At 71.3% G+C, this 228,142-nt stretch carries 197 protein-coding genes, 10 tRNA genes, 1 pseudogene and 1 riboswitch (2 of these 209 running past the window's edge); of the genes and pseudogenes, 100 read left to right on the top strand and 108 right to left on the bottom strand.

Going from position 1 to position 228,142, the window contains the following annotated elements; genetic code table 11:
- The 11 genes from mpaP to OEIGOIKO_RS22140 form a co-directional block, all read right to left on the bottom strand.
- Positions 1-1,492, bottom strand: partial view of a daptide biosynthesis intramembrane metalloprotease gene (gene mpaP, locus OEIGOIKO_RS22180; protein WP_125055503.1) — the 5' portion only. It extends 149 nt beyond the left edge of the window; 1,492 of the gene's 1,641 nt are visible here — the first part of the coding sequence; it begins with the start codon at positions 1,490-1,492; its stop codon lies beyond the left edge, outside the window.
- A 13-nt stretch (positions 1,493-1,505) separates the two neighbouring features.
- Positions 1,506-2,249 (bottom strand): ABC transporter permease, encoded by a 744-nt coding sequence (locus OEIGOIKO_RS22175; RefSeq protein ID WP_125055502.1) that lies wholly within the window; start codon positions 2,247-2,249, stop codon positions 1,506-1,508.
- Positions 2,242-2,976, bottom strand: a complete 735-nt coding sequence (locus OEIGOIKO_RS22170; protein ID WP_125055501.1) for an ABC transporter ATP-binding protein — start codon at positions 2,974-2,976, stop codon at positions 2,242-2,244. Before OEIGOIKO_RS22170 ends, OEIGOIKO_RS22175 begins: the two co-directional genes overlap by 8 nt.
- Positions 2,969-3,235, bottom strand: coding sequence for a hypothetical protein (locus OEIGOIKO_RS22165; RefSeq protein ID WP_125055500.1), 267 nt, complete (start codon positions 3,233-3,235; stop codon positions 2,969-2,971). Before OEIGOIKO_RS22165 ends, OEIGOIKO_RS22170 begins: the two co-directional genes overlap by 8 nt.
- Positions 3,236-3,309: 74 nt before the next feature.
- Positions 3,310-3,486: a daptide-type RiPP gene (locus tag OEIGOIKO_RS41725; RefSeq protein WP_170251811.1), complete on the bottom strand. Its 177-nt coding sequence runs from the start codon at positions 3,484-3,486 to the stop codon at positions 3,310-3,312.
- Between the two features lie 102 nt (positions 3,487-3,588).
- Positions 3,589-3,756, bottom strand: a complete 168-nt coding sequence (locus tag OEIGOIKO_RS41720) for a daptide-type RiPP (RefSeq protein ID WP_170251809.1) — start codon at positions 3,754-3,756, stop codon at positions 3,589-3,591.
- 78 nt (positions 3,757-3,834) lie between these two features.
- A complete protein-coding gene (mpaC, locus tag OEIGOIKO_RS22160; protein ID WP_125055499.1) occupies positions 3,835-5,043 on the bottom strand; it encodes a daptide-type RiPP biosynthesis dehydogenase in 1,209 nt (402 codons plus the stop codon).
- Positions 5,040-6,341, bottom strand: a complete 1,302-nt coding sequence (mpaD, locus tag OEIGOIKO_RS22155; RefSeq protein WP_125055498.1) for a daptide-type RiPP biosynthesis aminotransferase — start codon at positions 6,339-6,341, stop codon at positions 5,040-5,042. The genes mpaC and mpaD overlap by 4 nt, the downstream gene beginning before the upstream one ends.
- A complete protein-coding gene (gene mpaM, locus OEIGOIKO_RS22150) occupies positions 6,338-7,147 on the bottom strand; it encodes a daptide-type RiPP biosynthesis methyltransferase (RefSeq protein WP_125055497.1) in 810 nt (269 codons plus the stop codon). Before mpaM ends, mpaD begins: the two co-directional genes overlap by 4 nt.
- Positions 7,144-8,244 carry a daptide biosynthesis RiPP recognition protein gene (gene mpaB, locus OEIGOIKO_RS22145; protein ID WP_174857202.1) on the bottom strand — a complete coding sequence of 367 codons (1,101 nt, stop codon included), beginning with the start codon at positions 8,242-8,244 and terminating at the stop codon, positions 7,144-7,146. The genes mpaM and mpaB overlap by 4 nt, the downstream gene beginning before the upstream one ends.
- An 88-nt stretch (positions 8,245-8,332) precedes the next feature.
- Positions 8,333-9,322, bottom strand: coding sequence for an LLM class flavin-dependent oxidoreductase (locus OEIGOIKO_RS22140; RefSeq protein WP_218040005.1), 990 nt, complete (start codon positions 9,320-9,322; stop codon positions 8,333-8,335).
- A 228-nt stretch (positions 9,323-9,550) separates the two neighbouring features.
- Between OEIGOIKO_RS22140 and OEIGOIKO_RS22135 the strand changes: the two genes are divergently transcribed.
- Together OEIGOIKO_RS22135 and OEIGOIKO_RS22125 are read left to right on the top strand one after the other, a co-directional pair.
- Entirely contained in the window at positions 9,551-10,234 is a 684-nt protein-coding gene (locus tag OEIGOIKO_RS22135) for a LuxR C-terminal-related transcriptional regulator (protein WP_170251805.1), read from the top strand.
- Positions 10,235-10,867: 633 nt separating this feature from the next.
- On the top strand, positions 10,868-12,013 hold the full coding sequence (locus OEIGOIKO_RS22125; RefSeq protein ID WP_170251803.1) for a hypothetical protein: 1,146 nt from the start codon (positions 10,868-10,870) through the stop codon (positions 12,011-12,013).
- Positions 12,014-12,068: 55 nt separating this feature from the next.
- Here OEIGOIKO_RS22125 and OEIGOIKO_RS22120 read toward each other — a convergent pair whose 3' ends face one another.
- The 3 genes from OEIGOIKO_RS22120 to OEIGOIKO_RS22110 are packed head-to-tail and all read right to left on the bottom strand — an operon-like array spanning position 12,069 to position 13,362.
- Positions 12,069-12,554 (bottom strand): hypothetical protein, encoded by a 486-nt coding sequence (locus tag OEIGOIKO_RS22120; RefSeq protein WP_125055495.1) that lies wholly within the window; start codon positions 12,552-12,554, stop codon positions 12,069-12,071.
- Positions 12,548-12,958, bottom strand: a complete 411-nt coding sequence (locus tag OEIGOIKO_RS22115; RefSeq protein WP_125055494.1) for an ATP-binding protein — start codon at positions 12,956-12,958, stop codon at positions 12,548-12,550. Before OEIGOIKO_RS22115 ends, OEIGOIKO_RS22120 begins: the two co-directional genes overlap by 7 nt.
- 8 nt (positions 12,959-12,966) lie before the next feature.
- Positions 12,967-13,362: a hypothetical protein gene (locus OEIGOIKO_RS22110; protein ID WP_246177484.1), complete on the bottom strand. Its 396-nt coding sequence runs from the start codon at positions 13,360-13,362 to the stop codon at positions 12,967-12,969.
- A gap of 213 nt (positions 13,363-13,575) precedes the next feature.
- On the opposite strand from OEIGOIKO_RS22110, the gene OEIGOIKO_RS22105 reads away from it, so the two are divergent.
- From OEIGOIKO_RS22105 to OEIGOIKO_RS22095, 3 genes are read left to right on the top strand one after another with little or no spacing between them, the layout of a single operon-like run.
- Positions 13,576-14,676 carry a helix-turn-helix domain-containing protein gene (locus tag OEIGOIKO_RS22105; protein WP_125055492.1) on the top strand — a complete coding sequence of 367 codons (1,101 nt, stop codon included), beginning with the start codon at positions 13,576-13,578 and terminating at the stop codon, positions 14,674-14,676.
- A gap of 15 nt (positions 14,677-14,691) precedes the next feature.
- Positions 14,692-15,360: a YdcF family protein gene (locus OEIGOIKO_RS22100; RefSeq protein WP_125055491.1), complete on the top strand. Its 669-nt coding sequence runs from the start codon at positions 14,692-14,694 to the stop codon at positions 15,358-15,360.
- Positions 15,302-16,111, top strand: coding sequence for a WbqC family protein (locus tag OEIGOIKO_RS22095; protein WP_125055490.1), 810 nt, complete (start codon positions 15,302-15,304; stop codon positions 16,109-16,111). Before OEIGOIKO_RS22100 ends, OEIGOIKO_RS22095 begins: the two co-directional genes overlap by 59 nt.
- Before the next feature lie 3 nt (positions 16,112-16,114).
- Here the strand turns inward: OEIGOIKO_RS22095 and OEIGOIKO_RS22090 are convergent, their stop codons facing one another.
- The 5 genes from OEIGOIKO_RS22090 to OEIGOIKO_RS22070 all read right to left on the bottom strand — a co-directional run bounded on the left by OEIGOIKO_RS22090 (position 16,115) and on the right by OEIGOIKO_RS22070 (position 21,495).
- Positions 16,115-17,812 (bottom strand): relaxase/mobilization nuclease domain-containing protein, encoded by a 1,698-nt coding sequence (locus OEIGOIKO_RS22090; RefSeq protein WP_246177483.1) that lies wholly within the window; start codon positions 17,810-17,812, stop codon positions 16,115-16,117.
- The gene (locus tag OEIGOIKO_RS22085; RefSeq protein ID WP_170251801.1) at positions 17,812-18,453 is read right to left on the bottom strand and encodes a MobC domain-containing protein; all 642 of its coding nucleotides are present in this window, start codon (positions 18,451-18,453) and stop codon (positions 17,812-17,814) included. Before OEIGOIKO_RS22085 ends, OEIGOIKO_RS22090 begins: the two co-directional genes overlap by 1 nt.
- A gap of 196 nt (positions 18,454-18,649) precedes the next feature.
- Positions 18,650-19,498 (bottom strand): DUF2637 domain-containing protein, encoded by an 849-nt coding sequence (locus tag OEIGOIKO_RS22080; protein WP_246177482.1) that lies wholly within the window; start codon positions 19,496-19,498, stop codon positions 18,650-18,652.
- Between the two features lie 198 nt (positions 19,499-19,696).
- Positions 19,697-21,043: a DUF3631 domain-containing protein gene (locus OEIGOIKO_RS22075; RefSeq protein ID WP_371858953.1), complete on the bottom strand. Its 1,347-nt coding sequence runs from the start codon at positions 21,041-21,043 to the stop codon at positions 19,697-19,699.
- 221 nt (positions 21,044-21,264) lie between these two features.
- Entirely contained in the window at positions 21,265-21,495 is a 231-nt protein-coding gene (locus tag OEIGOIKO_RS22070; RefSeq protein ID WP_125055488.1) for a hypothetical protein, read from the bottom strand.
- 97 nt (positions 21,496-21,592) lie between these two features.
- Here OEIGOIKO_RS22070 and OEIGOIKO_RS22065 point away from each other — a divergent pair, with 97 nt between their 5' ends.
- Complete coding sequence (locus tag OEIGOIKO_RS22065) at positions 21,593-22,273, top strand: helix-turn-helix domain-containing protein (RefSeq protein WP_125055487.1); 681 nt, start codon at positions 21,593-21,595, stop codon at positions 22,271-22,273.
- Complete coding sequence (locus OEIGOIKO_RS22060) at positions 22,270-23,880, top strand: site-specific integrase (RefSeq protein WP_125055486.1); 1,611 nt, start codon at positions 22,270-22,272, stop codon at positions 23,878-23,880. The genes OEIGOIKO_RS22065 and OEIGOIKO_RS22060 overlap by 4 nt, the downstream gene beginning before the upstream one ends.
- 31 nt (positions 23,881-23,911) lie before the next feature.
- On the opposite strand, the gene OEIGOIKO_RS22055 is transcribed toward OEIGOIKO_RS22060, so the two are convergent.
- Positions 23,912-23,987: transfer RNA gene (locus OEIGOIKO_RS22055), tRNA-Lys, on the bottom strand.
- Between the two features lie 270 nt (positions 23,988-24,257).
- Entirely contained in the window at positions 24,258-26,465 is a 2,208-nt protein-coding gene (locus OEIGOIKO_RS22050) for a DEAD/DEAH box helicase (protein ID WP_125055485.1), read from the bottom strand.
- A 254-nt stretch (positions 26,466-26,719) separates the two neighbouring features.
- Here OEIGOIKO_RS22050 and OEIGOIKO_RS22045 point away from each other — a divergent pair, with 254 nt between their 5' ends.
- Positions 26,720-27,094 (top strand): hypothetical protein, encoded by a 375-nt coding sequence (locus OEIGOIKO_RS22045; RefSeq protein ID WP_125055484.1) that lies wholly within the window; start codon positions 26,720-26,722, stop codon positions 27,092-27,094.
- A gap of 504 nt (positions 27,095-27,598) precedes the next feature.
- Here the strand turns inward: OEIGOIKO_RS22045 and OEIGOIKO_RS22040 are convergent.
- A complete protein-coding gene (locus OEIGOIKO_RS22040) occupies positions 27,599-27,949 on the bottom strand; it encodes a metallopeptidase family protein (protein WP_031012311.1) in 351 nt (116 codons plus the stop codon).
- A gap of 120 nt (positions 27,950-28,069) precedes the next feature.
- Between OEIGOIKO_RS22040 and OEIGOIKO_RS22035 the strand changes: the two genes are divergently transcribed.
- The 4 genes from OEIGOIKO_RS22035 to OEIGOIKO_RS22020 all read left to right on the top strand — a co-directional run bounded on the left by OEIGOIKO_RS22035 (position 28,070) and on the right by OEIGOIKO_RS22020 (position 30,179).
- Positions 28,070-29,728 carry a metallophosphoesterase family protein gene (locus OEIGOIKO_RS22035; RefSeq protein ID WP_125055483.1) on the top strand — a complete coding sequence of 553 codons (1,659 nt, stop codon included), beginning with the start codon at positions 28,070-28,072 and terminating at the stop codon, positions 29,726-29,728.
- Positions 29,729-29,902: 174 nt separating this feature from the next.
- A tRNA-Glu gene (locus OEIGOIKO_RS22030) sits at positions 29,903-29,975 on the top strand.
- A 48-nt stretch (positions 29,976-30,023) separates the two neighbouring features.
- Positions 30,024-30,098: transfer RNA gene (locus OEIGOIKO_RS22025), tRNA-Asp, on the top strand.
- A 4-nt stretch (positions 30,099-30,102) separates the two neighbouring features.
- Positions 30,103-30,179 (top strand) — tRNA-Phe (locus OEIGOIKO_RS22020).
- Between the two features lie 134 nt (positions 30,180-30,313).
- Here OEIGOIKO_RS22020 and OEIGOIKO_RS22015 read toward each other — a convergent pair.
- Entirely contained in the window at positions 30,314-31,420 is a 1,107-nt protein-coding gene (locus OEIGOIKO_RS22015; RefSeq protein ID WP_125055482.1) for an ABC-2 transporter permease, read from the bottom strand.
- A gap of 223 nt (positions 31,421-31,643) precedes the next feature.
- Here OEIGOIKO_RS22015 and hrpA point away from each other — a divergent pair, with 223 nt between their 5' ends.
- The 3 genes from hrpA to OEIGOIKO_RS22000 all read left to right on the top strand — a co-directional run bounded on the left by hrpA (position 31,644) and on the right by OEIGOIKO_RS22000 (position 36,479).
- Positions 31,644-35,696, top strand: a complete 4,053-nt coding sequence (hrpA, locus tag OEIGOIKO_RS22010) for an ATP-dependent RNA helicase HrpA (protein WP_125055481.1) — start codon at positions 31,644-31,646, stop codon at positions 35,694-35,696.
- A 109-nt stretch (positions 35,697-35,805) separates the two neighbouring features.
- Positions 35,806-35,880: transfer RNA gene (locus OEIGOIKO_RS22005), tRNA-Asp, on the top strand.
- Between the two features lie 284 nt (positions 35,881-36,164).
- Positions 36,165-36,479 (top strand): DUF6274 family protein, encoded by a 315-nt coding sequence (locus tag OEIGOIKO_RS22000; protein WP_125055480.1) that lies wholly within the window; start codon positions 36,165-36,167, stop codon positions 36,477-36,479.
- 513 nt (positions 36,480-36,992) lie between these two features.
- Here the strand turns inward: OEIGOIKO_RS22000 and bldC are convergent.
- Together bldC and OEIGOIKO_RS21990 are read right to left on the bottom strand one after the other, a co-directional pair.
- On the bottom strand, positions 36,993-37,199 hold the full coding sequence (gene bldC, locus OEIGOIKO_RS21995) for a developmental transcriptional regulator BldC (protein ID WP_003980577.1): 207 nt from the start codon (positions 37,197-37,199) through the stop codon (positions 36,993-36,995).
- 549 nt (positions 37,200-37,748) lie between these two features.
- Positions 37,749-38,585: a hypothetical protein gene (locus OEIGOIKO_RS21990; RefSeq protein WP_125046185.1), complete on the bottom strand. Its 837-nt coding sequence runs from the start codon at positions 38,583-38,585 to the stop codon at positions 37,749-37,751.
- 263 nt (positions 38,586-38,848) lie between these two features.
- Here OEIGOIKO_RS21990 and OEIGOIKO_RS21985 point away from each other — a divergent pair, with 263 nt between their 5' ends.
- Both OEIGOIKO_RS21985 and OEIGOIKO_RS21980 read left to right on the top strand, forming a co-directional pair.
- Entirely contained in the window at positions 38,849-39,967 is a 1,119-nt protein-coding gene (locus OEIGOIKO_RS21985; protein WP_125055479.1) for a Leu/Phe/Val dehydrogenase, read from the top strand.
- A gap of 563 nt (positions 39,968-40,530) precedes the next feature.
- On the top strand, positions 40,531-40,791 hold the full coding sequence (locus OEIGOIKO_RS21980; RefSeq protein ID WP_125055478.1) for a DUF3073 domain-containing protein: 261 nt from the start codon (positions 40,531-40,533) through the stop codon (positions 40,789-40,791).
- A gap of 110 nt (positions 40,792-40,901) precedes the next feature.
- On the opposite strand, the gene purM is transcribed toward OEIGOIKO_RS21980, so the two are convergent.
- Together purM and purF are read right to left on the bottom strand one after the other, a co-directional pair.
- Positions 40,902-41,996, bottom strand: a complete 1,095-nt coding sequence (purM, locus tag OEIGOIKO_RS21975) for a phosphoribosylformylglycinamidine cyclo-ligase (RefSeq protein ID WP_125055477.1) — start codon at positions 41,994-41,996, stop codon at positions 40,902-40,904.
- Positions 41,997-42,028: 32 nt separating this feature from the next.
- Entirely contained in the window at positions 42,029-43,588 is a 1,560-nt protein-coding gene (gene purF, locus OEIGOIKO_RS21970) for an amidophosphoribosyltransferase (protein WP_125055476.1), read from the bottom strand.
- A gap of 129 nt (positions 43,589-43,717) precedes the next feature.
- On the opposite strand from purF, the gene OEIGOIKO_RS43965 reads away from it, so the two are divergent.
- Positions 43,718-43,807 carry a putative leader peptide gene (locus tag OEIGOIKO_RS43965; protein ID WP_358973297.1) on the top strand — a complete coding sequence of 30 codons (90 nt, stop codon included), beginning with the start codon at positions 43,718-43,720 and terminating at the stop codon, positions 43,805-43,807.
- Between the two features lie 416 nt (positions 43,808-44,223).
- Positions 44,224-45,579: a sulfatase family protein gene (locus tag OEIGOIKO_RS21965; protein WP_125058858.1), complete on the top strand. Its 1,356-nt coding sequence runs from the start codon at positions 44,224-44,226 to the stop codon at positions 45,577-45,579.
- 33 nt (positions 45,580-45,612) lie between these two features.
- Here OEIGOIKO_RS21965 and OEIGOIKO_RS21960 read toward each other — a convergent pair whose 3' ends face one another.
- The 4 genes from OEIGOIKO_RS21960 to purS form a co-directional block, all read right to left on the bottom strand.
- Complete coding sequence (locus OEIGOIKO_RS21960) at positions 45,613-46,419, bottom strand: maleylpyruvate isomerase family mycothiol-dependent enzyme (protein ID WP_125055475.1); 807 nt, start codon at positions 46,417-46,419, stop codon at positions 45,613-45,615.
- Between the two features lie 476 nt (positions 46,420-46,895).
- Complete coding sequence (gene purL, locus OEIGOIKO_RS21955; RefSeq protein WP_125055474.1) at positions 46,896-49,145, bottom strand: phosphoribosylformylglycinamidine synthase subunit PurL; 2,250 nt, start codon at positions 49,143-49,145, stop codon at positions 46,896-46,898.
- Positions 49,142-49,846: a phosphoribosylformylglycinamidine synthase subunit PurQ gene (gene purQ, locus OEIGOIKO_RS21950; RefSeq protein ID WP_125055473.1), complete on the bottom strand. Its 705-nt coding sequence runs from the start codon at positions 49,844-49,846 to the stop codon at positions 49,142-49,144. The genes purL and purQ overlap by 4 nt, the downstream gene beginning before the upstream one ends.
- Positions 49,843-50,100, bottom strand: coding sequence for a phosphoribosylformylglycinamidine synthase subunit PurS (purS, locus tag OEIGOIKO_RS21945; RefSeq protein WP_030679308.1), 258 nt, complete (start codon positions 50,098-50,100; stop codon positions 49,843-49,845). The genes purQ and purS overlap by 4 nt, the downstream gene beginning before the upstream one ends.
- A gap of 300 nt (positions 50,101-50,400) precedes the next feature.
- Between purS and OEIGOIKO_RS21940 the strand changes: the two genes are divergently transcribed.
- The 9 genes from OEIGOIKO_RS21940 (at position 50,401) to OEIGOIKO_RS21900 (ending at position 55,613) form a co-directional block, all read left to right on the top strand.
- Positions 50,401-50,721, top strand: coding sequence for a histone-like nucleoid-structuring protein Lsr2 (locus tag OEIGOIKO_RS21940; protein WP_125055472.1), 321 nt, complete (start codon positions 50,401-50,403; stop codon positions 50,719-50,721).
- A 263-nt stretch (positions 50,722-50,984) separates the two neighbouring features.
- A tRNA-Gly gene (locus OEIGOIKO_RS21935) sits at positions 50,985-51,056 on the top strand.
- 45 nt (positions 51,057-51,101) lie between these two features.
- Positions 51,102-51,173: transfer RNA gene (locus OEIGOIKO_RS21930), tRNA-Gly, on the top strand.
- Positions 51,174-51,248: 75 nt separating this feature from the next.
- Positions 51,249-51,321: transfer RNA gene (locus OEIGOIKO_RS21925), tRNA-Gly, on the top strand.
- A gap of 204 nt (positions 51,322-51,525) precedes the next feature.
- On the top strand, positions 51,526-52,500 hold the full coding sequence (locus OEIGOIKO_RS21920; RefSeq protein WP_125055471.1) for an ABC transporter ATP-binding protein: 975 nt from the start codon (positions 51,526-51,528) through the stop codon (positions 52,498-52,500).
- A complete protein-coding gene (locus OEIGOIKO_RS21915) occupies positions 52,497-53,324 on the top strand; it encodes an ABC transporter permease (RefSeq protein WP_125055470.1) in 828 nt (275 codons plus the stop codon). The genes OEIGOIKO_RS21920 and OEIGOIKO_RS21915 overlap by 4 nt, the downstream gene beginning before the upstream one ends.
- Positions 53,325-53,362: 38 nt before the next feature.
- Complete coding sequence (locus OEIGOIKO_RS21910; protein WP_246177480.1) at positions 53,363-54,697, top strand: sensor histidine kinase; 1,335 nt, start codon at positions 53,363-53,365, stop codon at positions 54,695-54,697.
- Positions 54,698-54,753: 56 nt separating this feature from the next.
- On the top strand, positions 54,754-55,506 hold the full coding sequence (locus OEIGOIKO_RS21905; RefSeq protein WP_246177479.1) for a response regulator transcription factor: 753 nt from the start codon (positions 54,754-54,756) through the stop codon (positions 55,504-55,506).
- A 34-nt stretch (positions 55,507-55,540) separates the two neighbouring features.
- Positions 55,541-55,613: transfer RNA gene (locus OEIGOIKO_RS21900), tRNA-Gly, on the top strand.
- A gap of 126 nt (positions 55,614-55,739) precedes the next feature.
- On the opposite strand, the gene OEIGOIKO_RS21895 is transcribed toward OEIGOIKO_RS21900, so the two are convergent.
- On the bottom strand, positions 55,740-56,642 hold the full coding sequence (locus tag OEIGOIKO_RS21895; RefSeq protein WP_125055469.1) for a phosphoribosylaminoimidazolesuccinocarboxamide synthase: 903 nt from the start codon (positions 56,640-56,642) through the stop codon (positions 55,740-55,742).
- A gap of 167 nt (positions 56,643-56,809) precedes the next feature.
- Positions 56,810-58,162: an MFS transporter gene (locus OEIGOIKO_RS21890; RefSeq protein WP_246177478.1), complete on the bottom strand. Its 1,353-nt coding sequence runs from the start codon at positions 58,160-58,162 to the stop codon at positions 56,810-56,812.
- Between the two features lie 101 nt (positions 58,163-58,263).
- On the opposite strand from OEIGOIKO_RS21890, the gene OEIGOIKO_RS21885 reads away from it, so the two are divergent.
- A complete protein-coding gene (locus OEIGOIKO_RS21885; RefSeq protein ID WP_125055468.1) occupies positions 58,264-59,184 on the top strand; it encodes a LysR family transcriptional regulator in 921 nt (306 codons plus the stop codon).
- A 41-nt stretch (positions 59,185-59,225) separates the two neighbouring features.
- On the opposite strand, the gene OEIGOIKO_RS21880 is transcribed toward OEIGOIKO_RS21885, so the two are convergent.
- The 3 genes and pseudogenes from OEIGOIKO_RS21880 to purD all read right to left on the bottom strand — a co-directional run bounded on the left by OEIGOIKO_RS21880 (position 59,226) and on the right by purD (position 64,714).
- Positions 59,226-60,704, bottom strand: a complete 1,479-nt coding sequence (locus OEIGOIKO_RS21880; RefSeq protein WP_125055467.1) for a N,N-dimethylformamidase beta subunit family domain-containing protein — start codon at positions 60,702-60,704, stop codon at positions 59,226-59,228.
- Between the two features lie 289 nt (positions 60,705-60,993).
- Positions 60,994-62,957: pseudogene (locus OEIGOIKO_RS21875) on the bottom strand (hypothetical protein).
- A gap of 497 nt (positions 62,958-63,454) precedes the next feature.
- Positions 63,455-64,714 carry a phosphoribosylamine--glycine ligase gene (purD, locus tag OEIGOIKO_RS21870; protein WP_125055466.1) on the bottom strand — a complete coding sequence of 420 codons (1,260 nt, stop codon included), beginning with the start codon at positions 64,712-64,714 and terminating at the stop codon, positions 63,455-63,457.
- Between the two features lie 312 nt (positions 64,715-65,026).
- On the opposite strand from purD, the gene OEIGOIKO_RS21865 reads away from it, so the two are divergent.
- Complete coding sequence (locus OEIGOIKO_RS21865) at positions 65,027-65,767, top strand: SLATT domain-containing protein (RefSeq protein WP_125055465.1); 741 nt, start codon at positions 65,027-65,029, stop codon at positions 65,765-65,767.
- 61 nt (positions 65,768-65,828) lie between these two features.
- On the opposite strand, the gene OEIGOIKO_RS21860 is transcribed toward OEIGOIKO_RS21865, so the two are convergent.
- The 5 genes from OEIGOIKO_RS21860 to OEIGOIKO_RS21840 form a co-directional block, all read right to left on the bottom strand.
- Positions 65,829-66,479 carry a hypothetical protein gene (locus OEIGOIKO_RS21860; RefSeq protein ID WP_030023236.1) on the bottom strand — a complete coding sequence of 217 codons (651 nt, stop codon included), beginning with the start codon at positions 66,477-66,479 and terminating at the stop codon, positions 65,829-65,831.
- Positions 66,480-66,530: 51 nt separating this feature from the next.
- Positions 66,531-67,208: a GntR family transcriptional regulator gene (locus tag OEIGOIKO_RS21855; RefSeq protein ID WP_125055464.1), complete on the bottom strand. Its 678-nt coding sequence runs from the start codon at positions 67,206-67,208 to the stop codon at positions 66,531-66,533.
- 180 nt (positions 67,209-67,388) lie between these two features.
- Complete coding sequence (locus OEIGOIKO_RS21850; RefSeq protein WP_125055463.1) at positions 67,389-68,753, bottom strand: aspartate aminotransferase family protein; 1,365 nt, start codon at positions 68,751-68,753, stop codon at positions 67,389-67,391.
- Between the two features lie 402 nt (positions 68,754-69,155).
- The gene (locus OEIGOIKO_RS21845; RefSeq protein ID WP_125055462.1) at positions 69,156-69,959 is read right to left on the bottom strand and encodes a polyphosphate polymerase domain-containing protein; all 804 of its coding nucleotides are present in this window, start codon (positions 69,957-69,959) and stop codon (positions 69,156-69,158) included.
- Entirely contained in the window at positions 69,956-70,630 is a 675-nt protein-coding gene (locus OEIGOIKO_RS21840) for a DUF4956 domain-containing protein (RefSeq protein ID WP_125055461.1), read from the bottom strand. Before OEIGOIKO_RS21840 ends, OEIGOIKO_RS21845 begins: the two co-directional genes overlap by 4 nt.
- A gap of 201 nt (positions 70,631-70,831) precedes the next feature.
- Between OEIGOIKO_RS21840 and OEIGOIKO_RS41715 the strand changes: the two genes are divergently transcribed.
- The 3 genes from OEIGOIKO_RS41715 to OEIGOIKO_RS41710 all read left to right on the top strand — a co-directional run bounded on the left by OEIGOIKO_RS41715 (position 70,832) and on the right by OEIGOIKO_RS41710 (position 73,448).
- A complete protein-coding gene (locus OEIGOIKO_RS41715; protein ID WP_170251799.1) occupies positions 70,832-71,002 on the top strand; it encodes a hypothetical protein in 171 nt (56 codons plus the stop codon).
- Between the two features lie 260 nt (positions 71,003-71,262).
- Entirely contained in the window at positions 71,263-73,215 is a 1,953-nt protein-coding gene (locus OEIGOIKO_RS21835) for a serine/threonine-protein kinase (protein WP_246177475.1), read from the top strand.
- A gap of 56 nt (positions 73,216-73,271) precedes the next feature.
- Positions 73,272-73,448 (top strand): hypothetical protein, encoded by a 177-nt coding sequence (locus tag OEIGOIKO_RS41710; protein ID WP_218040004.1) that lies wholly within the window; start codon positions 73,272-73,274, stop codon positions 73,446-73,448.
- A gap of 278 nt (positions 73,449-73,726) precedes the next feature.
- Here OEIGOIKO_RS41710 and OEIGOIKO_RS21830 read toward each other — a convergent pair whose 3' ends face one another.
- The 10 genes from OEIGOIKO_RS21830 to OEIGOIKO_RS21785 all read right to left on the bottom strand — a co-directional run bounded on the left by OEIGOIKO_RS21830 (position 73,727) and on the right by OEIGOIKO_RS21785 (position 87,665).
- On the bottom strand, positions 73,727-74,500 hold the full coding sequence (locus OEIGOIKO_RS21830) for a M48 family metallopeptidase (RefSeq protein WP_246177474.1): 774 nt from the start codon (positions 74,498-74,500) through the stop codon (positions 73,727-73,729).
- A gap of 49 nt (positions 74,501-74,549) precedes the next feature.
- Positions 74,550-78,269, bottom strand: a complete 3,720-nt coding sequence (locus OEIGOIKO_RS21825; RefSeq protein ID WP_170251795.1) for a type I restriction endonuclease subunit R — start codon at positions 78,267-78,269, stop codon at positions 74,550-74,552.
- A 137-nt stretch (positions 78,270-78,406) separates the two neighbouring features.
- The gene (locus tag OEIGOIKO_RS21820) at positions 78,407-78,688 is read right to left on the bottom strand and encodes a hypothetical protein (protein ID WP_125055459.1); all 282 of its coding nucleotides are present in this window, start codon (positions 78,686-78,688) and stop codon (positions 78,407-78,409) included.
- A gap of 572 nt (positions 78,689-79,260) precedes the next feature.
- On the bottom strand, positions 79,261-79,371 hold the full coding sequence (locus OEIGOIKO_RS42960) for a DUF397 domain-containing protein (protein ID WP_246177473.1): 111 nt from the start codon (positions 79,369-79,371) through the stop codon (positions 79,261-79,263).
- Between the two features lie 12 nt (positions 79,372-79,383).
- Positions 79,384-80,235, bottom strand: a complete 852-nt coding sequence (locus tag OEIGOIKO_RS21810) for a DUF5753 domain-containing protein (RefSeq protein ID WP_170251794.1) — start codon at positions 80,233-80,235, stop codon at positions 79,384-79,386.
- A gap of 54 nt (positions 80,236-80,289) precedes the next feature.
- Entirely contained in the window at positions 80,290-81,513 is a 1,224-nt protein-coding gene (locus OEIGOIKO_RS21805) for a restriction endonuclease subunit S (RefSeq protein WP_125055458.1), read from the bottom strand.
- On the bottom strand, positions 81,503-84,190 hold the full coding sequence (locus OEIGOIKO_RS43560) for a type I restriction-modification system subunit M (RefSeq protein WP_125055457.1): 2,688 nt from the start codon (positions 84,188-84,190) through the stop codon (positions 81,503-81,505). The genes OEIGOIKO_RS21805 and OEIGOIKO_RS43560 overlap by 11 nt, the downstream gene beginning before the upstream one ends.
- 77 nt (positions 84,191-84,267) lie before the next feature.
- Complete coding sequence (locus OEIGOIKO_RS21795; protein WP_170251793.1) at positions 84,268-84,927, bottom strand: RloB family protein; 660 nt, start codon at positions 84,925-84,927, stop codon at positions 84,268-84,270.
- Between the two features lie 74 nt (positions 84,928-85,001).
- Positions 85,002-86,270: an AAA family ATPase gene (locus OEIGOIKO_RS21790; RefSeq protein WP_125055455.1), complete on the bottom strand. Its 1,269-nt coding sequence runs from the start codon at positions 86,268-86,270 to the stop codon at positions 85,002-85,004.
- Positions 86,271-86,378: 108 nt separating this feature from the next.
- Entirely contained in the window at positions 86,379-87,665 is a 1,287-nt protein-coding gene (locus tag OEIGOIKO_RS21785) for an adenylosuccinate synthase (protein WP_125055454.1), read from the bottom strand.
- Positions 87,666-87,894: 229 nt separating this feature from the next.
- Between OEIGOIKO_RS21785 and OEIGOIKO_RS21780 the strand changes: the two genes are divergently transcribed.
- A complete protein-coding gene (locus OEIGOIKO_RS21780; RefSeq protein ID WP_125058851.1) occupies positions 87,895-88,899 on the top strand; it encodes a diacylglycerol kinase family protein in 1,005 nt (334 codons plus the stop codon).
- A gap of 71 nt (positions 88,900-88,970) precedes the next feature.
- Here OEIGOIKO_RS21780 and OEIGOIKO_RS21775 read toward each other — a convergent pair whose 3' ends face one another.
- Positions 88,971-89,495, bottom strand: coding sequence for a GbsR/MarR family transcriptional regulator (locus OEIGOIKO_RS21775; protein ID WP_125055453.1), 525 nt, complete (start codon positions 89,493-89,495; stop codon positions 88,971-88,973).
- Positions 89,496-89,600: 105 nt separating this feature from the next.
- Between OEIGOIKO_RS21775 and OEIGOIKO_RS21770 the strand changes: the two genes are divergently transcribed.
- The 4 genes from OEIGOIKO_RS21770 (at position 89,601) to OEIGOIKO_RS21755 (ending at position 93,652) form a co-directional block, all read left to right on the top strand.
- Complete coding sequence (locus OEIGOIKO_RS21770) at positions 89,601-90,557, top strand: ABC transporter ATP-binding protein (RefSeq protein WP_125055452.1); 957 nt, start codon at positions 89,601-89,603, stop codon at positions 90,555-90,557.
- Positions 90,554-92,194: an ABC transporter permease gene (locus tag OEIGOIKO_RS21765; protein WP_125055451.1), complete on the top strand. Its 1,641-nt coding sequence runs from the start codon at positions 90,554-90,556 to the stop codon at positions 92,192-92,194. The genes OEIGOIKO_RS21770 and OEIGOIKO_RS21765 overlap by 4 nt, the downstream gene beginning before the upstream one ends.
- Positions 92,195-92,648: 454 nt before the next feature.
- Positions 92,649-93,314 (top strand): DUF6082 family protein, encoded by a 666-nt coding sequence (locus OEIGOIKO_RS21760; RefSeq protein WP_125055450.1) that lies wholly within the window; start codon positions 92,649-92,651, stop codon positions 93,312-93,314.
- A 92-nt stretch (positions 93,315-93,406) separates the two neighbouring features.
- Complete coding sequence (locus tag OEIGOIKO_RS21755; RefSeq protein ID WP_125055449.1) at positions 93,407-93,652, top strand: hypothetical protein; 246 nt, start codon at positions 93,407-93,409, stop codon at positions 93,650-93,652.
- A 24-nt stretch (positions 93,653-93,676) separates the two neighbouring features.
- On the opposite strand, the gene OEIGOIKO_RS21750 is transcribed toward OEIGOIKO_RS21755, so the two are convergent.
- The 13 genes from OEIGOIKO_RS21750 to OEIGOIKO_RS21690 all read right to left on the bottom strand — a co-directional run bounded on the left by OEIGOIKO_RS21750 (position 93,677) and on the right by OEIGOIKO_RS21690 (position 107,116).
- Positions 93,677-94,321, bottom strand: coding sequence for a response regulator (locus OEIGOIKO_RS21750; RefSeq protein ID WP_030023214.1), 645 nt, complete (start codon positions 94,319-94,321; stop codon positions 93,677-93,679).
- Between the two features lie 8 nt (positions 94,322-94,329).
- The gene (locus tag OEIGOIKO_RS21745; RefSeq protein WP_125055448.1) at positions 94,330-95,688 is read right to left on the bottom strand and encodes a sensor histidine kinase; all 1,359 of its coding nucleotides are present in this window, start codon (positions 95,686-95,688) and stop codon (positions 94,330-94,332) included.
- A 67-nt stretch (positions 95,689-95,755) separates the two neighbouring features.
- Entirely contained in the window at positions 95,756-96,556 is an 801-nt protein-coding gene (locus OEIGOIKO_RS21740; protein WP_125055447.1) for an alpha/beta hydrolase family protein, read from the bottom strand.
- Positions 96,553-97,737: a kynureninase gene (gene kynU / locus OEIGOIKO_RS21735; RefSeq protein WP_125055446.1), complete on the bottom strand. Its 1,185-nt coding sequence runs from the start codon at positions 97,735-97,737 to the stop codon at positions 96,553-96,555. The genes OEIGOIKO_RS21740 and kynU overlap by 4 nt, the downstream gene beginning before the upstream one ends.
- Entirely contained in the window at positions 97,730-98,590 is an 861-nt protein-coding gene (locus tag OEIGOIKO_RS21730) for a tryptophan 2,3-dioxygenase family protein (RefSeq protein WP_125055445.1), read from the bottom strand. The genes kynU and OEIGOIKO_RS21730 overlap by 8 nt, the downstream gene beginning before the upstream one ends.
- Positions 98,591-98,815: 225 nt before the next feature.
- Positions 98,816-99,229, bottom strand: a complete 414-nt coding sequence (locus OEIGOIKO_RS21725) for a DUF3151 domain-containing protein (protein WP_030023205.1) — start codon at positions 99,227-99,229, stop codon at positions 98,816-98,818.
- 1,092 nt (positions 99,230-100,321) lie between these two features.
- The gene (gene fbaA, locus OEIGOIKO_RS21720; RefSeq protein WP_030025011.1) at positions 100,322-101,344 is read right to left on the bottom strand and encodes a class II fructose-bisphosphate aldolase; all 1,023 of its coding nucleotides are present in this window, start codon (positions 101,342-101,344) and stop codon (positions 100,322-100,324) included.
- Positions 101,345-101,548: 204 nt separating this feature from the next.
- A complete protein-coding gene (gene pyrE / locus OEIGOIKO_RS21715) occupies positions 101,549-102,091 on the bottom strand; it encodes an orotate phosphoribosyltransferase (protein ID WP_125055444.1) in 543 nt (180 codons plus the stop codon).
- 56 nt (positions 102,092-102,147) lie between these two features.
- Positions 102,148-102,987, bottom strand: coding sequence for an aldose epimerase family protein (locus OEIGOIKO_RS21710; protein WP_125055443.1), 840 nt, complete (start codon positions 102,985-102,987; stop codon positions 102,148-102,150).
- Positions 102,988-103,046: 59 nt separating this feature from the next.
- Positions 103,047-103,811 carry an SRPBCC domain-containing protein gene (locus OEIGOIKO_RS21705; RefSeq protein ID WP_125055442.1) on the bottom strand — a complete coding sequence of 255 codons (765 nt, stop codon included), beginning with the start codon at positions 103,809-103,811 and terminating at the stop codon, positions 103,047-103,049.
- 174 nt (positions 103,812-103,985) lie between these two features.
- Positions 103,986-105,761: a spermidine synthase gene (locus OEIGOIKO_RS21700; RefSeq protein WP_125055441.1), complete on the bottom strand. Its 1,776-nt coding sequence runs from the start codon at positions 105,759-105,761 to the stop codon at positions 103,986-103,988.
- A gap of 140 nt (positions 105,762-105,901) precedes the next feature.
- Positions 105,902-106,420, bottom strand: coding sequence for a DUF2617 family protein (locus OEIGOIKO_RS21695; RefSeq protein WP_125055440.1), 519 nt, complete (start codon positions 106,418-106,420; stop codon positions 105,902-105,904).
- A gap of 423 nt (positions 106,421-106,843) precedes the next feature.
- Positions 106,844-107,116, bottom strand: a complete 273-nt coding sequence (locus OEIGOIKO_RS21690) for a hypothetical protein (RefSeq protein WP_125055439.1) — start codon at positions 107,114-107,116, stop codon at positions 106,844-106,846.
- A gap of 272 nt (positions 107,117-107,388) precedes the next feature.
- On the opposite strand from OEIGOIKO_RS21690, the gene OEIGOIKO_RS21685 reads away from it, so the two are divergent.
- Positions 107,389-108,567 carry a pyridoxal phosphate-dependent aminotransferase gene (locus OEIGOIKO_RS21685; protein WP_125055438.1) on the top strand — a complete coding sequence of 393 codons (1,179 nt, stop codon included), beginning with the start codon at positions 107,389-107,391 and terminating at the stop codon, positions 108,565-108,567.
- 178 nt (positions 108,568-108,745) lie between these two features.
- Positions 108,746-109,981, top strand: coding sequence for a hypothetical protein (locus tag OEIGOIKO_RS21680; RefSeq protein WP_174857200.1), 1,236 nt, complete (start codon positions 108,746-108,748; stop codon positions 109,979-109,981).
- 78 nt (positions 109,982-110,059) lie between these two features.
- On the opposite strand, the gene OEIGOIKO_RS21675 is transcribed toward OEIGOIKO_RS21680, so the two are convergent.
- Positions 110,060-110,596, bottom strand: a complete 537-nt coding sequence (locus OEIGOIKO_RS21675; protein ID WP_125055437.1) for a YbjN domain-containing protein — start codon at positions 110,594-110,596, stop codon at positions 110,060-110,062.
- A gap of 169 nt (positions 110,597-110,765) precedes the next feature.
- Complete coding sequence (gene clpB, locus OEIGOIKO_RS21670) at positions 110,766-113,405, bottom strand: ATP-dependent chaperone ClpB (RefSeq protein ID WP_125055436.1); 2,640 nt, start codon at positions 113,403-113,405, stop codon at positions 110,766-110,768.
- Positions 113,406-113,759: 354 nt separating this feature from the next.
- On the opposite strand from clpB, the gene OEIGOIKO_RS21665 reads away from it, so the two are divergent.
- Entirely contained in the window at positions 113,760-114,164 is a 405-nt protein-coding gene (locus OEIGOIKO_RS21665) for a TIGR03618 family F420-dependent PPOX class oxidoreductase (RefSeq protein ID WP_125046158.1), read from the top strand.
- A 179-nt stretch (positions 114,165-114,343) separates the two neighbouring features.
- Positions 114,344-114,748 carry a hypothetical protein gene (locus tag OEIGOIKO_RS21660; RefSeq protein ID WP_125055435.1) on the top strand — a complete coding sequence of 135 codons (405 nt, stop codon included), beginning with the start codon at positions 114,344-114,346 and terminating at the stop codon, positions 114,746-114,748.
- 79 nt (positions 114,749-114,827) lie between these two features.
- Here the strand turns inward: OEIGOIKO_RS21660 and OEIGOIKO_RS21655 are convergent, their stop codons facing one another.
- The 4 genes from OEIGOIKO_RS21655 to dnaK are packed head-to-tail and all read right to left on the bottom strand — an operon-like array spanning position 114,828 to position 119,034.
- A complete protein-coding gene (locus OEIGOIKO_RS21655; RefSeq protein WP_030025034.1) occupies positions 114,828-115,280 on the bottom strand; it encodes a heat shock protein transcriptional repressor HspR in 453 nt (150 codons plus the stop codon).
- A gap of 5 nt (positions 115,281-115,285) precedes the next feature.
- Positions 115,286-116,467, bottom strand: coding sequence for a molecular chaperone DnaJ (gene dnaJ, locus OEIGOIKO_RS21650; RefSeq protein WP_125055434.1), 1,182 nt, complete (start codon positions 116,465-116,467; stop codon positions 115,286-115,288).
- A gap of 42 nt (positions 116,468-116,509) precedes the next feature.
- Positions 116,510-117,172, bottom strand: a complete 663-nt coding sequence (grpE, locus tag OEIGOIKO_RS21645) for a nucleotide exchange factor GrpE (RefSeq protein WP_125055433.1) — start codon at positions 117,170-117,172, stop codon at positions 116,510-116,512.
- The gene (gene dnaK, locus OEIGOIKO_RS21640; RefSeq protein ID WP_125055432.1) at positions 117,169-119,034 is read right to left on the bottom strand and encodes a molecular chaperone DnaK; all 1,866 of its coding nucleotides are present in this window, start codon (positions 119,032-119,034) and stop codon (positions 117,169-117,171) included. The genes grpE and dnaK overlap by 4 nt, the downstream gene beginning before the upstream one ends.
- 349 nt (positions 119,035-119,383) lie before the next feature.
- On the opposite strand from dnaK, the gene OEIGOIKO_RS21635 reads away from it, so the two are divergent.
- From OEIGOIKO_RS21635 to OEIGOIKO_RS21605, 6 genes are all read left to right on the top strand, one after another.
- Complete coding sequence (locus OEIGOIKO_RS21635; protein ID WP_125055431.1) at positions 119,384-121,639, top strand: (Fe-S)-binding protein; 2,256 nt, start codon at positions 119,384-119,386, stop codon at positions 121,637-121,639.
- A 1,179-nt stretch (positions 121,640-122,818) separates the two neighbouring features.
- Positions 122,819-123,628, top strand: a complete 810-nt coding sequence (locus OEIGOIKO_RS21630; RefSeq protein WP_125055430.1) for a trypsin-like serine peptidase — start codon at positions 122,819-122,821, stop codon at positions 123,626-123,628.
- A gap of 125 nt (positions 123,629-123,753) precedes the next feature.
- On the top strand, positions 123,754-125,316 hold the full coding sequence (locus tag OEIGOIKO_RS21620) for a VCBS repeat-containing protein (RefSeq protein ID WP_246177472.1): 1,563 nt from the start codon (positions 123,754-123,756) through the stop codon (positions 125,314-125,316).
- Positions 125,317-125,478: 162 nt separating this feature from the next.
- Positions 125,479-126,489 carry an AraC family transcriptional regulator gene (locus tag OEIGOIKO_RS21615; RefSeq protein WP_246177471.1) on the top strand — a complete coding sequence of 337 codons (1,011 nt, stop codon included), beginning with the start codon at positions 125,479-125,481 and terminating at the stop codon, positions 126,487-126,489.
- Between the two features lie 605 nt (positions 126,490-127,094).
- Positions 127,095-128,138 carry a Yip1 family protein gene (locus OEIGOIKO_RS21610; protein WP_125058847.1) on the top strand — a complete coding sequence of 348 codons (1,044 nt, stop codon included), beginning with the start codon at positions 127,095-127,097 and terminating at the stop codon, positions 128,136-128,138.
- Positions 128,139-128,388: 250 nt separating this feature from the next.
- Positions 128,389-129,624, top strand: coding sequence for an IS30 family transposase (locus OEIGOIKO_RS21605; RefSeq protein ID WP_435851933.1), 1,236 nt, complete (start codon positions 128,389-128,391; stop codon positions 129,622-129,624).
- A 77-nt stretch (positions 129,625-129,701) separates the two neighbouring features.
- On the opposite strand, the gene OEIGOIKO_RS21600 is transcribed toward OEIGOIKO_RS21605, so the two are convergent.
- From OEIGOIKO_RS21600 to dcd, 3 genes are all read right to left on the bottom strand, one after another.
- Positions 129,702-131,234, bottom strand: coding sequence for a ricin-type beta-trefoil lectin domain protein (locus OEIGOIKO_RS21600; protein ID WP_371858950.1), 1,533 nt, complete (start codon positions 131,232-131,234; stop codon positions 129,702-129,704).
- Between the two features lie 218 nt (positions 131,235-131,452).
- Positions 131,453-131,950: a phosphoribosyltransferase gene (locus tag OEIGOIKO_RS21595; protein ID WP_030017816.1), complete on the bottom strand. Its 498-nt coding sequence runs from the start codon at positions 131,948-131,950 to the stop codon at positions 131,453-131,455.
- Between the two features lie 16 nt (positions 131,951-131,966).
- Positions 131,967-132,542 carry a dCTP deaminase gene (gene dcd / locus OEIGOIKO_RS21590; RefSeq protein ID WP_030017817.1) on the bottom strand — a complete coding sequence of 192 codons (576 nt, stop codon included), beginning with the start codon at positions 132,540-132,542 and terminating at the stop codon, positions 131,967-131,969.
- A 605-nt stretch (positions 132,543-133,147) separates the two neighbouring features.
- Between dcd and OEIGOIKO_RS21585 the strand changes: the two genes are divergently transcribed.
- Positions 133,148-133,221, top strand: a tRNA-Gly gene (locus OEIGOIKO_RS21585).
- 209 nt (positions 133,222-133,430) lie between these two features.
- On the opposite strand, the gene OEIGOIKO_RS21580 is transcribed toward OEIGOIKO_RS21585, so the two are convergent.
- On the bottom strand, positions 133,431-134,414 hold the full coding sequence (locus OEIGOIKO_RS21580; protein ID WP_125055428.1) for a D-alanyl-D-alanine carboxypeptidase family protein: 984 nt from the start codon (positions 134,412-134,414) through the stop codon (positions 133,431-133,433).
- A gap of 265 nt (positions 134,415-134,679) precedes the next feature.
- On the opposite strand from OEIGOIKO_RS21580, the gene OEIGOIKO_RS21575 reads away from it, so the two are divergent.
- The 4 genes from OEIGOIKO_RS21575 (at position 134,680) to OEIGOIKO_RS21560 (ending at position 139,889) form a co-directional block, all read left to right on the top strand.
- On the top strand, positions 134,680-135,399 hold the full coding sequence (locus tag OEIGOIKO_RS21575; protein WP_125055427.1) for a response regulator transcription factor: 720 nt from the start codon (positions 134,680-134,682) through the stop codon (positions 135,397-135,399).
- 150 nt (positions 135,400-135,549) lie between these two features.
- A complete protein-coding gene (locus tag OEIGOIKO_RS21570; RefSeq protein ID WP_246177470.1) occupies positions 135,550-136,827 on the top strand; it encodes a sensor histidine kinase in 1,278 nt (425 codons plus the stop codon).
- 48 nt (positions 136,828-136,875) lie between these two features.
- Complete coding sequence (locus OEIGOIKO_RS21565) at positions 136,876-137,448, top strand: GNAT family N-acetyltransferase (protein WP_125055425.1); 573 nt, start codon at positions 136,876-136,878, stop codon at positions 137,446-137,448.
- A 116-nt stretch (positions 137,449-137,564) separates the two neighbouring features.
- Positions 137,565-139,889 (top strand): MFS transporter, encoded by a 2,325-nt coding sequence (locus tag OEIGOIKO_RS21560; RefSeq protein ID WP_125055424.1) that lies wholly within the window; start codon positions 137,565-137,567, stop codon positions 139,887-139,889.
- 247 nt (positions 139,890-140,136) lie between these two features.
- Here OEIGOIKO_RS21560 and OEIGOIKO_RS21555 read toward each other — a convergent pair whose 3' ends face one another.
- Positions 140,137-140,697, bottom strand: a complete 561-nt coding sequence (locus OEIGOIKO_RS21555) for a DUF6344 domain-containing protein (protein WP_125055423.1) — start codon at positions 140,695-140,697, stop codon at positions 140,137-140,139.
- Positions 140,698-141,089: 392 nt separating this feature from the next.
- Between OEIGOIKO_RS21555 and OEIGOIKO_RS21550 the strand changes: the two genes are divergently transcribed.
- Together OEIGOIKO_RS21550 and OEIGOIKO_RS21545 are read left to right on the top strand one after the other, a co-directional pair.
- The gene (locus OEIGOIKO_RS21550; RefSeq protein ID WP_125055422.1) at positions 141,090-142,472 is read left to right on the top strand and encodes an alkaline phosphatase; all 1,383 of its coding nucleotides are present in this window, start codon (positions 141,090-141,092) and stop codon (positions 142,470-142,472) included.
- Between the two features lie 398 nt (positions 142,473-142,870).
- Positions 142,871-143,326 (top strand): tellurite resistance TerB family protein, encoded by a 456-nt coding sequence (locus OEIGOIKO_RS21545; RefSeq protein WP_125055421.1) that lies wholly within the window; start codon positions 142,871-142,873, stop codon positions 143,324-143,326.
- 82 nt (positions 143,327-143,408) lie between these two features.
- Here OEIGOIKO_RS21545 and OEIGOIKO_RS21540 read toward each other — a convergent pair whose 3' ends face one another.
- The gene (locus OEIGOIKO_RS21540) at positions 143,409-143,984 is read right to left on the bottom strand and encodes a TerD family protein (protein ID WP_125055420.1); all 576 of its coding nucleotides are present in this window, start codon (positions 143,982-143,984) and stop codon (positions 143,409-143,411) included.
- A gap of 386 nt (positions 143,985-144,370) precedes the next feature.
- Between OEIGOIKO_RS21540 and OEIGOIKO_RS21535 the strand changes: the two genes are divergently transcribed.
- The 5 genes from OEIGOIKO_RS21535 to OEIGOIKO_RS21510 all read left to right on the top strand — a co-directional run bounded on the left by OEIGOIKO_RS21535 (position 144,371) and on the right by OEIGOIKO_RS21510 (position 148,536).
- Positions 144,371-144,760 carry a BlaI/MecI/CopY family transcriptional regulator gene (locus tag OEIGOIKO_RS21535; protein ID WP_125058845.1) on the top strand — a complete coding sequence of 130 codons (390 nt, stop codon included), beginning with the start codon at positions 144,371-144,373 and terminating at the stop codon, positions 144,758-144,760.
- An 8-nt stretch (positions 144,761-144,768) separates the two neighbouring features.
- Positions 144,769-145,734, top strand: a complete 966-nt coding sequence (locus OEIGOIKO_RS21530) for a M56 family metallopeptidase (protein ID WP_125055419.1) — start codon at positions 144,769-144,771, stop codon at positions 145,732-145,734.
- Between the two features lie 69 nt (positions 145,735-145,803).
- Complete coding sequence (locus OEIGOIKO_RS21525) at positions 145,804-146,538, top strand: hypothetical protein (protein ID WP_125055418.1); 735 nt, start codon at positions 145,804-145,806, stop codon at positions 146,536-146,538.
- 113 nt (positions 146,539-146,651) lie between these two features.
- Entirely contained in the window at positions 146,652-146,906 is a 255-nt protein-coding gene (locus tag OEIGOIKO_RS21520) for a hypothetical protein (RefSeq protein ID WP_246177469.1), read from the top strand.
- A gap of 295 nt (positions 146,907-147,201) precedes the next feature.
- A complete protein-coding gene (locus tag OEIGOIKO_RS21510) occupies positions 147,202-148,536 on the top strand; it encodes an LCP family protein (protein WP_125055416.1) in 1,335 nt (444 codons plus the stop codon).
- A 105-nt stretch (positions 148,537-148,641) separates the two neighbouring features.
- Here OEIGOIKO_RS21510 and cobN read toward each other — a convergent pair whose 3' ends face one another.
- The gene (gene cobN, locus OEIGOIKO_RS21505) at positions 148,642-152,313 is read right to left on the bottom strand and encodes a cobaltochelatase subunit CobN (protein ID WP_125055415.1); all 3,672 of its coding nucleotides are present in this window, start codon (positions 152,311-152,313) and stop codon (positions 148,642-148,644) included.
- Positions 152,314-152,367: 54 nt separating this feature from the next.
- Positions 152,368-152,440, bottom strand: a riboswitch (cobalamin riboswitch).
- 117 nt (positions 152,441-152,557) lie between these two features.
- On the opposite strand from cobN, the gene cobG reads away from it, so the two are divergent.
- The 4 genes from cobG (at position 152,558) to OEIGOIKO_RS21485 (ending at position 157,044) form a co-directional block, all read left to right on the top strand.
- Entirely contained in the window at positions 152,558-154,102 is a 1,545-nt protein-coding gene (cobG, locus tag OEIGOIKO_RS21500) for a precorrin-3B synthase (protein ID WP_246177468.1), read from the top strand.
- A gap of 55 nt (positions 154,103-154,157) precedes the next feature.
- The gene (locus tag OEIGOIKO_RS21495; protein ID WP_125055413.1) at positions 154,158-154,790 is read left to right on the top strand and encodes a precorrin-8X methylmutase; all 633 of its coding nucleotides are present in this window, start codon (positions 154,158-154,160) and stop codon (positions 154,788-154,790) included.
- Complete coding sequence (locus tag OEIGOIKO_RS21490; protein ID WP_125055412.1) at positions 154,787-156,328, top strand: precorrin-2 C(20)-methyltransferase; 1,542 nt, start codon at positions 154,787-154,789, stop codon at positions 156,326-156,328. The genes OEIGOIKO_RS21495 and OEIGOIKO_RS21490 overlap by 4 nt, the downstream gene beginning before the upstream one ends.
- Positions 156,329-156,549: 221 nt before the next feature.
- Positions 156,550-157,044, top strand: a complete 495-nt coding sequence (locus tag OEIGOIKO_RS21485; RefSeq protein ID WP_125055411.1) for a hypothetical protein — start codon at positions 156,550-156,552, stop codon at positions 157,042-157,044.
- A gap of 62 nt (positions 157,045-157,106) precedes the next feature.
- On the opposite strand, the gene OEIGOIKO_RS41700 is transcribed toward OEIGOIKO_RS21485, so the two are convergent.
- Genes OEIGOIKO_RS41700 through OEIGOIKO_RS21475 form a run of 3 tightly spaced genes read right to left on the bottom strand, consistent with a single transcriptional unit; the run spans position 157,107 to position 158,244 of the window.
- Complete coding sequence (locus OEIGOIKO_RS41700) at positions 157,107-157,247, bottom strand: hypothetical protein (protein ID WP_170251792.1); 141 nt, start codon at positions 157,245-157,247, stop codon at positions 157,107-157,109.
- A complete protein-coding gene (locus tag OEIGOIKO_RS21480; protein ID WP_174857199.1) occupies positions 157,222-157,767 on the bottom strand; it encodes a glycine-rich domain-containing protein in 546 nt (181 codons plus the stop codon). Before OEIGOIKO_RS21480 ends, OEIGOIKO_RS41700 begins: the two co-directional genes overlap by 26 nt.
- 27 nt (positions 157,768-157,794) lie before the next feature.
- The gene (locus OEIGOIKO_RS21475) at positions 157,795-158,244 is read right to left on the bottom strand and encodes a hypothetical protein (protein ID WP_246177467.1); all 450 of its coding nucleotides are present in this window, start codon (positions 158,242-158,244) and stop codon (positions 157,795-157,797) included.
- A 63-nt stretch (positions 158,245-158,307) separates the two neighbouring features.
- On the opposite strand from OEIGOIKO_RS21475, the gene OEIGOIKO_RS21470 reads away from it, so the two are divergent.
- From OEIGOIKO_RS21470 to OEIGOIKO_RS21455, 4 genes are all read left to right on the top strand, one after another.
- Complete coding sequence (locus OEIGOIKO_RS21470; protein WP_125055410.1) at positions 158,308-158,775, top strand: hypothetical protein; 468 nt, start codon at positions 158,308-158,310, stop codon at positions 158,773-158,775.
- A 25-nt stretch (positions 158,776-158,800) separates the two neighbouring features.
- Positions 158,801-160,132 (top strand): hypothetical protein, encoded by a 1,332-nt coding sequence (locus OEIGOIKO_RS21465; protein WP_174857198.1) that lies wholly within the window; start codon positions 158,801-158,803, stop codon positions 160,130-160,132.
- Positions 160,133-160,262: 130 nt separating this feature from the next.
- Positions 160,263-160,898, top strand: a complete 636-nt coding sequence (locus OEIGOIKO_RS21460) for a dTMP kinase (protein ID WP_125055409.1) — start codon at positions 160,263-160,265, stop codon at positions 160,896-160,898.
- A complete protein-coding gene (locus tag OEIGOIKO_RS21455) occupies positions 160,862-161,329 on the top strand; it encodes an NUDIX hydrolase (protein WP_125055408.1) in 468 nt (155 codons plus the stop codon). The genes OEIGOIKO_RS21460 and OEIGOIKO_RS21455 overlap by 37 nt, the downstream gene beginning before the upstream one ends.
- A gap of 31 nt (positions 161,330-161,360) precedes the next feature.
- On the opposite strand, the gene OEIGOIKO_RS21450 is transcribed toward OEIGOIKO_RS21455, so the two are convergent.
- Positions 161,361-161,576 carry a hypothetical protein gene (locus OEIGOIKO_RS21450; RefSeq protein WP_125055407.1) on the bottom strand — a complete coding sequence of 72 codons (216 nt, stop codon included), beginning with the start codon at positions 161,574-161,576 and terminating at the stop codon, positions 161,361-161,363.
- A 175-nt stretch (positions 161,577-161,751) separates the two neighbouring features.
- Here OEIGOIKO_RS21450 and OEIGOIKO_RS21445 point away from each other — a divergent pair, with 175 nt between their 5' ends.
- Both OEIGOIKO_RS21445 and OEIGOIKO_RS21440 read left to right on the top strand, forming a co-directional pair.
- Positions 161,752-162,693, top strand: a complete 942-nt coding sequence (locus OEIGOIKO_RS21445; RefSeq protein ID WP_170251791.1) for a quinone oxidoreductase family protein — start codon at positions 161,752-161,754, stop codon at positions 162,691-162,693.
- A 63-nt stretch (positions 162,694-162,756) separates the two neighbouring features.
- On the top strand, positions 162,757-163,395 hold the full coding sequence (locus tag OEIGOIKO_RS21440) for a TetR/AcrR family transcriptional regulator (RefSeq protein WP_125055405.1): 639 nt from the start codon (positions 162,757-162,759) through the stop codon (positions 163,393-163,395).
- Here the strand turns inward: OEIGOIKO_RS21440 and OEIGOIKO_RS21435 are convergent.
- The gene (locus OEIGOIKO_RS21435) at positions 163,365-164,132 is read right to left on the bottom strand and encodes a cobalt-precorrin-6A reductase (RefSeq protein ID WP_125055404.1); all 768 of its coding nucleotides are present in this window, start codon (positions 164,130-164,132) and stop codon (positions 163,365-163,367) included. The two genes, OEIGOIKO_RS21440 and OEIGOIKO_RS21435, sit on opposite strands and share 31 nt — an antisense overlap.
- A gap of 17 nt (positions 164,133-164,149) precedes the next feature.
- On the opposite strand from OEIGOIKO_RS21435, the gene OEIGOIKO_RS21430 reads away from it, so the two are divergent.
- Entirely contained in the window at positions 164,150-165,376 is a 1,227-nt protein-coding gene (locus OEIGOIKO_RS21430) for a cobalt-precorrin-5B (C(1))-methyltransferase (protein ID WP_246177466.1), read from the top strand.
- 36 nt (positions 165,377-165,412) lie between these two features.
- Here the strand turns inward: OEIGOIKO_RS21430 and OEIGOIKO_RS21425 are convergent, their stop codons facing one another.
- Genes OEIGOIKO_RS21425 through cbiE form a run of 3 tightly spaced genes read right to left on the bottom strand, consistent with a single transcriptional unit; the run spans position 165,413 to position 168,287 of the window.
- The gene (locus OEIGOIKO_RS21425) at positions 165,413-166,069 is read right to left on the bottom strand and encodes a cysteine hydrolase family protein (protein ID WP_307721239.1); all 657 of its coding nucleotides are present in this window, start codon (positions 166,067-166,069) and stop codon (positions 165,413-165,415) included.
- Between the two features lie 47 nt (positions 166,070-166,116).
- On the bottom strand, positions 166,117-166,902 hold the full coding sequence (cobM, locus tag OEIGOIKO_RS21420) for a precorrin-4 C(11)-methyltransferase (protein WP_125055403.1): 786 nt from the start codon (positions 166,900-166,902) through the stop codon (positions 166,117-166,119).
- Positions 166,899-168,287, bottom strand: coding sequence for a precorrin-6y C5,15-methyltransferase (decarboxylating) subunit CbiE (gene cbiE, locus OEIGOIKO_RS21415; RefSeq protein ID WP_125055402.1), 1,389 nt, complete (start codon positions 168,285-168,287; stop codon positions 166,899-166,901). The genes cobM and cbiE overlap by 4 nt, the downstream gene beginning before the upstream one ends.
- A gap of 294 nt (positions 168,288-168,581) precedes the next feature.
- On the opposite strand from cbiE, the gene OEIGOIKO_RS21410 reads away from it, so the two are divergent.
- The 3 genes from OEIGOIKO_RS21410 (at position 168,582) to OEIGOIKO_RS42150 (ending at position 171,344) form a co-directional block, all read left to right on the top strand.
- Positions 168,582-168,815 carry a hypothetical protein gene (locus OEIGOIKO_RS21410; RefSeq protein WP_125055401.1) on the top strand — a complete coding sequence of 78 codons (234 nt, stop codon included), beginning with the start codon at positions 168,582-168,584 and terminating at the stop codon, positions 168,813-168,815.
- Positions 168,816-169,341: 526 nt separating this feature from the next.
- Entirely contained in the window at positions 169,342-170,610 is a 1,269-nt protein-coding gene (locus OEIGOIKO_RS21405; RefSeq protein ID WP_246177465.1) for a hypothetical protein, read from the top strand.
- Entirely contained in the window at positions 170,607-171,344 is a 738-nt protein-coding gene (locus OEIGOIKO_RS42150; protein ID WP_174857197.1) for a hypothetical protein, read from the top strand. The genes OEIGOIKO_RS21405 and OEIGOIKO_RS42150 overlap by 4 nt, the downstream gene beginning before the upstream one ends.
- Here the strand turns inward: OEIGOIKO_RS42150 and OEIGOIKO_RS21395 are convergent.
- Positions 171,322-173,421: a tetratricopeptide repeat protein gene (locus OEIGOIKO_RS21395; protein ID WP_125055400.1), complete on the bottom strand. Its 2,100-nt coding sequence runs from the start codon at positions 173,419-173,421 to the stop codon at positions 171,322-171,324. The two genes, OEIGOIKO_RS42150 and OEIGOIKO_RS21395, sit on opposite strands and share 23 nt — an antisense overlap.
- A 382-nt stretch (positions 173,422-173,803) precedes the next feature.
- Between OEIGOIKO_RS21395 and OEIGOIKO_RS21390 the strand changes: the two genes are divergently transcribed.
- Together OEIGOIKO_RS21390 and OEIGOIKO_RS21385 are read left to right on the top strand one after the other, a co-directional pair.
- The gene (locus OEIGOIKO_RS21390; RefSeq protein ID WP_174857196.1) at positions 173,804-177,013 is read left to right on the top strand and encodes an AfsR/SARP family transcriptional regulator; all 3,210 of its coding nucleotides are present in this window, start codon (positions 173,804-173,806) and stop codon (positions 177,011-177,013) included.
- 520 nt (positions 177,014-177,533) lie between these two features.
- Positions 177,534-178,580: a cation diffusion facilitator family transporter gene (locus OEIGOIKO_RS21385; protein WP_125055399.1), complete on the top strand. Its 1,047-nt coding sequence runs from the start codon at positions 177,534-177,536 to the stop codon at positions 178,578-178,580.
- A gap of 45 nt (positions 178,581-178,625) precedes the next feature.
- On the opposite strand, the gene OEIGOIKO_RS21380 is transcribed toward OEIGOIKO_RS21385, so the two are convergent.
- Positions 178,626-179,567 (bottom strand): NADP-dependent oxidoreductase, encoded by a 942-nt coding sequence (locus OEIGOIKO_RS21380; RefSeq protein WP_246177464.1) that lies wholly within the window; start codon positions 179,565-179,567, stop codon positions 178,626-178,628.
- A gap of 282 nt (positions 179,568-179,849) precedes the next feature.
- On the opposite strand from OEIGOIKO_RS21380, the gene ligD reads away from it, so the two are divergent.
- Positions 179,850-180,794 carry a non-homologous end-joining DNA ligase gene (ligD, locus tag OEIGOIKO_RS21375; protein WP_125055398.1) on the top strand — a complete coding sequence of 315 codons (945 nt, stop codon included), beginning with the start codon at positions 179,850-179,852 and terminating at the stop codon, positions 180,792-180,794.
- A 107-nt stretch (positions 180,795-180,901) separates the two neighbouring features.
- The gene (locus OEIGOIKO_RS21370; RefSeq protein ID WP_125055397.1) at positions 180,902-182,059 is read left to right on the top strand and encodes an ABC transporter ATP-binding protein; all 1,158 of its coding nucleotides are present in this window, start codon (positions 180,902-180,904) and stop codon (positions 182,057-182,059) included.
- A gap of 34 nt (positions 182,060-182,093) precedes the next feature.
- On the opposite strand, the gene OEIGOIKO_RS21365 is transcribed toward OEIGOIKO_RS21370, so the two are convergent.
- The 4 genes from OEIGOIKO_RS21365 to OEIGOIKO_RS21350 all read right to left on the bottom strand — a co-directional run bounded on the left by OEIGOIKO_RS21365 (position 182,094) and on the right by OEIGOIKO_RS21350 (position 185,911).
- Positions 182,094-183,089 (bottom strand): ABC transporter substrate-binding protein, encoded by a 996-nt coding sequence (locus OEIGOIKO_RS21365; RefSeq protein ID WP_371858949.1) that lies wholly within the window; start codon positions 183,087-183,089, stop codon positions 182,094-182,096.
- The gene (locus tag OEIGOIKO_RS21360) at positions 183,086-183,760 is read right to left on the bottom strand and encodes an ABC transporter permease (protein WP_125055396.1); all 675 of its coding nucleotides are present in this window, start codon (positions 183,758-183,760) and stop codon (positions 183,086-183,088) included. The genes OEIGOIKO_RS21365 and OEIGOIKO_RS21360 overlap by 4 nt, the downstream gene beginning before the upstream one ends.
- Before the next feature lie 40 nt (positions 183,761-183,800).
- Positions 183,801-184,472 (bottom strand): ABC transporter permease, encoded by a 672-nt coding sequence (locus OEIGOIKO_RS21355; protein WP_125055395.1) that lies wholly within the window; start codon positions 184,470-184,472, stop codon positions 183,801-183,803.
- 161 nt (positions 184,473-184,633) lie between these two features.
- Entirely contained in the window at positions 184,634-185,911 is a 1,278-nt protein-coding gene (locus OEIGOIKO_RS21350; protein WP_125055394.1) for an alpha/beta hydrolase, read from the bottom strand.
- 621 nt (positions 185,912-186,532) lie between these two features.
- Between OEIGOIKO_RS21350 and OEIGOIKO_RS21345 the strand changes: the two genes are divergently transcribed.
- The 7 genes from OEIGOIKO_RS21345 to metG all read left to right on the top strand — a co-directional run bounded on the left by OEIGOIKO_RS21345 (position 186,533) and on the right by metG (position 194,638).
- Entirely contained in the window at positions 186,533-187,993 is a 1,461-nt protein-coding gene (locus tag OEIGOIKO_RS21345; protein ID WP_125055393.1) for a vWA domain-containing protein, read from the top strand.
- Between the two features lie 154 nt (positions 187,994-188,147).
- The gene (locus OEIGOIKO_RS41695) at positions 188,148-188,324 is read left to right on the top strand and encodes a hypothetical protein (RefSeq protein WP_170251789.1); all 177 of its coding nucleotides are present in this window, start codon (positions 188,148-188,150) and stop codon (positions 188,322-188,324) included.
- A 309-nt stretch (positions 188,325-188,633) separates the two neighbouring features.
- A complete protein-coding gene (locus tag OEIGOIKO_RS21335) occupies positions 188,634-190,073 on the top strand; it encodes an MFS transporter (RefSeq protein WP_307721265.1) in 1,440 nt (479 codons plus the stop codon).
- A gap of 169 nt (positions 190,074-190,242) precedes the next feature.
- The gene (locus tag OEIGOIKO_RS21330) at positions 190,243-190,650 is read left to right on the top strand and encodes a YciI family protein (protein ID WP_125055391.1); all 408 of its coding nucleotides are present in this window, start codon (positions 190,243-190,245) and stop codon (positions 190,648-190,650) included.
- 17 nt (positions 190,651-190,667) lie between these two features.
- Positions 190,668-191,813, top strand: a complete 1,146-nt coding sequence (locus OEIGOIKO_RS21325) for an RNA polymerase sigma factor (protein WP_125058836.1) — start codon at positions 190,668-190,670, stop codon at positions 191,811-191,813.
- A gap of 53 nt (positions 191,814-191,866) precedes the next feature.
- A complete protein-coding gene (locus OEIGOIKO_RS21320; protein WP_125055390.1) occupies positions 191,867-192,655 on the top strand; it encodes a class I SAM-dependent methyltransferase in 789 nt (262 codons plus the stop codon).
- Positions 192,656-192,928: 273 nt separating this feature from the next.
- A complete protein-coding gene (metG, locus tag OEIGOIKO_RS21315) occupies positions 192,929-194,638 on the top strand; it encodes a methionine--tRNA ligase (RefSeq protein WP_125055389.1) in 1,710 nt (569 codons plus the stop codon).
- Between the two features lie 75 nt (positions 194,639-194,713).
- Here metG and OEIGOIKO_RS21310 read toward each other — a convergent pair whose 3' ends face one another.
- From OEIGOIKO_RS21310 to aspS, 3 genes are all read right to left on the bottom strand, one after another.
- Complete coding sequence (locus tag OEIGOIKO_RS21310; RefSeq protein WP_125055388.1) at positions 194,714-195,268, bottom strand: Uma2 family endonuclease; 555 nt, start codon at positions 195,266-195,268, stop codon at positions 194,714-194,716.
- Between the two features lie 26 nt (positions 195,269-195,294).
- Positions 195,295-195,912, bottom strand: coding sequence for a Uma2 family endonuclease (locus OEIGOIKO_RS21305; RefSeq protein ID WP_125055387.1), 618 nt, complete (start codon positions 195,910-195,912; stop codon positions 195,295-195,297).
- A 68-nt stretch (positions 195,913-195,980) separates the two neighbouring features.
- Positions 195,981-197,744: an aspartate--tRNA ligase gene (gene aspS / locus OEIGOIKO_RS21300; protein WP_125055386.1), complete on the bottom strand. Its 1,764-nt coding sequence runs from the start codon at positions 197,742-197,744 to the stop codon at positions 195,981-195,983.
- 174 nt (positions 197,745-197,918) lie between these two features.
- On the opposite strand from aspS, the gene OEIGOIKO_RS21295 reads away from it, so the two are divergent.
- On the top strand, positions 197,919-200,171 hold the full coding sequence (locus tag OEIGOIKO_RS21295) for an ATP-binding SpoIIE family protein phosphatase (RefSeq protein ID WP_246177463.1): 2,253 nt from the start codon (positions 197,919-197,921) through the stop codon (positions 200,169-200,171).
- Here the strand turns inward: OEIGOIKO_RS21295 and OEIGOIKO_RS21290 are convergent.
- Together OEIGOIKO_RS21290 and OEIGOIKO_RS21285 are read right to left on the bottom strand one after the other, a co-directional pair.
- Positions 200,060-201,220 carry an AI-2E family transporter gene (locus OEIGOIKO_RS21290; RefSeq protein ID WP_246177462.1) on the bottom strand — a complete coding sequence of 387 codons (1,161 nt, stop codon included), beginning with the start codon at positions 201,218-201,220 and terminating at the stop codon, positions 200,060-200,062. The two genes, OEIGOIKO_RS21295 and OEIGOIKO_RS21290, sit on opposite strands and share 112 nt — an antisense overlap.
- Positions 201,221-201,358: 138 nt before the next feature.
- Positions 201,359-202,315, bottom strand: coding sequence for a pirin family protein (locus tag OEIGOIKO_RS21285; protein WP_125055385.1), 957 nt, complete (start codon positions 202,313-202,315; stop codon positions 201,359-201,361).
- Between the two features lie 329 nt (positions 202,316-202,644).
- Between OEIGOIKO_RS21285 and OEIGOIKO_RS21280 the strand changes: the two genes are divergently transcribed.
- On the top strand, positions 202,645-203,055 hold the full coding sequence (locus OEIGOIKO_RS21280; RefSeq protein ID WP_125055384.1) for a hypothetical protein: 411 nt from the start codon (positions 202,645-202,647) through the stop codon (positions 203,053-203,055).
- A gap of 84 nt (positions 203,056-203,139) precedes the next feature.
- On the opposite strand, the gene OEIGOIKO_RS21275 is transcribed toward OEIGOIKO_RS21280, so the two are convergent.
- On the bottom strand, positions 203,140-203,610 hold the full coding sequence (locus tag OEIGOIKO_RS21275; protein WP_003980379.1) for an SseB family protein: 471 nt from the start codon (positions 203,608-203,610) through the stop codon (positions 203,140-203,142).
- Positions 203,611-203,697: 87 nt separating this feature from the next.
- On the opposite strand from OEIGOIKO_RS21275, the gene OEIGOIKO_RS21270 reads away from it, so the two are divergent.
- The 8 genes from OEIGOIKO_RS21270 (at position 203,698) to OEIGOIKO_RS21235 (ending at position 213,267) form a co-directional block, all read left to right on the top strand.
- Positions 203,698-204,135 (top strand): hypothetical protein, encoded by a 438-nt coding sequence (locus OEIGOIKO_RS21270; protein WP_125055383.1) that lies wholly within the window; start codon positions 203,698-203,700, stop codon positions 204,133-204,135.
- Between the two features lie 256 nt (positions 204,136-204,391).
- Positions 204,392-206,218, top strand: a complete 1,827-nt coding sequence (locus tag OEIGOIKO_RS21265) for an acyl-CoA dehydrogenase (protein ID WP_125055382.1) — start codon at positions 204,392-204,394, stop codon at positions 206,216-206,218.
- A 439-nt stretch (positions 206,219-206,657) separates the two neighbouring features.
- Positions 206,658-207,953 carry a M18 family aminopeptidase gene (locus OEIGOIKO_RS21260; protein WP_031012416.1) on the top strand — a complete coding sequence of 432 codons (1,296 nt, stop codon included), beginning with the start codon at positions 206,658-206,660 and terminating at the stop codon, positions 207,951-207,953.
- A 1-nt stretch (position 207,954) separates the two neighbouring features.
- Positions 207,955-209,949: an AfsR/SARP family transcriptional regulator gene (locus OEIGOIKO_RS21255; RefSeq protein ID WP_125055381.1), complete on the top strand. Its 1,995-nt coding sequence runs from the start codon at positions 207,955-207,957 to the stop codon at positions 209,947-209,949.
- Positions 209,950-210,259: 310 nt separating this feature from the next.
- The gene (locus OEIGOIKO_RS21250; RefSeq protein WP_246177461.1) at positions 210,260-211,216 is read left to right on the top strand and encodes a hypothetical protein; all 957 of its coding nucleotides are present in this window, start codon (positions 210,260-210,262) and stop codon (positions 211,214-211,216) included.
- A gap of 134 nt (positions 211,217-211,350) precedes the next feature.
- Positions 211,351-212,043, top strand: a complete 693-nt coding sequence (locus tag OEIGOIKO_RS21245) for a DUF4232 domain-containing protein (RefSeq protein ID WP_125055380.1) — start codon at positions 211,351-211,353, stop codon at positions 212,041-212,043.
- A 132-nt stretch (positions 212,044-212,175) separates the two neighbouring features.
- Positions 212,176-212,406 carry a DUF6458 family protein gene (locus OEIGOIKO_RS21240; RefSeq protein ID WP_030021168.1) on the top strand — a complete coding sequence of 77 codons (231 nt, stop codon included), beginning with the start codon at positions 212,176-212,178 and terminating at the stop codon, positions 212,404-212,406.
- Between the two features lie 84 nt (positions 212,407-212,490).
- The gene (locus OEIGOIKO_RS21235) at positions 212,491-213,267 is read left to right on the top strand and encodes a class I SAM-dependent methyltransferase (protein WP_125055379.1); all 777 of its coding nucleotides are present in this window, start codon (positions 212,491-212,493) and stop codon (positions 213,265-213,267) included.
- Positions 213,268-213,346: 79 nt separating this feature from the next.
- Here OEIGOIKO_RS21235 and OEIGOIKO_RS21230 read toward each other — a convergent pair whose 3' ends face one another.
- Positions 213,347-213,847: an RICIN domain-containing protein gene (locus OEIGOIKO_RS21230; RefSeq protein WP_125055378.1), complete on the bottom strand. Its 501-nt coding sequence runs from the start codon at positions 213,845-213,847 to the stop codon at positions 213,347-213,349.
- A gap of 134 nt (positions 213,848-213,981) precedes the next feature.
- Positions 213,982-214,950 (bottom strand): ribosome-inactivating family protein, encoded by a 969-nt coding sequence (locus OEIGOIKO_RS21225; protein WP_125055377.1) that lies wholly within the window; start codon positions 214,948-214,950, stop codon positions 213,982-213,984.
- Positions 214,951-215,188: 238 nt separating this feature from the next.
- Between OEIGOIKO_RS21225 and OEIGOIKO_RS21220 the strand changes: the two genes are divergently transcribed.
- Positions 215,189-217,633, top strand: coding sequence for an ATP-binding protein (locus tag OEIGOIKO_RS21220; protein WP_125055376.1), 2,445 nt, complete (start codon positions 215,189-215,191; stop codon positions 217,631-217,633).
- Positions 217,634-217,860: 227 nt separating this feature from the next.
- Here the strand turns inward: OEIGOIKO_RS21220 and OEIGOIKO_RS42945 are convergent, their stop codons facing one another.
- Positions 217,861-218,037 (bottom strand): hypothetical protein, encoded by a 177-nt coding sequence (locus OEIGOIKO_RS42945; RefSeq protein WP_170251787.1) that lies wholly within the window; start codon positions 218,035-218,037, stop codon positions 217,861-217,863.
- 76 nt (positions 218,038-218,113) lie between these two features.
- On the opposite strand from OEIGOIKO_RS42945, the gene OEIGOIKO_RS42940 reads away from it, so the two are divergent.
- A complete protein-coding gene (locus OEIGOIKO_RS42940) occupies positions 218,114-218,533 on the top strand; it encodes a DUF4232 domain-containing protein (RefSeq protein ID WP_125055375.1) in 420 nt (139 codons plus the stop codon).
- A gap of 42 nt (positions 218,534-218,575) precedes the next feature.
- Here the strand turns inward: OEIGOIKO_RS42940 and OEIGOIKO_RS21205 are convergent, their stop codons facing one another.
- On the bottom strand, positions 218,576-220,414 hold the full coding sequence (locus tag OEIGOIKO_RS21205; protein WP_125055374.1) for an NHL domain-containing thioredoxin family protein: 1,839 nt from the start codon (positions 220,412-220,414) through the stop codon (positions 218,576-218,578).
- A 169-nt stretch (positions 220,415-220,583) separates the two neighbouring features.
- Here OEIGOIKO_RS21205 and OEIGOIKO_RS21200 point away from each other — a divergent pair, with 169 nt between their 5' ends.
- On the top strand, positions 220,584-221,087 hold the full coding sequence (locus OEIGOIKO_RS21200) for a hypothetical protein (protein ID WP_125055373.1): 504 nt from the start codon (positions 220,584-220,586) through the stop codon (positions 221,085-221,087).
- A gap of 68 nt (positions 221,088-221,155) precedes the next feature.
- Here OEIGOIKO_RS21200 and OEIGOIKO_RS21195 read toward each other — a convergent pair whose 3' ends face one another.
- Complete coding sequence (locus OEIGOIKO_RS21195; protein ID WP_125055372.1) at positions 221,156-221,344, bottom strand: hypothetical protein; 189 nt, start codon at positions 221,342-221,344, stop codon at positions 221,156-221,158.
- Between the two features lie 149 nt (positions 221,345-221,493).
- Here OEIGOIKO_RS21195 and OEIGOIKO_RS21190 point away from each other — a divergent pair, with 149 nt between their 5' ends.
- Positions 221,494-221,985, top strand: a complete 492-nt coding sequence (locus OEIGOIKO_RS21190; RefSeq protein WP_125055371.1) for an LURP-one-related/scramblase family protein — start codon at positions 221,494-221,496, stop codon at positions 221,983-221,985.
- Between the two features lie 7 nt (positions 221,986-221,992).
- Here OEIGOIKO_RS21190 and OEIGOIKO_RS21185 read toward each other — a convergent pair whose 3' ends face one another.
- Positions 221,993-222,781, bottom strand: a complete 789-nt coding sequence (locus OEIGOIKO_RS21185; protein ID WP_125055370.1) for a carbon-nitrogen family hydrolase — start codon at positions 222,779-222,781, stop codon at positions 221,993-221,995.
- 144 nt (positions 222,782-222,925) lie between these two features.
- Between OEIGOIKO_RS21185 and OEIGOIKO_RS21180 the strand changes: the two genes are divergently transcribed.
- The gene (locus OEIGOIKO_RS21180; RefSeq protein WP_125055369.1) at positions 222,926-223,750 is read left to right on the top strand and encodes a maleylpyruvate isomerase family mycothiol-dependent enzyme; all 825 of its coding nucleotides are present in this window, start codon (positions 222,926-222,928) and stop codon (positions 223,748-223,750) included.
- An 88-nt stretch (positions 223,751-223,838) separates the two neighbouring features.
- Here OEIGOIKO_RS21180 and OEIGOIKO_RS21175 read toward each other — a convergent pair whose 3' ends face one another.
- The 4 genes from OEIGOIKO_RS21175 to OEIGOIKO_RS21160 all read right to left on the bottom strand — a co-directional run.
- The gene (locus OEIGOIKO_RS21175) at positions 223,839-225,092 is read right to left on the bottom strand and encodes an MFS transporter (RefSeq protein WP_125058833.1); all 1,254 of its coding nucleotides are present in this window, start codon (positions 225,090-225,092) and stop codon (positions 223,839-223,841) included.
- Between the two features lie 137 nt (positions 225,093-225,229).
- A complete protein-coding gene (locus OEIGOIKO_RS21170; RefSeq protein ID WP_125055368.1) occupies positions 225,230-225,955 on the bottom strand; it encodes a GntR family transcriptional regulator in 726 nt (241 codons plus the stop codon).
- A gap of 122 nt (positions 225,956-226,077) precedes the next feature.
- Entirely contained in the window at positions 226,078-227,754 is a 1,677-nt protein-coding gene (locus OEIGOIKO_RS21165) for an MFS transporter (protein WP_246177460.1), read from the bottom strand.
- A 90-nt stretch (positions 227,755-227,844) separates the two neighbouring features.
- A protein-coding gene (locus tag OEIGOIKO_RS21160) for a UDP-glucose dehydrogenase family protein (RefSeq protein ID WP_125055367.1) crosses the window boundary here: on the bottom strand, positions 227,845-228,142 show its end. It continues 1,151 nt past the right edge of the window; only the last 298 of its 1,449 coding nucleotides appear in the window; its start codon lies off the right edge, out of view; its stop codon occupies positions 227,845-227,847.

Below are 228,142 nucleotides of genomic sequence, written 5' to 3'. Positions count from 1 at the left end.
CGCTGCGTACAGGCAGGAGCATGGACAGGGGCGCGAGCGTCTCCGTGGCCCGCGGAGCCTGGACGGCCGCGGAACCGGTCCGCTTACTCATCGTGACGCCGGCCCGGAACAGCTCGACGGGGGCGCCTTCTCGGACGAGGGAGCGGTCGGCCGAAGGGGGCAGCACCAGTTCGGCGCGCCCGCCACCGAGCAGCGCGTAGCTGCCGTTGATGGTGTAGGGAACCTTGACGAAGCCGAGCACAGCGGCCGCGGCCGAGGCGACAAGCAGGGCCGCGGCACCGATCCGCCACGGGCGAGCCCCGGCCCTCCGCGCCTCGCGAGCCAGCCTCACGCCGCCGCGCCCGAGGTGGAAGACGAGGCAACTGATGCCGCACAACACGAGGGACGCACCGAACGCGCCCATGCCCTGGAGCGCATCTCCCCATAGGCTGAGCGCCGTCCCGACCAGGTAGAGCGGGAAAACCAGACAGACCAGTCCGTAAGGAACCGCCCAGGAATGCTGCGGCAGCTCACGTTCGAACCGTCCGCCGAAGAGAGCCTTCGCCAGGAAACGGCGGGCGTCGGTCATCGAGCGGTCCCGCAGGTGCGGGATGTCCAGGTGACTCATCAGCGCGAGGTAGCCGTCGAGCTTGACGAAGGGAAGCAGGTTCAGGAGCCCGGATACGTAGGTGACGACCGCGAAAATGAGCAGCCCGGTGGTGAGCGGCGCGTCCAGGAACAGGGCGCATACCGCTGCGGAGCCGGCGATGACCCACTGGGTCACCACACCGGCCAACGCGACCTTCACCCGCTGTCCACGATGCGGCAGCCGCCAGCCGTCGGAGACGTCACAGAAGAACGCAGGCGTCAGGTAGAAGAGCATCACACCCATGCGGCTGGGCCGCCCGCCGTAGTAGGTGAGCACCGCGCCGTGCCCCATCTCGTGCACCACTGTGGTGGCCAGCACCCCGGCCAGGACGGCGAGATAGACCATGGGGGGCAGCGGCCTGCCCAGGGCGTCCACCACAGCGGACGACTGGAATGCCAGGGCCAGCAGCCCGCCCAGCCCGAACACCGCCGCGATCACGGCGCCGACCCGGTTGGCCACCGCCTTGATGACGGGGATCAGCCGAGCCAAGGGCCGTTCCGGCTTCATGAGGGTGAACTGCAAGGTCAGCGGAGGTACGAAGCGGAACCAGGTGTTGCGCCGCCGGAGCTTTGACCCGTCGTCCAACAGGCCACCGGCCGCCAGCCGGCGGACCGCGGTGTGCACATCCCGCTCGGTCCACGGCGAACCCAGCGTCGCGGCCAGCCCGGCGTGGTCGCGGGAGCCGTCGACGGCCTGGACGAGCCGGGCCAGGTCGGCCTGGACGCGGAAGTACCGGTTGCTGCCCCGCTGGATCACCCAGGGGGCGCCTGGTTCGGCCGGCTCGTGCACCGCCACATCGGCGGCGATGCGCGGGCGTGCCAGGAGGCCCGGGTCCAACTCGGCTGATGCCGTCTTACTGGCCATGTCTGGTCGCGCCTTATGCAACGTCTCTAGAGGTGAACAGCTTGCGGGCGATGAGCCAGGCAACGGCCAACCAGCCGGCTATGACCACCAGGGCGATCGGCTCGGACAGCAACTCGGGCTTCCCGTCGCGGTAGACCGAACTCATGGCGATCGTCAGCAGGTACTTGGCACCTGCCGGGAACAGTCGCTGTAGAGCGGGTTCGAGGAGAAGAGTGAGCGCCATCAGGGTCCCCACCGCGCCGATCTGGTTGCGGATGATCCAACCGAGGAAGGTGCCCCACGGCGCGGAGAGCGCGGTGCACAGGAAGACTCCGAGAACGATCAGCCAGGTTTCCTGGGTCCACTCCGGTTCGCGGCCGAACCTCGCCATCATTCCCCAACTGGAGGCGACGGCCAGCCCCACGGCGAGCAGTCCGTACAGCACGCCCATGACCGTGGCCACGACGAGCTTGGCGGAGAAGAGCCGCTTGCGGCTGCCGCTCAGCAGCACCGACCGCGTGATGGTCCCGGTGGCGTACTCCCGGGAGGTGAGGACCGCGCCGAGGAGCGAGGAGAACAGCAGCATCATCATCCATTGCCGGACGATGTCGCCGGTCACCGCGGTGGCGGTGGTCTTCCCTTCGGTGAGGAGTTGGTCACCCTGTGTGGCGAATCCGAGGCTCGCCAGCAATGACATGAAGATGCCGATCGCAGCCGGTACCCACCAGGCGCGGCCGGTCCACGCCTTCCGCCACTCGCCGGCTATGACACTAGACATGGGCCTTCCCTTCCGTTCCGTCGCCCACCAGTGCGAAGAAGCGGTCTTCCAGGCGCTCCGCGCCGTCTGATGTGAGGTCGGAGAGCGGACCGGCGTAGCGCAGAGTCCGCTGCATGATGACCACGTCGTCCACGGTCTGTTCGACCTCGGCGAGGAGGTGGCTGGAGAGCAGCACGGTGCGCCCCTCGTCAGCGAGGGAGCGCAGCGTGTCGCGCAGCCAGCGGATGCCATCCGGGTCAAGCCCGTTGGCCGGTTCGTCGAGCACGAGCAGTTCGGGATCGGCGAGAAGGGCCACAGCCAGGGACAGCCGCTGCCGCATGCCGGTCGAGTAAGCCTTGACTTTGCGGTCCGCCCGGTCGGCAAGGCCCACACGGTCCAGGACCGCGTCCCCGCGCCCCTTCGGCAGGCCCAGCATCCTCGCCCAAGTGGTCAGGGCTCCTCGGCCGGTCGCGCCCGGCAGCTCACCGATCCCGTCCATGCTGACGCCGACCCGACGAGCGGCGTCGGGCAGGTACTGGTAAGAACGACCGAATACAGTGGCGTACCCAGCGGTGGGCCGGGCCAGACCGAGCAGCATGCGCAAAGACGTTGTCTTGCCGGCCCCATTGCTGCCGAGCAACCCGACCACACGCCCCGGTTCGGCGTCGAAGGACAGGTTGTCGACGGCCGTAGTGGTACCGAATTTCTTCGTAACGCCGCGAAAGCTGACGACTGCTCCGTCACTCATGGCGGCTCCGTGCGATACCCGCGGCGATGAACCCGACGCAGACCATCAAAGCCGCTATCAGAACTACCATGAGGCTGATCTTTGCAACCCCGGTCGCGGTCAGATTGACAATGACGAGCAGCGCTATGAGGGGCGCGAGGATAAAGACGGGGATCAGTATCAGCTTCCGCTGTTGATCGTTGGGCATAATGGCCTCTTTATTGGGGAAGTGGGGATATGAAGTGTGAGAGTGCCGTGGCGGCGGCACGTCTGCTGCCACCACGGCACCTCATGCTCAGGGGTCGCTCACGCATCGGCCGAAGCACGCGAGGACTGAGCGGGCCTGGGGCCAGGTCAGGTAACGATGCTGGCCGCGACGGTCAGGCCGCTGTACGCGACGGACGACGCGAGGCTGGCGGCGCTGATCGTGACGCCGGTTTGGAAGCCCGACCAGAAGCCCGGGGCCTCCATCGCCTCCAGCTCCTGCATACCGAGCTCCAGCGTCGACTCGTGGCTCTTCTTATCGTGCATGTGACACCTCTTGTTTTCAGTAACCATTCGAGTGAGGGTTTGTCTGCCCACCTGGCTGCGCCGGCGCTACGGGCGCGGTGTGGAATTCGGTCGCGCGCCGTATCACGTGGCGACGGAAACTGAGATACCCCACGCGATGCTGTAGCCCACGGCACCGGTGACGGATATACCCGCCCCGACGCCTGCGGCAGTCGACCAGAAGCCCGGGGCCTCCATGGCTTCCAGCTCCTGCATACCGAGCTCCAGCTCGTGATTGGCGCTCTCCTGCATATCTTTCCCCTTAGCATTTTCCGCAGGTGTTTCTCTTGGCATCCGCACCCACTGAGAGAATGGGAGCGGAAGTCTTATTCATTGCCGGTCATGCGCGGGCCGGGGGCGGTGCGCGGATGCCTTCGCCAACAGGCCGCGTACCTCGTCCACCGTCAGGCGACCGAGCATGGGCAGCCCGGCACCCCAGGCGTGCACCGTGTGTCGGGCCAGGGCGTCCAAGCGCTCCGCGTCGAGGTTGATGCGCCGCTCGATACGCCAGGAGTCCAGGAGCGCGGTCATGCCGAGTGCCGGGTCGGCCGGCAGCGGCCGCGAGCCGATGCCACGCAGCCGCCCCCATAGGCGGTGCAGGCGCGGTGCGGAACCCCACCGTGCGTCCCCTTCAGCGATGGACCGCCACAGGTGCGGCAGGAGCGCCGCCACAGCGGTCATCTTGCGCACGCCCACCGCCGTCGACAGTTCGTTGGCGATGAGCCAGCCTTTGACGGCGTAGGCGTCCCGGCCGAGGTGCAGCCACTCCGCATGGGTGTGACCGCTCAGCTTCGCTGCTTCCAGGCGCACTTCGTCCCCGATGGCGCGTCCCGCCAACCGGTCGTCGCGTACGGTGTTGCCCAGGCGTACCAGTTGCTCCGCGACGGTTTCCGTCAGGGCGTCCTCGGTCGGCAGGTCGTGGTCGTCGCCGATGTAAGGGCTGGCGACCCGGAACAGCGCTTCCAGGACCCCCTCGGCGACCAGCTCGCTCGGCAGGGACCGGGTCGCCACCGGGTCCAGCAGAGCGCATTCGGGCCGCAAGCCCGCACCCATCACCAGCCGTTTGCCGGATGCTGATGTCAGACAGGCCACCGCGCTTACCTCTGCCCCCGTGCCCACTGTGGTGGGCACGGTGATGAGTGGCACCGTGCGGGCCCGGCCGGGTGGCAGCACGACTAGTCCGCTGCGCTGCGGCACCGCGATGCGCTGCGCCACGTCCGAAGCCGAACACACGAGCGTGGCCAGCTTCACGCGATCGAGCAGTGAGCCGCCGCCGACGCCCACCACGATCTCGGAGCCACCCAGTTGATGTGCCGACTCCATGACGGCGCCCAGGTCTCCCGGCCCGGCGAGAACGGTGAGCTCGATGCGGGATCGGGCCCGTTCGAACCGGTCCCGCACGCGCCTCACGGTTTCGGACTCGGCTACGCCCTCGTCCACCAGCAATCCGACGCGCCGGCCGGGTCGGCCTGTCAAGAGGTCCGAGAGCCGGCCGAGACCGTGCAGCACCCGCGTGGGACCTCCGGGGCCGGCGATCATCCGCGTGCCTCGGTGTGAGGCCGACGTCCCTGGCCAGATCTACCGCTCGCCACGTACGCGTCCAGCCCGGCCCGTACGCACTCCAGCAGCTCCTTAAGTTCGGCGGGGGCGTACGTGAGCGCGGGAAAGAGCTGAACGCCGTTCAGTCCGGGGTGCACGATGGCACCCGCCGTTCGGACCGCGCCGACCAGCGCGGGGACTTCGGTCTGAGGGAACGGCGCGCCGTCGGTCGTGACCATGCGGATGGACCGGAAGAGTCCCATGCCCTCGGTGTGTGACACCAGGGGGTGCCCGGCGACCATCTCGTCAAGCTCCTCGTCCAGTCGCACAGCCAGCCTCCGGCCCTGGGCCACCGCGTCCAGCCGTTGCATCTCCGAAAGGGTCGCCAGGATCGCCGCGCAGGTGACGGGGGTGCCTGCCTGCGTCTCGCCATGGCTGAGCACCCCACCGGCCTCGTCGAAGGCCGCGGCCACCTCTCGCGAGGCGACCACGACGGCCGCCGCGCTGGTGCCGTTGGTCAGCCCTTTGGAGGAGATCAGAAGGTCGGGCGGAGCCGGCCACCGTTCCGAGGCGAAGAGCGTGCCGGTGCGGCCGAAGCCGGTCGCCACCTCGTCCGCCACCAGCAAGAACCCGTGGACATCACGGAGCCGCAGAAGCTCGGCGACGTACTCCTCGGTGAGCGGCACCGCTCCGGTGCCCAGTACGGGTTCGACCACGACGGCAGCGGTCTGCGCGCCCTGCCTGACTAGCAGCGTCGCCAGCTCGGCCGGCTCGTTGGGGGTGACGTGGCGGACCAGCCGCTGATCGACGCCGTACACCTGCTGCCCGAGGTCCTCGCCAGTCAGCGCGAACCCACCGAAGGTCAGCCCGTGGTAGCTGCCCCGCAGCCCTACGATGACTTTGCGCCGGGGCTCGCCGCGCAGCGCGTGGTAGTGCCGGGCTACCTTCATGACCAGGTCGTTGGCCGCTCCGCCGGATGTCGAGAACAGGACGCGTGCGTAGTGTTCGGGGCCGCACGCCTCGATCAGCGCTGCCGCGGCCAGGCGCGCGTAGGTGTTCTCGTAGCGGAAGACGCTGAGGTACGAGGCGTTCAGCAGGGCCTCGGCCGCCGCCCGGGCGACGGCCGGATTGCCGTAGCCGAGGTTGGTGTTCCACAGCCCGCTGGAGCCGTCGAGTAGTTCGCGCCCGTCGGCGAAGCGGACCCGCACACCCTGGGCGGACACCGCGCACAGCGCATCATCACCGTGGTGCTCGGCAGGGAGCAACGCGGGCCACAACGGCCTGAGCTCGGATGTCATGCGCAGCTCTCCGTCTCCAGAAGTACGTCGGTCAAGCGCGGGCTAACGGCGGGCAACTGCTGTTGGCTGCGGACCGTGAAGCCCGCCTGGGCAAGTTCGTCCCGCAACTGGCCGACGGGCAGTACCCCGACGTTGCTGGTGCACACGGCCGTCGGTCCGTCGGCAGGGTGGGCAGGGTGGGCAGGGAAGATGGTGACGGTCCGTACGGCGTCCCCCGGCACCCAGTGATCGAAGATGCGGTATTCCGTGCCGCCGCTGGTCGTGTACGTCTGCTCGATCTCGAGTGGGCCCGTGTAGCCCGGGTCCGCGTCCACAGTGGTCAGCAGGAAGCGTCCGCCGGGCTCCAGGTGCGCGCGAACCGACTCGTAGAGCCGGGCCCGTCCGGCCTGGTCCAAAAGTGAGACCGACGTGGTGCCCAACACGACCACGGGGAATCGCCGGCGCAGCGAGAAGTCGCTCATGTCGCCCCGGACGACGGTGCAGCGCTCTGCCAGGGGCGCAGGAGCCTGGGCCAGCCGCTCCCGCAGCAGGGCGAGCATGCTCGGCGAGAGATCGAGCGCGGTGACCTCGCGGCCCAAGGCCAACAGCGGCAGGGTCAGCCGACCCGAGCCCGCGGCGAGATCCAGCACCGGGCCCGGAGTGCGGCGCACGAGGGCCAAAAGTTCACGTACCTCGTGTCGATCACGCCCGGCCATGTCGTGGTAGACGGCAGAGCCGACCTCGTCGTACAGGTCGTGCAGTACCGCACGCTCCCCGAGTTCGGCCAGCAGTTCGCCTGCCCGGCCCGGAATCCTCTGCTCACTCATCGGACTGAGGCACCAGCCGCAAGCGGCTCGGCCGTGGTCAGCCGCACGCCTGCTTCCCCGAAGCACGCGGTGACCTGTCGCAGCGCGTCCCGGTCGGCGAAGGAGGCAGCCGCCTCGACCGATCCGCACACCATCAGCGTCTCGACGAGTTCGGCGGCGGGGAGCGCCAACCGGAATGTCCGGTGCGTGACCGCGCTGTAGAGGTACGCCTCCTCGTCGGTCCAGAGCAAGAGGGGGAGATCGGTGCCGGTGGCGTCCGAGGACTGCATGGTGTCGGACGGATCCGGCAACCCAGCCATCAGACGGCCCCCGAACCCGGACACCCGAGGGACGGGCAGGCCCATGACGCGGATTCGGCGTATGCCGTCGAGCGCCGCGAAGTACCGACTGAGCCAGGGCCGCGAGGCCAGCACCGGTACGCGCACCTGTTCGGGAAGCACATCCCCCAGGCAGGCTGAGCCGGGGTGTGCGTCGGCCCCCGCAACGCGGGACCACTCCGCTTGCAGCGTGGCCCAGTCATCACCCACGGACCCCAGCCGGCACCCACCGGGCGAGAGGGAGAGTCGCCCGTCCGCTCCCACGTACAGCCGTCGCCGAGGACCGTCACCCGTGACGGCCGCGCCCAACCCCGCAAGGTCCGCGAGCTGGATGACGGGGTGGCCCAAGAAGTCGACGAAGTCACCATCCAGCCGTGCCCGGTCGGCGTCGGCGAGGAAGACGGCGAAGTCCGCCACATCGGCGATGCGGATCAGCGTCGGACCGATCACAGACATGTACTCGCTGATTCCGTAACTTTGCACCTGAAGGTAGAAAGTGTCGGTGCCGGAAGACATCGAGAACTCTGTGCCGGGCGCGCTCAGAGATCCCTCGTATCCGACGATGAGCGGGCCGTCGGCGCTACCCCCTTGGCCGGGCACGAACAACGTCGTGCCCGGGGTGACGAGGTCCGAATCGAGGACCTGCGTGAGGTGGTCGGGGCTTTCCAGCACCATCAGCGCGGTCCCGATGGGGGAGTCGAGCTCCCCGGCGGCGGTGTCGCCTACCGGGCCCCGGCCCGTGGCCCAGGCCGCCAGCCGCCCTTTGATCCCGTCAACCATGATCTCTTTTCCTCTTCACCACGTATGGGCCGCCAAGGTGATCGCGCCCGCTGCGTGGTCGGTCCTGTCAGTGCCTGATCCGTACGGCTCAGGCAAGTTCGGCCAGTAGCGTCTTTAGCTCTTCCATGGCCGCTTGCGGGCCGCTCACGTTGCACACACCGGTTACGTTCAGCACGACTTCGTCCACTCCCGCGACCCGGTAGTCCGCCAGCTGCGCAGCGATGTCGAGAAGATCCCCGCTGAGGAACGCGCCGCCCTTGATCAGTGCGGCGGCATGGGTGAGCGGGTCGTCGCCGGCGACATCTACTCCCGACCTGCGCAGCATGTCGATGTAGTGCGGCGCCCGGATGTGGGCGGCGTTGCTGGCCAGCGCCACCTCCGCGGCCGTGTGGCCAGGACGGTTCAGTGCCAGCGGCACGATCGCGGTCAGCCGCGGTACGGGGCGACCTGCCGCCTCCGCCCCTTCTCGCAGCGCGGGCACCACGGTCTCCCGCAGGTAGGACGCCGGTGTCAGCCACGTGATGGCCACATCGGCGATCTCACCGGCGAGGCGGGCCATGCCCGGGCGGAGCACCCCAAGGCCGATGTCCACTCGCGGCGCAGGGAACGCGGCCAATTCTGCGCCGCAGCCGAAGTACTCGCCTTCCCGCGCGCTTTGGATGTCACCGTCCAGCAGTCTGCGGATCACCGTCAGATACTCCCGCGCGGCGGTGAGCGGACTCGTATACGAGGCGCCGAGCAACCCGCGCTGGAACTGCTTCGCGCCCGGGCCGAAACCGGCGATTACCGGCTGCCCGGTCGCCATGGCCAACGACCTGGCCTGTAGGGCCGCCTCATAAGGATGCCGCAACGGCATCAACGTCACGCCTAGCCCGACAGGGACACGGAAACCTGCACCGGCCGCATATGCAAACCCCTGGTGCGGCTCGACGTACAGGGCCTGGCCTTGCCACAACCGCTGTGCCCGGGTCCATTGAACCAAGGCAGCGTACGGCAGCACCTGTTCTGGCCGTCGAGGCAGAAACGGCAGGAGAACTGAGTACGCGGTCACGACTTTTTCCGTTTCACTGAGTTGCATGCGGCTGAGTAGCGCGATCCTCAATCTATGAGGCTTATGGATTCATGCACACCCCTGATATTGGGGAAAAGTGCAGACTCCCGACCCACCAGGGGGAGGCCACCCGGCCCATCAGGGGGGGTGAGCAGTGACGGCTACCCCTCAACAGGGGGCGCTGAGGTGGTCAGCTCCTATGTGCAGTTTCTGTACTATGAATCGAGTGAGGCTCATACGTAGGGGTACCTGCACGTGATAGAAGTCGCCGTAATAGATGACGAGGGGCTCGCCCGTGCTTCTCTGCGCATCTTGCTGGAGATGGAAGACGGCCTTAGGGTGGTGGCGGACGGCGGCACTCTCCAGGCTCTCCAGTTGGTCCGCTCAATGCGGCCCGACGTAGTCCTGTTCAGCACACGAGCGATGCGAGGGAGCTTCAACCCCGTCCGGCAGCTGCGCGGACTCTCCAAATCGCCGGGGGTATTGGTGCTCGCCGGGGACGACGAGGGTGATCAGGTGCAGCGTGCGCTGATCGCCGGAGCTAATGGCTACCTGCTCCGGGACTGCAATCCAAGGCAGCTTGTGCAGGCGGTCCACGAAGTGGCGCGAAAGGGATGGGCCTTTTCCCCTTCGGTGGCCAGTACCATCATCGACGGATTCCTGCGGTCCGCTCGGGCCCCGAAGGAATCGCGGCTGGCAGCCACCCTTCCCCCGGAGATACTGGATCGGCTCGACTCTCTCTCCGAGCGCGAGCGCGAGGTGCTCACCCTGATCAGTGAAGGGCTGAACAACCGCGAGATCGCCGTACGCCTGACGATCAGTGTGGAGACCGTCAAAGACCATGTGCGGGGCGTCCTCCTCAAGCTCGGTGTGGACAACCGGATACGGGCAGCCGCCATCGCCTGGCGGTCCAGCCTGATGATGGATGCCGCAGCCTGAGAACGACCCGCTGAGCAGCCGGGCACGATGAGAAACTCGAGCATCAAGGGCCTTCAGTCATCTGATGCCGTCCTGAACTGTGAAGGTGCGTTTTGATCGGTGGCGGCGAGTCCCATCTGTCATCCGTATTGAACGTCCGTCGGATCCATTTCCCAGACAGGCGCCTTGTTCTCAATGACGAACGGTTGATATCCCATACCCCCCTTCCTCAACCCGTTTACCTATCGAAGTCCGCTTTGATTTCTCATCGCCGTCTGCGGCTAGACCCAAGAACAGGGTCATTGCTGGAGGTTTTGTGCTGTTTTGGACTCAGGGTCGGAATGCTGGACGAGGGTTCTGGAGGGGGAACCACACGTGCACATAGCAAGCCGATCAACTCGGTCTCCGGCGACGGCAACCCGGACATTGTCGGGTTCGGTGTCGAGGGTGCCTGGATGTCGCACAGCCTCGGTGGTGGACAGTTCGAGCGGACCCGACTGGTGTGCCGCGGCTTCGGGACGCAGACGAGGCGGCGGCGCCGTCACGATGCGTACGTGCCTCCGCGGGTCGGACGATGACCGTCGCGAGCACAAGTCAGTGACGAACTGGACGATTTCTCTCCATACCCCTGTGCGGCCCTGGCACCCTGAGCGTGTGACTTACGCCGTGACGGTGGATACCAGCATCCCGGTCGGATCTCCGGAGATGGACGCGCTGCAACGTGCCGGCGCTGTGGCGCTCCTCGAAAAGGGCATCAGCTCCGTGGAAACCATCGAGGGGCCGGACGGCATGGAGGTCGACATCTTCGAGTCGATCGTCGCCGTTCATCCGGGCGGGGCGTTGCTGAAGATCTTCGTCGACGCTCCGGCGCTGGAGTTCGCCGAGGAGGCGGTGCAGACGGTGGTGGGCGAGTTGCTGGAGCGTAGTGAGCTCCTGGCCGAGTGGACGGTCGACCGGTGCGAGGTTCAGCTGCACCCGAAGTTGGCCCAGGAGAGCCTCGACGCTGCGGACGGCCCCGACACCTCGCCGGCCGACGCAGCCGCTCGTAAGGCTCACCACGCCGAAAGGACGAGCGCCGGTGGCGGCCAGGAAAAGTACGACGCGGAAGCAGAGACACAGGCCGCCCGGAGTCGGATGCTGACCATGTCGGCTGAGCTGCGCTCCTTCCCACCGGTCATGTTCGGCGTGCTCGACCCTGAGGACGATGACGGCGAAGGGGAGGAGGACGTCGACGCCGGACTACTAGCGGAAGATGCCAAACTGGCCGCCGGCGCTCTGGTGTACGGCACCCATCTGCTGGTGGATGAGCTCTTTCAGGACGTGCAGACCCTCACCCAGACACGAAGCAATGTCGCTGAGTGCGAGAAGCCGCTGTGGCTCCTGGAGGAGCTTCCCGGCCGCTATGCCCTTGAATACGACGCGCACTTCGCACGCCGTTTCCTGGTGACGGCGATCGCCATGACCTCCCGCTTCACGAGCGGGACCTTCCAGCAACTGAGCTGTCTCGCCGAGGAACTCGCCCTGAGGCTCCTGTTGCGTGAGGCGAGCGTGTGCCTGGAGACATTCGGCCTGATGGACGAAAGCGTGGCAGCGGCCCTCGAAGCATTCACCGAAAATGTCTACGAGGACATGGACCACGAGTGGCTGTACGACGACTCGGTGGACGAAATCGACGAAGGCGCTGCGGGAGAGGCCCTCGGAGTCACACCGATGGCGATCGGTTCGTGGTTCACTCCCTTCAACAAGGGCCGGTACGTCCACCCGTACGCAGGGGCGGCGCCGGAGGACGTGGGGCAGTGAAATAGCTGGTGCCGGGGCCCGCTACCGGATAACTGATCGTGCACACGATCGGTGCTCAGGCTGGGTGGACGACTCCGAAGAGGAGGCGGCCGCAGGCGAGCGTGACGTTGAGGTAGGCGTCTACATCGGTGAGGCCGGCGCTTCGTGACAGTGGGGCGAGGCCGATGGTGATCAGCGCCTGGCCGTTGCGGCGTACGTGCTCGGACCAGCTGGGCCGGACCGGTAGCCGTACGCCGTAGCGGGTGCCGTCGAAGCGCAGCAGGACGGTAGTGGGGCGCACGATGAGGAGCCGGGCACCGAGGTCCGGGAGGCGTTCTTGTGCAGTGGCCGGACCGCCCAGGGAAGTGGCGATGCATCGCATGCGCGTTTCGATGGCTGTAGATGTATCGCGATCGGTGCGGCCTGGGGGATGGGCGAGGAGGAGGTGGGCGAGAGGGATTTCGGTCGGGTCGAGACCGAGCCACGTCCAGGCGCCCAGTGCGGCCATCAGACCCGGGTCGGGGCCGTTGACGACGGCCGGTGGCGTGCAGGTGATCAGCATGGTGCCTTCTTCGGCGTCGGGGTGGTCTTGAATCGGGTCCAGACGGCCTTGCTGGCCGAGTCGTACTCGGACACGCCCCATTCATCGCTGAGAGCTCCGACCAGGTGCAGGCCACGGCCGGTGGTGTCAACGCTGGTGGGGTGACGTAGCTGTATGTGGCGTGGGCTGGCGTCACGGACTTCAACGCAGACGGCGTCGTCCTCGGCGGTCACCGTCAGGGTGAAGTCGTGGCCGGGCACCGAGCCGTGGGTGACGGCATTGGTAGCCAGTTCGGAGACGCACAGGCGGACGTCGTCGGCCCGTCCTTGCAGGCCCCAGGAGGTCAGGGTGCGATCGGCAAAGCTTCGGGCCCGGCCGACGGACTCGGGCACGGCGGGGAAGGACCTGCGTGCGGGGTCGGGCATGAGGAGCCTCATGTTTCGGTGTCCGATACCGGTTCGGGGTGTGGACCACATCCGCTGGACGGCAGTGCTCGGCATCGGGCCGACTTGCCGCCGCGGACCAGCAGCAACCGCACTCCCGCCGAACCGGTGATCTGCCGCTTGCGTTCGGCCGCTATCGGCCTGGGGCCCAAGTGGGAGGCAGCGGGAAGAACGACGGCATAGGCATCGGGCAGGGCCAGCGCATCCAGGAGCCCGGTGAAGGCTGCGGTGCGGGCGCACGTGCTCGTCCCCAGCTCGATGAAGAGCCCACCCAGAATGAGTTCGTGGCTGCGGCAGTATTCCGCGAGGGCGCCCGTCAAAGCGGCTCGGCGGGCATCGGCGTCGGGGGTGAGCCTCAGAAAGCCGTAAACGAGCGGGTCGTTCACCGGGCGGTGCTCCGTGAGGGGTTCCATGCGGGTGACCGTCCAAGGTCTCGGGAAGCGGGAGGGCACCGGGGCGGACTTCATGATTCCGGCCGGTACTTCGAGAGTGGCCCGGCCTCCGTCAGCGGGAAATGACCGGCTGTCGTACTTCCGTTGCACTTACGTGTCCCCGCGCAGCTGCCTCGTGCTTCCATACTGTCCGGAAGGGAGCGACGCGTGGCGACCGTGCACCACTGGACCGGGCTGGAGGCCCACGCCCTGCGCCTCGCCCTGCGGATGAGTGTGCGGGCTTTCGCTGAACATCTCGGTGTCGCGGCACGGACCGTCGCCAAGTGGGACAAACTCCTGACCACCACCGAGCCTCGCCCGGACACCCAGGCGATCTTGGACACCGCCCTGGCCCGCGCGGACGCAGCGGTCCATCTACGCTTCGAGACGCATCTGTCGGAGACCGGCCGACCTGGTCAAGGGGCGGGGCGCCGTGTCACCGCTTCAGGTTCGCGTACCTGGGAGTATGAGTCCTGGGCCGACGACCTGGACAGGGTGGTGGTCGCCCTCTCCCGTCAGAGCTTCGCCTTCGCCGACAATCTGCTGAACCGCTGGCTGGAGCGCTTCGGGCCAGCGGAACTCGACGACAAGGGGCTGTACCTCTTCGCCCGCTCCACCGCCCTGCTCGGCGACCTGCACCGAGACCAGGGCGCAGTGTTGGGAACGCTGTCGGCCCAGCACTCCTACACCGGTGCCCGCGCGCTGTTCACCCAGCTCGACATTCCCCGTCGCATCGCGCAGCTCGACCTGTCGCTGGCGGTGGTCACCGAAATGTCAGGGCGCCTGGTACTGGCCGCACGCCACTATGAGTCCCTAGCTGTCGACGACCGTCTCTCCCGTCGTGACAGGGCCCGTGCCCGGCTGTGGGTGGGGACCGCGCTGAGCAAGGAGGGCAACCACGACTACGCCTCCCGCGTCATGATGGCCGCCATCCGTGACTTCGAAGACCTGGCCGAACCCGACGACTGGTCGGTGGCTCACCAAAAGCTCGCCCTCGCCCACCGCGGCGCCGGCGACCTCACCCAGGCCCTGCACTTCATCGACATCGCCCGCCGCACCGGCTCGACCGACTCACCGATGCAACGCGTGCGTCTGGACACCGCCCACGGTCACATTCTGCTCTCCGACCCGGCCACCCGGAATGATGGACTGCAAGTCCTCGACCGCGCCGCCAAGGTCGCCGCCCAGTACGGCATGAGCCACCAGCTGGGCAGCATCGAGGGCATCCGGACCACAAGCGAGGGGGCAGACCGCCCCCGGCGACGGTGACCAGGGAGAGAACGAGTGACGGACAAGCAGCAGACCATCACCGAAGGCCAGTGGCACAACGCGAAACTGATCTGGGACTACCACCAGATGAATCACCAGCTCAGGCCCTGCGACGTCGCCATCGGCCTGGGCAGCCACGACCTGCGCGTCGCCGCCTTCACCGCCGAGCTCTACCACGCCGGCCTCTTCCCCACCCTGATCTTCACCGGCGGCAACAGCCCCAACACCGCCGCCCGCTTCCCGCGCGGCGAGGCCGTCCATTTCCGCGAGCACGCCCTGGGCCTCGGCGTCCCCGACGCCTCGGTCCTGATCGAGCCGAACGCCGCCAACACCGGCCAGAACATCGCCTTCTCCCGCGAGGTGCTGGCCGCCGCATGCATCACCCCGAAATCGGTGCTGCTGACCGCCATGCCGTACATGGAACGACGCGCCTACGCCACCTGCCGCAAGGTCTGGCCCGAGGTGGAGGTGGTGTGCGCGTCCGAACCGCTGGAGTTCGACGACTACCTCAAGGCGATCGGTGACGAGGCATTCGTCACCGACATGCTCGTCGGCGACATGCAGCGGGTGATCGAGTACCCCAAGCTCGGTTTCGCCATCGAGCAAGACGTCCCGGAGGACGTACATGCCGCCTATCAATCCCTCATCAAGGACGGCTTCGACAGCCGTCTCCTCACCTCCTGACCTGCCGCCGCCAGGCGGGCGGTGCGCGATCCATCAGCCCAACTTCTTCCCCCGGCTGACCACCCTCGCCAAGCTGTTCGCCGCCGACTACTGGATCGTCCTCGACGACGTACAGTTCGCCCGCCGCGACTACCAGCACCGAGCCCGCCTGGCAGCCCTGAACGACCCGGCACGGCGGCAGTGGCTCTCCCTGCCCACCCACCTTCCCAACGGCCGATCGACCCCCGTTCGTGAAGCGGAGATCGTCGACCCGGCCCGCGTACGCCGCCGTGTCCAGCACACCCTCCGGCACTGCTACGCAGCCAGCCCGCACTGGTCAGCCTTGCGGTCAGCTTTCGTGCCGGTCCTCGACTTGATCACCACCAGCGGCAGAACCGCTGCCGTGGCCGAAGCCTCCACCCGGGCCCTCCTGAAGACCCTCGGCTGGCCCGGCCACATTCTGCGCAGCAGCTCCCTGCCCTCCCGACCAGGCCGGACACAGCGCCTTGTCGACCTCGCTGCCGCCACCGGAGCGTCGGCCTACCTATGTGGCATGGGCGGTATGCAATATCTGAAGGCCAGCCTGTTCGATGCTTGCGGCATCACCGTCATCCCATTCCGTCCTCCCCGGACCGGAGTGTGGGCTGCCGGCCACGAAGTCAGCGCACTCTCATCCGTGATGCAGCTGGGACCTCAGCCTCTGGTCGCCGCATTCCGCGCTCTGGAGGCTGATCAACCTGTTCCGGTCACAAGAGCGGTGGCCACGTCGTAGCGATCAACGATGCCGCCTTTGTACTTCTACCGTGGGGGGCTGGTGCGGAGTACGAGGTTCTGTGCCAGCACGGCCGGACGGCCTGGTGCCGGTGGTTGCACGGGTTCGGGTAGCGGCGGCCGGGTACTGGGTGAGGCGGTGGATGCGCCAGGTGAGGGTGCGGGCTGGTGAGCGGGCATCGCTGAGAGTGTGCTGGTCGGCGGCCTGTTGGAGGAGTGAGGCGGGCTGGTGTCCGGTTGTTTCGGCGTCGGCGAGAGTGGTGGCCAGGGCATCCCAGGCATGGTCGTCGAGGACCTGCTGAGCGTGCGCGGGAACCGTCTCACGGACCAACGCAACGAACCGTTCAATCGTGGGGGCGGCGGGTTTGCGGTGGGCAATGGCTGCCAGTGGGGCTGGGGCGGCCTTGTCGTAGGCGGCCTGGAGGTGGAGGTGGGTTTGCTGGGCTGCGGTGGCCTGCTGGTCGTGGTGGCGCAGGTGGTGCCAGCGGGTGGCAGCGAGGGCGACGAGGAGTGCGGCGTCGAGGAGCATGGCCAGGGCGGCGCCGTCCTTGGGGGCGGGTTCGCGGAGCATGGCGCGGAGGACGCTGCGCAGGGTGCGGGCGTGGTGGTGTTCGGCCTGGATGCGGGAGCGGGTGGCGCGCTCGAATACGGCGGCGGCTTGGCGGAGCTGGGGTCGCAGGTTCTGGGGTGCGAGGAGGGGGAGGGCGTCGAGGGCTTCGCCGAAGGCGGCCAGGTGGGCTTGGGCGGCTTCGTCGTCGGCTTGGTCGAGGAACTCGGGGATGCCCTCGGTAGCGGTGATGGCCTGGTGCCACGGGCTGGGCCTGCCCCGGCCAGGCTTGGGTTGGGGTGTGGTGGCTTCGAGGCGCTGTTGGATCTTGGGGAGAGACAGGTCGGGGGCGAGTTTGGAGCCGGAGTACCAGATCGGTTCGCCGGCGGCGTTGGTGTCGCCCTTGAGGGCGAGCTTGTATCCGCGGAGGTCGCCGGAGGGGAAGCGCTGGGTCTCGACGAGCACGTTGTCGGTGGCCATGAGGATGCCGAGGAACTCTTCGGTGCTGGTGGCGACCGATACCGCGGTGCGGGCGGTAGTGCGCAGGTGCTCGCGGGCGGTCGTCGCATGGCCGCCGCGGCGGGCCTTTTCCCGTTCGGCGCGGGTGGGGCGCTTGGCGGCGGTGCGGTCGCCACGGCGGACCTGTTGGAGCCCGTATTCCTGCTCGATGGCGGCGAGTTCCTTGTCCGCGGTGAGGTAGTCGTTCCAGTGGCGGGCGGGCCGGAGGTCGCCGCGGACGGTGGTGGCGGCGATGTGGATGTGGTCATCGGCGTGACGTACGGCGACCCAGCGGCAGCCGTCCGGGTCTCCGTCGGGGGCGATGCCGGTGGCCGCCACGACGCGGCGGGCGATGGTGGCCCATTCGGCGTCGCTGAGGGTGCGGTCGTCGGGGGCGGCCCGAACCGAGCAGTGCCACACGTGCTGCTTCGGTGCGCGGCCGAGGCGGCGGGCTTGCTTGACGTGCAGGTCGAGATCCGCCGCGAGCAGCTTCCTTGTGGCGACGACGGTGGCGTTCTCGGTGCGGCCGGGGTCGGGGGCGAAGCCGTCCCAGGAGGCGACCAGGTGCGGGTCGGTGTGCTCGTTGGCCCGGCCGGGATCGTAGAGATAACGGATGAGACCGGCGGTGTCCTTACCGCTGCCGATCTTGGCGATCATCAGTCCGCCTTCCGGGCCACAGCCTCGTTCGCCGCTGCCGCGATGTGGCGAACTGCGGTGGCGGCTGCGGTCAGGGTGCACTCGGCCTGGGCCAGGCCGGCGGTGTCCCCAGAGTGTGGATCGCCGCCGGAGTTGAGCTTCTTGGCGATCTGGTTGACGTTGTGGCCGGTCTTGGCGACCTGCTGGCGCAGAGCGGTGAGCTCGTCGATGTAGTCATCGAGCGGGGTGCGCTGTCCCGGCAGGCCGAGTTCGCCATGGATGTGAGCCATGACGATGGCGCCGACGTAGTGGGCGGCGGCGATGTTCAGCGCCCTGGCCTCGGCGAGGATCTCGCCCTTCTCATCGGCGCTGTAGCGCACGTCGACGCGCTCTGTGCGCTGCACTTTTTCGCGCTTGCGTCGGCGGGCGACGCGGTGCACGGCGGCAGCGTCGGCGGCACGCGGCAGCGACTCAGCGCTGGTGTCGGCGGGCTGTTCCTCCTCGGGCACCCCCTGGTGCCCGAGCCCCTCCGTCACCCCCGGGGCGGAGGCTTCCCCGTTGGGCCGGCCTTTGGACGGTCCAACGGGATACCTTGCTGCGCTGGTTGCGGTGGTGGTCATCTCCTGCTGGTCGCTGGTGGGTACATGGTGCGAGTCGTGCATGGGACGGTTCTCCAAGGCGGCATTGCTGGATCGGCGTTGATTCGTCCCATCCGTTGCGTGCCTGGTCAGAGCAGGTACGGGTGGGTGCGTGTTGTCGTGTCGACTCGTTGCGGACTGGGCCCCCGCCCCCACGCTCTCCTGCGCGGGGACGGGTGGTACGGGTCAGTCGCAGGTGGGACGGGTGTGGCTGCGAGGCTTACGTCGCCCCGACCGGGGCCTCGTCGAGTTCGGCCTGAAGGGTACGGGTGGCTTCGTCCACGCGGTCTTTGCCCACGGAGAAGCCCTCGGCCCGGATGGCCGCTTCAACGTTGCGGCGTGAGATGCGTCCACCGCGTCCTCGGGGAGCGCCGCGCCCGATGGTGAGGAGCTGGTCCATGGTGGCGCTGGGTTGCCGGCCCCTGGGCTTGGCGGCCCGTGCCGGGGCATCCGGCACATCCTGCTGACTTTCCGCCACCTCATCGGCGCCAGTCCTCAGCGCAGGGTCCTGCCAGTCGGGGTCGCCTTCGGCGGGGAGGGATTGTCGACAACCGGCCATACCGTCGTTGTGGCGGGTGTCGTCGGCGTGGCGATATGCGGTGGCGTTCTTCTGAGGGCCGCCGTCCTTGGCGGGGTGGCGGCGGATGACGAGGTAGAGATGGACGGCACCGGCGAGGGCCAGCGGGGCGATAGCCGAAAGCGCACCGACGGTCACATCGTCCAGGTGCAGCCCGGTGTGGCGGGTCTGCTGGTTGAGACGGATGGCGTGCAGCGCGTTGGCCCAGATGCTCGTGCCGGTGGCGATGCCGACAAGCGTCCAGACGTACAGCCGGGAGTGCGGTGGCGCGGTGCGCAGGATGAGCAGGGCGCCGACGCCGATGGCGATGAACCCATCGATCACGAGAGGGAAGGCGTACGTCAGCAGTCCACGGATGTGGATGGCGACGGCCATCTGGCGCAGGGCGTCGTAGGAGAGGGCGAAGCCGGTCGCGCCGAGCAGGATGATGCCGAGACGGATCGCCGCGGTGCCCCGTAGGGACGCCGGGGCGGTGAGGTGGGGCGAAAGCAAGTGGAGCTCCAGCTTGGGCGGCGGCCACGGGCTCATGGAGCGGTGGGCCGCCGTGCGGTGCGGTGACTCGTACCACTCGTTGCGTGCCTGGTCAGGGCAGGTACGAGTGGCGCGGTGATGTCGGGTCGACTCGTTGCGGGCCGGGCACTCGTCCCCGCGCTGACCTGGGCGGGGACGAGTGCGACGGGTCGAGTCGGGTTAGGTGGTGGTGCCGGGCAACGGCTCAGCCACTGGATGGGCGGCCCCGGCCGCTGGCGCGGGCTCGGGGCAGTAGCGGGACCACGCGTCGACGAACTGGTTCCGCGCGAAGCCCTTGGCCTGGGCACCGTCGGGGAAGCGGCGGTTGGCCGAGCTGATGCCGTAGTCCTTCAGCAGCAGCTGAAGGCCGCGCGGGGTGAGGCCGTTGGCGCCGTGCTCGGCCCACGGCGCTTCCTTGTCCGCGTTGAGGTAGTCGAGCAGACGGCTCGTCCGCAGGACCGCGGGGTCGCCCTCGGCGGCGAAGGCCCGGCGGACGTCGACCAGGATGCGGGTCCGCAGGCCCCCCTCCTCGTCCTGCCCGGCCTCGTAACCGACCATGGAACGGCAGGCGGTGCGGGCAAGTCCTGGCCACTCACCTCCGGCGAGATCGGCGACGATCACCAGCGGTTCCCAGGTGTCCGCCGCGCGGTCCTCGACCGGCATGTCCGGTTCGAGGTCCATCGCCTGCCGGTACAGCGGCTTCAGCCATGCGGCGAGTCGACCGCGGGTTCTGTGGAGGGCAGGCGTGTCGCGTCCGGTGCGGAAGGATTCGTACTTCTCCCCCGGTCCCCGGCGGCGCATCCGGATGACCACGGACCGGTCCATGATCGTGTCCGGCAGGTCACCGATACCGGCGAGCGCCGCCATGGCGAAGGTGGGGAACTTCTGCGGCTTGTGATCGTTGCCGCCGACCCGCAGGGTGGGCCGGTTGCGCTGGTGACCGGCGTTCAGCAGGCCCCGCAGTTCCTCGTTCTTCTCCGCCACCTTGGCCGTGCCGAAGAGGGTGTCGGCCTCGTCGACGAGCAGGGTCGGCGGGTCTTCGTCGGTGATCGATCGGAAGATCGCCGACGCGCTGGCGTTGACCGTGATCAGGTGGTTGTGCACCGTCTCGGTCACCACGTCCAGCAGCCGCGACTTCCCGCACCGCTTGGCTGGACCCACCACCGCCAGACGGGGAGCGTGCTGCCACGCGCGCTGCAGATGGGTGGCCGCCACCCACAACGTCACGGCCGTGAGGGCCTCATCGCTCGGCAGGATCACGTAGCGCCGTACCTGTGCCCGCAGGTCAGCCAGTACCTGCTCGCCTTGCGTCAGGGGACCGACGAGGCCCCTGACGCTCGCCTTGGAGGACTCCTCGGCCGACGCCTGGTCCGACGCGCTGCCCGCCGTGGGCTCGTCCACATCTCCGGCCCGGTCGTCGGCCGGGCGAGCACCCGTCTCCCCCGGGATTGCCACGGTCGGCCAGGCTGCTTGGCCACCCACGGAATTCGGACCGGGTGTCGTAGGTTGCACAGGGCAGTTCCTCATCTGGCGGTTCCGGGCTTGCCCGCCCTTGCCGCCGGGTCGGTTCATACGAGGCCATGGAGGGGTTTTGCACGGGCCTCCGGCGTTGCCCCGCCGGGGGCCCACCCACATCTCGCGGCCGTTCGACCGCGGTGAGGGACCACAGACCGTACGGCCACACCCCGGCACAGTCCAGCGTCTTTGTGTCAGCCCAGCGCAGAACGCATTGCTACGCTTCGCCGCCCTCACGCCGCCAGGCCCAGCAGCTCCAGCAGGTCGGCGGTCACCACGCGGTAGGCATGCCCCAGCCGCAGGACCTTGCACGGGTACTGGCCGCGCTTGGCCAGCTCGTAGCCCTTGCTCCGCCCCAGCCCCAGCGCTCGATTGCCGGTGTCCAGGTCAATGGCGGCGGGGAGGGCGAGAATCTCCTCCCGGCTCATCCCGTTCGACCGTTCGGCCGTCGAGTCTTCGCGCATAGGTGTGCACCTCTTCCGGTACAGCCGTCGGCGAACGTGGGTGTCACGTCCGTCTCCAGGCGCTCACCTACTACGATGACGAAGCTAATGTGTCTGCATGACACAAATCGATTTCGATGATGAAGAGGACGACGTTCCCGAGTGGGCGGACCGGGTCAAGGCCAACGTGGCCGGCGAAGTCCGGCGCAGGAGGAAGGAGATGGGGTGGAGCGCGCAGGACTTGGCGGACCGGTGCGAGCAGCTCGGGCATCCCATCCCGCGCAACGTGATCGCCAACATGGAGTCCGGCCGCCGGGCCAACCTCCCGCTGGTGGACGTCATGGTCCTGGCCACCGCCCTGCGGACGTACCCGATCTGCCTGATCTTCCCAGTCGGCTACGTGGACCGGACGCAGGAACTCCCCTTCCAGGACCTCGTCCCCACCTGGGATGCCCTACGCCGCTTCACCGGCGAACAGGAGCTCTCCGGGTACGACGCTGGACTGGTCCCCAGCTTCGAGTTGCACGCCAGCCTCGTACGCACCGCTCTTGCCGCGCTCGAAGAAGAGGAGCGGGCCCGGTTCACGACCAGGACAGCGACCGGCCGCGCCCAGCAAGAAGAAGCCGAGCGCAAACGGAGCGCTTACGCCGACCAGGTCATCTCCGCCAAGTACCGCCTCCGCTACCTCCGTCGGGATATCCGCGACGCAGGAGCCACCCCACCCGACCTGCCCACCGCACTGGGCGACGTCGACCCACCCGACCCGGAAACCGAAAACATCACAGAGGACTGCCTTTGAAGGGCTCCACCCATCGCCGCTGCTACTGCCGCGACCCCAAGACCGGCAAGCCGCTCGGCAAGAGCTGCCCAAAGCTCTCCAGCCGCAAGCACGGCTCGTACTCCATGCGCCAGGAGCTGCCGCCCCGCGAGGACGGCACCCGCCGTTCCTTCAGCCGCGCCGGCTACGAGTCGCTGAAGGCCGCTCAGGCTGACCTGGATCACATTCGCGCCTTGATCGGCCTGGCCGATGCCGACTGCCCGGAGGATCTCGCGCGCATCGCCGACTTGCTGGAGGAGGTGGCTGACGCGAAGGCCCCGCTGCCGGACATCGAGGCGACCCGGCGGCGGCTGCGGCACGGCCTGGACCTGACCAGCCGCCTCACCGTGGGCGAGTGGCTGGACGAATGGTTCGCGGCCAAGAAGGTGCGGAAGACGACGGCCAACGGCTACGCCTCCCACCTCCGCGTCCACCTCAAGCCGCGCATAGGGCATATACGCCTCGACCGGCTCAACGTCGGCCACCTGGTGGAGATGTTCGACGGCATCGCCGACGACAACGAGGTGATCATCGCGGAGAACGCGGCCCGACGCGAGCAGATCGCCCGCTGCAAGCCGAGCAGCCCCGGACGGCCCACAGCGGCGGAGCGGGCACGGTTGGCCGAGGAGCAAGCCGTACTGGCCCGTATGAAGCCGTTCCGGAAAGTCGCGGGGCCCGCCACCCGGCAGAGCATCCGCCGCACCCTCCGCGCGGCCCTGAACGGCGCCATCGCCCAGCAGCTCATCACCTTCAACCCGGCGGCCCATGTCCAGCTGGAGTCGGGCAAACGGCCCAAGCCCCTGCTCTGGACCGACCAGCGCGTCCAGCGGTGGCTGGCGACCGGCGAGAAGCCTTCGCCGGTCATGGTCTGGACCCCGGCCCAGTTCGGCATCTTCCTCGACGCAGCCGAGGGCGACCGGCTCTACGCGCTCTTCCACCTCATCGGAACCCGCGGTCTGCGGCGAGGCGAAGCGGTCGGCCAGGACTGGACGGAGACCGACCTGGACGCCGGGCTGATCACCCCGGCGAAGGAGATCGTGGTCGACGGCTGGGATCCGTACGAATCCGCCCCGAAGACCGACGGCAGCGCGAGCACGATCGCGCTCGACAGCCTGAACGTGGCCGTGCTGCGAGCGCACCGCGAGCGCCAAGAGCAGGAGCGGCAGCAGTGGGGGCCGGCCTGGCAGGACACCGGAAAGGTGTTCACTCAAGAGGACGGTTCGTGGCTGCACCCGGAGACGGTCTCCGAAACCTTCCGCCGCATCCTGGCGGTCACCGGCCTTCCCCCGATCACACTTCGTGATCTACGCCATGTCGCCGCGACCCTCACCCACGGCGGGGGCGGCGACCTCCACACGATCAAGGAGACGCTGCGGCACTCCACGATCACCCTGACCTCGGACACGTACACGAGCCTGCTGCCCGAGGTCGACCAGGCCGCGGCCGAGGCCGCCGCGCGGCTCATCCCCCGCGCCCGTCCGGTATCCGGCACCGCGGGTGCCGGGCCGTCCGCTCACGCATCGCGCACGCATGGGACGGAGAACGCCGTAGCGCCCCGGTCGGATAAAACCGACGAGGGCGCTACGTAGCAGGTCAACGGGGGTTTCCCCCGACCTTCTGTGGTGGGCCATCAGGGGCTCGAACCCTGAACCAATGGATTAAAAGTCCACTGCTCTGCCAATTGAGCTAATGGCCCGCACCGAGCAGCATAGCCCGCGTTCCCGCCGCATCCCGAAGGCATAGGCCGTCGGACCGGCGGAGGCGCCGCGTCCGCTTCCGGGCGGGCGCGGCGCGCGAGGCTGCCGTACGGCGGGGAGCGCGGTCAAGGGGCCGCGCGGAAAACGGAGTTGAGACGCGGGGCCCGCGCCCACCCCGTACCGGAGTACGGAAGTGCGGCGCGGGCCCCGCGGTCACAGAGGACGACATCGCCGGATGTCGCGGACTCTGTCACTTGTCACAGACTCCGTCAGCCGTTGCGCTTCCAGCGCGGCTTGTCCTCACGGCGGCCGAAGGAGCCGGTGCCGTGGCCGCGGTGGTCGTCACGGCGGCCGTACGGACGGTCGCCGCCGCCCGAGCGGTAGCCGCCCGAGGAGGGGCGGTCGTCGCGGCGGTCGCGGTTGTACGGACGGTCGCCGCCACCGGAGCGGTAGCCGCCGCCCGAGCGGCCGCCGGAGCGGTCGTCACGGTTGAAGGAACGGTTCGGGCGGTCGCTGCGGTCGCGGTTGAAGCCGCCGCCCGAGCGGTCGTCGCGGCGGTCACGGCTGAACCCGCCACCGGAACGGTCGTCACGACGGAAGCCGCCACGGTCACCGCGCTCGCCACGGTCGTCCCGGCGGTCGCGGTTGAAGCCGCCACCGGAACGGTCGTCACGGCGGAAGCCGCCGCCCGAGCGGTCGTCACGGCGGTCGCGGTTGAAGCCACCGCCGGAGCGGTCGTCGCGGCGGTCACGGCTGAACCCGCCACCGGAACGGTCGTCACGACGGAAGCCGCCACGGTCACCACGGTCACCACGGTCGTTGTCCCGGCGGTCCCGGCGCTCGTAGTTGCCCCGCTCGTCGCGGTACGAGGAGCGGCGCGGCGCCTCGTCGGCCTCGGGAGCGGCCTGGGCCGGTACGACAGCCTCGGCGGCCTCCTCCACGGCGGCCTCGGCAGCGGCGACCGCCTCCTCCGGGTCCTCGCCCCGCTCGCGCGCGGCGCGGGCGGTCAGGCGGTTGGCCTCCTCGCGCAGCTCGGTCGCCCGGCGCTGCGCACGCTCCAGCTCGCGGGAGAGCTCCTGGGCCTCGCGCTCGGCCTGCTTGGCGGAGTTGGTCGCCGAGTCGGCCTGCACCTCGGTGAGCGAGCGGGCGCCGGTGATCCGGGCCACGTCCTCGTCGAAGGCGCCGGCGCCGCCGACGATGTGGCGCGAGGCGTCCACGCCCGCGTCCTCCATGAGGCGGAAGATCTGGCGGCGCTGGTGCGGCAGGGCCAGCGAGACGACCGTGCCGGACTGGCCCGCGCGGGCGGTACGGCCGGAACGGTGCAGGTAGTCCTTGTGGTCGCCGGCCGGGTCCACGTTCAGGACCAGGTCGATGCCGTCGACGTGGATGCCGCGGGCGGCGACGTCGGTGGCGACGAGGACGTTGACGTAACCGTCCTTGAAGTCGGCCAGCGTGCGGGTCCGCGCGCCCTGCGTCATACCGCCGTGCAGCGCGTCGGCGCGCACACCGGAGTCGCACAGCTGCTCGGCGACGCGGTCGGCGCCGAGCTGGGTGCGGACGAAGATGATGGTGCGGCCCTTGCGGGCGGCGATGGCGGCGGTGACCGGCGCCTTGTCCTTCGGCTTCACGACCAGCACGTGGTGGGTCATGGTGGTGACCGCGCCCTGGGCCGCGTCGACCTCGTGGCTGACCGGGTTGGTCAGGTAGCGCTTGACCAGGGTGCCGATCTCGTTCTCCATCGTGGCGGAGAACAGCATCCGCTGGCCGCCGGACGGCACCAGGTCGAGCAGCTCGGTGACCTCGGGCAGGAAGCCCAGGTCGGCCATCTGGTCGGCCTCGTCCAGGACGGCGACCTCGACGTCGTCCAGCGAGCAGGCGCCGCGGTTGATGATGTCGCGCAGCCGGCCGGGGGTGGCGACGAGGACGTCGACGCCGCGCTCCAGCGCGTAGATCTGGTTGCCCATGGACGTACCGCCGCAGACGACCTTGAGCTTGAGGCCCAGGACATCGCCGTACGGCTGCAGCGCGTCGCTGACCTGCATGGCCAGCTCACGGGTCGGGGTGAGGATGACGCCGCGCGGGCGCTTCTTCGCGGTGTGGCCGCCGGCCAGGCGGCTGAGCAGCGGCAGACCGAAGGAGAGGGTCTTGCCGGAGCCGGTACGGCCGCGGCCGAGGATGTCGCGGCCGGCGAGCGCGTCGGGGATGGTCGCGGCCTGGATGGGGAACGGGGTGGTGACACCGTTCGCGGCCAGCTTGCGGACGATCTTCTCGTCGAGGCCGAGGTCACCGAAGGTGATCTGCGGGGCAGCGGCCTCGGCGGCGTCGGTGTCGATGTCGGCGTCGGTGTCGGCGGCCGGCTCGGCCGCTTCGGTCACCTCGGCAGGCGTCTCGGTGACGGCCTGGTCCTGCGGCTGGTCCTGGGGGGCCACCTGCTCGTCGGCAGCGGGCAGGACGGACTGGTCAGTGGAAACAGACATGCGAAATGCGAAACCTTCCGGAGTCTCGGCACAGGCACGCGCCCAAACTCCGTGAGACTTCACAAACGACCGCCTCAATGCGGTCAGCCACGGCAAGGGAGAGAACGCGCCACACGGCGCTGCATCATGCGCCGGGCAAATGGGATCAAACGATCTACCACCATACTCACTCGGGCCCCCGGAAGGCAAATGCCCTCCCGAACCCCCGTTCCCCACCGCGGCCACCTGGCCTTTTGCCGCACACCACGCACCCCGTGCACACCGCACACCCCGGCCCTCACCCGCACCACACCCGTTCCGACGCCCCCGCCCTCCCGTACGCCACCCCCGCTCCCCGCCCCCGCCGCTACCCCCCGCTTTCCGGGTTCGAGGGCGCGGGCGGCGCGGACGACGGGGTCGGCGCGGGAGAACTCGGCTGCGGGTCCGGGCTGGCGCTCGGCGTCGGCTTGACGGTCGGGGTCGTACGGGGCGGCTGGGCGGTCGACGAGGGACGGCCGCTGCCGGGCCGCGGCGGGCCCGGCGCGGCAGGGCCGGAGCCGGGCGGACCGGGCTGCTCGGGACCGGGCGCGGCGCCCGAAGCGGGCTCCGGTTCCGGTTCCGGCCGCGCCTCGTGCGCCGAGGGCGTGTGATCGCTCGCGGGCGCCCCGGCGTGCCCCTCCACACCGTGGCCACCGCCTGTACGCCCCCGGCGGTCCGGGCTCCCGCCGCGGGTGTCCACCGTGCCGCCGTCCGGCGCGGGCCCGCCGTCGGGCCGCGCGGAGGAGCCCGACGGCTTGGGCGGCTCCGCGTCGCTCACGCTCATGCAGCCGCTCAGCGACGCGGCCAGGGCGGAGGCGGCGGCCACGGCGGCGGCGAGCCGGTTCAGGGCCGGGCCGGGAAGGGGGGAAGCGATCGGGCGCACGGGCGGGACCTCCGGATCCGGAGCGCGGAGACTGCGGAGATGAACGCCCTGCCCAACTCCCGCCGGGCACCGGAGGACACGCGCCGCGGGCACGAGATCGCGTCCGTACGGGCCCGATCTCCGCCCCGGCCACCAGCGGCATCACCCCGAACGCCACGAATGCCGCGAACCGGCCGCGCCGTCATGAGCGCGGACCGGCCGCCCCGCCCGCCGCGAGCACTCCGGCCGCCCGTCAGCCGTACCCCAGCGCGTGCAGCCGCTCGTCGTCGATGCCGAAGTGGTGCGCGATCTCGTGCACGACGGTCACCTCGGTCTCCGCCACCACGTCCTCCCGGGTCCCGCACATCCGCAGGGTCGGATTGCGGTAGATCGTGATCCGGTCGGGCAGCACGCCCGCGTACCACTCGCCGCGGTCGGTCAGCGGCGTCCCCTCGTACAGCCCCAGGAGATCGGGGTCCTCGGCCGGTGGTTCGTCCTCGACGAACACCGCCACGTTGTCCATCAGCCGTGTCAGCTCCGGCGGGATCCGGTCCAGCGCCTCGGCCACCAGTTCCTCGAACTCCTCGCGCGTCATCTCCAGCACACCACCCATTGTCCGCCACGCCACCGCGCGGCGGCGGTACCGCGCGGCGCCGCCGGCGGCCCGGCGGGCACAGGCCGTTCTCCGGGCATGACGGGCGCGGCGCCCGGGAATACGCGCCCAATGGCCCGTGTCGCGCCGTCCGGGGACTCCTCCCCCGGCTCCTCCGACTCCACCGGCTCCTCCGGCTCCACCGGTTCGGCCGGTCCCGCCGTGTTCCGGCTGCTCCGTGCCGCGCTCGCCCGGGTACGGGGCCTTCCCGCCGCCGTGCTCCGCGACTACCGCTCCCACCACACCACCCCCACCAGCGCCCTCACCCACACACCGCACCCGTACGCCCGTGCCCTCGGCCTGCTGGCCGTCACCCTGCTCGGCGCCTGGCTGGGGCTGCTGATCGTCGGCAGCATCCACGCACCCGTGGGGCCGGTGGACACGAACATGACACTGCGTCCGTCGCTCTCCGGCGGCACGAAGATCAACGTCTCGCCGCTGGGCGCCCTGGAGCTGCGCAGCCACCACGCGCCGATACGGCTGGACGTCGACGTCGACCGGCTGGATCCCGTACGGGCCCAGGCCCTGGTCGACCACCCGGAACGGTTCGCCGGCCTCCAGGAGCAGGTCACCCGCGACGTCGTCAGCGGCACCGGCACCCTCGCCTTCCGCTCCTGCGTCGCGGTCGTCTCCGGCGCCACCGCGCTGGGGCTGGCCGTCTACCGGCGGCCGCGCCGCGCGCTGGCCGCGGGCGGGCTGGCGCTCGTCCTGCTGGCCTCGTCGGGCGCCGCCGCGTACGCCACCTGGAACCCGAAGTCGGTCCTGGAGCCGAAGTTCTCCGGGCTGTTGTCCTCGGCGCCCTCGGTGGTCGGCAACGCCCGCAACATCGTCAGCGAGTTCGACGTGTACCAGCGGGAGCTGGCGCGCCTGGTGACGAACGTGACCAAGCTGTACGAAGCCACCTCGACGCTGCCCGCATACGCGCCCGACCCCACCACGATCCGGGTGCTGCACGTCTCCGACATCCACCTCAACCCGGCGGCCTGGCAGATCGTCAAGTCGCTGGTGAAGCAGTACAAGATCGACGTGATCATCGACACCGGCGACACCATGGACCACGGCTCGGCCGCCGAGAACGCCTTCCTGGACCCGGTCGCCACGCTCGGCGCGCCGTACGTCTGGGTGCGCGGCAACCACGACTCCACGACCACGCAGAAGTACCTGGCGACGCGCAAGAACGCCACCGTCCTGGACGACGGGCGGGCGGTGAGCGTCGGCGGGCTGCGGATCGCGGGCGTCGGCGACCCGCAGTTCACCCCGGACCGCTCGGTCGTCGCGGAGGGGGACTTCTCGGAGCGCACGGCCGGCGGCAAGCTGGCCGACTCGCTCCGTACGCAGCGGCTCGCGGGGACGCCCGTGGACATCGCGCTGGCGCACAACCCGGTCGCGGTTTCGGAGGCGGACGGCCTGGTCCCGCTGGCGCTGGCCGGGCACGTCCACCACCGCGAGAACAGCGTGCTCCCCCGGGGCACCCGGCTGATGATCGAGGGCTCCACGGGCGGCGGCGGGCTGCGCGCGGTGCAGGGCAAGAAGCCCGCTCCGGTACAGGCGTCCGTCCTCTACCTGGACCGGGAGACGCGGCACCTCCAGGCGTGGGACGAGATCACGCTCGGCGGGCTGGGGCTGTCGAAGGCGGAGGTCAGCCGCCACCTGCCGAAGGAGAACCGGCCGGGGGCCACGCCGTCCCCGGTCACGACACCCCCTGGCACGGCCTCCCCCGGCCCCCCGTAGGCCCGCGAGGCGAGCGGGGAGCCCGGCGCGCCCCCTTCCCGTCCGCCCGCCAGGCCCCTTCCCGAACACCCCCTCGGAGGGGCTCGAACAATCCGTTTTGGCGAACGGTCCCCGCATCCCATATGCTTCTCACGTCCCCGACGGCGCCCCACAAGGCGCGGAGGCGGGCCATCAGCCCTCATCGTCTAGTGGCCCAGGACGCCGCCCTTTCAAGGCGGTAGCACGGGTTCGAATCCCGTTGGGGGCACGCATTACCGTGTGCGAGACCAGGTACGCTTGATCTCGCACAGTGCAAGGTCCTGTGGAGCAGTTTGGAGTGCTCGCCACCCTGTCAAGGTGGAGGCCGCGGGTTCAAATCCCGTCAGGACCGCTGTGGCTGGGTAGCTCAGTTGGTACGAGCGATCGCCTGAAAAGCGATAGGTCGCCGGTTCGACCCCGGCCCCAGCCACCAGCAGTGGGAAGAGGCCCCGATCTTCGGATCGGGGCCTCTTTCTTTTCCGCCCGCCGGGCCCGCCCCCTCCCCCGTACAGCCGAAACCGGGCCGCGCAGCCGGGGCCGGTCCCCGAGGGTCCGGCCCCGCGTACCTCAGGCGCCCGACGCGTCCGGTGCGCCCGCCCGGTGCGCCCCGGACGTGAGCGCCCCCACCTCGCGCCCGCCCGGGTGCCGGTGCCGCCAGGTCCAGAAGACCGCGCACGAGACCAGCGCCCAGCCGGCCAGCACCAGGAACGGGAAGACGTGCTGCGAGGCGCCGAAGTAGACGGCCGTGTGCTGCGCGTTCACCGAGGCGCCCGGCGGGAGCCAGCGGCCGATGTGTCCGAGGACGGACGGCAGCAGCGGCCAGGAGACCGCGCCGCCCGAGGACGGGTTGCCCAGCAGCACCATCAGGCCCCACGTCGGGATCATCGCCCAGCGCCCGATCAAGGTGTTGAACATCGTGAAGACCATGCCGGACGTGAACATCGTCAGCGCCAGGATCAGCCAGGACTCCACGAACGGCAGGTCCAGCGCCCCCAGCAGCCAGTCCACGACCGCGGCGATCGCGAAGGCACCCAGCAGCGCGTACAGCACGGTGAAGGCGATCCGTTCCAGCGGATTGAGGCCGCGCGCGTGCACGCTCAGCTGGATCGCGCCGACGAAACCGATGATCACGGCGGCGAGCGAGATGTAGAAGAGAGCGAGCCCGCGCGGGTCGCCCTCCTGGAGCGGCTTGAGGTCCTTGACCTCGACCGGTACGCCGACCGCCTGGCCCACCTCGGGCCCCGCCTGTTCCAGCACCTGCGCCACCTGGGCGCCGGCCGCCCCGGCCACGTCCAGCTCCATGCTCTTGTCCCGCACCCGCAGGATCGCGAAGACCTCCTGCTCCTCGATGCCCTTCGCGGCCGCGGCGTACGAGTCGTACTCATGCAGCTGGAGGGAGGCGTTCAGGGCCTTCTCCATGCCGCCGACGAAGGCCTTGCCGTGCGGGGAGTCCGGCGGGCCGACCACGGCGGTCGGGATGTGCCGCGGGGTCGGGTTGGCCATCGTGTACGTGTACGAGCCCGCGAAGAGTCCGGCGGCGACGGCGAGGATGAAGACCAGCACGGTCGCGGGCAGGAAGGGCGACTTCTTGAACGCGGTCCATCTCTCGGCCGCGGTGGGAGGCCGTCCGTGGGCGCCGTGCGGCTGGGGGAGGTCACCGTGCTGATCAGACATAAGGCCACGCTAAAGCACCTATCCCGGACATTCCCCTGGTGGTCGGCCCACCGTGCGCCAGGGCCGCCGGGTACGGCCGGGAGGGCCCGTCGGAAACGGCCGGGAGGGTCCGTCCGGTACGGCCGCGCGGAGACCCCACCCGCGCCCCGGGAGCCCTCCCGGCCCCGTACCGGCGGCAATTCGTTCGCCACCGTATTCACGGAGGTGAGATCCTGGGGGACGTATGTCCAGTCAGCCTGCCTCCGCCCGGCCCGACGGTGCCGCCCCCTCCCTGCCCGCTCTCCTGGAGCGGCTGCCCGAGCTGATGCTGCGCGACCAGCAGCGGCTGGGGCGCCGGCTCGACGGCGCGCGCCGGATCCGTAAGCCCGAGGCCCGCGCGGCCGTGCTCGCCGAGATCGCCGACGGGATCGAGGAGGCGGAGCTGCGGGTCGAGCAGCGCCGCGCCGCGGTGCCCGCGATCACGTATCCGGAGCAGTTGCCGGTCAGCCAGAAGAAGGACGAGATCCTCGAAGCGATCCGCGACCACCAGGTCGTGATCGTCGCGGGCGAGACCGGGTCCGGCAAGACGACCCAGATCCCCAAGATCTGCCTGGAGCTGGGCCGCGGCGTGCGCGGTCTGATCGGGCACACCCAGCCGCGCCGGATCGCCGCCCGTACGGTCGCCGAGCGGGTCGCCGAGGAGCTGAGGACGCCGCTGGGCGAGGCGGTCGGCTGGAAGGTCCGCTTCACCGACCAGGTCGGCCCGGACACCCTGGTGAAGCTGATGACGGACGGCATCCTCCTCGCGGAGATCCAGACCGACCGTGAGCTGCGCCAGTACGACACGATCATCATCGACGAGGCCCACGAGCGCAGCCTCAACATCGACTTCATCCTCGGGTACCTGGCCCAGCTGCTGCCCCGGCGGCCGGACCTGAAGGTCGTGATCACCTCCGCGACCATCGACCCGGAGCGGTTCGCCCGGCACTTCGGCTCCTTCGCCTCCGTACCGGCGGCAGCGGACGGGGACGAGGCCCCGAGCGCGCCGATCGTCGAGGTCTCCGGCCGTACGTTCCCGGTGGAGGTCCGCTACCGCCCGCTCCTGGAGGAGGGCGGCACCGACAGCGACCGCGACCAGATCACCGCGATCTGCGACGCCGTGGACGAGCTGCGGGGCGAGGGCCCCGGCGACATCCTGGTCTTCCTCTCCGGTGAGCGGGAGATCCGCGACACGGCGGACGCGCTCAACAAGAAGAACCTGCCGCAGACCGAGGTGCTGCCGCTGTACGCGCGCCTGTCGCACGCCGAGCAGCACCGGGTCTTCCAGCGCCACACCGGCCGCCGGATCGTGCTCGCGACCAACGTCGCGGAGACCTCGCTGACCGTGCCGGGCATCCGGTACGTGATCGATCCCGGCATGGCCCGGATCTCGCGCTACAGCTACCGCACCAAGGTCCAGCGGCTGCCGATCGAGCCGGTCTCGCAGGCCAGCGCCAACCAGCGCAAGGGCCGCTGCGGCCGGACCAGCGACGGCATCTGCATCCGGCTGTACTCGGAGGACGACTTCCTCACCCGGCCGGAGTTCACCGACGCCGAGATCCTGCGCACGAACCTGGCCTCCGTCATCCTGCAGATGACCGCGGCCGGCCTCGGCGACATCGAGAAGTTCCCGTTCATCGACCCGCCGGACCGCCGCAACATCAAGGACGGCGTGGACCTGCTGCACGAGCTGGGCGCGCTCGACCCGAAGCAGAAGGACCCGAAGAAACGGCTCACCCAGCTGGGGCGCAAGCTCTCCCAGCTGCCGGTGGACCCGCGGCTGGCCCGGATGGTGCTGGAGGCCGACCGCAACGGGTGCGTACGCGAAGTCATGGTGATCGCGGCGGCGCTCTCCATCCAGGACCCGCGCGAGCGGCCCGCCGAGAAGCAGCAGCAGGCCGACCAGCAGCACGCCCGTTTCAAGGACGAGACCAGCGACTTCCTGGCGTACCTGAACCTGTGGCGGTACGTCCGCGAGCAGCAGAAGGCGCTGTCGTCCTCGGCGTTCCGCCGGATGTGCCGCAACGAGTTCCTGAACTATCTGCGGATACGCGAGTGGCAGGACATCTACTCGCAGCTGCGGACGGTCGCCAAGACGATGGGGGTCCATCTCAGCGAGCAGGACGCGGCCCCCGACCCCATCCACACCTCCCTGCTGTCCGGTTTGCTTTCGCACATCGGGCTGAAGGACACGGACGCCAAGAACGAGTACCTGGGCGCCCGCAGCGCCAAGTTCGCGGTCTTCCCCGGCTCGGCGCTCTTCAAGAAGCCGCCGCGCTGGGTCATGTCGGCGGAGCTGGTGGAGACGTCCCGCCTGTGGGCGCGGGTGAACGCCAAGGTCGAGCCCGAGTGGATCGAGCCGCTGGCCCAGCACCTGGTGAAGCGGACGTACAGCGAGCCGCACTGGGAACAGAAGATGGCCGCGGTGATGGCGTACGAGCGGGTGACGCTGTACGGCGTGCCGATCGTCGCCCAGCGGAAGGTGAACTACGGGCGGATCGACCCGGAGACCTCCCGTGACCTGTTCATCCGCAACGCCCTGGTCGAGGGCGACTGGCGCACCCACCACCAGTTCTTCCACGACAACCGCAAACTGCTCGGCGAGGTCGAGGAGCTGGAGCACCGCGCCCGGCGGCGCGACATCCTCGTGGACGACGAGACGCTCTTCGACTTCTACGACCAGCGGCTGCCCGAAGACGTCGTATCGGGCGCGCATTTCGACTCGTGGTGGAAGAAGAAGCGCCATGACGAGCCGGAGCTGCTCAACTTCGAGCACTCCATGCTCATCAACGAGTCCGCCGAGGCCGTCACCAAGGACGACTACCCGGACTCCTGGCGGCAGGGCAAGCTGAAGTTCCGCGTCACGTACCAGTTCGAGCCGGGCGCCGACGCGGACGGCGTGACCGTCCACATTCCCCTCCAGGTGCTCAACCAGGTCGCTTCCGAAGGGTTCGACTGGCAGATCCCGGGCCTGCGCGAACAACTGGTGACCGAACTGATCCGTTCGCTGCCCAAACCGATCCGCCGCAACTATGTGCCGGCACCGAACTTCGCCGCCCGCTTCCTGGACTCGACCGTGCCCCTCCAGGGGGGCCTGACCACGGCCCTGGCGGCCGGGCTCCAGCGGATGGTCGGCGTCCCGGTCGACCCGGCCGACTTCGACCTGGCCAAGGTCCCGGACCATCTGAAGATCACGTTCCGGGTGGTCGACGAACGCCGGCGCAAGCTGGCCGAGGCCAAGGACCTGGAAGCACTGCGTCTGAAGCTCAAGCCGAAGACGCAGGCGGCCCTCACCAAGGCGTTCGCGCAGGCCGCCGAGCGGCCCGCCAAGGGCGGCGGGGACCGCGCCGCCGCGGGCACCGGAGCACCGGCCGGCCTGGAACAGCGCACCGGCCTGACGTCCTGGACACTCGGCACGCTGCCCCGCACCTTCGAGACCCGGCGCGGCGGCCAGCCGCTGAAGGCGTACCCGGCGCTGGTCGACGAGGGCACGAGCGTCGCCGTACGCCTCTTCGACACCGAGGCGGAGCAGCGGACGGCGATGTGGACCGGCACCCGCCGTTTGATCTTGTTGAATATCCAGAGCAACCCAGCCAAGTTCGCGCAGGGCAAGCTCACCAATCAACAGAAGCTGGCACTGTCCGCCAACCCCCACGGCTCCATACAGGCCCTCTTCGACGACTGTGTGACCGCCGCCGCCGACCGGCTGATCGCCGCGCACGGCGGCCCGGCCTGGGACGAGGAGTCCTTCCGCAAGCTCTTCGACGCGGTCCGCGCCGACCTGGTGGACGCCACGATGAAGACCGTCCAGCAGGTACGGGAGGTGCTGGCGGCCTGGCAGGCGTGCGAGCGCCGTCTGAAGGCCACCACCTTCGCCTCGCTGCTGCCGTCCCTCACGGACGTCAAGGAACAGCTGGCCGCCCTGATCAAACCCGGCTTCGTGACCGCGCACGGCGCCAAACGCCTGCCGGACCTCATGCGCTACCTGGTCGCCGTGGACCGCCGCCTCCAGCAGCTCCCCAACAACGCCGAGCGGGACCGCTCCCGGATGGCGAAGGTCAAGGAGATGCAGGACGAGTACGCCTGGCTGCTGGAGCAGTACCCCCAGGGGCGGCCGGTGCCGCCCGAGGCGCGGGAGATCCGCTGGATGATCGAGGAGCTGCGGGTGAGCTACTTCGCGCATGCGCTCGGCACCGCGTACCCGGTCTCCGACAAGCGGATCGTCAAGGCCGTGGATGCGGCGGTGCCCAAGGTGTGACCGGCCGCGGGGCCGCTCCGGACGGCCCCGCGGGACCGGGTTCGACCGCACCCCCTGACCTGCTGTAGAGTCTTGCTTCGCAGCACCGCGCAAGCGGAAGCCGCACCAAGGTCCTGTGGAGCAGTTTGGAGTGCTCGCCACCCTGTCAAGGTGGAGGCCGCGGGTTCAAATCCCGTCAGGACCGCAGCAGATCGGCCCGCATCCTTCCGAGGATGCGGGCCGATCGCGTTGTGTCAGGCGTACGCCGGGGAGCGCGCGGCGGCGCCGCGACCGGTCGCCGTCCGGCCCGCGCCCCTCCCGGGTACGGGCCGTTTGCGTCGGCCCGCGGCTGGGGAGTGTGGACGGGAGCGGCGCTCCGCCCCGTGGCCGGAAGGTCCGGGTCGTACGGCCCCAGCCGATGCGCGTATTGACCGGGGTACGTACCACCGGTAGTCACGAGGGAAGGCGCGGGGCCGGGAGGAGGGTGCGATGTCGACAGCCGCCAGGCACGAGACCAGGGCGCTGCTGCGGGCCCACCTGTCGGCCGCCACGGGCTATCGCCACCTGACCCGCCACTGCCCCGTCTGCGCCCGTCTCCTGCGGCTCGCCATGGAGCCCCGCAGCCGCGCCGCCGGCGCACCGGCCACCGACTCCGACGCCCGGACGTCCGCGCGGCCCTTCAGGGGGCCGTCCACGGCCCCTGACGCCGCACCGGGCACGGACCCGGCACCCCGCGAAGAGCCGTCGGCAGGGACCGCCGCGCCCGAGGAGGGGAGGGGGGACCAAAGTCCCCCGGCCCGGTGACCAACGGCGCGTTCCCCACCGGCCCTGCGGTGGAAGGCTGTTGAGGGAGGGAAGGGACTCCGGCCCTCTATCGCAGCGGCGTCGGCACCACAACCTTCCCGGGCTGTGACGGGTGTCACCGTCCGGGTTTCCGGAACCGGGAATCTTACGGCCGCCCTACACCCGGTCAATTTAATATGTGCAATTGCACCGCCCGCCCGGCAGTCCTTGGACTGGACCGGAGAACAGCGGGGCCTGCCACGGCGGCCCCCGCGGGCGGTGTCCAGCCGGCCGGGCCGGCCGCCCGCACGGGTCCTCGCGCGCACAAAAAAGATCGCGCTGGACCCGGCGGAGTCCAGCGCGATCGATGACGTACCCAGATGGTGCGGGTGTGGGGCCTGTTGGGGCAGGCTCCGCGTCGTGTGAAGCTGAGTGGTGCTGTGTGGTACTAGGTGGTGCGGTGCGGAGCCGGGTGGGGCTCCACGGGCCGGAATCGGGTTGGGGGGCCCGAAAACAGCCCGGTCATGCGGTTGTTCAGCTTTCGCTGCGCTGCTGCGGAATGCCCGCGAGCAGAGCGCGAACCTCGGCTTCGCGGTAGCGCCGGTGTCCTCCGAGCGTGCGGATGGACGTGAGCTTGCCTGCCTTGGCCCAGCGGGTCACCGTCTTCGGGTCCACGCGGAACATCGTGGCGACCTCGGCGGGGGTAAGCAGCGGCTCGGCGTCAGGGGTGCGAGCGGTCATGAGCGGCCTCCTCGGGAGAACCGAACCATCACGGTTCTTTCCTCTAAATTCTGCACCTTGACCCGCGTTGCCCGAAATGGCGGACGCGGGCCGAGTCGGTTATAGGACGAACGGCTTGTCCTCGGCACTACAACTACACCATCTGTCCAGCCACGTCGGCCAAACCGATGGAATTGCCCTCTCAGGTGTTCAACCTCGGCGGAAGCCGATGGACCATGCCATAGCGGACAGTCACACCACCGTGACGATCAGTCACACGGTGATCAGCCGCCATCAGACCCACCAAGGAGCGCAATACCGAACTATCCGCCCTTAGTAGGGCGGAAGGGGCCCTTGTCAGGCTCCTTGTCCTATTTTGGCACGAGGGTATGGCTTGGCCGCAAGGCCCGAAGTCAGTGCTTTAGGTCACCCTTGAGGCAATCGCCCGGATCGGGACCTACGTCCCACGCCCCCGTGTCAGTAGTGTGCACGAGCCTCGACAGTCGCAGATCATTTTGTCGTGCCGCAGGCCGTCCCGCGGCACGTCCCGTGGTGCGGGGAGCGCCCGTCTCAGCTGGCGAACTGACGCTCGCGCACCTCGCGCCAGCGGTCCGACAGCTTCTCGTACGCCTCGCCGGCCCGGTCGCTGTCCCCCTCGCGCAGCGCCGCCAGCCCCTCCGCCACCTCGGCGGCCGACCGGTCCTCGGCGAGCTGCCCCTCGGGCACCGCGTGCACCAGCCCGCCGTAGTCCAGCTCCACCAGCGCCCGCGGATGGAACTCCTCCAGCCAGCGGCCCACGTCCACCAGGCCGTCGATCAGCGGCCCCTCCTCCAGGGAGTCGCGCAGCGTGCGCAGGCCCCGCGCCACCCGGCGCCGCGCCTGCACCATGGGCGTCCGGTACCGCAGCACCGGCCCGTGCTCGCTCTTGGTGTACTCCCGCTCGCCGTCCCCGAAGAGCGCGAACCAGCGCACCGGTACGTGCCAGGTGGCGGTACGGATCCAGGGCCGGGCGTCCGGATTGCGCTCCAGCCACTCCTCGTAGTCCGCGGCCGCCTGACGCCGCACCACCGGGGGCAGCGCCGCGTCCAGCACGGGCGCCGGGAGAAGTTCGGACAGCTCCTCCAGGGCCTGCCAGCCCCGCAGCCGCGTCCGCCAGGGGCAGACGCACGTCACACCGTCCACGACCGTGACGAAGGCGTCGCTGCTCTCGTGGACCGGGACCGGCACCGGCGGGGTCGGCAGCAAATCGGCCAGAGACCGCCGAAGTTCGTCCTGAACCGTAGGGGTCTCCGCGCGCCGGGCATAGCGCGCCCAGTAGGAGCGCTCCGGTTCGGGGAACGCTGCCAGCGGCTCGTAGACCCGCAGATATGCCGCGTACGGGACCATCACCGACGACGCCAAGGCCACGCCCGCTCCTTTGTCTCCTGCGACGTGCCGTCCGCAGAACTACCGCAAAGATTGGCAAAGTGGTGCAAAGTGCCGGGAGTTGACTCACGCCACCCGGCTCGGGATACGGCAAATCGTCCCACGCCTGTCCCTCAGGAGAGGGTGATCCTCCGCACTGCACCGATCAGCGCGCCCCTCAGGTCTTACTCTCTTCCCGACCGGCCCTCCGGCCCTCCTCCTGCCACAAGCTCCAGGGAGCCGCCGGCGGGCGTCCTCCGCGACTTATGGGAGTCACCACCGTGACCGACGTACGTCCCCCCGCAGTCAGCGCCGACGGCGGAGTCCTGCACACCCTGTTCCGTTCCGAGCAGGGTGGCCACGAGCAAGTCGTCCTCTGCCAGGACCGCGCCAGTGGCCTGCGGGCCGTCATCGCCATCCACGACACCGCCCTGGGCCCGGCCCTCGGCGGCACCCGCTTCCACGCGTACGCCTCCGAGGAGGAGGCGGTGCTGGACGCCCTGAACCTCTCCCGTGGCATGTCGTACAAGAACGCCCTCGCCGGTCTCGACCACGGTGGCGGCAAGGCCGTGATCATCGGTGACCCCGAACTGATCAAGACCGAAGAACTCCTGCTCGCATACGGCCGGTTCGTGGCTTCCCTCGGCGGCCGCTACGTGACCGCGTGCGACGTCGGCACGTACGTCGCGGACATGGACGTCGTCGCCCGCACCAACAAGTGGACCACCGGCCGCTCGCCCGAGAACGGCGGCGCCGGCGACTCCTCCGTCCTGACCGCCTTCGGTGTCTTCCAGGGGATGCGCGCCTCGGCACAGCACCTGTGGGGCGACCCGACGCTGCGCGGCCGCAAGGTCGGCGTCGCGGGCGTCGGCAAGGTGGGCCACCACCTCGTCGAACACCTCCTCCAGGACGGCGCGGAGGTCGTGATCACGGATGTGCGTGCCGAATCGATCGAGCGGATCCGCAGCCGGCACCCGCAGGTGCAGGTGGCGCCGGACACCGGGTCGCTGATCCGTACGCCGGGCCTGGACGTGTACGCGCCGTGCGCCCTCGGCGGCGCGCTGAACGACGAGTCCGTACCGGCGCTGACCGCGAAGGTGGTCTGCGGCGCGGCCAACAACCAGCTGGCCCACCCCGGTGTCGAGAAGGACCTCTCCGACCGCGGCGTCCTCTACGCACCGGACTACGTGGTGAACGCCGGCGGCGTCATCCAGGTGGCCGACGAGCTGCACGGCTTCGACTTCGACCGCTGCAAGACCAAGGCGGCGAAGATCTTCGACACCACGCTGGCGATATTCGCTCGTGCGAAGGAGGACGGCATTCCGCCCGCCGCGGCGGCGGACCGGCTGGCCGAACAGCGGATGGCGGACGCCCGGCGGGGCTGAGCCACCGGTGCCGCCGCCCGGCGGCGGTGCCGACCGGACCGGGGCCGATCGGTTCAGGCCATTTTTCCAGCCGGTCGCGAAGCGAAAATGCGACCGATCCTGCTCCTCAATGTCCAAGAATGCTCGGGTCCGACCGAAGCCGATCGCGATCCGATCATGCGCACGGAAGGCCCCGAGCAGGCCCGCACACCCCTGCGGACGCCGAACCGGTCACGGACCGTACCGGACGTCGTCACGGTGGGTACGGAAATGGCCTGCGGAGCGCTCGCGTAACGATCTCTGAGCGCTGCGTAAGGGATCACGGGTGGTGAAGGAGACATCCCTCACCACCCGTCGGCGGGTCGCCGCACGGGACAGGTTAAAATCGCAGCTGACCAGCGGGGACGGGGCGTCCTGCCGGTCGTGCCGAGCGGTCGGTGATGCGGGCGACGTACCGTATGGCCGCGGAAGCAGGTACCGTTAAAGCCCTACGGGCCGGTCTCTCCGTCGAGAGTCCGCTCTGAATCATGAACGCGTGTCAAGACTCTGGGGCCGTCGAGCCCCGTCGTTGAGGGGGTCGAGCCATGGGGCGCGGCCGGGCCAAGGCCAAGCAGACGAAGGTCGCCCGCCAGCTGAAGTACAACAGCGGTGGGACTGATCTCTCACGCCTGGCCGAAGAGCTGGGTGCATCGCCGCAACAGCCGGCATCGCAGCAGCCGCCGAACGGCGAGCCGTTCGAGGATGACGAGGACGACGACCCGTACGCGCGGTACGCCGACCTTTACAACCGAGACGACGATGACGAGGACGAGGGCAACTCGTCCCAGCAGCGTCGTCGCGCCTGACGTACGACGTCTCTTCAGTCGTGCGTGCACGGTGTGCACAGCATTTCCACGGACCCGGTCCGGGGTAGTCACCTCGGACCGGGTTCTGTGCTGCCCTGCGGGCGGCCGGGTCAGGCAGCGTAGTCACCGGTCAGGGTCACTGCCTCGGTGTGGTCACCACGCTCGACGATCTCGCCGCTGACCCAGGCGTCCACGCCGCGGTCCGCGAGGGTGGCCAGCGCCACGTCCACCGACTCCTGCGGTACGACGGCCATCATGCCGACGCCCATGTTCAGGGTCTTCTCCAGTTCCAGCCGCTCCACGTCACCGGCCGTGCCGACCAGGTCGAAGATCGGGTCCGGGGTCCAGGTGGACCGGTCGACCGTGGCGTGCAGGCCGTCCGGGATCACCCGGGCCAGGTTGTTGGCCAGACCGCCGCCGGTGATGTGCGAGAAGGCGTGCACCTCGGCCGTACGGGTCAGCGCCAGACAGTCCAGCGAGTAGATCTTCGTGGGCTCCAGCAGCTCCTCGCCGAGCGTCCGGCCGAGCTCCTCGACCCGCCGGTCCAGCGACATCCCCGCCCGGTCGAACAGCACGTGGCGAACGAGTGAGTACCCGTTCGAGTGAAGACCCGAGGACTCCATCGCGATGACGATGTCACCCGTACGGATACGATCCGCGCCCAGCACCCGGTCCGCCTCGACGACACCCGTACCGGCGCCCGCGACGTCGAAGTCATCGGCCCCCAGCAGCCCCGGGTGCTCCGCGGTCTCGCCGCCGACCAGCGCGCAGCCGGCCAGCACACAGCCCTCGGCGATGCCCTTGACGATCGCCGCGACCCGCTCCGGGTAGACCTTGCCGACGCAGATGTAGTCGGTCATGAACAGCGGCTCGGCGCCGCAGACGACCAGGTCGTCGACGACCATGCCGACCAGGTCGTGGCCGATCGTGTCGTAGACGCCCATCCGGCGGGCGATGTCGACCTTGGTGCCGACGCCGTCGGTGGCCGAGGCGAGCAGCGGCCGCTCGTACCGCTTGAGGGCCGAGGCGTCGAAGAGGCCGGCGAACCCGCCGAGGCCGCCGACGACCTCGGGGCGGGTGGCCTTCTTGACCCACTGCTTCATCAGGTCGACGGCGCGGTCGCCCGCTTCGATGTCCACGCCCGCTGCTGCGTAGCTGGCGCTGGTGCCCGCGTGCTGGGCACGCTCAAAAGACTCGGCAGACACGGTGAGATCTTTCCTGTCGGTGTGTACGAGCTCTACGGGCGGCGCAGCGCGTCGGCGCCGCCGACCCCGGCCGTCAGCGTCCCGACGCCGTCCAGGTCCGGCTTGGCCTGGCCCGCGGCCTCCGCCTCCAGGAGGTGCTTGCCCAGCAGCTCCGGGTCGGGGAGGTCGACCGGGTACTGGCCGTCGAAGCACGCGCGGCACAGGTCCGGCTTGGCGATCGTCGTCGACTCGATCATGCCGTCGATCGAGATGTACGCCAGCGAGTCGGCGCCCAGCGACGTACCGATCTCGTCCACGGTCAGACCGTTGGCGATCAGCTCGGCGCGGGTGGCGAAGTCGATGCCGTAGAAACACGGCCACTTGATCGGCGGCGAGGAGATCCGGATGTGGACCTCGGCGGCACCGGCCTCCCGGAGCATCCGGACCAGGGCGCGCTGGGTGTTGCCGCGGACGATCGAGTCGTCGACGACCACCAGCCGCTTGCCGCGGATGACTTCCTTGAGCGGGTTGAGCTTGAGGCGGATACCGAGCTGCCGGATGGTCTGCGAGGGCTGGATGAAGGTCCGGCCGACGTAGGAGTTCTTGACCAGGCCGACGCCGTACGGGATGCCGCTGGCCTCGGCGTAGCCGACCGCGGCCGGCGTACCGGACTCCGGGGTCGCTATGACGAGGTCGGCCTCGGCGGGCGCCTCGGCGGCCAGCTTGCGGCCCATCTCCACCCGGGAGAGGTACACGTTGCGGCCGGCGATGTCGGTGTCGGGGCGGGCCAGGTAGACGTACTCGAAGACGCAGCCCTTGGGCTTGGTCTCGGCGAAGCGGGAGCTGCGCAGACCGTTCTCGTCGACGGCGATCAGTTCGCCCGGCTCGATCTCGCGGATGAAGCTGGCGCCGCAGATGTCCAGGGCGGCGGTCTCGGAGGCCACCACCCAGCCGCGCTCCAGACGGCCGAGGACCAGCGGGCGGATGCCCTGCGGGTCACGGGCCGCGTACAGGGTGTGCTCGTCCATGAAGCACAGCGAGAAGGCACCCGAGACCTTGGGCAGGACGCGCGGCGCGGCCTCCTCGACGGTCAGCGGCTTGCCGTCCTCGTCGACCTGGCCGGCCAGCAGGGCCGTCACGAGGTCGGTGTCGTTGGTCGCCGCGACCTGGGTCGCGCGGCCGCCCTCGCGGGGCAGTGCGGCGACCATCTCGGCGAGTTCGGCGGTGTTGACCAGGTTGCCGTTGTGACCCAGGGCGATCGAGCCGTGCGCGGTGGCACGGAACGTCGGCTGGGCGTTCTCCCACACCGAGGCACCGGTGGTGGAGTAGCGGGCGTGGCCCACGGCGATGTGGCCCTGGAGGGAACCGAGGGATGTCTCGTCGAAGACCTGGGAAACCAGGCCCATGTCCTTGAATACGAGGATTTGGGAGCCGTTGCTCACTGCGATGCCCGCGGACTCCTGACCGCGGTGCTGCAGGGCATACAGCCCGAAATAGGTGAGTTTGGCGACCTCTTCACCCGGAGCCCAGACACCGAAGACGCCACATGCGTCCTGGGGGCCCTTCTCGCCGGGGAGCAGGTCGTGGCTGAGTCGTCCGTCACCACGTGGCACAGCACTGAGTCTAGGGCAGGTCCGCGATTCATCCGAACCGGGGATCGAACCGGGGCCGGGTCCTGGGGGCCTGCTCCAGGTGGGCGAGTGCTTGACGTGAGCACGTACTCACGGACAGGATCACGCTCCATGCAGAGCCCGCAGCCCTTGGTGCAGCGCCGCCACGTCGACCTCGGTCGCGTCGCCAGCGCCATCTGTCGCTGCGCGCGGCGCGGCTGAACGCCACTCTCCCCCGCGTTCACCTTCACCTTCTCTTCACGCGAGATCCGGCCGGTTCCGGCACGGTTCCGGCGTGCGCCGTTCCGCTTCCCCCGCACCCCCGTCCGCGGCGTGGGGTGAGATGCGCCACTCCGGCGTCCGGGTGGTGCGGGGCGGCGAACGTTCCGGTGAATTCCGGGCTTTTCAGCCCTGGCCGACCCTGACTCCTCGCGTCGCCACCCCGCGCCCGTCCGGGGCGCACCTCGCCTGCACACCCCTCCGGAAGGTCCTGTTCCGTGACGCGTTCCGCCTCTGCCCCCACGTCTCCCTCCCGCCCCGATTCATCCACGAACGACCGGATTTCCCCTACCGGTGGCATCTCCCGCCGCACCTTCGGCGGCCTGGTCGGCGCGGCCGCCGCGACCGGCACCCTGGCCATGGGTGCCGCGGGCCCGGCCACCGCCGCCGGCACCGCCCACCAGGAGCAGCCGTTCCGCGCGGCGACCGGCCGCCGGTCCGCCCGCCGCCCGAACATCCTGTTCATCCTCGGTGACGACCTCGGCTGGGCCGACCTGTCCTCGTACGGATCACCGCACATCCGTACGCCGCACCTGGACCGCCTGGCCCGCCAGGGCGTGCGCTTCACCCAGGCGTACGCCGGCTCGTCGACCTGCTCCCCCACCCGGTTCTCCCTGTACACCGGGCGGTTTCCCGGCCGTACCGAGGGCGGGCTGGCGGAGCCCGTCGCGGACCGGTCCGTCGGCCTCGAACCGGACCACCCCACGCTCGCCTCCCTGCTGCGCGACGCGGGGTACGCCACCGGCCTGATCGGCAAATGGCACTGCGGCTACCTGCCCGACTTCAGCCCCACCAAGTCCGGCTGGGAGACCTTCTTCGGGAACTTCGGCGGCGCGCTGGAGTACTACTCCAAACTCGGGCTGGCCGGTGAGTACGACCTTTACGAAGGCAACGTCACCGAGGGTGACGCCGAATATCACGACCTGCGCTACTACACGCGGATCATCACCGAGCGTGCCGTCGGCTTCGTGGGCGGGCGGCAGGCCCGGCCCTGGCTGCTCAACCTGAACTTCACCACCCCGCACTGGCCGTGGATCGCGGACGGCGACGAGGCCGCGAGCGCGGACATCGTCCGCCGTATCAAGGCGGGCGACCGGGGCGCGCTGCAACACCGGGACGGCGGCTCGCTGGCGAAGTACAAGGAGATGGTCGAGGACCTGGACCGGTCCGTGGGCACCGTGCTGGCCGCCCTGAAGCGCTCCGGGCAGGAACAGGACACCCTGGTCTTCTTCGGCAGCGACAACGGTGGCGAGCGCTGGTCCTGCAACTGGCCGCTGAGCGGCAACAAGTTCACCCTCCAGGAGGGCGGCATCCGCGTCCCCTCGATCGTGCGCTGGCCGGCCCGTATCGACGGCGGCCAGGTCAGCCACGAGCCGCACTTCAGCCCCGACTGGACGGCGACCCTCCTGGAGATCGCCGGCGCCCGGCCGCACCGCGCCTACCCGCTGGACGGTACGAGCCTGGCGGGCTACCTGCTGCGCGGCGAACGGCTCCCTGAGCGGGACCTGTTCTGGCGCACCCGGGGCGAGCGGGCGCTGCGGCGCGGCGACTGGAAGTACTACCGGGGCACGAAGAAGAAGGATCAGCTCTTCCACGTGACCGAGGACCCCCGAGAGCAGGCGGACCGGGCCGGGGCCGAGGGGCGGCGGCTGGCGGAGCTGCGGGCGGCGTGGGAGGCGGTGGATGCCACGTTGTTGCCGTACCCGGAGGGGTGAGGGCCTGCCCGCTGTCCGGGGGTGTCCCGGAGCTCAGCCCATGAGGGGCAGGTACGGCGTGAGATCGGCCCGTTCGCCGCTGGCACTCACGGCGGCCGCTTCGAGCGCCGCGGGCCAGTCCGTGCGCCCGGTGGCCAGGCGGAGCCAGGTCAGCGGGTCGGTCTCGACGACGTTCGGCGGCGTGCCCCTGGTGTGCCGGGGGCCCTCGACGCACTGGACGACGGCGAACGGCGGCACCCGGACCTCGACCGAGCCGCCGGGCGCCTTCACGGCCAGCGCGTCTGCGAGCACCCGGGTGGCGGTGGCCAGGGCCTGGCGGTCGAACGGGATGTCCAGGCCGGTGGCGGCGGCCAGGTCGTCGGTGTGCACGACCAGTTCGACGCAGCGCACCACCAGGAAGTCGGCCAGGCGCATCGCGCCGATACGGACCGCCAGCAGCCGGTCGTCGGGGGCCATCGGGACCGCTTCGGCATACCGGGCGGCGGCGTGGTCCAGGAGGGCCGCGGGCTCGCCGCCGGCCGCCGTGTCGCGGGCGTTCTCGTCGACCTTGGCGGCCAGTGCGCGGGTCACGGACGGCCAGGTGGCCAGGGTGACTTCCTGCGCGGGCGGCGCGGGCTGCGCGAGCGCCGCCGGGACCTGCTCCACCGCCATGGCCAGGTGGGCGACCAGTTCGCGGACCGTCCAGTCGCCCAGCCGGGTGGGCAGCGCGAACTGCTCGGGCGTCAGGCGCTCCACGGCGGACCGTACGTGGCCGAACTGCGCGACGACGGCGGCGCGGGTCTTGGCGGAGTTGTAACTGCGGGCGCGGGCTCGGCCGGACGGCTTGCGGGCACTGGGCATGGCGTCGAGGCTACTCGGCGGCGCGCGGGCAGGCCGGAGACGGGGAGCCCCGGGGCGCGGGCAGGCCGAAGGCGGGGAGCCCCGGAGCACGAGCAAGCCGGGGTCCCCAGGGCGAGGAAGGGGGAGAGGGGCGGGGCGGGAGGAGGGGGAAGGGGAAAGGGGAAAGGGGCAGACGTTCTGCCCTGGGGAGGCCGACACCGGGAGGGCGTACGACGGCGGCGCTCCGGGGCGGGGCCGCCCCGGCAGGGCTCACGGGAGTGGCCTGCCCCCGAAGGGACGGGCCACCGTACGGGCGGACGGCACCAGGTGCGGCACCGTCGGGCCGGGCCAGACCAGGCCGAGCCGGGCCAGACCAGGCCAAGCCGAGCCGGGGCAGGCCGAGCCGGATCAGGCCGCCCCAGGCCGGGCCGCGCCGACCCAAGCCGCGCCGACCCGAGCCGGGCCGAGCCAGGCCGACCCGGCCCAAACCACCCGTATCAGCCGAACAGCGACGGAATAGTCGCCTCATGCTCCGCGCGGAGGTCGCTCAGCGGCAGGGTGAACTGGCCCTGTACGTCGATCGCGTCGCCGTCGACCACACCGATGCGGGTGGCCGGGAGGCCGCGCGCGCCGCACATGTCGGTGAAGCGCAGTTCCTCGCTGCGCGGGACGGCGACGATCGCGCGGCCCGCCGACTCCGAGAAGAGGAGGACGAAGGGGTCCACCCCGTCGGGGACGACGATCCGGGCGCCCTTGCCGCCGCGCAGACACGACTCGACGAGGGCCTGGATCAGACCGCCGTCGGAGAGGTCGTGCGCCGCGTCGACCATGCCGTCGCGGGAGGCCGAGATCAGGATCTCGGCCAGCAGCTTCTCGCGGGCCAGGTCCACCCGCGGCGGCAGACCGCCCAGGTGGTCGTGGACGACCTGGGACCAGGCCGAGCCGCTCAGTTCGTCCTCGGTGTCACCGAGGAGGTAGACGAGGTGGCCCTCGTCGGCGAAGGCGACCGGCGTGCGACGGCTGACGTCGTCGATGACGCCGAGCACCGCGACCACGGGGGTCGGGTGGATGGCGGCCTCGCCGGTCTGGTTGTAGAGCGAGACGTTGCCGCCGGTGACGGGCGTACCGAGCTCCAGGCAGCCGTCGGCGAGACCGCGGACGGCCTCGGAGAACTGCCACATGACGGCCGGGTCCTCGGGCGAGCCGAAGTTCAGGCAGTCGGAGATCGCCAGCGGCTTGGCGCCGGTCGCCGCGACGTTGCGGTACGACTCGGCCAGCGCCAGCTGCGCGCCGTGGTACGGGTCGAGCTTGGCGTAGCGGCCGTTGCCGTCGGTGGCGATGGCCACGCCCAGCCCGGTCGTCTCGTCGATCCGGATCATGCCGGCGTCCTCCGGCTGGGCCAGCACGGTGCCGCCCTGCACGAAGTGGTCGTACTGGCTGGTGATCCAGGACTTGGACGCCTGGTTGGGCGAGGCGACCAGCTTCAGGACCTGCTCACGCAGTTCCTCGCCGGTCCGCGGCCGTGCCAGCTTGCCCGCGTCGTCGGCCTGGAGGGCGTCCTGCCACGCGGGGCGCGCGTACGGGCGCTCGTAGACCGGGCCCTCGTGGGCGACGGTCTTCGGGTCGACGTCGACGATCTTCTCGCCGTGCCAGAAGATCTCCAGCCGGTCGCCGTCGGTGACCTCACCGATGACGGTGGCGGTGACGTCCCACTTCTCGCAGATCGCCAGGAACCGTTCGACCTTCTCGGGCTCCACGACGGCGCACATGCGCTCCTGCGACTCGCTCATGAGGATTTCCTCGGGCGAGAGCGTGGAGTCGCGCAGCGGTACGTCGTCCAGCTCCACGCGCATGCCGCCGGAGCCGTTCGAGGCCAGCTCGCTGGTGGCGCAGGACAGCCCGGCCGCGCCGAGGTCCTGGATGCCGACGACGAGCTTCTCGGCGAACGCCTCCAGGGTGCACTCGATGAGCAGCTTCTCCTGGAAGGGGTCGCCGACCTGGACGGCGGGGCGCTTGGAAGGCTTCGCATCGTCGAAGGTCTCGGAGGCGAGGATGGAGGCGCCGCCGATGCCGTCGCCGCCGGTCCGGGCGCCGTAGAGGATGACCTTGTTGCCGGCGCCGGACGCCTTGGCGAGGTGGATGTCCTCGTGCCGCATCACGCCGATGGCACCGGCGTTGACCAGCGGGTTGCCCTGGTAGCAGGAGTCGAAGACGACCTCGCCGCCGATGTTGGGCAGGCCCAGGCAGTTGCCGTAGCCGCCGATGCCCGCGACGACGCCCGGCAGGACGCGCTTGGTGTCGGGGTGGTCGGCGGCGCCGAAGCGCAGCGGGTCCACGACGGCGACCGGGCGGGCACCCATGGCGATGATGTCGCGGACGATGCCGCCGACGCCGGTGGCCGCGCCCTGGTAGGGCTCCACGTAGGACGGGTGGTTGTGCGACTCGACCTTGAAGGTGACGGCGTAGCCCTGGCCGACGTCGACGACGCCCGCGTTCTCGCCGATGCCGACGAGCATCGCGTCGTTCTCGGGGACCTTCTGGCCGAACTGCTTCAGGTGGACCTTGCTGCTCTTGTAGGAGCAGTGCTCGGACCACATGACGGAGTACATGGCGAGTTCGGCGCCGGTGGGACGGCGGCCGAGGATCTCGCGGACGCGCTCGTACTCGTCCTGCTTCAGGCCGAGTTCGGCCCACGGCTGGTCGGTGTCCGGCGTCTCGGCTGCGTGCTTGACCGTGTCGAGCGTCATGCGGTGACCAATTTCTTCAGGATCGAGGTGAAGAATCCGAGGCCGTCCGTACGGCCGGTGCCGATCAGCGGCTCGACGGCGTGCTCGGGATGCGGCATGAGGCCGACGACGTTGCCCGCCTCGTTGGTGACGCCGGCGATGTCGCGCAGCGAGCCGTTGGGGTTGCCGTAACCGTCGGCGGTGTCGCCCTCGGTCAGGTAGCGGAAGGCGACCCGGCCCTCGGCCTCCAGCATGTCGAGCGTGCGCTCGTCGGCGACGTACCGGCCGTCGATGTTCTTCAGCGGTACGGAGATCTCCTGGCCGGCGGTGTAGTCGGCGGTCCAGGCGGTGTCCGCGTTCTCCACCCGCAGCCGCTGGTCGCGGCAGATGAAGTGCAGACTGTCGTTGCGCAGCATCGCGCCGGGCAGCAGGTGGGTCTCGGTCAGGACCTGGAAGCCGTTGCAGATGCCCAGGACCGGCAGGCCGCCCCGGGCCTGTTCGATCACGGTCTCCATGACCGGCGAGAAGCGGGAGATGGCGCCGGCCCGCAGGTAGTCGCCGTAGGAGAAGCCGCCGGGCAGCACCACGGCGTCGACCTGCTTGAGGTCCTTGTCGCGGTGCCACAGCGGCACCGCCTCGGCCCCGGCGAGCCGGACGGCGCGCTGGGTGTCACGGTCGTCGAGCGTGCCCGGAAAGGTGATGACTCCGATGCGCGCCGTCATGACCCGGCCCGGTCTTCGACGTGGACGGTGAAGTCCTCGATGACGGTGTTGGCCAGGAAGGTCTCGGCCATCTCGTGGATACGGGCGAGGGCGGCGTCGTCGACCGGGCCCTCCACCTCAAGTTCGAATCGCTTGCCCTGACGGACGTCGCCGATCCCCTCGAATCCCAGGCGTGGCAGTGCGCGCTGCACCGCCTGCCCCTGCGGGTCGAGGATCTCCGGCTTGAGCATGACGTCGACTACGACGCGTGCCACTGGCACTCCCGATGGTGTGGTGCGTAAGGCGGTGCCATCACAGTACCGTGTTCGAAAATCTACGCGCATAGATATCGTGACGGTGCGGTCACGGTACGGCGTCGGCCGCGGTAAGCGGTGGGGAAAATCTCAGAAAAGACCTAGGGTCCGCATTGCGGAAGGACACGCTGAGGAAATTAACTGGGCTTCACCATGCAATGCCCGCCGCTGTACAAATGAAAATGCATTGATCCCAATCAGCCGGATCTGCAGCATCCCCCCATGTCAAGGCGGGGTTGCTGCTCGAAAGGACCGATATCCGTGGCGCAGCGCGTAGTAGTCACGCTCTCCGATGACATCGAAGGCGGAGAAGCCGCAGAGACGGTCACCTTCGGTTTGGACGGGAAGTGGTACGAGATCGACCTCAATCCCGCCAATGCGAAGAAACTGCGCGGCGCCCTCGCCCCGTTCGTGGAGGCCGGCCGCAAGCGGTCGAAGTCCGGCAAGGCGTACCACCACACCTCGGTGACCGCGGACCCCGCCGCCGTGCGCGCCTGGGCCCGCTCCCACCACCTGGATGTGCCCCCGCGCGGCCGGATCCCGAAGAAGGTCTACGAGGCTTTCGACGCGGCCAACGGCTGATCCGGAGGGGCGGCCGGCAGCGGAGGGGAGGGTCCACCCCTCCTCTCGCGCCACCCGCCCCCCACCCGCCTCCCCCGCTCTGTCCGGCCGCCGGCCCGCGGCCGGACAGAGCGGGGCCCGGGGCGCGGACGGAACGGGAAGACGGGGCGGCCGCGCCCGGTTCCGGCTGTCCCGCAGCGGAGTTGCGCAGCACCCCCGTTGATCAGCTAGAGTCTGGAGCACGCCGAGGGGCGAGGCCGAAAGGCCGGATCCCGAGGAGTCACGCGGGTGTAGCTCAGTAGTAGAGCGCCCTCTTTCCAAGAGGGAGGCGCAGTGTGCGATCCCTGTCACCCGCTCTGACAGCATCAAGAAGTCCGTACGGACCGATTGATGGTGGTCATGCGGGTGTAGCTCAGTAGTAGAGCGCCCCCTTTCCAAGGGGGAGGCGCAGTGTGCAATCCCTGTCACCCGCTCCGACAGTACCGACCACTCCGGTGGATCAGGTAGAGTAGCTGTCGCGCCGCCCGGTGAAAGCCGGTCGGATGCCTGCGGACGTAGCTCAGTTGGTAGAGCGCAACCTTGCCAAGGTTGAGGTCGCGAGTTCGAGCCTCGTCGTCCGCTCAGGAAAAGGACCCCGGTCATCGCGACCGGGGTCTTTTGTCTTTCCGCATCCAGGCCTCCCTCCGGTTCCCGTCCCGGATTCCCCCCGGAACCGGCTCCTCCCCCTCCTCCGGTTCCTCCGCCCCCGTCCCTCCTGACATTTGTCATCTGCGGTGATGACAAGCCGCACTGCCCGGAGCCGGGTTCCGGCGGGAGCCTTGAAGCATGAACATCGGGGACACGAGCGGACGCGTGATAGACGTCACGGGCCTGCGCAGGCGGTACGGGCCGTCCGGGGGCGGCCGGAAGAACAAGAAGGACACCACGGCCTTCGAAGCGGTACGGGGCATCGACTTCTCCGTCGACCGCGGCGAGCTGTTCGCCCTGCTGGGGACGAACGGGGCGGGCAAGACCTCCACCCTCGAAATCCTGGAGGGACTGGCCGCGCCGACCGGCGGCACGGTGCGGGTGCTGGGCCACAACCCGTACACGGAGCGCGCGAAGGTCCGGCCGCGGGTCGGCGCGATGCTCCAGGAGGGCGGTTTCCCCGCGGAGTTGACCGTGGAGGAGACCGTACGGATGTGGGCCGGGGCCACCACCGGCGCCCGGCCGGTCGACGAGGCGCTGGCCACGGTCGGCATGACCAGGCGCAAGGACGTACGGGTCAAGCAGCTCTCCGGCGGTGAGCGGCGGCGGCTGGACCTGGCCACGGCGACGCTGGGACGGCCCGAGGTGCTCTTCCTGGACGAGCCGACCACCGGCCTGGACACCGAAGCCCGGCACACGACCTGGGAGTTGATCCGCGAGCTGCGGGCGGGCGGCACCACGGTCGTACTGACCACGCACTACCTGGAAGAGGCCGAGGAGCTGGCCGACCGCCTCGCGATCATGCACCGGGGCCGGATCGCGACAGCCGGCACCGTCGCGGACGTGGTGGCCACCCACCCCGCGCAGATCTCCTTCGAACTCCCCCCGGGCTACACGCCGGGCGACCTGCCGCCGCTGGCGGCACTGGGCGTCGACGGGCACGAGACGGCGGGCCGGACCCTGCGGCTGCGGACGTCCGACCTGCAGCGGGCCGCGACCGGTCTGCTGCTCTGGGCGCGGGACGAGGGCGTCGAGCTGCGGGGGCTGGACGCCCGCTCGGCATCGCTGGAAGAGGCGTTCCTGCGGATCGCCAAGGGTTTGGAGGACAAGTGAGCGTCGCCGACGTCAAGGCCGTCGAGCAGGAGCCCGGTACGGGTGCCGGAACGGGCGCCCGTACGGGAACGCGGGAGCGGCTGGCCGCCCTGTTCCGCGCCGAACTGATCCTTCTGGGCCGTAACCGGACCGCGCTGTTCATGACGCTGCTGATGCCGCTGATCATGGCCTTCGCCATGCGGCAGGCGGTCTCCTCGATGCCGCTGCAGGCCAACGGCCTGTCCGTCGGCACGGTACTGCTGCCGGGCACCATCGGCTTCGTGCTGCTCTTCGCGGTGTACTCGTCCGTCACCGGATCGCTGGTGACCCGGCGCGAGGAACTGGTGCTCAAGCGGCTGCGCTGCGGTGAGCTGTCGGACCGGGAGATCCTGGCCGGCTCGGCACTGCCGGCGGTGCTCCTCGGGGTGGCACAGATCGTGCTGCTGGCGGTCCTCGGCGGGTTCTTCCTGGAGGCGGGCCCGCCCCGGGCCCCGCACCTGGTCGTGCTGGGCGTGCTCCTGGGCATGCTGATCGCGGTGGCGATGGCCGCCGCCTCCACGGGCATCACCAAGAGCGCCGAGGCGGCGCAGCTGACGACGATGCCGTTCGTCTTCGTCTCGATGGCCGGCTCCGGCATGATCGTGCCGCTGGACATCCTGCCCGACAAGATCGCCGACATCCTGGAGCTGCTGCCGCTCTCCCCGGTGATGGGTCTGGTCCGGGACGGCTGGATCGGCCAGGGCGACCTCACCGAAACGCTGAAGCGGCTGGTCATCGCGTTGGTCTGGGCCGGTCTGGCGGTGTTTGCTGTACGTCGGTGGTTCCGTTGGGAGCCACGGCACTGACGATGTACGGCGATGGGGACGACGGGGGTGCGGGGCCGGTGATCCACGGGCAGCTGCGCAAGTTGCGGGGGCGCGGCAGGGTCGCGCAGGTGTACTTGTGGGCGCGGTGGACGCTGTATGTCTCACCGTGGCTGCTGTTCCTCGCCTGGGTCCCGGCGCCGCTCTCCGGTGTGGTGGCCCAGGCCCACCAGGTTCCGGCGCTGTCTCTGCCGATCGTGGTGCTGGGGCTGGTCCAGTGCGGGGTCTACGTACCCGGCGTACGGCGCGGCCTCTCGCACTACGTCTACGGCACCCCCGCGCCATGGCGGCTGATCGCCGTCTCAGGGGCGCTGACGGCCGTGTCGATGACCCTCGTCGTGGTGCTGGCCGTCAGCCTGCCGATGGAGCTCAACACCTACTACACGGTGATGATGTTCCCGGGCCTGCCCACCGCGTCGCTCCTCTGCCTGGTGATCAGCAAGCGCCGGCAGGCGTTGCTGAGCGTCGTGGTCTCGGCGGTCGCCGTCGGGGTGCTGGCCCTCGTCGGCGTACCGCTCGACTTCGCCGGAGGGCTGCCGCCCGTCTTCCTCTTCACCGCCGCCTTCGCCGCGTTGATATGCCGCAGCTGGGCCTGGATCCTCGCCGCGATGCGCGAGCTGGACGAGGCCAAGGGCGACCAGGCCCGGCTGGCCGTCGCCGAGGAGCGGCTGCGGTTCGCGCGGGACATGCACGACGTCGTCGGCCGCAACCTGTCCGTCATCGCCCTCAAGAGCGAGCTGGGGGTACGGCTGGCGCGCAAGGGCCGGCCGGAGGCCGCCGATCAGATGGCGGAGGTTCAGCAGCTGGCACAGGATTCCCAGCGGGAGGTGCGGGACGTGGTCCGCGCCTACCGGGAGGCCGACCTCCAGGTGGAGCTGGCGGGCGCCCGGGCGGTGCTCCAAGCGGCCGGGGTGGAGTGCCTGATGGACCAGGAGGGCAGCGCCGGGGTGCCGCAGCAGGTCCAGTCGGTGCTGGCCTGGGTCGTACGGGAAGGCACCACCAACGTGCTGCGGCACGCGAACGCGGCCTCCTGCTGGCTGACCCTGCGGGTGACGCCCGACGGCGCGGCCGGTTCCGGGCGGACGGCCACGGCGGCGCGGTCCGGACCGGCGGTGGTGTTCACGATGGAGAACGACGGTGTGCTGGAGGACGCCGCGCAGCGCGGTGACGGAAGCGGCATCGCCGGGCTGCGGGAACGGCTCGCCGCGTTCGGCGGCGCCCTGACCGTCGGTCCCCGGCCGGGCGGGCGCTTCTGGCTGCGGGCCCACGTGCCGCTGGAGAAGGACGAGCTGCTGGGGTACGGGCCGACGGCGTCCGTGGACGGGCAGCCGGGCGGGATGCCGGGCATCGGGTAAGGACAAGGCCTGCGGCGGGTGCCGCGGCACGGAGCGCCGGGAGAGAAGCGAAGATCATGGCGGAGGAGCCGGGGCGGATGGGCGAAAGGGTGCCGGGAGTGCCGGGAGGCGAGGGCGGTCGCGGGCCGGGCACGGACGCGGGCGCGCATGGGGACCCGGCCGCCGGCCCGGCGAAGGCTCCGGAAGCGGCCGGGGCCCCCGCGCCGCTGCGGGTGCTGCTCGCCGACGACGAGCATCTGATCCGGGGCGCGCTGGCGGCGCTGCTGGCCCTGGAGGACGATCTCCAGGTGGTGGCGGAGGCCGCTTCCGGACCGGAGGCCCTGGCGATGGCGCTGGCCCAGCGTCCCGACATCGCCGTACTGGATCTTCAGATGCCGGGGCTGGACGGTGTGGCGGTGGCCACATCCCTGCGCACCCGGCTGCCCGGCTGCCGGACCATGATCGTGACCAGTCACGGGCGACCCGGTCATCTGAAGCGGGCCCTGGAGGCAGGGGTCAGGGGGTTCGTCCCCAAGACCGTCTCGGCCCAGCGGCTGGCCGAGATCATCCGCTCGGTGCACGCCGGAAACCGTTATGTCGACCCCGAATTGGCGGCCGACGCGATCAGCGCCGGGGACTCGCCGCTGACCGTACGGGAGGCGGAGGTGCTGGAGTACGCGGAGAACGGCGCGCCCATCGCGGAGATCGCGGAGCGGGCCGCGCTGTCGCCGGGAACGGTGCGCAACTACCTCTCCTCGGCCGCCGCGAAACTGTGCGCGGAGAACCGGCACGCGGCAGCGCGCATCGCCCGCGCCCGAGGTTGGCTATAGTGGAGCCCGCACCGCGCCGCTGAGCGCGGGGCAGGCGGACGTAGCTCAGTTGGTAGAGCGCAACCTTGCCAAGGTTGAGGTCGCGAGTTCGAGCCTCGTCGTCCGCTCAGAGGGAAGGCCCCGGTCATCGCGACCGGGGCCTTTCGCGTATACGTACCGGGCCCGCTGTCCACGGGCGGGCGGGGGTGACGCCGGTCCCCGGACCGGCGGCCGGCGTCACCCCGTCCCCGGCGTCACGACCAGGGCAGCCCGGTGAGCCGCTCGTACGCCTCGATGTACTTGGCGCGGGTGCGCTCGACCGTCTCCTGCGGCAGCGGCGGAGGCGGCTGCTCGCTCCCGCGGTCCCAGCCGGAGGCCGGCGAGGTGAGCCAGTCGCGGACGAACTGCTTGTCGAAGGAGGGCTGGGCCCGGCCCGGCTGCCACACGTCCGCGGGCCAGAAGCGCGAGGAGTCCGGGGTGAGGACCTCGTCCGCCAGCGTCAGCCGCTGTTCCGCGTCGAAGCCGAACTCGAACTTGGTGTCCGCCAGGACGATGCCGCGCTCGCGGGCGATGTCGCGGGCGCGCCCGTACACGGCGAGGGTGGTCTGCCGGAGCTGGGCGGCGACCTCGGCGCCGACCTGGCGGGCGACCTCCTCGTACGGGACGTTCTCGTCGTGCTCGCCGACGGCGGCCTTGGTGGCGGGGGTGAAGATCGGGCCGGGCAGTTCCGAGCCGTCGGCCAGCCCCTCCGGCAGCGCCAGCCCGCACACCGTACGGGTCTGCTGGTACTCGGCGAGACCGGAGCCGGTGAGGTAGCCGCGGGCGACGCACTCCACCGGGACCATGGCCAGTGACCTGCAGACCGTCGTGCGGCCCGCCCAGTCCGCGGGGGCGCCCGGAGGCAGGTCCGTGGAGAGCACGTGGTGGGGGACGAGGTCCGCGAGCTGGTCGAACCACCACAGCGACAGCTGGGTCAGCACCCGGCCCTTGTCGGGGATCTCGGTGGGCAGTACCCAGTCGAAGGCGGAGATGCGGTCACTGGCGACCATGATCAGCTCGCCGTCGGCGTTCTGGTAGAGGTCGCGCACCTTGCCCGTGTGGAGGTGGGTGAGCCCCGGTACCTCCACTGCCTCGGGCTTTTCTACAAAACCGGACACGCTGCCTCCGCGTAGGTTGATCCAGGCCCCTCGGTCCGATTCTCCCGTATGCGGGGTGGAAGCGGCGGCGCAGGGTCCGGTCGGGTGCGGGTCGGGTGCAGGTCAGGTCCCGGTTAGGTGCGAGCCGGGGACGGGCCGGGTGCGGGCCGGATACGGACCGTTGCGGCTCACACTCCGTCCCGGCGTGCGGCGCGGCCGACCGCGGCCAGCGTCAGCAGGGCCAGCACCGCGGCGACCGTGAGGACGACCGGCGGCGGCACCGACGCGCTGACCAGGGTGATCACGTAGGGGGCGAAGAAGCCCAGGTAGGCGAGGGTCCAGAAGCGGGCGGTCAGGCGGGCCAGCCGGTGCGGCGGCGCCAGGGCGGCGACCTCGGTCAGCCCGTATGCCACGCACAGCCCGTAACCGCCGCCGAGCACGGCCGCGGCGATCAGCGCCACGACGGGCTGCCCGGCCGCGACGGCCCCGGCGGCGACGAGGAGGCCGAGTGCGACGGCCGCCAGTCCGGCGGCGGCGGTGGCGAGGCGGTGCCGGGCGGCGAGCCGGCGGGCGAGGGGCGCCACGAGGAGCCCGGCGCCCGGGGTCACGGCGGTGGCGACGCCCGCGTACACGGTCTGCCAGCCGTCCAGACGGTCACCGACGAGTCCGGGGAGGGTCACGAAGGCGATGGTGGGGGCGGCGAACACCCAGGGCGCCACGGGAGCCACCAGCCGCCGGAAGGGGGCGCCGGACGTCCCGTGGGCGGCGGGCCGGGCCCCGTCGGCGGCGGAGGCGGCGGAGGCGGCGGAGTGCGGTACGGGCCCGGCCCGGCCCGTTTCCGGCGCCCGGGCGGCCGCCAGCGCGGCCACCGCCGAGAGCACCAGGTGCGGGACGTACGCCGTGACCATCGGGTGCGGTGCCCACTGGGCGATCAGCGCGGCGGCCAGCCCGCCGGAGGCGAAGCCCGCGGAGAGGAAGAGCCCGGAGCGGCGGGCCGCCGTGCCGGGTGCGGTGGCCGGGTCGTACGGGGCGGACGAGAGTTCCTTGATCCACACGCTGCCCGCGGTGAGCAGGGCGCCCGCGCCGAGGCCGGTCAGGAAGCGGCCCGGCCACAGCAGCCAGGCGGCGGCCGGGCCCGCCATCAGCAGACAGGTCGCCACGGCGGCGGTGGCGAGCGCGGTGAAGACCACGGGGCGGCGGCCGTGCCGGTCGGCGAGCGGACCGCCCAGCAGCAGCCCGGGGATCAGGCCGAGGACGTACACCGCGAAGAGGGCGGTGGTGGTGGCCGTGGTCAGGCCCAGGTCGTCGCGGTAGGCGCCGAGGAGGGCGGAGAACTGGTTGGCGCTCCAGCCGGAGGCCGTCATCATCCAGCCGGCCCGGAGCCAGTGGCGGTGACGGGAGTCGGTACGGGAGTCGGTAGGGGAGGCGGTAGGGGAGTCGGTACGGGCATCCGCACGGAGATCCGTACGGGAATCACTACGGGAGCCGGTACGTGGATCGGTACGCGGATCGGTGCGCGGATCGGCGGCGGGCGTGCTCATGAGAGCCGTTGTACGAGGCCGGAGGCCCTGAACGCGGCCTCCGTTCAGGAATCGTGAACGGCCCCCGTGACCGGACGGCGGATCGTTTTATCGTGGCACTCATGGACCTGCGACGCCTGTCTTCCTTCTTGGCGGTGGTCGAGGAAGGCCACTTCGGGCGGGCCGCGTCGCGGCTCTTCCTCTCCCCTGCCGCGGTCACCCAGCACGTGCAGCAGCTGGAGCGCGAGCTCGGCACCCGGCTGCTGGACCGCGGCAACGGCCCGGCTGCGCCGACCGCCGCCGGCCGGCGGCTGGCCTCCCACGCCCGTACGCTGCTGGCCGCCGCGAACGCCGCCGTGGAGGACGTGACCGAGGCGGCGCAGCGCGCTTCGGCGGCCTCGTCCCTGGCGGCGCGCGGGCTGCGGGTGGGGGTGATGGGCCACGGTTCGGCCGAGGTCACGCCGGCGGCCGTCAACGCCTTCCGCCGGGCCCGCCCGGAGGTCCCGCTCAAGCTGGTCCAGCTGACCTTCACGGAGCACTGCAGCGCGCTGCGCGAGGACCGGGTGGACGTCGCGTTCGTACGGCCCGCGATCCAGAGTGAGGGCATCGAGGTAGACATCCTGACCACCGAGCAGCGGATCGTCGCCGTCCCGGCGGCCTCGCAGCTCGCGGACGCGGCGGCGACGGGCGTCCGGGTCGCGGACATCATCGACCTGCCGTACCTGCGGCTGCCCCGGCACACCCCGCGTCCGTTCACCGACTACCTGTACTTCGACGAGGGCGAGCGCCGCGCCCCGGACTGCGCGCTGACCCCGCACGACGTGCTGACGAGTGTCGCGGCGGGCCGCGGCGCGGGCTCCGGACTGAAGTCCTTCGCCCGCTACTACCCGTGGCCCGGGACGGTGTACGTACCGGTGCTGGACGCGCCGTGCGCACACAGCGTGCTGGCGACGCGGGCGGGCGACCCCAACCCCGAGGTACGGATCTTCCGGGCGCTGACGGTGGCGCTGGCCCGGGAGCTGGGGACGTTCGCGGCGCGGTAGCGGCGACATCCCTGAGGCCGCCGCCCCACTCCCCCGGCTGCTCAGTCCCGCTTGCAGATGCGGTCGAGCAGATTGGCCGTGGCCCGCTGCACCCGTTCGTCCACGTGCCCGGGGCGGTCCAGCGCCGGTGACCAGGCGAAAGTGCCGGACGCGAAGACCAGGGCGCCGCTGAGGGCCCGGTACAGCGACGTCTCCTGATGGCGGCGGTTGCCCTCGCTGTCCTCGTACGGGGAGTGCGCCAGCAGGATGCGGTGGCTGTGCTCGGGCAGCGGCGTACGCGGGAAGTATCGGTCCGCCTCGCCGGCGACGAGGCCCGGCAGTTCGTCGCCCTCGTGGGCGCCGGTCGCCTCCCACATCCAGTGGTCGGCGTTGCGCACGACCAGCGGCGCGGGCTCCGGCACCCGGCCCGCGTACTGGATGCCCATCAGCTGCTGTTCCGGGTCGCCGGCCTCGCGCCAGAGGGCGGGCTTGCCGGGGCCCTGCCGTTTGCGGCAGCTGAGGAGGGAGTCCGGTCCGGCGGGCGAGGGGGCCAGTTCGACCTGCCAGTACATGGTGTTGGCGGACAGGAAGACCAGCGAGGTGCCGCTGTCGCGGGCCAGTTCGGCGGTCCGCCGCATCGGCTGGGACCAGTACTCGTCGTGGCCGGGGAAGACCAGGCCGCGGTAGCGGGACGGGTCGACCAGCCCGGCGTGCAGGTCGCGGGCGTCGGCGTAGGCGAGGTCGTAGCCGTAGCGCTCGGCCCAGCGGATGAAGTCGTAGGCGTGGCCGACGTGCAGGGGCAGGCCGGCGCCCGCGTACGGGCGGTCGAAGGAGACGGTGGTGGCGGCGTCCGGCTCGCCGAGCAGCGAGCCGTCGGCGTCCCAGGCGTGGTACAGGCTGGCGCCGGTGCGGCCGTCCTCCGGGTAGAGGTTGTACGCCTGCCAGGTGATGTCGGGCAGGAGCAGCAGGAGGTCGGCGGGGTGGGCGTCACGGACCGTGAAGGGGACGTGGCTGCGGTGGCCGTCGGCGGTGGTCAGCACGGCGACGTAGGCGCCCAGCTTCCAGTACGTGGGGACCTGGAGGCGCCAGGACAGCCACCAGTGGTGGCAGGAGACCGTGCGGTCGGCGGTGAGCGGTGCGGGCTGCACGATGCCGGCCAGCCGGGGGCTGGTCGTGATCTTGGCGGCGCCGGTGCCCGCGTAGTGGCCGATGCGGTAGATGTCGATGCTGAAGGGCTGCGGCGGATCGACCGAGACGCGGAAGTCGATGGCCTCGCCGGGGGCCACCGCGCCGGTGCTCACGAAGCCCTTGATCTGCTGCCGTACGTCGTCGGCCGTCCGGGGTCCTGCACTGGAGCGGGGCGAGGGCAGGCGCTTCTCTCCGGGGGCCACCGCCGGGTCGACGTACCAGGGGACCACCTGACCGGAGTCGAAGTAGTTCTCGCTGCCGCGCAGCCAGGGCAGCGGGCCCTGTCCGAACGGATCCGTGACCGCGTGCGCGAGTGCTCCCGACTCCCAGCGCCGGATCTGCTCCGTCCCCATTCGTACTCCCCTCCCTGCGTCCCCCCGCCGACTGAGCAGGCCGCCGCGGCACTCAGATGTCGTGCTCGATTGAACGACTGGGGCCACCCCCAGCACATCACATTACGCACTTGCTCCGTCACCCTTCGTCGTGAATTCGCAAGGGTTCCGGCCATGAACGGCGAACTGGAGGGGAACATTCAGCCCGGTCGTGCGGGTGATGCCCGGTGGGTGCCGACAACAGGCGCACTCGGCTCCTTCATGCCCCCGAATGCGCCCCCGTACGCTCCCTGCGCGCCCTTGGCGCCCCTCACACGAGCCGGACCGGCTTCTCGGGCCGCACGCCGACCTCACCGAGCCAGTCGCCCAGCGGGCCCGCGTCCCCGTCGTCGACGAGCCGGAGCACCGGGTGACCCAGGTCCGAACGGCGCGCGCCGTCCACGAGCAGCACCGGGCCGTCGAGCCAGTCCAGACCGGGGGCGGCGCCGGCGGTGTCCACGGCGGCGCAGCACACCATCGCGGTCACATGGTCGGCGAGCAGCTCACGGCCCGTGCGCGGGGGCTGCATCGGGAACAGCGGGAGCCCGTCGGCGAGGCCGTCGCCCCAGGTGACGCCGGGGAGGCCCGGCACACCCGGTACGCCCGTGTCCGGGCCGTCGGCCACCGGCTCGCGGGCGGCCTGGCGCTCCGCCTCCGCGCGCTCCTCCCGCGCCAGCTCGGCGCCGAGCCGGGCGGCCACCAGGTCGCCCGCGCGCTCGTCCGCCGTCAGGCGCTCGATGACCCGTACCAGCGTCGGACCGGAACTCTCCGGTCCGGGATCGGCGGACCGCTCCCCCGGCGCCGGGGGCTGCGGCCCGGAGGGCCGGGCCCCTGCGGACCGGGACCCGACGGCTGCGGCCCGGACGCCTTCGGCCCTGTCGGCTGCGGACCCGGGGACTGCTCCTCCGGGGACTGCGGCGCCGGGTGGGGGATGCGGCACTCGGGCCGGGCGGGGCGCTCCGGCGCCGCCGGGGGGCGCGAAGGCTGCGCGCCCTCGGCCGGTTCCGGCGGGAGGGCGTCCAGGACACGGTGGAGCCGGGCGGCCTCCTGGCGCCACTTGCGGTCCACGACCTCCTCCGGATACTGCTGCCAGCCGACCGGCGACCAGTCGGGTCCCGGCTCGGCCGGGCCGCCGTGGAAGAGGCGGGCGGCGAGGAGGGAGGCGGCGCGGTCGACGGCGCCGGGCTCCTCCAGGAGGTCGCACGCCGGGCGCTCGCCCAGGCGGGAGGCGAAACCTTCGGCCAGACGGTCGCGGCGGGAGAGTTCGGTGAGCGCGGAGACCACCCCGGCGTCCAGCCGGGAGGGCCAGCGGCCCATCCGCCAGGCGGGCAGCGCGACCCGGGTCAGCAGCCGGTCCCAGCCCGCGTACGCCAGCCCGACCTGCTCCTGGGCGACGATCCGCAGGCCGTAGTCGACGCTCTGGGCCCGCTCGGACGCGGCGGCGGCCACGCACCGCTCCATCTCCAGGGCGTGCTCGCGGCAGGCCCGCAGCAGCAGCCGCGCGACCCAGCCGACGAACGCGGGCGCCGGTGCGGTCAGCGGGCTCTTGGCCCGCGCGGAGACCGCCACCGCGGCGTCCAGGCCCCGTACGAAGCGGCGGGCCGCGGCTATGTCCGGGTTGGCGGACGGTCCGGTGCCGGCCACCACGGGCGCCAGCAGGGCCCGCAGCTCGGCGACCCGCATCCACCACATGAACGGCGAACCGATCACCAGGACCGGCGCCTGCTCGGCCCGCGCGCCGTCGCGCGCTCCCGCGCCCCCGCCACCACGCGCCGCCCGGCCGCGCGGCGGGGTGTGCGCCCGGTGCGTACGGTCCTCCAGCCAGCTGTCGCAGTCGGGTGTCAGGGCTATCGCGGACGGCGCCGGCACCTCCAGGCGGTCGGCCAGGTCCCTTACCAGGCGGTACAGGTCGGGGGCCGAGGACTCGGCTATCGGTACCGACGGGCTCAGCGCGGGCCGCGCCCGGACGACGACGGCCGTGACCAGCGCCGCCAGCAGCAGCACGACCAGCGCGATGCCGGTCACCGCCCAGCGCGCCGTGTCCCAGCCGCCGGAACTCGTGACCGGGTCGGCGCGGCCGATGCGGCCGGTGAGGCCGCCGACGAGCAGCACCACGGCCACCGCCGCGGGCACCAGGGCCACGCCCAGCGCCGCGCCGCGGATCCGCAGCACCGCGAGCGCGCGGGCGCGCGCCGCCTCTGCTCCTGCTTCCGGACCTGCCACCAGCCTGTACACCCCCTGCTGCCCTGATCAACGGGACGAAGAGAACACGGGACGAGACGAGAGCGGGGCAACGGCGCCGGGACCGCGGACGGCTTCCGGCGGCGTCGCTCACTCTCCACCACTGTGGCACCGGCCACCGACACCGCAATGCCGGTGAGCCACTTGCCGGACGCCGCCGTGACAGCCGTACCGCGGGGCGGCACGGGCGCCACACGACGCTTGCGGGGAACCCTAGTTGGGGCGTCCCTCCCCGTCAGCCGGATGGCGGTGCGGTCACTCGATGGAATGGCTTTGGGTAAAGCCGGGAGCCATATCCCGGCCAAAATCGTCCGGTACGCCCGGAACGGCGCGTAGCGGGCACTCCGCGGGCCGGGTCGGACACGGCCCGGACCCGGCCCGGACCCAGCCGGACGCCGACCGGCCGGAAAGGGGCCCGAAAGCGGCCCGAAAGCGATCCGGACCGGCCCGGAAAGCGGACCGGTCCGGGCCGGAAAAGCACCGGTACGGGCTCAGCTCTCCCCGGCCGCCCGCGCCGCGATGTCCGTACGGTGGTGCGACCCGTCCAGCGTGATCCGGCCGAGCGCCCGGTAGGCGCGCTCCCGGGCCGCGGCCAGGTCGGTGCCGGTGGCCGTCACGGACAGCACCCGGCCGCCCGCGCTGACGACCTCGCCGGTGGCGGCGTCCTTCTTCGTGCCCGCGTGCAGGACGTACGCGCCGGGCGCGTCCTGCTCCGCGACCTCGGTCAGGCCGCCGATCGGGTCGCCCGTGCGCGGCGTACCGGGGTAGTTGTGCGAGGCCACCACGACCGTCACCGCGGCGTCGTCGCTCCAGCGCAGCGGCGGCAGCGCGGCCAGCGTGCTGGTGGCGGCCGCGTGCAGCAGCGCGGACAGCGGGGTACGGAGGCGGGCCAGCACGACCTGGGTCTCCGGGTCGCCGAAGCGCGCGTTGAACTCGATCACGCGCACGCCGCGCGAGGTGATCGCCAGGCCCGCGTACAGCAGCCCGGAGAAGGGGGTGCCGCGGCGGCGCAGTTCGTCGACGGTGGGCTGGAGGACGGTCTGGAGCACCTCGTCGACCAGCTTGGGGTCGGCCCAGGGCAGCGGGCTGTAGGCGCCCATGCCGCCGGTGTTCGGGCCCTCGTCGGCGTCGTGGGCGCGCTTGAAGTCCTGGGCGGGCTGGAGCGGCACGACGGTCTCGCCGTCGGTGACCGCGAACAGGGAGACCTCGGGGCCGTCCAGGAACTCCTCGATGACGACCTGGTCGCACGCGAGCGCATGGGCGCGGGCGGTCTCGACGTCCTCGGTGACCACGACGCCCTTGCCGGCCGCCAGGCCGTCGTCCTTGACCACGTACGGGGCGCCGAACGCGTCCAGCGCCGCGTCGATCTCGGCGGGGGTGGTGCACAGGTAGCTGCGGGCGGTGGGCACCCCGGCAGCGGCCATCACGTCCTTGGCGAACGCCTTGGAGCCCTCCAGCACGGCCGCCTGCGCGGACGGCCCGAAGACCGGGACGCCGCGCTCACGGACGGCGTCGGCGACCCCGGCGACCAGCGGCGCTTCGGGGCCGACCACCACCAGGTCCGCTTCCAGGCGCTGCGCCAGGTCTGCCACCGCCGCGCCGTCGACGGCGTCGACGGTGTGCAGCTCGGCCACTTCCGCGATGCCGGCGTTGCCGGGGGCGCAGTGCAGCGCGGTGACGTCGGGGTCGAGGGACAGTGAGCGGCACAGGGCGTGTTCGCGGGCGCCGCCGCCGATGACGAGGACCTTCACGTGAGCAGCCTAGTCGGCGCGGGCGCGGGCGCGGGGCGGTGCCCCCGCGGGCCCTGGGCGGCCGGGCAGGGAGTGGGGACGGGACCGGGGACCAAAGGGCCGGAAGCCGTGGAAACCGTACGCCACCGGGCAGTGGCCACTCTTTCGAGTGAGAGCGGTCATGGCCCTATACCTGATTCCGCACCACTTCCGGGCGGAAATAAAGCGATCTTGGGGGCGAGGCCCACCGTTCGGCGGTAGGAAGGAGGATGCGCACCGGCCGTCTCGTACGTACCGCGCGCATCGCACGTATCTGCATGAGGGAGTGCACGGGTGAGTCAGCCGGAGATGCAGCCCGAGGGGCTCCCTCGGGAGGAGCGCGGGCCCGGGGGCGGCCGCGGCGATCTGGGGAGCCGCACCTTCCCGCTCGGGGACTGGGGCGAGCCGGCTGAGCGCCTCGACGAGCTGTACCACTGGGTCGAGGAGGGCGCCCTGCGGGCCGCTTCCTGGTACCTGCACGACCGGGTGGCCAAACGGCGCGGCGCGCGGGCCCTGCGCCTGGGGGCGGCGGCCGGGGTGGCCGTGGGCGGCCTGCTGCCGCTGCTCGACCTGACCGGGGTGGCGCCCGGGGGCGCGAAGTGGGGGTATCTGGCGCTGCTGGTCGCGGCGGTGTGTGTGGCCGGGGACCGGTTCTTCGGCGTGACCGCGGGCTGGATGCGGGACGTGGCGACCGCGCAGGCGGTGCAACGGCGGCTGGAGGTCCTGCAGTTCGACTGGGCCTCGGAGAACGTCCGCGAGGTCCTCGGCCCGACGGAGGGCACCGCCGGCGAGGCGGCGGAGCGCTGCCTGGGCGTACTGCGCCGGTTCAACGAGGACATCGCGGAGCTGGTGCGGGCCGAGACCGCCGACTGGATGGCCCAGTTCCGTCCGGGTCCGCTGCCGCCGGCCGCGCGGGCGACGGCGCAATGGGGACAGCGCCCGGAGCCCGGCAGTCCGCAACCGGGCCGGATCACGCTCCCGCCGGGCACCCGCCCGAACATGCCGCGGCAGCGGCCGCCCGAGTCGCCGCGCTGAGGGCGTACGCCCGCTCGCGCGGTCCGGCGGCCGCGCCCGCACCGGCCGATGCCGGCCGCCGTCAGCTGAAGACGATCATCGACCCTTGGCCCAGGCTGCGCGTGGCCGCCGCGTGCAGCCCCAGCCAGACGTGCCGCTCCCGCGCGAACGGGCTGTCGTCCGGCGGCAGCCCCTCCACCCGTTCCTCCAGCGTGGTGGGCCGCGACGGGGCCTGCGGCGCGGCCGGCGGATTGGCCGGATCGATGCCGATGGCCGGCGCGACCAGTTCGAGGTCGCGCAGCAGGCCGTGCGCGGAGCCCAGCGGCCCGCCGCCCTCCAGGAGTTCGTCGGTGGCCAGCGGGTGCGGGAAGTCGACCGGGACGTACGCCCCGGCGTGGTCGTAGTGCCAGACCAGGTGCGACTGCTGGGCCGTGGTCTCGAACATCTCCAGCAACTGCTCGTAGTCGCCGCCCAGTTCGTCCACCGGTGTCACTTCGAGGCCGCAGATCTTCAGCAGGTACGCGCGCCGCAGGAAGTGCAGGGCGTCGTAGTCGAAGCCCGCCACCGGGGCGACGTCCCCGGAGAGGCCGGGCATGTAGCTGAAGACGGGGACCGGCGGCAGCCCCGCTTCCGTGAGGGCCTGGTCGTAGGCGGCGATCTCTTCGGAGAAGGGGTTGTCGGGGCTGTGGCACAGCACATCGACAAGGGGGACCAGCCACAGGTCACATGCCACGAGACGAGACTCGCTTCCAGTCGGGTGGGGGGCGGTCGGGACAGCGTAGTGCTACCCGGGTCCACCGACGAGGGCGAGGGAGTGCTCGTTGTACTCGCGTACCAGCCGTTGTGCCTCGGACAGGTCGTGCCGGACGACGGCGCTGACCAGATCGCGGTGACCGTGCCACAGCCGCCCGCGCAGATCCGGCTCGCGCCGCAGCAGCGGCACGGCGAAGACCCAGCTCTGGACCCGCACCCGGTCCAGGAAGTCACTGATGTACGGGTTTCCCACCAGACTGCCCAGTTCGCGCCAGAAGCGCAGGTCGTACCCGATCAGTACGTCCATGTCACCGGCCCGCGCGGCCCGTTCGGCCTCCTCGGCACGGCGCCGGATGGACATCATCACCGAGGGCGGCACGGTGCTCAGCGCCCGCTCCGCGCGGGTGCGGAAGATGCCCTCGACGATCAGGGTGCGGGCCTCGATCATGGCCCGGTAGTCGGCGGCGGTGAAGGCGTGCACCCGGAAACCGCGGTGCTGCTCGACGTCGAGGAGGCCCTGGGCGCACAGGTCGAGCAGGGCCTCACGCACGGGCGTCGCGGACACCCCGTACTGTTCGGCGATCTCCTTGACCGTGAACTGGTCTCCGCAGGGCAGCCGTCCGGCCAGCACCTCGTCGCGCAGCGCGTCGGCGATCTGCTGGCGCAGGGTGTTGCGCCGTATGACTCCGCTGCCTGGGCCGGCGGGCATCGTGTCCGTCTCCTTCGGCGGCCGCGGGGCCCGGGGGCCCGTGCGACCGCATGGTCCGTAGACCGCGCAAGGAGAGCGGCCCTCGCCCTCACGATAGGCGAGGGGGACGGGCGGGGCGACGGTGGCGCGGGGAGTGGCCCGGGGCAGCCGGGGCGGCCGGGCCCCGGCCCGCGCCCGTTCTCAGCGTGCGTGCGTGTGCCCGTCCGCCACCGACAGGGCCGCGTCCAGGGCCGCCAGGCCCTCCTTCGCCTCGGCCTCCGTGACGGTGCAGGGCGGCACGACGTGCGTACGGTTCATGTTCACGAAGGGCCACAGGCCGCCGCGCTTGCAGGCCGCCGCGAACTCGGCCATCGGCCCGTTGGCCGCGCCCGACGCGTTGTACGGCACCAGCGGCTCGCGCGTCTCCTTGTCCTTGACCAGCTCCAGCGCCCAGAAGACGCCCAGGCCGCGCACCTCGCCCACCGAGGGGTGGCGCTCCGCGATGGCGCGCAGCTCCGGCCCGATGACCTTCTCGCCGATCTCGGCGGCGTTCTCCACGATCTTCTCCTCGGCCATCGCGTTGATCGTGGCGACGGCGGAGGCGCAGGCCAGCGGGTGCCCGGAGTAGGTCAGCCCGCCCGGGTAGGGGCGCTGGTCGAAGGTGGCGGCGATCTCGGCGGAGATGGCGACGCCGCCCAGCGGTACGTAACCGGAGTTCACGCCCTTGGCGAAGGTCAGCAGGTCCGGCGTGACGCCGAAGTGGTCGGCGGCGAACCAGTGGCCCGTACGGCCGAAGCCCGCCATGACCTCGTCCAGGACGAAGACGATGCCGTACCGGTCGCAGATCTCGCGGACACCGGCCAGGTAGCCGGGCGGCGGGACCATGATCCCGGCGGTGCCGGGGACGGTCTCCAGGATGACCGCGGCGACGGTCTGCGGGCCCTCGAAGGCGATCGTGTCCGCCAGGTGCGCGAGGGCGCGCTCGCACTCCTGGGCCTCGTTCTCCGCGTGGAAGGGCGAGCGGTACAGGAACGGCGCCCAGAAGTGCACGACACCGGCCGACGCGGTGTCGGACGGCCAGCGGCGCGGGTCGCCGGTCAGGTTGATCGCGGCGGCGGTGGCGCCGTGGTACGAGCGGTAGGCGGACAGCACCTTGGTCCGGCCGGTGTGCAGCCGGGCCATGCGGACCGCGTTCTCCACGGCCTCGGCGCCGCCGTTGGTGAAGAAGATCTTGTCGAGGTCGCCGGGGGTGCGCTCGGCGACCAGCCGGGCGGCCTCGGAGCGGACGTCCACGGCGAAGCCCGGTGCGAGGGTGCACAGCTTGCCGGCCTGCTCCTGGATCGCGGCGACGACCTTCGGGTGCTGGTGGCCGATGTTGGTGTTGACCAGCTGGGAGGAGAAGTCGAGGTAGCGGTTGCCGTCGTAGTCCCAGAAGTACGAGCCCTCGGCGCCGGCCACCGGCAGCGGGTCGATCAGGCCCTGCGCGGACCAGGAGTGGAAGACGTGCGCGCGGTCGGCGGCCTTGACCGCCGCGCCTGCTGCCGGGTCGGGTTGCGTCGTGGTCACGGGCACTACCTCGGATCGCTCGGGCCCGCCAAGGGGCACGGTACGGCGGACGCCTTCAGCCTAGGGACGCGCGCGGGGCGTGAGGTACCGACACTGTGTATGGCGCTCACCACGGGTGCGGACAGATTGTCGGTGGGGCTGTAGGAAACTCCAGGGCGCACGAGACGGCTCAGGGAGACGGGTCCGGGGAGACGGGTCCAGGGAGACGGCTCAGGGAGACGGCTCCTTCGTCGTCATCGTCAAGCCTCTCGGGGCTGCTCAGTTGGACGCCCCCATCAAGGCGGCACCCCGGCACCCCGGCACCCCGGCACCCCGGCACCCCGGCACCGGAACCCGCACCGCGCGACGGCGGACGGCCCGGCCCCCGCACACCGCCGCGCCCGAGGCGCACGGCCCCAGCCTCTAGGCCGCGGCCCGCGGAAACGCCTCCCGCACCGCCCGCCGCCACTGATTGGACGTCAGGCCGGGCCGCAGTGCCGCCATCGCCCCGCAGTACTTGGTGAATTCGGCGGCCCGCAGCCCGTAGGTGTGCAGCAGCCGGTCCGCCTCCGTCAGGTGGCCGGTGACCGCGGACTTCGTCTCGACCAGGACCAGTCCGCCGTCGGCCCGTACGCTGCGGCCGGTGCCCGCGTCCCGGCACACCAGATCCGCGTCGCAGGTGATGCGCTGCTCGTCCGCGACGAAAGTGGCGCGCCGGTAGTCGGTCACCAGCGACGGCACCAGTTCGCCGGGGGCGGCGATGCCGTACGTACCGTGCAGGACGGAGGCCAGGAAGCCGCGCGGGCCGCGCCCTAGCGTCGCTTCCCCGGGCAGCAGCGGCTGCCGCCGCTTGAGCGTCTCGCCGCGCCGTCCCTTGAGCTTGATCTCGAACTGCCGCTCCCCGGAGTCCTCGTACAGCCGCTCGCGGATCTTGTAGCGGTAGCGGCGGCCCTGCCGGTGGTCGTGGAAGGTCTGCAGGCCGGGGGTGTCGTAGTAGACGGAGTGGTAGCCGAACCAGCGGCGGCCGTTGATGCACAGCGCCTGGAACGGGCCGCCGGGGCGCCGCGGGTCGGTCAGCCGGGCCGCGAAGTCCGCGAAGATCCCGACCGGTACGAGGTAGCTGCGGTCGATGCGGGCCATCAGCTCCGCGCGGGCCTGGAGCTCGGAGAGGGGTATCGGGCGCGCCGCCATGGCGGCGCGGGCGATCGCCCGTACGGCGGGAATCACACGGTCTCCTCGGAAAGGGGACGGGGCTTCGGGTGCGCGGGGGAGCGGGTGATCGTGCGGGGCCGGTTGCGGTCGGTGCGCTGTGAGGTCGTACGAGCGGGCCTGCCGAAAGGTTCCGGCAGACGGAAGCGGACGTCCACCACCATCAGGTCCCGGACAAAGTCGATTTCCTTGACCGTCCAGGCGCACGGCTCGCCGCCGAGCCGCCGCGCCAGGTCGGCGCAGAGCGCCCGCTGGTCGGTGTGGACGGCGTCGAGGGTGACGACGGTCCGGCAGGTCCGGGCCATCAGCCGCGGGTGGTCGGCGCCGTACATGACCAGGAGCAGCAGGGCGGCGAGCGTCGCCGCGACGGCGAAGCCGAGGTGCGGCAGGCCGCACAGCAGGCCCAGGACCAGGGTGGTGAAGTAGTACGCGACCTCCTCGTGCTGGATCGAGTCGGACCGCAGCCGGATGATCGACAGCACTCCGAACAGGCCGAAACCGAGGGCCGCGCCGCCCTCGCCGACCTGGGCCAGCGCCGAGACGACGGCGAACAGCGCGACGTTCAGCGCGAGGTAGGCGGGCACCAGGTCGCGGCGCCGGTGGCGCGGGTAGTAGATGGCGAACGTCAGCACGCTCACCGCGGTGAGGTCGAGCACGAGGTGGGCGGTGAGCCGGCCCAGCGTCTCCATGGCGCGTCTCTCCTGTCGGTCGCTGATCGGTACGCGTCAGACGCTAGGAACGGACGGGGCGACTCCACCCCTCTCCACGGGTTGACGCGCCCGGCCCACCCGGACGGCCGACACCCGGGCGCTCCGTTGGCAGATCCCTGTCGTAGCGGCAGGGCGCTGTCACGCGGGCGCGCCGGCGGGCCGAATCGCCCGCACCCACCGGTGCTGCGCGCGCTCACCGATGACGGTCTGTCTCCTTTGCACCGGATCAGCCCGTATCGCGCCGCGTTCGCCGCCGACCTGGCCGAACAGCTCGGCGGCACGCCGGACTTCCGCGCGGCCGTGGAGGCGGTGGAGACGCTGTCGCGCGCGCTAGATAACCTCGGCTACTGAGTGCGCCGAAGTGTGCGCTCACGCCCGCGTCCTGACGACCGTTCCGAAGTCCGCGCCCGGCCCGGCCGGCCCGGCCACACCGCACACCGGCCGCACCGCACACCGGCCGCACACGACCCGGCCCGACCACGGCCCGTACGGACACCGGGGGAACCGAAACCGGACCGTCGGCGTCGTCCGATACGTTCGCGCCTGCGGCACCGTCCCCGCAGGGCACGTCCGGGAGCACAGGGCGAACAAGCTGAAAGGGCAAGCGGAACGTGAATGAGCGCGCAGAGCGCGGCCGCCTCGGGCAGCTCGGCCCCCAGGACCCGCCGCGGATCGGGGCGTACCGGCTGCTGGGGCGGCTGGGCGAGGGCGGCATGGGCCGCGTCTACCTCGCCCGTTCCGACCGCGGCCGCACGGTCGCCGTCAAGCTGGTCAAGACCGAACTGTCGGGCCAGGACGACTTCCGGGCCCGGTTCCGGCAGGAGGTGCAGGCCGCGCGGCGCGTCGGCGGCGAGTGGACCGCGCCCGTCCTGGACGCCGACACCGAGGCCGCGACACCGTGGGTCGCCACCGGTTACATCGCGGGCCCCTCGCTCCGGCAGGTGATCACCGAGGGCCGTACGCCGCTGCCCGAACGTTCCGTACGCATCCTCGCCGGCGGGCTGGCGGGCGCGCTGCGCAGCATCCACGCCGCCGGCATCGTGCACCGCGACCTCAAGCCGTCCAACATCCTGCTCACCATCGACGGCCCCAAGGTCATCGACTTCGGCATCGCCCGGGCGCTGGAGGCGGTGACCGTCGGCGGCGGCCTCACCCGTACCAACCAGGCGGTCGGCTCGCCCGGCTTCATGTCGCCCGAGCAGGTGCGCGGCCGGCCCGTCACGCCCGCCAGCGACGTCTTCTGCCTCGGCTCGGTGCTGATGTTCGCCGCCACCGGGCGGCTGCCCTTCGGTACGTCCGACAGCGGTGTGCACGCGCTGATGTACCGCATCGCCCAGGAGGACCCGGACCTGACCGGGCTGCCGTACGGGCTGCACAGCCTGGTCGCGGCCTGCCTCGCCAAGGACCCGGCGCAGCGCCCGACGCCGGAGCAGCTCATCGCGTACACCGGGTCCGAGGACGACGGCCAGGAGCCGTGGCTGCCGGGCGCGCTCATCGCCGAGCTGGGGCGGCACGCCGTCGAGCTGCTCGACGCGGAGAACCCGAACGGCGCGTGGGACGAGTCCGGGGAGGCGTCCTGGGACAGCTCCGGAGACCTGTCCTGGGACAAGGCCGGCAACCGGTCCTGGGACGGGTCCGGTGGCCGCCCGTCCTGGGAGAGCGCCGACGGCTCCTGGGGCCGCTCCGGCGCGGCCCAGGACCGGGAGCAGACCCCCGCGCCGGCGCCGGGGCCCGTTTCGGCGCCCCTGCCGCCCCAGGCGCCCGGCACCGCGACCCCGCCGCCGTACGCCTCGGCGGGCGCTCCGACGCCCGCGCCGGCCGTCTCGGACGCCACCGCGGCACCGTCCGCCGGGGCCACCACCCACGGCCGGCGCCGCAAGAGCGCCACAGGCCGCACCGGACTCAGCGGAAGTCCGAGCCACAGCAGCCACAGTGGCAACAGCGGGCACGGCGGGCACGGCGGCCAGGGACACAACAGTCACAGCAGCCGCTCCGGCCACACCAACCGCGGTCGCACCACCGGCTCCACCGGAACCCCCCGCTCCACCGGCCGCCCCCGGACCCGCACCCTCGGCCTGGCCGCCGCCGTCGGCCTCGGCCTCGCCACCGCCGGCATCGGCATCGCCTACGTCTGGTTCAGCCCCGACGGGGACGACGGGAGCGCCGCGAAGGCCGACGGCGGCACCGTGACCGCTGCGGACGGCAAGGTCGGCAAGGCGGCGGGCAAGGAGCCCGGCGTCATCCCGCAGAAGTTCCTCGGCGAGTGGGAGACCAAGCGCGGCAAGGGCGGCAGCGACACCTACCGCTTCACCCTCACCCAGGGCGCGGTCGGCGACACCGTCCTCGCCATGGAAGCGCGCGGCGCCAAGTTCCGCTGCGAGTTCAAGGCCATCCTCATGAACGGCGGACCACCGGTACGCCTCGGCCCGACCACCGTCGTGGCGGGCCCGGCCACCAGCTGCAGCCCGGGCGCCCCCAGCACCCTGCGCCTGCAGCCCGACGGCAAGCTCCGCCGGGTCTTCGACGACGGCAAGCCGACGTTCACGTACACGAAGAAGGGCTGATGCCGGCCCGCGCGGGACATGGCGATGCCGGAACCGGGCATCCGTATGACGTGACAGTGGACCCCTGGCACGAAGCTTTGGCCCGGCAACTGGGGGACACCCGTGCCTCGTCCCGCGAACTGGTGCTCAGAAGCCGGGCACTGATCGAGGAGAACCACCGGCTGCTGGACGAGAACTACCGGCTCAGGCAGCAGCGGGCCGCCATAGTGGGCGGCTCCGAAGCCCGGCGGTAGCGGACCTGCCCCCCGCCCAAGGCTCACCACCTGCGGAAACACGAAAGCCGCGGCCCCGCTCCGGAAGGGAGCGGAACCGCGGCCCCGCACGGCTGCCGCCGACAGTATTCCGCTCCCTTAGCGCGCCAGTGAGCACGCTCCGGGTGCTTATTTCTCAACGTGCCCACACGGAGGATCGCCGCACTCTGCCGATCGCATCGAGCGACCCGATCTGAGCGCACCGTCCAGGCAGAACGTATTCACCTTCCGTTTATCAGTACCGACCGGTCCTCCGAGGCTTACGATTCATAGTCCATATCTCCCATCCACACCCTTCGACCGAGTTCGTCGAGCTCCTCCTTCAGCTGACGGCACTCCGGCAGCGCCCTGCCCAGCAGTCGCCAGTAGGCCGGTCCATGCCCGGACACCCGCACATGTGCCAACTCGTGCGCCACGACGTAGTCGACAAGATGGATCGGCAATTGGAAGGTTGCCCAGTGCAGGGAGATCACTCCGCCACCGGCCGGTCCCGAGCGATAGCTTCCCCACCGGTGCCCCAGGTCACGGACGTGTACTGCCGGTTCGGATACGTCCATCCTGGCAGCCCACGGCTGAAGCCGCCCCCGCATCCAACGCTGACCCGCCTGGCTGTACCAGTCAGCGATAGCCTTCCGCGCTCGCTTCGGGTCGGCAGCGACCGTACCGTCCAATCGAAACCGCCCCGCCACCAGCCGGACGGCAGCTCCTGACCCCTCATCCGCCGTCGCTGCCAACTGATCGTCGACGATGAGGAGCCGGTAGTCCCGCCCCAGGTAGCGATGGATCTCACCATTGCGGAGGGTGCGCACAGGGTGCAGTTGTCGGCGCTCGCCACTGAGACGTGTCTTGTCGTCGATCCAGGCGCCACTGGCGCGCACGAATTCTTCGGCTCGTCGGACCCCGCACCCATCGGGTACGTGCAGGGTAAGGGCCCTGTCACGCTCGACCGTCAGGCCCAGGCGCCGGCGGCGAAGGCTGATCCGCACCCTCAGCTCCCGCCCGTCCACGACCAGAATCCCGTTCTCGGTGAGCACGGGTTCTCCGGGGCAGGTCGATGGACGAGCGGGCTGGGAAGACATGTACCTATTCTCTCCGTGCCTCCGCCCGGAACGTGCCCAAGTGTTGTGCGGCGTATCCGGCGAGCGTCGATGCCAGCCTCTTCACTTCCTCGCGTCCATCACCCCTGCACCGGTATCCGGACGCGCGCAGTCGCTCGTAAAGGCGTGCCTCAAGAACCGTGATGTGCCTGTCCTCACCACCGAACGATGCCAGCCGGGCCTGACTGGTGATCTCGTCATACATCTCGGCGACAAGGTGAAGCAGTTCTTCCGGCTCCGGAGTGTGAAGGAGTTCGCTCTCCGCCAGCTTCTCACCAAGCAGCGCGTGCAGCCGTTGTTCCATCGGAGACAGGTGTGCGACGGCCGGGTCACTCTGCTCGGCACGCCGGGCCCTCTCCACAAGAGGGCCGAGCTTCTGGCCGATGGCATCCCAGCGCCCGGCGAACTCTTCCAGCACCCTTTCCAATTCCTGCGAGAGCTGCCGGTACACGCTCCGCTCCTCCACCGCCAGGCGTTCCTCCAAGTGGTAGCGGAGAGCCTGTACCTGTTCGGCAGCGGCCTCACGGGCCGGCAGCGTGGCGACCACCTCATCGAAGTCGGGGGCGAGGATCGACACAGGCGGAATCGCCTGCGAAACCTCCACCGCTGCGAGGTGGTCGGCGATCAGTGCCCGTACCTTGCGCCCATATCCGCGCATCGTGAAACCGCCTCCGGTGTCGTCCCGGTAGTGGCGGCGCACGCGCATCTGGAGCACGCTCCATGTCCGTACGTCGGGCAGGTGCTCCAAGGCGCCCTCGTGCGGCAGGACGCGGTCCACGGCACTCAGGAAAGCGCCGAGTGCCTTGTCGAACGCGGCCCGCTGTCCGGGGTCGGACAAGGCGAGAACAGCACTCGCCAGGCCGGCACGCGTCGTGAGGCTCTCGGCATCAATATCCGCTTCGGCAAGGAAGTCGCGGAATACGTCCGCTGTCCGGCTCAACTCAGGGATCTCGTCGGCCATGCTGCGCAGCGAGTCCAGAGCGGGCGGGTTTCCCTGGTAGGCGGCCAGGGTCACCGCGAGGTTGGACAAAACTCCGTAGTAGTCGACGACCAGGCCCTCGGTCTTGCGGCGGGCGGGACGGTTGACCCTGGCGATCGCCTGAAGCAGTTCCGCGTCACGGATGGGACGGTCCAAGTAGAGCGCCTGCTCGATGGGAGCGTCGAAGCCGGTGAGCAACATGGATTTCACGATGAGGAAGGCGACGGGTGGCGGGTCGCTCTCCTCTTTGGTGTCCCAGATCAGGTCACTCCACGGGTTCATCCCGCCGACGGAACCAGCCGGCACCGGGTCCGGCTCCCTTGGGGGCATGATGGCCCACGGGTTCTCCGGTGGTAGCTGCGGAAACGGCGCGAGGAAACGCGCGATGTGCTCGCGCTGCTTCTTCTCATCGGTCCACTCGCGCCACAGCCCGTCCTTCTGCTCCGAACCAGCAGAAATCACCGGCACGAATTCAATACGCCGCAACAGCTCCTGAAACTGCCAGGCACGCAACAAGAGCGCTTCTTCGGCGGTATACGCCTCCGGGGCCCGGCCCCGCAGGCCCTCTCGTCGCCCGCTGCGGTCAAACTCCGCAACGCGCCGCAGCAGATCCGCCCGGGCATCCAGGAAGGCGTTGCGATACAGGACGGCGGCCCGTCTGCTGACCACGGCGACCTGAGCCTTGAACCCTCCCGTGAGCGGGCCGGTGACGTAGTGCTCCAACATGTCGACCGCCTTGCGCCGGATCAGCGGCACCGACTCGGCCACGGTCCGGGAACTCGGAGTGCCGTACTTCTTCCTCACCCGCGCCCGCTCGGCATCCTCCAGCGGCTCGATGAGGTCTTCGAAGCACTGGTCCATCCGCTCCTTGTCACGCACCTCAGCCTTGGTGGTACGGCCCTCGTACCGGACAGGCACGACGACCTTGTCCTCTTCGGCTTCCGCCATGCGGTAAGTGTCGAGAAACTCCGGGTCACCGCCTGGTCCAGTGCTCGGTTCCAGGCCGAAGATGCGCCCGGTGTCGGTGAGCCTGCCCTCCATTAGTGGGGTCCCGGTGAAGCCGATCCGGGCGGCATTGGGCAGAGCCTTGCGCAGGCAGGCGTGAAGGACCGAGGTGTGGGAACGGTGGGCCTCATCGACCAGGACCAGGACGCGGTCCGAGTCGCTGCACTCGGGAAAGATCCGCTCGGCCTTGGCCAGGGTCTTGTCGTCCGGTGTGGGATCCGCGACCTCCTGGGCGTTCTCCCCCGCCGCGAGCCGCCGCCGCGCTTCGTCGAAGTCCTCGTCCAGCGCCCGGTCTTCTTTGTCAACGGTATCGCTCGCCCCATCCGTGCCACCGGGCACCAGGTCCCCGAGGAACTTCTGGATCGTCGCGAAGATCACCGCTCGACCGCCGTAGCGCCCCGCCCTACGCAACAGCTTCTCCAGGTCCGTCCTGGACGTGGCCTCACGAACGGTCGAATCGCTGAGCTCCACGGCCTTGCGAAGCTGCCGCTGGAGGTCGTTGCGGTCCGTGACAGCGACCAGAGTGATGGCGTTCAGCTGGGGGTCCGGATTCATGTGCAGGCGCCGGGCCAGGAACTGCATGGTGAAGCTCTTGCCAGCGCCCTGCGTGTGCCAGATGACTCCGCCGCGCTCGTCCCGCTCCCCGCCGGTGACGGCGCGGCTGGGACGGGAGCGCAACCGCTCGACGATCTTCTCTGTGGCCCGGTACTGCTGATGGCGACAGACCACCTTGGCCGTCTTGGCCTCGGTGACCTTTCCCTGCTTCTTCCCCGCGCCAAGGTCTTCACCAAGCGGCTTTTCGAAGACGTAATGCCGGACGATGTTGAGCAGGTTGCCGGGCTTGAGGACGATCGCAGTCAGTTTCTGTTGTAGGGTAGGCTGCTCTTCTGCTCTCAGCAGGCCCCAGCCGCGCAGCTCCCGGCGCAGTGCCGGCATGCCGTCACCACCCGGCGTATCCGGATCGCTGTAGTCCGGGGTGACGCTGCGCCACAACGCATAGTGCTCCTCCGCCGAGGAGTACGTGCCGAGCGCGGCTTCCCTTCCGTCGGCGGCGACCAGCAACTGCACCGGGGCGAACAGATGCGGTATGCCACGGGGCGCGCCCTCTCCCTGCCTGGTGTCGTCGTCCAGGGGGCGCCCGCTGTAGGCACGCAGATCGCGAACGGCCTTGCCGAGGGGGTCCTGTATGTCCGGCGACTTGCATTCGATGACGACGAGCGGGATGCCGTTCACGAACAGCACGAGGTCCAGTACGGCCGGCTTGCCATCGGCGTCACACACACGCAACTGATCCACGACGAGGTAGTCGTTACGTGCCAGGACCTCCTCCCGGCTCCCCTCCAGCGCCTCGCGCGACCAGTCGAAGAACTGCGTCTTCACATCGTGCTCGTCGGGGCCCGGGTGCAGAACACCGTGCAGCAGGAGTTCGGTGGCGTCCCGGTTTGCCTGCACCAGCGACTGCGCCGACACCTGGCGCGCGGCGCCACGCAGCCGGAGAACGGCGGCCTCGGTATGCGCGACGTCCGTCATCCAGGGCGAGGTCCGACGTACGGCGGCCCGCAACCGCCGGTCCAGCAGCACATCCCTGAAGTCGTCGCGTTCTCCCCATTGTTTGAGCCGCGCCCCCTCGATGTGCTGCCACCCCATCGCTTTGAGGTGGTCCAACAGCGGTCTCTCCGCCTCGACCTGCTCGGTCTTCCCCCCGACCGCTCCCGCAGCCATGCCCGCGCCTCCCCTGCGTACCGACGTACTGTGAACCGTGCGAGGGTCCATTGTGCGTCAGGGGCGAACGGGCGACATGGCCAAGAGGCCCGCGACCGGATCGCGGGCCCCAAGACGTACCGTCTGTGTTTTTGCGGTTAGCGGCGTCGCGCCGTGCGGACTCCCTTCCGGCAATCGGGAAGCAGGTCCGCAGGAGTGATCAGAGTCGCGGTCTCGTCGTCCAGCGCGTAACAGAGCTGAGCGTGCAGGGTTTCCGCCTCGGCAGCTGACAGATACAGCGCCACATCGGAGTCGAATGCGCCGTCACGGCGCACCCACAGATCGATGGCGAAGGTCCCGTCTTCATCATGCCGTAGGGGTTTTCTGGGGACACGGCTGACAACACGCACGGCGCCCGGTCCGTTCTTCGCCGCACTCATCAGGCCGCCACCTCCGCCCGGACCGCAACCGGCCTGCCGACGCGATGCCCGTGGATGGCCCGAGGACCGACGTCAACGCCGTCGAGGGCGAGGACGAGCGCGGTGCGGCGGGAGCGTTGTTCATGGCTGAGGCGGTAGCCGTGGGCATGGGGAGGGCGGACGATTGTTCCGCCCACCACCGGCCGGGACACAACGCTGCGCGCAGCCGGGGCGGAGGCCGCGCGGAGAACCCACGCGACGATACGGAAGACCAGGCGCACGAGTGTTCGCGCGCGCCCAGGCCGGATACGGTTACACATGCTGACGCTCCTTAACGGCGTTGGCCATGCCCCGGGTTGGTCGCACACCGCCGGGGCGCTTCCCCACGTGACTCAACGGGGCCTCGATAACCGGCGTTGAGCCAGCGCAACGCACAGCATGTCCTGCGAGTGACGTCAAACGACATGTTGTGCGAGTTGGCCACGGATTGGCATATGCCGATGCGCTGTGAGCCAACTACGCGAAGCCGTCGAACTTTCCCGTCTTGGTATCCGCCAGGAACGATCGCAACTGTTGCCGACCGGTCCGGATGGCTATCTCGGGATCACCGCCCTCGCGCAGGAACACGTCGCCCCCCACCCAGCGACTTCCACACAGCTACCGGTATCTGCCGAGTAAGACGATTTACGCCAGTGAAGTTGCACCGATACCTAATCTCAGGGCTCCTTCGCCACCTGCCGAATGAATCCAGTGGATGCTTCCGGGTCGATGGCGCGTTCACTCATACGATCGAGGACGCCACGGTAGTTCGCGAGGTAGGTCTCTGCATGGAGAAAGGTGACCCCGGTAGGGACATCGACCTGCACGGTGTCCAACTGGGGCACGGGGCCGTACGCGTACAGCGTCGATCTCCCCGCATTCGCGAATCCACCCGCTTCGAAAGGTACGACACGGACGGTAACCCCCGGCCGTTCGGACTGGCTCAAGAGGTGGTCGAGCTGCTTGCGGAGAACGCCACGGCCACCGAAGCGCATGCGCAGCGCAGACTCGTGGATCAGAAATTCACACGCTGGCGGCTCGGACCGGTCGAGCAGCCTGGCACGCGTCACCCGAAACTCGACATGACGCTCCAGCTCTGCGGGACTCATGGCCGGCACCGCTTCCCTGAAGATCGCTCGCACATAGTCGGGTTGCTGAAGCAACCCCGGCATGTGCATGATTTGAGCCGACCGCAGCGCCGACGCGTGGTGCTCCATCTCGGCGATATCCAGCAGGCTTGCGGAGAGCGAACCCCGGTAGTCGTCCCACCAGTTCGAGCCACGCTCTCTGGCCATTTCGGTGAGCGCGTCGACATACCGGGCATCCGGGCAACGGTAATTACCTGCCCAGACCCGTACTCGGTCGGTGCTGACACCAGAACGCGCCGACTCCGTGTTACTGATGGTCGTGCGGTCGGTACGGTGCAAGGTAGCGGCTTCGTTGCTTGTCATCCCGATGCACTCGCGCATCCGACGTAACTCGATACCAAGGCGGCGCTGCCGCTCTGTCAACGGCTTCCTGACGGGCACGAGAAGCCCCTTCCCAGAACGAACACGCTGACTCAGCACTACCCGCTATGCCTATTAACGCACCAACCTCTTTCCGTCGAGCAGAGCGTCAGCGAGCCCCCTTTTCATAACCTGTAGCTTACCCAAGCTTTCCCTTTCCGTGGCGATTCGCCGATCACACACTTCCAGGCTGGCTACCAGCTTTTTTTGTTCCCCTAGGTCAGTAGGTAGGTCGATGTACAGCTCACGCAGCCGCGTCGGGTTCACGTTGACCTGCTGAACCGCAACTGTTGCAATCGCGCGGACCCTCTGCCGAATCGCCGGATGCAACAACCACTCTACAAGGTATTGAGGAATGATACGGTTAACATCAGGGTTCAGGCGCACCAGATAAGACGCGAATGTCGCCTCTTCGAGCTCGCCTCGCCAGATTCCTGACCGCCCGACGTGATCGATACTGTTGGTCCTGTTGAAGAGCACGTCTCCCATTCGCAGGAGATGCTTGGAGTGCACCTTCTGCGGACAGTAACGAAGTTCGTTAAGGTGAGGCCGCCCATCCCGCAGGTTATTCATCCGAAGCGTGGCTACACCGCGGCTGTCCTCATCCAAGGCTACGGAAATTCCGTAATCGACTGACGGAACGACCTCCTTCAGAGGCAAGCGCTCCCACCCGTCTGGTGCCTCGCTCGCGGTGATCGCCGCCATGCTGCCTAGCAGGATCCCACGTCGCGACGCTTGCAGCTTGGAGATCGCCGCCTCAGCAGCCCGCTCCGATTCGGCGACCGCATCCAGAATCTCGACGATGCGCCGCTGCTCCTCCAGCGGAATGACGGGGAAAAGCATTTTTGCGAAGCGACTCCCCCCCAGATGAGAGATGCTAGTCTTTTCCGCTACGCGCGCGAACGCACCCATCCGTCGCCACTGCACAAACACAGCCTGCGCATAATCGGACAACACGGCGCTTCCTGGCCTAAATCTAATTAGCGTGTTTTGGAAGCAGAGTGAGGCAGCGCCACCGTCGTAAACGGCGCTTCTGCCGACATTCGCCAGGCTTTCCTGTCCCTCATTGAGGAGAATATCCCCGGGGCGTAGCTCATAGACGCGTTTCTCGGCATCCGTGAACCCCATGGATTTAACGTCACCGTAGTCAATGCGTCCTTCGAAGACATTGGCAACCCGCAGGTAGGGCAACTGACCGCCTGCATCCCGGCTGGCCGGCGAAAGCTGCTTCCCCATCCTCACCTCGCCGGCCTCCCCCACGGGGACCCAGCGGATGCCATCCGCTGCCTCAGCCGACATAACCCAGCTCCTCCAGAAACCCGTTCAACCGCTCCGCCGCAGCCTCGCGCCGTGCTTCGATGTCGCGTAGCGACACGAGGTACTTGCGCTCCCAACCCAAGTACGCGTCGACCAACTCACGGCGTCTACGGATAACGTGGCTCTCCAGCTTTGATGCCAAGTCGTCCCGGAGGATGCCGAGTACGACCTCGCGCGCGCCCGCATCGTCCAGCGCGTCCCGGGCCTCATGCAGCCCAGGCGTCACGGGCATGGCTGCCTGCTTGGCAGAGCCCGATGTCTTCTCCTGCTTCGCGGCCGGAGTAGCAGCAATCACCTCGGATTCCATCCCATCCAGCGGATAAAACGCCTCCTCCAGCGCCTTCACCGCCTTGCCCGCCGCCGTGCGGTCACGCTTCAGCTTTTTCAGGTCGGCCTCGCTGAGCAGCGCGTCCGCCACGGCCGGGTCGAGGGCAGTGTTATCGGAGGGCTCGGTGGACTCGCCGTCGTCCGTCACCCCCTCCGCCGCTGCGGCCCGTGCTGCCTCCGCTTCCTCGGCCGCCTTCACCTTCGTGTCCAGTTCCGCCTTGCGCGCGTCCGCTTCGGCCAAGTCGCTCAGGAACTGGGGGGCAATACGGGCCACGACCTTGTGCGCGTACGCCTCACGGCGTTCCGCGCCCGAACGCTTGCGGGCGCCGCCCGTCCACGGGTTGGGCTCCGGGTTCAGCATGGTCTCGACCGTGTCGACCCACCCATCGACGACGCCCTTGAAGCCGTTGCCGGCCAACGCCTTCAGTTCGTTCCTGGCGTCCTGCCACCATCCCGCGACCGCACCAGCGAGCGCGTACCGGTCCAGCAGGCCCACGCCGAGAAGCAGCTCGCGGAAAGAATTGATCAGATCGGCCCGTAGGCGGGCGAGCTGGGCACGTTTCTCGAACTCCGTGCGGTCGTCCTCGTCGTAGGGTGCCAACGAGGCGATCTGATCCGTTTCCGTCGTCCACCACTTGTCAAACGCCGTCCACAGTTCCTGTTCCCGGCTCTTGGCCAGCTCGGTAAGCCGTTCGGCGTCCGGGCGGCGTTCCTCCGGCAGGAAGTCCACGTAGGCCGGCTCGCTTCCGTTGCCGTCCGACGGGCGTTCCTGGAACAGGTCCGTGACCTGGACGTCGTACGCCTTCAGCAGTTTCTTCTTCTCGTCCGCCTCGATCTCCGCCTTCGGGACGCCGCCCGTCAGGTGTGCCCGTACGTCCTGCGGCTCCGGGGGCGGAGTGTTGTCCACGTAGCGGCGGATGTTGAGGTTGTACTTGTTCTCCCTCAGTTCCGTGCGTTCCACCCATCGGGCGAAACGGGGCACGTCCCCGTTCGCAGTAGGCGCGTGGAAGGTGGATACGATCTTTTCCACGTGCTCCGGCAGCAGTACGTTCTGCGCACGCTCGGCATGGAATTCGCGGTCCGCATTGATGAAGAGCACCTGGTCGCGCCGGTCCGTGTGCTTGCGCCCATGCGCCCGCAAAACCAGGACACAGGCCGGAATCCCCGTGCCGTAGAAGAGGTTGGGCGGCAGGCCGATCACCGCCTCCAGCAAGTCATTCTCGATCAGCTCGGCCCGGATGTCACCCTCCGCGCCGCCACGGAACAGCACACCGTGCGGCATCACGGTGAAAACCGACCCGCCACGGCCCTTGACCATGTGCAGCATGTGCTGGAGGAACATCAGGTCGGCCTTGCCCTTCTCGGACGTCTGGCCGTACGGCATCCGCTCTTCGAGGTCGGACACCTCCGCGGCCTTGTAGTCCATGGAGAAGGGAGGATTACTGAGCACCACGTTGTACGACTTGTCGAGGTGCAGCGGGTTGGTGAGCGTATCGCCGGTGCGCAGGTCGAAGTCGCTGGCGCCGTGGAAAAGCATGTTCATCGTGGCCATGACCCAGGAGCCGTTGTTGGCGTCCTGCCCGGCCAGGGCCAGGTCCTCGGTGTCGCCACCATGTTCCTCGATGTACTCCTTGGCATGGATGAGCATGCCGCCGGAGCCGACGCAGGGGTCGTACACGCTCTGGCCTGCCTGGGGACGCGCCAGCTCAACCATCATCCGTACCACCGCGCGCGGAGTGTAGAACTCCCCGCCCTTGGCGCCCGCCGAGTCGGCGAAGTCCTTCAGCAGGTACTCGTAAGCTGCCCCGATCACATCGGGGAACTCGAAGTCCTCACCGCGTAGGCGAAGGCTGCCGAAGTGACCGATAAGCGCGGAGAGCCGCTTGTCGGCGAGCCGGGCCGCCGATGTGCCAGTACCACCGCCCCCGCCGATCCGGTTGAAGTTCACATGACCGAACAGGCCGCGCAGCCGCTCGTTACCCTTCTGGCCCTCCAGCGCTTCCAGCGCCGGCTGGAGGTACTTCGTCGCCACGTCGTCGACCGCGCCGGCCAGCCGCTCCCAGCGGGCCTCCTGGGGCACATACATGATCCGGCGGGCCGTGTACTTGGCGGGCTCGTCCGCCTCCTCCTCGGCCTCCTCGCGCGTGGCGCCCGACGCCATTTCGGCGGCGATGACCCGGTCGCGGGCGGCCTCGAACTCGTCGTTCGCCCGCTTGAGGAAGAGCAGCACCAGCAGGAAGTCACGGTACTCGGCGGCATCCATGGTGCCGCGCAGGATGTCCGCCGCCGCGAAGAGGTGGCGCTCCAGTTGATCGAGCGTGAGCTTGGCCACGTACGGGCTCCTTGATGATCTTGTGCTTTTGGGCCGAAAGGCGGGTTGCCCGGCCGTGAGGAGTACGTCGGTTCAGCCTAGTAGCCGCTGAGGAGGAGGCCGTCCTCCACGAATCGCCAGACGTCCGTGTATGGGTCCCAGTCGTTGGGGTTGGTCGAGGAGTGACGGCTGTTGATCTGCTGTGCGTACTTCTTGGCATCCAGGTAACGCTGCTTGTCCTTGCTCAGTACCTGGTCGTTCCGTACGTGCTTCGCCTGCTGTCCGGATACGGTCCGTGCCCCACGCCCGTACGTCTCATCGAAACCGGCACGCGACCGCAGGCGGGCGGCGGCATCATCACAGACGCCGCCGAAGGTGCTGGTGTAATTGGTGTAGTGCAGCAGCCGCCACAGCTCGAAGCAGGGGTGCGAGTAGGCAGTCCGGATACCCTCCTTCTCCGCCACTCGCATGGCCTCCGGGATGCTCTTGTGGTCATCGCGGTCGAAGAGCACCCACACCTGCGGCCAATTCCAGGCCTTGTCCCGCTTCAGCCCGGCGGCCTCGGCCTCTCGCTCGGCCTGCCGCAAGGTGCGAACGGCGTCCTTGACCATGCGATACGGCTTGCGTCCATCCCCTTTGGCGCTTGAGTTCATCATGTGGTGATCCACCGTGCGGCCAGCCTCGGCCGGGGTGCCGTTCTTGAGGATGATGTCGATGTACTCGGGCTCCGTCACTTCGCCCTCGGTGAAGATGTACACCTGACGGGCTCTGCTCGCGCGGCCCTTCGCGCCCCTTGTACGGGCGACGTCGTCCCCTCCCTTTGGCCTCGCCATCAGACCCCTTCCGCCTCCATCCGCACCATGTCGTTCGTCCGCAGCAACCGTCGCCCGATCTGCCCCTCCGACACTCTCGGTACCGCCCCAAAGGTGCCCGCGAGATACGAGGCCATCAGGTCCTCTTCGTCCGTGGGCTCCCAGTCCGCGACCGAGAAGAGTTCCGTCACGCCCCGCTCATCCTTCTCGGTGAGCCAAAGCTGCCCCGGTTCCAGCAGCCGCCCGCCGCCCGGTGTGCGCAGGAGGGAGGGATCGTGACCGGTGAAGACCAGCTGGGCGCCCTTCGGGTTCACCCAAGGGGCTTGAAAGAGGCGTACGACCTCGGCCGCGAAGCGCGAGTGCAGACTGGCGTCGAGTTCGTCTATGAGCAGTACCGCGCCGGTGTCGAGAGCAAGGAGCAGCGGGCCGATCAGGGCGAACCAGGAGCGGGTCCCCCAGGACTCAGCGCCCCATTCCATAGCCATTTGCTCACCACCGCTCGAGTGAATCAGCCGTACCAGCGGCCGGCCGGACGACGACTGCTCGACCTCGACTCCACAAATGCCGAGGTCAGCCACCTGAAGCAGTTCCTCCGCCCGCCGCCGGAAGTCCTCGCTCTTCAGCAACTGGATGGCGGTATAGGCCTCGCGCTGGGTGCGCTCGGTCTCGGGTGTGACGTCCCAAAGATTATTCTTGAACCAGTCGAAGATCGGCGTGAGCTGCTCGTGACCATCGTTGGCGGCTCGCGTCAGGAGCAGCGCGTCCGACCGAGTCGTGCGGGCCAGACGGGTGCGGTCGCGAAGGCGGTCGCCGGGAAAGTCGTATTCCTTGTCACGGGTGGCGTCCCGGTCGAACCACACCTGGCGTCGGCCCTTGGGGTAGGCGAAGAGCCATTCCGCCTCGACCCGCCGCTCCCCGAGTTCGAACCCGTACGTCCATCGAACGCCGTCGCCGAGGACGAAGTCCGCTTCGTACAGCGAAGACTCCGAGGCGGCCTTGGGGTCCAGCGCGAACTCATCACGCGGGATGCCGTCGTACGACGTCCAGTCAGCGTAGGAACGCAGGACTGCGTGGCGCATGTTCTTCAGCGCGGCGATGACATTGGACTTGCCGGACGCGTTGGCTCCGAAGACACCGAGGACCGTGTGGACGGGAAGCCGACGGCCGTCGGAGAGCAGCGTCTTGCGGGCCGCAGCCTGCTCCTCTTTGCTCCCCTCGGGTACGACGAACGACAGTTCCTGCACATCACGCAAGGACCGGACGTTCGCCACCCGGAATCTCAGCAGCATCCTGTCTCCTTCATGACGGACAGATTAGTCACACCGTCTTGTCCCCGTCTTCGGATGCGCGAAGGCGGCCAACCCGCTGTTCAGCAGGTTGGCCGCCACGCATCCGTGTCAGTCCAGGAACGAGTTGATCTGAATCGTCTCGTCCCGGCCCGGGCCGACGCCGATCGCGGAGATCGGCGCGCCGGACATCTCCTCCAGCGCCTTGACGTACGCCTGCGCGTTCTTCGGCAGCTCGGCGAAGGTCTTGGCCTTGGTGATGTCCTCCGACCAGCCCGGCAGGGTCTCGTAGATCGGCTTCGCGTGGTGGAAGTCGGTCTGCGAGTAGGGCAGCTCCTCGACGCGCTTGCCGTCGATCTCGTACGCGACGCAGACCGGGATCTGCTCCCAGCCGGTGAGCACGTCCAGCTTGGTGAGGAAGAAGTCGGTCAGGCCGTTGACGCGGGTCGCGTACCGGGCGATGACCGCGTCGAACCAGCCGCAGCGCCGGTCGCGGCCGGTGGTCACACCGCGCTCGCCGCCGATGGTGCGCAGCGCCTCGCCGTCCGCGTCGAACAGCTCGGTCGGGAACGGGCCCGCGCCGACCCGGGTCGTGTAGGCCTTGAGGATGCCGATGACCCGGTTGATCTTCGTGGGGCCGACCCCCGCGCCGGTGCAGGCGCCGCCCGCGGTCGGGTTGGAGGAGGTCACGAACGGGTAGGTCCCGTGGTCCACGTCGAGCAGCGTGCCCTGGCCGCCCTCGAAGAGGACGACCTTGCCGTCGTCGATCGCGTTGTTCAGCAGGAGGGTGGTGTCGGCCACGTAACCCTTGATCTGGTCCGCGTAGCTGAGCATCTCCTCGACGACCTGCTCGGCGACCACCGCGCGGTGGTTGTAGAGCTTGGCCAGCACCTGGTTCTTGAAGTCGAGGGCCGCCTCGACCTTCTGGTGCAGGATCGACTCGTCGAAGAGGTCCTGGACGCGGATACCGGTGCGGTTGATCTTGTCGGCGTAGGTCGGGCCGATGCCGCGGCCCGTCGTACCGATCTTCCGCTTGCCGAGGAAACGTTCCGTGACCTTGTCGACCGTGATGTTGTACGGCGTGATCAGGTGCGCGTTACCGCTGATCAGCAGCTTGGACGTGTCGACACCGCGCTCGTTGAGTCCGCTCAGCTCGGAGAGCAGGACCGCAGGGTCGACGACGACACCGTTGCCGATGACCGGGGTGCACCCCGGCGAGAGGATTCCGGAAGGGAGAAGGTGCAGCGCGTATTTCTGGTCGCCTACGACAACCGTGTGACCGGCGTTGTTGCCGCCCTGGTAACGCACCACATAGTCGACGGACCCACCGAGCAGATCGGTGGCCTTTCCCTTGCCCTCATCACCCCACTGAGCACCGAGCAGCACAAGTGCGGGCACAGGCGTACACCCCTTCCGGGCGGGGCATGTCCAACGTGCGCGAGGCCGTATGCGTGCAGGTGTACGCGTACGACATCGCTGAAGCCGTCGAACCGGTGCCCCGGAATAGACGAAGCCCCTGGCGCAATAGCGCAAGGGGCTCTTGCACCGAGATGCTACCTGAGGAAGGACCGAGGTGTCGGCGCAGCCTTCTGGGCACTCTCTCCCGGACGGGGTCCGGGGGCACCCCCTGCTCGTGGTCATCGACCCGGCCGCCCGCAGTACGGACGGGGAATCCGTACGGATCGCCAAGGACGTCCTGTGCGCGGGCGCGGCCGCGAAAATCTGCTTTCCCGACGGCCCCGAGGAGTACGCGCGGGCGCTCGCCCGCCGTGGCCATCGCCGTCCCGTGGTGATCGGCGACGACCGTGCGCTGCTGCGCGCCGTGGCGCTGCTGCACAAGGAACGCGATCTGGCGGGAGTGGCGCTGGCGGTGGTGCCGGTGGGCGCGCCGGGCGCGGTGGCGCTGTCCCGCGCGCTGGGCGTGCCGACGGACACCGTCGCCGCCGCCCGCGCGGTCCTGGACGGTACGGAACACAGCCTGCACCTGCTCACGGACGACAGCGACGGCATCGTGCTGGGCGGCCTGGACATCCCGTCCGGTACGGAGCCGGAGCCGTCCGGCAGGCACAGCCGCCGGCACCGCTGGAAGGGACTCTGCGGGCGGCCGGGGCAGCGCCTGCCGGGCCGGCGCGACGGTACGGAAACGGTCCCGCTGCCGGGCCCCCGCGCGGCGGCGTGGTGGGAGCGGCTCGTCCGCACGGCCCGTACGGCCGCCCGTACGGCGCTGTCGCGGCCGTCCGCGCCGCCCGGTCCGCCGGAACCGCCCGGCACCTCGGTGCCGCCCGGTCTCCCGGGCCTGCCGGAGCCCTCGGCCCCGGCAGGCAGCCGGCGTTCCGGTACGGCGGGCCACCGGCTGCGGGTCGAGGCGGACGGCGTGGTGCTGGCCGACCTGGACCGGCCGGTGCGGTGGGTCTCGGTGACGCCGGGCGACGGTGACGACGGCACCGGGCTGGCCGAGGTGGTGGTGCACTGGCAGGAGGCCGGGCCGCCGGTACGGGCCCGCGCGCGGGCGGTGACCGTGTCGGGCGCGGACTTCCGCTACCGGGCGGACGTGGTCGTCGGCGGCCCGGTCCGGACCCGTACGTGGACGGTGCATCCGGACGCGTGGCGGCTGACGCTGCCGCACGAATGACGTTGCCGGACGGCTGACGTTGCCGGACGGCTGACGCGGCGCCGTCGCGCGAGCGGCCCCGGGCTACCGCTTCAGCTTCCGCTTCCGCCGCGCAGTTCCTTGTCCCGGTACTCGCGCCAGCGCTCCAGCATCCTGGTCAGCTCGCTCTGCATGAACTCGAAGAAGGCCACGGTCTCGGCGACCCTGGCACCGGCCGGGGTGTCCGGTCCGAGCGACTTCGTGCCCTCCCGCAGGACGTCTTCCCAGCGCGTCAGCACGTTGTCGCGGTTGCCGAGCGTCTCGTACCAGAGTTCGTTCAGGAGCCGGTAGCGGTCCCGCCGGGTGCCCGGCTCGCGCTCCCGGCGGACCATGCTGACCTGCACCAGGTAGCGGATCGCGCCGGAGACGGCGGCGGGGCTGATCTGCAGCCGCTCGGACAGTTCGGCGGAGGTGAGGGCGCCGGAGTCGGAGGCGAGCAGCGCCGCGAAGACCCGGGAGGCCATCCGCTGCATGCCCGCCTCGGTCAGTTCCGAGGCGAAGCGCTCCACGAACCGGGCGACCGCCTCCTCGTCGCGCCCGGTGTCCCCGCCCTGCTGCTGCGCTGCCTGCTCACTCACCCTCTGATCCTCTCGTGTGCTCCCCCGGGCCGATGCTCCGCCGACTCCAACTTTATATACTTTTCTAACTTCACAAATTTGTGAACGAAGCGTACGTTCAAAAGCATGACGAAGGCAATCTCGGTGTCCGGCCTCCGCAAGGCCTTCGGCCGGACCCACGCGTTGGACGGCCTCGACCTCGGCGTCGAGACCGGTGAGGTGCACGGCTTCCTCGGCCCGAACGGGGCGGGCAAGTCCACCACCATCCGCGTCCTGCTCGGACTGCTGCGCGCCGACGGGGGTGGCGCGCAGCTGCTGGGCAAGGACCCGTGGCGCGACGCCGTCGCCCTGCACCGCCGCATCGCGTACGTCCCCGGCGACGTCACGCTCTGGCGCAACCTCTCCGGCGGCGAGGTCATCGACCTCTACGGGCGGCTGCGCGGCGGCCTCGATCCGGCCCGCCGGAACAGCCTCCTGGAGCGCTTCGAGCTGGATCCCACCAAGAAGGGCCGCACGTACTCCAAGGGCAACCGCCAGAAGGTCGCCCTGGTCGCCGCGTTCGCCTCCGACGTGGACCTGCTCATCCTGGACGAGCCGACCTCCGGGCTGGACCCGCTGATGGAGGAGGTCTTCCAGGCCTGCGTCGAGGAGGAACGCGACCGCGGCCGTACGGTGCTGCTCTCCAGCCACGTCCTGTCCGAGGTCGAGGCGCTGTGCGACCGCGTCAGCATCATCCGCAAGGGCCGTACCGTCGAGTCCGGCTCCCTCGCCGACCTGCGCCACCTGACCCGGACGAGCGTCACCGCCGAACTGGCCGGCGCCCCGGACGGGCTCTCCGGCCTCCCCGGTGTGCACGACCTCGACATCCAGGGCCACCGGGTCCGGCTCCAGGTGGACACCGACAAGCTGGACGCGGTGCTGCGCGCGCTCAGCGCGTCCGGTGTGCGCAGCCTGACCAGCACGCCGCCCACGCTGGAGGAGCTGTTCCTGCGCCACTACCAGGACGGCACGGACACCGCTGCCCAGGGCACGGCCACCGCCCTCGCTTCCGCTTCCGCTTCCGAGAAGGCGACGCTGCGATGACCGCCGTGACGCTCCCCGCCGCCGCCCGTACCGGCGGCTCCCGCGACCTGACCGGCACCGGCACCCTGCTGCGCCTGGCACTGCGCCGCGACCGGCTGATGATCCCGGCCTGGGTGGTGCTCCTCGGACTGACCGTCGTCAGCATGGGCAGCACCCTCGGCACGCTCTACGACACACCCGCCAAGCGCGCGGAAGTGGCGGCTTCGATGACCGGCAACGGCTCGCTGCGTGCCGTCTACGGGCCGGTGTTCAGCGACTCCCTGGGCGGCCTGACCGCCTGGCGCATCGGCGGGATCGCCGCCCTGCTGGCCGGCGTGATGAGCCTGCTGATCGTCGTACGACACACCCGCGAGGAGGAGGAGACCGGCCGCCAGGAACTCCTCTCCGCCGCCATGGTCGGCCGGCGCGCCCCGCTCACCGCGGCCCTGCTCGCCGCGCTCGTCGCCGACGCCGCGCTGGCTCTGCTCATCACCGCCGGGCTGGCCGCCTCCGGACGGCCGGCGGGCGGTGCGCTGGCCCTCGGCCTCGCCGTCGGCGGCACCGGGCTGGTCTTCGCCGGGCTGGCGGCGGTCACCGCGCAGCTAACCGAGAGCGCGCGGGCCGCCAAAGGCCTGGCCGGGGCCGTACTGGGGGCGGCGTTCGTGCTGCGGGCCGCGGGCGACGCCGCGTCCGAGGACGCCTCCTCCCCGCTCACCTGGGCCTCCCCCGTCGGCTGGGCCGAGAACCTGCGCGCGTTCGCCGACGAGCGCTGGTGGGTGCTGCTGTTCTTCCTCGCCGGTACGGCCGTCACGGTCGGCGCCGCGTACTCCCTCACCGCCCGCCGCGACCTCGGCATGAGCTTCTTGCCTGCCCGCCCCGGACCGGCCCGCGCGCCCGCCTCCCTGAGCGGCCCCACCGGTCTGGCCTGGCGCCTGCAACGGACCACCCTGTTCGGCTGGTCGGCCGGGTTCCTCCTCGCCGGTGCCGTCTTCGGCGGCATCACCGACGGCGCCTCCGACCTGGTCGGTGACAACGAGCGGACCCGCGAGATCTTCGAGCGGATGGGCGGGCACCAGGGCCTGACGGACGCGTTCGTCTCCGCGCTGACCGGGATGCTCGGCATGGTCGCGGCCCTGTACGCGGCGGGCGCGGTGCTCCGGCTGCGCGGCGAGGAGACCGGCGACCGCGCCGAACCGGTCCTGGCCGGCGCCGTGGGGCGCCTGCGCTGGGCGGCCGGACACCTGGCCGTCGCCTTCCTCGGTACGGCCCTCGTCCTCCTCCTGGGCGGCCTGGGCCTCGGCTTCACGTACGGCCTGACCGTCGGCGACGTCGGCGGGCAGCTCGGCCCCGCGGTGGGCGCCGCGCTGGCCCAGACACCCGCGGTCTGGGTCCTCACCGGCCTCGCGGTGCTGCTCGTCGGCGCTCTGCCCAAGGCGGCCGCCGCCACCTGGGCCGTGGTCGGCGGCTGCCTCGGCATCGGCTGGGTGGGCCCGGCGGTCCAGCTTCCCCAGTGGGCGATGAACCTGTCGCCCTTCAGCCACCTCCCGAAGCTGCCGGGCGGCGAGGCCACCGCGGCGCCCTTCCTGTGGCTGCTCGCCCTGACAGCGGTGTTCGTGGCGGCGGGCCTGACCGCGCTGCGCCGCCGCGACATCGGCTGAGGGCCTGCCCACGGGTGCCGTCCCACAGCGTGCGGCGCCGGAGCCGTAGCGGACTCCGGCGCCGTACTTCCCCGTACGCCGCCGGTGCGTCGTACGGCGGGAGCGATACCCGCCCGGGGGCGTACGCCGGTCCGGCGCCCGCGCTCCCCACCCGCTCCAACTGGTAGAGACCTCCTGCCGCCACCGCTGCTCCACAAGCGTCCCGGAACGACCAGTGGAGCGGGAGTGGGGCATTCCGCGCCGGTGTGCCGCGAACCACGCGGCGGGGCGCGGTTGTCCGCGTTTCCGGGTGGGCACAACTCCCGCGGGCGGCGATGACGGCGCGAATAGGGCCGGCACGCCGCACTGTTACGCCTAGGGGCGGGCGGAGGTGTCCGTGAATCGAATGGGACCACGCAGGGCGCTTTGGGTGATGCGGAATCTGGGGGTCGTCCTGACGGCCGGAGCAGCCTGTGTGCTGTTCAGCCTGATCATGACGATGGTGCCCGGACTGCGCACTCCGGGCAGCGGAAATGCAGGCCAGGCCTATGGCGCCGCGGCTTCTTCCACTGCCGTACTGGTGCTGTTCTACATGGCGAGGACGCTGCGTCTGCAGCGGGACGAGACCTCGCTGCAACGTGAGGAACTGGAACTCCAGCGCGCAGAAATGCGCCTGCAACGGGCCGAACTGGAACTGCAGCGGGACGAGATGCGCCGCTCGGCGGGTGAGCTGCACCGCAGCGCCGAGGCCGACCTGCGGCACCTGCACATGGATCTGCTCAAGATGAGCATCGGCGACCCGGAACTGGCCGAAGTCTGGCCCGCGTTCGCGCCGGAACTGTCGCCGAAGGAGAACCGGCAGTATCTGTACGCCAATTTGATCTACTGTCACAGCATGCTCGTCCACAAGCTGGGGATGGCGAACGACCGCGAGATGCTCGGCCATCTGCGTTACATCACCGATACCCCGGCCTTCCGGGGGTACTGGGAATCCGCGCGCTCCATGCGCGACGAGATGGACCCCGCTTCGCACGAACACCACTTCGCCGTACTCGTCGACGAGGCACTGACCCAGACGAACGCCCAGCCACCCCATGGGCCGAATCTGCGTTTGATCGACGGCCGACACACCGAGCCGTGAAACACCCACAGGTGTAGTAATTCCACCAAAAGCAAAGATCTCCCCGCCGCGGCTCGCGCTGCCGCGCACCACCGGAATACCATTCCGGCCCCATGACCTCCCTCGGAATTTCTCGACGGCTGGGCGCCACCCCTCAGGAGCGCGGCAGCGTCGGCAACGGAAGCTGTCCCGATCTGTTCGAACTGAGCGACGGCCGCTTCGCCGTCATCGGGACCGACATGACGGCCGACCTGGACGGAAAACTGCCCGCCGACGCGAGCCGCGCCGACTACGAGAAAATCGTGGTGATCACCCGCGACACCCTGCTGCGGGCCAAATCCGACATCGCACGGCTGTGATCCGCCGGCCCGGCCCGCCGCTCCTCACCCGCCCGGCGTGACCAGCCGGGCCTCGTACGCGAAGACCGCCGCCTGGGTGCGGTCACGCAGTCCCAGCTTCACCAGAATCCGGCTGACGTGCGTCTTCACCGTCGACTCGGCCACGACCAGATGCTCGGCGATCTCACCGTTGGACAGGCCCTGGGCCACCAGCACCAGGACCTCGGTCTCCCGCTCGGTGAGGTCGCCGACGCGTTCCTGGGTGGGCGCCCGCGGCGTGTCGAGCTTGGAGAACTCCGAGATCAGCCGCTTGGTGACGGCCGGTGCGAGCAGCGCCTCGCCGTTCGCCACGATCCGTACGCCCTCCGCGAGCTGGCCCGCCGAGGCGTCCTTGAGCAGGAAGCCGCTCGCCCCGGCCCGCAGCGCCTGGTAGACGTACTCGTCGAGGTCGAAGGTGGTCAGCACCAGCACCTTGGCGTCCGCGTCGGCGGCGACGATCTCGCGGGTCGCCTCCAGCCCGTTCATCTCCGGCATCCGGATGTCCATCAGCACCACGTCGGGCCGCAGCTCGGCGACCTTGGCCACCGCCTGCCGGCCGTCCACGGCCTCGCCGACGACCTCGATGTCCGGCATCGCGCCCAGCAGCACCGAGAAGCCCTCACGGACCATGACCTGGTCGTCGACGATCATTACCCGGATCACGCCGTCTTCCCCTCCGCCGCGCTCTGCGCCGCCGACACCGGGATGAAGGCCGCGACCTCGAACCCGCCCTCTTCGGTGTGGTCCGCCGTCATCTCCCCGCCCAGCATCTGCACCCGCTCCCGCATTCCCAGTACGCCGTGCCCGGCCCCCGGTGACGGTTTGGCCAGGCGGCTCGCCCTGCCGTTGACGATACGCAGTCCGATCCCGCCGAGCACGTACGAGATCTCCACCCGCGCCTCGGCGCCCGGCGCGTGCCGCAGGGTGTTGCTCAGCGCCTCCTGGACGATGCGGTACGCGGACAGCTCGACGCCCTGCGGCAGCGGCCGCGGCGAGCCGGTGATCACCGTTTCGACCTCCAGCCCCGCGCTGCGCACGCTCGCCAGCAGCGAGTCCAGGCTGGCCAGGGTCGGCTGCGGCGCCTCCGGGTCGGCGTCGGCGAAGGCGTCCGGGTCCTCGGACCGGACGACCCCGAGGATGCGGCGCAGCTCGGTCAGCGCCGCCACCGCGTTCTCCCGGATGGTCGAGAAGGAGGTGGCCAGCTCGGGCGGGGTGTCCTTGACGCGGTACGGGGCGGCCTCGGCCTGGATGGCGATGACCGACATGTGGTGCGCGACCACGTCGTGCAGCTCGCGGGCGATCAGGGCGCGCTCCTCCAGCAGCGTGCGCCGCGAACGCTCCTCGGCGGTGGCGGTCTGCGTCTCGACCACGTGCTGCCGCTCCTCGCGCCAGGCGCGGATCGCGGCGGCGGGTACCAGCACCATCACCGACAGCACCGCGAACGGCGCCACGTCCGAGATCGTCCGGGGCACCAGCAGCACCAGTACGGCCGACGCGGCCATGGTGACCAGCCACATCTCGGCGGCCAGCCGGGGCCGGGTACGGAGCACGACCAGGACCATCACCGCGGTGTGCGTCATGAAGCCGATCTCGTACCCGGAGGACCCGGCCCCGGTGACGATGTAGGCCAGCATCGCGAAGCCGAACGCCCCGCCGGACAGCCAGAACGCGCCGACCGGGCGGAAGAGGGTCAGCGCGATCGGCGCGGCGAGCAGGAAGCTGAAGACCGTCGCCAAGAGGAAGCTCAGCGCGCTGGCGCGGGCCATCACGCTGGTGGTTCCGAGGAACACCATGGCCGCGACGGCCGCGAGCACCACGTGCGGGGCCCAGCGCACATGCCGGCGCAGCCGCTGCGGGACCCACGACCACCCGGACACGCGCGCGTCGTCCAGGGGCAGCATCGGGCGGAAGGTGAAGGCGTCCACGATCAGGTCCTGGCGCAGCCGGTTCAGCGCGCCGCGGACGAGTCGGGCTTCCGAGCGCAGGTCGTCGCGCTGCGAGTGGGTCGTCTGGTTCACGCACACCACGGTAAGCAGAGGGCGGCCTCCGGTCGTCCCCTCCTGAGCGGATCTGGGGCCGTCCTCCTCAAGTACTACGCAGGGTGTCGAGCAGGACGCGGAAGGCGGGGGTGCCGGGAGTGACGGGCGCGTAGTGGCCGGTTCCGGCCAGCTCCCGCAGCCGCGGCGCGGTGCCGCCGGCGGCCTCGGCGGCCCGTACGTAACGGCGGGAGAGCCCGGCGGGCACGTCGGTGTCGGCGGTGCCGTGCAGGATCGTCACGGGAACCGTACCCGGCAGCCTGCGGACCGGGTCCGCCGCGGCCAGCCGGGCCGCCCAGCCGGGCCCGGTGCCCAGGAACTCCGCCACGGCGCCGTCGCTCAGCCCCAGCTCATGGGCGTGCGCGAGGTCGGCGACGGGGGCCACGGCGACGATCCGGCGCGGCGCGTCCGGTCCCGGACGGCGCGGTCGGTCCGGTCGGCCCGGTCGGCCCGGTCGATCCGGTCGCGACGCCGCGAGGAGCAGCGCGAGGTGCCCGCCCGCCGAGTGCCCCACGGCCACTACCGGCCGCTCCAGCGCGGCCGTCGCGGCCACCACGTCCTCGTATGTGTGCGGCCAGCCGCCGCCCGCGCCCGAGCGGCGGTATTCGGCCAGCGCGACCGGCAGCCCGTGCCGGGCCAGCTCCGCGGCGAGCGGCGACAGATGCGTACGGTCGTACGCCGCGCGCCAGAAACCGCCGTGCAACAGCAGCACCACCGGCCCCGTGTTGTGCTGCCCGTACAGGTCGATCACCTGGTCCGGGTGCGGCCCGTACGCCAGCGTCGCGTCGGGCGCCACGGGCGCGAGGCCGAGCAGGGCCGCCTCCTCGGCCGCGGCGCCCGGACCGCTCACCCCACGACCTCGCCCAGCACCCGCGCGGCCCGCGCCACGTCCGCGAAGGACGTGTAGAGCGGCGTGAAGCCGAAGCGCAGCACGTCGGGGTGGCGGAAGTCGCCGACCACCCCGCGCCGGATCAGCTCCGTCATCACCGTGCCCGCGTCCGCGCAGGCCAGCGCGATCTGGCTGCCCCGCTGCGGGTGCTCGCGCGGGGTGACACAGCGCACCCGCCCCTCGGGGACGTACGCGTCCACGCACTCCAGGAAGAAGTCGCCGAGCGCGAGGCTCTTGGCCCGTACGGCCTCGACGGACACGCCGTCCCAGACGTCCAGGGCCGCCTCCAGGGCGAGCATGGACAGGATGTCCGGCGTGCCGACGCGGCCGCGGATGATGCCGTCGGCCGGGGCGTACGCGGGGTCCATGCCGAAGGGCACGGCGTGCGAGTTCCAGCCGGGCAGCGGCGAGTCGAAGCGTGCCTGGAGCTCCTCGCGCACATACAGGTACGCGGGCGCGCCCGGGCCGCCGTTGAGGTACTTGTACGTGCAGCCCACCGCGAGGTCGACGCCGTGGGCGTCCAGCCGGACCGGCAGCGCGCCCGCGCTGTGGCACAGGTCCCAGACCGCCAGGGCCCCGGCGTCGTGCAGGGCGGCGGTGACGGCGGGCAGGTCGTTGAGCCGTCCGGTGCGGTAGTCGACGTGGTTGACCAGCGCGAGCGCGGTCCGGGGCCCGGCCTCGACGGGAATCCGCGCGGCCGGCAGGGCCCGCAGGGTGCAGCCCGTCATGCGCGCCGCGGACTCCGCGATGTAGCCGTCGGTCGGGAAGGACGCCTCGTCGGCGAGGATCTCGTCCCGGCCCGCGCCCGCCATCCGTACGGCGCCGACCACCGCCTTGAACACGTTGACGCTGGTCGAGTCGCCCGCCACGACCTGTCCCGGCGCGGCGCCGAGCAGCGGGGCGATCCGGTCGCCGACGCGTTCCGGCGCGGTCCACCAGCCCGACTCCTCCCAGGAGCGGATGCGCAGCTCGCCCCACTCCCGGGTGATCACGTCGGCGACGCGGGCGGGTACGTGGCCGGGCAGCGCGCCCAGCGAGTTCCCGTCCAGGTACACGGTGTCGTCCAGGACGAACTTCTCGCGTACGGGGCGGAGTTCGTCCTTCTCGTCCAGCGCCGCGGCGCGCTCCGCCGGGTCAGACATGGCTGCGCGCCGTCCACAGCTCCGGAAAAACGTTCTTGCTGGCCCGCTTCTCCAGCCACGCCACGCCCGCCGAACCGCCGGTCCCCATCTTGGCTCCCATCGCCCGCCGCGTCGCCACCAAATGATCGTTCCGCCAGCGCCACACCAGCTCCGCGACGTCCGTCAGCGCCTCACCCAGCCGCACCAGCTCACCGTCGCGCGGCCCCGCGTACACCTCGGCCCACACCGCCTCGACGCGGGCGTCCGGCTCGTACCGCGCCGTCACCTCACGGTCCAGCACCTCACGGGGTATCCCGTACCCCCGGCGCGCCAGCAGCCGCAGCACCTCGTCCCACAGGCTCGGCTCCTGCAACGCCTTCTCCAGCTCGGCGTACTCGCGCGGCGCGCCCCGGTGCGGCACCAGCATCGACGCCGACTTCTCCCCCAGCAGGAACTCCATCCGCCGGTACATCGCGGACTGGAACCCCGAGCCCTCCCCCAGCGCCCCCCGGAACGCGTTGAACTGTGCGGGCGTCAGCCGCGCCAACGGCTTCCACGCGGCGTTCAGCGCCTCCAACTGGTGCGTCGAACGCTCCAGCGCCTCCATCGCCACCGGCAGGTCGTCCCGGCGCAACGCCTGGGCCGCGGTGTGCCACTCGTGCACCACGACCGTGAACCACAGCTCCATCACCTGGGTCGTCACCAGGAAGGCCATCTCGCCCGGATCGTCGGACAGCGGATGCTGGAGGTGGGTGAGCACGTCCGCGTGGACGTAATCCTCGTACGGCGTCGTCCCCGTACTGCCGATGCTCAGATCGGGCCGCCGGACCTCGTCGGTCTCCGGCTGACGCTGCGGGGCGGACTGCTGCGACATGAGGAACTCCTCGATGCTGCTGGCTTCCGGGTAGCGGTCCGCTCCTTCCCGTCGGCAAACGGAGCCCCGGTCCCCTCAGGCACGGAATCTTCCGGCCCACTGGCATCATCCGTGCTCCACGGAGGGCGCGCAAGAGGCCGCCCACGGCGTACGAAAGGCCGGCCGCGCGTGCGCGGCCGGCCCCGGTTCCGCCCCGGCGGTCAGCCGGAAGCGCAGCTCAGCGCTCTACGAAAGGGTGTCGGCCGCCGTCGGCGACGAATCCCGCAGGAAGGTGGAGCACCGCTCGTACTCCTCCTGCTCGCCGATGGCCTGCGCGGCACGGGCGAGCGCGTGCAGGGCACGCAGGAAGCCCCGGTTGGGCTCGTGCTCGAACGGCACCGGACCGTGCCCCTTCCAGCCGGCCCGGCGCAACGCGTCCAGGCCGCGGTGGTAACCCGTACGGGCGTACGCGTACGACTCGACCGTACGGCCCGCCTGGAACGCGTCATCGGCAAGCTGCGCCCAGGCCAGCGAGGAGGTCGGATACTTCGCCGCGACGTCCGTCGGCGCGGCACCCGAGGCGAGGAGCTCGCGGGGCTCGGGGTCGTCGGGGAGTTCGGTGGGGGGCGGGCCCCCGAGGAGGTTCTGATGAATGGCCATGCTCCCATCTTCCCGGAGGGGCCAGTCGATTACGTACCTCAGGGGGCTGGGCCTTGTGTGGCGGTTCACCCCGGTGTCGGGGGGACGTTTCGCGCTGCGCGCGGGGGTTTGTGCCGACGTTCGGCTCGCGTTGCTTTCGTGGTGGGGCGGGGGCGCGCAGGGGGCCAACTCCTCGGCATCCTTTAGTTGAAGTGAATTGATACGTGGGCCGGCGTGCGGACTGCCTGCGGGGATGGCCCCCTACACGCCCCCTCCGGCCGGTTCGGCGAGCCGAGGTCGGTGGGGGGAGTTTTCGATGACGCCCGGGTCCGCCTCTCCTGGTGGTGAGGCTCACGGGGTGGTGGCGGCACGGCAGGCCACTTCCCGGCGGTGGAACGCGCGCCCCGGGCCAGCCCACCCCGACGCGGCTCCGCCGCGCCACCCGGGCGCTGACGCGCCGAACCACACCCGGCCACGCCGGCACCCGGACGCTCGCGCACTCGGACGCTGACGCGCCGGACGACGCGCGGCCACTCGGGCACTCGCGCACCCGGGCACTCGGGCGCCGAGGCCACCGGGGTGCCGGGGCACACCAGGACGCGCCCGGCTTGTGAAAGTCCCCAGCCCGATCGCTCGGAAAGCCGCCATCCGGCCAGGGCTCGGGGTCGCGCAGGGGTCTCCCCGCAGGCAGTCCGCACGCTGACCCACGTATCCAAATCACTTCAACTAAAGGATGCCGAGGAGTGACCCCGGAGTGACCCCGAGCCCCCACCCACCGGCCCCACCGCGCACCACGCGCACCCCACCGGGCCGGGTTTCGCTTGGGCTTGTAAAAAGCTCAGCCCGATCGCACGGAAAGCCGCCCGACGGCCAGGGCTCGGGGTCGCGCAGGGGTCTCCCCGCAGGCAGTCCGCACGCTGACCCACGTATCCGATGCACCGCAGCTAAAGGATGCCGTGGGGGTACCCCCGGCCGAAGGCTGGGGGAGAGTGACCCCGGAGTGACCCCGAGCCCCCCACCCACCGGACCATCGCGCACCACGCACACCCACGCCCAGGCGCACGAAGGCCCCGGCCGCCGTAGGGGCGGGCCGGGGCCGGGGAACCCGGAGGGTTACTTGATCTTGGTGCCGGTGGAGCGGAGGTTGGCGCAGGCCTCGGTGATGCGCTTGGCCATGCCGGCCTCGGCGAGCTTGCCCCAGCTGCGCGGGTCGTAGGTCTTCTTGTTGCCGACGTCGCCGTCGACCTTGAGGACGCCGTCGTAGTTGCGGAACATGTGGTCCGCGATCGGACGCGTGAACGCGTACTGCGTGTCCGTGTCCAGGTTCATCTTCACGACGCCGTTCTCCAGCGCCGTGGCGATCTCCTCGGCCGTGGAGCCGGAGCCGCCGTGGAAGACGAAGTCGAAGGGGGACTGCTTGCCGTACTTGGCGCCCACGCCCTCCTGGAGGTCCTTGAGGAGCTCGGGGCGGAGCACGACGTTGCCCGGCTTGTAGACGCCGTGCACGTTGCCGAACGAGGCGGCGAGCAGGTAGCGGCCCTTCTCGCCCAGGCCCAGCGCCTCAGCGGTCCGCAGCGCGTCGTCGACGGTGGTGTACAGCTCGTCGTTGATCTCGTGGGTGACGCCGTCCTCCTCGCCACCGGTCGGGGTGATCTCGACCTCAAGGATGATCTTCGCGGCGGCGGCCTGGGCCAGCAGCTCCTGGGCCACGGACAGGTTGTCGGCCAGGGTCTCGGCGGAGCCGTCCCACATGTGGGACTGGAACAGCGGGTTCTGGCCCTTGGCCACCCGCTGCTCGGAGACGGCCAGCAGCGGACGGACGTAGCCGTCCAGCTTGTCCTTGGGGCAGTGGTCGGTGTGGAGCGCGACGTTGATGTCGTACTTCTCCGCGACGATGTGCGCGAACTCCGCCAGCGCGACCGCGCCGGTCACCATGTCCTTGTTGTGCTGGCCGCCCAGGAACTCCGCACCACCGGTGGAAATCTGGACGATGCCGTCGCTCTCGGCCTCGGCGAAACCACGCAGCGCTGCGTGCAGAGTCTGCGTCGAGGTCACGTTGATGGCCGGGTAGGCGAACTTGCCTGCCTTCGCCCGGTCCAGCATCTCGTTGTAGACCTCGGGAGTTGCGATGGGCATCTGTCCGCTCCTTGTGATGTGCGGGTGTGCGTTCTTGGCCCTGACCAGGGGGCGACGACATCGCCGTAGCTCATCTTCCCAGACTCGGCGGTTTGCTCCACATCCCGTACACGCCACCGGCACGCAAAGGGGTGGCCGGTTTCACGTGAAACCCACCACCCGTTTGCGATAAGTGCTGGTCAGCGCGGAGACGCCAGGGAGGGCTCAGGCGAGGCCGAGGTCTCCCAGCCGGTAGCCGGTGATGTACGGCAGGCCCGCGTCGGCGATGGCCGACTCCGCCCCGCGGTCCACGATCGTGGCGACCGCGACCACCTCCGCGCCCGCCTCGCGCGCCGCCTCGACGGCGGTCAGCGGCGAGCCGCCGGTGGTGGAGGTGTCCTCGACGACCAGGACCCGGCGGCCCTTGATGTCCGGGCCCTCGATCCGCCGCTGCATCCCGTGCGTCTTCTGCGCCTTGCGGACGACGAACGCGTCCAGCCGGCGGCCGCGCGCCGCGGCCGCGTGCAGCATCGAGGCCGCGACCGGGTCGGCGCCGAGGGTGAGCCCGCCGACCGCGTCGTAGTCCAGGTCGGCGGTGATGTCCAGCATCAGCTGCCCGACGAGGGGCGCGGCCGCTCCGTCGAGGGTGATCCGGCGCAGGTCGATGTAGTAATCGGCCTCCTTGCCGGAGGAGAGCGTCACCTTGCCGTGCACCACGGCCTTGTCCTTGATCTGCTGCAGCAGATCGCCGCGTACGTCGTCAGTCATGCGCACGAGCTTAGAGCGTGTGCCGGGGCCCGGCCGGACGCCGGTCGGCGGGTGGGTCAGGTCAGGGTGCGCCAGGTCCAGGTGGTCGAGATCTCCAGCGGGTCGATGGGGGTGACCAGGCGCGGCAGCGTGTTGAGGCCGTTGGGCGGGCCGGACTGCGGCTCCACGCAGACCGCCGTTTCTTGTTCGTCGTAGACCACGACCCACTCGGCACCGCTGGTGATCTTCAGTTCCAGCCGGTCCGGCCAGGTGAGGGTGACGTGCACGCCGTCCGGCATGCCGAAGCAGTCGTCCCAGGGGCCGGGCCGCGGGTCGATGCGCCGTCCGGTGGGCAGATGGTCGTCGCCCCGCTCCTCCTGCCACGCGGCGGTGAAGTCGATCTGCACGTCCTCGCCGCCCCCGTCCAGGCGGCGCAGGAACCACGGGTGCCAGCCGGCCTGGGCGGGGAAGGAGTCGCCGCTCGCCTCGACGCCCATGGTCAGGGTGAGGGAGCTGCCGTCCTCGGCCAGCTCGACGAGCTGGGTGACCCGGCCCGGGTACGGCCAGGGGGCGGCGTCCGGGGCCAGCAGTTCGTAGGTGAACGCGGCGCTGGTGGCGTTCGCGCGGGCCGTCTTCCAGGCGACGTTGCGGCCGGTGCCGTGGATCGCGTGCGGCGGGGAGTTGACCGGCATCTGGTGCACTTCGCCGCCGTTGCGGAAGCGCCCGTTCTCGATCCGGCCGCACCACGGCACCATCGGGAAGGAGCCGTACTTGGTGCCCTGCCGCAGCAGTTCCGTACCGCCGATGCGCAGGCTCGCGAGCCGGCAGCCGTTGGCCGGGTCCACGGTCAGTTCGGTGTCGCCGGCGGCCAGCCGTACCTGTCCCTGCGCGCTGTTTCGCGTGTCGTTGTCGCTCACGGTCCGACCCTAACGGGGACATCGGGAGCCGACGCGGTGCGGCGGGCGCGCGCCGCTGCTCAGCGGCGGCGGCGCAGTACCCGGCCCACCACGACGGCCGACGCGAGGGCGAGGGCCGCGGCCGGTGCCGCCCAGCGCAGGGTGGCGGAGGTGGTCGCCGACTGGGGGGCGGGGACCGGCGCGTACCGGCCGCGCGGCGGTGCGTGGTCGACCTCCTCGGCGCTGCGCCCGATCATCGTGCGCCGTGCGTGCGCGGCCTCGGCGGGCGGTGTGCCGTCCTGGTCGTCGGCGTCGGTGAGCGGGTCGAGGGACGGCGGCGGGACCTCGGTGTCGAAGAGGGCCGCGGTGGCGGGCGCGCCGCTGTCCTGGGTGTCCGGCGGGGTGTCGGTGAGGTCCGCCGCGAGGTTGGCGGCGAAGCGGTCCAGGACCCGGCGGCCGGCGGACTCGGCCGCCTGCTCGGTGGCTTCGGCGAGGCGGCCCGTGCTGGTGACCGTACCGGCGCAGCTCAGGACCGTGGTGGCGGAGTCGTCGGGCCCGGCGGCGAGCCGCACGGTGAGGGACAGCTCGGCGGAGCCGTCGCCCCGCGACTCCATGCCGCTCGCCTCGACCAGGACGGTGTCGGCGCCGCGCACGGTGACGGTGAGGGTGCCGCGGTAGGTGATGGTGGAACTCCCGATGCGCAGCCGCAGCCGCCCACCGGGGGTGCCGGGGTCCGCGTCGGCGTCGAGTTGGCACCCGGGAATGCAGCGCGCCACGCGCTCCGGCTCGGCCAGCGCCTGCCGCACGGTCTCGACGGGAAACGGAACGTACACCTCGTGCTCCATGGCATGGGAGCCTACCCAGCCCTCCCGGCACACGTGCCCGGTCCGGCTCCAATTTTCTCCCGTGGCCGAACGGGGAGTGGGGGACGGATCGCCGCGCCGGGCGACGGCGTCGGGACGGTGGAGCGCCGGTGGAGCGCCGGTGGGCCGGGCGGGGCCGGTCCCGGCCGGCCGCGGTCAGTCCAGGTGGCGTGGGTGCATCAGCGTTGACGGCGGGAGGCCGGGCACGCGGGTGGCGGCGAGGGAACGGGCGGCGGCCCGGAGGGCGGCGGGCGTCAGGGAGCGCAGGGCGGGAGCGTCCGGGGAGAGGGTCAGGTGGGGTGTGCGGTGGGCCGCGAGGAGGAAGCCCCAGCCGCAGGCACGGCGGTGGCCGGTGGAGTGGCCCGTTCCGCAGGAGCGTTCCGGCGCGCCGGTGCGGTGCGGGGTCCGGGGGACGGTCCGGCCGGGAATGCGGTACGGGGCGGCGCTCAGGCCCGCGGCCCGTACGGTCGCGTCGACCGTCCAGAACGTCCGGGGCCGGGACGCGGGATCTCCGGCGTGCACCGCCAGCCGGCCGCCCCGGGCCAGCGCGCGGGAGGCGAGGCCGTAGAACTCCTGCGAGTAGAGCTTGGTGCTGGCCGTGCTGCCCGGGTCGGGCAGGTCGGCGATCACGACGTCGTACGGGCCGCCGTTCCGGGCCGCCGCGCCGCCCTGCCGCAGCCACTCGAACACGTCGCCCGTGACCACGCGGACCCGCGGGTCGTCCAGCGCGTGCCCGTTGAGCGCGGACAGGCCCGGGTCCGTACGGGCCAGACGGGCCAGGTCCGGGTCGAGTTCGACGACGGTCACGGCCGTGACGCCGGGGTAGCGCAGGACCTCGCGAGCGGCGAGGCCGTCGCCGCCGCCGAGCACCAGGACCCGGCGGTGCGGTCCGCCCGCCATGGCCGGGTGCACCAGCCCTTCGTGGTACGGGTGGTCGTCGTCCGCGGCGGCCCGCAGGCGGCCGTCCAGGTAGAGGCCGAGTGGTCCGCCGGTTCCGGTGCGGTTCTTTCCCGACTCCGGTGCGGGACCGGCCGCCCCGAGGCGGCCGGCCTTGTCGAGGTGCTGGTCCGCGGTCCCGTCCCGGCCCGTGGCGGCCGGGTCCGTGCCGCCCGTGATCACGACTTCCTGGATGCCGGTACGGACCGCGACCCGCGCCGCCGACCCGTACATCGCGTCCCGCGCGGCCCGCTCGAAGGGAGGCACCAGTACCGTTCCGGCGGCGAGCAGCGCCAGCACCAGGACGTTCGCGGCGATCAGGAACCAGCGGGCCCGTACGGACAGGTCGCTGCGGAAGAGCCAGAGCACCAGCCCGCCGCCGGCCACCGCGTTGACCGAACCGGTGAGCAGGGCGCCGGACACCTGGCCCAGCCCCGGCAGCAGCAGGAAGGGAAAGGCGAGTCCACCGACCAGGGCGCCCACGTAGTCGGCCGCGAACAGGTCCGCCACCGCGCCCCCCGCGTCCTGGCGGCGGACCCGCTGTATGAGCGTCATCAGCAGCGGCACCTCGGCGCCGATGAGCATGCCTATGGCCAGCGAGAAGGCGACCAGGACGGAGCGGGACTGGCCGAACCAGGCGTAACAGGCGTAGAGCGCCATCGCGGAGAAGCCGCCGACGAGGGCGAGGACCGCTTCCAGCGCACCGAAGCCGACGGCCGCCCGGCAGCGGAGCCGTTTGGCGAGCAGCGAGCCGATGCCCATGGCGAAGACCATGACGGACAGCACGACGGATGCCTGGGTGACCGAGTCGCCGGTCAGGTAGGAGGCGAGCGCGACCAGTTCGAGTTCGTAGACCAGGCCGCAGGCGGCGCAGACGAAGACGGTGGCCAGCACGAGCAGCCGGCCGAGACCGGCGGGTACGGGCAGCCGCGCCGGACTCCCCGCCTCGGGCGGCTCGGGGGAACCGCGGTGGACTGGATCAGGCGGGTCGATCATGTCGTGCAACGCTACGTGACGTCCGAGTGGCCCTATGTCACCCACACGAGCGTAGTGAGCCTCCCACACGGGCGACTTGGAGCACGACGCACACCCGGCCCGGCCCGCGAGCCGGTAGGAGCGCCCGCGGGGATCGCCGCTCAGATGGCCGCCGCCACCCGGACCCCGACCCGCGTACGCGTCGCGACCAGCCGCCCCTCCTGCGGGTAGGCGTGCCAGGTGCGCCAGCGCACCTGGCCGTCCTCGCGCTGGGCCAGCATCGCGGTGAACGCGTGCGGCGAGCCCGGGAACGTTCCGGCAAGGCCGAGGGGGTGTTCGGCGACCAGGGCGAGCAGTTCCTGGGCGCGCCCGGCGAACGAGCCCCGGGAGAGCGTCTCGACGTGGGCCGCGAATTCGTACTCCCAGTCGCCGATGCGTTTCGCCACGCCCAGCGGCAGCGGGGTGCTGCTGCCGGGTATGCAGGCGACGGTTTCGGAGCAGGTGCCGTGCTCCTCCTCCAGCAGCACTTGGTGCGAGGCTCCGAGCAGCCTCAACTGGACGCGCGCGTCCGCCAGTTGGAGGTCGAGCACGGCAAGGGCCGGCAGCGGCTCCCTGCCGAGTGCCCAAGCGAGGTCGGATGCGCGGGTATCGGTGTAGGCCGTTTTCAGGGTCGTGAGCATGGGTCGGCTCCGCAAGCACGCAGTGGATGGTGGGCCGGCCTGCCCCGGAGACGGGATCAGGGTTACGACTGTCTGCCGGCTCGTGCCCACGTGGGGTCCGAGAACTGGGATTCTCTAGGGAGAGGGAATCATGAAACGAGCGGGGCCCACAGCGTTTTTACCCATCTTCGCCGGGTTTCCATCCCTCAGAGGGCCACTCAGTTCAGTTGTTCAACATCCCACTCCTCAGGGCTCGTTGACCCTGCTGCGCGCATATGCGGACCGGCATGGGCCCCATGCATGTGTACGGGGCAGCAACGCGCCGCCGACCGCCCCGGAAGCCGTCTCCGAGCACGTCGCGGACACTGCCGCCGGCGCGCCTCCAAGAGGTCCGCCGCCCCTCGGGAACTGCCACCGGCGTGCCTCGTAGCCAGTCACCGACCCTCAGGAACTGCCCCCGCCGCAGCCGCCGCCACCCCCGCAGGACGACGAGTGGTGCCCACCGCCCCCACCTCCGCCGCACGACATCGACCCGCCGCAGGAGTGCCCGTGGTGGTGCCCGCCGCCCACGCCCGGGTCACCGGCCACCCACCACCCGGTGCCGTCCCGCCCGCGCTTGCCGAGGTCGCGCCGGCCGCCGCAGTCACGGCTCTGCGCCGCCGTGACCACCAGGGCCGCGACCACCACACAGATCACGAGGAAGACCACAAAACCCATCGTCGCCCCACACTCCTTTCCGTCCCCCGAAGCGAGGCACCCGCTCCGCCCGCCGCCGTGTCCCCGGCCGGACGGAGCGCTGTCGTACGTGTCCTACGGGTCGTCCGTGCCCTTGATCCCTCTCCGGTCCACGCTGATCCACTCCGGATCCGGCGTCCCCTTTCGGGCTGTCCGGTTGCGCGCCGGGACGTCGGTGCGGGGGTCATGCCCGGACCCCGGCGGCCGCAAAGCACAGTTGAGGAAGTCCAGAGGTTCGGCGGAGGATGGCGGGCATGTCACGACCGCTGCTCAACCGCCGCCTCGCCGAGTTCGGTACGACGATCTTCGCCGAGATGTCCGCACTCGCCCTGCGCACCGGATCGATCAACCTGGGACAGGGCTTCCCCGACACCGACGGGCCGGAGGAGGTCAGGGAGGCGGCGGTCCGCGCACTGCGCGACGGGCGCGGCAACCAGTACCCGCCGGGCCCCGGCGTCCCCGAACTGCGCGCCGCCGTCGCCGCGCACCAGCACCGCTTCTACGGCCACCTCGGCGTCGCGTACGACCCGGACACCGAGGTCCTGGTGACCGCCGGGGCCACCGAGGCGATCGCCGCCTCGCTGCTCGCCCTCCTGGAGCCCGGCGACGAAGTCGTCGCGCTGGAGCCGTACTACGACTCCTACGCCGCGTGCATCGCGATGGCGGGCGGCACCCGCGTCCCGGTGACGCTGCGCCCGTCCGCCGAGGACGGTACGTACGCCCTCGACCTGGACGAGCTGCGGGACGCCATCACCGACCGCACCCGCCTCATCCTCCTCAACACCCCCCACAACCCCACCGGAACCGTCCTCGACCGCGCCGAACTGACCGAGATCGCCCGCCTCGCCTGCGAACGCGACCTCCTCGTGATCACCGACGAGGTGTACGAGCACCTCGTCTTCGAGGGCGAACACCTCCCGCTGGCGTCCTTCCCCGGCATGCGCGAGCGCACCGTCACCATCGGCTCGGCCGGCAAGACCTTCTCCTTCACCGGCTGGAAGGTCGGCTGGGTCACCGCGAGCCCGGAGCTGGTCGGCGCCGTCCGCTCCGCCAAGCAGTTCCTCACGTACGTCTCCGCCGGCCCGTTCCAGTACGCGGTCGCCGAGGCACTGGCCCTGCCCGACAGCTACTACACCGGCCTGCGCGACGACCTGCGGGCCAAACGCGACCTGCTGGCCGACGGCCTCGCCGCCGCCGGGTTCCGCGTCTTCCGCCCGTCCGGCACGTACTTCGTCACCACCGACATCCGCCCCCTCGGCGAGACGGACGGCTTCGCCTTCTGCCGCGCCCTCCCGGAACGCGCCGGCGTCGTGGCCATCCCCAACGCCGTCTTCTACGACCACCAGGACCAGGGCGCGCCGTACGTCCGGTTCGCCTTCTGCAAGCAGGAGAAAATCCTCCGGGAAGCGGTCGATCGCCTCCGCGCACTCTGAGCGGACCCCGGCCCGCGCGCTCCGGCCGACCCGCGCTCCCCTGTACACCACCCACCCGGCCTACCCCCAGCCACCAGGGGTCGCGGGACGGACGGACGGCACCGAGAGTCGTGGTGTCGGAGTGTGCCGGGCGTGCGGGGCCCGGTGGGTGACCTCGCGTGCGTACCGGAGGTGTTCCGTGGCCGCCGAGACCGTCGACAGCACAGCCGCCGCGGCGCAACGGCCCGGTTCCGTACGTGTCCACGTCCGGGCCGCGCTGCGGCGCGCGGCGCCCGCCCTCGCGCTGTTCGCGGCCGTCCGCTGCGCGGGGGTCCTGTGCACGGCGCTCTGGGCGTGGCACACCGGCCGCCACCCCCGGAACCTGCTGGGCGCCACCTGGGACTCCAACTGGTACCTGGGCGTGGCCCGGTACGGCTACGGCTCCCCCGCGCCCCACCACATGTGGCCACCGGACCACCTCGCCGACCTGGCCTTCTTCCCCCTGTACCCGGGGCTGGTCCGCGGTGTGTCCGCCGTCCTGCCGGTGGGCGCGCTCGACGCCGGGCTGCTGCTCGCGTGGACGGCCTCGGCCGTGGCGGCCTGGGGGATCTTCGCGGTCGGCGCGCATCTGTACGGGCGGCGGGCCGGGACGTTCCTGGTGGTGCTGTGGGCGCTGCTGCCGCACGCCGTCATCGAGTCGCTGAGCTATACGGAGCCGCTGCTCACCGCGCTGGCCGCGTGGGCGCTGTACGCCCTGCTCACCGACCGGCCGCTGTGGGCCGGCGCGCTGGCGGTCCTGGCCGGGCTGGCGCGGCCGAACGGCCTCGCGGTGGCCGCGGCGGTCATGGTCGCGGCGGCGGTCGAGATGACGGCGGCCGGACGTAGCCGACGGCGCGGGGACGGCCCGTACCGCCCCGTACTGCGCCGCGCACGCCCCCTCTGGCCCTACTGGGCAGCGGCCCTGACCGCCCCCGCCGGCTGGCTCGGCTATGTCCTGTGGGTGGGGGCGCGCACCGGCGCCGGGCCGCTCGGCTACTTCCAGGTGCAGGAGATCTGGGGCTCGCGGTTCGACTTCGGACGGGACACCCTGCGGTCCGTGAAGCGGCTGTTCCTGCACAACGAGCCGCTGGTGCAGCACTTGGCCGCCGCGGTCGTCGCCGTAGCGATCCTGCTGCTCGTCCTGCTGGTGCTGGACCGGCCGCCCCTGCCGCTGCTCGCCTACACCGCGGTCCTGGTGGTCATGGCGCTGGGCGGCACCGGCTACTTCCCCTCCAAGCCGCGGTTCCTGCTGCCGGCCTTCCCGCTGCTCGTACCGGCGGCGGTCGCGCTGGCCCGCGCCCGGCCGCGCTCCGTCGTCCTGGCGACCGGCTCGCTGGCCGTACTCTCCCTCGGCTACGGCGTGTACCTGCTGACCCTGGCGCCGCTGCCGCTGTGACCGGGACCGGTCGCACACGGCGGCGGGCCCCGGAGCGGATCGCTCCGGGGCCCGCCGGTCACCTGGCCACGGGAAGGCTCACGCCTCCGCGTCACCCGGCTTCTCGTCGCCTTCACCCTCGATGTCGGCCTCCAGGCCGAGCTGCTCGACGATCCACTTGTCGAACTCGATCGACGCGCGGACCCAGCTGACCGTGCTCGACACGAAGTGTTCGAGGGCCACGCCGGTGCCGATCAGCATCGACGCCTCGCCGATCAGACGGACCGTGCCGTCGTCGTGGGTGTGGGTGTACGCCTTGGGCCACAGCGTCCGGCGGTTCCAGTCGTCGAGCGCCTCCAGCAGCTTCGGCTTGTCGTCGATGCCGTGCGGGCGGTCGTAGAACGTGCGGACGGAGAAGATCTGCTGCTCCTCCTCGCCGCGGAACATGAAGTACGTGCGGAACTGCTCCCACGGGGCGGCGAGGTCACCCTCGTCGTCGACTACGTACTTCAGCTCCATCTGGTCGAGGAGCTGCTTGACCAGGTCCTGGTCGGGCAGGACGGGACCATCAGGCCCCGACGGCTGCGGTTCGGGCTGGCCCCCGAAATTCGGGATCGAGGACGGGTCGATGCTCACCGTGGAATTCCCTTCGTATGGTCCCCGCCATCCTCTCCCATCCCGGCCCTGTCATGGCAAGCCCGCCGCCCACTCTCCGCTGCGGGCTAAAAACCCGGGGAGAGGGGCGGCGGGACGCCGGGTGCGACGGCCGGAGGTCAGCGGTCCGGATGTGGCGGTCCGGTGCGGCTCACCGTACGGGAGCCACCGCCAGCGACCTGCCGTCCGCGGCGACATCCACCCGTACGGTGTCGCCGTCCAGCACCTCGCCCGACAGGATCGCCTTGGCGAGCTGGTCGCCGATGGCCGTCTGGACCAGGCGGCGCAGCGGGCGGGCGCCGTAGGAGAGGTCCGGGGCGGCCTGCGGCTGGTCCACGACCGGCTCCTGGCCGAGGAAGGCGAGCCAGGTCAGGGCGCGCTCGGTGACGTCCAGCGTCAGCCTGCGGTCGGCGAGCCGGCGCTGCAGGTGACCGAGCTGGATGCCCGCGATCCGCTGGAGCTGGTCGGTGCCGAGCGGGTGGAAGACCACCAGGTCGTCCAGCCGGTTGAGGAACTCGGGCCGGAACGAGGTCCGTACCGTCTCCAGGACCTTCTCCTTCTTCTGGTCCTCCTTGAGGAGCGGGTCCATCAGGAAGTTCGAGCCCAGGTTGGAGGTCAGGATCAGGATCGTGTTGCGGAAGTCGACCGTGCGGCCCTGGCCGTCGGTGAGCCGGCCGTCGTCCAGGACCTGGAGCAGTACGTCGAAGACCTCGTGGTGCGCCTTCTCCACCTCGTCCAGCAGGACGACGCTGTACGGGCGGCGGCGGACCGCCTCGGTGAGCTGGCCGCCCTCCTCGTAGCCGACGTAGCCGGGCGGGGCGCCGACGAGCCGGGCCACGCTGTGCTTCTCGCCGTATTCGCTCATGTCGATACGGACCATCGCCCGCTCGTCGTCGAAGAGGAAGTCGGCGAGCGCCTTGGCCAGCTCGGTCTTGCCGACACCGGTCGGGCCGAGGAAGAGGAACGAGCCGGTGGGACGGTCCGGGTCGGCGATGCCGGCACGGGTACGGCGCACCGCGTCGGACACCGCTTGTACGGCCTCGGTCTGGCCGATCAGGCGCTTGCCCAGCTCCTCCTCCATGCGCAGCAGCTTCTGCGTCTCGCCCTCCAGCAGGCGCCCGGCCGGGATGCCGGTCCAGGAGCCGACCACGTCCGCGATGTCGTCCGGGCCGACCTCCTCCTTGACCATGGAGGACTTGGCGTCCTGGGACGCCTCCTGCTCGGCCTCGGCCGCGGCGGCCTCCTCCAGCTCCCGCTCCAGGCCCGGGATCTCCCCGTACAGCAGCTTGGAGGCGGTGTCGAAGTCGCCGTCGCGCTGGGCGCGCTCGGCCTGGCCGCGCAGCTCGTCCAGGCGCTCCTTCAGCTCGCCGAGGCGGTTGAGGCCCTGCTTCTCCTTCTCCCAGCGGGCGGTCAGGCCGCGCAGCTCCTCCTCCTTGTCGGCGAGGTCCTTGCGCAGCTTCTCCAGCCGCTGCACGGAGCCGGCGTCGGTCTCGTTCTTGAGCGCCAGTTCCTCCATGCGCAGCCGGTCGACGGAGCGCTGGAGCTCGTCGATCTCCACGGGCGAGGAGTCGATCTCCATGCGGAGGCGGGAGGCCGCCTCGTCGACGAGGTCGATGGCCTTGTCCGGCAGGAAGCGCGAGGTGATGTAGCGGTCGGAGAGGGTGGCGGCGGCGACCAGCGCGGAGTCCGCGATCTGCACCTTGTGGTGGGCCTCGTAGCGGCCCTTGAGGCCGCGCAGGATGGCGACCGTGTCCTCGACGGTCGGCTCGGCGACCAGCACCTGCTGAAAGCGGCGCTCCAGCGCCGGGTCCTTCTCGATGCGCTCGCGGTACTCGTCCAGGGTCGTCGCGCCGACCATCCGCAGCTCGCCGCGGGCCAGCATCGGCTTGAGCATGTTGCCCGCGTCCATGGCGGAGTCGCCGCCGGCCCCGGCGCCGACGACCGTGTGCAGTTCGTCGATGAACGTGATGATCTGCCCGTCGCTGGACTTGATCTCCGCCAGCACGGTCTTGAGGCGCTCCTCGAACTCGCCGCGGTACTTCGCGCCCGCGACCATCGCGCCCAGATCCAGGGCCACCAGCCGCTTGTCGCGCAGCGACTCGGGCACGTCGCCCTTCACTATCCGCTGCGCCAGGCCCTCGACGACGGCGGTCTTGCCGACGCCGGGCTCGCCGATGAGCACCGGGTTGTTCTTCGTACGCCGCGAGAGCACCTGCACCACGCGGCGGATCTCCTGGTCACGGCCGATGACCGGGTCCAGCTTCCCGTCGCGCGCGGCCGCCGTGAAGTCCGTACCGAACTTCTCCAGCGCCTTGTACGTGCCTTCCGGGTCCGGGTTGGTGACCCGCCGGCCGCCCCGGCTGTCCTCGAAGGCGCTCAGCAGCTTCTTGGCCGAGGCGCCCTGCTGCGCCAGCAGCTCGCCGGTGCGGCCGCCCTTGGCGGCGATGCCGATGAGCAGGTGCTCGGTGGAGATGAAGTCGTCGCCGAGCTCCTTCGCGCGCTGCGCGGCGTCGGCGATGACGGCCAGGGTGTCGCGGTCGGGCTGCGGCGGGGCGACCGTGGAGCCCTGCACGCTGGGCAGGGCGGCCAGCTGGCGCTCGGCGCCGGAGCGCAGCGCGACGGCGTCCGCGCCGACGGCGGCCAGCAGGTCGGTGATGTTCTCGTTGTCCGCGCCGGCGAGGAGGGCGAGCAGCAGGTGCACGGGGGGCATGTCCGCGTGTCCCGCCGTCACCGCCCGCTCGTTGGCGGCGCTCAGCGCCTCACGGCTCTTGTTGGTCAGCTCGGCGTCCACTCGCGCGCTCCTCCTTGGGCTCGGTGCGTGATCGGTGCCGTGGTCCGGCAGGGAAACCTGCTCAGCTCAACGTCCGATAAGTTGAGTCTATTCCACTCAACGCGGTTCCGGGCACCGCACCGGCATCTTCCCGGCTTCTTTCGGCATCTTTCGGTCTTCCGGCCCTTCTCCGGGTGCACCGGACGGCCCGGACCATGCCCCCGGCGCGGCAGAACCTGCCGAAGTCAGGCGCTCTTCCCCGGGCCCGTACGACGGCACCCCGGCCTCTTCACCCCTCCTCCACGTTCCCTGCGCTGTCCCTTTGCAGACCCTCCGCACGGCGGCCCCACAGGATCCCCAATTACTCTTCCGGTCATGGCCCACGACCTGGACGACCTCAGCCCCGAGTACCTCGCCTTCTGGAGCGAGCACCTCCTGTGCACGCTGACCACCCTGCGCCCCGACGGCACGCCGCACGTCGTCCCGGTCGGTGTCACCTTCGACGCGAACCAGCGCATCGCCCGCGTGATCACCCGTAAGGACAGCAGCAAGGTCGGCCATGTCCTCGCCGGCGGCCCGGACGGCGCCCGGGTCGCGGTGTGCCAGATGAGCGGCAGGCGGTGGGCCACCCTGGAGGGCGTCGCCCGGATCCGTACGGACGCGGACGTGGTGGCGGACGCGGTACGGCGCTATGCCGAGCGGTACGGGCGCACCCCCACCCCCAAGCCGGACCGGGTGATGATCGAGATCACCGTCAACAAGGCGCTGGGCCGGGCGTAGCGAACCGGCGCACGGCCGCGGAGGACCGCCGGGCGCAGCGCACCGGAGACCGCCCGGGCGGCGGCCGGAACGTCCGCCATGCGTGCGGACCTGCCCAGCCGCCCGGCACCGCCCCTGCACCGCACCCGGCCCACGGCGGTATCGTCGCCCCCACACTCGCCACGTCCCCGGGGGGCGCGATGAACTCGGTCCGAGTGACGGCGATCGCCTGCCTGATGCCGCTGGCAGGCCTGGACGACGACCCCTTCCTGGTGGACGACCACGGCCAGCACGCCATGTGCGCGCAGTGGGCCCAGGCCCGCGACTACGAGCTGACCTGCCGGCTGAGCGTGCACCGGCTCCGCGCCGACCACACCACGCTGTGGCAGGACGTGGCGGCCGGGCTGGTCGACGTGTTCATCGCCCCCAACCGCCGCACGCTGGAGAACGCGATCGCCTCGGCCGACGAATTCTCCGCGCGGTGCGCCGCCGCCGGCGTACGGCTGGAGACCGCCGACTACGACGAGCCGGTCTACACCACCGCGATGCGGTCCCACGTGCACCGCCGGCTGTCCATGCCGACGGCCGGTTACCACGGCTGCTGAACCGGCTGCCGGAACGGCGGCGGGGCCGGGGTGCGCTGTGCACCCCGGCCCCGCATCGCAGACCTCGACGGCCCGCTGCCTACTCGGACCGCTTCTTCGGACGCCACACGACCAGCGCGCCGGCCTGCTGCACGTCCTGATACGGCACCAGGTCCCGGCGGTACGAGGCGTGCACCGCCGCCTCCCGCTGCTGGATGGTGGCGGCCGCGCCCTCGACCGCGTGCTGGAGCTCGGCGACCCGCTGCCGCAGGGCCGTGACCTGGTTCTCCAGCTCGATGATGCGCTTGATGCCGGCGAGGTTGATGCCCTCGTCCTGCGACAAGCGCTGCACTTCCCGGAGCAGTTCGATGTCCCGGGAGGAGTAGCGCCGGCCGCGCCCCGCCGTACGGTCGGGCGAGACCAGCCCCAGGCGGTCGTACTGACGCAGGGTCTGCGGGTGCAGACCCGAGAGCTGAGCCGCGACGGAGATGACGTACACCGGCGACTCTTCGGTCAGTTCGTACGGGTTCCGACGCCCGCCCCGGCCATCCATCCGACTCAAGCTCCCTTCGCGGCCTGGAACAGCTCCGCCCGCGGGTCCTCACCCGCGGTCGCCTCGCGGTAGGACTCCAACGACTCCCGTGCGGTGTCGCCGAGGTCCGTGGGGACGCTCACCTCGACGGTGACCAGCAGGTCGCCGCGGGTGCCGTCCTTGCGCGACGCTCCCTTGCCGCGCACGCGCATCGTACGTCCGTTGGGAGTCCCGGCCGGGAGCTTGAGCGTCACCGGCGGGCCGCCGAGTGTCGGCACCCGCACCTCGCCGCCCAGCGCCGCCTCCGGGAAGGTGACCGGGACGGTGACGGTCAGGTTGTCGCCCTTGCGGCCGAAGACCGGGTGCGCCTCGACGTGCACGACGACGTACAGATCGCCGTTCGGACCGCCGCGCTCGCCCGGGGTGCCCTTGCCGCGCAGCCGGATGCGCTGCCCGTCGGAGACGCCCGCCGGGATCCGCACCTGCATCGTGCGCGAACTGGTCGCCCGGCCGCTGCCCTTGCAGACGTCGCAGGGGTTCTCCGCGATCAGGCCGCGGCCCTTGCAGTCCACACACGGGTCGGTGAGCGAGAAGCCGCCACCGCCGCCGCGGCTGACCTGCCCGGTACCGACGCAGGTCGGGCACACGCGCGGCGTGCCGTTCTTGTCGCCGGTGCCGGAGCACGTCTTGCAGGGCGCCTGGCTGGACATCCGCAGCGGGACCGTGGCCCCGTCCGCCGCCTCGGTGAAGCTCAGCGTCACCTCGGACTCGACGTCCTGCCCGCGGCGCGGCTGCGTACGCGTGCCGCCACCGCGGTTGAACAGGCCGCCGAAGACGTCGCCGAGCCCGCCGCCGAAGCCGCCGCCCGCCGTGCCGCCCTGGGCACCGCCACCGCCGCCGAAGAGGTCGCCGAGGTCGAAGTTGAACGATCCGCCACCGGCGCCGCCGGGGCCGGCGCGGAAGCCGCCGTTGCCGAACAGCGCCCGCGCCTCGTCGTACTCCTTGCGGCGCTTGGGGTCACCGAGGATGTCGTTGGCCTCGGAGATCTCCTTGAAGCGCTCCTCGGCCTTGGCGTCCCCCTTGTTGGCGTCCGGGTGGAACTCCCGGGCCAGCTTGCGGTACGCCTTCTTGATCTCCGCCTCGGTGGCGTCCTTCGGGACGCCGAGGACCTTGTAGTAGTCCTTCTCCACGAAGTCCTTGGTGTTCATCCCCGACGTCCCTCCTCCCGAACTGCTTCTTCCGCCGCCGCGTCAGCCCTCTTCCGGGCCACCGCTCTCCTCGTCCGAAGCCTTCACGTCTTCCTCACCGGCGGCCTTGCCGGGCTGCGCGCCCGGCTGCGGCTCGGCGACCGCGACCCGCGCGGGGCGGATCGTTCGTTCACCGATGCGATACCCCGGCTGGAGGATGGCGACGCACGTGGTCTCCGTGACATCCGGAGCGTAGGAGTGCATCAGCGCCTCGTGGATCGTCGGGTCGAAGGGCTCGCCCTCCTTGCCGAACTGCTGGAGGCCCAGCTTCGCGACCACGGTCTCCAGCGACTCGGCCACCGACTTGAAGCCGCCGACCAGCTCGCCGTGCTCCCGGGCCCGGCCGATGTCGTCGAGCACCGGCAGCAGCTCGGTGAGGAGGTTCGCCGAGGCGATCTCCTTCACCGACACCCGGTCCCGCTCCACCCGGCGACGGTAGTTCTGGTACTCCGCCTGGAGCCGCTGGAGGTCCGCGGTGCGCTCGTTGAGCGCGGTGCGCACCTGGTCCAGCTGCGCCGTGACGGCTACGTCCTGGTTCGTCTCCCCGGCCGGGGCCGAGCCCGCCGTGTCGGCGGACTCGGCCTGCGCCGCGTCATCAGGGGTCTGTGCGGCTTCGGCGGGGACGTCGGGCTTCTTGTCGTCGAAGCCCGGAGTCTCCTCCGTCACGCGGCACCGTCCTTCTTGGGCTTCTCGTCGTCGACGATCTCGGCGTCGACCACGTCGTCCTCGGCCTTGGCCTGCTGACCGCCCGCGGCACCCGCGGCACCGGCGGCGCCCTCGGCACCACCCGCGGCCTGCGCGTCGGCGTACATGGCCTGGCCCAGCTTCTGGCTGACCGCGGCGACCTTCTCGGTCGCGGTGCGGATCTCGGCCGTGTCCTCGCCCTTGAGCTTCTCCTTCAGCTCGGCGACGGCGGTCTCGACCTCGGTCTTCACCTCGGCGGGGACCTTCTCCTCGTTGTCCTTGAGGAACTTCTCCGTCTGGTAGACGAGCTGCTCGCCCTGGTTACGGGACTCGGCGGCCTCGCGGCGGCGGTGGTCCTCGTCGGCGTACTGCTCGGCCTCCTGGCGCATCCGGTCGACCTCGTCCTTCGGCAGCGAGGAGCCGCCGGTGACGGTCATCTTCTGCTCCTTGCCGGTGCCGAGGTCCTTCGCCGCGACGTGCATGATGCCGTTCGCGTCGATGTCGAAGGCGACCTCGATCTGCGGCACGCCGCGCGGGGCCGGGGGCAGACCGGTCAGCTCGAACATGCCGAGCTTCTTGTTGTACGCCGCGATCTCGCGCTCGCCCTGGTAGACCTGGATCTGCACGGAGGGCTGGTTGTCCTCGGCGGTGGTGAAGATCTCCGAGCGCTTGGTCGGGATCGTCGTGTTCCGCTCGATGAGCTTGGTCATGATGCCGCCCTTGGTCTCGATACCGAGGGACAGCGGGGTGACGTCCAGCAGGAGGACGTCCTTGACCTCACCCTTGAGGACACCGGCCTGCAGCGACGCGCCGATGGCGACGACCTCGTCCGGGTTGACGCCCTTGTTGGCGTCCTTGCCGCCGGTCAGCTCCTTGACGAGCTCGGCGACGGCGGGCATCCGGGTCGAGCCGCCGACCAGGACCACGTGGTCGATCTCGGACAGCTCGATGCCGGCGTCCTTGATGACGTTGTGGAACGGGGTCTTGCAGCGCTCCAGGAGGTCCGAGGTGAGCTGCTGGAACTGCGCCCGGGTGAGCTTCTCGTCCAGGTGCAGCGGGCCCTCGGCGGAGGCGGTGATGTAGGGCAGGTTGATCGTCGTCTCGGTGGACGAGGACAGCTCGATCTTCGCCTTCTCCGCGGCCTCGCGCAGGCGCTGGAGCGCCATCTTGTCCTTGGAGAGGTCGACGCCGTGGCCGTTGTTGAACTGCTTGACCAGGTAGTCGACGACGCGCTGGTCCCAGTCGTCACCACCGAGGTGGTTGTCACCGTTGGTCGCCTTGACCTCGACGACACCGTCGCCGATCTCCAGCAGCGAGACGTCGAAGGTACCGCCACCGAGGTCGAAGACCAGGATGGTCTGGTCGTCCTTCTCCAGGCCGTAGGCCAGGGCCGCGGCGGTGGGCTCGTTGACGATGCGCAGGACGTTCAGACCCGCGATCTCGCCGGCCTCCTTGGTGGCCTGGCGCTCGGAGTCGTTGAAGTAGGCCGGAACGGTGATGACCGCGTCCGCGACCTTCTCGCCGAGGTAGGCCTCCGCGTCCCGCTTGAGCTTCTGCAGGATGAAGGCGCTCATCTGCTGCGGGTTGAAGTCCTTGCCGTCCAGGTTGACCTTCCAGTCAGTGCCCATGTGGCGCTTGACCGAACGGATCGTCCTGTCGACGTTGGTGACCGCCTGGCGCTTCGCGACCTCGCCGACCAGCACCTCGCCGTTCTTGGCGAAGGCGACGACGGACGGCGTGGTCCTGGCGCCCTCGGCGTTGGTGATGACGGTGGGCTCACCGCCTTCGAGAACACTGACGACGGAGTTCGTCGTGCCCAGGTCGATGCCGACCGCACGTGCCATTTCGATTCCTCCAGTGACTTGAGTGGAACAGGCTCAAGCGTGCAGCACCATCGCCAGCCTGTCAATTGACCTGAGCCGAACCCGCTCAACTTTTATGTCGGGCTTACCGTCACTCCCTCTTCGGGGGACGCCGGACGGGATGGGAAGGGTTGCCTGCGCGACACAGATCACCGGCCGGGCGGCTTCATGGCGCTCGGGATACTGGGTAACCTCAGCGCAGACCCGAAAAGTTACTGCTTAGTAATCGCTGTAGTCCTTGAACCGCGGTCTCCGCGTACCCCTCGTACGTACGCGCAGCCCCTCAAGTATTCCCCGTAACCCCCGCACTCGCAGGCCCGAGGAGCCACCCATGCAACTCGCCGCGATCATCGTGTCGCTGGTCCTAATCGCGGTCGGCGTCGCACTGTTCGGCCGTGCCGTCCTGCAGATCGTCCGCCAGCTGCGGCTCGGCCAGCCCGTACCCGCCGGCACCCGGACCGATGCCCCGACGCAACGCACGGTCACGGTGGTCAAGGAGTTCCTCGGCCACACCCGGATGAACCGCTGGGGCGTCGTGGGCGCGGCGCACTGGTTCGTGGCGGTGGGCTTCTTCTCGCTGCTGCTGACGATCGTCAACGCGATCGGCCAGCTCTTCAAGGCCGACTGGCTGCTGCCCGTCGTCGGCGAATGGATGCCGTACAACGTCTTCGTCGAGTTCATCGGCACCATGACGGTGCTCGGCATCCTGGCCCTGATCGTCATCCGCCAGCTGAGCAAGCCGGGCAAGCCGGGCCGCAAGTCCCGCTTCGCGGGCTCCAACTTCGGCCAGGCGTACTTCGTCGAGGCCGTCATCCTCGTCGTCGGCGTCTGCATCTTCATGCTGCACGCGCTGGAGGGCGCCCAGCACCACGTGGACGGCTACGAGGCGTCGTTCTTCATCTCGTACCCCGTGGTCTCGTGGCTGGAGGGCATGGACGTCGCGACGCTCCAGAACCTCACCTACTTCTTCGCCGGCCTGAAGATCGCGACGTCGTTCATCTGGATGATCACGGTCGCGCTGAAGACCGACATGGGCGTCGCCTGGCACCGCTTCCTCGCCTTCCCGAACATCTGGTTCAAGCGCGAGGCCGACGGCGACGTCGCGCTCGGCGCGCTCCAGCCCATGACCAGCGCGGGCAAGCCGATCGACTTCGAGGACCCGGGCGAGGACGACCAGTTCGGCGTCTCCCAGGTCGAGCACTTCTCCTGGAAGGGCCTGCTCGACTTCTCCACCTGCACCGAGTGCGGCCGCTGCCAGTCGCAGTGCCCCGCCTGGAACACCGGCAAGCCGCTGTCGCCGAAGCTGATGATCATGGCGCTGCGGGATCATGCGCACGCCAAGGCTCCGTACCTGCTCGCCGGTGGCGGCAAGGACGAGGAGGGCGCCGAGAAGGCGACCGCCGCCCAGCTCAAGGACGTTCCGGCGGCGGCGCTGGCCGAGGCCGAGCGCCCGCTGATCGGCACCCTCGAAGAGGGCGGCGTCATCGACCCCGACGTCCTGTGGTCCTGCACCACCTGCGGCGCCTGCGTCGAGCAGTGCCCGGTCGACATCGAGCACATCGACCACATCGTCGACATGCGCCGCTACCAGGTCATGATCGAGTCGAGCTTCCCCAGCGAGGCCGGCACGATGCTGAAGAACCTGGAGAAGAAGGGCAACCCCTGGGGTCTGGCCAAGAAGCAGCGCCTGGCCTGGACCAAGGAGGTCGACTTCGAGGTCCCGGTCGTCGGCAAGGACGTCGAGGACCTCACCGAGGTCGAGTACCTGTACTGGGTCGGCTGCGCGGGCGCCCTGGAGGACCGCGCCAAGAAGACCACCAAGGCGTTCGCCGAGCTGCTGCACATCGCGGGCGTGAAGTTCGCGATCATGGGCGGCGACGAGAAGTGCACCGGTGACTCGCCGCGCCGCCTGGGCAACGAGTTCCTGTTCCAGCAGCTGGGCGCGGAGAACGTCGCCTCGCTCAACGCGGCCTTCGGCGAGGACGACGAGGACCCGGCGACGAAGAAGCCGAAGTCCGCGAAGAAGATCGTCGCGACCTGCCCGCACTGCTTCAACACGATCGCGAACGAGTACCCCCAGCTGGGCGGCGAATTCGAGGTCATCCACCACACCCAGCTGCTCCAGCACCTGATCGACGAGGGCAAGCTGGTCCCCGTCACTCCGGTCGAGGGCCTGATCACGTACCACGACCCGTGCTACCTGGGCCGCCACAACAAGGTCTACACGCCGCCGCGCGAGATCATCGCCAAGGTGCCGGGCCTGCGGAACGAGGAGATGCACCGCCACAAGGAGCGCGGCTTCTGCTGTGGCGCGGGCGGTGCGCGCATGTGGATGGAGGAGCGGATCGGCAAGCGCATCAACAACGAGCGTGTCGACGAGGCCCTGTCCCTCAACCCGGACATCGTCTCCACCGCCTGCCCGTTCTGCCTGGTCATGCTGACCGACTCCGTGAACGGCAAGAAGAACGACGGCAAGGCGAAGGAGTCCGTGCAGGTCGTCGACGTGGCCCAGTTGCTGCTGGACTCCGTCAAGACTCCGGTTGATCCGGCGGTGTCGGCTGTGCCTGAGTCGGAGCCGGTGACGTAGCGACCGTTTTTCGCTCGGCCTGCGGCCGGTTCTGCTTCGGCGGGGCCGGCCGTGGGTGGTTTCGCGCTTCGCGCGGGGGTTTGTGCCGACGTTCGGTTCGCATTGCTTTCGTGGTGGGGCGGGGGCGCGCAGGGGGCCAACTCCTCGGCATCCTTTAGTTGAAGTGAATTGATACGTGGGCCGGCGTGCGGACTGCCTGCGGGGATGGCCCCCTACACGCCCCCTCCGGCCGGTTCGGCGAGCCGAGGTCGGTGGGGGGAGTTTTCGATGGCACCCGGGTCCGCCTCTCCTGGTGGTGAGGCTCACGGGGTGGTGGCGGCACGGCAGGCCACTTCCCGGCGGTGGAACGCGCGCCCCGGGCCAGCCCACCCCGACGCGGCTCCGCCGCGCCACCGGGCGCTGACGCGCCAGACGCCCCCCGGGCCCTCGGAAGCTGACGCGCCGGACGCCACTCGCGCACCCGGGCACTGGCGTGCCGGACCACACCCGGCCACTCGGGCACCCGGCCACTCGGGCACCCGGACGCTCGGGCACTCGGACGCTGACGCGCCGGACGACGCGCGGCCACTCGGGCACGCGGGCCCTCGGACGCTGGTGCGCCGGACGCCACTCGGGCACTCGCGCACCCGGGCACTCGGGCGCCGAGGCCACCGGGGCGCCGGGGCGCACCAGGACGCGCCCGGCTTGTGAAAGTCCCCAGCCCGATCGCTCGGAAAGCCGCCATTCCGGCCAGGGCTCGGGGTCGCGCAGGGGTCTCCCCGCAGGCAGTCCGCACGCTGACCCACGTATCCAAATCACTTCAACTAAAGGATGCCGAGGAGTGACCCCGGAGTGACCCCGAGCCCCCACCCACCGGCCCCACCGCGCACCACGCGCACCCCACCGGGCCGGGTTTCGCTTGGGCTTGTAAAAAGCTCAGCCCGATCGCACGGAAAGCCGCCGGACGGCCGGGGCTCGGGGTCGCGCAGGGGTCTCCCCGCAGGCAGTCCGCACGCTGGCCCGCTCTGAGATGCACTGCAGCTAAAGGATGCCGAGGAGTGACCCCGGAGTGGCCCCGAGCCCCCCACCCACCGGCCCCTCCGCGCACCACGCGCACCCCCACCCAGCGCACCCGATGCTCGACCACACGTACCGAAGTCGTCGCGACGTGCGCCCCCGTCACGACGTACCGTCCCGTATATGAGACCCGCTTCCGTCGCTCTGGTCACAGCCACCGCGCTCACCGCACTCGTCACGCTGTCCGGGTGCGGCGGCACGTCGCAGGCGGCGGATCCCGCGCAGCCGTCCGCGCGGCCGTTCGAGGGGCTGCCCTTCACCGGGGTCCTGATCGCCGACGGCGAGCACTACTGCACCGCGAGCGTCATCGACAGCCCGAAGGGCAACATGCTCGCCACCGCGGCGCACTGTGTGCACTTCCAGGGCGAGGACGCCTCCGAGGGGTACGAGCCCGGACCGATCACCGGCGACATAGAGTTCGCGCCACGCTTCTCCGGGGCCGGTGAGGGCACGTTCCCGTACGGCAAGTGGAAGGTCAGCGGTGTCCACGTGCCCACGGCGTGGACCGAGGACGACGACGACCGCGGCGACTACGCCTTCCTGACCGTCGAGCCGGACGCCCAGGGCCGCTCCGTGCAGGAGGTCGTCGGCGCCGCGACCCCCGACTGGTCCTCGGGCCCCCGCCGCCACGTCACCGTCGTCGGCTACCCCAACGAGTCCTACAACCCCGGCAACCGCCCGATCACCTGCACCACGGACACCCGGCAGGACGACGACGAGCCGTACATGCTCCAGATGCGGTGCGGCGGCTTCTACGACGGCACCAGCGGCGGCCCCTGGCTGGCCGACCACCACGACGCCCGCCGCCCCGGTCGCCTGATCGGCGTACTGAGCGGCGGCGACACCGACGCCGAGTCGACGGCCGTGCTCTTCGACAAGGGGGCGCGGGAGCTGTACGAGCGGGTGGCGCGGGGCACGGCGAAATCGGCCTGATTCGTACTGTCGCGTTCCGTCCCCGCCATTGCGCCGTCCAAGGCGCCCCTGCACCATCACCAGCGACCGACGGTGCCAGACGGTTCTACTGGGCCTCTTGAGGCTGGACAGGACACGGTGGACGCATGTCCGGACGAGGACGGGGACACGGGCGGGAGCACGGACGGGGACACGGACGAAAACGAGGCCGGGGACGAAGACGGGGGCGACGTACACCCGCGAGCGGCCAACGGTGCGGCCGCAGACATGTCCGGAGCGCCCTCGTCCTCGCCGCGGCCCTGCTCACCGGCTGCGGCCCCCTCGGGTCCGCCTCGCCCGACGGCCCCGACCGCCCCGCGGCCCACGCCGAGCACCCCGTCGGCCCCGCCCAGCGCCCCGTCCCCCACGGCGCCGGCAGCAAGGTCCCGTACGACTTCAACGGGGACGGCCACCCCGACCTGGTCGTGAACGACCTGCTCAACCGGGGCGGCCGGGCCGCGCACGACGACGACCCCGGTATCGGCATCGTCTACGGGTCGGCCCGCGGCCTGGTGCCCCGTACCCGGCAGCTGCTCACATCGTCCCGTAACGCCGCCCCCACCAAGGGCGTCGTCCCCGCCGCCTTCGAGGCGGGTGCCGCGTGCGACCTCGACCGGGACGGCTTCACGGACCTCGTCGTCACCACCGACCCGCCGTACGACGGTGTCGGCCGGCCACCCGTACCCGTCCAGCTCCTGTTCGGCTCGCCCCGGGGGCTGGCAGCCGGGCGTGCCGTACCGCTGCACATCCCCGAGCGGGCACGGGACGGCGACGAGTGGCCCGACCAGCCGGTGTGCGGCGACTTCGACGGCGACGGCGCGACGGATCTCGCGGTGACCGCGTCCGGGGCGCGGATCAGTTACCTGCGGGGACCGTTCACCCGCCAGGGCGCTCCACGGGCCGCCGCTCCCCTCGGCGTACCCGGTACGGCGCTCGCGGCCCTTCCCGGACCGCTCGACGCCGACCGCGACGGCGCCGATGGCCTCCTCGTCCGGACCGCCGACCCGGGCACCGCCGCCACCAGCCGACTGGCCCTCGGCGGCCCCCAGGGCCCAGCCCGCGCGGGCACCGCCTTTCCCGCCGGCCACGCACTCGCCTTCGGCCACTTCCGACACGGCACCGGCACGGACGCGGTGGTCGCCACCGGTTCCCGCCTGCTCCCCCGTTACGGCCTGACCGGCGACGCACCGCCCCTCCGGGTACCCGGCCGGGCCCTGCACGCCGCCGACGTCACGGCGGACGGCTACACCGACCTGGTCGTCAGCGACACGGACCCGGTCAGCGGCACGGACCGGACGGCCCGCGGCACGGACCCGGCGGCGAGCGACGCCGCTTCCGCCGGGTCGGCACCGCCCGCACCGGCCTTCCTGCCGGGCTCCGCCACCGGCCTGTCGGGCCGGGAGGCCCGCCCGCTCCGCCAGCCGGCGCTTCCGGGTACCGGCCCACTGCACACCACCGTCCTGGCCCTCGCCGACTACGACGGTGACGGCCACGCCGACCTCGTCCTCCTCACCCACCGCGCCCCGGCCCAGGACACGTCCGCCCACCGCACCCCCACCGCCGCCCAGGACCGCATCACCATCCACCCCGGCACTCCCACCGGCCCCAGCGCCACGCCCCAAGTCACCTTCTCCACCACCGCCTTCACCGTCTTCTTCACCGACGGCTGACCCGGCCGTTCCCCAGGGCGGAGCACACCGTGCCCGGAGGCCCCGTATGCGGATATTCCGCCCCGGCACCTGAAGGTGCACCTATTCTTTCCCCGTGCGCAGGTGAGGCAGCCAGGACCGGACGGACGGTTCTGTCTGCCCGGGGGAAGGGTCGTACTGAACATGTCTGCGGAGCCGGGGGCCGCCGCCCCGCCGGTGCCTTCGGTGCTGTCCCTGCGGACGGCGGACCTGGACGAGGCACGGTGGGCGATCGGCGAGACCTTCTACGCCAGCCGCATCGACCAGCTGTCCCGGGACGACGACCTGGGCGCGCGCTTCGACGTGGTGCGGCTCGGGGCGGTCACCGTCGGCGAGGTGGGGTTCGCCGCCGAGCTGCGCCTGCGGTTCGGTGAGTTGGGCGCGTACCACGTGGACGTACCGCTGAGCGGCTCCATCCAGTGGCGGCAGGGGACCCGGGAGCCGCAGACCACCACCCCGGACCGGGCCGGCGTGTTCCAGCCGGACGGCGTCACCACCATCGACCGGTGGAGCGGCGGCTGCCGGCTGCTGGCGGTGAAGATCCGTACGGCGGACCTCGAACAGCATCTGGAGCACCTGCTGGGCCGGCCCGTCCGTACCCCGCTGCGCTTCGCCCCCGTCCTCGACGTGTCCAGCGGCCCGGGGCGCGGCTGGGCACGGCTGGTCCGTACCGCCGTACGGGACATTCAGGACGCGGGCGAGCTGATACACCAGCCGCTGGTCGCGGCGCCACTGCAAGAAGCCCTGTTGAGTGGCCTGTTACTGGCCGCCGACCACCCGCACCGCGAGGAACTGGCCCACCCGTCGGCCCCGGCGGCGCCGTCCTACCGCCCGGCGCCCGTGAAGCGCGCGGTGGACGCCATCCAGGGGCGGCCCGAGCACCCCTTCGACACCGCCGAGCTGGCCGCCGTCGCGCGGGTCAGCGTGCGGTGGCTCCAGGAGGGGTTCCGCCGGCACGTCGGCCTGTCGCCGATGGCCTACCTGCGTGACGTACGGCTGAGCCGCGTACGGGACGAGCTGCGGCGGGCGGGGCCGGGGGAGGTGAGTGTGGGCGAGGTGGCGTACCGGTGGGGGTTCGTGCATCTCGGGCGGTTCGCGCGCAGTTACCGGGAGCGGTTCGGGGAGACGCCCTCGCAGACGCTGCACGCGCCGTGAGCGAGCAGCGCGCTGCGGGCGGACCGGCACGATCGTGCACGTCACACCATGGTCTGGCCCGATCGAGGGCGACCGGGTACGACCGAAGCGCGCCCTGGCCACGGACACGCAGCGTGATCTGGATACCGGCTGCGCAGAATGGATCATGCCCGTGCCCCCGTACCGCTACGGTCTGGGGTGCCAGGGCCGAGTCGGCGACGCCGATGCGTACGTCCGTCAGCGCATGCCGACGAGACATCCACGGGTGGCCGACCCCTGGGTACCGGCCGGTATCCCCCCGTAACCGCAGCCGGACCCCCACCCATGAGGTGTCGGACCACGACGGTCCGGCACCTCATGGGCCGGTGGAACAGCCGTTCCGGGCCGACCGCCGGGCGGCCCCGGGGGTCCCTTCAGGCCGTCCCCGGGCCGCCCACCTGCGCCCCGGCAGCCTCCTTGACCTCCCCGGTACCCCTCCACCTCCGCCACCCCGTCCGTATCCCCTCGGGGATCCGTCCCCGCCCCCTAGGGGATGTCACAGGTCGGCAGCAAAGCCGCCCCGGGCCCCCGGGCCCGGCCACGCGGCCTCCGAGAACAGGTACGTTCGACGCGTGGCTGGATTCAGGATGGGTCGCGGACGGGACGCCCGCTCCGCGCAACAGGGGCAGCAGCAGGGGCAGCAGGTGCCGTACGGGCAGCAGGGACAGCCGTACGGGCAGCAGCCCCCGTCTCCGCACGGGCAGTGGCAGCAGCAACCGCACCGGCCGCCGCAGCCCCCGCAGCCGTACGGCGGACCGCGTCCCGCAGGCCCGCACGGCGGTGACCGGCACGGCGAGCCCGAGTACTTCGGCGACGGCGGCTACCAGCCGCAGCAGCAGTCCTACGCCCCCTATGCCAACGACAACAGCCCGGGCCACACCCAGCAGTTCAGCGTCGGCGAGGCCCCGGACGCCTACGGCCCGCCCGGCGGACCGTCGAACGGCGGGTACGACAACGGCGGGTACGGACCCGGCGGCCACGGCGGCCCGGGCGGCTCCGGTCCCGGCGGCCCCGGCGGCCCGTACGGCGACGACGGGTACGCCGACGGCGGCACCTACCGCGCGGGCCAGGCATCGGCCCCGCCGGCCGGCCCGCGCCTGCACTGGAAGCAGCTGCTGACCGGCCTGGTCACCCGCCCGAACCCGACGTTCTGGCAGATGCGCGACCACCCGGTGTGGGGCCCGGCCCTGATCGTCACCTTCGTCTACGGCCTGCTCGCGGTCTTCGGCTTCGACAAGGCCCGCGAGGACGTGCTGAACGCCACGCTCTCCAACAGCATCCCGTGGGTGCTGATCACCGCCGTGATGTTCGTCATCGGCGGACTGATCCTCGGCGCGGTCACCCACACCCTCGCCCGCCAGCTCGGCGGCGACGGCGCCTGGCAGCCGACCGTCGGCCTGTCCATGCTGATCATGTCGATCACGGACGCGCCGCGGCTGCTCTTCGCGATGTTCCTGGGCGGCGACAGCACCCTGGTGCAGGTCGTGGGCTGGGCCACCTGGCTGGCCGCGGGCGCGCTCTTCACCTCGATGGTGAGCAAGTCGCACGACCTGCCGTGGCCCAAGGCGCTGGGCGCCTCCGCGATCCAGCTGGTCGCGCTGCTGGCCCTGGTCAAGCTCGGAACGCTCTGACCGTACGCCCCGCTGGTACGCGGAAGGCCCCGCTCCTCACCTTGGGTTCTAACGGTCCTCGCAACACCCGCGATCTGTGGGAGTTGCGAGGACCGTGGTCGTTGGAGGCGATGATCTTTCGGGGCTGCGGGAGCGTTTCCTTGCACGGCTGGATGTCGTGGGGAACGTGACCGTGGTGGCGCGTGAGCTGGGGGTGAACCGGAACACCGCTTTCGGCTGGGCCCGGAAGGCCGGACGGCGTTCGGAACGCCTGCCGCGCCGGCATGCCGGGCGGGACGAGTACGAGCGGCTTCGGGCCGAGGGCGTCGCGCGTCGGGCAGCTGCCCGGCAGGTCGGTGTGAACGAGCGCACGGCCAAGGACTGGGACTGGGGCGTCAAGAAGACCCGCACCACCCGCACTTACGCCGACGGCCGCCGTGCCGACTACACCACCGGGACCGTCACGATGGGCGGCGTGACCACAGCACCGGTGGGCCTGACGGCTCTGGAGAAGCAACTTCACCCGCGGTTTCTGACGCTCGCCGAGCGCGAGAAGATTCGTGATCTCCATGCGCTGGGCCGTTCGCTGCGGGCGATCGGACGTGCCCTGGGACGGCCGGCGAGCACGGTCAAGCGGGAGATCGAGGCGAACTCGGGCAGCGGGGGCTACCAGCCCTATGCGGCCCACCGGGCAGCCGCCGCACGCAGGCCCCGGCCCAAGGATCGCAAGCTGCTGCGCGAGGGACGGCTGCGCCGCTTTGTCCGGGACGGACTGCGCAGGCGGTGGTCACCGGAGCAGATCTGCCACGCTCTGCTGAAAGAACATCCCGACGACGAGAGCATGCGGGTGAGCGTGGAGACGATCTACCAGGCGCTGTATTTCCAGGCCCGCGGCGGCCTGAAGAGGCAAGTGCAGGCCGCCATCCGTTCCGGCCGGACCCGCCGCAAGCCACGCCGGGACCCCCAGCGGCGCACCCCACGGTTCATCGACCCGATGGTGATGATCAGCGACCGCCCCGCCGATGTCGGGGACCGGGCGGTGCCCGGTCACTGGGAAGGCGACCTGATCATCGGCGCGGGCGGGCGCTCCGCGATCGCCACCCTGGTCGAGCGCAGTACTCGCTACACCATGCTGGTCCATCTGCCGGACGGAGCCCACGACGCCGAGACCGTCCGCGACGGCCTCATCGCCACGGTCCAGACCCTGCCCGCCCACCTGCGCGGCTCCCTGACCTGGGACCAGGGCAGCGAGATGGCACGCCACCAGCAGTTCAGCATGGCCACCGGCATGCCCGTCTACTTCTGCGACCCGGCCTCGCCCTGGCAGCGCGGCTCGAACGAGAACACGAACGGGCTGTTGCGGCAGTACTTCCCGAAGGGCACCGACCTAAGCCTGCACCGCCCCGAAGACCTCGAACACGTCGCCCAGGAACTCAACGGCCGTCCACGCAAGACGCTCGGCTGGGATACCCCAGCCGAGCGTCTACGTGATCTACTCACCATCTAAAACCAAGTGGTGTTGCGACGACCCCTAGAACCCAAGCACTCGGAGCGGGGCCTTCCGCGTATCAGCGGGTCACGGGGTCACACGAACCGCTGCGCCGCCGAACCGTCGCACTTCTGCAGCCGTACCGCGTCCTTCGCCGAGCCCAGCGTCAGGCACAGCCCCGGCGCGGCCGCCGGCCGGACCGACCCGCTCGCGGCGTCCTTGGTGAACTGCTGGTTGGCCGCGCCCGAGCAGTTCCACAGCACCAGGCCGGCCCCGGCCTCGTACTTGGCGCCCGGCACGTCCAGGCACCGGTCCTGCGTCAGTCCCACGTGCACCGAGCGGCGCTCCGCGTCCTGCCACCAGTCCTGGTTCCGCTGGCCGTTGCAGTCCCAGCCGACGACCGCCGTACCGTTACTGCTGCTCGCGCCCTTGGCGTCCACACAGCTGCCGGTACCGGCGTTCTTCAGCGGCTTGTACACGTCGTCCCAGGCCAGCGGGTATAGCCGCGGCTGTCCGGTGCTCGCGGGGTCGGCGCAGGACGCCTCGCGCCGGTCCGACGCGTACAGCTGAGTGAGGCAGGAGGCGAAGGCGGCGTGGCCGCGCGCGTTCGGGTGGAAGGACTGCCGTACGGAGTTGGCGTTCGGCGGGAAGGGGTTCGCCAGGTCCACGTACAGGCCGCGGGCCCAGGTGTCCTCCATGCAGACCTCGTGGCCGTGGAAGAGCCGCGAGTTGTCCAGGTAGGTGGCGCCGGTGTCCGCCGCGACCTTCCGCATGCCCTTCTCGAAGACCGGTACGGCCGTGTTGCGGCCCCACGCCGAGTCGGAGGTGTAGCCCGTGCAGCCGCCCGGCAGTTTGCCCGGGAAGTTCGGGTTGTCCTCGACATCCGGGCCGATGGGGCTCGGGTAACCCATCACGACCAGCTTGTAGTCGCCGTCCGCGTACCCCGCGTCGCGCATCACGGTCCGCAGGTCGCGCACGCTCTTCTCGACCTTGGGCACCAGCGCGTCGACGCGCCCCTGCCACCCCGGCTGGTACTTGGGCTCGCAGGGCCCCTGCAAGGTGAACCAGCGGGTGACGCAGTCCGTCATCACCGGCCCGAACTGGAGGTCGTCGTTGGCCCCGGCGACCAGCAGCACCATCTTCAGCCGGGTGTTCCTGGCCTTGATCGCCAGGCTGTCGCTCTGCACCAGCTCGTCGGCGTACTGCTTGGTACCGCCGATGTTGATATTCCCGGTGTACGCACCGGAGCAGGCGACGTTGTACGTCACGTCCGCCGCTATCCCGGTCCGGTGGACGGCCGCGTCCGGCGAACGGTGACACCAGTTGTCCGGCCCGTTCGTCCCCTGCTCGTACGTCCCCACCCCCTCCCCCGATATCTCGCTGTCCCCCAGCGAGATCAGGGACGACTTCCGCTGCGCGGCCGGCCGCTCGGCGGCGTCCCCGTACAGCTCGACGGCCTCGGCCGCCCTGATCTTCTCCAGTTCGGGCGGCAGCGGCTTGGCCGCCGCGGGGCCGGCCGGGGCGGCCACCGCCGTGCCGGCGCCCACCCCCGCGACCCCGCCCGCTCCGCCGAACCCCACCGCCAACGCCGCTGCGACGGCCGTCAGCCGCCCCGCTCTCACACGCACCCTTGGGCCTCCCCGGCTTCCGGTCTGCTGTCTCCGCCGGTTTCTACTCGTAGGTAGGCACCGGTGGAACACCCGGAACGGGATTGGCCCGAATTCACAGCCCGCGCTCTAAACAACAAGAAGCGCACCGGGCCGTCACCGCCCGAACAACAAGAAGCGCACCGGGCCGTCACCGCCCGATGCGCTTCCCAGCGTCCCCTATGCCTGTCCGACAGCCCTCAGGCGTCGAGAACCTGCCCCTCACGCCGCACCACCGGCGGCTCGACGCTCCACGGGAAGTTGATCCACTCGTCCGTGCGCTTCCACACGTACTCGCACTTCACCAGCGAGTGCGACTTCTCGTAGATCACCGCGCTGCGGACCTCGGCCACCGTCCCCAGGCAGAAGTCGTGCACCAGCTTCAGCGTCTTGCCGGTGTCGGCCACGTCGTCCGCGATCAGCACCTTCTTGTCCGAGAAGTCGATCGCGTTCGGTACGGGCGCCAGCATGACCGGCATCTCCAGGGTCGTACCGACGCCGGTGTAGAACTCCACGTTCACCAGGTGGATGTTCTTGCAGTCCAGCGCGTACGCCAGCCCGCCGGCCACGAAGACGCCGCCGCGCGCGATCGACAGCACGATGTCGGGCTCGTACCCGTCGTCGGCGATCGTCTGCGCCAGCTCACGGATCGCGCCGCCGAAGCGCTCGTACGTCAGGTTCTCCCGCACACCACTCACTGGTTCTCTCGCACTCTCAGACCTGGGTCCGATGAAAATTCTGGAACGACCGCGAGGGCGTCGGCCCCCGCTGGCCCTGGTACCGCGAGCCGTACTTGGCGGAGCCGTACGGGTGCTCGGCGGCCGACGTCAGCCGGAACATGCACAGCTGCCCGATCTTCATGCCGGGCCACAGCTTTATCGGCAGCGTCGCGACATTGCTCAGCTCCAGCGTGACATGTCCGCTGAAACCCGGGTCGATGAAGCCGGCCGTCGAGTGCGTCAGCAGCCCCAGCCGCCCCAGCGAGCTCTTGCCCTCCAGCCGCGAGGCAAGATCGTCGGGCAGCGTGATGACCTCGTACGTCGACGCGAGCACGAACTCGCCGGGGTGCAGGATGAACGCCTCGTCCCCCTCCGGCACCACCTCGCGCGTCAGGTCCTGCTGCTCCACGGCGGGGTCGATGTGCGGGTACCGGTGGTTCTCGAACACCCGGAAGTACCGGTCGAGGCGCACATCGATACTCGACGGCTGCACCATCGACTCGTCATAGGGATCGATGCGGACCCGGCCCGCGTCGATCTCGGTCCGGATGTCCTTGTCTGAGAGAAGCACGCATCGAGGATACGCGCCCGCCCCCACCCGCCCCGCACACCACCGCCCCGGCCCGCCCCCGGGCCCGCCCCTCCGTACGACGAGGGCCCGGCCCCCACCGCAGGGAACCGGGCCCTCGCCCACACATCTCACAGCCGCTCCACCGGCTGCCGTCCGTTTCGCCTCCGCCCCACCGGGGGACCGCCGCCCGACGGCGTACGGTCACCGCCCGGCGGCCTCGACCTCAGCGCTTCTCGCACCCCACCGGCACCGAATGCCGCAGCCGCGCGCAGCGCGGACACCGCAGCAGCCGGGCGGGGCCGAGCCGGTCCGTGGTCTGCATGGGAAACGAAGCGGTGCTGAACACGTGCCCCTCGGCACAACGTACGACGGTGCGCTCCATCAAGTTCTCTCCCAAGTGCGTGGACAACAAAAGCCACATTAGGGGATGAACTGGGCGCCATCACACGCGGCACTCCGCGCCCCCACCGTACGCCCCAACTCCCGCACCCCAGACCACAACCCACCCCCCGAACGCGACCGGACCCCACGGCCAACTGCACCGGGGGTCCGCGATGGGGTAGAGTGTGCGACGCTGCACCGTCCTCACCACAGGCGGCGCTCAAGCGGGTGTAGTTTAATGGTAGAACATGAGCTTCCCAAGCTCAGAGCGCGGGTTCGATTCCCGTCACCCGCTCCATGACGAAGTCCCAGGTCAGTGACCTGGGACTTGTTTGTTGTCCAGACCAATTCCGGGTCGCGTGCCAGTGCGTGCCACAAGGTGGGAATCACGTGCCGAGTTGACGGCCGGGCCCGCAGTGTCCAGGTCGAGCGGTGGCGGGCGCGTTTCGCGCGTAGGGCGCGGCCGCCTGCGCGGTCGCGCCCCGTCGTGCCGGAACCGGGGGACGGTCAGTCGCGCTGGGTGTCAGCCGGAAGGGCGCGCAGTTTCAGTGTCTTGGCCTTGGTGGTGCCGAAGCCGTGGTCGAGCAGCTTGGCGGCGTCGGCGTAGCGGTCCTTGCTGTTGAGGACGGTGCCGTAGAGGGTCTTGTCGCCGCGGGTGGCGGCGAAGACCAGGCAGTCGCCGGCCGGGGTGGTGGTGCCGGTCTTGATGCCGATGACGCCGTCGTAGGAGCCGAGCAGCTGGTTGGTGTTGTTCCAGGTGTAGTAGCGGGTGCGGCCGTTGGCCGCGGGTGCCTCGCCCTTGTACTGCTTGGTCTTGACGACCGTACGGAAGGTGTCGTTCTGCATGGCGTGGCGGGCGAGCTTGACCAGCTCGTCGGGGGTGCTGGCGTCGGCGCCCGCGCCGTCGAAGGAGTCGAACTTGGTGTGGGCGAGGCCCAGTTCGCCGGCCTTGTGGTTCATCTGGGCGATGAAGGAGGCGGTGCGCTCGTCGTTGGTGCTGCCGGTCCCGAAGGTGTCGGCGAGGGCGTAGGCGGCGTCGGCGCCGGAGGGCAGCAGGGCGGCGTAGAGCAGCTGGCGGACGGTGAGCTTGTCACCGGTCTGGAGGTCCGCGGTGCTGGAGCCGTGCTGGGTGACGAAGTCCCGGTACTCCTGCTTGACGGGGACCCGGCGCTCCAGGTCGACGCCCTTGGTGTCGAGCACCACGGAGGCGGCCATGATCTTCGCCGTGCTGGCGATGGGGCGGGCGGTGTCCGCCTCCTTGGCGAAGAGGGAGGTGCCGGTCGCGCCGTCGACCAGGGTCGCGCCCTTGGCCGCGATGACGGGTGCGGTCTGGGTGGGCCGCGGGGTCTGCGGGGTCTGGAGGGCGTGGGTGGAGGGGGCGTTCTGCGTGGGGGGTGTGACCTGAGCGGCCTGCGCGGTCAGGGGGGAGAGGGCGAGCAGGGCGCCGCCTGCGACGGCCGCTACTCGCGTGGTCAGGACTCTGGCAGTCAAGTGGGAACGCTCCGTAACTGTCGTGCTTCTGGTCGAGCGGTGTTCTCGTGCGGGACGAGCGAGCAGGCAGAGGGTGCCTGCCTTGTACATCCAACTCCATGGAGGAGGTGCGTGGACAGTGAGGGCCGTTTCGTAACTCCGTGCTGAGCAGGCGACTTGCGGAAGTAAGGCGGTGGTTTGCCGGATACCGCCGGACTTAGCCGGATTGCCCTTGAGGTGCCGGAGGCTCGGGGTAGGGTCCGGAACCGGAGGGGGGAGACTCAGGATGCGGGTTGTTCTCGGGGAAGATCTGGTTCTCCTGCGGGAGGGCATGGAGCACTTGCTGACGGCCCACGGCTGCACGGTCGTCGCCTCCGTCGGCAGCGCGCCGGAGCTGCTGCGCGCGCTGCTCGACGAGCGGCCCGACGTGGCCGTCGTGGACGTACGGTTACCGCCGTCCTTCTCCGACGAGGGCATCCAGGTCGCGCTGGAGGCCCGTCGCCGCGTCCCCGGCCTGCCCGTCCTGGTCCTCTCGCAGTACGTGGAGCCGCTGTACGCCCGTGAACTGCTCGCGGACGGCGCGGGGGCGGTCGGCTACCTGCTCAAGGACCGGGTGCTCGACAGCCGCCAGTTCATCGCGGCGGTGCGCCGCGTCGCGGACGGCGGTACGGCCATGGACCCCGCGGTCGTCGAGCGGCTGCTGCGCAACGGCCCGCGCCGCGAGCCCTTGGACCTCCTCACCCGGCGCGAGTCGGAGGTGCTGGGGCTGATGGCCGAGGGCCGGTCGAACGCCGCCATCGCCGAGGCGCTGTTCGTCACGGACAAGGCGATCGGCAAACACATCAACAGCATCTTCACGAAGCTCCAGTTGCTGCCGTCCAAGGACGACAACCGCCGGGTGCAGGCGGTCCTGGCGTATCTGACCTATGTGCAGCACGACCAGGACGACCACCACACCCCCCTCCGGCCGGCGACGGCCGCCTCCGCGGTCACCGCGCGGAAGTAGGGCTAGCACCACTGATTACCGGCGCCGCGCGTCGGACGATGGATGCGTGGTGGACGCGTCATGGATGCGTATGCGGACCCGTGTGCGCGCATCGGAATGGAGACGAGTGAGATGGCCGAAGGTCCGGGACCGGGCGCTGATGTTCAGGGCGTGCGTCAGGGACGCAACTGGTTCGCCGCCGGCTGGTCGGCCATGGGGCGCGGGCTGAGCATGTTCTTCGTCGGCTTGCTCGCCGTCGTCGTCGCCTGGGCCGCCCTCGCCGGGATGCCCCTGGTGCTGCTCGGGTTCGGCCTGTTCCTCGTGCCGGGCCTGGTCGCAGCCCTGCGTTGGGCAGCGGACGTGCAGCGGCGCCTGACCGGGAAGACGGGGGTGCCGATCGGCGAGCCGTACCGTCCCGTGCCCCGCGCGGGAGACGGCTGGAAGGGTGCCTGGCGCCGCTGTGAGGCGGTCTTCACCGACAGCGCCACCTGGCGCGATGTGCTGTGGGCGCAGTGCGCCGTCACCGTGACCGGTCTCCTCGCGATCGTCCCGTTCGGGATGCTCGTGCACGGCCTGTTCGGGATGGCGCTGCCGTTCATCTGGGAGCCGGTGACCGGGGTCTGGGACGGCACCTGGTACCTGTTCGTTCCCGTACGCAGCCAGGAGACCGCCTGGATCGCCGCCGGCCTCGGACTGGCCGAGATTCCCGTCGGCCTGCTGATCGGGCCGTACGTGCTGCGCCTGCACGCCCGCATCACGCGCTCCCTGCTGGCGCCCACCGCCAAGGCCGAGATGGGCCTGCGGGTGGAGCACCTGGCCCGCACCCGTACCGATGCCGTCGACTCGTCCGCGGCCGAGATCCGCCGCATCGAGCGCGACCTGCACGACGGGGCGCAGGCCCGGCTGCTGGCCATGGGCATGAAGCTGGGCGCCGCCGAATCGCTCCTGGACGAGAACCCCGAGGCCGTCCGTACGCTGCTGGCCGAGACCCGCGACGCCTCCATGCGCGCGCTGGAGGAGCTGCGCGACCTCGTCCGCGGCATCCACCCGCCGGTGCTCGCCGACCGCGGCCTTGTCGACGCCGTCCGCTCGCTCGCCCTGGAGAGCCGCCTCCAGGCCCAGGTGACCGCGGACCTGCCGTCCCGCCCGGAGCCCGCCGTGGAGTCCGCCGCCTACTTCGCCGTCTGCGAGCTGCTCACCAACGCCACCAAGCACTCCGGCGCGCAGCGGGTGCTGATCGACATCCGGTACCGCTCCGGCGCGCTCGCCGTCAGCGTCACCGACGACGGCAACGGCGGCGCGGGCCTGGAGCTGGAGAACGGCAGCGGCCTGCGGGGCATCCAGCGGCGGCTGGCCGCCTTCGACGGCACCCTCGGCATCAGCAGTCCGGTGGGCGGCCCGACGGTCGTCAGCTTCCAGGTGCCTTGCACGTTGACGGTCATGTCCTGAGTCTGTACTCCGTGGCCGCGTGCCGGGCCGTCCGTTCCGTGCCGTGCCGTGCCATTCCGCGCCGTGCCGTGCCGCGCCGCGCACTGTACGTCCCGCCGCCCACCGCACCGTACGTCCCGCCACACCGTCGCGGCCGACGACCACGCCGCCCGTCTGCACCGCTTCAACGAACTGTTCGTCACCCGGATCAGGCTGGAGCACGGCCGGGTGTGGGTGGCCGACGACGGTGCCGCGGTGGCCGTGTGGACCACCCCGGAGACCGCGGCGGCGGGCGATGTCTTCGCCGAACCCGGGCCCCTGTTCGCGGAGACAGCCGGGGGCCGCGCCGAGGCGTCCGCGCAGGCCGAGGCCGCCATGGGCGTGCACCGCCCCGGGGAGACCGTGTGGTTCCTCGGCTCGGTGGGGGTCGATCCCGGGTGCCAGGGCCGCGGCCTGGGCCGGGCGGTGGTCCTTCCCGGGCTGGAGGCCGCCGAGGCGGCGGGGCTGCCCGCCTTCCTGGAGGCCTCCGACGCACGCAATGTGCGCTTCTACGAGCGCCTCGGGTTCAAGGTGACCGCCGACTACCCGATTCCGGGCGGCGGGCCGCACACCTGGGCGATGACGCGCAAACCGGGTGCCTGAGACGGGACTTATCGGGGGGCTCCGGTCGCGACGCGACTTTTCGACGGGGGTTGGAATGCCCACCACGACAAAAACGTTCAGGGGGCATCCACTTGTCCCCACCGGAGGCCGCACCTATGCCGCAGACGACGGAACAGCGCGCCGGGGAGCCGGCGCCCACCGCCGCCCATCCCCTGCCCGACCCCACCGCAGCAGCCCTTGGAGCTCCCGAAGGGGCCCGGCGGACCGGGAGCGGCGCCGTCGTCCCCGTACTCGCCTTCGCCGGCATCGTCGTCGCCGTCATGCAGACGATGCTCGTACCGGTCATCAAGGACCTGCCGACGCTCCTGGCCACCGCCCCGAGCAACGCCACCTGGGTGATGACGGCGACGCTGCTCACCGGCGCCGTCGCCACCCCCATCATGGGCCGGCTCGGCGATCTGTACGGCAAGCGCCGGATGCTGCTGACGAGCCTGGCGTTCATGGTCCTCGGCTCGCTGATCTGCGGCTTTACGGTTGACATGATCACGATGCTGGTCGGCAGGGCGCTACAGGGCTTCGCCATGGGCGCCATCCCGCTCGGCATCGGCATCATGCGCGACGAACTGCCCAGGGAACGCCTCGGCTCGGCCATGGCGCTGATGAGTTCGTCCATCGGCGTCGGCGGCGGCCTCGCGCTGCCCGCCGCGTCCCTGGTCGCCCAGCAGGCCGACTGGCACGCGCTGTTCTTCGGCGCCGCGGGTCTGGGCGTACTGGCCATGCTGCTCAGCGTGGCCTTCGTCCCCGAGACCTCCGTACGGGCTTCCGGGCGCTTCGACGTCCTCGGCGCCATCGGACTGACCGGCGGCCTGGTCTGCCTGCTGCTGCCGGTCACCAAGGGCAGTGACTGGGGCTGGGGTTCGCCCACCACCCTCGGGCTCTTCGGCGGCGCGGTCGTCCTCCTGGTCCTGTGGGGCGTGTTCGAACTGCGCGTCGCCGCCCCGCTGGTGGACCTGCGCACCACCGCCCGCCGCGAGGTCCTGCTCACCAACCTCACGTCCATCATGGTCGGCGTCGCCTTCTACGCGATCTCCCTCGTCCTGCCGCAGCTCCTCCAGCTCCCGGCGTCCACCGGGTACGGGCTGGGCCAGTCGATGGTGGTGGCGGGCCTGTGCGTGGCCCCGCTCGGCCTGACGATGATGCTCACCGCCCCGGTGTACGCGCGGATGTCCGCCCGGCGCGGGCCCAAGGCCACCCTCATGCTCGGCATGCTGGTCATCGCCGTCGGGTACGGCGCCGGGCTCGGCCTGATGAGCGCCGCCTGGCAGACCGTGATCATCTCGGTGATCGTCGGCGCGGGCATCGGCCTGGCGTACTCCTCGCTGCCCGCCCTGATCGTCGGCGCCGTCGACCCGTCGGAGACCAGCGCCGCCAACGGCCTCAACACCTTGATGCGCTCCATCGGCACGTCCGTGTCGAGCGCCGTCATCGGCATGGTGCTGGCCCACATGTCCGCTCCTGCGGGTGCGGTCTCGGTGCCGACCATGGCCGGGTTCCGCACCTCGTTCGCCATCGCCACCGGCGCGGTCGCCGTCGGACTCGTCCTGGCGGCGTTCCTCCCGTCCCAGCGCGCGGCGTCCCGCCCGCAACTGCTCGCGCGCGGCGGGGAGAAGAGCGGGGGCTTCGAGCTGGTCGCTCCGGGCGGCGACGGGGAGGGGAGCGCCTCGGGCGGCGAGAAGGGCCGCCCCTCGGACGGCGCGAAGGGGCAGGTCTCGGACGGCGGGAAGGGCCACACTCCGGACCCCGGGAAGGGCCACGCCTCGGACGGCGGGAAGGTGACTGCTTCGGGCGGCGAGAAGGCGGGTGCGTCGGACAGCAGTCGGCGACCGGATCCCGCGGGCGCCACCACGCCCGCGTCGACCCTCGTCACCACACCCCGGCCCGGCTCCCACCGCATCCACGGCACCCTGCTCGGCGGCACCGACGGCACCCCGCTCGACGGCGGACGCGTCGTCCTCACCGACGCGCACGGCGCGGTCGTGGCCACCACGACGGCCGACGCGCAGGGCAGTTGGGAACTGACCGGGCTCACGCCCGGGGACTTCACCCTGGTACTGAGCGCCACGGGCCACCGCCCGCTCGCGCGCTCACTCATGTCTCCCGGCACACCCGCACGTCAGGATGCCCGGCTCGATCCGGCGGCCGCGGTCCGCGGCACCGTACGGGACCCGCACGGACGCCCGCTGCCGGACGCCGCCGTCACTCTTCAGCATCAGGGCGGTTCACCCGCCGTCCACACCGTCCACACCACGACCGGTCCGGACGGCACCTTCGCCTTCACCGGACTCGCTGGCGGCGCCTACACGCTGACGGCCGCCGGCTACCCGCCGCACGCCGACCGGGTCACGCTCGCCGCCGGTGACCGGGAACGCCGCCTCGACCTGGACCTCACTCACGAGGCCGCCAGGAGGCCGCTTCCGTAAGACGGTCGGGGCCGGGGAGTTGCTGCCGGTATCCGGTACGTCTGCCGTCACCTGCGCCGTACGGCCCACAAGCTCACGGGCTCACGCGGTTGCGACTCGGTCCCGTACCCGGTACGGATCAGGCCCGCACTCGATACGGATCAGGCCCGCCACTCAGTGCGGATCGGTCACGCCACTCAGTACGGATCTCACGCACTCGGCACGGATCGGAGCGCCCGGCTCGGCCCGGGCACGCACTCCGTCCAGCTCAGGCCGGACAGAGGACGCGCTCGGGGCGCCGGGCGGCGGGCACCGCGCCGCGGGGCGACGGCACCGCGGCGGCGCGGGCCGGCGGCGCGCCCACGGGGGCGCTGTACGGGGCCGGGTACGGAGCCGCGTACGGGGCGTCGAAGGCGTCGGACTGCACGCAGCGGGAACTGGGAGCCGCGCCGTGCGCCTCGGCGCGGATGCGCTGCTTCATCGTCGGCGGCAGGGTCCGCCCGTACATCGTCCGGGGTGCGGCGAACAGCGGCGCGGTGCCCGGGTACCCGAAGTCGCGTCCTGTGTCCGGGCTTTCGGGAGCGTCCGAGGCCGCGGGCTTCCTGCTGCCGGGCGGCGCGGTCACCTCCCTCGCCCCGGTCGCGCGCTCGGCTCCGGCGGCGGCGAGCGCGGCGGCCGTGCCGTGCGTCTCCCCCTCGGCCGGGGCGGGGATCGTGGCGAAGGCCACGGAGGAGGCCGCGGCGGGGGCGCGGAACCCCAGGGCGGCCAGGAACTTGACGATGACGACGAGGAAGGCGGTCCAGAGTTTCGTGACCTTGGTGGCGGCCATGATCCCTCTCTTCTCTGCTCGGTCCTGCGGTGGTTCCGGGGTCTCGGGGCGGCACCGCGGTGAAGCGGTGGGTCAGCGCCGCTGAGGCGCTTGTCCCGATGACCGATTTGCGTACTTTCCTCATGATGTGTAGGCGCCGCCGGAACACGAGCACCGGCCACCGCGATTCGCCGTTCTTCGGATGAACACCACCCGGTCGGCCGATCCCGGCTCGCGCCGGCCGCCCGGTCCGTGCCCGTCGCCCCGCCCACCCCCTCGCACCCGCCCGCACTCCGGTGCCCTCCGTTGGGGTGGCGGCGGCCGAGGCGCCGCGTGCTGGTCACCCGGCATTCACCGTGGGCTGGTGGGCTTCGCTGCGTCGGCACCCGGCCGGCGTACGAAGAGGAGAACTCATGCGAAGACTGCGCCTGTCCCGCCGCGGCGTCATCACCGGTGCCGCCGTGGTGCTCGCCACCGCCGCCGCCGTGCCCGCGGGAGCCGCCGCGTTCGGTCCGGCGGACCAGGCGGAGCGGGCGGTACGGGGCGGGGCGGCGAAGAACGTCATCCTGCTGATCGGCGACGGGATGGGCGACAGCGAGATCACCCTCGCCCGGGACTACACCGTGGGGGCCGCCGGGCGGCTGAACATGGACAAGTTCCCGATGACCGGCACGTACACGACGTACGCCGTCGACCGGCACAAGAAGCCGGACTACGTCACCGACTCCGCGGCCAGCGGCAGCGGCTGGGCCACCGGCCACAAGACGGTCAACGGCCGGATCTCCAAGACGCCGGACACCGACAAGGCGCTGCCGACGATCCTGGAACTGGCGCAGAAGAACGGTTACGCCACCGGCTCCGTCACCACCGCCGAGCTGACCGACGCCACCCCGGCCGTGCTCGCCTCGCACGCCACCGACCGCAGCTGCCAGGGCCCGGCCGACATGGCCAAGTGCCCCACCGACAAGATCAGCAAGGGCGGCCCGGGCTCGATCGCCGAGCAGAGCGTCAACCACAAGGTGGACGTGCTCCTCGGCGGCGGCAAGCAGCGCTTCGACCAGAAGATCACCGAAGGCCCGTACAAGGGTCTGACGGTGGCCGAGCAGGCCCGCAAGCTGGGTTACCAGATCGTCACCGACCGCGACGCGCTCAAGCGGGTCAAGAGCGTCGCGGGCGGCAAGCCGGTGCTCGGCCTCTTCGCGCCGGGCAACGTGCCCGTGGAGTGGACCGGCAAGCCCGCCGCCGTCGGCGGCACCGACCCGCAGCGCTGCACGACCTCCAACCCGCAGCGGTCCAAGGGCACGCCCGCCCTGGACGAGCAGGCCGCCAAGGCCATCCAGCTGCTGGAGAAGAAGCAGAAGGCGCAGCGCGGCCACGGCCGGGACAAGGGCTTCTTCCTCCAGGTCGAGGGCGCCTCGATCGACAAGCAGGACCACGCGGCCGACCCCTGCGGGCAGATCGGCGAGACCGCGGCGTTCGACCGCGCGGTGAAGGTGGCCCGGGACTACGCCGCCAAGCACCCCGACACGCTCGTGGTCACCACCGCCGACCACGGCCACTCCAGCCAGATCGTGCCGCTGGACGCCCAGCCGCCCGGCCTCTCCTCGACGCTCGTCACCGACGAGGGCGGCAAGCTGAAGGTCAACTACTCGACCAACACGCCGGGCAAGTCGCAGGAGCACACCGGTACGCAGGTCCGGATCGCCGCACAGGGCCCGCAGGCGTACCGCGTCCTCGGTGTCACCGACCAGACGCAGCTGTTCGGCACCCTGCGCACCGCGCTGCGGCTGCGCTGACCGGCCGGGTGACGGCCTGACCGGCTGAATCCGCCCGAGGGGGGCGTTTCGGGGGAAGCGGGGGGACGCGGGAACGGGGGAAGCGGGGGAAGCGGGGGAAGCGGGGGAAGCGGGGGAAGCGGGGGAAGCGGGGGAAGCGGGGGAAGCGGGGGAAGCGGGGGAAGCGGGGGAAGCGGGGGAAGCGGGGGAAGCGGGGGAAGCGGAGGGCCGGGGCTGACGCTCCGGCCCTCCGCACGTTCCGGGCCGCCCCCTGGCCGATGCCTCCGTACGTCCACCCCGGCAACCGGTGTCCCGCGAAGATCTACAAGCCTGTAGATTTTGCTTGCGCATTACTCGACCGCGCAAGGCTCGACCAGCAGCGGTGCGCGGCACCCCGCGGGAACGACAAGGAGATCCACATGGCTCTGTGGGACCGGATCAAGGATTCCGCCCAGACGATGCAGACCCAGCTCGTCGCGAAGAAGAACGACCTGAAGAGCGGCGCCTTCCGGGACGCGAGCATGGCGATGTGCGCGCTCGTCGCCGCCGCCGACGGACACGTCGACCCCTCCGAGCGGCAGCGGGTGGCCCAGCTCATCGCCACCAACGAGGTGCTGCAGAACTTCGCCGCCGACGATCTGCGCCGTCGCTTCGACACCTACCTGGACAAGCTGACCGCCGACTTCGACTTCGGCAAGGTCGGCCTGATGCAGGAGATCGGCAAGGTGAAGAAGAAGCCGGTCGAGGCGCGTGCCGTCATCCAGATCGGCATCGTCATCGGCGGCGCCGACGGCGACTTCGACAAGACCGAGCAGGCCGTCGTGCGCGAGGTCTGCTACGCGCTGGACATCCCGCCGGCCGAGTTCGACCTCTGACCGGACCACGTCGTACGGCGGGCGGGCCCGCGGCAGCTCTGCCGCGGGCCCGCCGTCGTACCGTGCTGTCGTCCGGCTCGGGTCAGACGTTGACGCCGAAGTCCGCCGCGATGCCGGCCAGGCCGGACGCGTAGCCCTGGCCGACGGCGCGGAACTTCCACTCCGCGCCGTGCCGGTACAGCTCGCCGAAGACCATGGCGGTCTCGGTGGAGGCGTCCTCGGTCAGGTCGTAGCGGGCCAGCTCGTTGCCGTCCGCCTGGTTGACGACGCGGATGAAGGCGTTGCGGACCTGGCCGAAGCTCTGGCCGCGGGACTGCGCGTCGTGGATGGAGACCGGGAAGACGATCTTGGAGACCTCGGCGGGCACGCCCGCCAGGTTCACGTTGACCGACTCGTCGTCGCCCTCGCCCTCACCGGTCAGGTTGTCGCCGGTGTGCTGGACCGAGCCGTCCGGGCTGGTGAGGTTGTTGTAGAAGACGAAGTGCCGGTCCGAGACGACCTTGCCCGACTCGTTGCACAGCAGGGCGCTCGCGTCGAGGTCGTAGTCGGCGCCGGTGGTCGTCCGGACGTCCCAGCCGAGGCCCACCGTCACGGCGGTCAGGCCGGGCGCCTCCTTCGACAGCGAGACGTTGCCGCCCTTGGCCAGCGAGACTCCCATGGATGTTCCTCCCGGGTCGGGGTGTGGCCTCCCGTGTGCGGCGGGCCACAAAATCTACAGTGCTGTAGAGGATGACGAACGAGGGGCGGGACGCGTTCCCGGACCCCTCAGTAGGATGCGGCGACGCCCCCGCCGCGCGGGGCGTGCGGTACGGACGGGAGGCGACGGCGATGAACGGGGACCCCTCCGACGGCCGTACGGGCAGGTTCGGCGGCCATACGGGCGGGCCCGGTGGCCGTACGGGCGGACCCGACGGCCATACGGGCGAGCCCGGTGACCACACAGGCGAACCCGGAGACCACACGGGCGGAACCAGCGACCACACGGGCGAGCTCGACGGCCATCCGGGCGGACGCGACCGGGCGCGCCGCCGCGGTCAGGGCGAGCTGGAGGCGCAGGTGCTGGCCGCGCTGCACCAGGCGCCCGGCCCGGCCACCGCCGCCTGGGTGCAGGACCACCTCGGCGGCGACCTCGCGTACACGACGGTGATGACGATCCTCTCCCGCCTGCACGCCAAGAAGGCCGTCACCCGCGAACGCGTCGGCCGCTCCTACGTGTGGCTCCCGGCCGCCGACGAGGCCGGGCTCGCCGCGCTGCGGATGCGCCGCGTCCTGGACAGCGAGTCCGACCGGGACGCGGTGCTGGCCAGCTTCGTCTCGGCGCTCTCCGCCCAGGACGAGAAGCTGCTGCGCGCCCTGCTGGAGCGCGCCACCGGCGAGGACCCCGGCCCCGACGCCACCGGCCCCGGCCCGGACCTCCCCCCGCACGGAGACTGAACTGACCCATGGGCGTCTTCGTCTTCCTCCCGCTCGTCCTGCCGCTGACCGCGCTGCCGATCGCCCGCCTCGCCGGGCAGCATCTGCATCCGCGCAGCACCACCCGCCTGCTGACCGCCCTGTCCGTGGTCCTCGGCGTGTGCAGCACGTTGTGCCTGGGGCTGCTGCTGGTGGTCGGCACCGCCCAGCTCCCCGGCAACCCGCTGCCCGACGGCTGGTCCGATCCGGAGGTGCGCGCCGCGGTGCCGTTCGCCGAGGTGGCCGGTACGGCGGCGATCGCCGCGCTCGCCACCGTCCTGACTGCCGGTGGTACCGAACTGCGCCGCCACTACCGCGTCCGCTCCCGTACGCACCGCGCACTGGACGGCCTGCCGTCCGCCACGGAACTGGCGGTGCTGCCCGACGACTCCCCGTACGCCTACGCCGTCCCCGCTCTGCCCGCGCGCCCCGGCAGGCCCGCGCGGCCCGGCCGGATCGCGGTCTCCCGCGGCATGCTGCGCAGCCTGGACAGCGACGAGCGCCGCGCCCTCCTCGCGCACGAGCGTGCCCACCTGACGGAGCGCCACCACCGCTTCCAGCTCGCCGTACGGCTGGCAGGCTGCGCGAACCCGCTGCTGCGGCCACTGCGTACGGCGGTCGCCTTCAGCGCAGAGCGCTGGGCCGACGAGGAGGCGGCACGGACCGTCGGCGACCGGCGGCTGACCGCGCGCGCCGTGGGCAAGGCCGCGCTGGTCTCCCGCCCCACGCCCGGCCCGCTGCTGGCAGGCTTCGCCGCCCCCGGCCCTGGCCCCGTACCGCGCCGGGTGGCCGCGCTCCTGGGCCCCGTACCCCCGGCCCGGAGCTGGCCGCCGGCCCTCACTCCGGCCGGCCTGGCCGCCCTGATCGCCGCCGCGGGCACCGCCGCCTCGGCCCTCTCCGCGCTGAACGCGGCGGTGGCCTTGTTCCTCGTCCTCAAGGCGGCCACGCCGCTCTGAACGGGCGCGTGGCAGTGCGCCTGGGCGCTCCCGGGTGTGGGGCGAGGGGGCACTCCGTACGATGCGGCGATGACGACCGTGCAGCACGACAGCACCGCCGCCGGCCGGGGTGGGACACCCGCGGCCCCCAAGGCGTCTCCCCTCCGCCGCGCCATTGCGGCAGCCGTCCCGGTCCTCGTGGTGCTGGGGGCAGCGGCCTGCGGCACCGCGGCTCCGGCGCCCGAGAAGCCCGTCGAGGCGGACCCCGAGAAGGCGGTCCCCGAGAAGGCGGTCCCCGAGGCGGCCCCTGAGGAGGTGGCCGAACGGGTCGTCAGCACGTCCGAGGACACCTACAGGGCCCTGGGGCTGCGGCGCACCATACCGAAGAGCGAACACTCCCGCCCGCCCGGTACGCGCACGGTGAACACGCTCTACTCCGACCCCTGCTACCGGCCCGGCGAGGGCAGTCTCCACGACCGGCCCGTGGACGGGGCCTACCAGATCAGGCACATCTGGGCACTGGACCGGGTGCCGCCGGGTACGGTCCGGCCCGCGCTGGACCGGCTGCGGGACCACCTGAAGAACACCGGCTGGCGCATCACCTCGGACGCGAAGCCCTACGACGACACGTGGGAGATGAATGCGGTGCGCGACGATGCCACCTCGGACGGGGGCGCCGGACACCACCACATCTTCTGGTACGGCGACCGTCAGCGCCTGGAGGGCGAGACGTCCGCTCCGTGCGCCCGCGCCCCTCGATGGAAGGAAGGTGACGGCCGGCCGGGCGAGCACCTGACCGCACCGGCCACCTTCCCCCGCGCCTGACCCGCCCCGCTCCCCTGTGTGACCTGCCCCACACCTACTAACTTCTACAGCCCTGTAGAGCTTGGCTGTAGAGTGCGCCGAAACGTTCGCAACGGGCGCGGCGGGAGGGGGAGATGACGACGAGGTCCGGGCCCCCGCCGGAAGGCGGCCCGCCCCCGGAGGCGGAGGTGCAGTGGGTCTACCAACCGGTTGAACTGCAACACCCCGACGGTGGCTGGGAGTTGGGCCGTATCACCGCCTGGTGGCGGGACGGGGCAGGCGAACTGTGGTGCAGGTTGCGTACGATGCGCGGCAGCGGCGGCAGTTGCCCGCAGTGGTTTCCGTACGACCCCGACCGGATTCTCGTTCTGCCGAGCGCGGGCATCTGACGCACCAGAAGGACCTTAGAGCGTGCAAGACAGGCACCGGCCCCGGCGGGGCGCACCCTCCGGCCAGACCGGCTCTTCCGTCACCTCCGGCCCCGCGGGCCGGGGCGGCCCCTCGGGCCACAGCGGTCCCTCGGACCGCCCCGGCCCCGCCGGGGGCTCCCGCCGGGCAGGCCGCGCGGGCCCCGGCGGCTCCCGCCGCGCCACCGGTTCCGGCCGTGCCGCGGGCTCCGGCCGTGCCACCGGTTCCGGCCGTGCCGCGAGCTCCGGCCGCGGGCGCAGGCCCGGCAAGGCCCGGATGACCCGGCGCGGCCGCGTCCTCGCCTGGACCGGCGGCATCATCGGCATCCTGCTGCTGATCACGGCCGGGGTCGGCGGCTGGATCTACTTCAAGCTGGACGGCAACATCCACGGCGCGGACGTCGGCAGCCGGCTCGGCGGCGACCGCCCCGCCAACCTCAGTCCCGGCTCCAAGAACATCCTCGTCGTCGGGTCGGACAGCCGTGCGGGCGCCAACGCCAAGTACGGCAAGAACCTGGAGACGATGCAGTCGGACACCCTGATGGTGCTGCACATCGCCGCCAACCGGGAGTGGGCCACCGCCGTCTCCTTCCCGCGGGACTCCTGGGTCTCCATCCCGTCCTGCGACAGCGGCAACGGCCGCAAGTCCAAGCCGCACCACTTCAAGATCAACGAAGCGTTCACCATCGGCGGCGAGGGCGGTGACGTCGCCAACGCGGCGGCCTGCACCATCAAGACCGTCGAGAAGAACACCGGGCTGCGCATCGACCACTTCGTCTCGGTCGACTTCCAGGGCTTCAAGGGCATGGTCAACGCCCTGGGGGGCATAGAGGTCTGCCCGAAGACCGCGATCCACGACAAGAAGGCGCACCTGGACATGGAGGCGGGCTGCCAGAACGTCCAGGACGAGAAGGCGCTCGGTTACGTCCGGACCCGCTACAGCGTCGGCGACGGCTCCGACCTCGGCCGGATCGGCCGCCAGCAGGAGTTCATGAAGGCGCTCGGCGAGAAGGCGCAGTCCAAGCTGACCAGCCCCGGCGCGCTGTACGACTTCCTCGACTCGGCCACCAAGTCGATCACCACGGACGAGGAGCTGGCGGGCGTCAAGCCGCTGTCCGAGCTCGCCTCCACGGTCAAGGACGTACCCAGCGACCGGCTCACCTTCCTGACGGTGCCGAACTACCCGCGCGAGGCGGACGTGCCCACCGACAAGGCGAACGTGATCTGGCAGTACCCGCAGGCCGGCGGCCTCTTCAGCGACCTGGCGCACGACAAGGAGGTCAGCAAGGACAAGCTGGCCGCCGAGGCCAAGAAGCTCGTCACGGCGCGTTCGGTGAAGGTACGGGTCCTCAACGGCACGGGGAAGACGGGGTACGCGGCCGAGGTGGCGGCAACGCTGCGCAAGATGGGCTTCACGGTCGTCGCCACCGACAACGCGCCCCCCGGCACCAGCGAGACGGTCATCACCCACCCCGCGTCGCTGGACGCACAGGCCCAGGTGCTCTCCGCCCGGCTCGCGGGCGTCAAGACGGAGAAGTCGGCGGACGCGACGGCCGCCGGGCCGGGCGTGGTGACGCTGACGGTCGGTCAAGGGTTCAGCACGACGGGCTGACGCCTCCTGCGGCGTACGGCAGCGTCGCGCAGACACCGGAGCGCCGGCCGGGCTGACCACTCAGCCCGGCCGGCGCTCCGCCGTCCGTCTCCGCCTAAGCGCCCGTCAGCTCTTCTCCTCCAGGTCGCCCTCGGTCTCCAGGAACGCCTCCCGGAGCGCCGTCAGCGTCTCCTTGTCCGGCTCGGCCCACATGCCGCGCGACTCCGCCTCCAGGAGGCGCTCGGCGATGCCGTGCAGGGCCCAGGGGTTGGCCTCCTGGAGGAAGGCGCGGTTCTCCGGGTCCAGGACGTACGTCTGGGCGAGCTTGTCGTACATCCAGTCGGCGACGACGCCGGTCGTGGCGTCGTACCCGAACAGGTAGTCGACGGTCGCGGCGAGTTCGAAGGCGCCCTTGTAACCGTGGCGGCGCATCGCCTCGATCCAGCGCGGGTTGACCACGCGGGCACGGAAGACCCGGGAGGTCTCCTCGACCAGCGTGCGGGTGCGGACCGTTTCCGGGCGCGTGGAGTCGCCGATGTACGCCTCGGGCGCGGTGCCCTTGAGCGCGCGCACGGTCGCGACCATGCCGCCGTGGTACTGGAAGTAGTCGTCCGAGTCGGCGATGTCGTGCTCGCGGGTGTCGGTGTTCTTCGCCGCCACCGCGATCCGCTTGTAAGCGGTCTCCATCTCCTCGCGCGCGGGGCAGCCTTCCAGGCCGCGCCCGTACGCGTAACCGCCCCACACCGTGTAGACCTCGGCGAGGTCCGCGTCGGTGCGCCAGTCGCGGGAGTCGATGAGCTGGAGCAGGCCCGCGCCGTACGTGCCGGGGCGGGAGCCGAAGATGCGGGTGGTGGCGCGGCGCTCGTCGCCGTGCGCGGCCAGGTCGGCCTGGGCGTGCGCGCGGACGTAGTTGACGTCGGCGGGCTCGTCCAGGGACGCGGCGAGCCGTACGGCGTCGTCCAGCAGGCCGATGACGTGCGGGAACGCGTCACGGAAGAAGCCGGAGATGCGCAGCGTCACATCGACGCGCGGACGGCCCAGTTCGTCGGCCGGAATCGGCTCCAGGCCGGTCACCCGGCGCGAGGCGTCGTCCCACACGGGCCGGATGCCGAGCAGGGCCATCGCCTCGGCGACGTCGTCACCGGAGGTACGCATCGCACTCGTACCCCACAGGGACAGGCCCACCGAGGTCGGCCAGTCGCCGTGGTCGGTGCGGTAGCGCTCCAGGAGGCTGTCGGCGAGGGCCTGGCCGGTCTCCCAGGCCAGCTTGCTGGGAACGGCCTTGGGGTCGACGGAGTAGAAGTTGCGGCCGGTCGGCAGGACGTTGACCAGGCCGCGCAGCGGCGATCCGGACGGGCCCGCCGGGACGAAACCGCCGGCCAGCGCGTGCACGGCGTGGTCGATCTCGTCGGTGGTGGCGGCCAGGCGCGGCACGACCTCGCGGGCGGCGAAGGCGAGGATCGCGGCCACCGGCTCGCGCTGTGCCTCGGGCAGCTCGGCGGTGACCCGCTCGACGGCCGCCAGGTCCCACCCGGCGTCGTCCATGGCCTGCACCAGGCCGCGGGCCCGCTCCTCGACCGCGTCGGCGGTCGTGCGGGTCGCGGCCGACTCGTCCAGGCCCAGCGCCTCGCGCAGGCCGGGCAGCGAGGACGTACCGCCCCAGATCTGCCGGGCCCGCAGGATGGCGAGGACGAGGTTGACGCGTGCCTCGCCCTCCGGCGCGCCGCCGAGGACGTGCAGGCCGTCACGGATCTGCGCGTCCTTGACCTCGCAGAGCCAGCCGTCGACGTGCAGCAGGAAGTCGTCGAAGCCCTCGTCGTCCGGGCGCTCCTCCAGACCGAGGTCGTGGTGGAGCTTGGCGGCCTGGATCAGCGTCCAGATCTGGGCGCGGATGGCGGGCAGCTTGGCCGGGTCCATGGCGGAGATCGCCGCGTACTCGTCCAGCAGTTGCTCCAGGCGCGCGATGTCGCCGTACGACTCGGCGCGGGCCATCGGCGGCACGAGGTGGTCGACCAGCGTGGCGTGGACGCGGCGCTTGGCCTGGGTGCCCTCGCCCGGGTCGTTGACCAGGAACGGGTAGATCAGCGGCAGGTCGCCGAGGGCCGCGTCCGGACCGCAGGCGGCGGACAGGCCGGCGTTCTTGCCGGGCAGCCACTCCAGGTTGCCGTGCTTGCCGAGGTGGACCATGGCGTCGGCGCCGAAGCCGCCGTCCTCCTGGGAGGCGGCGATCCAGCGGTAGGCGGCCAGGTAGTGGTGCGACGGCGGCAGATCGGGGTCGTGGTAGATCGCGATCGGATTCTCGCCGAAACCGCGCGGCGGCTGAATGAGGATGAGCAGATTGCCGCGGCGCAGGGCCGCCAGCACGATGTCGCCGTCCGGGTTCTGGCTCCGGTCGACGAACATCTCGCCGGGCGGCGGGCCCCAGTGCTCCTCGACCTGCTCGCGCAGTTCCTTCGGGAGCGTGCCGTACCAGCGCTTGTAGTCGGCGGCCGGGATACGGACGGGGTTACGGGCGAGCTGCTCCTCGGTGAGCCACTCCTGGTCGTGGCCGCCGGCCTCGATCAGCGCGTAGATCAGCTCGTCGCCGTCGCCGGACTCCAGGCCGGGCACGGCCTCGTCGCCGTAGTCGTAACCCTCCTCGCGGAGGCGGCGCAGCAGCGCCACCGCGCTCGCCGGGGTGTCCAGACCGACCGCGTTGCCGATGCGGGAGTGCTTGGTCGGATACGCGGACAGCACCAGCGCCAGGCGCTTGTCGGCGGGGGCGATGTGCCGCAGCCGGGCGTGCCGTACGGCGATGCCGGCCACCCGGGCGGCGCGCTCGGGGTCGGCGACGTACACCGGCAGGCCGTCCTCGTCGGTCTCCTTGAAGGAGAACGGGACGGTGATCAGCCGGCCGTCGAACTCGGGCACCGCGATCTGGCTGGCCGCGTCCAGCGGCGACAGGCCCTCGTCGTTCTCCTCCCAGGCGCTGCGCGGCCCGGTCAGGCACAGGGCCTGGAGGATCGGCACGTCCAGCGCGGCCAGCGCGCCCGCGTCCCAGGACTCGTCGTCACCGCCGGCCGACGCCTCGGCGGGCTTGGTGCCGCCCGCCGCCAGCACGGTCGTCACGATCGCGTCGGCGGCCCGCAACTCCTCGATCAGCTCCGGCTCGGGCGCCCGCAGCGAGGCGACGAACAGCGGCATCGGGCGGCCGCCGGCCTCCTCGATCCGCTCGCACAGCGACTCGACGAAGCCGGTGTTGCCGCTCATGTGGTGGGCGCGGTAGTAGAGCACGGCGACCAGCGGGCCGGTCGCGGCGCCCGTGTCGTCCGTACGGGCCACGACCTCCGCGCCCGTACGCGCCTCGGCCGCCAGGTGCGCGGAGCGCTCCAGGTGGCCCCAGGAGGGCGCGGCGGCGGGCGGCTCGAAGCCGTGGCCGGTCAGCAGCACGGTGTCGGACAGGAAGCGGGCGAGCTGCTCCAGGTTGGCGGGGCCGCCGTGCGCCAGGTAGGCGTGCGCCTCGGCCGCGATGCCGATGGGGACGGTGGACGCCTCCATGAGCTGCGCGTCCGGCGCCTGTTCGCCGGTGAGCACCACGACGGGCCGGGTCTGGCCGGCCGCGAGGAGCTGGTCCAGGCCCTCCTGCCAGGCGCGCAGGCCGCCGAGGAGACGGACGACGACCAGGTCGGCGCCGTCCAGCAGGGCGGGCAGCTCGGCGAGGTCGAGACGGGCGGGGTTGGCGAGCCGGTACGGCACGGGACCGGCGGCCGCGCGGGCGCTCAGCAGGTCGGTGTCGGACGTCGACAGCAGCAGGATCATGGCGGCGTCTGGCCTTCCTCGGGGTCCGCGCCCCGGGCGGTTCACGGACGGCGGGAGTTCCTGGCTCGCCCGGCGGTGGCCGGGCTCACAGTGGCGGGACCGCGCCGGGTTTCCACCGGGCTTCCTCCCTTGGCGCCGTCGCTGGCGTCCGGTGGGCCAGCTGACCCACCGACCTGCATAGTAGAGGCTGCGATCGAACGGCGGGCGGGAGACCGTACAGACCATCGTCGGTATGCTCGCCGCCATGCCGCCCACCCCCGCGATACCCCCGCACCGGGACGAATCCCTCGTACGGGACAGCGGTGCCGCCTGCGCACCGGACCGTGGAGACGCCGGACGGGACGGCGGGGACGCCGTACGAGGCCCTGAGGGCACCCAGGTACAGGACCGAGCGGACGCCCATGCACAGAGCCCCGGAGACGCCCTCGTACGGGACCGCGGGGACGCCTGCCCCGGAGCGCTGCGGCTGCACTCCGCCGCCGACGGCTCCCTGGCCCGGCTCCGGCTCCCGGCCGGGCTCCTGACGCCGCCTCAGGCCCGTGCCCTCGCCGACGCCGCGGACCGCCTCGGCGACGGCCACCTCTCCCTCACCTCCCGCGGCAACGTGGAGCTGCGCGGCCTGGGCGACGCCTGCGCCGCACCGCTCGCCGGCCTGCTCCGCGACGCCGGTCTTCTCCCCTCCGACCAGCACGAACGCATCCGCAACATCGTCGCCTCACCGCTCGCGGGCCTGGACGGGCAGGGCGCCGACGGCGGCGCCCCCGTCCAGGAGTGGGCCCGTGAGCTGGACCGCCTGCTGTGCGCGAGCGACGTGACCCCCGCCCTCTCCGGCCGCTTCCTCTTCGCGCTGGACGACGGCCGCGGTGACGTGGCCGCGCTCGGCGGCGATGTGACGTTGGTCGCAGAACCCGGCGGCACGGCGCTGCTGCGCGTCGGCGACGAGCCCGAGGCCCTGCGTCTCCCCGCCAGCGCGGCCCCCCGCGCGGCCCGCATCGCCGCAGAAGCGTTTCTCTCCGTCGCCCGCGAGGCCGGCAACGGCTCCTGGCGCGTCCGGGAACTCCCGCCCGGACACGACGCCGCCGCCGTACGCGCCCTCCTCCGTACCCAGCTCCCGCAGCCGTACGGGACGACCGCCGCGGCCCCGGCGCCCGCCGCGCCCCGCCCGCCCCGCCCCGGCGCCCTCACCACCCCCGACGGCACCCGGGCCGCCCTCTCCGTCCTCGCCCCCCTCGGCCGCCTCACCACCGCCCAGCTACGGCGGCTGGCCGACGTGGCGGCCCAGGACGGCCACGGCGAACTCCGTATGACACCCTGGCGCGGCGTGGTCCTGCCCGGCCTCTCCCCCGAGGCGGCCGGACCCCGGCTGCGCGAACTGGCCACGGCCGGCCTGGTCACCGACCCGGCCTCCCCCTGGTACGGGCTCGGCGCCTGCACCGGCCGCCCCGGCTGCGCCAAGTCCCTGTCCGACGTACGGACGGACGCCGTGACCGGCCTGCGTACGGACGGCACGGACGCACGCGGGGAAACCACCGGCCCGCGTGCGGACGGCACCGGCCCCCGCCGGCCGGACCCCGGCCTCCTCCCCGTCCACTGGTCGGGCTGCGCCCGCCGCTGCGGCCACCCGCACGGCGCATGGGTCGATGTCGTCGCCACCGGCGACGCCTACGAGGTGTCCGTACGGGGCACCCGGCACCCGGCACCCGCCACGGCGACCGTCCCCCTGACCGAACCCGGCCGCCTCGCCGACGCCGTCGCGTCGGCCCGCGCGGCCGGCCGCACCACGCCATGACGGCCACCCGCACACCTGACCTGACCGATGACATGACCGAGGGCAACGAAACACAGTGAGCGAGTTCGACTACGAGAAGGACGGCGCGGAGATCTACCGCCAGTCCTTCGCCACCATCCGCGCCGAGGCGGACCTCGCGGACCTGCCCGACGACGTCAGCCGGGTCGCCGTCCGCATGATCCACGCATGCGGCATGACCGACCTCGTACGCGACCTGGCGTACTCCCCGAAGGTCGTCGCCCGCGCGAGCCAGGCCCTGCGGGACGGCGCCCCCATCCTGTGCGACGCCAACATGGTCGCCAGCGGCGTCACCCGCAAGCGGCTGCCCGCGGACAACGAGGTGCTCTGCACCCTCGCCGACCCGTCCGTACCGGGCCTGGCCAAGCGGATGGGCACCACCCGCAGCGCCGCCGCCCTCGAACTGTGGCGCGACCGCATGGACGGCGCGGTGGTCGCCGTCGGCAACGCCCCCACCGCCCTCTTCCGCCTCCTGGAGATGATCGAGGAGGGCGCGCCCCGCCCGGCCGCCGTCATCGGCATCCCGGTCGGCTTCATCGGCGCGGCCGAGTCCAAGGACGCGCTGGCCCAGCACCCCGCGGGCCTGGAACACCTGGTGGTACGGGGCCGGCGCGGCGGCAGCGCCATGGCCGCGGCAGCGATCAACGCGATAGCGAGCGTGGAAGAGTGACCGAGCAGCACACCGCAGGCCGCCCGGCCGAGCAGTCCTCCGCCCCTGCCCCGGGCCGCCTCTACGGGGTCGGCCTCGGCCCCGGCGACCCGAACCTGATGACCCTGCGCGCCGTCGAGGTCATCTCCTCCGCCGACGTGATCGCGTACCACAGCGCCCGGCACGGCCGCTCGATCGCCCGCTCCATCGCCGAGCGCCACATCCGCCCGGACCACCACGAAGAACCCCTGGTCTACCCGATCACCACCGAGACGACCGACCACCCCGACGGCTACCGGGGCGCCCTCAACGACTTCTACACCGAAGCCGCCGCCCGGCTCGCCGCCCACCTCGACGCGGGCCGCACGGTCGCCGTACTCGCCGAGGGCGACCCCCTCTTCTACGGCTCGTACCAGCACATGCACCAGCGCCTGGCCGACCGTTACGAGACCGAGGTCATCCCCGGCGTCACCTCCGTGAGCGCCGCCGCGGCCCGCCTCGGCAAACCTCTCTGCGAAGCGGACGAGGTCCTCACCATCCTCCCCGGCACCCTCCCCACCGAGGAACTGACCGCCCGTCTGGCCGCCACCGACGCCGCCGTCGTCATGAAGCTGGGCCGCACCTTCCCCTCCGTGCACCAGGCCATGACCGACTCCGGCCGTCTCCCGGAGGCCGACTACGTCGAACGCGCCACGATGCCCGGCGAACGGACAGCGCGGTTGGCGGACGTGGGCCCGGCTTCCGTCCCCTACTTCTCCGTCGCCGTCGTCCCCAGCCGCATCGCCACCCCGCCCCCGGCGCCCGTCACGGGCTCGGTCGTGGTCGTCGGCACCGGCCCGGCAGGCCCCCTGTGGCTCACCCCGGAATCCCGCGGCGCCCTCGCCTCCGCCACCGACCTCGTCGGCTACACCACCTACCTGGACCGCGTCCCCGTACGCCCCGGCCAGGAGCGCCACGCCTCCGACAACAAGGTCGAGTCCGAGCGCGCCGAACTCGCCCTGGACCTGGCCCGCCGCGGCCGCCGGGTCGCGGTCGTCTCCGGCGGCGACCCCGGCGTCTTCGCGATGGCCACGGCCGTCCTCGAAGTAGCCGCTCAACCCGCCTACCGATCCGTCCCCGTCCAGGTCCTCCCCGGCGTCACCGCGGCGAACGCGGCCGCCGCCCGCGCCGGTGCCCCCCTCGGCCACGACTACGCGGTCATTTCCCTCTCCGACCGTCTCAAGCCCTGGGAAGTCATCGCCGACCGCCTCCACGCGGCCGCCTCCGCCGACCTGGCAATGGCCCTCTACAACCCCGGCTCCCGCACCCGCACCTGGCAGGTCGCCAAGGCCCGCGAACTCCTCCTGGAGCACCGCGCCCCCGACACCCCGGTGGTCATGGCCCGCGACGTCGGCGGCCCGACGGAGTCCGTACGCGTCGTCCCCCTGGCCGACCTGGCCCCCGAGGAGGTCGACATGCGCACCATCCTCCTCATCGGTTCCTCCCAGACGGAGTCGGTACGACGCGGGGACGCCGACCGGGACACGGTGTGGACGCCACGGCGGTACCCGGAAAAGTAGGAGCCCGCGCGACGGGCGGGCCCGGCAAACACCCCGGCCCGCCCGTCCCGGCCGCCCCGTTCTCCCCGCTCCCTCCGGTCGACCACCCGCCAAACAATCCCCATCCAGCAGCCGAATCCAGCCACCCCCGGACCACCCAGCCCGCCGATCACCTAACCTCGGCGCGGCCCCGCCAACCCGGCGGACCGCTCAACGGGGCACACAAACGGGGACAGCACCACATGACCGGCAGATCCACCAGCAAGCACCCACACTTACGCACCGCCGTCGCCACGACCACGGCACTCCTGCTAGCAGCCACGGCCACCGGCTGCGCCACCGAGAACGAACGCTGCGGCCCGGCCCCCTCGTCGCGCTACCGCGCCACGGACCTCCACGGCTCCTGGTCCTCCCTGAAGGGCGACCTCAAGCTCAGCGACCTCGGCGGCAGACTGGGCCAGACCTTCAACACCCTCGGCTGGCCGAAGAACACCACCCTCGACCAGACCGTCAACGACGCCCCCCTCGAAGGCGGCCTCTCCGGCAAGGGCAACTGGTCCCTCGCCACCGACCACACCACCCTCACCCTCACCTTCGACCGCCTGGACGCTGACCTGGAACGCACCACCATCCACACCCTGCGGATCGGCGAGGAGAAGAACCAACCGGTCCTCTACACCAGGGTCGGAGACCCGGAGGAGTGCCATGTATTCACGTTGACGCGGCAAGGGGACTAAGCCGGGCCAGGACCACAAGTCGCGATGGCCGGGCCCGCTCCCGGGCCCTGCCACCCGCTCCTTCAGTCCTCGTCACCGCTCTCCCGCAGGGGGACGACGAACCCCCTCAGTGGCCGGGGCACCCGGCCTTCTTCCGCCTCGGCACGCTGCCGGGCCCGCAGGTCCGCGACGACCTGTTCATAGCGCGGGTCGATCCACTCCACGCGTCACCTCCTGACGATCGGTCCCGCGCAGCGACTGTCCCGGTTTCCTGGGCATGGGGCCGGGCCGCGGAGACGGCCCGATCGGCCCGCAGCCGCCGGGCGGCGTGTGCCCGCAGTCGGCGGCCACCGCCACGAGTTCTTGGGCAGGCGTACGCCACAATTCCCCGTCGACCACAAATCCGGCCTCTCCCATAAGGGCTGTTGTGCGGTCGATGACCGTTTGCGGCTGGCGCCGCGGGTCCGGCGGCTGCGGGTAGTGGTGGACGAATCCGCCGAGCCGGTCACACAGCGCGGCATAGGATTTCGTGTGCAGGATCAGCGCGTGCCAGCCCTCGTCGACGACGCGGGACGGCGCAATGTCCGCGCCCCGGTAGCGAGCAGCCGTGGCAACGAATGCCAATGCCTGTACGAGGATGCGCTCCGCCGTGAGCCGGGGCATCCCGCGATTCCCAGTGGCGATGGTGTCGCGCACGGCCAGGAATTCCGCTGTGGGCAGCAGCGCGCGAGCAGGGTTCTCCATGTACGTCCTTTCCATGTGTCTCCGCCCCTACCAGCAGCCCACGCCGGACAGGACTGCACGCCGCCGTTCGTCCGACTCGTCAAAAGTCGTCGCCGTGCAGCCACCCGACTGCGCGACCAACTGCTGCTGATGCAGACGCACCTCGTCGTCCTGGGCCAGCCGCCCCCAGTTGTGGACCAGGCAGATCACCTTCCGCCGTTCCGCCTGCGGCCGCATGGCGTCGAGCAGGTCGTGGAAGCGCGGTCGCTGGACGCCGATGGCGTGGTCGCCGAAGTCGACCCACGTACCGGCCACCTCCCAGCCCCACCGGGCGGCGTAGTTCTGACATCCGTCGAGGCGCAGGTCCAGGAGGCTGTGCGACCTTGTCGCGCTGCGGTCGTAGACGAAGGCGAGCGGCGGGCCCGTTCGCGCCGTACCGATCCGGGTGTTCTCGTTGCAGTCGGCCGTGCCGCACGCCGACGATGCTTTTGTGTCCATGCACCGATTCCAGCTCCGCTTCGGCGGGCGCGGCAGACGACAACCTGTGACACGGAGTTGATCATGCCTGAGTCCATTGCCCTCACCGGTACGCGCTCCACCGGCCACCATCCGGTCCAGTGGTACGAGACGGCATTCGGCTCCTACCTCGCGCCGTTTGCCGGCCCCCGGGCACACTTTTTCCTCGGCGGTGCCGAAGGCATCGATTCCCTGGCACTGATGTGGTTGGCGGCCAACAGTCGATCCGCCATCACTGTGGTGGTGCCGACAACCGTCGCGCACCAACCGGACGCGGCCCGCACGGCCGTTGAGCAATGCCGGAGCCGTATCACCGACATCATGGAATTGCGGTCTCCCAGGCTTCACCGCACCGCGTATCACGCACGTAACCGCTGGATGGTGGACCGAAGCGAACTCACCATCGGATTCCCCCTGGCAGCCTCGGACGAGGCAACCAGCCCGACCGGCACCTGGCAAACTCTCAACTATACGGCTTCGCTGGGCAGACCCCGTCTCATCGTGCCGATTTGAGGCACCGTACGGACATCATGGGCCCATGAACGCGCCTGACACCGCCCTTGGCGCCCGGACGCTGAAGCGCTTGCGCACGTCCCGTGGGTGGTCCCTGGCCGGCCTCGCCCGGGCTCTCGACCACATCGCCTCAGCGCTGGGCGTCCCCCTGGCTGCTTCCACGGCCGGCGTACAGCGCAGCGTGGCCCGCTGGGAGAGCGCCACCTCGCCCATTCGCCCCAGCCACCACTATCAACTCCTCCTGGCACACGTCTATGCGCGCCATGGCGGTACCCCGCACCTCGGGCCCGGAAGCGATTTCGCCGAACTCCTCGTCGCACTGGCGCACTACGGCGAGAGCGAACACCAACTGGACGAACTGCGCTTGCTGATCACCCGTACGGTGACCGTCGGCAACGGCGGACTGCTCGCTCTTCTCGGCCCGCACTCCCAAGCCACCATCGCCGAAGCCCTCGAAGACCCTGCCGGCATCGACGCTTCCCTGCCCGACGACCTGAACGCCGCGGTCGACCACGTGGACCGACACGTGGGCGCCCTCCCCTTCGTACGTCTCCAACTGCTGCTCTCCCCCGTCGTCGAGACGTGCCACCGCCTACTCACCAGCGACCTGCCGCCCCCGCTGCTCCCCGCCGTTCGTACCGTCGCAGCCCGGGCCTTCACCCTCGCCGGCCGCATCGCCTTCGAGACCCACGACGACGCCACATCACACGCCCTCTACACCGCGGCCACCGAAGCCACTGAATGTCTTCCCACCTGGCACCGCGCGATCGCGCACATGAGCCACGCCCTTGTCACGCTCTACTCCACGCCCGGCACCGACGCCGCCCGCCTACTCGTCGAAGCCGCCATCCGCGACGCGCGCACGGGAGACGCCCCCGCCGTACGCGGCCGCGCCCACGCCCTGCACTCGGAGATCGCCGCCCGCTCCGGTGACCGGCGCGTGGCACTGACCGCGCTCTCCCTGGCCCAGCACGACATCAACGGTGGACCCGAGGGCGGCCTGTCGGGCCTGCCGTTCTCCCCCGAACACCTCCGTGGTTTCGAGGGCCTCTGCGCGCTCTACACCGGGGGCGCCGCAACAGCCGAGACCCTCTTCGCCACCGCGGCAGCGTCCCTGTCTCATCCCCGCGACCGCCTGCAGCGCACCATCATCACCAGCGACCAGGCACTCGCACGTATTCAGTGCGGCGACCCGGTTGCAGGCACCGCTCTCCTGCACACCTGCGCCGACGAAGTGACCGCCACCGGCGGCCGAGTCCCCACCCTCCGGCTGCGCAACGCCCGCCACGCACTCCGCCCCTGGCACGGCGAACACTTCGTGGCGGAACTGGACGACCATCTCCTCACCCTGCGCTAGCTCCGCGCCCTCGCACCCCGCCCGCACCCACTGGCCGCCCCGGCACACCGGAGCCCCACCATGACCGCAGCCCCCACCGCGCACCGCATCGGCGAGCACTACGTGTGGGACGCCACCGGCCGCATCAACGTTGCACCGCGCCGACGCCGCCCTGACCGAACACCTGCGCCGCCGGTGCGCGACAGTGCACACCACCACCGAGCCCTCCCACAGCGCACTCGGCCGGTTCACCCGCGCCCACGCCGACCGCATCCGCGGCCGCGCCCTGGCCTGCCTGGTCGCCGCCGACCGGTACCACCACCTGCACACCGAGATACAGCCCCACCTGGCCGCCGGTGACATCGTCGTGTGCGACCGCTACCTGGCCTCCACCCTCGTCCTCCAGCGACTCGACGACGTCCCCGAACCTTTTCTGCTCGCCCTCAACACCGACATCCGGCTGCCCGACCTCGCCGTCCTCCTGACCGCACCACCCGAGGTCATCGCTACCCGCCTGGCCCGCCGCGGCGCCCACCACCGCTTCGAAGAAGATTCGGACACGCCCGGACGGGAGATCGCGCTCTACCGCGACGCCGCCCGCACCCTCGAACGCCTGAGCGTTCAAGTCCTCATCCTCGACACCAGCACCCTCACTCCCACGGAGACCGCTGCCCGAATCGCTGCCACCATGGCATCGCGGGACACTAGCGTCGGACGCCACAACGGCCCCGACGAGCACACGGTGACTCCATGTCCACAGCAGCCCCCATCGTCGACACCCACGTGATCTTGCGCGACGGCGACAAGATCCTCCTGTCCCAACGCGGCAGTTCCTACGGCTACGGCCGCTGGCACCTGCCCTCGGGAAAGCTCGACGCCGGCGAACCCCTCACCGCCGGGGCAGCCCGCGAACTCTTCGAAGAGACCGGCATCACCGCCCACCCGGACGACCTGCGCCAGGTCCACGTTGTCCACCACCAGCAAGTCCCCGGCACGGAACGTATCGGCTTCTTCTTCCTGGCCACCCGTTGGGAGGGTGAACCCACCAACCGCGAGCCCGACAAGTGTCTCGATCTGCGGTTCTTCGACGTGCAGGACCTGCCCGAGAACATCATCGAGTACCCGGCCGCCGGCCTGTACGGCTATCTCACCAACGCGGGACCGCTCACCCTGCACGGCTGGGCACCGCCATGGCCGCCCGCCGACGCTGGACACTGACGTACCACCCCGTGGGGCTGGCCTTCGCAGGTCAGCCGAGCAGGTCGCGCAGCCACGTGGCGGCCTCTTCCGGCGTGAGCGCCACCGGTACGCCGGCCGGGACGTCCGGCCTCTGTACGACGAACTCCGTACCGCCCTCACCACCGTCGGCGTCAAACCGCCCAACCTGAGCCTGGACGCCGCCTCCCTCGCCGGCGACATCGCCCGCCCGCTCGTCACCCTTGGCCGCGCGCGTCAGGAAGGTCAACCGGTGGAGCGCGTCCCGGCCCCGGTGAGACGGCACTTGCCCTGTCGAACCGCCGGTACGGCCCGGCGGTTCGACAGGCGGACGACTCCCCGGCGAGCCCTTGACGCTCACCATCCCGGCGATTAACGTTCCGAGTCGAAACGGAACGTTATTCATCTCCATGAGGGAGCCTCAAGTGAAAGCCGTGATCGCCACGTCGTCCGGAGAACCCGCCATGGCCGACGCCCCGGAGCCGTCCCCCACCCCCACCCAGGTCCTCATCGACATCGAAGCCGCAGGCGTCGGCTATGTGGACGTCATGGCGCTGCGAGGCCAGTACGCGAAGTTCTCCGGGGTGGGGCCTGCGGGGCTGGAGGTCGTCGGGCGTGTGGTCGCGGTCGGGCGGGATGTGGAGGGAGGGCTGGTCGGACGGCGGGTGCTGGCCGTGTTGCCGGGGTTCGGGGGGTTTGCCGAGCGGGTTGTGGCCGAGGCGGAGCTGGTGTTCACGAGCCCTCAGGGGGTTGACGCGGCCGATGTGGTCGCGCTGGGTGTCAACGCGCTGGTCGCCGAGCTCGCGCTCCGGCGGGTGGGGGCGGCAGCCGGGGAGCGGGTGCTCGTCCGTGGTGCCGGAGGCGGGATCGGGGTGCTCGCCACGCAGTTCGCGCGGGCCCGGGGAGCCGAGGTCACCGCCGTCACCTCGTCCTCGGCACGTGGCGAGCGCCTGAGGGGCCTGGGCGCCGCGCACGTCGTCGACCGGACCCGGTCCGCCGTTCCCGACGCGGAATTCGACGTCGTGGTGGACACGGTCGCCGGCCCGGATGTGGGAAAGCATCTCGAACTCCTGCGGCCCAACGGGCGTTACGTCCTCTGCGGCGCCGTCGGTGGTTTTCCCCCGGTGGAGGCTTTCGCGCCGCTGCTGCATGACTTCCACAAGTCGCCGTCGCTGCACGCGTTCAGCCTCGATTCGGTGGCTCCGGAGGAGCTTCGAGGCTCTTGGGAGAGGGTGGTGACGCTGCTGGGGGAAGGCCGTGTCTCGGCTGTGGTGGACCAGGTCTTCCCGCTCGCCGAGGCCGCCGCCGCGCTTCGGCGGGTGGCGGACGGTAAGGCGTTCGGCAAGGTCGTACTGCGTCCCCGGTAGGGTTCGCGTCCCCGGTAGGGTTGCCGGTCGACAGGATGGGCGTGCGGTTCCCGGGAGAGTTCGATGGCGCGCAGGCGGGACGAGCGGATCGACCACGCCGTACTGGCCGCGGTGACCGAGCTCGTACGGGAAGTCGGCTATCCGGCCCTGACGATGGAAGCCATCGCGCAGCGGGCGGGAACCACCAAACCCGCCATCCGCCGGCGCTGGGCGAGTCAGAAGCACTTGGTCGTCGAGGCCATGGCGCGGGATCGGATCGGGGTCGTGGAGATCGACACCGGATGCACCCACTGCGACCTCGTCGGGCATCTCGAAGCGCTCCGGGTCGCGATGGACGATCCGGCCTTCGGCCATGTTCTTCCTGGGCTGGTGGCCGATCTCGCGGACGATCCGGAGCTGCGGGAACGCTTCCTCACCGAGTTCTGGCAGCCGCGCCGGGAAGCGTGCGTCCTGTCCCTGCGCAAGGGACAGGAACGCGGCGACCTCCGGCCCGGCCTCGACGTCGACCTCGTGCTGGACCTGTTCGCCGCGCCCATCGTGTTCCGGGCACTCTTCGGCCACTCCGGCCTCGGGCCGGAGTTTCCGGAGGACGTCGTGTGTGCTCTGCTCATCGGAACGGGGGCGGGGGCCGGCGGACGGCCCGGCTGCGAGCGGCACCGGGCGCTACGCGGTCACAGCGCCAGCAGCCAGTCGACCGCCTGATCCGGAGTCTCGGCGACCGGTACGCCGCCCGGGACCCCCGGCCTCTGTACGACCACCACCGGCACCCCCGCCTCCCGGGCCGCCGCCAGCTTCGGGGCGGTGGCCGTCGCGCCGCTGTCCTTCGTCACCAGGACGTCGATGCGGTGGTCGCGGAGGAGGGCGCGTTCGCCTTCGAGGGTGAAGGGGCCCCGGTCCAGGAGCACCTCCGTACGAGGGGGGAAAGGGGGCTCGGGGGCGTCCACGGAGCGGACGAGGAACCAGAGGTCGGTGAGGTGGGCGAAGGTGGCGAGGCCCATGCGGCCGGTGGTGAGGAAGACGCGGTGGCCGAGGGCGGGGAGGGTGGCGGCGGCCTCTTCCAGGGAGGCGACCGGGTGCCAGTCGTCGTCCGGGCCGGGGACCCAGCCGGGCCTGCGGAGGGCGAGCAGGGGAACATGGGCGGTGGCGGCCGCCTGCGCCGCGTTGAAACTGATCGTGCCGGCGAAGGGATGGGTGGCGTCGATGAGCGCGTCCACCGCGTGCTCGCGCAGCCAGTGTGCGAGGCCGTCCGGGCCTCCGAATCCGCCGATGCGGACTTCTCCGGCCGGGAGCCGGGGCGCGGCCACCCGGCCGGCCAGGGACGAGGTGACGCGCCAGTCGGGGTGCCGGTCCACCAGGTCTGCGGCCAGCCGGCGGGCCTCGGTCGTGCCGCCGAGGATCAGGACGTGGGGAACGCGTACGGCTCCGGCGGGGACGCTCATGGCGGGCGGTCTTCTCCATGGGTGAGGCAGGTACGGACACGAACGGTACGGCAGGCGCCACCGGCGGCCGTACGGACGGGAGCGCGGCCGGCACCGGTACCGGCACGGGCACGGCCACCGGCGGCCGTACGGCGCAGCTCGCGCACACCGGGCTGCGGCACGGCTGGACGACCGGGGCCTGTGCGACGGCGGCGACGACCGCCGCGTACACGGCGCTGCTGACCGGGGACTTCCCGGACCCGGTGACGATCACCCTGCCGAAGGGGCAGACGCCCGCGTTCGCGCTCGCCGCCGAGGAGATGCCCGAGGACCGCGCCACGGCCATGGCAGCCGTCGTGAAAGACGCGGGGGACGATCCCGACGTCACGCACGGTGCGCTGGTCCGGGCGACGGTGCGCAGGCTCCCGGCGGGCAGCGGCGTGGTGTTCAAGGCCGGTCCCGGGGTGGGTACGGTCACCCGCCCCGGGCTGCCGCTGGACGTGGGCGAGCCGGCGGTCAATCCCGTACCGCGGCAGATGATGCGGGAGCACGTCGCGGAGGTCGCACGGCGGTACGGGGACGGCGGGGACGTCGAGGTCGAGCTGTCGGTCGATCACGGTGCGGAGATCGCGCGGAGTACGTGGAATCCGCGGCTGGGGATCTTGGGAGGGCTGTCGATCCTGGGAACGACCGGGATCGTGGTGCCGTACTCGTGCTCGGCGTGGATCGACTCGATCCGGCGGGGGGTGGATGTGGCGCGTGCGGCGGGACGTACGCATGTGGCCGGGTGCACCGGTTCGACCTCGGAGAAGGTCGTCGTCGCCGAACACGGCCTGCCCGAGGACGCGCTGCTGGACATGGGCGACTTCGCGGGCGCGGTGCTGAAGTACGTACGGCGGCATCCCGTGCCCAGGCTGACCGTTTGCGGCGGGTTCGCGAAGCTGTCGAAGCTGGCGGCGGGGCATCTGGACCTGCACTCGGCGCGGTCGCAGGTGGACAAGGGGTTCTTGGCGGAACTGGCGCGGCAGGGCGGGGCGGACGCGGAGCTGGCGGGTGAGGTCGCGGTGGCCAATACGGGGCTGGCCGCGCTCCAGTTGTGCGCGGCGCGCGGCGTGCCGCTCGGTGATCTGGTCGCCAGGACGGCCCGCGACGAGGCGCTGGCGGTCCTGCGGGGCGCGCCGGTCGCGGTGGATGTGATCTGCATCGACCGGGCGGGGAACGTGGTGGGGCGGGCGGCGCCCAGAGGGCCGCGCGGAGAGGCGTGACAGGGGCGGCCGTGCGCCCCTGAGTGACGCGTTCCGTCACTCCGCCTCCGGCCCCGGCGGCGCCTGGAACGGTACGTCCTTCGCGTACGCGACGATTTCGACCTCGTCGCCGAGAGCCCACTCCGCGACCCGCGAGGCCATCGCCGCCGGGACGCCCTCCGTCTCACCCGGCGCGGGCGGCACGTCGTAGGTGCCGTGCGCGTCGTGCGGCAGGACGACGCGGTACTCGCGCTCCAGGGCCGACCGCGCGGTCGCCAGTACGCACATCTCGGACATCACGCCGCAGACGACGAGGGACCGTACGCCGGACTCGGTGAGCAGCTCGCCCAGCGAGGTTTCGTGGAAGCCGTCGTCCTGGGTCTTGCGGATCACGACCTCGCGCGGGCCGGGCTCGACGGACAGGTGCAGCTCCCAGCCCGGGGTGCCCGTCTCGTCGGACATACCGGGCGCGCCGTCGTTCTGGATGTGGACGATCAGCGCCCCGGCGGCCCGCGCCCGGGCGACCAGATCCTCGGCGCGCGCCTGGACGGCCGCCGCGTGCGGTGCCGCGTCCTCGCCCGCGAAGAAGGCCGACTGCACGTCGACGACGAGCAAGGCTTCGACGGGACCGGGCAGGGGCTGAGCGGACCCGGACAGGGCTTCGGCGGACCCGGACAGGGCTTCGGCGGACCCGGGCTGCGGCATCGCGTTCATCCGGCCGATCCTGCTGGGTCCGCCGTGGCCGAGCAACCGGATATCGCTTATTCGGCCTGCGCGGCGCGGAGTTGGCCGGTCTCCGCCGCGCAGCCCCGCTCCCGCTCCGTCGAGTACAGGTGGCTGTCGCGGAACTGCGAGGCGCCCAGCGTGCGGCCGACCATGATGACCGCCGTACGGACCACGCCCGCCGCCTTCACCTGGTCCGCGATGTCGGCGAGGGTGCCGCGCAGCACCAGCTCGTCGGGACGGGAGGCCATCGCGACGACCGCGGCGGGGCAGTCGGCGCCGTAGTGCGGCAGGAGTTCGCCGACGACCCGGTCCACGTAACGGGCCGCGAGGTGCAGGACCAGGAGGGCGCCGCTGCGGCCCAGGGTGGCCAGGTCCTCGCCCTCGGGCATGGGGGTGGCCTGCTGGGCGATGCGGGTGAGGATGACGGTCTGGCCGACGGTGGGGACGGTCAGCTCGCGCTTGAGGGCGGCCGCGGCGGCCGCGAACGCCGGGACGCCGGGGACGACCTCGTACGGCACGCCCGCCGCGTCCAGGCGGCGCATCTGCTCGGCCACGGCGCTGAAGACGGACGGGTCGCCGGAGTGCAGCCGGGCGACGTCCTGGCCGGCCTCGTGGGCGCGGACCAGCTCGGCGGTGATCTGGTCGAGGTCCAGGTTCGCGGTGTCGACCAGGCGGGCGTCGGGCGGGCACTCGTCCAGCAGTTCGCGCGGCACCAGGCTGCCCGCGTACAGGCAGACCTCGCAGCGGGCCAGGAGGCGGGCGCCGCGCAGCGTGATCAGGTCGGCCGCGCCCGGTCCGGCGCCGATGAAGTGGACGGTCACTGTGCGTCTCCTGGGGCAGAGGGGGCGGTGGAAGGGGTGGCGGGAGCGTCGGGGGCCGGAGGCTCGGAGGCCGCGGGCTTCGTCACCGACCACTGCGTGACCGGCATCGCCTGCCGCCAGCCGGTGAAGCCGCCCACCGGTACGGCGTGCGCGACCGCGAGCCGTACGAGGTCGCCGCCGTACCGCCGGTACCAGTCGGCGAGCAGCGCCTCGGACTCCAGCGTGACGGTGTTGGCGACCAGCCGGCCGCCCGGCGGCAGCGCCGCCCAGCACGCCTCCAGGAGGCCGGGCGCAGTGAGGCCGCCGCCGATGAACACGGCGTGCGGGGCGGGGAGATCGGCGAGCGCTTCGGGCGCGGGGCCGGTGACCACGCGCAGGGCCGGTACGCCGAGCGTGTCCGCGTTGCGGGTGATGCGTCCGGCCCGTACGGCGTTCCGCTCGACGGCGACGGCGCGGCAGGTGCGGTGCGTACGCATCCACTCGATGCCGATGGAGCCGGAGCCGCCGCCGATGTCCCACAGCAGTTCGCCGGGGGCGGGGGCCAGCGCGGCGAGGGTGGCGGCGCGTACGTGGCGCTTGGTCAGCTGGCCGTCGTGCTCGTACGCGTCGTCCGGCAGGCCGGGGGCGGCGGAGAGCCGGAGGGCTTCCGGGGCGCGGGCACAGTCCAGGGCGATGACGTTGAGGGGGTCGGTGCCGTCCGCGGCGGGCGGGGCCGGCCAGTCCGCGGCCGTGCCCTCGGCCTGCCGTTCGCGCGGGCCGCCGAGCTGTTCCAGTACGCGCATCCGGGTCGGGCCGAAACCGCGCTCCCGCAGCAACCCGGCGACCTGGGCGGGGGTCTCGGCGCCCGCGGAGAGGACGAGCAGCCGGCGGCCGTCGTGCAGGGCGGCCGCCAGGCCCGCGAGGGGACGGCCGACGACGGTGACGACCTCGGTGTCCTCGACGGGCCAGCCGAGCCGGGCGCACGCGTACGAGACGGAGGACGGGTGCGGCAGCACGCGCGGCGGCGCGGCGCCCGCCTCGGCGAGCACCTCGGTGAGCGTCCGCCCGATGCCGTAGAACATCGGGTCGCCACTGGCCAGGACGCACACCTCGCGTCCGGCGTGCGCGGCGAGCAGCCCCGGTACGGCGGGCCGCAGCGGCGACGGCCACGCAATCCGCGCGCCCGCGCACTCCGCGGGCAACAGGGCGAGCTGCCGTACGCCCCCGACGAGCGCCCCCGCGCCCCGCAGCACCTCCCGCGAGGCGGCCGGCAGCCCGTCCCAGCCGTCCGCGCCGATCCCGACGACGGTGACACGGGCGGGGCCGGGGACGCGTGGCGCGGGGGCCGCGGGCGACGGTTCGGGAGTGTCCGGCGCGGGCACTGCGGGCGGCGGGGCGGGGCTCACTGCCGGTTACCTCATGGCTTCGGGTCGGCCGCCGTACGGGGCGGCACGACGGGGTCCGGTGGACGCGGAAAGTCAACCGGGAGCAGACAACCCGGTCGGTGCGTTTCCAGAGTAAGAGGCAGTGTGCACGGCCCTCACCGGCGGGCTGCGGGCACCGTGGCGGGCGGGGCCGGCGGAACCCCCGCCGAATTCGTTTCACGGGCGCATAATTGGCTACTCCTAGTAATCGTGACTTCACCGGGCGATGCTGTTCGGTGACGCACGAACCGGGCACCGAGGGAAGGCGCTGCGATCATGGACACAGTGGAACGTGCAACGGCGGGCGAGAAGATCACGGACGCGGAGGCAGCGCGGGACGAACTCCAGGCCGCGCTGGCCGGAGTGGGCATCACCCTGCCGTCACTGGGCCTGGACGGCCCGTCGCTGGCGGCCGACGCACCACGGCCGCTGGTGGAACTGGGCCGCTGCGCACCCGACGTGGCACGGCGGCTGGCGGCCGCGTTGCGGTGTACGGGGCGGGAACGGTGAGGGCGGCCGAGGGGTGAGGGGGTAGCGAGCGGCGCAAGGGCGGCTGGTGGCGAGCGGCGGACGGCCCGGAGGAGACGGGTGCGAGGAGCTGCGGGCCCGCGCCCGTAGAACGCGCTGAGCCCGGCACTAACCGAGGAATCGGCCGGGGCCAAGACCGCTCGACCCGTACTGCGGCGGCGTACCACGCAGGCGTGGGCCGTTCCGTCGGCGGACGCCTGCGCCCGCCCCTCGGTAGGACAGGCCCCTCAGCACCACTGCGCAGGCCCCTCACCACGGTTTGAGGCGCCTGCGCAGCGGTGGTGCAGGTGTGGCGACGCCCCCGTACGGACATGAAGGAGTACACCTGCCGCAGCACCCCATCAGCCCCGTGCGCCCCTCGCGCGGACCCGTCGCCTCCACCGGCCACCGGGGCAAGGTTTTCTCAAGGACCGGTCAAGGCTTCCGTCCCGCCCCGTGGGCATCCCCTCCTCAACCGGCCGCCGTGTCCGGCCCGGGACACGCCGGCTTGATCCGACAGGGGGATGTCATGGGGGCATTGAGCGCTTTCGACAAGAATTCACCACACCAGTTACGTGAGTGGCTGACCCTCACCGGCCGCAAACGCGTCCTCGTCGTCGCCCACACGGTGACGTACATCAAACGCCTCCAGGAAGTGTTCTCGCTCCTGGAGTCCGACCTGCGGGTCCAGGTCCTGTTCACCGCCCCTCCGCACCCGTTCGGCGACGGGGTGGCCGCGTTCCTCCACCGGCTCGGCAGCGCGGTGCTGCCCTGGGAGAAGGCCGCCCGGCTCGACTACGACCTCGCGCTCGCCGCGGGGCCGCGGGGGCTGGGCGAGATCAGCGCGCCGCTGATCACGCTGCCGCACGGGGCCAACTACCTCAAGCGCATCATCGAGGGCACGGACGCCCGGGTGGCCGGCCTCGGGCGCCCGGACATCGTCCCGGACGGCCGGTGCCTGCCCGCCGCCGTGGTCCTGCCCCACCGGGACGACCTGCACGGCCTGGCGCAACTGTGCCCGGAGGCCCTGCCCGTGGCCTCCGTGGTCGGGGACCCGGTGCACGACCGCATCGTGGCCAGCCTGCCCCGCCGTCCCGCCTACCGGCGGGCGCTCGGGCTGCGGAAGGGACAGAAGCTCGTCGCCGTGGTGTCCACCTGGGGCGCGCTGTCGTCCTTCGGGTCGATCGAAGCGCTGCTCCCCCGCCTCATCAACGAGCTGTCCGGCAAGGGCCGGCGGGTGGCGCTGCTGATCCACCCCAACGTCTGGTCGGGGCACGGCGCCTGGCAGGTACGGGCCTGGCTGGCGCAGTGCCGGCGGTACGGCATCGCCGTCGTACCGCCCGAGGCGGACTGGCGGGCCGTCCTGGTGGCGGCCGACTGGATCATCGGGGATCACGGGTCGGTGACGCTGTACGGAACACTGACCCGCGCCCCGATCCTCCTCGCCGCCTCGCCGGAGCGGGAGATCAACCCGTTGTCGCCCGCCGCGGCCCTGGCCCGGACCGCGCCCGCCCTGTCCCCGGGCCATTCGCTCACCAGCCAGTTGGCGTACGCCGCCGCCGAGTACGCGGAGCACCAGGGCGAGGAGTACGCGGCCATCGCGTCCCGGATCACCTCGGAACCGGGGCGGTTCACCAGAAACATGCGGCGGCTGATGTACCGGGTCCTGGGCCTGGGGCAGCCCGCGCACCCGGCGGTCACGCGCCGGCTGCCGCTGCCGCCGCGGCTGGACAACTGGTGCGCGTCGGACACCGGTGCCGATACGGGTACGGATACGGACACGGAGGCAACAGCATGATCAGTACGTGGAGCACGGTCGGCACCACCGGGACTCCTGGAACCGCTGGAACCACCGGAACCACCGGAACCATTGGCACCACCGCGTTGCCGGCATCCGCTGGCCGGTGGCACCGTTCCGTACAGGTGGTCTCCGGGCTGCCGCCCGTCGGGGCCTTCGGTACGGGCCCCACCCCCGTGGCCGGCATCACCGTCGCCACACGTACCGGAGTACGCACCGTACTCGTCCGCACCGGACCGCCGGACGGATCGCCCAGGCCGGCCCCGCCGACCGGGCCGACCACACTGGCCGGACCAGCCGGACCAGCCGGACCAGCCGGGCCCGCCGGACCAGCCGGACCAGCCGGGCCCGCCGGACCGACCGCCCAACCGCCCCTCCTCGGCACCGACGACCACTTCGCCGTCGACGCCGACACCTGCGCCGAAGGGCCCTGGCTCGACTGCGCGGACGTCCTGGTCCACAGCCGACCACGGCAGCGGCGCGGAGCGTGGCTCCGGCTCAACCGCGTGCTCGCCCGCCATGTCGGCTGCCGGCTCGCGGCCTTGCCCCTTCTGGACGGCAGCTGCGCCGTGGCGGACCGCGACGGCACCCAATGCCTGCTGCGTCTCACCGAGGGCTCGGGCACGGCGGGACCGGAGGGTTGGTCGCAGGCCGCGTCGTGCCTCCACGGCCTGCTTTCCACGGGGCACACCCTGGACGGGCTGCGTCACGTCAGTTTTCTGACGGGTCCGTAGGGCGTTCCTCCCGGGGGTCTGCTGGGTCCACCGGTCTGCGCGCACCACTCAGGCCGGCCAGCAGATCCCCTACGCGCCGGGCGTCCGAAGGGCTCTGCAACGCGTACAGGCTCCGGGCGCGCTCCCAGTGTTCACGTGCCGTGTCCGGGAGGGAGTGCTCGTGCGCGCACGTTCCCAGCATCTCCGACACCCGCGCCTGCCAGTGGGCGGACCCGGCGGATGCGAAGAACCGCAGCGCCTCGCCGAGACGCTCCGCCGCCGTGTCGTACGGACCGGTCAGCGCACTCACCCGTCCGGAGAAGGCGAGTGCCCGCGCGGCGTCGTACGGGTCGTTCAGCGCGACCAGCGCTTCGTGCGCCTGCGCGAAGAGTTCCGCCGCCCGCTCGGCCGGACCGCCTGCACCGCCTGCGCTGCCTGCACCGCCTGCACCGCCTGCACCGCCGGAACGTTCTCCCTGCACGTCCTCCAGCGCGATTTCTCCCAGTATGATCCGCGCCAGTGCCACGCCGCGCCCGTAACCGGCGGTCTGCCAGGTCGAGATGGCCCGGTGAAGGTGGACCTCCGCTTCCTGGAAGCGCCCTGCCTCCCGGTGCGCGGCGCCGATCCCGAGCAGCGCCTGGCCCTCGTCGCGGGTGTCGCCGGCCTCGCGGGCGGCCCGCAACGACTGGGTGAACCAGTCGATGGCGTCGTCGGTGCGCCCGGCCGCGTTGAGGCCTATGGCACCGGAATTGAGCATCTGGCGTTCCGCCGTACGGTCTCCGTCCCGGCGCGCCGCCCGGCGGCCGATCTCGTGAGCTTCGATCCAGAGGTCGTAGTGGCGCAGCCGGTGGAACAAGGGCCATAACGCGTCCACGAGCTGCCAGGCCAGCGTGTCCCACCGCTTCTCGTCAGCGGTGCGTACGGTCGCCATCAGGTCCGCGCGCCGGGTCTCCAACCAGGTGAGCGCACCGCTCTCGTCCGCGAAGGGACAGGAAACGGTCGGTTCGTGAACATAGGTACGGTTGAGGGTGAACTGTATGGGGGAGAGCAGCTTCTGAGCCGCCGACGCGGTGTGCAGGTGCCAGTCACCCACACGACGAGACGTTTCTTCCTGAGCCGCCGGCGACTCTTCCGCCCGGCCGCGTTCCTCGGCGTGCAGGCGGACCAGGTCGTGGAAGCGATAGGCGTCCGGGCCGGTGTCCTCCAGCAGGTTGGCCTCGACCAGCACGTCCAGCAGCCGCTCCGCCTCCCCGAGAGGCACACGAAGGGCCACCGCCGCGAGGCGCGAGTCCAGTTGCCGGGCCGGCAGCAGCGCGAGGCGCCGGTACAGCCGGGCCGCCTCGGGCGTCAGTACCGCATACGACTCGTCGAGCGCCGCGTACACCGATAACTCCCCCTCCACGGCCAGCGCCGCCAGCCGTCCTCGGTCCTGTGCCAACGCTTCCGCCATGGTGCGCACCGGCTGCCGGGGGCGCGAAGCGAGCCGGGCGGACGCCAGGCACACCGCCAAGGGCAGACCGGCGCACAGGGACACGACCTGGTGCACCGCGCCGCCCTCACGCCGTACGCGCTCGGCGCCGATGCCCAGAGTGAGGATCTCGACGGCGGCGTCCTGCTCCAGCAGGCCCAGTTCGTGGTGGAGCGCTCCGTCGGCGCGCAGTCCGGTCAGCCGGTACCTGCTGGTCACGACGACGAGGCAGTGCCGGCCGCCGGGCAGCAGCGGCCGCGCCTGGGCGGCGGACAGGACGTTGTCGAGCATGATCGATACGTGCAGGCCGTCGGTGACCGAGCGCCACAGCGCGGCTCGCTCGTCCAGACCGTGCGGCACCTGCACGACGCCCAGCGCACGCAGGAATTGCCCCATGACGTCGCCCGGATCGGCCGGTCCGGTCTCCGAGTGTCCGCGGAGATCGGCGTACAACTGGCCGTCCGGAAATCTCCCGGTCATCCCGCGCAGCCATCGGGACACCAGCGCGGTCTTGCCGATTCCGGCGGGCCCGCTGACGACGATCAACGGGGTGGACAGCTCGGGAAAACGGCCGTGGAGATCCGCCAGCGCCGACAGATCGTTTTCCCGGTCGGTGAAATGCGGCGGCACGGAGAGAAGCTGACGCGGAACGGGAAGCGGCGAGGCGGGGACCGCGTGCACGTGTATGCCGCCGCTGACATCTCCCGCCTGGATACTCGTCCCGTGAATCCTGGCCGAACCGCCAATGGCGTTCGTATCCCGGCGCATCCCCCACCCCCGTCCGGTACGTACGTCATCGATCACCTCAGCTCTACCCAGGTAAGGGCGGCGGGAGACCTCCGGAAGGACGGCGGGTGCCGCGAAGCCCGGCACAGGGCCCGAACCGGCCACCGCCCGTGCCCACCGTCAACCGCCCGTGCCCACTTGCCACCTCCGGTGCCCACTGGTCACTTCAACCATTGAGTGCCATGCTCGCGGAACCGGTATGGGGCGCCGATGACGGGAGGCGCTGATGGAGATTTTCATCCTCGGCCCCATTTGCCTCGGCTCGGACACGCACCGGGTCGGCCTCGGCTCCGACAAAGAGCGTGGCGTTCTCGCGTCGCTGGCCCTGTCCGCGGGCCGGCCCGTCGCTCTGGACGCATTGATCGACCGTCTTTGGGACGGCACACCGCCGGGCAAAGCCCGCGAATCGGTCCACACGTATGTGTCGCGCATTCGCAAATCCATACGTATGGCCGCCGCCGGTTCCGCCGCGCCGAAAGCTGCGGCGATCACCCACCATGCGCACACCTATACCCTCGAAATTCTGCCCGAACGCATTGACTGGCACCGCTTTCAGGAGCTCGTCTCCAGGGCCCGGCGCCTGTCGGACGACGGGGCCGACGACCGGGCGGTCGCACTGCTCCACCAGGCGGACGACCTGTGGCGCGGCGATCCCCTCGCGGGCCTGCCGGGGTCGTGGGCCGAGCGGATGCGGACGAGCCTGACCGAGCAGCGCCTCAGCGCCACCACCTCGCGTATCGCCATGCAGTTGCACCTGGGGCGCTTCAGCGAGGTGATCGGTGTTCTCAGCTCCCTGGTCGGCCAGTTCCCCGACGACGAAACCCTCCTCGGCTATTGGATGCTGGCCTGCTACGGCTGCGGCCGGCACGCGGACGCCTTACGGATCTACCAGGAAGCCCGCCGTAAACTCCGTACGGAACTGGGCTCCGACCCGAGCGAAGAACTCGCCCGCATCCACCGGAGAATTCTGCGGCGCGTGCCGGCCCGCGAGGTCCTTTTTGACGGCCCGCAACATGCCCCTGACACATTCCGCACCGCTTACGCCCCGCGCAACCTGCCACGTCAGGCCGCTCTCGTCGGCCGCCGTACGGAAATGCGGCGGTTCCACGCGGTGCTCGCCGCCGCGAGCGGGACGGAGGGGGACGGTTACGCCTCCATCGTGGCCTTGGAAGCGATTTCCGGTATGGCCGGCGTGGGCAAGACGGCCCTGGCCGTGAATGCCGCCAACGCGCTGGGACGCCACTTCCCCGACGGGCAGCTCTACATCGACCTGCGCACCCACGCCAGCGTCCAGGAACCGTTGAGCGCCTCCACCGCGCTGGCAACTCTGCTGCGGCTGCTCGGAGTTCCGGCGAACTCCATTCCCGCCGCGCTCGAAGAACGCACGGACCTGTGGCGGACGCTGCTCTCGCACAAAAGAGCCGTCATCATTCTCGACGACGCCGCGGACACCGACCAGGTACGCCCGCTCCTTCCCGGCCTGTCGCCCTCGCTCATCATCATCACCAGCCGACGCCATCTGGCGGGGTTACCCGGTGCCCACTCTCTCGCCCTCGACGTGCTCCCCCCGCAGGACGCCGTAGCCCTCTTCCGTGCGTTCTCCGGTCAGGAACGCACCCAGGACACCACCGGAATATCCCGGATCGTGAGCCTCTGCGGAAATCTGCCGCTCGCCATCGAGATCGCCGCCAACCGTTTCAACGCCCGCCCGTCCTGGTCCCTGGCCGACCTCCGCGAACGCCTCACCCGGGGCCCCGGCCGGCTCGCGGAACTGTACGACGGATACTCGGGGGTGGCCCGCGCCTTCGAGATGTCCTACCTGACGCTGACTCCCGCCCAGCAGTCCGCGTTCCGCCGCCTCGCCCTCCATTTGGGCGCCGAGTTCGGCCCGCACGCGGCGTCCGCGCTGATGGGCCTTCCCGGGCAGCAGACGGAACGGCTTCTCGAAAGCCTGCTGTACTGCCATTTGCTCCAGGAGCCCCGCCCCGACCGGTACCGGTTCCACGACCTGCTCGGAGAGTACGCACGGGCGTTGGCGCATTCGGAGGACGACGAGGCGACCCGTAACCAGGCCGTGCAGCGTCTGATCGACTATTACTTGACCGCCACCGAGGCCGCTGACGCCCTTGTCTATCCGCAACGGCCCCGGTTGGCTCGTCAGCGCTCCGACAACACCGCCGGTAGCGCCGGCAGTCGTCTGCCCTGGCGCAATGCCGAGGCAGCGAAGGAATGGCTCGCCACTGAGCGCTCCAACCTCCTCACCGTGGAACGGTATGCACGCACCCACGGCGTCCCCCGCCAGGCCGCACTTCTGAGTCACGCCCTGTCGGAGTTCCTGGACGCCGAATGCCATTGGGTGGACACCGACCGGATGCAACGGCATGCCGTCGATCACTGGAAGCAGGCGGGTGACCAGCGCGCACTGTGTCTGGCCCTGCTCGACCTCAGCGCCACCCGCACGAACACCGGCCACTATCCGGAGGCCATGGCGGCCGCCCGTCACGCGCTCGAACTGGCACGGACGACGAATGCCCCGGACGCGGAAGCCGACGCGCTGCGAAAACTGGGCATCCTGCACTGGAATCACGGCCAGAATCACGAGGCGCTCGCCGCGCACCGGGAAGCCATCGCCGTGCATGAGCGCTCGGGCAATACCTGGGGCCAGGCTCGCTGCGAGAACAACTACGCCATCAGCCTGCTGTACCTGGGAAAGCACCAGGAGGCCCTGGAGTACTTCACCCGGGCAATCGACACATTCCAGCAGGCCGGTGACCGGCGGAATTCCGCCAGGTGCATCAACAATCTGGGCGATCTGCACCTGCAAGCGGGGAATGTGAAGCTGGCTCGCCAGACGTACGAAACCTCTCTTGCCCTCTCCATGGACGTCGGGAGCCTATCCGACGTGGCCACGGTGCAGGCCAACCTTGCCGGGCTGCTCTCCACCTCGGCGGACCGGCACGACGTCGCCTCTGGCATGGACATGTTTAGGGAGTGCCTGTTCACCTTCCGACGGCTCGGCGACCGTAAGAATGAGGGCAATGCCCTGATCGGACTGGGTACGGCCCACTTCGGCCTCGGACAGTTCACCGAGGCGGCCACCCACCATCAGCAGGCCCTGTCCCTGGCCCGGAGCATCGGCGCCGCCCAGGAAGAAGCCCGCGCTCTGCGGTGCCTGGGAAGCGCGGAGGCGGCACTCGGCAGCCTCGCCGCCGCGGCGGAGCACCTTTGCGCGGCGATTTCACTCGCCCACCGAATTCACTTCCCGGAGGAAGAGGCGCGGGCGACGGATGTACTGGCGGAGGTGCGGCTCCGAGAGGGGAGCCGGGATGCCGCCCAGGCGCTGTGGCGACAGGCGTTCGAATTGTTCAGTGGTCTGGATGAGAGTGAGGCCGCCCGGGTGGCCCAGCATCTCGATGCGGAATCTGCCACTGATTGATGGCATCGTTCGCCGCATCAGAATTTCTCAGTTTTTACGATCATAGGCATTGCCCCTAGGCGATCACCATGGCAGGGTCCGGTGCTGCAAACGATCTATCAGGTTCTCGCATCGGATACATACAATTGCTCAATAACGTAACTCGACGGCGTGCGGCCGTGACCCTTGCCAGCATCGCCGCAGTCCTGGCGGTGTCCACAACAGTCGCCTCACCCGCAGCGGCAACACCTCAATCGTCTGCCCACAGCATGGAGGCCGCCACAGCGTCATCCCCCATGCAGTCGTCCGCAGGGATATGCATTCCCACGTACGCCGACGCCCTCTAGGCATCGCCGAGGGGCCGCCGCAAGACCTGCGCCGGCCCCTCGGCCGCCCTCCCCACCCACTCCTCTGACCTGCACCGATGCGCCATCCGACGGTAATGACAACGGTCACCGGTGCAGCCTTTGGATCTAGCGGAGAAGTGCGGTTTGCTTCGTGGCGCACGTCCTTTTGGACGCCCCAGGGAGGAGCGCGCCCCATGACCGAGCACGCCCACAGCCACGACCACAACCACGCCCACGGGCACTCGCATTCGCACTCGCACTCGCACTCACACACCCTCTCCCCCGACGCCGACCGCCGTTGGCTGCGGGCCGCGCTGGTGCTGATCACCGCGTTCATGGCCGTGGAGGTGGTGATCGGTTTCCTGGCGCGCTCCCTGGCGCTGATCTCCGACGCGGCCCACATGCTCACCGACGCCGCCTCGATCGTGCTCGCCCTGGTCGCCATGCGGCTGGCCGCGCGGCCCGCGCGCGGGGGCTACACGTACGGACTCAAGCGCGCCGAGATCCTGTCCGCGCAGGCCAACGGCATCACCTTGCTCGTACTGTCGCTCTGGCTCGGATACGAGGCGATCACCCGCCTGGTGTCACCGCCCGAAGTGACCGGCGGCCTGGTGCTGGTCACCGCGCTGGCCGGGGTCGTCGTCAACATCGCGGCGGCCTGGTGCATCTCCCGGGCCAACCGCAGCAGCCTGAACGTCGAGGGTGCCTACCAGCACATCCTCACCGACCTGTTCGGCTTCATCGCCACCGCCGTCGCCGGCGCGGTCGTCCTGACCACCGGCTTCGCGCGGGCCGACGCCATCGCCTCGCTCGTCGTGGTCGTCCTGATGCTGCGGGCGGGCACCGGCCTGGTCCGCGAGTCCGGGCGGATCTTCATGGAGGCCGCGCCGAGCGGTGTGGACCCGGACGCGCTGGGGGACCACCTGGTCGAGGTGGACCAGGTCGTGGAGGTCCACGACCTGCACATCTGGGAGATCACGTCCGGGGAACCGGCCCTGTCGGCGCACATCCTGGTCGCGCCGGGCGGCGACTGCCACGCCGTACGGCGCGGCCTGCACGAACTGCTGAGCCTGAAGTACGGGATCACCCACGCCACCCTCCAGGTCGACCACGTGGGCGAGCTGCCCCGCTCCGGCGAGGTGCTGCACATAGCGGCGGGGCCGGACGACGCGGCGCTGGTGCCCCCGCACTGCGAGGGCACGCACGGGCCGGTGCACCGGCCGGGCCCGCACGACCACTGAAGCGGCCCGAGGCGGCCCGAGGCGGCCCGAGTCGGCCCGGCGTGGTCAGAAGGTGATGACCGTCTTGCCCTGCGCGTGCCCCGTACGGCTCGTCTCCAGCGCTTCCGGCGCATCCTCCAGCGCGATCTCGTCGGCGAGGATCACGGTCAGCCGCCCCGCGTCGAGCTGACCGGCGAGGATCTCCAGCAGCTGCGGCGACGGCCGGTTCTGGAAGTTGAAGCCGCGCAGGTTGTGGTCGGTCAGCGCGTCCGCGTCGGCGGACCCGACGGTGGAGACGGCCGTACCGCCGTCCCGTACGGTCCGGGTCATCTCGCCGAACGCGACCGGGCCGCTGACCAGGTCGAGCAGCACGTCCACACCCTCCGGATGGGCGGCCAGCACCTGGTCGGCCACCGGGCCCAGCGTGTGGTCCACCGTCGCCGCGGCGCCCAGGCCGGCCATCAGGTCCGTCAGGCCCGGCCGCGCGGTGACGAGCACCTCGGCGCCCCGGCCGGCCGCCAGCTGGGTGGCGAAGGTGCCGACGCCGCCGGTGCCGCCGACGATCAGGACCCGTTTGCCCTCGCTGATCCGGGTCTCCTCCACCAGGTTGTAGGCCGACGTCCCGGCCGTGGGGACGGCCGCCGAGGTCGCGTAGGTGACGCTGCGGGCCGCGCCGGCCAGCGCCTTCTCCTCGACCGCCGCGAACTCGCCGTACGAGCCGCCGCCCCGCCCCGGCCGCTGGAACTGGCCGAACACCGAGTCGCCCACCGTGAAGCGGCGCACACCGGTGCCGATCGCGACCACCTCGCCCGCGCCGTCCGACCCCAGGACGAGCGGGAAGGTGTGCGGCGTCGCGTCCTTGAGGAGGCCGTCGGCGATCTTCCAGTCGAGGGGGTTGACCCCGGCGGCGGACATCCGCACCAGGACCTCACCCGGTCCGGGATCGGGCTCCGACAGTTCCATGAGCTGGGGCTGTTCGCCGAATGCGGTGACTGCTACGGCCTTCATCGTCGCGTTCCCTTCCGCCCGAACGTTCCTCGATCCACCCTCCCGACCGGTGGCAGGGCACGGGCCGCCGTCAACATGGCGCCCGTCGAGGCCCGCCTTCGGGTGAAACGACGCCAGGTGACGACAGCCCACAGGATCGTAAGCACGCGAACCGGACGTATCCGGCAGGACGAGGGGCGGTGCCCCGGAAGCAACTCGTACGGCCCCCCGCCGAACCGGTGCCGCCCGGCCCCGGGCCACGCCGCGTTTGCCCCGCGGCCCGGCCGGTTACCCGTCCTCGGTATGAGCGGCAGCAGCGGCGGCACGGACGACGCACACACCATCAAGGCGGGGCGGCGCACGGTCAGGATCAGCCGGCCCGGCAAGGTTCTCTTCCCGGACGACGGCATCACCAAGGCCGACTTGGCCGACCACTACAAGGCGGTCGCCCGGCGCGCGGTACCGCAGCTGCGCGACCGGCCGCTGATGATGGAGCGGCATCCCGACGGCATCGGCGGCAAGCCCCTGATGCAGAAGAACGCCCCCGACCACTTCCCCGAATGGGTACGGCGCTCCGAGCAGTCCAAGGAGGGCGGCACCGTCACCCACGTCGTGTGCGACGACCCCGCGACCCTCGTCTACCTCGCGGACCAGGCCACCGTCACCGTCCACCGCTGGCTCTCCCGCGAGCACCGCCCCGACCACCCCGACCTGATCATTTTCGATCTCGACCCGGCCGAGGGCGCGGACTTCGAGGACGTACGGTGGGCCGCCCACCGGGTCTGCGAACTCTGGGACGAACTGAAGCTGCCCGCCCGCCTGATGACCACCGGCTCGCGCGGCCTGCACGTCATCGCGCCGCTGGACGGCGGCTCCGGCTTCGACGCGGTACGCGACTTCGCCCACCTGGCCGCCGAACGCCTCGCCAGGCAGCACCCGGACCGCCTCACCACCGAGCAGCGCAAGGCCGACCGCAAGGGCCGCATCTACCTGGACGTGCAGCGCAACGCGTACGCGCAGACCGCGGTCGCGCCCTATTCCGTACGCGCGAAGCCGGGCGCCCCGGTGGCCACCCCGATCTCCCGCGACGAGCTGGACGACCCCGGCCTCACGGCCCAGCGGTGGACCATCGCCACCCTCCCCGACCGGCTCGCCGAGGACGACCCGTGGGCCGGGCTGTCCTGGCGCGGCCGGTCGGTCCGGGCGGCACGGGAGCGGCTGGAGGCGTTGGAGGAGTCGGAGGGTTAGAAGGCCCGACGGGGACGGGGCATCCGCCCTCCCGTTTGCCCTTCCGCGGTCCCGCCCGTTTGCCCGCATAAGGCGACCGCCTGCGGACCGCGGGCTTCAATGGACCAATGATCCGGTTCGAGTCCGTCACCAAGCGCTACCCGGACGGCACCACCGCCGTGGACGACCTGTCCTTCGAGGTCGCCGAGGGCGAGCTGGTGACGCTGGTCGGACCGTCCGGCTGCGGCAAGACCACGACGATGAAGATGGTCAACCGGCTCATCGACCCGACCGGCGGCCGCATCCTCGTCGAGGACGAGGACATCGCGACGGCCGACCCCGTACGCCTGCGCCGCCGGATCGGCTACGTCATCCAGCAGACCGGTCTCTTCCCGCACCGCACCGTCCTCGACAACACGGCCACCGTGCCGCACCTGCTCGGCTGGCCGCGCAAGAAGGCCCGCGCCCGCGCCGCCGAACTCCTGGACCTGGTCGGCCTGGACCCCGATGTCCACGGGTCGCGCTACCCGGACCAGCTCTCCGGCGGCGAGCGGCAGCGTGTCGGCGTGGCGCGCGCGCTGGCCGCCGACCCGCCCGTCCTGCTGATGGACGAACCGTTCGGCGCGGTCGACCCGGTCGTCCGTGACCGGCTCCAGAAAGAGTTCCTGCGGCTCCAGGCGTCGCTGCACAAGACGGTGCTGCTGGTCACGCACGACATCGAGGAGGCCATCCGGCTGGGCGACCGGATCGCGGTCTACGGGCAGGGCCGGATCGAGCAGTACGACACTCCGGCGAGCGTGCTGGGCGCGCCGGCCTCCCCGTACGTCGCCGAGTTCGTCGGCAGCGACCGGGCCCTGAAACAGCTCGCGGTCACCGGCATCGACCCCGGCGACCTGGAGCACCCGCCCTTCGCCCGCCTCGGCGAACCGGCCGGCCGGGCGGCGGAGCGGCTGCGCGCGGAGGGCGCGCGCTGGGCCGTCGTCCTGGACGAGGAGGGCGGGCTGCACGGGTGGGTGGGGACGGAAGAGGTGTCCGAAGCGCGGGGGAACGTTTCGGCGCACGCGCGCCGGATGGAGGCGTGGGTGCCGGTCAGCGGCTCGCTCAAGGACGCCTTCAGCGAGATGCTCAAGTACGACGCGGGCTGGATCGCCGTCGTGGACGGCACCCGCTTCCTGGGCGTCCTGACCCCGGCCCGGCTGCACGAGGCGCTACGGCGCACGATCGGGTCCGACGAGCAGGGGGTGCCGCGGGAGGAGACGGAGGTGGACTCGGTGCCCACGGAGTGAGAAGACGGGCCGCGCGGGCCCCGTGGCACCGGAACTACAGCAGCCCCTTCTTCCGCAGATAGTCCCGCGCCACGTCCTCCGGGAGCCGCCGCCAGCTGTCCACCCGCTGGTTGAGGTCGGCCAGGTCCTCCGTCGTCAGTACGGAGTTGAGCTTGCCGAGGGCCGCGGCGACCCGCCGGCTCCCCGCGCGGGCCCGGTTGACCACCGGAACGACGTAGTCCGCGTTCTGCAGTTTCTTGTCGTCCTCAAGGAAGACCAGCCCGAACTGCCCGACCGTCGCGTCCGTACTGGTCGTCAGCACCATCTGGTCCTGTCCGTTCTGCACGGCCTGCTTGGCGGGCGTGGTGCCCACCCCCTTCGGGTCGACGGCCGTGATGTCGATCCCGTACGTACGCTTCAGACCGGGCGCGCAGAACGGCCGCTGCACGCACTCGTCGCCCGCCGCCAGCCGTACCGGCAGCTTGGCGCGCCCCAGGTCGCTGAGGGTCTTCAGACGGTGCTGCCGCGCGTACGAGGCAGCCACGGCGAACGCGTTCTGGTCGACGGCCCGGCCCGGCGGCAGCACGGTCAGGCCGCGGGGCGTGGCCAGGTCGCGCAGCGCCTTCATCGTCGTGCCGAGGTCCGGGGAGGCGACCGGGTCGGCGTCGGCGCCCTTGGTCTTGGCGTTCAGCCAGTCGGCGAAGGTCGCCGCGTACTCGGGTACGACGTCGATCTGGCCGCTCTCCAGGGACGGCTCGTACAACTCCCGATTGCCGACGGTGAGGATGCCGGTCTCGTACCCGGCCTGGCCGAGCAGCACCGCGTACATCTGGGCCAGCAGCTCGCTCTCGGTGAAGCCGGCCGAGCCGATCGAGAGGCGGCGGCTGTCGCCGGGCGCGGCCGTGATCTGGCCGCGGTTCTCCAGGGAGGGGCCGGTGGCGCAGCCGGAGAGCACGGCCAGGGCCGTCAGCCCCGCCAGTCCCGAGAGGCGGGCCTTCCAGCCCGTACGCCGGAGTACGGCCCGGACCGGCCCGCCGGCGCGCCCGCTCACCTCGTCCGCCCGCGCGCCCAGGCCGGCCCCAGCCGCTGCACCACCTCGAACAGCACCTCCATCAGCAGCGCGAACACCGCCACGATCACCGCCCCCGCCACCACCTGCGGCGTACTCGCCAGGTTGAACCCCGCCGTGATGATCCGCCCGAGCCCGCCCCCGCCCACCAGCGCGGCCAGCGTCGCCGTGGCGACCAGCTGCACCGCCGCGATCCGCACCCCGGTCAGCATCAGCGGCAGCGCCAGCGGCACCTCCACCCGCCGCACCAGCTGCCCGCCGGACATCCCCATCCCGCGCGCCGCCTCCACCACGTCCCGGTCCACCTCCCGCATTCCGACGTACGCGTTGGTCAGCAGCGGCGGCAGCGCGAACAGCACCAGCGCGATGAACGTCGGCCAGTCCCCGTGCCGGCCGAGCGGGGTCAGCAGGAGCAGCACCAGCACCGCGAAGGTGGGCACGGCGCGCCCGACGTTGGCGAGGTTGACGGCCAGCGCGCCGCCCCGGCCGAGGTGCCCGAGGGTGACGGCGACGGGCAGCGCGATCAGGCAGGCGGCGAGCAGGCAGCCGACGGTCAGCAGCAAATGTTCCGTGAGGCGGTGCCAGATGCCGCTCTCGCCGCCCCAGTTCGCGCCCGTGGCGAGCCAGGTCCTCACGTCTCCGAGCGTGCTCATCCGCTCCCCCGTGCGTAGCGCCACACCGCGCTCATGGTGCTCATGCGCGCCGCCACGGCGTCAGCAGCCGTTCCAGGCCGAGCAGCAGCAGGTCGAAGGCGACGGCGATGACGACGCACAGCACGGACGCCGTCAGCACCTGTGCCTTGAAGAACGAGTTCATCCCCGCGTAGATCAGGTTGCCCAGTCCGCCGTGGCCGACGATCGCCCCGATCGTCGTCAGCGCGACGGCGGAGACGGTCGCGATGCGCAGCCCCGCCATCGCGGCGGGCACCGCCAGCGGCAGTTCGACGGCCAGCAGCTGCCGCAGCGGCCCGTACCCCATGCCGCGGGCCGCCTCCTTCGCCTCCTCCGGTACGCCGGCCAGGCCCGCCAGGATGTTCCGTACGAGCAGGGTCAGGGAGTACAGGGCCAGCCCCACGATGACCAGGGTGGACGACAGCCCGTACAGCGGCAGCAGCAGCGAGAACATCGCCAGCGACGGAATGGTGTAGAGCACGGTGGTGACGCCCAGCACCGGCCCCACCGTCCAGCGCCACCGGCGCGCGATCAGCGCCAGCGGCAGCGCGATCACCAGGCCGAGCAGCACGGACACCACGGTCAGGTGGAGGTGCTGGAGCGCCGCGTCGAGCAGGATGTGGCGGCGGGTGGCGAGGTAATCGCCGCAGATCCAGTCGTTGCGGGCCAGGCAGTCGTCCGGAGGGGCGGTCACGACAGCAGTCCACCGCGGCGCGGGGCGGGTGTCCTGCGGGGTGGGCCGGACGGGTGAGGACCGGTACGGGGCCGGTACCGGTACCGGCCCCGTACCTGCTCCTGTACGTGCTCCTGTACGTGCTCCTGTACGTGCTCCTGTACGTGCTCCTGTACGTGCTCCTACGGCAACGTCGACGGCGAGGGGGACGAGGCCCGAGGCTGGGGCTGGGACGGCGACGGGGACGGCGTCGCCCCCACCCCCGGCCGCTTCGGTGGCGCGTGCGCGGCCTCCACGTCCTGCGGGAACGTCAGCTGACGTCCCTGCCACTCCAGGGCCGGCGCCACCTCCCGCCGCCACGTCGAGAACTGATGGCTGCCCCGCGGCAGGATGATCGAGTCGACGGTCATCGGGGGCTTCGCCGCCTCGACGAACCGCAGGGTGTCCCGGTAGTTCGGCTCACCCAGGCGGCTGCTGGCCACCAGTACCGAGACCTGCGGCACGGGCCGGTGCGCCAGCCGCCACAGCAGGTCGTGCTCACGCTCCCGGCGCGCGGCGGCCGCACCGCTGCCGAACAGGCTCCCGGTCGTCAGGTCGTCCTTGACGGCGTAGTCACCGGAGAGCGAGACCGCGGAGGTGTAAGTGCCGGGGCTGCGCAGGGCGAGCAGCATCGAACACGTACCGCCGGACGAGTAGCCGAACGCGCCCCACGCGCTCGGATCATGTCCCACCCGGTAGGCCGCCTTGACGGCCTCCGGAAGGTCCTGGGTGAAGAACGTCTCGGCCTGCGGCCCGCCCGGCACGTCCACGCACTCGGTGTCCCGCGGCGGCGCGATCGTCGGCCGGACCATCACCAGCACGGTCGGCTGCATCCGGCCCTCCTCGATCAGCCTGCCCGCGGTCTGCGGGATACGGAGGTGCTGCGCGAGGTTCATGATGCCGCCGGGATAGCCGCTGATCACGACGGAGACGGGGAAGCGCTGACGGCGGTACTGGTGCTGGAAGTACTGCGGCGGCAGGTAGACGAAGGCCGGGTTGACGACGCGGGTACGGCGCCCGACGAGCCGTACGGACTCCACCTTGCCGACCTCGTGGGGCGGGCCCTCCGGCAGCCCGGTCACCCGGTCCAGCCCCTGCGGCCCGGCCGGCTGGACCAGTCCGCCCCGGAGGCTGCGGGCATCGGCGTACCGCGGGCCGCCGCCCCCGCTCACCGCCACCGGACCGTCGTCGGTGTTGCCCAGCAGCTCGTCCCAGCTGCTGTAGAACTCGAAGCTGGAGTTCACGGCCAGCGCGAGCGAGCACAGGACCGCCACCTGGGTGACGAGGATGGTGCCGATCCTGCCCAGTACGGGGAGCACACCGTGCGGGGACAGCCGCGGCCACAGCCACACCGTCAGGGCCACACAGGCCACGGCCAGCGTGCTCACCGTGATTTCGAGCGACTGACTGGTCAGCCCCATGCGCCCACATCTCCCGTCACCCGTACGAGGGTTGCCCGGCCCTTCCGGACCGCCGCCAGGGTCAACGGACGTCCGGTCGATGGGTCACCACACGGGCCACGCCCACCACGGCCCCGCCACCCCCGCCGCCGCACGTCCCTCCCGCTCCGAACCACCCGCCCCTCCCGCAGCACCCGCGTGTGACGTGCGCAGACGCCTGCGCCACCGGACCCGCACGCCGTCTCTCCGCAACCTCCACCCCTCCCTCACCACCCCACACCGCACAAACATCCGCCCCCACCGACCGGCCCCCCTGCCGCTTCCCCTCGTTCCCTGCCGCTTCCCCCCGTTCCCCGCCGCTTCGTTCCCTGCCGCCCCCACCCCTTCGCACACCCGCCCGCCGCACATACGCTCTCCACACACACGCCCCACACACACGCCCCACCCGCACACCCCCACCAGCCCCCGCACCCCACACCACCTCGATACACAAAACACCCAAACGGGGCGTGCCGCGAGACGCGCGGGCTCCCACGATGGGACCGGCCCAGGCGGCTACCCTTACGTGTCCGGCCTGGTCAGGGACATGTCCGCGCTTCTCGGACATTCGCCGCACCCCACACACGCTAGAGAGGTTCGCCGATGGGCATTCGGAGTCTGCTGCGCAACGCTTTCGGTCGCTCCAAGGCGGCCCGCGAGGAATCGAACACCGCGGCGAGCGGCACCAAGGCGCCGGAAACGGCGACGATCCCGGAGGCCCGCGAAGAGGCCGCCCCGGAACCCGCCACGCCCCGCGACCCCGCCGTCCCCACGGCCCGCACCGCCCCCACCGACCCCCCGGCCGCCTCCCTCCCCTCCCAGACCACCCGCACCCCGTCTTCCGCCGAGGAGTCGGCCTCCGACCTCGTCTCCCAGGCATTCGACGCACCGAAGCCGACGCGGGAGGCGGAGGTGGTGGCGGAGCCGGAGGCGGCGAAGGCGGAGCCGGAGGCCGCGGCCAAGGCCACGGACGAGACGAAGCCCGAAGCGAAGCCGGAGGCAGAGCCGGAGGCCGTGGCCGAGACGAAGCCCGAAGCCGTGGCCGAGACGAAGCCCGAAGCCGAAGCCGTGGCCGAGGCGAAGCCCGAAGCCGCGGCGGAACCCGAGCCGGTAACCAAGGCCGAGCCGGTAACCAAGGCCGAGCCCGAGCCCGTAACCACGGCAGACCCCGAGGCCACGGCCACCCCCGGCCCCACCCCCGTAACCGAAACCGAGCCCGAGGCCACCCCCGAGCCCGTAGCAAAGACGGCCCCCAAGCCGACCGTCGTCCCCGAGCCCGTAACCGAGACGGCCCCCACCCCCGCCTCCACCACCCCCGCGTCCGCCACCTCCGCCACCTCCACAACCCCCACCTCCCTCACCAAGGTAGAAGCCCAGGCCCCCGCCCTCGTCAGCCTCTACAAGGCCGCCCGGGTCTCCCTGGAGAAGCAAGGGCTGGCCACTCAGCGCGCCGCGGTCTACCTCGTCCTCGACCGCTCGGGCTCGATGCGCAACTACTACAAGGACGGCACGGTCCAGCACCTGGCCGAGCAGGCCCTCGGCCTGTCCGCCAACCTCGACGACGACGGCACCGTCCCGGTGGTCTTCTTCTCCACCGACGTCGACGGCACCGCCGACCTCGACCTGACCAACTACGCCGGTCGCATCGAGGAGTTGCACGCGGGCCTCGGCCACATGGGCCGTACGAACTACCACTGGGCGATCAACGCCGTGACCGAGCACTACGAGAAGTCCGGCGCCACCGACCCCGCCTTCGTCATCTTCCAGACGGACGGCGCCCCCACGTCCAAGCCGGCCGCCGAGAAGGCGCTCTGCGAGGCCGCGAAGCTCCCCATCTTCTGGCAGTTCGTCGGCTTCGGCGACCCGGACGCCAAGGGCTTCGACTTCCTCCGCAAGCTGGACGACCTGGCCGTACCGGAGCGGCGCGTGGTCGACAACGCGGGCTTCTTCCACGCCGGCCGCGACCCGCGCACCCTCGCCGACGCCGACCTCTACCAGCAGCTCATGGTCGAGTTCCCCGCCTGGCTCCAGGAAGCCCGCACCGCCGGCATCCTCCCCGCCTGACGTACCGCCCTCACCCCCCACCACCCACCGGTCGCGGCCGGGCCACCCGGCCCGCCGCGACCGGCGTCTTTTCCCGCCGGTCGTACCGAAGCGCGAAGAGCGGCCGCACGGTACCAAGGAACCGGTGTACTGCGGCGTCTTCGTGAAGCGGCAGATGGGGCAGAAAATTACCGCGCCGTTCTGCACCTGGGCGGATGCGAGTACGACCGGGAATGTGATGGAGACGGACGCGGAACGGGTCGACGCCGACCCGTTCTCGGTGGATCTGGAAGCGCTCGCGGAGAAGGCGGACCGGATTCGTAGCGAGATCAAGGTACCGATCGGGCAGTAGATCGGGAAATAGATCGGGCGATAACCGGAGTCCGGGCGGCCGAGAGGCGAGGGGGCTGGGCAGCGCCTACGCTGGTTCCGGGCTGCGGTGCTCGCCCTACGGGTGACCGCTGTCCGTTGTCCACGGCGGAGGCGGGTATTCATGAGCCAGGGCCAGGGTCAGGATCAGAATCGGGGTCAGAAGCAGGATCAGGTTCGGGATCAGGTTCGGGATCAGGGGCAGAGGCGGACGGTGGGGCGGGCGGGTACGGCGGGGGGCCCTGATCCGCGGCGATGGTGGGGGCTTGTCGTCATTGCCGTGGCCCAGTTGATGGTGGTGCTGGATGCGACGATCGTGAATATCGCCCTGCCGTCGGCGCAGCGGGAGCTGCACATGTCGGATGCCAACCGGCAGTGGGTGATCACGGCGTACACGCTCGCGTTCGGCGGATTGCTGCTGTTGGGTGGGCGGATCGCCGACCTGGTGGGGCGTAAGCGGGCGTTCATCATCGGTCTGGTGGGATTCGCGATCGCCTCCGCGCTGGGTGGTGCGGCGTCGGGGCAGGGGTTGCTGTTCGGGGCCAGGGCCTTGCAGGGCGCGTTCGCCGCTGTGCTGGCGCCGTCCGCGTTGTCACTGCTGACGACGACCTTCACGGACGGGAAAGAGCGGAGCAAGGCGTTCGGCATTTACGGCGCCATTGCGGGCGGTGGCTCGGCCATCGGGCTGATAGCCGGTGGATTGCTGACGGAGTACCTGGACTGGCGCTGGTGCCTTTACGTGAATGTGCCGATCGCGGTGGTGGCGATCGCGGGCGCCTGGGTCTTTCTGCACGACCGGCGGGGGCACGGGGAAGCTCGGCTGGACGTTCCCGGCGTGGTGCTGGGGTGTGGCGGCCTGGTCGCCATTGTTTATGGGTGCAGTGAGGCGCAGCCCAGGGGGTGGGGGGACGCGATGGTTATCGGGCTGCTGGTGGGCGGCGTTGTGTTGTTGGCCGTATTCGGGTGGTGGCAGGGGCGGGCGCGTCATCCCTTGCTGCCGTTGCACATCGTGCGGGACCGGAATCGTGCGGGTGCGTTTCTGACCATGGCGCTGGCGGTCATCGCCATGTTCGGGATGTTCCTGTTCATGACGTACTACTTGCAGGTGGTACTGGGGTATTCGCCGGTGAAGACAGGACTGGCGTTTCTGCCGATCACGGCGGCGATCATCGTGGGGTCGACGCAGATCTCGGCGCGGCTGCTGCACCATCTGCCGCCCCGGGTGCTGATGGTCCCGGGCGCGGTGTTCGCGGCGGCGGGGCTGTTCTGGCTGACGACGCTGACCGCCGAGCCCGCGTACGTCTCACACGTCCTGCCGTCCGAGCTGCTGGTCGGGCTCGGCATGGGCCTGATCTTCATGCCGGTGATGTCCACGGCCACGGCGGGCGTCGCGCCGCAGGACTCCGGGGTGACGTCCGCGACCGTCAACACGGCGCAGCAGGTGGGCGGTTCGATCGGTACGGCGCTGCTGAACACCATCGCCACGTCGACGAGCGCGACGTACATCGGGACTCATCTGGCCACGGCCGCGCGGGAGGCGGGCGGCCGTCTCACGCCCGCGATGCGGGAGGGGGTCGTCAAGGACGGTGTCGTGCACGGGTTCACGGTGGCCATCGGGTGGGGCGCGGGGATCATGCTGCTGGCGGGGGTGGTCGCGGGTGTGCTGGTGAACGGGAAGGCGCCGAAGCACGGGGGCGGGGCAGGGGTAGGGGTAGGGGCGGGGGCCGAGTGACGGGTTCGGTTCGTCGGGGTGGCCTCGGGCACTGAGAGGGGCGCGTTGTGGGACCCACGCCGGGGACCCGGAAAAAATCTCGGCCGGCCATGTCGAGAACTCCCGATCGGCTCCGTCCCCGTAGTGCACGCGACCACAATGGGCCGCACCACTCCCGAGGAGACCCACGATGGCCAAGTACCTGCTGCTGAAGCACTACCGAGGCGCCCCGGCCGCGGTGAACGACGTCCCCATGGAGCGGTGGACGCCCGCGGAGATCTCGGCGCACATGCAGTACATGCAGGACTTCGCGGACCGGCTCGAAAAGAGCGGCGAGTTCGTGGACGGGCAGGCGCTCGCCGCCGAGGGGGCGTGGGTCCGGTACGACGGTGAGGGGCGCCCGCCGGTGACCGACGGCCCGTTCGCCGAGACCAAGGACCTGATCGCCGGCTGGATGGTGATCGACGTCGACAGCTACGAGCGCGCCGTCGAGCTGGCCGGGGAGCTGTCGGCGGCCCCCGGGGCGGGCGGGAAGCCGATCCACGAGTGGCTGGAGGTGCGCCCGTTCCTGGCCGCGCCGCCCACCGTCACGGACTGACCGCCGACGTGCCGCAGCTGGACGAGGCCCTGCTCCGGGGCCTCGCGCCGAGCGTGCTCGCCGTCCTCGTCCGCCGCGGAGCCGACTTCGCGGCGGCCGAGGACGCCGTACAGGACGCGCTGGTCGAAGCGGTCCGCGCCTGGCCCGCCGAGACGCCGCGCGATCCCAAGGGCTGGCTGGTCACGGTGGCCTGGCGCCGGTTCCTCGACGCGGCCCGGTCGGACGCGTCCCGCCGGCGGCGGGAGGATCTCGTGGACCAGGAGCCGGCGCCCGGGCCCGCGCCCCCGGTGGACGACACGCTCCAGCTCTACTTCCTGTGCGCGCACCCGGCACTGTCGCCGTCGTCCGCGGTCGCGCTCACGCTGCGCGCCGTGGGCGGGCTCACCACCCGCCAGATCGCCCAGGCGTACCTGGTGCCCGAGGCGACCATGGCGCAGCGGATCAGCCGCGCCAAGCGCACCGTCTCCAAGGTCCGCCTCGACCGGCCCGGCGACGTCTGCACCGTGCTCCGCGTCCTCTACCTCGTCTTCAACGAGGGCTACTCCGGCGACGTCGACCTCGCCGCCGAGGCGATCCGGCTCACCCGGCAGCTCGCGGCCTCGATCGACCACCCCGAGGTGGCGGGGCTGCTCGCCCTGATGCTGCTCCACCACGCGCGCCGCGCCGCCCGTACCGCGCCCGACGGCAGCCTGGTGCCGCTCGCCGAGCAGGACCGCGGCCGGTGGGACACCGGCGCGATCGCCGAGGGCATCGCGATCCTTCAGGCCGCCCTCGCCCGCGACCGGCTCGGCGAGTTCCAGGCGCAGGCCGCCGTCGCGGCCCTGCACGCCGACGCGCCCACCGCGGCGGAGACCGACTGGGTGCAGATCGTCGAGTGGTACGACGAACTCGCGCGCCTGACCGGCAGCCCGGTCGTCCGGCTCAACCGCGCGGTGGCCGTCGGGGAGGCCGACGGTCCGCGCGCCGGGCTGGCGGCGCTCGCGGAGCTGGACGCCACGCTGCCCCGCCACACGGCGGTGGCTGCGTACCTCCACGAGCGGGACGGGGACCCGGCCACGGCGGCACGGCTGTATGCCGAGGCGGCCCGGAAGGCGCCCAGTCCGGCCGAGCGCGACCATCTGACGCGCCAGGCCGCCCGCCTCAACGCCCGCCGGGACCCCTGAGGAGCCGCCCCGGAACAGCTCGCGGCAGCGGCTCCGCTCAGTACGCTGGCCCCGTGTTCACCCCCGAGGGACCGACGCTCCGCGAGCTGACCGTGCAGGCGCTCTCCTCCGTCGAGCGCGGCTACGACCTGCTGGCTCCGAAGTTCGACCGGACGCCGTTCCGTACGCCGGACCGGATTCTCGACGCGACGGCGGAGGCCTTGCGGGGCCTCGGCCCGGCCGGGGGACGGTTCGAGGCGGGGCTCGATGTCTGCTGCGGTACGGGGGCGGGCACCGGCGTGTTGCGGTCGCTGTGCCGGGAGCGGGTCGTCGGCGTCGATTTCAGCGCGGGAATGCTCGCGGAGGCGCAGACAGCAGCGAACGGGCGTACGGGCGGGCGTACGGGCGGGCGTACGGGCGGGCGTACGGGCGGGCGTACGGGCGGCCCCGCCGCGACATACGCCCGCGCAGACGCCCGCGCCCTCCCCTTCACCGCCGCCTTCGACCTCGCCGTCACCTTCGGCGCCCTCGGCCACTTCCTGCCCGCCGAGCGCGCGGCCGTCTTCGCCGGGGTCCACCGGTCGCTGCGTCCGGGCGGCATCTTCGCCTTCCCGGTCGCCGCGCCGCCGTCGCCCCGCTCCGCCCTGTACTGGACACTCCTCGGCTTCGACACGGTGATGCGCGTACGGAACGCGCTGTGGCGTCCGCCGTTCGTCATGTACTACCGGACCGGTGCACTGCGTGACATACGGGACGATCTGCTCGCCGCCGGGTTCTCCGTGGAGCTGGTCCCGGTACGGGGAGCCGCCCGCCGCCCCGACGGCAGCCCGAGCTGGGCGCTCGTGGTGGCCCGACGGCCTTGATCGCACAGACTCGACGGCCTCGACCGCACAGGCCCGGCGTCCTTGACCGCACGGACCCGCCGGCCTCGACCGCACAGACCCGCCGGCCTCGACCGCACGGACCCGCCGACCTTGACCGGGCAGCCCCACCGGCCCTGATCGCGCAGAAGGGACGATCAAGGACCGTGCGGGACGCGGAAAACCGGGCGCGGTGGCCCCGTACCCGTCCAGTACGATATTGACGTTCCGTAGAACAAAACCTCACTCACCGTAGCGACTTGGGAGCAGCCGGCAATGGCTCGACACCTCATCACCAGCGCCCTTCCGTACATCAACGGGATCAAGCACCTGGGCAACATGGTGGGGTCCATGCTCCCGGCCGACGTGTACGGGCGGTATATGCGCCAGCGCGGCCACGAGGTGCTCTACATCTGCGCCACGGACGAGCACGGCACGCCCGCCGAGCTGGCGGCCAAGGACGCCGGCCAGTCCGTCGACGCGTACTGCGGCGAGCAGCACGACGCGCAGAAGGCCATCTACGACGGCTTCCACCTGCGGTTCGACCACTTCGGCCGCAGTTCCTCGCAGCAGAACGTGGAGCTGACCCAGCACTTCGCGCGCAAGCTCCACGAGAACGGCTTCATCGAGGAGCGCGCCATCCGGCAGGTCTACTCGATCGCCGACGAGCGCTTCCTTCCGGACCGCTACATCGTCGGCACGTGCCCGCACTGCGGCTACGACAAGGCCCGCGGCGACCAGTGCGAGAACTGCACCCGCGTCCTGGACCCGACCGACCTGATCGACGCCCGGTCGGCGATCAGCGGCAGCAGCGACCTGGAGGTGCGCGAGACCAAGCACCTCTTCCTGCTCCAGTCCGCGCTCCAGGGCGAGGTCGAGCAGTGGATCGACGACAGCAGCGAGGACTGGCCGACGCTGGCGTCCTCCATCGCGCGCAAGTGGCTGACCGAGGGCCTCCAGGACCGGGCGATCACCCGTGACCTGGAGTGGGGCGTGCCGGTCCCGGCGGACGTGTGGCCGGAGCTGGCCGCCGAGGGCAAGGTCTTCTACGTATGGTTCGACGCGCCGATCGAGTACATCGCCTCGACGAAGGAGTGGGCGGACGCCGACCCGGCGAACCGCGACTGGAAGTCGTGGTGGTACGAGGCCGACGACGTGCGCTACACGGAGTTCATGGCCAAGGACAACGTCCCATTCCACTCGGTGATGTTCCCCGCCACCGAGCTGGGCACCCGCGAGCCGTGGAAGAAGGTCGACTTCCTCAAGGCGTTCAACTGGCTGACGTACTACGGCGGCAAGTTCTCCACCTCGCAGCGGCGCGGCATCTTCACCGACGCGGCGCTGGAGCTGCTGCCCGCCGACTACTGGCGCTACTTCCTGATCGCCAACGCGCCGGAATCCGACGACACGTCCTTCACCTGGGAGCTGTTCTCCTCTTCGGTCAACAAGGACCTGGCCGACACCCTCGGCAACTTCGTCAACCGGGTGCTGTCCTTCTCCCGCAAGCGCTTCGGCGACGAGGTGCCGGCGGGCGCGGCGGCCGGAGAGGCCGAGGCGAAGCTGGGCGAGCAGATCGCCGAGCTGCTGGCGGAGTACGAGGGCCACATGGAGGCCCTCCAGTTCCGCAAGGCGGCCGCGGCCCTGCGCGCGCTGTGGAGCGCGGGCAACTCCTACCTGGAGGAGAAGGCTCCCTGGCTGGAGATCAAGACCGACCAGGAGGCGGCGGCGCTGACGCTGCGCACCGCGATGAACCTGATCCACCTGTACGCGATCGTCTCGGAGCCGTTCATCCCGGCGGCGGCGAAGGCGATGCGCGGCGCGTTCGCGCTGGACGGCGACACGGCGGCCTGGGTCACGGCGGACGAGGCCCGCGCCCTGGCCTCGGTCCCGGCCGGTACGGCGTTCACGGTCCCGCCGGTGCTCTTCGCGAAGATCACGGAGGATGACCTGGCGGCGTACCGGGAGCGGTTCGGCGCGGCGGAGTAGGCACGCGGACGACGTACGGCGAGGGGCCCGGAACCGGCGAACGGTTCCGGGTTCCTCGGCCGTCGTACGACCGCCCTAGGCGGACTTACCGCCGTACGGATGCCAGCCCGCCGTCCGCAGCGTGAACCCCATGGGCTCCGGCATCGGGATGTCCTGGCCGAAGATGCCCTTCGCGGTCTCGACGTAATGGCGGCCGTCGAGCTGGAGGATGTGCCAGGTGGCGTCGTTGGGGTCGACGATCAGGTAGACGGGGATTCCGGCCTCGGCGTAGCGCTCGCGCTTGTCCTCCCAGTCGCGCTTGATGGCCGTACGGGTGGTGGAGACCGTTTCGACGACGGCGAGGACGATCTGCGGCGGCAAGTCCGCTTCTGCGAAGTCGGGGGCCGGGCGGTCTTCCGCACGGATGATGACGGCGTCGGCACGGGGGCGGTAATCATCGGCCACCAGTACGCCGCGCCCGCTCCACGCTTCGAACGGCTCCGGAGTGTGGCGCACGAAGGTCCGTCCGGGGAGGTCATGGAAGTGACCAGGGTTGGCTTGCACGACCAGTTCACCGTCGAGCAGCTCGACGGGCAGGCCATCGGGCACGTCCAGTTCCTGCCACATCTTGATGAGTGCGTTGGTGTCCACTCCGGGTCCCTCGCCGATACGTCGCCTCAGCGCACCCAGTCCTTCAGCGGCTCAGTGTCCAGTTCGATGCCCACCGGGTCCGGCAGGGTGACCGTCTTCCCGAACGGCACCGTCAGCAGCATCTCGTAGCGCCCACCGTCGGGCTGCGAGTGCACCTTGACCTCGCAGGTGTCCCGGTCGATCAGCAGATACACCGGGATACCGGTCTCGGCGTACGCCTTCGGCTTCTCCACGCGGTCCCGGCGATGGGTGGCATGGTCACGGGACGTGATCTCGACGGCCATGAGCACTCCCTCGGCATCCGTCCACTCGCCCAGGCCGACGAAGTTTTCGCTCGGCGCCAGGCAGCCGGCAGGGCGAGCATTGCTCTTGCGGTACGTCCCGACCCGCAGCCCCCGTCCCGCGTGAAGCCACCATCCCTCATCGGCCTTGATGCACAGACGCGTCAACCACGCGATGATCTCTGCATGGTCGCCGTCCGGCATGGGCTTCTCCCGGATCCTCCCGTTGACGAACTCCAGGCGCAGCGCCTCGTCCACGCGCTCACCAAAGCGAGCCAGCTCCTCGAACTGCTCCTGGCTCAGAACACTCGCGCGTCCTTCTTCTCGGTCCGCTGCGGTCGAAGCCGCTTCGCGTGTCGTCATGCCCGGAGCGTGGCACGCGAAAAGGCCCGCGATCATACGATCGCGGGCCCATCACACGTACGAATGAACTACTTCACCTGCGGCTTCCGGATCGACAGGTGCAGCTCCTTCAGCCGCGACTCCTCGACCTCCGACGGAGCGCCCATGAGCAGGTCCTGGGCGTTGCCGTTCAGCGGGAAGGCGATGGTCTCGCGGATGTTGGGCTCGTCGGCGAGGAGCATGACGATGCGGTCCACGCCCGGGGCGATGCCGCCGTGCGGCGGGGCGCCGAACTTGAAGGCGCGGAGCATGCCGCCGAACTCGGCCTCGACGGTGTCCTTGTCGTAGCCGGCGATGGCGAACGCCTTGTACATGACGTCCGGCTCGTGGTTGCGGATGGCGCCGGAGGACAGCTCGACGCCGTTGCAGACGATGTCGTACTGCCAGGCCAGGATGTCCAGCGGGTCCTTGGTCTCCAGCGCTTCCAGGCCGCCCTGCGGCATGGAGAACGGGTTGTGGGAGAACTCGATCTTGCCGGTGTCCTCGTCCTTCTCGAACATCGGGAAGTCGACGATCCAGCAGAAGCGGAACTCGCCCTCGACGAAGTGGCCGGTGCGCTTGGCCGCCTCGACGCGGACCGCGCCCATGATCTTGGAGACCTCGTCGAACTCGCCGGCGCCGAAGAAGACGGCCGAGCCGGGCTTCAGGTCCAGGGCCTCGACCAGCGCCTTCACGTCGTCCTCGGTGAGGAACTTGGCGATCGGGCCGGAGAGAGCGTTCGACTCGCCGACGCGGACCCAGGCCAGGCCCTTCGCGCCCTGCTGGACGGCGAAGTCACCCATCTGGTCGAAGAACTTGCGCGGCTGGTCGGCGGTGTCCGGCACGGCCAGGGCGCGGACGTGCTTGTCGGCGAACGCCTTGAAGCCGGAGCCGGCGAAGACCGACGAGACGTCGACGAGCTCCAGCTCGGCACGGAGGTCCGGCTTGTCGGAGCCGTACTTGAGCATCGACTCGCGGAACGGGATGCGCGGGAACGGCGAGGTGACCGTGCGGCCGCCGCCGAACTCGGTGAACAGCTCGGTCATCAGCTGCTCGATCGGGCCGAAGACGTCCTCCTGCTCGACGAAGCTCATCTCGACGTCGAGCTGGTAGAACTCGCCCGGCGAGCGGTCGGCGCGGGCGTCCTCGTCGCGGAAGCAGGGCGCGATCTGGAAGTAGCGGTCGAAGCCCGCGATCATCAGCAGCTGCTTGAACTGCTGCGGGGCCTGCGGCAGCGCGTAGAACTTACCGGCGTGCAGCCGGGACGGGACGAGGAAGTCGCGGGCGCCCTCGGGGGAGGTCGCGGACAGGATCGGCGTCGCCATCTCGTTGAAGCCGAGTGCGGTCATCTTGTGCCGGATGGCGGAGATGACGGCGGTGCGCAGCATCAGGTTGCGGTGCATCCGCTCGCGGCGCAGGTCGAGGAAGCGGTATTCGAGGCGCTTCTCCTCGTTGACCCCGTCCTCGGCGTTGATCGTGAAGGGGATCTGCTCGGCGGCGCCCAGCACCTCGACGGCCGTGACCTCGACCTCGATCTCGCCGGTGGGCAGGTCGGGGTTGACGTTGTCCGCGCCGCGGGCGCTGACCTTGCCGTCGATCCGGACGACGGACTCCTTGGTCAGCGAGCCGAGCGCCTCGTTGGCGGGGGTGCCGGGGCGGGCGACGAGCTGGACCAGACCGTAGTGGTCGCGCAGATCGATGAAGAGGATGCCGCCCAGGTCACGTCGATTGTGCAGCCAGCCGCTGAGGCGGACGTCGGTGTCGACGTCCGCGGCTCGGAGCTCGCCACAGTTATGGGACCGGTACCGATGCATCGCTCATCCAAGTCGTCGCAAGTTGGAGTGTGAGAGTTAACTGCTCCAGGTTACCGGTCGGCCTGGGACGCCGATTGACATATCCGCGTCAAGTTGGCCATGCGAAGATGGGGGTGTCCGCCGCGGTGCCCGCCGCACTGGTCGGCCCCCGTCAAACCCACATAAAGTGATGCAATGCGCACCAAGGACCTCCTGGCCGCCACCGCGACCGGCCTGTGGCGCTGGGACAACGTCTCGGGCGAAGTGACCCTCGACGCCGAGACCGCCCGGCTGCTGGGGCTGCCCGCGGAGCCCACCGAGCTGTCCGAGGCGGCCATGCGCTCCCGCCTCCACCCCGCCGACTTCGCCGAGATCACCGGCATCGTCAACCTCTCCGTCACCGAGAGCAGCGTCGCCGAGGCCCGGCTGCGCGTCATGGACAGCGCCGGCCGGGTACTGCGCACCGTCCGCACCCGCTCCCGCGCCTTCCTGCGCAGCGACACCGACCACACGGACTACGAGCTGGTCGGCACCGTCCAGGAGATCTTCGAGACACAGCCCGGCACCGCCTCCCCGCACGCCCCGGCCACCGGCGACTGGCGCCGCTCCCGCGAGGCGTTCCTGCTGGACGCGGGCCGCGCGCTCGCCGAGGCGCACTCCACCGCCGAGGTGCTGCGCGTCGCCGCCGGCCTGTCCATGCCCGGCTTCAGCCCGGACGGTCTGGCGGTCTTCGGCATCGAGGGCGACCGGATCTCCGTCATCGGCCATCACGGGCACCGGCAGGGCGATCTCGCCCCCTTCGTCGACATGCCGCTGGACACCGACTACCCGGCCGCCGAGGTGGTACGGACCGGCCGCGCCATCTACCTGCCTACCCCCGAGGACTACCGCCGCCGCTACCCCGCCACCTGGCCGCTGGCCGCCGCCTTCCACCGGGCGTCCTGGGCCTTCCTGCCCCTGGTGAGCGCGGGCCGCACGGTCGGCGCCTGGATGGCGGCCTTCGGCACGCCGGTCGCCTTCACCCCCGACGAGCGCTCGGTGCTCACCACCGTCGCCCGGATGCTCGCCCAGGCGCTGGCCCGCGCCGGCGACCAGGAGTCGCGGCGCGAGCTGACCGACGGCCTCCAGCGCAGCATGATGCCGACGGTGCACCCGGACATCCCCGGCATGACGGTGGCGGCGCGGTACGTGCCGACCGGCGGCGGCCTGGAGGTCGGCGGCGACTGGTACGACATGATCACGCTGCCGTCCGGCCGGATCGCGCTGGTCATCGGCGACGTGCAGGGCCACGACGTACGGGCCGCCGGCCTGATGGGGCAGCTGCGGATCGCCCTGCGCGCCTACGCCTCCGAGGGCCACCACCCGGACGCGGTGCTCTCCCGCGCCTCCCGCTTCCTGTCCGGCATCAACGACACCGAGTTCGGCGGCGAGGACCCGCGCTTCGCCACCTGCCTCTACATCGAGGTGGACCCGGCGACCGGCCTGCTGGACATCGCGCGGGCCGGGCACCCCGACCCCACCGTCCGGATGGCCGACGGGACCGTCCTCGTCCGGCCCACCGCGGGCGGGCTGCCGCTGGGCATCGTGCCGGACACCGACTACCCCACCACCCGGCTCGTGCTGGAGCCCGGCGAGACGATGCTGGTCTGCACGGACGGGCTGATCGAGACCGGCGGGCACGACCTGGAGTCGGGCTGGGCGCGGCTGCGCAAGGTGATCGAGACGTACGGGGCCGAGGACCCGTCCGGCAACGCCACGGCCATGGCCGCCCCGACCCTGGAGGACGCGGCGGGCCTGGAGAAGCTCGCCGACGCGCTCGTGCGGGCCGTGCACGGCCCGCCGTCGTACCACACCACCGGTCCGTTCATGGACCGCCGCGAGGACGACATAGCGATGCTGCTGCTGTGCCGCGAGGGCGGCAGCTGCGGAGTCGGTACGGGCGGCACGGCGGCGCACCGGCCCGTCCGCCGTACGGTGCTGACCGTCAAGCAGGCCGAGCCCGAGCGGATAGCGGAGGCCCGCCACCAGGTCCGCGACGTGCTGCACGACTGGTCCGACGAGGACCAGGTCGACTCGGCCGTCCTGATGGTCTCCGAGATGGTCACCAATGTGCTGATGCACACCGACGGTGACGCGCTGCTGGTCGCGGAGATCACCGGGGAGAAGGGCAGCCGCCGGATCCGCGTCGACGTCGCCGACAGCAGCGACGAGCTGCCGCACCGCCGCACCCCGGGGGAACTGGCCTCCTCGGGGCGCGGCCTGGTGCTGATGGAACTGCTGGCGGGCGCGTGGGGCGTGGACCCGCGCGGCGACGGCAAGTCGACGTGGTTCGAGCTCTACGAGGACGCGGCGGGCGGCGCCGAACCGTCACTGGCGGACCTCTCCGCCCCGACGGCCGCCGGGTCGGCCGGGCCACCGGCCGACCCGCTGCCCGAACCCGCGGCGTAGTGCCGGCGCAGCTCCGAGAGCACGCCGAACGCCGCCGCGGTCAGCGGCACGGACAGCAGCATCCCCATCACCCCGGCGACGCTGGCGCCCGCGGTGATCGCCAGCATCACGATGGCCGGGTGCATCTGGACCGTACGGCTCTGCACGATCGGCTGGAGGATGTGCCCCTCCAGGAAGAACACCACCAGGACGATGCCCAGCGTCCACAGCGCGATGGCCGGGCCCCGGTCGTCGGCGAACGCGACCAGCACGGCCACCGAGCCGGACAGGAACGAGCCCAGGTACGGGATGTAGGCGCCCACGAAGACCAGCGCGCCCAGCCCGAACGCGCCGGGCACCTGGAGGATCAGCAGGCCGACGGTGATGCCGACCGCGTCGATCAGCGCGATCAGCGTCGTACCGCGCATGAAGCCCTCGATGGCCTGGTAGCCGCGGCGGGCCATCTGCTCCAGCCCCGGGCCGGAGTCGCCGGGCGCCCAGTCGTGCAGGGCGCGGACGGCCTTGTCCGCGTCGCGCAGGAAGAAGAACGTCAGGAACAGCGCGAGGACGGACGCGGCGAGGGTGGCCGCGACGACGCCGACGCCCTCCAGGACGCCGGTGGCCGCGGTGCCGCCGAACTTCCCTATGAAGGGCTTGGCGTTGGAGACGATGTCGTCCAGTGAGGTGCCGGCGGCGCCGAAGTGCCGGGACACCTCCTTGGCCGCGTCCTTGAGCGAGGCGATGATCTGGTCGCCGGTGTCGATCAGCGCGCTGACGACGATGTACCCGGCGCCGCCGACCACCACGACCAGCAGGGCGCAGGTCAGCGCGGCGGCCAGCGAGCGGTTCAGCTTCATCGCCACCAGCCGCCGGTAGACCGGCCCGAGCAGCGCACTGCCGAGCAGGGCCAGCAGGACGGGGGTGACGGCGGCGCTCAGGGTCACACACAGCCAGACGCCGAGGGCCGCCACGGCGGCGACGAGCAGGCCCACGCCGCACCAGGCCGCGGCGCGGCGGGCGGCGACCGGGAGCAGTGGCTGACGGTCCGGGGGTCTCAGATCGTTTCGCACCCCGCCAGTGGATCACGGGGCCGCTCGAACAGGGCGGCATTCCGCCGCGAGCGGATGCGGTCTTGAAGCGGACGCGGGCGGGTACGGACCGGAGTCGGCCCGTACCCGCTGCCCGCTGTCCCCTGTCGCTGTCCCCGCTCAGTGGCCCTCGGCCGGCACCGTCCCCAGCCGCCCCGCCTGGAAGTCCTCGAAGGCCTGGGCCAGTTCGGCGTGGGTGTTCATGACGAACGGGCCGTAGTGCATCATCGGCTCGCGGATCGGCTGCCCGCCGAGCAGCACGACCTCCAGGTTGGGGCTGCGGGACTCCTGCGTGGCGTCCGCCCGGAGGGTGAGCGCGTCGCCGCCGGGTCCGAACACGACGGTCTGCCCCGTACGGAACGGCCGCCCGAGCGGGCCCGCGGTGCCGCGGCCGGCCAGTCCGTACGCCAGCGCGTTGAAGTCCGACCGCCACGGGATGGTCACCTCGGCGCCGGGGCTGACCGAGACGTGCATCATCGTGATCGGGGTGTGGGTGATCCCAGGCCCTTCATGGCCGGCGATGTCGCCCGCGATCAGCCGCAGCAGCGCGCCGCCGTCCGCCGAGGTCAGCAGCTTCACCTGGCCGCCACCGATGTCCTGGTAGCGCGGCGCCATCATCTTGTCCTTCTTGGGCAGGTTCACCCACAGCTGGAGGCCGTGGAAGAGCCCGCCCGTCATGACCAGCTCCTCCGGCGGCGCCTCGATGTGCAGCAGGCCGGAGCCCGCCGTCATCCACTGGGTGTCGCCGTCGTTGATGACGCCGCCGCCGCCGTGCGAGTCACGGTGGATGAAGCTGCCGTCGATCAGGTACGTGACGGTCTCGAAGCCGCGGTGCGGGTGCCAGGGGGTGCCCTTGGGCTCGCCCGGCGCGTACTCCACCTCGCCCATCTGATCCATCATGATGAACGGGTCCAGGTGCCGGTAGTCGATGCCGGCGAAGGCCCGGCGCACCGGAAAGCCCTCCCCCTCGAACCCGCCGGGCGCGGTGGACACCGCGAGCACGGCCCGCGGCCGGGCGTCGGCGGGCGCCGCCACCCGGGGCAGGGTCAGCGGATTCTCTACGGTCACTGCGGGCATGACGGCCTCCTCGGTCGTTCGCCGTTCAACTTAGTTGAACTCTGAACAACCTGCAAGGTGCCGCCCATTCCCGCGGCACGTGCGCCGACAAAAGCGCTGGTCAGAGCGGCGCCCGAAAGCGGTGGGCGGCGTACCACTTCCGGCACACCCACGCCTCTCGCGCCGGGCGGGCGGCGCGGGCACTCTGGACGCATGGGCACATCCGCTCAGGACCCAGCGGGCCATGGACAAGGGTGGAGGCAGCCGGACCAGGGTCCCCGGCGGCCTCGGATCAAGGACAGCCGGCACCGCCCGGCTCGCCGTACGCGGCACCGCCACCTCGTACGGGCATGACCGAGCGCGAGGTCACCGCGATCACCGGCCCGTGCGAGTCCTCGGCGGAGGACGAGGTGGCGGGGGTCCGCGGCAAGGTGCTGACCTGCCGGGGCGCCGAGGCCTTCAGCGCGGCGACGTTCACGTTCAGCAACGGGCGGCTGGCTGCCAAGGGGCAGGTGGGGCTCGGCGGCGACCAGGCGCGGAAGGGGTCGATGACCAAGGAGAAGTACGACCGGCTGCGGACCGGCATGAGCCTGAAGGAAGCGCTGGCCGTCGCGGGGAGGTGCGAGAAGAACTCGGACACCGACCTCGCGGGCAGCTCGGCGACCGGTTACACCTGCACCGCCGCCGACGGGCTGGGCAGCGCCTCGCTCACCTTCGCCGACGGGAAGCTGGTGGCGAAGGCGCAGGCCGGGCTGGAGTGACGGGCGCGGGACCGGGCCGGGGCTTGTGGAAGTGTGCGGCGGCACCCCCGGGTGCCGCCGTCAGATGCCGCCCTCGGGCGTGTTTCAGCCGTACATCCGGCGCATCGCGAAGTCGACCATCTGCTCCACCGACTTGGCGTCGAAGACCATCCGGTGGTCGCCCTCCATGTCCAGCACGAAGCCGTAGCCGGTGGGGAGCAGGTCCAGGACCTCGGCGCCGGTGATCACGAAGTACTTGGACTCCTTGCCCGCGTACCGGCGCAGCTCCTTGAGCGAGGTGAACATCGGGATGACCGGCTGCTGCGTGTTGTGCAGCGCCAGGAACCCGGGGTTGTCGCCGCGCGGGCAGTAGACCTTGGAGGTGGAGAAGATGCCCTGGAAGTCCTCCGCCGACATCGAGCCGGTGGTGAAGGCCCGCACCGCGTCGGCGAGGGAGGGCGGGGACGGCTCGGGGTAGAGGGGCTGCTCGCCGTAGCCGCCGGGGGCCGGGTGCTGCGGCGGGGGCGCACCGTACTGTTGCTGCCCGGCGCCCGCGTTCTGGTCGTAGCCGTACATGCGGCACAGCGTACTGAGTCGGCGCGGTACGTACGCCGCTACGTTGGAAGAGCTCCGAGTCCGCCGACCGACCGAGGCCCCGCACCGATGACCGATCGCGATCGACCGAAGCCGCGCGTCACCCGCGGCGGCGTGCTGCTCACCGTCAGCGCCCTGACCGCCTGCGGGCTGATGCTGTTCGGTGCCATCCAGCTCAGGGACGCGCAGGCGTCCTGGTCCCTGACGTACGAGGCCACCTCCACGGGCGGGCCGCCGCGGGCCGCCGAGGTGCGCTACCGGCACTCGGACAGCGGCGACGAGCACGAGGAGGAGACCGGCGGGACGCGCCTGCCCTGGCGCGAGACGGTGGTCGTGGACGCCGGCGAGGAGGCGTGGCTGGAGGTGCGGCCGGCCGGGAACGGGACGGCTTCCTGCCGGATCCTGCTCGACGGCGAGCGCCAGGTCGCCTCGGGGAAGTCCCCGGGGCCGGGCGAGCCCGCCGTGTGCCGGGTGACCACCAGTGGCACGTCGCAGCAGTGGCGGTAGGCGTACCGCGACGGGCAACGACCGTACGACAGGGCCGCCCGGCCCCTCCGGACCAGCACAAACAGGGCATCACGGCCCCTGAGGACGCACGGCGGGGGCCCTGGCGCCGCTCATTGACGCTCGTCACAGATGGGCGGTCAGGGGTTGCTTCTTATTACCGACGGGTAGCATCATCGTAGCTACTTGCTGGTATTGCGTTTGAGGTCCCTCGCTTCCAAGCGCTGGGTCTCCTCCCGAACCTTACGGAGCCGTACCCATGGGCCACTACAAGTCGAATCTCCGCGACATCGAGTTCAACCTCTTCGAGGTGCTCGGCCGCGACGCCGTGTACGGCACCGGACCGTTCGCGGAGATGGACGTCGACACCGCCAAGAGCGTGCTGAGCGAGATCGCCCGGCTCTCCGAGAACGAGCTGGCGGACTCCTTCGCGGACACCGACCGCAACCCGCCGGTCTTCGACCCGGACACCAACACCGCGCCGGTGCCCGACACCTTCAAGAAGAGCTACCAGGCGTACATGGACGCCGAGTGGTGGCGGCTGGGCATCCCGGAGGAGATCGGCGGCACCACCGCGCCGCGCTCCCTGCTGTGGGCCTTCGCCGAGACCATCCTGGGCGCCAACCCGGCGATCTGGATGTACGCCTCCGGCCCGGCCTTCGCGGGTGTGCTCCACGAGGAGGGCACCGAGGAGCAGCACCGGATCGCGCAGCTGATGGTGGACAAGCAGTGGGGCTCCACCATGGTGCTGACCGAGCCCGACGCGGGTTCGGACGTCGGCGCCGGCCGCACCAAGGCCACCCAGCAGGCGGACGGCACCTGGCACATCGAGGGCGTCAAGCGCTTCATCACCTCCGGTGAGCACGACATGTCCGAGAACATCGTGCACTTCGTGCTGGCGCGTCCCGAGGGCGCCGGTCCGGGCACCAAGGGCCTGTCGCTCTTCATCGTGCCGAAGTACGACTTCGACTGGGAGACCGGCGAGCTGGGCGAGCGCAACGGCGTCTACGCCACCAACGTCGAGCACAAGATGGGCCTGAAGGCCTCCAACACCTGCGAGATGACCTTCGGCGCCAACCACCCGGCCAAGGGCTGGCTGCTGGGCGAGAAGCACGACGGCATCCGCCAGATGTTCAAGATCATCGAGTTCGCGCGGATGATGGTCGGCACGAAGGCCATCGCCACCCTCTCCACCGGCTACCTCAACGCCCTGGAGTACGCCAAGGAGCGCGTGCAGGGCCCGGACCTCGCCGCCTTCACCGACAAGACCGCGCCGCGCGTCACCATCACCCACCACCCCGACGTGCGCCGCGCCCTGATGACCCAGAAGGCGTACGCCGAGGGCATGCGCGCCCTGGTGCTCTACACCGCGACCGTCCAGGACGAGATCATCGCCAAGGAGGCCGCGGGCGAGGACGCCTCCGCCGCGACCCGCCTGAACGACCTGCTGCTGCCGATCGTCAAGGGCTACGGCTCGGAGAAGTCCTACGAGCAGCTGGCCCAGTCGCTGCAGACCTTCGGCGGCTCCGGGTACCTCCAGGAGTACCCGATCGAGCAGTACATCCGGGACGCCAAGATCGACACCCTCTACGAGGGCACCACCGCCATCCAGGGCCAGGACTTCTTCTTCCGGAAGATCGTCCGGGACCAGGGCCAGGCACTGACCGCGCTCTCCGAGGAGATCAAGAAGTTCCTCGCGGAGGCCGTCGGCGGCGAGGCGCTGGAGGCCGCCCGCGGCGAGCTGGCCACGGCAGCCGCCGACCTGGAGGCGATCGTCGGCGCGATGCTGACCGACCTGGCCGGCACCGAGAAGGACGTGAAGTCCATCTACAAGGTGGGGCTGAACACCACCCGCCTGCTGATGGCCTCCGGCGACGTCGTCATCGGCTACCTGCTCCTGAAGGGCGCCGCGGTCGCGAGCGAGAAGCTGGCGGGCGCCTCCAGCAAGGACAAGCCGTTCTACGAGGGCAAGATCGCGGCGGCGAAGTTCTTCGCGCACAACGTGCTGCCGGGCGTGTCCGTGCAGCGTGGCCTGGCCGAGACCGTCGACCAGTCGCTGATGGAGCTGGACGAGGCCGCGTTCTGAGGTGACCCGAGGGGCACGGCGCGTCCTGCGGGTCTTCTAAGGCCGGCTTAAGCCCCGTCCGGAAAATACCGGTGCACGGGACGCTCTCACAGCGTTCTCAGACAAGCGCGCCAGACTGGCGTTGCCCGCCTCCCATCCCCCGGGGAGGCGGGCATCGTCGTTCGGGAGGCTGCCGTACGGACTCGGCGGAAGGTGCCCGAACGGGCTCCCGGGAGCTTCCCGTACGGGCCGCCCGGGTACCCGTACGGGCCTCCGGGGGACGCGGACACACACCTCCCGCAACCCGCACGCAGGCCTCCATGAGCCGTGGTCACGGGCCTCCGGGAGCCGCGCGAACGCCGGTCGCCGGGCCACCTTCGGGGCGTTCCGGTTCCCATACCGTGATGCATGCGGATTCGTATACCGGGGAAGGGCTCCCGCTAGTCCTTATGCTGAATCCATGAGCCATTCCGCCCGCTTCGACCGCGGCCACACCGACGACCTGATGTCCTTCCTCGCCGCCTCGCCCTCGCCGTACCACGCAGTGGCCAACGCGGCCGAGCGGCTGGAGAAGGCGGGGTTCCGGCAGGTGGCCGAGACCGACGCCTGGGACGGGGAGAGCGGCGGCAAGTACGTCCTGCGCGGCGGGGCGATCATCGCCTGGTACGTCCCGGAGGGCGCCACCGCGGCCACTCCGTACCGCATCGTCGGCGCCCACACCGACTCGCCCAACCTGCGCGTCAAGCCCATCCCGGACACCGGCCACCGCGGCTGGCGGCAGGTCGCCGTCGAGGTCTACGGCGGCACCCTGCTCAACACCTGGCTCGACCGTGACCTGGGCCTGAGCGGGCGGGTCACGCTGCGCGACGGCAGCACCCGGCTGGTGAACGTCGACCGCGCCCTGATGCGGGTGCCGCAGCTCGCCGTGCACCTGGACCGCTCGGTCAACGCCGACGGCCTCAAGCTCGACAAGCAGCGCCACATGACGCCGATCTGGGGCCTGGGCGAGGTGCGCGAGGGCGACCTGGTCGCCTTCGTGGAGGAGGAGATCGGCGTGCCGGCCGGCGACATACGCGGCTGGGACCTGATGCTCCACAGCATCGAGCCGCCCGCCTACCTCGGCCGCGACCGCGAGCTGGTGGCCGGGCCCCGGATGGACAACCTGCTGTCCGTGCACGCCGGTACGGCCGCGCTGGCGGCGGTCACCACGTCCGACGCGGAGCCGCCGTACATCCCGGTGCTGGCCGCCTTCGACCACGAGGAGAACGGCAGCCAGTCCGACACCGGCGCCGACGGCCCGCTGCTCGGTACGGTGCTGGAACGTTCGGTCTTCGCCCGCGGCGGCTCGTACGAGGACCGCGCCCGCGCCTTCGCCGGCACGGTCTGCCTCTCCTCGGACACCGGCCACGCGCTGCACCCCAACTACACCGAGCGGCACGACCCGGGCCACCACCCGATGCCCAACGGCGGGCCGATCCTGAAGGTCAACGTCAACCAGCGGTACGCCACCGACGGCAGCGGCCGCGCGGTCTTCGCGGACGCCTGCGAGCGGGCCGGCGTGCCGTGGCAGTCCTTCGTCTCCAACAACGCGATGCCCTGCGGCACCACCATCGGGCCGATCACCGCGGCCCGGCACGGAATCGCCACGGTCGACATCGGCGTTGCCATCCTGTCGATGCACTCGGCGCGCGAGCTGTGCGGCAGCGAGGACCCGCACCTGCTGGCGAGCGCCCTGACGGCCTTCCTGGAGGGCTGAGTTGGACTTCTCCCTGCTGGGCCCGATATCCGTCACCACCGGTTCCGGTGAGCTGGCACTCGGGCCCGCCAAACGGAGCAGCGTGCTCGCGCTGCTGCTGTTGCAGCCCAACACGACTGTTCCCCTGGAGCAGTTGATCGACTCCCTGTGGGAGGAGGAACCACCCGAACACGCCCGTACCGTCGTCCAGGGCCATGTCTCGCGGCTGCGCGCCACGCTGGCCAGCGGCGGCGCCGAGGCGTACGGCATCGAACTGGCCACCCACGGCTCGGCGTACCTGCTGCGCCTGCCCGAGGAGCTGATCGACGCCCACCGCTTCGCCGAACTCGTCGCGCTGGCCCGTCCCGAGGCGGCGCCCGCCGACGCGGTGCCGCTGCTGCGCGAGGCGCTCGGACTGTGGCGCGGCCCGGCCCTCACCGGCACGGTCACCAGCCCGCCGTTCGCCGCCGCCGCGCACGCGCTGGAGGAACAGCGGCTCGCCGCGACCGAGGCCCTGGCCCGGGCGCACGGGGCGCTCGGTGAGCACGAACAGGCCGCGGCGATCCTCTACACGGCCGCGGTCAACAACCCGCTGCGGGAAGGGATGGTCGCCGAGCTGATGCGCGCGCTGTTCCGTACGGGGCGGCAGTCGGACGCGATGGAGTGGTTCCACCGGACCCGGCGCCTGCTCGACGAGGAACTGGGCGTCGGCCCCGGGGCGCGGCTCAAGGGCGCCTACGAGGAGATTCTGCGCGCGGAGGAAGCGGGGGCCGGACGAGGCGGCGCGGATTCCGGCACCGGCCAGGACGGCGGCGCGACCGGCCCGACGCACGGCACGGGACGGGCAGCGCAGGGCGCGCGGCAGGGGGCGGGCGCCTCCGACGCGCACCCCACCACCGCCGCGGACCCCCGCGTACCCGCCCAAGGCGGCCGCGGCCCCACGGGCGGCGCACCCGGCCGTACCGCGGGCCCGCCCGCCGTACCCCGTCTGCTGCCCCGGCCGCCCGCCCGCTTCCTCGGACGGGAGCAGCAACTCGCCGCGCTCACCACCGTGGTGCAGTCCGCCGTACCCGGTGAGAGCCCGCTCGCCGTCGTCACCGGCCCGGCCGGCGTCGGCAAGACCGCCTGCGCGGTCCAGTGGTCCCACGCGTACGCCGGGGCCTTCCCCGACGGCCAGCTCTTCGCGGACCTGCGCGGCTTCAACGAGGGCGCGGCGGCCGAACCCGTCGAGATCCTGCGCGACTTCCTGCTCGCGCTCGGCACGCCCCCGGAGCGCGTACCGACGTCCGCGCAGTCGGCCTCCGCGCTGTTCAGGTCGCTGGTGGCCGAACGCCGGCTGCTGGTCGTCCTCGACAACGCGCAGAGCTCCGCCCAGGTACGCCCGCTGCTGCCCGGCGGCGCGCACTGCGCGACGGTCGTCACCAGCCGCAGCCGCCTGGACGGCCTGGTCGCCACCGACGTCGCCAGGCCGGTGCCCGTCCAGGCGCTCGGCGCGGCGGAAGGCACCGCCCTGCTCGGGGCGATGCTCGGCGCGGAACGCGTCGCCGACGACCCGGACGCCGCGCAGGAACTGGTCGCCCTGTGCGACGGACTCCCGCTGGCCCTGCGCGCGGCCGCCGCACAGCTCACGGCCAGGCCGCGCTGGCGCCTGGCCCGCCTGGCCGCCGCACTGCGCGACGAACGGCGGCGCCTGGCTCTGCTGTCCGCCGAGGACACGGGGGTCGCGGCGGCCCTGCGGATGTCCGTGGCCCGCCTCTCGGCGGACGACGCGCGCTTGCTCAGCGCGCTCGCCGCGAACGCCGACGGCCATCTGAACGCGTCCGTCGCGGCGGCGCTGGCCGGCGCCGACCCGGAGGTCATCCAGGAGGGCTTGGACCGGCTCACCGAGATGCACCTGGTCGACGAGGAGGCCACCGACGTCTACACGATCAGCACGCTGACGCAGCTCTTCGCGCGGGACGAAGGGCCGGCCGGGGGGCCGGAGGGGAAGCCGGGCGGGGGTTCCGGCACCGGCTGAGAACGTCAGCGGAGAGCAGTGACCGGCGCGAGGCCGGACGCACGGCCGACGGACCGCCGGCAAAGACGCCGGAGCACGGGGGACGGTCCGGCGGGCGGGCATCAGCGGCGGAGGCGGGCCGTCGCAGCAAGCGCCCGGGGCGGGTCGTAGCAGAGCGTGCCGGGAGCTGACCCGGCGTACGCTCCGGCCCGACGCCCTCGAAGGACGGAACGGACAGCTCCCTCCGTATCCATACGTTTGCGCAACCTCCCCGGTCCCACCCCACGTTCGAGCTGTTCCCTTCCGGGCCGGTACCCCCTACCGTCTCCGGATGCGCATGATCAAACTCCGGTACACGGCCGCGGCCGCGGCTCTCGCCTGCACGGCCTCCCTCGTCGCCGCCCAGTCCGCCACGGCACAGTCCGCCACGGCACGGTCCGCACACCGCGCCGCCCCCGCCTGGCAGAAGGTGGGTGACGGCATCACGTCAGGGATAAGCGGCCTCGCCGTCGTACCGGGTTCCCGGCCCGGCCGGACCGACCTCCTCGTCGCCCGCGACAACAAGGAGCCCGGCGAGAACAGGCTGGCCCTCATACGCCTGCGCCCCGGCGACCGCCCCCAGGTGCGCCCGCTCGCCTGGCGGGGCAGCCGGACACCCGCCGACCTCGAAGCGCTCGACGCGGTCCCCGGCCGGCCCGGCGAGTACGTCGCCCTGGCCAGCGACGGCACCGGCTACCACCTGCGCCTGGACACGGACGCGGGCGGGGCGCGCGTCCTGGGCACCTTCACCGTCCCCGGCGCCTCGGAGGACGACAACTACGAGGGCTTCGCGCTCACCTCCCAGGGGCACCGGCTCGTCGCCGTGTGGGCCGACCGCGGCGAGGACCGCCGCCCCGGCACGCTGCGCGCCGCCCGCCTCGACCTCACCCGGCGCGCCTTCTCCGCCCCGGTCACGGCCACGTTCCGAGCGCCGTACCCCGCCGCGCACGTACGGCACGTCAGCGACCTGAAGATCAGCGCGTCCGGCGCGCTCAAGGTCTCCGCCGCCTCGGACGACGGTGACGACGGCCCGTTCGACTCCGCCCTCTACGACGCGGGGACGGTGTCCGTGGACGGCCGGGGCGCGGTACAGCTGTCCGTACGGAAGACCCCGAAGCCTCTCGGCCGCTACACAGGCCACAAAATAGAGGCGCTGGCCTGCCTGCCGCACTCCCGCCACGGTGTGCTCGGCACCGACGACGAGAACGCGGGCGGCGCGCTCCGCACCGTCGTCGGCGGCCCGTGCTGAAGCGGCGCCGGGGAGCAGTAGCCGATCGCGCCGATCCGGGCCGATTCCGTTAGGCAAGCGTTAGCCAGGCGCCAGGGGAGCACGTCAGGGTGGCAGTACAGCATGCAGCAGACGTAGCTACCCCGGGAGCCCCCATGCCGCGCCACACCGTTACGGAGGCCGCCACCGCCCACAGCGCCCGCCGCCGTGCCGACGGCGGGCGCACGCGTACCCGTATCCTGCGGACCGCTGCCGCCGGGCTCACGGCCGTGGCCGTCCTCGGCCTGCTCACCGCCTGCGGCGGGCAGGAGGCGCTCAAGACCAGCGACGCCAAGCCGTTCCACCCCTTCGGGAAGGACTCCGGCGGCTCGGACGAGCCGCTGGGTCCGGGCATGCCCAGCAGTTCCCGTACCGGCCAGGCCGTCGGCAACAGCGGCCGCCCGGCCTGCGACTCCTCGAAGGTGGTGGTCGCGGCCAAGCCCCTCCCCCAGCCGCCCGGCCGCCTCCTCCTCCAGGTCACCAACACCTCCGCCGCTGCCTGCGATCTGTACGGGTACCCGCGTCTGCGGGACGGTGACGTGTCCCCCACCAGCGCCCCGAACACCCGCAGCGCGCCCCGCTCGCCCCTCACGCTCGCCCCCGGCGGCACCGCGTACGCCGCCCTCACGCCGTCCGCCGCCGGTTCCGCCCCCGAACGGCACGCCCTGTCGGTCGGCTTCACGGACCACCGCGGCCACGGCATACCCGGGGCCCGCGCACGCGTCCAGCTGCCCGGCGGTGTCCGCTTCGACGGTGGCGCGCGGGTGACGTACTGGCAGTACGACGTGAACCGCGCCGTACGGCCGTAAGCCCCCGTCCCCGGAACGACGCGGTCCAGCCATGTCTCCCGGCCCCCCGACTCACGCGATTGCCCCCACCGGCCCCGGGTACCCGGTCAACGACCGGCCCGGAACATCCAATTGCGTACGGAGGCAACAACCATGGGCATCGGATGGTGCATCGGTCTGCTCGCGCTGGGAGGCATCCTGACCTTCGCGGTGGACTGGCAGATGGCCGGAGTCAACCTCCACCTCGTCGGTCTGATCCTGATGGCGGTCGGCATCATCGGCATCGCGGCGTACGTCAGCATCTTCAAGCGCCGCCGCATGCAGCCGCCGAGTCCGGCGGCCCCGGTGGTCGAGGAGACCCACCGGATGCACTACGAGGACTGACACGGCGGCTTCGTGCGTCCCCACCCGGCGACGCACGCACAAAACCCTTTGCCGCCGAGCCCCACCGAGAGCACCCTGAACGCCATGCCCTTACGACAGGACGCTCAGGACGCTCACGTCGATCAGGAAGCCCTCTGGGACGCGGAAACCGCTCGCCGCTACGACACGCCCGGCACCGGAATGTTCGCCCCCGAGGTACTGGACCCGACCGTGGACCGCCTCGCGGAACTGGCGGACGGCGGCCGGGCGCTGGAGTTCGCCGTCGGCACCGGCCGCGTAGCCGTACCGCTCGCGCGGCGCGGCGTCCCGGTCACCGGCATCGAGCTGTCCCAGCCCATGATCGACCAACTACGCGCAAAGGCCGACGAGGCGACCATCCCCGTCGTCATCGGCGACATGGCAACCGCCACCGCCCCTGGCCCCTTTCACCTCGTCTACCTCGTCTTCAACACCATCTCCAACCTCCTCACCCAGCCCGAACAGGTCGAGTGCTTCCGCAACGCCGCCCGCCACCTCGCCCCGGGCGGCCGTTTCGTCATCGAACTGGAAGTACCCGCCTTGCGGAAACTCCCGCCGGGCCAGCACGCCGTGGTCTTCACCTCGGACCCCGGCTACCTCGGCGTGGACACCTACGACCCCCTCCACCAGCACCTCACCTCCCACCACTTCCGCTACACCGAAGACGGCAAGGCCCACTTGGCCCGCAGCCCCCACCGCTACATCTGGCCCGCCGAACTCGATCTCATGGCCCAGCTGGCGGGGTTCGAGCTGGAGTGCCGGCATGCGGACTGGGAGGGCGGCGAGTTCACGGCCGAGTCCGGCTCCCATGTGTCGGTCTACCGGCTGCCGGGTGGCGCATAGCGGTCCTCGCCTGCGGGACGGCCAACGGGCTCCGCCCCGCGATCGCGCCGCGGGGCGGAGCCCGGGGTGGGCACCGGTGCTAGTCGAACGGTATCCACCACTTCATGTAGGAGTTGGATTCCGAGAAGTTGCTGGTGTACGCCTGACCCTTCATGTTGGAGTCCAGGGCGCGCTTGTTCTGGTGGTTGACCAGCACGGAGGTACCGTTCGCCTGGTAGTGCTGCTCCCACAGCTGCCGGGGGTTCTCGGAGTCGCAGGCTCTGGCCATCACGCGGTCGCTTCCTGTGCCCCCGCCTGTGAGGCAGAGGCCGGTCTTGCTGTTCTGCAGCATCACGCCCTTGCCGGAAGAGTGGAAGTACCAGCGCTGGTAGGGGTTGTTCACGCCGCAGCCGTTGCTGTTGTCCTTGGTGTAGACGGCTCCGTCGGCGTCGCTGTCGAGGCAGTACGACGTCTGCCAGTTGGTGAGCCCGCTGGCCGAGCCCTGTGCGGCCGCAGGGGTCTGTGTGGCCACGACAGTCATGCAGGCGGCGGCGAACAGGGCGCCGACCACGCCGGTCTTCTTCTTCACCGAGATCTTCATTGGTTACCTCCGTTGTGAATTCTTCGGCCCGCCGGGGCAGGGCCTGAGGCTTCGCCGGTACGGTCCCGCGGGCTGTGCGCGGACCGTGGGGTGGCGGGCAGGGCCGACTCGGCTCTGCCCGGCAGGGGGCGTGGTCAGCGTCCGCTGGCGTAGAGCCCGAGGAAGGGGGCGAGTCGCGGGACGCCCCCGGTCCCCTGGCGTATCTGCGTGACGTTGCGGTACGCGCGTCCGTCGATCGTCACGGGAGCAGCGTTCCCACCGTGCACGGTCTGGTGAGCGACGCGGGACAGGGCCGACCACTGGGTCTGCAGTTCGACACCGAAGTTGCCGAGGTGGGCCGGGTGGTTCGGATCGCTCGGGTCGAAACCCAGGTCGATGGCGGCGGCGATACGGTTCTCGATCCAGCCGAAGCGCGCGGCTTCGGCGGTGGCACCGATGAGGTAGGCCAGGGTGCCCCGGTAGGTGTTGCGCGTCGCGTCGGTGATGTAGCTCAGGTTCGTCATTTGGTGCTGCATGTCGATCGCCCGGTACGCGAGGTGCCGACGGTTGGCGTTGGGGTCCAGGGAGTCGTAGTTGCCCCGGTAACCGAGATCGGTGAAGAGCGGCGGAGTGGCCAGCCTTTCGAAGTTCTGGATCTCACGCGCCAGCGGAAGCGTGGTGTCATGGAACTGATAGTGGTGGCCGCGGGCGGTGAAGCCGAGGAGGTACAGGTTGTCCACGCTGAAGTAGAGCTTCACGTGGCACTCACTGGGGCCGCCGTACTCGTTGGTCCAGACGCGGACTTCGATGACCCGGTTCGTGTTCGTCCGTGTCGGCGTGTCGAGCAGGGCCGGGCTGTCGGCGCCGGTCATCTCGTGGCCCGAGGCGGCGCGGAGTCGCGCGACCATCTGCCGGTACCGGTTCGCACGGTCCGCGCCCGCGTTGCCCCCGGAACTGGTGTCGTCGAAGCCCTCCATGTGCCAGTCGATGACGGTGTACCGCTGGGAGGTTTCCGCCTGGGCCGGCGTGCTGCCGACGGTCATCAGGGTGCAGGTGGCCAGGAGGGCCATGAGCATGGTGCCCAGGCGTCTGCCCGCGCGGCGTAGTGCGGGGATCGGATTCATCGGTGGCTTCCCTGAGGTGGTCGGCGCGGGCCCACGCACACAGGTGCCGGCTCCGCGGAGAGGAAGGGGGCGGCTTCGGGACGCCGGTGGTTCCGGTTCCTTGTCCGCGCCTCAGAGCCAACCCGATGAAAGGCAGGCGGCCCAGGCATTTCCACCGGCAGAAGTAGCGTCGGGCATACTTCTGCCGGACGGTTTCACCGTTCCTGCCGGGACCACGTCGATCAGGGGATGCACACAGATGGGCACCGGGACACCGGCTGGCGGCGCCTTCGGCGCGCACCTGCGCGCGCTGCGCACGGGCGCGGGGCTGAGCCAGGCGGAGCTGGCGCAGAGCGCGGGGGTCAGTGTGCGCGGGCTGTCGGACATGGAGCGCGGCACTTCCCGCGGCCCGCAGCGCCGGACCGTGCAGGCCCTGTCCGCCGCCCTGCGTCTGGACCCCGCGGCCGCCCGAGAACTGGAGCGCCTCGCAAGCCTGGGCCGCCCCCGCCCGGCTCGCGCCGAAGCCTTCCGTCCGGACCGCGCCGAAATCCCCCGTCCGGCCGCCGGGTCCCCCGCCGCCCGCGACGCCGCCACCGCACAGCCACCGGCCACCCGGACAGCCGCGCACCACACGCTGGCACTGCCCCGTGACCTGAGCGACTTCACCGCCCGCGGCCCGGCCCTCGACCGGCTCCGGGCCCTGGTGGAAGACCTCGATCCGGCCCGGCCGCCGGTGGCCGTGATCTGCGGGCAGCCGGGCCTGGGCAAGACCAGCTTCGCCGTGCACGCCGCCCACACCCTCGCCCCGCACTTCCCCGACGGGCAGTTCACCCTCGACCTGCGTGGCATGGACGACTGCCCCGTCGCCCCCCGCGACGCACTCGCCCGTCTGCTGCGCGCCCTGGGCGTGGCGGAGGCCGCCGTGCCCGCCGGCACCGAGGACCGCGCCGGGCTGCTCCGTTCCGTCCTGCGCGAGCGGCGCGCACTGCTTCTGCTCGACAACGCCGCCACCGAGGATCAGGTCCGCCCCCTGCTACCCGGCCACAGCCCCACCCTCACCCTGGTCACCAGCCGCCACACGCTGGCGGGCCTCGAAGCCGTGCACCGCACCGAACTCGCCCTGTTGCGCCGTGAGGAAGCCGTCGAACTGCTCACCCGCATCATCGGCCCCGAACGCGTCCGTCAGGAGAGCCAGGCCGCCCGCGACCTCGCCGAGCTGTGCGGACACCTGCCGCTGGCCGTACGCATCGCCGGACAGCGCCTGGCCTCCTGCCCCGGCGAACGCCTCGCCAAGCTCGTCGACCGGTTCGCCGCCCACGAGAGCCGCCTCGACGCGCTGCGGGCCGGCTCCCTCCAGGTCCGCGCCGCCTTCGAGCTGTCCTATCAGCAACTGGACCCGACCGCCCGCACCGTCTTCCGCCGCGCCGCTCTCGCCGACGGCCCCGACTTCAGCCCCCGGACCGCCGCCCTCCTGGCCGGCCTGCCCCTGCGCCACGCGGCCAGGTACGCACAGGACCTCACCGACGCCGGCCTTCTCCAGCCCCACCCCAGCGCCGACCGTTACCGCTTCCACGACCTCCTCCGCCTGTTCGCCACCGCACAGCTGGACAAGGAGGACACACCCGCCGACATCTCCCTCGCCCACTCCCGGACCGATGCCTGGATGCTGCGCCGGGCCACCGCCGCCGCCCGGCTGTTCACCATCGACCACCGCCCCGACGGCTGCCGCGACGACGAGGGTGGCGACCCTGACCCGGCCACCGCGCCGGCCGACCGCGACCAGGCCCACGCCTGGCTGGAGGCCGAACGGACCCAGTGGCTCGCCGCCCTGCGCCGGACCCAGACGGCCGGCCGCCACCGGGAGGTCGTCGACACCGCCGAGGCGATGCACTGGTTCTCCGACCGCACCTCGCACTGGGAGCTGTGGACGGAGGTCTTCGAGCGGGCCGTCGGCTCCGCCCGCGCCCTGAACAGCAGGCGTGACGAAACCGTCCATCTCAACTACCTCGCCTGGGCCCACAACACCTGCCTCCACGACCACGCCACCGCGCTGAGCACCGCGCAGGCGGCCCTGGCCCTGGCACGTGAGACCGACGACCAGCTCCAGGTCGGCTGGGCCCACAACTACGCGGCTCTGGCTCTCGACAGGCTCGGACGGTCCGACGAAGGCATCGCCCACCTCCACCAAGGCGCCGACTGCCTCAGCCGGCAGACCGGCCCGCAGAGCCGGCTCGCCGAACTCTCCATCCTCAACGCCCTCGGCCGGCTCCTGCGCCAGGCCGGCCGCCCGGACGAGGCACTGACCGTCCACCGGCGCAGCGAGGCCCTGTGCCGCGCCGGCATCCCGGGAAAGCCCCACGAACTGATCGACCTGTACCGGGCATCGGCCCAGCAGCACATCGGCAACGACCTCGCCGCCCTGCACCGCTGGGCTGAGGCCGAAGCACCGCTACGGCACGCGGTCGCCCGCTTCGAGGCGGCCCGTATGCCGGCCTGGAGCGAACCGGCCCGCCTCGACCTCGGCATCGTCCTGCGCCGCTGCCACCGGGACGAAGAGGCCCGCGCCACCCTGACCGCCGCCTACGAGGGCCTCGTCGGGCTGAACCACCCCCGGCAGCTCGAAGCCGCCGACCAGTTGCGCCTGCTCGACGAAGCCGGCGGTTCGCTGACCGGAACCCGGGGAGAACGAGGCCCCGTCGGGTAGTGACTGTGCCCCGGCGCCAGGCTTTCCCCCCGCACAGAATGACGTTTATTGCGACTGATTGCGGCGTTCTGGCACAGAAGGTGACGGCACTGGCGTCCCGTGCCTCACTCGCTATGGTGGCTTTGCCATGACACCGTCACACGCCCCACCGGCGCACTCGTCGTACCGATCACCGTGACACCACTGGGGGACCCCATGTCCGCACGCCGCTCCCGCCGCTCCGCCGCCTACGCGGCGCTCGCCGTCGCGATGGCCGGATCGCTCGCGCTGACCGGTTGCTCCGGGAATTCGAAGGGCAAGAAGAGCGCGAAGAAGTCGTCCTCGAAGTCCTCGAAGTCCTCGAAGTCCTCGAAGTCCTCGAAGTCCTCGAAGTCCTCGTCGAAGAGCAAGAAGAAAAAGATCATCGGCGGTGGCGCGGCAGCGGGCGCGGGGGCCGGGGCGGCGGCCGGTTCGCGGAGTGCGCGGGCTTGCGGCCCGGGGATGTTCCGCTTCGAGGTGTATGCGCACACGCCGAACGACCACGTCGTGATCAAGGCCGTGAACACCAGCAGCACCCGCTCCTGCCTGGTCTACCACCACCCGCTGATCCGCTTCGGCGGCGCCAAGGACCCGTTGCCGCTGCTCAAGGGCAGCAATGTCATGGGCGGGGACGTGGAGACCGTCCGGCCCAAGGGCGCGGTCTGGGCGAGCATTCCCACCGCCACCGCAGCCCAGAAGGGCAGCGGCAAGAAGACGTACGCGACGATCGAGTTCAGCGGCAGCGACCTGAACGGCGCCCCGAAGGGGCCGCCGCAGCGCGTCTCCTTCCCGACCGCGCCGGTGGCGGTCGGTGCCTCTCAGGTCACGTACTGGCAGAGCACGCTGAACCGGGCGGAGAGCTACACGAAGCCGAAGGGGTAGGCGGGCGCCGGCCCGGGGGCGGCCCCGGGCCGGCGCCCCGTGTCACCCGGCGGCCGCCTCGTCCATCCCCGCCAGCACCAGCGCCAGCCGCCCCGTACCGCCCTCGACCACCCGCACCGGCACGCCCCAGTCCTGCTGGTGCACATGGCAGGCCGGGTACTCGATCGCCGGGTCGTCGTCGCAGGACGCCGCCATCGCGGAGACGTGCAGCACGCCCTCCGTCACGCCGTCCGCGAAGACCAGCTCCCGGCTGAGGTCGGTGTCCGCGCCGTCGCCGGAGGCCAGCAGCTCGGGCGGGGTCGAGCTGACGAGCAGGCGCGTGGACGGGCCGTACCGGAGGTCCAGCTTCTGGCCGGCCGGGGCCTGGAAGATGACGTCGAGGCTGAGCTTCCCGGGGCCGACCTCGGTCGCCGCGCGCTGCGTGCGGTGCGCGACGGACTCGACCCGTACGGCCTCCTCGGGCAGCCGCAGCCGGGTCAGCCGGTGCCGCGCCGATTCGACCACCACGATCTCCGGATCGCCGGAGCCTTCGCCGCCGACCAGCACCGCGTCCGACGGCTCGCGCAGGTCGGTGGCGAGCGTGGTGACCTCACCGGTCGCCGGGTCGTAGCGGCGCAGCGCTTGGTTGTACGTGTCGGAGACCGCCACCGAGCCGTCGGGCAGCGCGGTGACGCCCAGCGGGTGCTGGAGCAGTGCCTGGGCCGCGTCGCCGTCGCGGTGCCCGAAGTCGAACAGGCCGGTGCCGACCGCCGTGTGCACGACCAGGTCGGTGTCGAGCCAGCGGACCGCGCTGGTCTCGGAGTCGGCGACCCACAGCCGGTCGCCGCCCGCCGCCAGCCCGGACGGCTGCGCGAACCACGCCTCGGCCACCGGCCCGTCCACCAGGCCCTCGTTCGTCGTACCGGCGACCGCCTCGACGGCCCCCGTGGCCGGGTCGTACGTCCACAGCTGGTGCACGCCGGCCATCGCGATCCACAACCGGTCCTGCCACCAGGCCACGTCCCACGGCGAGGACAGGTCGACGTCGCGGGCGGGGCCGGAGGTCGCCGAGCCCTGCCACCACTGCTTGCCGGTGCCGGCCACGGTCGCGATCTCGCCGGTCTCCGGGTCGAACGTGCGGATCGCGTGGTTGACGGTGTCGGCGACGGCGACCGTGCCGTCCGGCAGCAGCGCCAGGCCCTGCGGCTCGCTGAAGGAGTCCGGGCCGAAGCCGCGCTCGCCGCTGCCGATCCGGCGCAGTACGGTCTCGCCGTCCGCGGCCAGCTCCACGAGCTGGTGCCGGGTGGTGTCGGAGACCAGGAACGTGCCGCCGGGCAGGCGCAGCGCCTTGCCGGGGAAGCGCAGGTCGGTGGCGACCGGCTCCGGCGGCACGTACGGCCCGTCGCCGCGCCGCAGCGTCCCCTTCGCCTCGTGCTCGGCCTCCAGCTCCGCCACCAGCGTCTCGATGGCGTGCGCGTGCCCCTCACCGGCGTGCTGCGCGACGACGTACCCCTCGGGGTCGATGACGACCAGCGTCGGCCAGGCCCGTACCGCGTACTGCTTCCAGGTGGCCAGCTCGGGGTCGTCCAGCACCGGGTGCTCGACCTCGTACCGCTCGACGGCGTCCACGACGGCCTGGTGCTCGGCCTCGTGCACGAACTTCGGCGAGTGCACCCCGATGATCACCACGGTGTCCCGGTGCCGCTCCTCCAGCTCCCGCAGCTCGTCCAGGACGTGCAGGCAGTTCACGCAGCAAAAGGTCCAAAAATCGAGAATGACAATGCGTCCCCGCAGGTCAGTAAGGGTGTACTCCTTACCGCCGGTGTTCAGCCAGCCGCCCTTGCCGATCAGCTCGGGGGCACGGACACGGGCACGGCGGGGCGCGGGGGCGGCATCGTTCATGCTCCAAGCTTGCCACCCGGCCGTGAACGCAGGATCACGCCCGTACACCGCGCCTGATCAGGCCATGCGCTCCGCCGCGGCGGCGACGGCCGGCGCGAAGGGTGGGGTGGGCTGCCCTCACCGCCGCTGTACCGTCGCCTTCGGAAGAAGAGCACCGGCAGGGGGTGGGATGAGTCAGCTTGAGTTCAGCTGGGAACTGAGAGGTACTGGTTGGGCGATCTGCCGGATCGCGGACGGTGCATCGGAGCGGAAAGACTTCGTGAGCTACTGCACGGACGCCCTCGCAGACGTGCTCCACGGTGTCGCAGGGCTCCACGGCCGCACCTCCGTCCAGCGTTTCTCTTTCGATCTTGAGCCGGCCGAAGTCAGGTGGGTCCTGCGCCGCAGCGGCTCGGACGTGCACATCGCGATCTACCGGTTTCCCGACATGTCCACGAGCTTCGACGTGCCGGACCGGGCAGGCACACTCTCGTGGACCTCCACTCAGCCCCTTGGCCTCCTCGGGCACGTCGTCCTGGAGGCTGCTCAATCGGTGGCCCGGCTCCACGGGGAGGACGGCTACAGGGCGAAGTGGATGCGGTACCCATTTCCCGTTGCCGCGCTGCAAGACCTCCGTCGTCTGCACTTGCAGTACGACAGATGCCAACGCCGGCACGGCGGGCTGTCCGTGTAGACCACGGTCGGATGCGAGCGTGCTGGTGCGGCGGCAGTTCAATGTCTGTCCCGGCGGCGCCCCGCCCCTCACGTCCACCCCTCCTCCAGCTCCGTCCCGTGCGCCGTGCGCACGTGTTCCTTGATCAGGACCCGGGCGTCCGTCTCGGCGCTGTGGTCGTGGGCGGCCGCGGCGCGGCGGCGGGTCGTGTTCAGGTGGGTGCAGCGGGTGCAGCCCGGGTCCGGGGTGAAGTGCCGTGTCGTCGCCGCGTCTGCCATGGGGTCATGGTCCGGGTGCGGTGGCCTGCGGGGGCGAAGGACCCGCGCAAGCCCGTTCCAAGGTCACCTGGGTGCGCGGGCGGGCCGGTGGCGGCGTGTCCCGGGGCGTGCGGGCGCGTGGGGGCGAGGCGGCCGGGAACATGTCCGGCATGAAGCTTCTCGTGCACGACCGGATCTTCGGCATCGGTGACGACTACTGGATCGACGACGAGCACGGGCGGCACGTGTATCTCGTCGACGGCAAGGCGCTGCGGCTGCGGGAGACCTTCGAGCTGAAGGACCCCGAGCGGCGGGTGCTGGTGACCATCCGCAAGAAGTGGCTCGCCCTGCGCGACACCATGACGATCGAGCGGGACGACCGGCCGCTGGCCACCGTCCGGCGCAAGCGGCTGTCGCTGCTGCGCAACCACTACCGGGTCGAGCTGGTGGACGGCACCGAGCTGGACGTCAGCGGCAAGATCCTGGACCGCGAGTTCGCCGTCGAGTACGACGGCGAACTGCTGGCGGACATCTCGCGCCGCTGGCTGTCGGTGCGGGACACCTATGCGGTGCACGTGGTGCGGGAGGACGCCGACGCGGCGCTGCTGATCGCCGTGGCGGTGTGTGTGATCCGGCTTGCGGAGCGGGAGAGGGAGGGGTGAGCGGGCTTTACGGGGTGGGCAGGCCCAGTACCCGGTCGCGCAGGGCCGGGAAGTCGGCGCGGGTCTTCGCCACCTTGGCCGGGTCCAGGTCGACGGTCAGCACTTCTTCGTACGGCCCTGCCTCCGCGAGGACCTCGCCCCACGGGTCGACGACGACGCTGTGGCCCGCCTGCTCGACGCCGCCGTTGGTGCCCGCGGTGCCGCAGGCCAGTACGTAGCTCTGGTTCTCGACCGCGCGGGCGCGGGCCAGCAGCGACCAGTGCGCGCGGCGGCGGGCGGGCCAGCCCGCGGGGATGACGAGGGTCTGCGCGCCGGCGTCCACCAACTGCCGGAAGAGTTCGGGGAAGCGCAGGTCGTAGCAGGTGGCGAGGCCCAGGGTGGTGTCGGGGAGCGGCACGGTGACCGGTGTGTCGCCGGCGCCCATCAGCACGGCCTCGCCCTTGTCGAAGCCGAAGCGGTGGATCTTGCGGTAGGAGGCGGCGAGGGCGCCGTCCGGGGAGAAGACCAGGGACGTGTTGTAGAGGGTGCCGTCGGGGGCCCGTTCGACGAAGGAGCCCGCGTGCAGCCAGACGCCGGCGTCGCGCGCGGCCTGCGACATCGCCTGGTGGGTGGGGCCTTCGAAGGGTTCCGCCTGGTCGGCGAAGGTCTCGAACGCGAAGGCGCCGACCGGCCACAGTTCGGGGAGGACGACCAGGTCGCTGGCCGCTCGCTCGCGGACCAGTGAACCGGCCCGTTCATGGCGTGAATTGACTGGTTCCGCCGGATCCACGTGCAGCTGGATCAGTGAAGCGCGCACAGTACCACCGCCTAAGCATTCGAACCGGTCCGCCGTCAAAAATCAGCCTACGATGGTCACCCGAAAGCGCTGCCGGGGTACCCGTGCGCAGCGTAACTTAACTGCACAGACCGCAGCCCGCGTACGAACCGTCCGAGGGGTCCCGTGACCGTCCATCCCAGCCTGCAGCCCTCCATCGATGCCTGGTCGCACTCCATCGAGGCGATATCCGAGCTGGTCAAGCCACTTGTGGAAGGCGAGTGGAACCGGGCGACGGACCTTCCGGGGTGGTCCGTGCGCGACATCGTCTCGCACATCATCGGCCTGGAGAGCGAGATGCTCGGGGACCCCCGGCCCATCCATTCCCTGCCGCGCGACCTCTACCACGTACGCACGGAATTCGCCCGCCGGATGGAGCTCCAGGTGGACGTCCGGCGGCACCACACCGGCCCGGAGATGACCGCCGAGCTGGAGTACATGGTCATCCGCCGCGCGCGGTCGCTGCGCAACGAGACCCGCGACCCCGAGACGGTGCTGCGCACCCCGCTCGGTGAGGACCGCACGCTCGCGTACGCCCTGCGGCAGCGGGCGTTCGACGTGTGGGTGCACGAACAGGACCTGCGCCACGCGCTGAACCTGCCCGGCAACCTCGACTCCCCCGGCGCGCAGCTCACCCGGGACCTGCTGCTGCTCGCGCTGCCGAAGGTGGTCGCCAAGGACGCGGGCGCGCCCGCCGATTCGGCGGTGGTCTTCGACGTGGGCGGCGCGCTGGAGTTCATGCGGACGGTCCGGGTGGACGCGCAGGGCAACGGCACGATCGACGAGAGCGTCTCGCTCGGCCCGGCCGTGACGCTGGCGATGGACTGGGAGACGTTCTTCCGGCTGGCCTGCGGCCGGGTGCGGCCCGCCGCCGTCGCCGGGCAGGTGAAGATCGACGGCGACCGGCCGCTGGCGGACGCGGTGCTGGAGCATTTCGCGATCACGCCGTGACGGGGACGGTGCAGGGACGGTCACGTCGTAGGGCGCGAGCTTTCACGGGCGTACGGCCGGGAACACCCCCGCCCGGCCCCTCGGCCCCTCACGCCGGTACGTGCACCGCCTCCACCCGGCTGGTCACCAGCCGCTCCCGCTCCCGCCGGTGCGCCCGGCCGCGCAGCCGCAGGATCTGTGCGACGCCCAGCGCCTCCAGGACAAAGACGGAGACGAACGCGATCCGGTAGTTGTCGCCGGTCGCGTCCAGCAGGACGCCGATCGCCAGCAGCGTGGTCATCGACGCGGTGAAACCGCCCATGTTGACGATGCCGGAGGCGGTGCCCTGGCGCTCCGGCGGGTTGGCCGGGCGGGCGAAGTCGAAGCCGATCATCGAGGCGGGGCCGCAGGCGCCGAGCACGGTGCACAGGACGATCAGCAGCCATACGGGCGCGTGGTCGGCCGGCCAGGCCAGCGTGACCGCCCACAGCAGCGCGGTGGCGGCGACGGTGCCGAGCGCCAGCGGCGTACGGGCGTTGTGGTGGCGGGCGATGACCTGCCCGTAGACCAGGCCGACGACCATGTTGGACAGCACGACGAGGGTGAGCAGTTCGCCCGCTTCACCGCGCGTCAGGCCCTGGGCCTCGACGAGGAACGGCAGGCCCCACAGCAGCAGGAAGACCATCGCCGGGAACTGGGTGGTGAAGTGCACCCACATGCCCAGCCGGGTGCCCGGCTCGCGCCAGGCGTCGGCTATCTGGCGGCGGACGTACGCGCCGCCGGTGTGTGTGGCGGGAGCCGGGGCGGGCTCGTAACCCTCGGGATGGTCCTTGAGGAAGGCCAGTACCAGGGCGAGGACGACGAAGCCGCCGAGCGCGCTGGCCACGAAGGTCGGGGTCCAGCCGAAGGTGTGCAGGAGGCGGGCCAGGACGAGGGTGGAGACGAGGTTGCCCGCCATGCCGATGAGGGCGGCGATCTGGGCTATCAACGGGCCCCGGCGGGCCGGGAACCAGCGCGCGCCCAGCCGCAGCACACTGATGAACGTCAGCGCGTCACCGCAGCCGAGCAGTGCGCGCGAGCCCAGTGCCATGGCGTACGACTGCGACAGCGCGAAGCCGAACTGGCCGACGGTGTACAGCACGACGCCGAGGATCAGCACCTTCTTGGTGCCGAGCCGGTCGACCATCAGGCCGACGGGTATCTGCATGCCCGCGTAGACGAGGAGCTGGAGGATGGAGAAGGTGGAGAGCGCGGAGGCGTTGATGTGGAAACGTTCCGCCGCGTCCAGGCCCGCCACGCCGAGGCTCGTACGGTAGGTGATCGCCACGAAGTAGACGGCGACGCCGATGCCCCAGACGGCCATGGCCTTGCGGCCGCCGGGCGGGTCGCCGGGCAGCAGGGTGCCGTGGCCCGTGGGGCCGCCGCCCGATATACCGCCGCCCGCCGTACCGCCGCCCGCCGTACCGCCGCTCGTCGTTCCGCCGCTCGTCGTTCCGCCGCTCATCGGACGTCCCCCTGCGCCAGGTTCCGCACCCAGCTGACGTGGCGGTGCACGGCGTCCACGGCCGCGGCCGCGTCCCCGGCGCGCAGCGCCTGGAGGATCTCGCCGTGCTCCGCGATGTTCTTCGCGATCCGATCCGGGTTGGCGTGCATCACGGCGACGCCCATCCGCAGCTGCCGGTCCCGCAGCTGCTCGTACAGCCGGTCCAGGATCTGGTTCCCGGCGTTGCGGACGATAGCGGCGTGGAAGCAGCGGTCGGCCACCGAGACGGCGGCGAGGTCGCCGGAGGCGGCCAGTTCCACCATCTTGGCGAGCTGGTCCTCCAGCTCGGCGATGAGCGCGGGAGAGGCCGGCACGGCCTTGCGCGCGGCGTGCTCCTCGACGAGCAGCCGGGTCTCCACCACGTCCGCGATCTCCTGGGCGGAGACCGGCAGGACCATGGCGCCCTTCTTCGGGTAGAGCTTCAGCAGCCCTTCGACCTCCAGGCGCAGCAGCGCTTCCCGTACGGGCGTGCGCGACACGCCGACGGCCTCGGCCAGCTCCCCTTCGGTGAGCAGCATGCCGCCCTCGTAGTGGCGCTCCAGTACGGCCTGCTTGACGTACGCGTAGACCCGCTCGGCGGCGGGCGGGGCTTTGGCGGGCGCGGCGGCGGGGCCGGGTGCGGAGGCGTTCGTGGCGCGTGGGGTGTCCGGGGCAGCAGTGACCGGAGCGACGGATGAGGGCATGTGCACAGCATAGATACAACACGTATGCGTCCGGGAGGGCGGTCCAGGATGCGGACGGGTGCGGGTGGGGGCGTGGCGGGAGCGGGGCGGGGGCGCACGGCACGGCCTGCCGCCCCGGCGGCTCAGTGCTCGTGCGCCGTCAGCTCCTCGTCGCGGTCCAGGGCGTACGCCCAGATCAGGTGCCGTACGCGGGGAGCGCTGCCGGGGCGGGTCAGGCCGCGTGCCCGGAGCTCCAGCTCCTGGTCCTCCTTGGTCCCGCGTTCCAGGTGCTGGCGCAGATGCTCCCGCTCGGAGACGACGGTGAACGTTTCGAGGAACAGCGTCGGATCGTCCATGTCCTCGTAGAGGCCCCACATCGTGGCGCCGGTCCGCCGCCGGGCCTGGCCGACCGGCCGCATGGCCCGGATGAACGCCTCCGCGTCCGGCCGGTCCACCCGCCACTCCACGATGACCATGACGGGCCCGATGTTGCGGCCCGGCGTCTGCATGCTCTCCGTCTCGGGCCAGTGCTGGACGTGTTCCATGTCGATGTGGCCCGCGGGCATCGGCATCGTCCGCATGCCCACCACCGTGGTCAGCGCCAGCCCGATGCCCGCGATCACGAACGCGCTCTGCACGCCGAACCAGTCGGCCACCAGCCCCCAGCCCACCCCTCCGACCGCCTGGCCGCCCATGAAGACCAGCTGGTAGTAGGCGAGCGCGCGGGTGCGTGCCCAGACGGGGAGCAGGATCTGGGCCGAGGCGGAGAGGGTGGAGAGCACCGCCACCCAGGCCAGGCCCGAGATGATCAGTGCGACGGCGGCGACGAGCGACGACGTGACCAGTCCGATCACGGCCATGGTGGCCGCGTACAGCATCATCGCGACGGTGACCAGGCCGTTCGTCGTCGTACGGGGCCGTACCGCGGGCAGGGCCAGCGCACCGGCCACCGCGCCCACCCCGACGCAGCCGAGCAGCAGCCCGTAGCCGCCCGCGCTCATGCCCAGCGGGCCGCGGGCGATCGCCGGGAGCAGCGCCCACAGGCCGCCCGCGAAGAGCATGAACAGCCCGGAGCGGCCGAGTACGGCACCGAACTCCGGTGCCCTGCGCACGTACCGGGCGCCCGCGCGGATCGCGCCGCGTACGTGCTCCGAGCCCAGCGGGCGGTGGGTGGCGGGTCGCCGCCAGGCGTACAGGACGACCATCACGCCCAGGAAGGACAGCGCGTTGATCCCGAAGGTGGCCGCCGGGCCGGCTGCGGAGATCAGGATGCCGCCGAGGGCCGGTCCGGCGGCTCGCGCGACGTTGCCGTTGGCGCTGTTCAGGAGGGCTGCCTGGGGGATCTCGTCCTTGGTGACCAGTTCGGGCTGGATGGACTGGAAGGAGGAGATGCAGAAGGCCTCGCCGACGCCCATCACGGCGGTGAGCAGGAGCAGCAGCGTCGGGGTGGCCTGGTCACCGGCGGTGACGGCGGCCAGGCCGGCCGCGCCGATGAACATCAGCAGTTGCCCGCCGAGGAGCAGCCGCCGCTGGTCGAGGATGTCGCCGAGTGCTCCGGCGGGCACCACCAGCGCGAAGACCGGCAGGGTGGTGGCCGTCTGGACGAGGGCGACCTCCAGCGGGCCGCCGCCGAGGTCGCCCATCAGCCACTGGGCGCCGACGGTCTGCATCCAGGTGCCCATGTTGGCGGCGAGCTGGGCGATCCACAGCGCCCGGAACATCCGGCGGCGCATCGGGGCCCACGCCGACGGTTCCGGACGGGCCGCCTCCGGGGGTGCTTCGTCCGGGGGCGGCTCGTCCAGCGTGGGTGGCTGATTCACCGGAAACGCTCTCCTCGCCGTGGGCGCCGACCGCTGTGTCCCTGTGTCCGTACCCGCGACGGCCGCGCACGGTTCCTTACGTCCCGATATTCACCGGTCTGGGAGAGGGGGCGGCGGCTCCGGAGGGCGGCTGCGGACCGCGGCTTCCGGCGCCGGCCCCGCGCCACGCGCACCGGCCGCCGGGCCGGACCTGCCGCTTACGGACGGGCCGGACCTGCCGCTGACGGCCGACGCGGGCAGCCGGGTGCCGATGCTGCGGTAGCGGACGGGCAGGGCGGCCATCTGCTCGGGGCTGAGGCAGTTCTTGCCGTCGATGACCAGCCGCGGCTCGTACAGCAGGGCGGACAGGGCCCGCCAGTCCGCCTCGATCGCCTGCGGCCACTCGGTG

Origin of the sequence: Streptomyces paromomycinus, assembly GCF_003865155.1 — a bacterium.
Taxonomy (GTDB): Bacteria; Actinomycetota; Actinomycetes; order Streptomycetales; family Streptomycetaceae; genus Streptomyces; species Streptomyces chrestomyceticus.
Note: the sequence above shows the minus strand (reverse complement) of the source record. Positions and strands in the feature narration are given on the sequence as shown.

What these genes read in the sequence shown, in the direction of transcription:
- OEIGOIKO_RS21755 (WP_125055449.1), top strand. Translation starts at nt 93,407, where the DNA reads ATGACCTCCCTCGGAATTTCTCGACGGCTGGGCGCCACCCCTCAGGAG.
- dnaJ (WP_125055434.1), bottom strand. Translation starts at nt 116,467, where the DNA reads ATGAACACCAAGGACTTCGTGGAGAAGGACTACTACAAGGTCCTCGGC.
- OEIGOIKO_RS21630 (WP_125055430.1), top strand. Translation starts at nt 122,819, where the DNA reads ATGAGACCCGCTTCCGTCGCTCTGGTCACAGCCACCGCGCTCACCGCA.
- OEIGOIKO_RS21890 (WP_246177478.1), bottom strand. Translation starts at nt 58,162, where the DNA reads ATGAGCACGCCCGCCGCCGATCCGCGCACCGATCCGCGTACCGATCCA.
- OEIGOIKO_RS21205 (WP_125055374.1), bottom strand. Translation starts at nt 220,414, where the DNA reads ATGAACGATGCCGCCCCCGCGCCCCGCCGTGCCCGTGTCCGTGCCCCC.
- OEIGOIKO_RS43965 (WP_358973297.1), top strand. Translation starts at nt 43,718, where the DNA reads ATGCAGAGCCCGCAGCCCTTGGTGCAGCGCCGCCACGTCGACCTCGGT.
- OEIGOIKO_RS21465 (WP_174857198.1), top strand. Translation starts at nt 158,801, where the DNA reads ATGAACGCGCCTGACACCGCCCTTGGCGCCCGGACGCTGAAGCGCTTG.
- OEIGOIKO_RS21820 (WP_125055459.1), bottom strand. Translation starts at nt 78,688, where the DNA reads ATGAGTGCGGCGAAGAACGGACCGGGCGCCGTGCGTGTTGTCAGCCGT.
- OEIGOIKO_RS21260 (WP_031012416.1), top strand. Translation starts at nt 206,658, where the DNA reads ATGAGCCATTCCGCCCGCTTCGACCGCGGCCACACCGACGACCTGATG.
- OEIGOIKO_RS21390 (WP_174857196.1), top strand. Translation starts at nt 173,804, where the DNA reads ATGGAGATTTTCATCCTCGGCCCCATTTGCCTCGGCTCGGACACGCAC.
- OEIGOIKO_RS21440 (WP_125055405.1), top strand. Translation starts at nt 162,757, where the DNA reads ATGGCGCGCAGGCGGGACGAGCGGATCGACCACGCCGTACTGGCCGCG.
- OEIGOIKO_RS21265 (WP_125055382.1), top strand. Translation starts at nt 204,392, where the DNA reads ATGGGCCACTACAAGTCGAATCTCCGCGACATCGAGTTCAACCTCTTC.
- OEIGOIKO_RS21200 (WP_125055373.1), top strand. Translation starts at nt 220,584, where the DNA reads ATGAGTCAGCTTGAGTTCAGCTGGGAACTGAGAGGTACTGGTTGGGCG.
- OEIGOIKO_RS21695 (WP_125055440.1), bottom strand. Translation starts at nt 106,420, where the DNA reads ATGCTCACGACCCTGAAAACGGCCTACACCGATACCCGCGCATCCGAC.
- OEIGOIKO_RS21280 (WP_125055384.1), top strand. Translation starts at nt 202,645, where the DNA reads ATGACCGAGCGCGAGGTCACCGCGATCACCGGCCCGTGCGAGTCCTCG.
- OEIGOIKO_RS22120 (WP_125055495.1), bottom strand. Translation starts at nt 12,554, where the DNA reads ATGCTGATCACCTGCACGCCACCGGCCGTCGTCAACGGCCCCGACCCG.
- fbaA (WP_030025011.1), bottom strand. Translation starts at nt 101,344, where the DNA reads ATGCCCATCGCAACTCCCGAGGTCTACAACGAGATGCTGGACCGGGCG.
- OEIGOIKO_RS21560 (WP_125055424.1), top strand. Translation starts at nt 137,565, where the DNA reads ATGCCGCAGACGACGGAACAGCGCGCCGGGGAGCCGGCGCCCACCGCC.
- OEIGOIKO_RS21245 (WP_125055380.1), top strand. Translation starts at nt 211,351, where the DNA reads ATGCCGCGCCACACCGTTACGGAGGCCGCCACCGCCCACAGCGCCCGC.
- OEIGOIKO_RS21805 (WP_125055458.1), bottom strand. Translation starts at nt 81,513, where the DNA reads ATGTCGGCTGAGGCAGCGGATGGCATCCGCTGGGTCCCCGTGGGGGAG.
- mpaM (WP_125055497.1), bottom strand. Translation starts at nt 7,147, where the DNA reads ATGAGTGAGCAGAGGATTCCGGGCCGGGCAGGCGAACTGCTGGCCGAA.
- OEIGOIKO_RS21230 (WP_125055378.1), bottom strand. Translation starts at nt 213,847, where the DNA reads ATGAAGATCTCGGTGAAGAAGAAGACCGGCGTGGTCGGCGCCCTGTTC.
- OEIGOIKO_RS22170 (WP_125055501.1), bottom strand. Translation starts at nt 2,976, where the DNA reads ATGAGTGACGGAGCAGTCGTCAGCTTTCGCGGCGTTACGAAGAAATTC.
- OEIGOIKO_RS41725 (WP_170251811.1), bottom strand. Translation starts at nt 3,486, where the DNA reads ATGCACGATAAGAAGAGCCACGAGTCGACGCTGGAGCTCGGTATGCAG.
- mpaD (WP_125055498.1), bottom strand. Translation starts at nt 6,341, where the DNA reads ATGACATCCGAGCTCAGGCCGTTGTGGCCCGCGTTGCTCCCTGCCGAG.
- OEIGOIKO_RS21430 (WP_246177466.1), top strand. Translation starts at nt 164,150, where the DNA reads ATGGGTGAGGCAGGTACGGACACGAACGGTACGGCAGGCGCCACCGGC.
- pyrE (WP_125055444.1), bottom strand. Translation starts at nt 102,091, where the DNA reads ATGACTGACGACGTACGCGGCGATCTGCTGCAGCAGATCAAGGACAAG.
- OEIGOIKO_RS21170 (WP_125055368.1), bottom strand. Translation starts at nt 225,955, where the DNA reads ATGCCCTCATCCGTCGCTCCGGTCACTGCTGCCCCGGACACCCCACGC.
- OEIGOIKO_RS21240 (WP_030021168.1), top strand. Translation starts at nt 212,176, where the DNA reads ATGGGCATCGGATGGTGCATCGGTCTGCTCGCGCTGGGAGGCATCCTG.
- OEIGOIKO_RS22050 (WP_125055485.1), bottom strand. Translation starts at nt 26,465, where the DNA reads ATGTCTGTTTCCACTGACCAGTCCGTCCTGCCCGCTGCCGACGAGCAG.
- OEIGOIKO_RS21575 (WP_125055427.1), top strand. Translation starts at nt 134,680, where the DNA reads ATGCGGGTTGTTCTCGGGGAAGATCTGGTTCTCCTGCGGGAGGGCATG.
- OEIGOIKO_RS21385 (WP_125055399.1), top strand. Translation starts at nt 177,534, where the DNA reads ATGACCGAGCACGCCCACAGCCACGACCACAACCACGCCCACGGGCAC.
- aspS (WP_125055386.1), bottom strand. Translation starts at nt 197,744, where the DNA reads ATGCATCGGTACCGGTCCCATAACTGTGGCGAGCTCCGAGCCGCGGAC.
- OEIGOIKO_RS22115 (WP_125055494.1), bottom strand. Translation starts at nt 12,958, where the DNA reads ATGCCCGACCCCGCACGCAGGTCCTTCCCCGCCGTGCCCGAGTCCGTC.
- OEIGOIKO_RS21555 (WP_125055423.1), bottom strand. Translation starts at nt 140,697, where the DNA reads ATGGCCGCCACCAAGGTCACGAAACTCTGGACCGCCTTCCTCGTCGTC.
- OEIGOIKO_RS21920 (WP_125055471.1), top strand. Translation starts at nt 51,526, where the DNA reads ATGAACATCGGGGACACGAGCGGACGCGTGATAGACGTCACGGGCCTG.
- OEIGOIKO_RS42150 (WP_174857197.1), top strand. Translation starts at nt 170,607, where the DNA reads ATGATCAGTACGTGGAGCACGGTCGGCACCACCGGGACTCCTGGAACC.
- OEIGOIKO_RS21725 (WP_030023205.1), bottom strand. Translation starts at nt 99,229, where the DNA reads ATGGCCATTCATCAGAACCTCCTCGGGGGCCCGCCCCCCACCGAACTC.
- OEIGOIKO_RS21275 (WP_003980379.1), bottom strand. Translation starts at nt 203,610, where the DNA reads ATGTACGGCTACGACCAGAACGCGGGCGCCGGGCAGCAACAGTACGGT.
- purQ (WP_125055473.1), bottom strand. Translation starts at nt 49,846, where the DNA reads ATGACGGCGCGCATCGGAGTCATCACCTTTCCGGGCACGCTCGACGAC.
- OEIGOIKO_RS21195 (WP_125055372.1), bottom strand. Translation starts at nt 221,344, where the DNA reads ATGGCAGACGCGGCGACGACACGGCACTTCACCCCGGACCCGGGCTGC.
- OEIGOIKO_RS42940 (WP_125055375.1), top strand. Translation starts at nt 218,114, where the DNA reads ATGTTCCGCTTCGAGGTGTATGCGCACACGCCGAACGACCACGTCGTG.
- OEIGOIKO_RS22175 (WP_125055502.1), bottom strand. Translation starts at nt 2,249, where the DNA reads ATGTCTAGTGTCATAGCCGGCGAGTGGCGGAAGGCGTGGACCGGCCGC.
- dnaK (WP_125055432.1), bottom strand. Translation starts at nt 119,034, where the DNA reads ATGGCACGTGCGGTCGGCATCGACCTGGGCACGACGAACTCCGTCGTC.
- OEIGOIKO_RS21530 (WP_125055419.1), top strand. Translation starts at nt 144,769, where the DNA reads ATGGGCGTCTTCGTCTTCCTCCCGCTCGTCCTGCCGCTGACCGCGCTG.
- metG (WP_125055389.1), top strand. Translation starts at nt 192,929, where the DNA reads ATGGCTCGACACCTCATCACCAGCGCCCTTCCGTACATCAACGGGATC.
- OEIGOIKO_RS21655 (WP_030025034.1), bottom strand. Translation starts at nt 115,280, where the DNA reads ATGGATGGCCGGGGCGGGCGTCGGAACCCGTACGAACTGACCGAAGAG.
- OEIGOIKO_RS21545 (WP_125055421.1), top strand. Translation starts at nt 142,871, where the DNA reads ATGGCTCTGTGGGACCGGATCAAGGATTCCGCCCAGACGATGCAGACC.
- OEIGOIKO_RS21705 (WP_125055442.1), bottom strand. Translation starts at nt 103,811, where the DNA reads ATGGAGCACGAGGTGTACGTTCCGTTTCCCGTCGAGACCGTGCGGCAG.
- bldC (WP_003980577.1), bottom strand. Translation starts at nt 37,199, where the DNA reads ATGACCGCTCGCACCCCTGACGCCGAGCCGCTGCTTACCCCCGCCGAG.
- OEIGOIKO_RS21960 (WP_125055475.1), bottom strand. Translation starts at nt 46,419, where the DNA reads ATGCCCAGTGCCCGCAAGCCGTCCGGCCGAGCCCGCGCCCGCAGTTAC.
- mpaC (WP_125055499.1), bottom strand. Translation starts at nt 5,043, where the DNA reads ATGATCGCCGGCCCCGGAGGTCCCACGCGGGTGCTGCACGGTCTCGGC.
- purL (WP_125055474.1), bottom strand. Translation starts at nt 49,145, where the DNA reads ATGACGCTCGACACGGTCAAGCACGCAGCCGAGACGCCGGACACCGAC.
- OEIGOIKO_RS21175 (WP_125058833.1), bottom strand. Translation starts at nt 225,092, where the DNA reads ATGGCCGTCTGGGGCATCGGCGTCGCCGTCTACTTCGTGGCGATCACC.
- OEIGOIKO_RS22035 (WP_125055483.1), top strand. Translation starts at nt 28,070, where the DNA reads ATGGCCCGTGTCGCGCCGTCCGGGGACTCCTCCCCCGGCTCCTCCGAC.
- OEIGOIKO_RS21540 (WP_125055420.1), bottom strand. Translation starts at nt 143,984, where the DNA reads ATGGGAGTCTCGCTGGCCAAGGGCGGCAACGTCTCGCTGTCGAAGGAG.
- OEIGOIKO_RS21295 (WP_246177463.1), top strand. Translation starts at nt 197,919, where the DNA reads ATGCGCACCAAGGACCTCCTGGCCGCCACCGCGACCGGCCTGTGGCGC.
- OEIGOIKO_RS21225 (WP_125055377.1), bottom strand. Translation starts at nt 214,950, where the DNA reads ATGAATCCGATCCCCGCACTACGCCGCGCGGGCAGACGCCTGGGCACC.
- OEIGOIKO_RS21825 (WP_170251795.1), bottom strand. Translation starts at nt 78,269, where the DNA reads ATGGCTGCGGGAGCGGTCGGGGGGAAGACCGAGCAGGTCGAGGCGGAG.
- OEIGOIKO_RS21190 (WP_125055371.1), top strand. Translation starts at nt 221,494, where the DNA reads ATGAAGCTTCTCGTGCACGACCGGATCTTCGGCATCGGTGACGACTAC.
- OEIGOIKO_RS21885 (WP_125055468.1), top strand. Translation starts at nt 58,264, where the DNA reads ATGGACCTGCGACGCCTGTCTTCCTTCTTGGCGGTGGTCGAGGAAGGC.
- cobN (WP_125055415.1), bottom strand. Translation starts at nt 152,313, where the DNA reads ATGATCCTGCTGCTGTCGACGTCCGACACCGACCTGCTGAGCGCCCGC.
- OEIGOIKO_RS22095 (WP_125055490.1), top strand. Translation starts at nt 15,302, where the DNA reads ATGCCGCCTATCAATCCCTCATCAAGGACGGCTTCGACAGCCGTCTCC.
- OEIGOIKO_RS21855 (WP_125055464.1), bottom strand. Translation starts at nt 67,208, where the DNA reads ATGCCCGCCGGCCCAGGCAGCGGAGTCATACGGCGCAACACCCTGCGC.
- OEIGOIKO_RS21360 (WP_125055396.1), bottom strand. Translation starts at nt 183,760, where the DNA reads ATGAGCACGCTCGGAGACGTGAGGACCTGGCTCGCCACGGGCGCGAAC.
- OEIGOIKO_RS21660 (WP_125055435.1), top strand. Translation starts at nt 114,344, where the DNA reads ATGAACTCGGTCCGAGTGACGGCGATCGCCTGCCTGATGCCGCTGGCA.
- OEIGOIKO_RS21750 (WP_030023214.1), bottom strand. Translation starts at nt 94,321, where the DNA reads ATGATCGTCGACGACCAGGTCATGGTCCGTGAGGGCTTCTCGGTGCTG.
- OEIGOIKO_RS21270 (WP_125055383.1), top strand. Translation starts at nt 203,698, where the DNA reads ATGACCGATCGCGATCGACCGAAGCCGCGCGTCACCCGCGGCGGCGTG.
- OEIGOIKO_RS21485 (WP_125055411.1), top strand. Translation starts at nt 156,550, where the DNA reads ATGACCGGCAGATCCACCAGCAAGCACCCACACTTACGCACCGCCGTC.
- OEIGOIKO_RS21965 (WP_125058858.1), top strand. Translation starts at nt 44,224, where the DNA reads ATGGGTGCCGCGGGCCCGGCCACCGCCGCCGGCACCGCCCACCAGGAG.
- OEIGOIKO_RS21235 (WP_125055379.1), top strand. Translation starts at nt 212,491, where the DNA reads ATGCCCTTACGACAGGACGCTCAGGACGCTCACGTCGATCAGGAAGCC.
- OEIGOIKO_RS21345 (WP_125055393.1), top strand. Translation starts at nt 186,533, where the DNA reads ATGGGCATTCGGAGTCTGCTGCGCAACGCTTTCGGTCGCTCCAAGGCG.
- OEIGOIKO_RS21475 (WP_246177467.1), bottom strand. Translation starts at nt 158,244, where the DNA reads ATGGACACAAAAGCATCGTCGGCGTGCGGCACGGCCGACTGCAACGAG.
- OEIGOIKO_RS22065 (WP_125055487.1), top strand. Translation starts at nt 21,593, where the DNA reads ATGACACAAATCGATTTCGATGATGAAGAGGACGACGTTCCCGAGTGG.
- OEIGOIKO_RS22015 (WP_125055482.1), bottom strand. Translation starts at nt 31,420, where the DNA reads ATGTCTGATCAGCACGGTGACCTCCCCCAGCCGCACGGCGCCCACGGA.
- OEIGOIKO_RS21610 (WP_125058847.1), top strand. Translation starts at nt 127,095, where the DNA reads ATGGGTCGCGGACGGGACGCCCGCTCCGCGCAACAGGGGCAGCAGCAG.
- OEIGOIKO_RS21880 (WP_125055467.1), bottom strand. Translation starts at nt 60,704, where the DNA reads ATGGGGACGGAGCAGATCCGGCGCTGGGAGTCGGGAGCACTCGCGCAC.
- OEIGOIKO_RS21220 (WP_125055376.1), top strand. Translation starts at nt 215,189, where the DNA reads ATGGGCACCGGGACACCGGCTGGCGGCGCCTTCGGCGCGCACCTGCGC.
- OEIGOIKO_RS22085 (WP_170251801.1), bottom strand. Translation starts at nt 18,453, where the DNA reads ATGCACGACTCGCACCATGTACCCACCAGCGACCAGCAGGAGATGACC.
- OEIGOIKO_RS21980 (WP_125055478.1), top strand. Translation starts at nt 40,531, where the DNA reads ATGGGGCGCGGCCGGGCCAAGGCCAAGCAGACGAAGGTCGCCCGCCAG.
- OEIGOIKO_RS42945 (WP_170251787.1), bottom strand. Translation starts at nt 218,037, where the DNA reads ATGATCTTTTTCTTCTTGCTCTTCGACGAGGACTTCGAGGACTTCGAG.
- OEIGOIKO_RS21635 (WP_125055431.1), top strand. Translation starts at nt 119,384, where the DNA reads ATGCAACTCGCCGCGATCATCGTGTCGCTGGTCCTAATCGCGGTCGGC.
- OEIGOIKO_RS41720 (WP_170251809.1), bottom strand. Translation starts at nt 3,756, where the DNA reads ATGCAGGAGAGCGCCAATCACGAGCTGGAGCTCGGTATGCAGGAGCTG.
- kynU (WP_125055446.1), bottom strand. Translation starts at nt 97,737, where the DNA reads ATGTCTGACCCGGCGGAGCGCGCCGCGGCGCTGGACGAGAAGGACGAA.
- OEIGOIKO_RS21470 (WP_125055410.1), top strand. Translation starts at nt 158,308, where the DNA reads ATGCCTGAGTCCATTGCCCTCACCGGTACGCGCTCCACCGGCCACCAT.
- OEIGOIKO_RS21790 (WP_125055455.1), bottom strand. Translation starts at nt 86,270, where the DNA reads ATGCTGCTGAGATTCCGGGTGGCGAACGTCCGGTCCTTGCGTGATGTG.
- OEIGOIKO_RS21425 (WP_307721239.1), bottom strand. Translation starts at nt 166,069, where the DNA reads ATGAACGCGATGCCGCAGCCCGGGTCCGCCGAAGCCCTGTCCGGGTCC.
- OEIGOIKO_RS21455 (WP_125055408.1), top strand. Translation starts at nt 160,862, where the DNA reads ATGTCCACAGCAGCCCCCATCGTCGACACCCACGTGATCTTGCGCGAC.
- OEIGOIKO_RS21905 (WP_246177479.1), top strand. Translation starts at nt 54,754, where the DNA reads ATGGCGGAGGAGCCGGGGCGGATGGGCGAAAGGGTGCCGGGAGTGCCG.
- OEIGOIKO_RS21330 (WP_125055391.1), top strand. Translation starts at nt 190,243, where the DNA reads ATGGCCAAGTACCTGCTGCTGAAGCACTACCGAGGCGCCCCGGCCGCG.
- OEIGOIKO_RS21250 (WP_246177461.1), top strand. Translation starts at nt 210,260, where the DNA reads ATGCGCATGATCAAACTCCGGTACACGGCCGCGGCCGCGGCTCTCGCC.
- OEIGOIKO_RS22000 (WP_125055480.1), top strand. Translation starts at nt 36,165, where the DNA reads ATGTCGACAGCCGCCAGGCACGAGACCAGGGCGCTGCTGCGGGCCCAC.
- OEIGOIKO_RS21620 (WP_246177472.1), top strand. Translation starts at nt 123,754, where the DNA reads ATGTCCGGACGAGGACGGGGACACGGGCGGGAGCACGGACGGGGACAC.
- OEIGOIKO_RS21765 (WP_125055451.1), top strand. Translation starts at nt 90,554, where the DNA reads ATGACCGCCGTGACGCTCCCCGCCGCCGCCCGTACCGGCGGCTCCCGC.
- OEIGOIKO_RS21285 (WP_125055385.1), bottom strand. Translation starts at nt 202,315, where the DNA reads ATGCCCGCAGTGACCGTAGAGAATCCGCTGACCCTGCCCCGGGTGGCG.
- OEIGOIKO_RS21770 (WP_125055452.1), top strand. Translation starts at nt 89,601, where the DNA reads ATGACGAAGGCAATCTCGGTGTCCGGCCTCCGCAAGGCCTTCGGCCGG.
- OEIGOIKO_RS21615 (WP_246177471.1), top strand. Translation starts at nt 125,479, where the DNA reads ATGTCTGCGGAGCCGGGGGCCGCCGCCCCGCCGGTGCCTTCGGTGCTG.
- cobG (WP_246177468.1), top strand. Translation starts at nt 152,558, where the DNA reads ATGCCGCCCACCCCCGCGATACCCCCGCACCGGGACGAATCCCTCGTA.
- OEIGOIKO_RS21985 (WP_125055479.1), top strand. Translation starts at nt 38,849, where the DNA reads ATGGGAGTCACCACCGTGACCGACGTACGTCCCCCCGCAGTCAGCGCC.
- OEIGOIKO_RS21435 (WP_125055404.1), bottom strand. Translation starts at nt 164,132, where the DNA reads ATGAGCGTCCCCGCCGGAGCCGTACGCGTTCCCCACGTCCTGATCCTC.
- OEIGOIKO_RS21405 (WP_246177465.1), top strand. Translation starts at nt 169,342, where the DNA reads ATGGGGGCATTGAGCGCTTTCGACAAGAATTCACCACACCAGTTACGT.
- OEIGOIKO_RS21685 (WP_125055438.1), top strand. Translation starts at nt 107,389, where the DNA reads ATGTCACGACCGCTGCTCAACCGCCGCCTCGCCGAGTTCGGTACGACG.
- OEIGOIKO_RS22070 (WP_125055488.1), bottom strand. Translation starts at nt 21,495, where the DNA reads ATGCGCGAAGACTCGACGGCCGAACGGTCGAACGGGATGAGCCGGGAG.
- OEIGOIKO_RS21410 (WP_125055401.1), top strand. Translation starts at nt 168,582, where the DNA reads ATGGACACAGTGGAACGTGCAACGGCGGGCGAGAAGATCACGGACGCG.
- OEIGOIKO_RS21335 (WP_307721265.1), top strand. Translation starts at nt 188,634, where the DNA reads ATGGTGGTGCTGGATGCGACGATCGTGAATATCGCCCTGCCGTCGGCG.
- OEIGOIKO_RS22140 (WP_218040005.1), bottom strand. Translation starts at nt 9,322, where the DNA reads ATGCAACTCAGTGAAACGGAAAAAGTCGTGACCGCGTACTCAGTTCTC.
- OEIGOIKO_RS21690 (WP_125055439.1), bottom strand. Translation starts at nt 107,116, where the DNA reads ATGGGTTTTGTGGTCTTCCTCGTGATCTGTGTGGTGGTCGCGGCCCTG.
- hrpA (WP_125055481.1), top strand. Translation starts at nt 31,644, where the DNA reads ATGTCCAGTCAGCCTGCCTCCGCCCGGCCCGACGGTGCCGCCCCCTCC.
- OEIGOIKO_RS21510 (WP_125055416.1), top strand. Translation starts at nt 147,202, where the DNA reads ATGACCCGGCGCGGCCGCGTCCTCGCCTGGACCGGCGGCATCATCGGC.
- OEIGOIKO_RS21730 (WP_125055445.1), bottom strand. Translation starts at nt 98,590, where the DNA reads ATGTCGCAGCAGTCCGCCCCGCAGCGTCAGCCGGAGACCGACGAGGTC.
- OEIGOIKO_RS21305 (WP_125055387.1), bottom strand. Translation starts at nt 195,912, where the DNA reads ATGACGACACGCGAAGCGGCTTCGACCGCAGCGGACCGAGAAGAAGGA.
- OEIGOIKO_RS21520 (WP_246177469.1), top strand. Translation starts at nt 146,652, where the DNA reads ATGACGACGAGGTCCGGGCCCCCGCCGGAAGGCGGCCCGCCCCCGGAG.
- OEIGOIKO_RS21550 (WP_125055422.1), top strand. Translation starts at nt 141,090, where the DNA reads ATGCGAAGACTGCGCCTGTCCCGCCGCGGCGTCATCACCGGTGCCGCC.
- OEIGOIKO_RS21525 (WP_125055418.1), top strand. Translation starts at nt 145,804, where the DNA reads ATGACGACCGTGCAGCACGACAGCACCGCCGCCGGCCGGGGTGGGACA.
- OEIGOIKO_RS22075 (WP_371858953.1), bottom strand. Translation starts at nt 21,043, where the DNA reads ATGAGGAACTGCCCTGTGCAACCTACGACACCCGGTCCGAATTCCGTG.
- OEIGOIKO_RS21665 (WP_125046158.1), top strand. Translation starts at nt 113,760, where the DNA reads ATGGCCCACGACCTGGACGACCTCAGCCCCGAGTACCTCGCCTTCTGG.
- OEIGOIKO_RS21700 (WP_125055441.1), bottom strand. Translation starts at nt 105,761, where the DNA reads ATGATCGACCCGCCTGATCCAGTCCACCGCGGTTCCCCCGAGCCGCCC.
- OEIGOIKO_RS22090 (WP_246177483.1), bottom strand. Translation starts at nt 17,812, where the DNA reads ATGATCGCCAAGATCGGCAGCGGTAAGGACACCGCCGGTCTCATCCGT.
- mpaB (WP_174857202.1), bottom strand. Translation starts at nt 8,244, where the DNA reads ATGGTTGACGGGATCAAAGGGCGGCTGGCGGCCTGGGCCACGGGCCGG.
- OEIGOIKO_RS21840 (WP_125055461.1), bottom strand. Translation starts at nt 70,630, where the DNA reads ATGGAGACGCTGGGCCGGCTCACCGCCCACCTCGTGCTCGACCTCACC.
- OEIGOIKO_RS21380 (WP_246177464.1), bottom strand. Translation starts at nt 179,567, where the DNA reads ATGAAGGCCGTAGCAGTCACCGCATTCGGCGAACAGCCCCAGCTCATG.
- ligD (WP_125055398.1), top strand. Translation starts at nt 179,850, where the DNA reads ATGAGCGGCAGCAGCGGCGGCACGGACGACGCACACACCATCAAGGCG.
- OEIGOIKO_RS21350 (WP_125055394.1), bottom strand. Translation starts at nt 185,911, where the DNA reads ATGGGGCTGACCAGTCAGTCGCTCGAAATCACGGTGAGCACGCTGGCC.
- OEIGOIKO_RS41695 (WP_170251789.1), top strand. Translation starts at nt 188,148, where the DNA reads ATGGGGCAGAAAATTACCGCGCCGTTCTGCACCTGGGCGGATGCGAGT.
- OEIGOIKO_RS21480 (WP_174857199.1), bottom strand. Translation starts at nt 157,767, where the DNA reads ATGGAGAACCCTGCTCGCGCGCTGCTGCCCACAGCGGAATTCCTGGCC.
- OEIGOIKO_RS21370 (WP_125055397.1), top strand. Translation starts at nt 180,902, where the DNA reads ATGATCCGGTTCGAGTCCGTCACCAAGCGCTACCCGGACGGCACCACC.